General features: G+C 58.0%; 226 protein-coding genes, 2 tRNA genes and 4 pseudogenes (2 of these 232 running past the window's edge). 128 read left to right on the top strand and 104 right to left on the bottom strand.

Going from position 1 to position 224,045, the window contains the following annotated elements; all coding sequences use genetic code 11:
* Nucleotides 1–35, bottom strand: the beginning of a protein-coding gene (locus tag AB1E37_RS16025) for a hypothetical protein (protein ID WP_020323707.1). The gene continues 97 nt to the left of window position 1, outside the view; the window shows 35 of its 132 coding nt (coding positions 1–35); the start codon lies at nt 33–35; the stop codon falls past the left edge of the window.
* Nucleotides 36–122: 87 nt separating this feature from the next.
* Here AB1E37_RS16025 and AB1E37_RS16020 point away from each other — a divergent pair, with 87 nt between their 5' ends.
* Nucleotides 123–296, top strand: a complete 174-nt coding sequence (locus tag AB1E37_RS16020; protein ID WP_002898708.1) for a general stress protein — start codon at nt 123–125, stop codon at nt 294–296.
* A gap of 162 nt (nt 297–458) precedes the next feature.
* Nucleotides 459–1,397 (top strand): DMT family transporter, encoded by a 939-nt coding sequence (locus AB1E37_RS16015; protein WP_004199515.1) that lies wholly within the window; start codon nt 459–461, stop codon nt 1,395–1,397.
* 598 nt (nt 1,398–1,995) lie between these two features.
* Here AB1E37_RS16015 and rutG read toward each other — a convergent pair.
* From rutG to rutA, 7 genes are read right to left on the bottom strand one after another with little or no spacing between them, the layout of a single operon-like run.
* Nucleotides 1,996–3,318, bottom strand: coding sequence for a pyrimidine utilization transport protein G (gene rutG / locus AB1E37_RS16010; protein ID WP_004191019.1), 1,323 nt, complete (start codon nt 3,316–3,318; stop codon nt 1,996–1,998).
* A gap of 21 nt (nt 3,319–3,339) precedes the next feature.
* Nucleotides 3,340–3,834, bottom strand: coding sequence for an NADH-dependent FMN reductase RutF (gene rutF / locus AB1E37_RS16005; protein WP_004176611.1), 495 nt, complete (start codon nt 3,832–3,834; stop codon nt 3,340–3,342).
* Nucleotides 3,835–3,844: 10 nt separating this feature from the next.
* A complete protein-coding gene (locus AB1E37_RS16000; RefSeq protein WP_004179287.1) occupies nt 3,845–4,435 on the bottom strand; it encodes a malonic semialdehyde reductase in 591 nt (196 codons plus the stop codon).
* A complete protein-coding gene (gene rutD / locus AB1E37_RS15995; protein ID WP_009308385.1) occupies nt 4,432–5,235 on the bottom strand; it encodes a pyrimidine utilization protein D in 804 nt (267 codons plus the stop codon). Before rutD ends, AB1E37_RS16000 begins: the two co-directional genes overlap by 4 nt.
* Nucleotides 5,232–5,624 (bottom strand): pyrimidine utilization protein C, encoded by a 393-nt coding sequence (gene rutC, locus AB1E37_RS15990; RefSeq protein WP_002898877.1) that lies wholly within the window; start codon nt 5,622–5,624, stop codon nt 5,232–5,234. Before rutC ends, rutD begins: the two co-directional genes overlap by 4 nt.
* Complete coding sequence (gene rutB / locus AB1E37_RS15985) at nt 5,617–6,327, bottom strand: pyrimidine utilization protein B (RefSeq protein WP_023312929.1); 711 nt, start codon at nt 6,325–6,327, stop codon at nt 5,617–5,619. The genes rutC and rutB overlap by 8 nt, the downstream gene beginning before the upstream one ends.
* Nucleotides 6,327–7,418: a pyrimidine utilization protein A gene (gene rutA / locus AB1E37_RS15980; RefSeq protein WP_004179293.1), complete on the bottom strand. Its 1,092-nt coding sequence runs from the start codon at nt 7,416–7,418 to the stop codon at nt 6,327–6,329. Before rutA ends, rutB begins: the two co-directional genes overlap by 1 nt.
* A gap of 284 nt (nt 7,419–7,702) precedes the next feature.
* On the opposite strand from rutA, the gene rutR reads away from it, so the two are divergent.
* Nucleotides 7,703–8,341, top strand: coding sequence for an HTH-type transcriptional regulator RutR (gene rutR, locus AB1E37_RS15975; protein WP_002898883.1), 639 nt, complete (start codon nt 7,703–7,705; stop codon nt 8,339–8,341).
* On the opposite strand, the gene AB1E37_RS15970 is transcribed toward rutR, so the two are convergent.
* Together AB1E37_RS15970 and putA are read right to left on the bottom strand one after the other, a co-directional pair.
* Nucleotides 8,338–8,733, bottom strand: coding sequence for a lysozyme inhibitor LprI family protein (locus AB1E37_RS15970; protein WP_002898886.1), 396 nt, complete (start codon nt 8,731–8,733; stop codon nt 8,338–8,340). The two genes, rutR and AB1E37_RS15970, sit on opposite strands and share 4 nt — an antisense overlap.
* Nucleotides 8,734–8,918: 185 nt before the next feature.
* The gene (putA, locus tag AB1E37_RS15965) at nt 8,919–12,881 is read right to left on the bottom strand and encodes a trifunctional transcriptional regulator/proline dehydrogenase/L-glutamate gamma-semialdehyde dehydrogenase (protein ID WP_023282352.1); all 3,963 of its coding nucleotides are present in this window, start codon (nt 12,879–12,881) and stop codon (nt 8,919–8,921) included.
* Nucleotides 12,882–13,302: 421 nt separating this feature from the next.
* Between putA and putP the strand changes: the two genes are divergently transcribed.
* Both putP and AB1E37_RS15955 read left to right on the top strand, forming a co-directional pair.
* Nucleotides 13,303–14,811 carry a sodium/proline symporter PutP gene (gene putP / locus AB1E37_RS15960; RefSeq protein WP_004147889.1) on the top strand — a complete coding sequence of 503 codons (1,509 nt, stop codon included), beginning with the start codon at nt 13,303–13,305 and terminating at the stop codon, nt 14,809–14,811.
* A 134-nt stretch (nt 14,812–14,945) separates the two neighbouring features.
* Nucleotides 14,946–15,380 carry a DUF3574 domain-containing protein gene (locus AB1E37_RS15955; RefSeq protein WP_004150827.1) on the top strand — a complete coding sequence of 145 codons (435 nt, stop codon included), beginning with the start codon at nt 14,946–14,948 and terminating at the stop codon, nt 15,378–15,380.
* Nucleotides 15,381–15,411: 31 nt separating this feature from the next.
* Here the strand turns inward: AB1E37_RS15955 and AB1E37_RS15950 are convergent, their stop codons facing one another.
* On the bottom strand, nt 15,412–16,596 hold the full coding sequence (locus AB1E37_RS15950) for a NupC/NupG family nucleoside CNT transporter (RefSeq protein WP_002898911.1): 1,185 nt from the start codon (nt 16,594–16,596) through the stop codon (nt 15,412–15,414).
* A 270-nt stretch (nt 16,597–16,866) separates the two neighbouring features.
* Here AB1E37_RS15950 and efeU point away from each other — a divergent pair, with 270 nt between their 5' ends.
* The 5 genes from efeU (at nt 16,867) to AB1E37_RS15925 (ending at nt 22,339) form a co-directional block, all read left to right on the top strand.
* Complete coding sequence (efeU, locus tag AB1E37_RS15945; RefSeq protein ID WP_002898913.1) at nt 16,867–17,697, top strand: iron uptake transporter permease EfeU; 831 nt, start codon at nt 16,867–16,869, stop codon at nt 17,695–17,697.
* Between the two features lie 51 nt (nt 17,698–17,748).
* A complete protein-coding gene (efeO, locus tag AB1E37_RS15940; RefSeq protein ID WP_004157740.1) occupies nt 17,749–18,876 on the top strand; it encodes an iron uptake system protein EfeO in 1,128 nt (375 codons plus the stop codon).
* A 4-nt stretch (nt 18,877–18,880) separates the two neighbouring features.
* Nucleotides 18,881–20,164 carry an iron uptake transporter deferrochelatase/peroxidase subunit gene (gene efeB / locus AB1E37_RS15935; RefSeq protein WP_002898921.1) on the top strand — a complete coding sequence of 428 codons (1,284 nt, stop codon included), beginning with the start codon at nt 18,881–18,883 and terminating at the stop codon, nt 20,162–20,164.
* Between the two features lie 504 nt (nt 20,165–20,668).
* Nucleotides 20,669–21,457 (top strand): phosphate starvation-inducible protein PhoH, encoded by a 789-nt coding sequence (phoH, locus tag AB1E37_RS15930; protein WP_002898923.1) that lies wholly within the window; start codon nt 20,669–20,671, stop codon nt 21,455–21,457.
* 237 nt (nt 21,458–21,694) lie between these two features.
* Entirely contained in the window at nt 21,695–22,339 is a 645-nt protein-coding gene (locus AB1E37_RS15925; RefSeq protein WP_004183625.1) for a DsbA family protein, read from the top strand.
* A gap of 409 nt (nt 22,340–22,748) precedes the next feature.
* Here the strand turns inward: AB1E37_RS15925 and AB1E37_RS15920 are convergent.
* From AB1E37_RS15920 to AB1E37_RS15910, 3 genes are all read right to left on the bottom strand, one after another.
* Nucleotides 22,749–22,836: transfer RNA gene (locus tag AB1E37_RS15920), tRNA-Ser, on the bottom strand.
* A gap of 145 nt (nt 22,837–22,981) precedes the next feature.
* Complete coding sequence (locus AB1E37_RS15915) at nt 22,982–23,659, bottom strand: isochorismatase family protein (protein ID WP_002898927.1); 678 nt, start codon at nt 23,657–23,659, stop codon at nt 22,982–22,984.
* Between the two features lie 18 nt (nt 23,660–23,677).
* Nucleotides 23,678–24,538 (bottom strand): pirin family protein, encoded by an 861-nt coding sequence (locus AB1E37_RS15910; RefSeq protein ID WP_004199757.1) that lies wholly within the window; start codon nt 24,536–24,538, stop codon nt 23,678–23,680.
* Nucleotides 24,539–24,652: 114 nt separating this feature from the next.
* Between AB1E37_RS15910 and AB1E37_RS15905 the strand changes: the two genes are divergently transcribed.
* A complete protein-coding gene (locus tag AB1E37_RS15905; protein ID WP_020804646.1) occupies nt 24,653–25,558 on the top strand; it encodes a LysR family transcriptional regulator in 906 nt (301 codons plus the stop codon).
* A gap of 189 nt (nt 25,559–25,747) precedes the next feature.
* Here the strand turns inward: AB1E37_RS15905 and AB1E37_RS15900 are convergent, their stop codons facing one another.
* The 3 genes from AB1E37_RS15900 to AB1E37_RS15890 form a co-directional block, all read right to left on the bottom strand.
* Nucleotides 25,748–26,320: a TetR/AcrR family transcriptional regulator gene (locus AB1E37_RS15900; protein ID WP_004224069.1), complete on the bottom strand. Its 573-nt coding sequence runs from the start codon at nt 26,318–26,320 to the stop codon at nt 25,748–25,750.
* A 94-nt stretch (nt 26,321–26,414) separates the two neighbouring features.
* Nucleotides 26,415–27,278 (bottom strand): arginase family protein, encoded by an 864-nt coding sequence (locus AB1E37_RS15895; RefSeq protein ID WP_004176596.1) that lies wholly within the window; start codon nt 27,276–27,278, stop codon nt 26,415–26,417.
* A gap of 528 nt (nt 27,279–27,806) precedes the next feature.
* A tRNA-Ser gene (locus AB1E37_RS15890) sits at nt 27,807–27,894 on the bottom strand.
* A 268-nt stretch (nt 27,895–28,162) separates the two neighbouring features.
* Between AB1E37_RS15890 and ghrA the strand changes: the two genes are divergently transcribed.
* The 6 genes from ghrA to AB1E37_RS15860 all read left to right on the top strand — a co-directional run bounded on the left by ghrA (nt 28,163) and on the right by AB1E37_RS15860 (nt 32,427).
* On the top strand, nt 28,163–29,101 hold the full coding sequence (ghrA, locus tag AB1E37_RS15885; protein ID WP_023284934.1) for a glyoxylate/hydroxypyruvate reductase GhrA: 939 nt from the start codon (nt 28,163–28,165) through the stop codon (nt 29,099–29,101).
* Between the two features lie 88 nt (nt 29,102–29,189).
* On the top strand, nt 29,190–29,927 hold the full coding sequence (locus tag AB1E37_RS15880; protein WP_009308394.1) for a phosphatase: 738 nt from the start codon (nt 29,190–29,192) through the stop codon (nt 29,925–29,927).
* 22 nt (nt 29,928–29,949) lie between these two features.
* A complete protein-coding gene (locus AB1E37_RS15875) occupies nt 29,950–30,504 on the top strand; it encodes a molecular chaperone (protein ID WP_004140758.1) in 555 nt (184 codons plus the stop codon).
* A gap of 103 nt (nt 30,505–30,607) precedes the next feature.
* Nucleotides 30,608–31,090 (top strand): DUF1097 domain-containing protein, encoded by a 483-nt coding sequence (locus tag AB1E37_RS15870; RefSeq protein WP_002898950.1) that lies wholly within the window; start codon nt 30,608–30,610, stop codon nt 31,088–31,090.
* A gap of 149 nt (nt 31,091–31,239) precedes the next feature.
* Nucleotides 31,240–31,767, top strand: a complete 528-nt coding sequence (ymdB, locus tag AB1E37_RS15865; protein WP_020802678.1) for an O-acetyl-ADP-ribose deacetylase — start codon at nt 31,240–31,242, stop codon at nt 31,765–31,767.
* Nucleotides 31,768–31,833: 66 nt separating this feature from the next.
* Nucleotides 31,834–32,427, top strand: a complete 594-nt coding sequence (locus AB1E37_RS15860; protein ID WP_004179313.1) for a TetR/AcrR family transcriptional regulator — start codon at nt 31,834–31,836, stop codon at nt 32,425–32,427.
* Nucleotides 32,428–32,461: 34 nt separating this feature from the next.
* Here AB1E37_RS15860 and mdoC read toward each other — a convergent pair whose 3' ends face one another.
* Nucleotides 32,462–33,622 carry a glucans biosynthesis protein MdoC gene (gene mdoC / locus AB1E37_RS15855; RefSeq protein WP_002898962.1) on the bottom strand — a complete coding sequence of 387 codons (1,161 nt, stop codon included), beginning with the start codon at nt 33,620–33,622 and terminating at the stop codon, nt 32,462–32,464.
* Between the two features lie 251 nt (nt 33,623–33,873).
* Here mdoC and mdoG point away from each other — a divergent pair, with 251 nt between their 5' ends.
* The 3 genes from mdoG (at nt 33,874) to AB1E37_RS15840 (ending at nt 38,242) form a co-directional block, all read left to right on the top strand.
* Entirely contained in the window at nt 33,874–35,427 is a 1,554-nt protein-coding gene (gene mdoG / locus AB1E37_RS15850) for a glucans biosynthesis protein MdoG (RefSeq protein WP_004183630.1), read from the top strand.
* Nucleotides 35,420–37,948 (top strand): glucans biosynthesis glucosyltransferase MdoH, encoded by a 2,529-nt coding sequence (gene mdoH, locus AB1E37_RS15845; protein WP_002898967.1) that lies wholly within the window; start codon nt 35,420–35,422, stop codon nt 37,946–37,948. The genes mdoG and mdoH overlap by 8 nt, the downstream gene beginning before the upstream one ends.
* Before the next feature lie 66 nt (nt 37,949–38,014).
* A complete protein-coding gene (locus AB1E37_RS15840; protein ID WP_002898978.1) occupies nt 38,015–38,242 on the top strand; it encodes a YceK/YidQ family lipoprotein in 228 nt (75 codons plus the stop codon).
* Here AB1E37_RS15840 and AB1E37_RS15835 read toward each other — a convergent pair whose 3' ends face one another.
* From AB1E37_RS15835 to AB1E37_RS15825, 3 genes are all read right to left on the bottom strand, one after another.
* On the bottom strand, nt 38,243–38,629 hold the full coding sequence (locus AB1E37_RS15835) for a MysB family protein (protein WP_002898981.1): 387 nt from the start codon (nt 38,627–38,629) through the stop codon (nt 38,243–38,245).
* Nucleotides 38,630–38,720: 91 nt separating this feature from the next.
* Nucleotides 38,721–39,947, bottom strand: a complete 1,227-nt coding sequence (gene mdtG / locus AB1E37_RS15830; RefSeq protein WP_002898984.1) for a multidrug efflux MFS transporter MdtG — start codon at nt 39,945–39,947, stop codon at nt 38,721–38,723.
* Nucleotides 39,948–40,118: 171 nt separating this feature from the next.
* A complete protein-coding gene (locus AB1E37_RS15825; protein ID WP_032421206.1) occupies nt 40,119–41,039 on the bottom strand; it encodes a Kdo(2)-lipid IV(A) acyltransferase in 921 nt (306 codons plus the stop codon).
* Nucleotides 41,040–41,244: 205 nt separating this feature from the next.
* Here AB1E37_RS15825 and AB1E37_RS15820 point away from each other — a divergent pair, with 205 nt between their 5' ends.
* Nucleotides 41,245–42,309, top strand: coding sequence for a rhodanese-related sulfurtransferase (locus tag AB1E37_RS15820; RefSeq protein ID WP_002898987.1), 1,065 nt, complete (start codon nt 41,245–41,247; stop codon nt 42,307–42,309).
* Here AB1E37_RS15820 and AB1E37_RS15815 read toward each other — a convergent pair.
* The 7 genes from AB1E37_RS15815 to mdtH form a co-directional block, all read right to left on the bottom strand.
* Nucleotides 42,295–42,408, bottom strand: a complete 114-nt coding sequence (locus AB1E37_RS15815) for a DUF2770 family protein (protein ID WP_002898988.1) — start codon at nt 42,406–42,408, stop codon at nt 42,295–42,297. The genes AB1E37_RS15820 and AB1E37_RS15815 overlap by 15 nt on opposite strands.
* A gap of 71 nt (nt 42,409–42,479) precedes the next feature.
* Nucleotides 42,480–43,598 (bottom strand): N-methyl-L-tryptophan oxidase, encoded by a 1,119-nt coding sequence (solA, locus tag AB1E37_RS15810; protein ID WP_002898990.1) that lies wholly within the window; start codon nt 43,596–43,598, stop codon nt 42,480–42,482.
* A 125-nt stretch (nt 43,599–43,723) separates the two neighbouring features.
* Nucleotides 43,724–43,978 (bottom strand): biofilm formation regulator BssS, encoded by a 255-nt coding sequence (gene bssS / locus AB1E37_RS15805; protein WP_002898992.1) that lies wholly within the window; start codon nt 43,976–43,978, stop codon nt 43,724–43,726.
* A gap of 302 nt (nt 43,979–44,280) precedes the next feature.
* On the bottom strand, nt 44,281–44,532 hold the full coding sequence (gene dinI, locus AB1E37_RS15800; RefSeq protein ID WP_002898994.1) for a DNA damage-inducible protein I: 252 nt from the start codon (nt 44,530–44,532) through the stop codon (nt 44,281–44,283).
* A 72-nt stretch (nt 44,533–44,604) separates the two neighbouring features.
* Nucleotides 44,605–45,651, bottom strand: a complete 1,047-nt coding sequence (gene pyrC / locus AB1E37_RS15795; protein ID WP_025368282.1) for a dihydroorotase — start codon at nt 45,649–45,651, stop codon at nt 44,605–44,607.
* A 125-nt stretch (nt 45,652–45,776) separates the two neighbouring features.
* Nucleotides 45,777–46,337: a lipoprotein gene (locus AB1E37_RS15790; protein WP_004150824.1), complete on the bottom strand. Its 561-nt coding sequence runs from the start codon at nt 46,335–46,337 to the stop codon at nt 45,777–45,779.
* A 113-nt stretch (nt 46,338–46,450) separates the two neighbouring features.
* Nucleotides 46,451–47,659 (bottom strand): multidrug efflux MFS transporter MdtH, encoded by a 1,209-nt coding sequence (mdtH, locus tag AB1E37_RS15785; protein ID WP_002899096.1) that lies wholly within the window; start codon nt 47,657–47,659, stop codon nt 46,451–46,453.
* A 229-nt stretch (nt 47,660–47,888) separates the two neighbouring features.
* Between mdtH and rimJ the strand changes: the two genes are divergently transcribed.
* The 4 genes from rimJ (at nt 47,889) to murJ (ending at nt 51,710) form a co-directional block, all read left to right on the top strand.
* A complete protein-coding gene (rimJ, locus tag AB1E37_RS15780) occupies nt 47,889–48,473 on the top strand; it encodes a ribosomal protein S5-alanine N-acetyltransferase (protein ID WP_002899099.1) in 585 nt (194 codons plus the stop codon).
* A 9-nt stretch (nt 48,474–48,482) separates the two neighbouring features.
* Entirely contained in the window at nt 48,483–49,136 is a 654-nt protein-coding gene (locus AB1E37_RS15775; RefSeq protein ID WP_004179323.1) for a YceH family protein, read from the top strand.
* 15 nt (nt 49,137–49,151) lie between these two features.
* Nucleotides 49,152–50,063, top strand: a complete 912-nt coding sequence (locus AB1E37_RS15770) for a Gfo/Idh/MocA family protein (protein WP_164996062.1) — start codon at nt 49,152–49,154, stop codon at nt 50,061–50,063.
* Nucleotides 50,064–50,174: 111 nt separating this feature from the next.
* Complete coding sequence (gene murJ / locus AB1E37_RS15765; protein WP_002899104.1) at nt 50,175–51,710, top strand: murein biosynthesis integral membrane protein MurJ; 1,536 nt, start codon at nt 50,175–50,177, stop codon at nt 51,708–51,710.
* 59 nt (nt 51,711–51,769) lie between these two features.
* Here the strand turns inward: murJ and AB1E37_RS15760 are convergent, their stop codons facing one another.
* Nucleotides 51,770–52,984, bottom strand: a complete 1,215-nt coding sequence (locus AB1E37_RS15760; protein ID WP_004176581.1) for an MFS transporter — start codon at nt 52,982–52,984, stop codon at nt 51,770–51,772.
* 16 nt (nt 52,985–53,000) lie between these two features.
* Between AB1E37_RS15760 and AB1E37_RS15755 the strand changes: the two genes are divergently transcribed.
* Nucleotides 53,001–54,029 carry a LysR family transcriptional regulator gene (locus tag AB1E37_RS15755; protein WP_014907853.1) on the top strand — a complete coding sequence of 343 codons (1,029 nt, stop codon included), beginning with the start codon at nt 53,001–53,003 and terminating at the stop codon, nt 54,027–54,029.
* Nucleotides 54,030–54,067: 38 nt separating this feature from the next.
* Here AB1E37_RS15755 and rne read toward each other — a convergent pair whose 3' ends face one another.
* On the bottom strand, nt 54,068–57,301 hold the full coding sequence (rne, locus tag AB1E37_RS15750) for a ribonuclease E (protein WP_025368281.1): 3,234 nt from the start codon (nt 57,299–57,301) through the stop codon (nt 54,068–54,070).
* A gap of 699 nt (nt 57,302–58,000) precedes the next feature.
* Here rne and rluC point away from each other — a divergent pair.
* Entirely contained in the window at nt 58,001–58,954 is a 954-nt protein-coding gene (rluC, locus tag AB1E37_RS15745; protein ID WP_002899271.1) for a 23S rRNA pseudouridine(955/2504/2580) synthase RluC, read from the top strand.
* A 37-nt stretch (nt 58,955–58,991) separates the two neighbouring features.
* Here rluC and AB1E37_RS15740 read toward each other — a convergent pair whose 3' ends face one another.
* Nucleotides 58,992–59,576 (bottom strand): nucleoside triphosphate pyrophosphatase, encoded by a 585-nt coding sequence (locus AB1E37_RS15740; protein WP_002899273.1) that lies wholly within the window; start codon nt 59,574–59,576, stop codon nt 58,992–58,994.
* Nucleotides 59,577–59,717: 141 nt separating this feature from the next.
* Here AB1E37_RS15740 and yceD point away from each other — a divergent pair, with 141 nt between their 5' ends.
* The 22 genes from yceD to AB1E37_RS15630 all read left to right on the top strand — a co-directional run bounded on the left by yceD (nt 59,718) and on the right by AB1E37_RS15630 (nt 78,694).
* Nucleotides 59,718–60,239 (top strand): 23S rRNA accumulation protein YceD, encoded by a 522-nt coding sequence (yceD, locus tag AB1E37_RS15735; protein WP_032447470.1) that lies wholly within the window; start codon nt 59,718–59,720, stop codon nt 60,237–60,239.
* 16 nt (nt 60,240–60,255) lie between these two features.
* A complete protein-coding gene (gene rpmF, locus AB1E37_RS15730) occupies nt 60,256–60,429 on the top strand; it encodes a 50S ribosomal protein L32 (protein ID WP_000290724.1) in 174 nt (57 codons plus the stop codon).
* Between the two features lie 203 nt (nt 60,430–60,632).
* On the top strand, nt 60,633–61,730 hold the full coding sequence (plsX, locus tag AB1E37_RS15725; RefSeq protein WP_004224085.1) for a phosphate acyltransferase PlsX: 1,098 nt from the start codon (nt 60,633–60,635) through the stop codon (nt 61,728–61,730).
* 53 nt (nt 61,731–61,783) lie between these two features.
* On the top strand, nt 61,784–62,737 hold the full coding sequence (locus AB1E37_RS15720) for a beta-ketoacyl-ACP synthase III (RefSeq protein ID WP_002899288.1): 954 nt from the start codon (nt 61,784–61,786) through the stop codon (nt 62,735–62,737).
* Between the two features lie 15 nt (nt 62,738–62,752).
* Nucleotides 62,753–63,682, top strand: coding sequence for an ACP S-malonyltransferase (fabD, locus tag AB1E37_RS15715; protein ID WP_002899289.1), 930 nt, complete (start codon nt 62,753–62,755; stop codon nt 63,680–63,682).
* A 12-nt stretch (nt 63,683–63,694) separates the two neighbouring features.
* Nucleotides 63,695–64,429 carry a 3-oxoacyl-ACP reductase FabG gene (gene fabG / locus AB1E37_RS15710; protein ID WP_002899294.1) on the top strand — a complete coding sequence of 245 codons (735 nt, stop codon included), beginning with the start codon at nt 63,695–63,697 and terminating at the stop codon, nt 64,427–64,429.
* A 210-nt stretch (nt 64,430–64,639) separates the two neighbouring features.
* Nucleotides 64,640–64,876 (top strand): acyl carrier protein, encoded by a 237-nt coding sequence (gene acpP, locus AB1E37_RS15705; RefSeq protein WP_000103754.1) that lies wholly within the window; start codon nt 64,640–64,642, stop codon nt 64,874–64,876.
* Nucleotides 64,877–64,965: 89 nt separating this feature from the next.
* Entirely contained in the window at nt 64,966–66,207 is a 1,242-nt protein-coding gene (gene fabF / locus AB1E37_RS15700; RefSeq protein ID WP_004224089.1) for a beta-ketoacyl-ACP synthase II, read from the top strand.
* A gap of 125 nt (nt 66,208–66,332) precedes the next feature.
* On the top strand, nt 66,333–67,142 hold the full coding sequence (gene pabC, locus AB1E37_RS15695; RefSeq protein WP_004224090.1) for an aminodeoxychorismate lyase: 810 nt from the start codon (nt 66,333–66,335) through the stop codon (nt 67,140–67,142).
* Nucleotide 67,143: 1 nt separating this feature from the next.
* On the top strand, nt 67,144–68,166 hold the full coding sequence (yceG, locus tag AB1E37_RS15690) for a cell division protein YceG (protein ID WP_004176577.1): 1,023 nt from the start codon (nt 67,144–67,146) through the stop codon (nt 68,164–68,166).
* Nucleotides 68,156–68,797 (top strand): dTMP kinase, encoded by a 642-nt coding sequence (gene tmk, locus AB1E37_RS15685; protein WP_002900674.1) that lies wholly within the window; start codon nt 68,156–68,158, stop codon nt 68,795–68,797. The genes yceG and tmk overlap by 11 nt, the downstream gene beginning before the upstream one ends.
* Nucleotides 68,794–69,798: a DNA polymerase III subunit delta' gene (holB, locus tag AB1E37_RS15680; protein WP_032447471.1), complete on the top strand. Its 1,005-nt coding sequence runs from the start codon at nt 68,794–68,796 to the stop codon at nt 69,796–69,798. The genes tmk and holB overlap by 4 nt, the downstream gene beginning before the upstream one ends.
* A 10-nt stretch (nt 69,799–69,808) precedes the next feature.
* Nucleotides 69,809–70,603, top strand: a complete 795-nt coding sequence (locus AB1E37_RS15675) for a metal-dependent hydrolase (RefSeq protein ID WP_032447472.1) — start codon at nt 69,809–69,811, stop codon at nt 70,601–70,603.
* 296 nt (nt 70,604–70,899) lie between these two features.
* Complete coding sequence (ptsG, locus tag AB1E37_RS15670; RefSeq protein ID WP_002900680.1) at nt 70,900–72,333, top strand: PTS glucose transporter subunit IIBC; 1,434 nt, start codon at nt 70,900–70,902, stop codon at nt 72,331–72,333.
* A 261-nt stretch (nt 72,334–72,594) separates the two neighbouring features.
* The gene (gene hinT / locus AB1E37_RS15665) at nt 72,595–72,951 is read left to right on the top strand and encodes a purine nucleoside phosphoramidase (RefSeq protein ID WP_002900681.1); all 357 of its coding nucleotides are present in this window, start codon (nt 72,595–72,597) and stop codon (nt 72,949–72,951) included.
* Nucleotides 72,952–72,955: 4 nt separating this feature from the next.
* Complete coding sequence (locus AB1E37_RS15660) at nt 72,956–73,330, top strand: YcfL family protein (protein WP_002900683.1); 375 nt, start codon at nt 72,956–72,958, stop codon at nt 73,328–73,330.
* A 21-nt stretch (nt 73,331–73,351) separates the two neighbouring features.
* The gene (lpoB, locus tag AB1E37_RS15655) at nt 73,352–73,990 is read left to right on the top strand and encodes a penicillin-binding protein activator LpoB (protein ID WP_014342994.1); all 639 of its coding nucleotides are present in this window, start codon (nt 73,352–73,354) and stop codon (nt 73,988–73,990) included.
* Complete coding sequence (gene thiK / locus AB1E37_RS15650; protein ID WP_004224096.1) at nt 73,971–74,798, top strand: thiamine kinase; 828 nt, start codon at nt 73,971–73,973, stop codon at nt 74,796–74,798. Before lpoB ends, thiK begins: the two co-directional genes overlap by 20 nt.
* Nucleotides 74,799–74,821: 23 nt before the next feature.
* The gene (gene nagZ, locus AB1E37_RS15645) at nt 74,822–75,832 is read left to right on the top strand and encodes a beta-N-acetylhexosaminidase (RefSeq protein WP_004147935.1); all 1,011 of its coding nucleotides are present in this window, start codon (nt 74,822–74,824) and stop codon (nt 75,830–75,832) included.
* Nucleotides 75,833–75,867: 35 nt separating this feature from the next.
* Nucleotides 75,868–76,410, top strand: a complete 543-nt coding sequence (gene ycfP / locus AB1E37_RS15640) for an alpha/beta hydrolase YcfP (RefSeq protein ID WP_004224099.1) — start codon at nt 75,868–75,870, stop codon at nt 76,408–76,410.
* Nucleotides 76,411–76,655: 245 nt separating this feature from the next.
* Entirely contained in the window at nt 76,656–77,960 is a 1,305-nt protein-coding gene (locus AB1E37_RS15635; protein WP_002900778.1) for an NAD(P)/FAD-dependent oxidoreductase, read from the top strand.
* Between the two features lie 194 nt (nt 77,961–78,154).
* Entirely contained in the window at nt 78,155–78,694 is a 540-nt protein-coding gene (locus AB1E37_RS15630) for a glycine zipper 2TM domain-containing protein (protein WP_002900781.1), read from the top strand.
* Nucleotides 78,695–78,751: 57 nt separating this feature from the next.
* Here AB1E37_RS15630 and AB1E37_RS15625 read toward each other — a convergent pair whose 3' ends face one another.
* Nucleotides 78,752–80,941, bottom strand: coding sequence for a TonB-dependent siderophore receptor (locus tag AB1E37_RS15625; RefSeq protein WP_004150817.1), 2,190 nt, complete (start codon nt 80,939–80,941; stop codon nt 78,752–78,754).
* Nucleotides 80,942–81,009: 68 nt separating this feature from the next.
* Here AB1E37_RS15625 and AB1E37_RS15620 point away from each other — a divergent pair, with 68 nt between their 5' ends.
* On the top strand, nt 81,010–81,132 hold the full coding sequence (locus tag AB1E37_RS15620) for a hypothetical protein (protein ID WP_004140642.1): 123 nt from the start codon (nt 81,010–81,012) through the stop codon (nt 81,130–81,132).
* 52 nt (nt 81,133–81,184) lie between these two features.
* Here AB1E37_RS15620 and AB1E37_RS15615 read toward each other — a convergent pair whose 3' ends face one another.
* Both AB1E37_RS15615 and AB1E37_RS15610 read right to left on the bottom strand, forming a co-directional pair.
* Nucleotides 81,185–81,820: a TetR/AcrR family transcriptional regulator gene (locus tag AB1E37_RS15615; protein WP_004140640.1), complete on the bottom strand. Its 636-nt coding sequence runs from the start codon at nt 81,818–81,820 to the stop codon at nt 81,185–81,187.
* Nucleotides 81,817–81,972, bottom strand: a complete 156-nt coding sequence (locus AB1E37_RS15610) for a hypothetical protein (protein WP_004147941.1) — start codon at nt 81,970–81,972, stop codon at nt 81,817–81,819. The genes AB1E37_RS15615 and AB1E37_RS15610 overlap by 4 nt, the downstream gene beginning before the upstream one ends.
* 97 nt (nt 81,973–82,069) lie before the next feature.
* On the opposite strand from AB1E37_RS15610, the gene bhsA reads away from it, so the two are divergent.
* The gene (gene bhsA, locus AB1E37_RS15605) at nt 82,070–82,327 is read left to right on the top strand and encodes a multiple stress resistance protein BhsA (protein WP_002900788.1); all 258 of its coding nucleotides are present in this window, start codon (nt 82,070–82,072) and stop codon (nt 82,325–82,327) included.
* A gap of 128 nt (nt 82,328–82,455) precedes the next feature.
* Here bhsA and AB1E37_RS15600 read toward each other — a convergent pair whose 3' ends face one another.
* Both AB1E37_RS15600 and mfd read right to left on the bottom strand, forming a co-directional pair.
* On the bottom strand, nt 82,456–83,415 hold the full coding sequence (locus tag AB1E37_RS15600; protein WP_029884467.1) for a L,D-transpeptidase family protein: 960 nt from the start codon (nt 83,413–83,415) through the stop codon (nt 82,456–82,458).
* 163 nt (nt 83,416–83,578) lie between these two features.
* A complete protein-coding gene (mfd, locus tag AB1E37_RS15595; RefSeq protein WP_032447473.1) occupies nt 83,579–87,025 on the bottom strand; it encodes a transcription-repair coupling factor in 3,447 nt (1,148 codons plus the stop codon).
* A 39-nt stretch (nt 87,026–87,064) separates the two neighbouring features.
* On the opposite strand from mfd, the gene AB1E37_RS15590 reads away from it, so the two are divergent.
* From AB1E37_RS15590 to AB1E37_RS15560, 7 genes are all read left to right on the top strand, one after another.
* The gene (locus tag AB1E37_RS15590; RefSeq protein ID WP_004140630.1) at nt 87,065–87,196 is read left to right on the top strand and encodes a hypothetical protein; all 132 of its coding nucleotides are present in this window, start codon (nt 87,065–87,067) and stop codon (nt 87,194–87,196) included.
* Between the two features lie 133 nt (nt 87,197–87,329).
* Nucleotides 87,330–88,529 (top strand): lipoprotein-releasing ABC transporter permease subunit LolC, encoded by a 1,200-nt coding sequence (gene lolC / locus AB1E37_RS15585; RefSeq protein WP_002900795.1) that lies wholly within the window; start codon nt 87,330–87,332, stop codon nt 88,527–88,529.
* Nucleotides 88,522–89,223: a lipoprotein-releasing ABC transporter ATP-binding protein LolD gene (lolD, locus tag AB1E37_RS15580; protein ID WP_002900798.1), complete on the top strand. Its 702-nt coding sequence runs from the start codon at nt 88,522–88,524 to the stop codon at nt 89,221–89,223. Before lolC ends, lolD begins: the two co-directional genes overlap by 8 nt.
* Nucleotides 89,223–90,467 carry a lipoprotein-releasing ABC transporter permease subunit LolE gene (gene lolE / locus AB1E37_RS15575; protein ID WP_002900801.1) on the top strand — a complete coding sequence of 415 codons (1,245 nt, stop codon included), beginning with the start codon at nt 89,223–89,225 and terminating at the stop codon, nt 90,465–90,467. The genes lolD and lolE overlap by 1 nt, the downstream gene beginning before the upstream one ends.
* Before the next feature lie 48 nt (nt 90,468–90,515).
* Nucleotides 90,516–91,427: an N-acetylglucosamine kinase gene (gene nagK / locus AB1E37_RS15570; RefSeq protein ID WP_004140619.1), complete on the top strand. Its 912-nt coding sequence runs from the start codon at nt 90,516–90,518 to the stop codon at nt 91,425–91,427.
* A gap of 14 nt (nt 91,428–91,441) precedes the next feature.
* Complete coding sequence (gene cobB / locus AB1E37_RS15565; protein ID WP_032447474.1) at nt 91,442–92,272, top strand: Sir2 family NAD+-dependent deacetylase; 831 nt, start codon at nt 91,442–91,444, stop codon at nt 92,270–92,272.
* Between the two features lie 90 nt (nt 92,273–92,362).
* A complete protein-coding gene (locus tag AB1E37_RS15560) occupies nt 92,363–92,707 on the top strand; it encodes a hypothetical protein (RefSeq protein ID WP_020805063.1) in 345 nt (114 codons plus the stop codon).
* Nucleotides 92,708–92,731: 24 nt separating this feature from the next.
* Here AB1E37_RS15560 and AB1E37_RS15555 read toward each other — a convergent pair whose 3' ends face one another.
* Nucleotides 92,732–93,694: a sugar-binding transcriptional regulator gene (locus AB1E37_RS15555; RefSeq protein ID WP_004140612.1), complete on the bottom strand. Its 963-nt coding sequence runs from the start codon at nt 93,692–93,694 to the stop codon at nt 92,732–92,734.
* 35 nt (nt 93,695–93,729) lie between these two features.
* Nucleotides 93,730–94,524 carry a triose-phosphate isomerase gene (locus tag AB1E37_RS15550; protein WP_004211823.1) on the bottom strand — a complete coding sequence of 265 codons (795 nt, stop codon included), beginning with the start codon at nt 94,522–94,524 and terminating at the stop codon, nt 93,730–93,732.
* Between the two features lie 242 nt (nt 94,525–94,766).
* Between AB1E37_RS15550 and pdxA the strand changes: the two genes are divergently transcribed.
* From pdxA to AB1E37_RS15505, 9 genes are all read left to right on the top strand, one after another.
* A complete protein-coding gene (gene pdxA, locus AB1E37_RS15545; protein ID WP_004179336.1) occupies nt 94,767–95,774 on the top strand; it encodes a 4-hydroxythreonine-4-phosphate dehydrogenase PdxA in 1,008 nt (335 codons plus the stop codon).
* A gap of 35 nt (nt 95,775–95,809) precedes the next feature.
* Nucleotides 95,810–97,528: a four-carbon acid sugar kinase family protein gene (locus AB1E37_RS15540; RefSeq protein ID WP_023286236.1), complete on the top strand. Its 1,719-nt coding sequence runs from the start codon at nt 95,810–95,812 to the stop codon at nt 97,526–97,528.
* Nucleotides 97,529–97,620: 92 nt separating this feature from the next.
* On the top strand, nt 97,621–98,640 hold the full coding sequence (locus tag AB1E37_RS15535; protein WP_004190951.1) for a 2-keto-3-deoxygluconate permease: 1,020 nt from the start codon (nt 97,621–97,623) through the stop codon (nt 98,638–98,640).
* A 1-nt stretch (nt 98,641) separates the two neighbouring features.
* Entirely contained in the window at nt 98,642–99,016 is a 375-nt protein-coding gene (locus tag AB1E37_RS15530; protein ID WP_004140600.1) for a PTS glucitol/sorbitol transporter subunit IIA, read from the top strand.
* 28 nt (nt 99,017–99,044) lie between these two features.
* Entirely contained in the window at nt 99,045–99,503 is a 459-nt protein-coding gene (gene rpiB, locus AB1E37_RS15525) for a ribose 5-phosphate isomerase B (protein WP_004140598.1), read from the top strand.
* Between the two features lie 30 nt (nt 99,504–99,533).
* Nucleotides 99,534–100,484, top strand: coding sequence for a transaldolase (gene tal / locus AB1E37_RS15520; RefSeq protein ID WP_004147958.1), 951 nt, complete (start codon nt 99,534–99,536; stop codon nt 100,482–100,484).
* Between the two features lie 19 nt (nt 100,485–100,503).
* On the top strand, nt 100,504–102,507 hold the full coding sequence (gene tkt, locus AB1E37_RS15515; protein ID WP_032447475.1) for a transketolase: 2,004 nt from the start codon (nt 100,504–100,506) through the stop codon (nt 102,505–102,507).
* A 237-nt stretch (nt 102,508–102,744) separates the two neighbouring features.
* The gene (locus AB1E37_RS15510) at nt 102,745–104,373 is read left to right on the top strand and encodes a long-chain fatty acid--CoA ligase (protein ID WP_032447476.1); all 1,629 of its coding nucleotides are present in this window, start codon (nt 102,745–102,747) and stop codon (nt 104,371–104,373) included.
* On the top strand, nt 104,370–106,094 hold the full coding sequence (locus AB1E37_RS15505) for an aldehyde dehydrogenase family protein (protein WP_004176561.1): 1,725 nt from the start codon (nt 104,370–104,372) through the stop codon (nt 106,092–106,094). The genes AB1E37_RS15510 and AB1E37_RS15505 overlap by 4 nt, the downstream gene beginning before the upstream one ends.
* Nucleotides 106,095–106,140: 46 nt before the next feature.
* Here the strand turns inward: AB1E37_RS15505 and potD are convergent, their stop codons facing one another.
* Genes potD through potA form a run of 4 tightly spaced genes read right to left on the bottom strand, consistent with a single transcriptional unit; the run spans nt 106,141 to nt 109,943 of the window.
* Nucleotides 106,141–107,187 (bottom strand): spermidine/putrescine ABC transporter substrate-binding protein PotD, encoded by a 1,047-nt coding sequence (gene potD / locus AB1E37_RS15500; RefSeq protein WP_023287449.1) that lies wholly within the window; start codon nt 107,185–107,187, stop codon nt 106,141–106,143.
* Entirely contained in the window at nt 107,184–107,969 is a 786-nt protein-coding gene (gene potC, locus AB1E37_RS15495; protein WP_004150813.1) for a spermidine/putrescine ABC transporter permease PotC, read from the bottom strand. The genes potD and potC overlap by 4 nt, the downstream gene beginning before the upstream one ends.
* Nucleotides 107,966–108,823 (bottom strand): spermidine/putrescine ABC transporter permease PotB, encoded by an 858-nt coding sequence (gene potB, locus AB1E37_RS15490; protein ID WP_004150812.1) that lies wholly within the window; start codon nt 108,821–108,823, stop codon nt 107,966–107,968. Before potB ends, potC begins: the two co-directional genes overlap by 4 nt.
* Nucleotides 108,807–109,943, bottom strand: a complete 1,137-nt coding sequence (gene potA, locus AB1E37_RS15485; protein WP_004147966.1) for a spermidine/putrescine ABC transporter ATP-binding protein PotA — start codon at nt 109,941–109,943, stop codon at nt 108,807–108,809. Before potA ends, potB begins: the two co-directional genes overlap by 17 nt.
* A 258-nt stretch (nt 109,944–110,201) precedes the next feature.
* On the opposite strand from potA, the gene pepT reads away from it, so the two are divergent.
* Together pepT and AB1E37_RS15475 are read left to right on the top strand one after the other, a co-directional pair.
* A complete protein-coding gene (gene pepT / locus AB1E37_RS15480) occupies nt 110,202–111,434 on the top strand; it encodes a peptidase T (protein WP_004150810.1) in 1,233 nt (410 codons plus the stop codon).
* A gap of 400 nt (nt 111,435–111,834) precedes the next feature.
* Nucleotides 111,835–112,326 (top strand): transposase, encoded by a 492-nt coding sequence (locus AB1E37_RS15475; protein ID WP_032448691.1) that lies wholly within the window; start codon nt 111,835–111,837, stop codon nt 112,324–112,326.
* Nucleotides 112,327–113,290: 964 nt separating this feature from the next.
* Here AB1E37_RS15475 and AB1E37_RS15470 read toward each other — a convergent pair.
* The 3 genes from AB1E37_RS15470 to phoP form a co-directional block, all read right to left on the bottom strand.
* A complete protein-coding gene (locus AB1E37_RS15470) occupies nt 113,291–114,412 on the bottom strand; it encodes a cupin domain-containing protein (protein ID WP_004176560.1) in 1,122 nt (373 codons plus the stop codon).
* A gap of 85 nt (nt 114,413–114,497) precedes the next feature.
* Nucleotides 114,498–115,964: a two-component system sensor histidine kinase PhoQ gene (gene phoQ, locus AB1E37_RS15465; protein ID WP_004147969.1), complete on the bottom strand. Its 1,467-nt coding sequence runs from the start codon at nt 115,962–115,964 to the stop codon at nt 114,498–114,500.
* Complete coding sequence (gene phoP, locus AB1E37_RS15460) at nt 115,964–116,635, bottom strand: two-component system response regulator PhoP (RefSeq protein ID WP_004150807.1); 672 nt, start codon at nt 116,633–116,635, stop codon at nt 115,964–115,966. The genes phoQ and phoP overlap by 1 nt, the downstream gene beginning before the upstream one ends.
* 282 nt (nt 116,636–116,917) lie before the next feature.
* Between phoP and AB1E37_RS15455 the strand changes: the two genes are divergently transcribed.
* Together AB1E37_RS15455 and AB1E37_RS15450 are read left to right on the top strand one after the other, a co-directional pair.
* Nucleotides 116,918–117,724: an AraC family transcriptional regulator gene (locus tag AB1E37_RS15455; protein ID WP_032447478.1), complete on the top strand. Its 807-nt coding sequence runs from the start codon at nt 116,918–116,920 to the stop codon at nt 117,722–117,724.
* 83 nt (nt 117,725–117,807) lie between these two features.
* A complete protein-coding gene (locus tag AB1E37_RS15450; protein WP_015958193.1) occupies nt 117,808–118,170 on the top strand; it encodes a cupin domain-containing protein in 363 nt (120 codons plus the stop codon).
* 54 nt (nt 118,171–118,224) lie between these two features.
* On the opposite strand, the gene purB is transcribed toward AB1E37_RS15450, so the two are convergent.
* From purB to rluE, 5 genes are read right to left on the bottom strand one after another with little or no spacing between them, the layout of a single operon-like run.
* Entirely contained in the window at nt 118,225–119,595 is a 1,371-nt protein-coding gene (gene purB / locus AB1E37_RS15445) for an adenylosuccinate lyase (protein ID WP_004176557.1), read from the bottom strand.
* A gap of 3 nt (nt 119,596–119,598) precedes the next feature.
* A complete protein-coding gene (gene hflD, locus AB1E37_RS15440) occupies nt 119,599–120,240 on the bottom strand; it encodes a high frequency lysogenization protein HflD (RefSeq protein WP_004140557.1) in 642 nt (213 codons plus the stop codon).
* Between the two features lie 54 nt (nt 120,241–120,294).
* On the bottom strand, nt 120,295–121,401 hold the full coding sequence (gene mnmA / locus AB1E37_RS15435) for a tRNA 2-thiouridine(34) synthase MnmA (RefSeq protein ID WP_004150803.1): 1,107 nt from the start codon (nt 121,399–121,401) through the stop codon (nt 120,295–120,297).
* 56 nt (nt 121,402–121,457) lie between these two features.
* The gene (locus AB1E37_RS15430) at nt 121,458–121,916 is read right to left on the bottom strand and encodes an NUDIX hydrolase (protein WP_004150802.1); all 459 of its coding nucleotides are present in this window, start codon (nt 121,914–121,916) and stop codon (nt 121,458–121,460) included.
* A 16-nt stretch (nt 121,917–121,932) separates the two neighbouring features.
* On the bottom strand, nt 121,933–122,583 hold the full coding sequence (gene rluE, locus AB1E37_RS15425; protein WP_004150801.1) for a 23S rRNA pseudouridine(2457) synthase RluE: 651 nt from the start codon (nt 122,581–122,583) through the stop codon (nt 121,933–121,935).
* Between the two features lie 240 nt (nt 122,584–122,823).
* Here rluE and icd point away from each other — a divergent pair, with 240 nt between their 5' ends.
* Nucleotides 122,824–124,074, top strand: a complete 1,251-nt coding sequence (gene icd / locus AB1E37_RS15420) for an NADP-dependent isocitrate dehydrogenase (protein ID WP_004150800.1) — start codon at nt 122,824–122,826, stop codon at nt 124,072–124,074.
* Between the two features lie 117 nt (nt 124,075–124,191).
* Here icd and AB1E37_RS15415 read toward each other — a convergent pair.
* Nucleotides 124,192–124,647 (bottom strand): annotated as a pseudogene (locus tag AB1E37_RS15415) (tyrosine-type recombinase/integrase); the annotation flags it as partial.
* On the opposite strand from AB1E37_RS15415, the pseudogene AB1E37_RS15410 reads away from it, so the two are divergent.
* The 5 genes and pseudogenes from AB1E37_RS15410 to AB1E37_RS15390 all read left to right on the top strand — a co-directional run.
* Nucleotides 124,648–127,263 (top strand): annotated as a pseudogene (locus AB1E37_RS15410) (DUF1983 domain-containing protein); the annotation flags it as partial. It abuts the pseudogene before it with no gap.
* 61 nt (nt 127,264–127,324) lie between these two features.
* Nucleotides 127,325–128,752 carry a tail fiber domain-containing protein gene (locus AB1E37_RS15405; RefSeq protein ID WP_004224162.1) on the top strand — a complete coding sequence of 476 codons (1,428 nt, stop codon included), beginning with the start codon at nt 127,325–127,327 and terminating at the stop codon, nt 128,750–128,752.
* Between the two features lie 422 nt (nt 128,753–129,174).
* Nucleotides 129,175–130,233, top strand: coding sequence for a sensor domain-containing diguanylate cyclase (locus AB1E37_RS15400; RefSeq protein WP_004224164.1), 1,059 nt, complete (start codon nt 129,175–129,177; stop codon nt 130,231–130,233).
* 354 nt (nt 130,234–130,587) lie between these two features.
* Entirely contained in the window at nt 130,588–131,280 is a 693-nt protein-coding gene (locus tag AB1E37_RS15395; RefSeq protein ID WP_004224167.1) for an EAL domain-containing protein, read from the top strand.
* Nucleotides 131,281–131,914: 634 nt separating this feature from the next.
* Nucleotides 131,915–132,082: pseudogene (locus AB1E37_RS15390) on the top strand (isocitrate/isopropylmalate family dehydrogenase); the annotation flags it as partial.
* Nucleotides 132,083–132,354: 272 nt separating this feature from the next.
* On the opposite strand, the gene AB1E37_RS15385 reads toward AB1E37_RS15390, so the two are convergent.
* The 4 genes from AB1E37_RS15385 to AB1E37_RS15370 form a co-directional block, all read right to left on the bottom strand.
* The gene (locus AB1E37_RS15385; protein WP_004224172.1) at nt 132,355–133,068 is read right to left on the bottom strand and encodes a helix-turn-helix transcriptional regulator; all 714 of its coding nucleotides are present in this window, start codon (nt 133,066–133,068) and stop codon (nt 132,355–132,357) included.
* Entirely contained in the window at nt 133,065–133,457 is a 393-nt protein-coding gene (locus AB1E37_RS15380) for a hypothetical protein (RefSeq protein WP_004190914.1), read from the bottom strand. The genes AB1E37_RS15385 and AB1E37_RS15380 overlap by 4 nt, the downstream gene beginning before the upstream one ends.
* Nucleotides 133,450–133,773, bottom strand: coding sequence for an antibiotic biosynthesis monooxygenase (locus AB1E37_RS15375; RefSeq protein ID WP_004150797.1), 324 nt, complete (start codon nt 133,771–133,773; stop codon nt 133,450–133,452). The genes AB1E37_RS15380 and AB1E37_RS15375 overlap by 8 nt, the downstream gene beginning before the upstream one ends.
* 119 nt (nt 133,774–133,892) lie before the next feature.
* Nucleotides 133,893–134,069: a hypothetical protein gene (locus tag AB1E37_RS15370; RefSeq protein WP_032410215.1), complete on the bottom strand. Its 177-nt coding sequence runs from the start codon at nt 134,067–134,069 to the stop codon at nt 133,893–133,895.
* Here AB1E37_RS15370 and AB1E37_RS15365 point away from each other — a divergent pair.
* On the top strand, nt 134,017–134,196 hold the full coding sequence (locus AB1E37_RS15365; protein WP_004224175.1) for a hypothetical protein: 180 nt from the start codon (nt 134,017–134,019) through the stop codon (nt 134,194–134,196). The genes AB1E37_RS15370 and AB1E37_RS15365 overlap by 53 nt on opposite strands.
* Before the next feature lie 26 nt (nt 134,197–134,222).
* Here the strand turns inward: AB1E37_RS15365 and AB1E37_RS15360 are convergent, their stop codons facing one another.
* Both AB1E37_RS15360 and AB1E37_RS15355 read right to left on the bottom strand, forming a co-directional pair.
* Nucleotides 134,223–134,450, bottom strand: coding sequence for a DUF1272 domain-containing protein (locus AB1E37_RS15360; RefSeq protein WP_004140530.1), 228 nt, complete (start codon nt 134,448–134,450; stop codon nt 134,223–134,225).
* 112 nt (nt 134,451–134,562) lie between these two features.
* Nucleotides 134,563–135,756 carry a zinc-dependent alcohol dehydrogenase gene (locus tag AB1E37_RS15355; protein ID WP_004140529.1) on the bottom strand — a complete coding sequence of 398 codons (1,194 nt, stop codon included), beginning with the start codon at nt 135,754–135,756 and terminating at the stop codon, nt 134,563–134,565.
* 621 nt (nt 135,757–136,377) lie between these two features.
* Between AB1E37_RS15355 and AB1E37_RS15350 the strand changes: the two genes are divergently transcribed.
* From AB1E37_RS15350 to cydB, 6 genes are all read left to right on the top strand, one after another.
* Entirely contained in the window at nt 136,378–136,563 is a 186-nt protein-coding gene (locus AB1E37_RS15350; RefSeq protein WP_004150795.1) for a general stress protein, read from the top strand.
* Nucleotides 136,564–136,653: 90 nt separating this feature from the next.
* The gene (locus AB1E37_RS15345; protein WP_004148027.1) at nt 136,654–137,148 is read left to right on the top strand and encodes a ferritin-like domain-containing protein; all 495 of its coding nucleotides are present in this window, start codon (nt 136,654–136,656) and stop codon (nt 137,146–137,148) included.
* Between the two features lie 26 nt (nt 137,149–137,174).
* A complete protein-coding gene (locus tag AB1E37_RS15340; protein ID WP_004140514.1) occupies nt 137,175–137,681 on the top strand; it encodes a ferritin-like domain-containing protein in 507 nt (168 codons plus the stop codon).
* A 16-nt stretch (nt 137,682–137,697) separates the two neighbouring features.
* Nucleotides 137,698–138,585 (top strand): manganese catalase family protein, encoded by an 888-nt coding sequence (locus tag AB1E37_RS15335; RefSeq protein ID WP_004179357.1) that lies wholly within the window; start codon nt 137,698–137,700, stop codon nt 138,583–138,585.
* 55 nt (nt 138,586–138,640) lie between these two features.
* Complete coding sequence (locus AB1E37_RS15330) at nt 138,641–140,047, top strand: cytochrome ubiquinol oxidase subunit I (RefSeq protein WP_004140511.1); 1,407 nt, start codon at nt 138,641–138,643, stop codon at nt 140,045–140,047.
* Entirely contained in the window at nt 140,044–141,054 is a 1,011-nt protein-coding gene (gene cydB / locus AB1E37_RS15325) for a cytochrome d ubiquinol oxidase subunit II (protein ID WP_004140509.1), read from the top strand. Before AB1E37_RS15330 ends, cydB begins: the two co-directional genes overlap by 4 nt.
* 115 nt (nt 141,055–141,169) lie before the next feature.
* Here the strand turns inward: cydB and AB1E37_RS15320 are convergent, their stop codons facing one another.
* The gene (locus tag AB1E37_RS15320) at nt 141,170–141,367 is read right to left on the bottom strand and encodes a hypothetical protein (protein ID WP_004140506.1); all 198 of its coding nucleotides are present in this window, start codon (nt 141,365–141,367) and stop codon (nt 141,170–141,172) included.
* 566 nt (nt 141,368–141,933) lie between these two features.
* On the opposite strand from AB1E37_RS15320, the gene AB1E37_RS15315 reads away from it, so the two are divergent.
* The 3 genes from AB1E37_RS15315 to AB1E37_RS15305 all read left to right on the top strand — a co-directional run bounded on the left by AB1E37_RS15315 (nt 141,934) and on the right by AB1E37_RS15305 (nt 143,869).
* Nucleotides 141,934–142,566, top strand: a complete 633-nt coding sequence (locus AB1E37_RS15315) for a helix-turn-helix domain-containing protein (RefSeq protein ID WP_004150791.1) — start codon at nt 141,934–141,936, stop codon at nt 142,564–142,566.
* A 39-nt stretch (nt 142,567–142,605) separates the two neighbouring features.
* Nucleotides 142,606–142,785, top strand: a complete 180-nt coding sequence (locus AB1E37_RS15310; protein WP_004140501.1) for a hypothetical protein — start codon at nt 142,606–142,608, stop codon at nt 142,783–142,785.
* A gap of 397 nt (nt 142,786–143,182) precedes the next feature.
* Nucleotides 143,183–143,869, top strand: coding sequence for an EAL domain-containing protein (locus AB1E37_RS15305; RefSeq protein ID WP_004150790.1), 687 nt, complete (start codon nt 143,183–143,185; stop codon nt 143,867–143,869).
* Between the two features lie 112 nt (nt 143,870–143,981).
* On the opposite strand, the gene AB1E37_RS15300 is transcribed toward AB1E37_RS15305, so the two are convergent.
* The gene (locus AB1E37_RS15300; RefSeq protein WP_032410895.1) at nt 143,982–144,146 is read right to left on the bottom strand and encodes a hypothetical protein; all 165 of its coding nucleotides are present in this window, start codon (nt 144,144–144,146) and stop codon (nt 143,982–143,984) included.
* 33 nt (nt 144,147–144,179) lie between these two features.
* A complete protein-coding gene (locus AB1E37_RS15295) occupies nt 144,180–145,688 on the bottom strand; it encodes a UbiD family decarboxylase (RefSeq protein ID WP_004140497.1) in 1,509 nt (502 codons plus the stop codon).
* 120 nt (nt 145,689–145,808) lie between these two features.
* Between AB1E37_RS15295 and AB1E37_RS15290 the strand changes: the two genes are divergently transcribed.
* The gene (locus tag AB1E37_RS15290) at nt 145,809–146,699 is read left to right on the top strand and encodes a LysR substrate-binding domain-containing protein (RefSeq protein WP_004150788.1); all 891 of its coding nucleotides are present in this window, start codon (nt 145,809–145,811) and stop codon (nt 146,697–146,699) included.
* Nucleotides 146,700–146,705: 6 nt separating this feature from the next.
* On the opposite strand, the gene AB1E37_RS15285 is transcribed toward AB1E37_RS15290, so the two are convergent.
* Nucleotides 146,706–148,490 carry a sensor domain-containing diguanylate cyclase gene (locus tag AB1E37_RS15285; protein ID WP_019705575.1) on the bottom strand — a complete coding sequence of 595 codons (1,785 nt, stop codon included), beginning with the start codon at nt 148,488–148,490 and terminating at the stop codon, nt 146,706–146,708.
* A gap of 73 nt (nt 148,491–148,563) precedes the next feature.
* The gene (locus AB1E37_RS15280; protein WP_004224183.1) at nt 148,564–149,772 is read right to left on the bottom strand and encodes an HD-GYP domain-containing protein; all 1,209 of its coding nucleotides are present in this window, start codon (nt 149,770–149,772) and stop codon (nt 148,564–148,566) included.
* Nucleotides 149,773–150,074: 302 nt separating this feature from the next.
* Between AB1E37_RS15280 and fraE the strand changes: the two genes are divergently transcribed.
* From fraE to AB1E37_RS15260, 4 genes are all read left to right on the top strand, one after another.
* Nucleotides 150,075–151,118 (top strand): fructose-asparagine asparaginase, encoded by a 1,044-nt coding sequence (gene fraE / locus AB1E37_RS15275; protein WP_004150784.1) that lies wholly within the window; start codon nt 150,075–150,077, stop codon nt 151,116–151,118.
* A gap of 661 nt (nt 151,119–151,779) precedes the next feature.
* Nucleotides 151,780–152,694: a kdo(2)-lipid IV(A) palmitoleoyltransferase gene (gene lpxP, locus AB1E37_RS15270; protein ID WP_004148038.1), complete on the top strand. Its 915-nt coding sequence runs from the start codon at nt 151,780–151,782 to the stop codon at nt 152,692–152,694.
* An 89-nt stretch (nt 152,695–152,783) separates the two neighbouring features.
* On the top strand, nt 152,784–153,422 hold the full coding sequence (gene leuE, locus AB1E37_RS15265) for a leucine efflux protein LeuE (protein WP_004150783.1): 639 nt from the start codon (nt 152,784–152,786) through the stop codon (nt 153,420–153,422).
* A gap of 130 nt (nt 153,423–153,552) precedes the next feature.
* Nucleotides 153,553–153,816, top strand: coding sequence for a DUF2534 family protein (locus AB1E37_RS15260; RefSeq protein WP_004140489.1), 264 nt, complete (start codon nt 153,553–153,555; stop codon nt 153,814–153,816).
* Between the two features lie 59 nt (nt 153,817–153,875).
* Here AB1E37_RS15260 and AB1E37_RS15255 read toward each other — a convergent pair whose 3' ends face one another.
* The 4 genes from AB1E37_RS15255 to AB1E37_RS15240 all read right to left on the bottom strand — a co-directional run bounded on the left by AB1E37_RS15255 (nt 153,876) and on the right by AB1E37_RS15240 (nt 155,365).
* Nucleotides 153,876–154,001: a hypothetical protein gene (locus AB1E37_RS15255; protein ID WP_004140488.1), complete on the bottom strand. Its 126-nt coding sequence runs from the start codon at nt 153,999–154,001 to the stop codon at nt 153,876–153,878.
* Between the two features lie 117 nt (nt 154,002–154,118).
* Nucleotides 154,119–154,172 carry a hypothetical protein gene (locus tag AB1E37_RS15250; protein WP_139155684.1) on the bottom strand — a complete coding sequence of 18 codons (54 nt, stop codon included), beginning with the start codon at nt 154,170–154,172 and terminating at the stop codon, nt 154,119–154,121.
* 20 nt (nt 154,173–154,192) lie between these two features.
* On the bottom strand, nt 154,193–154,294 hold the full coding sequence (locus tag AB1E37_RS15245; RefSeq protein ID WP_004150782.1) for a YoaK family small membrane protein: 102 nt from the start codon (nt 154,292–154,294) through the stop codon (nt 154,193–154,195).
* A 57-nt stretch (nt 154,295–154,351) separates the two neighbouring features.
* A complete protein-coding gene (locus AB1E37_RS15240) occupies nt 154,352–155,365 on the bottom strand; it encodes a sensor domain-containing diguanylate cyclase (RefSeq protein WP_004176549.1) in 1,014 nt (337 codons plus the stop codon).
* Between the two features lie 300 nt (nt 155,366–155,665).
* Here AB1E37_RS15240 and AB1E37_RS15235 point away from each other — a divergent pair, with 300 nt between their 5' ends.
* Entirely contained in the window at nt 155,666–155,905 is a 240-nt protein-coding gene (locus AB1E37_RS15235) for a DUF333 domain-containing protein (RefSeq protein ID WP_004179368.1), read from the top strand.
* Here the strand turns inward: AB1E37_RS15235 and AB1E37_RS15230 are convergent.
* Entirely contained in the window at nt 155,895–156,233 is a 339-nt protein-coding gene (locus AB1E37_RS15230; RefSeq protein ID WP_014343000.1) for a DUF488 domain-containing protein, read from the bottom strand. The two genes, AB1E37_RS15235 and AB1E37_RS15230, sit on opposite strands and share 11 nt — an antisense overlap.
* 4 nt (nt 156,234–156,237) lie before the next feature.
* Nucleotides 156,238–156,747: a DUF523 domain-containing protein gene (locus tag AB1E37_RS15225; protein ID WP_032447483.1), complete on the bottom strand. Its 510-nt coding sequence runs from the start codon at nt 156,745–156,747 to the stop codon at nt 156,238–156,240.
* A 145-nt stretch (nt 156,748–156,892) separates the two neighbouring features.
* On the opposite strand from AB1E37_RS15225, the gene AB1E37_RS15220 reads away from it, so the two are divergent.
* Nucleotides 156,893–157,585, top strand: coding sequence for a CTP synthase (locus AB1E37_RS15220; protein ID WP_004224192.1), 693 nt, complete (start codon nt 156,893–156,895; stop codon nt 157,583–157,585).
* Nucleotides 157,586–157,616: 31 nt separating this feature from the next.
* Here AB1E37_RS15220 and AB1E37_RS15215 read toward each other — a convergent pair whose 3' ends face one another.
* Nucleotides 157,617–158,792, bottom strand: a complete 1,176-nt coding sequence (locus AB1E37_RS15215; RefSeq protein ID WP_074442794.1) for a CynX/NimT family MFS transporter — start codon at nt 158,790–158,792, stop codon at nt 157,617–157,619.
* Nucleotides 158,793–158,899: 107 nt separating this feature from the next.
* Here AB1E37_RS15215 and AB1E37_RS15210 point away from each other — a divergent pair, with 107 nt between their 5' ends.
* Nucleotides 158,900–159,694 carry a helix-turn-helix domain-containing protein gene (locus AB1E37_RS15210; protein WP_004224197.1) on the top strand — a complete coding sequence of 265 codons (795 nt, stop codon included), beginning with the start codon at nt 158,900–158,902 and terminating at the stop codon, nt 159,692–159,694.
* Here AB1E37_RS15210 and AB1E37_RS15205 read toward each other — a convergent pair.
* The 3 genes and pseudogenes from AB1E37_RS15205 to AB1E37_RS15195 all read right to left on the bottom strand — a co-directional run bounded on the left by AB1E37_RS15205 (nt 159,678) and on the right by AB1E37_RS15195 (nt 160,993).
* Nucleotides 159,678–160,124, bottom strand: coding sequence for a DUF441 domain-containing protein (locus AB1E37_RS15205; RefSeq protein ID WP_002901080.1), 447 nt, complete (start codon nt 160,122–160,124; stop codon nt 159,678–159,680). The two genes, AB1E37_RS15210 and AB1E37_RS15205, sit on opposite strands and share 17 nt — an antisense overlap.
* A gap of 116 nt (nt 160,125–160,240) precedes the next feature.
* Nucleotides 160,241–160,741 carry a YbaK/prolyl-tRNA synthetase associated domain-containing protein gene (locus AB1E37_RS15200; RefSeq protein WP_002901088.1) on the bottom strand — a complete coding sequence of 167 codons (501 nt, stop codon included), beginning with the start codon at nt 160,739–160,741 and terminating at the stop codon, nt 160,241–160,243.
* Between the two features lie 95 nt (nt 160,742–160,836).
* Nucleotides 160,837–160,993: pseudogene (locus AB1E37_RS15195) on the bottom strand (hypothetical protein).
* Here AB1E37_RS15195 and AB1E37_RS15190 point away from each other — a divergent pair.
* The gene (locus AB1E37_RS15190) at nt 160,988–162,124 is read left to right on the top strand and encodes a glycosyltransferase family 9 protein (RefSeq protein ID WP_004198512.1); all 1,137 of its coding nucleotides are present in this window, start codon (nt 160,988–160,990) and stop codon (nt 162,122–162,124) included. The pseudogene AB1E37_RS15195 and the gene AB1E37_RS15190 sit on opposite strands and share 6 nt — an antisense overlap.
* Nucleotides 162,125–162,294: 170 nt before the next feature.
* Here AB1E37_RS15190 and AB1E37_RS15185 read toward each other — a convergent pair whose 3' ends face one another.
* Nucleotides 162,295–162,537: a DinI family protein gene (locus tag AB1E37_RS15185; RefSeq protein ID WP_004224200.1), complete on the bottom strand. Its 243-nt coding sequence runs from the start codon at nt 162,535–162,537 to the stop codon at nt 162,295–162,297.
* 270 nt (nt 162,538–162,807) lie between these two features.
* Here AB1E37_RS15185 and AB1E37_RS15180 point away from each other — a divergent pair, with 270 nt between their 5' ends.
* Both AB1E37_RS15180 and AB1E37_RS15175 read left to right on the top strand, forming a co-directional pair.
* Nucleotides 162,808–163,227, top strand: coding sequence for a translesion error-prone DNA polymerase V autoproteolytic subunit (locus AB1E37_RS15180; RefSeq protein WP_002901192.1), 420 nt, complete (start codon nt 162,808–162,810; stop codon nt 163,225–163,227).
* A 2-nt stretch (nt 163,228–163,229) separates the two neighbouring features.
* Nucleotides 163,230–164,495: a Y-family DNA polymerase gene (locus AB1E37_RS15175; RefSeq protein WP_004183665.1), complete on the top strand. Its 1,266-nt coding sequence runs from the start codon at nt 163,230–163,232 to the stop codon at nt 164,493–164,495.
* Between the two features lie 6 nt (nt 164,496–164,501).
* Here AB1E37_RS15175 and AB1E37_RS15170 read toward each other — a convergent pair whose 3' ends face one another.
* The gene (locus tag AB1E37_RS15170; protein WP_004140447.1) at nt 164,502–165,407 is read right to left on the bottom strand and encodes a LysR family transcriptional regulator; all 906 of its coding nucleotides are present in this window, start codon (nt 165,405–165,407) and stop codon (nt 164,502–164,504) included.
* Between the two features lie 166 nt (nt 165,408–165,573).
* On the opposite strand from AB1E37_RS15170, the gene AB1E37_RS15165 reads away from it, so the two are divergent.
* Nucleotides 165,574–166,323, top strand: a complete 750-nt coding sequence (locus tag AB1E37_RS15165) for an SDR family NAD(P)-dependent oxidoreductase (protein WP_009485415.1) — start codon at nt 165,574–165,576, stop codon at nt 166,321–166,323.
* On the opposite strand, the gene AB1E37_RS15160 is transcribed toward AB1E37_RS15165, so the two are convergent.
* Entirely contained in the window at nt 166,320–167,537 is a 1,218-nt protein-coding gene (locus AB1E37_RS15160; RefSeq protein WP_032447484.1) for an MFS transporter, read from the bottom strand. The two genes, AB1E37_RS15165 and AB1E37_RS15160, sit on opposite strands and share 4 nt — an antisense overlap.
* Nucleotides 167,538–167,712: 175 nt before the next feature.
* On the opposite strand from AB1E37_RS15160, the gene AB1E37_RS15155 reads away from it, so the two are divergent.
* The gene (locus AB1E37_RS15155) at nt 167,713–168,594 is read left to right on the top strand and encodes a LysR family transcriptional regulator (protein WP_004179386.1); all 882 of its coding nucleotides are present in this window, start codon (nt 167,713–167,715) and stop codon (nt 168,592–168,594) included.
* 70 nt (nt 168,595–168,664) lie between these two features.
* Here the strand turns inward: AB1E37_RS15155 and AB1E37_RS15150 are convergent, their stop codons facing one another.
* Nucleotides 168,665–168,784: a hypothetical protein gene (locus AB1E37_RS15150; RefSeq protein WP_014907792.1), complete on the bottom strand. Its 120-nt coding sequence runs from the start codon at nt 168,782–168,784 to the stop codon at nt 168,665–168,667.
* A gap of 67 nt (nt 168,785–168,851) precedes the next feature.
* Here AB1E37_RS15150 and AB1E37_RS15145 point away from each other — a divergent pair, with 67 nt between their 5' ends.
* Nucleotides 168,852–169,163 carry a hypothetical protein gene (locus tag AB1E37_RS15145; protein ID WP_029884489.1) on the top strand — a complete coding sequence of 104 codons (312 nt, stop codon included), beginning with the start codon at nt 168,852–168,854 and terminating at the stop codon, nt 169,161–169,163.
* A gap of 121 nt (nt 169,164–169,284) precedes the next feature.
* Here the strand turns inward: AB1E37_RS15145 and AB1E37_RS15140 are convergent, their stop codons facing one another.
* Complete coding sequence (locus tag AB1E37_RS15140) at nt 169,285–169,767, bottom strand: glutathione peroxidase (RefSeq protein WP_002901230.1); 483 nt, start codon at nt 169,765–169,767, stop codon at nt 169,285–169,287.
* Nucleotides 169,768–169,925: 158 nt separating this feature from the next.
* Here AB1E37_RS15140 and AB1E37_RS15135 point away from each other — a divergent pair, with 158 nt between their 5' ends.
* On the top strand, nt 169,926–170,489 hold the full coding sequence (locus tag AB1E37_RS15135; protein ID WP_002901231.1) for a hypothetical protein: 564 nt from the start codon (nt 169,926–169,928) through the stop codon (nt 170,487–170,489).
* Nucleotides 170,490–170,534: 45 nt separating this feature from the next.
* On the opposite strand, the gene AB1E37_RS15130 is transcribed toward AB1E37_RS15135, so the two are convergent.
* Both AB1E37_RS15130 and yeaG read right to left on the bottom strand, forming a co-directional pair.
* Nucleotides 170,535–171,818: a YeaH/YhbH family protein gene (locus tag AB1E37_RS15130; protein WP_004152363.1), complete on the bottom strand. Its 1,284-nt coding sequence runs from the start codon at nt 171,816–171,818 to the stop codon at nt 170,535–170,537.
* A gap of 85 nt (nt 171,819–171,903) precedes the next feature.
* Entirely contained in the window at nt 171,904–173,838 is a 1,935-nt protein-coding gene (yeaG, locus tag AB1E37_RS15125; protein WP_002901234.1) for a protein kinase YeaG, read from the bottom strand.
* A 416-nt stretch (nt 173,839–174,254) separates the two neighbouring features.
* Here yeaG and AB1E37_RS15120 point away from each other — a divergent pair, with 416 nt between their 5' ends.
* The gene (locus AB1E37_RS15120) at nt 174,255–175,001 is read left to right on the top strand and encodes a MipA/OmpV family protein (RefSeq protein ID WP_002901236.1); all 747 of its coding nucleotides are present in this window, start codon (nt 174,255–174,257) and stop codon (nt 174,999–175,001) included.
* Between the two features lie 91 nt (nt 175,002–175,092).
* Nucleotides 175,093–175,947 carry an aldo/keto reductase gene (locus AB1E37_RS15115; protein WP_004176538.1) on the top strand — a complete coding sequence of 285 codons (855 nt, stop codon included), beginning with the start codon at nt 175,093–175,095 and terminating at the stop codon, nt 175,945–175,947.
* 56 nt (nt 175,948–176,003) lie between these two features.
* Here the strand turns inward: AB1E37_RS15115 and AB1E37_RS15110 are convergent, their stop codons facing one another.
* Entirely contained in the window at nt 176,004–176,888 is an 885-nt protein-coding gene (locus AB1E37_RS15110; protein WP_002901240.1) for a D-hexose-6-phosphate mutarotase, read from the bottom strand.
* Between the two features lie 74 nt (nt 176,889–176,962).
* Nucleotides 176,963–177,958 (bottom strand): glyceraldehyde-3-phosphate dehydrogenase, encoded by a 996-nt coding sequence (gene gapA, locus AB1E37_RS15105; RefSeq protein ID WP_002901243.1) that lies wholly within the window; start codon nt 177,956–177,958, stop codon nt 176,963–176,965.
* 338 nt (nt 177,959–178,296) lie between these two features.
* Between gapA and msrB the strand changes: the two genes are divergently transcribed.
* The gene (msrB, locus tag AB1E37_RS15100) at nt 178,297–178,710 is read left to right on the top strand and encodes a peptide-methionine (R)-S-oxide reductase MsrB (RefSeq protein WP_002901246.1); all 414 of its coding nucleotides are present in this window, start codon (nt 178,297–178,299) and stop codon (nt 178,708–178,710) included.
* A 43-nt stretch (nt 178,711–178,753) separates the two neighbouring features.
* Entirely contained in the window at nt 178,754–179,032 is a 279-nt protein-coding gene (locus tag AB1E37_RS15095) for a YeaC family protein (protein ID WP_002901249.1), read from the top strand.
* A gap of 94 nt (nt 179,033–179,126) precedes the next feature.
* Here the strand turns inward: AB1E37_RS15095 and yajD are convergent, their stop codons facing one another.
* The 5 genes from yajD to sppA all read right to left on the bottom strand — a co-directional run bounded on the left by yajD (nt 179,127) and on the right by sppA (nt 184,717).
* Nucleotides 179,127–179,471, bottom strand: a complete 345-nt coding sequence (gene yajD / locus AB1E37_RS15090) for an HNH nuclease YajD (RefSeq protein ID WP_002901254.1) — start codon at nt 179,469–179,471, stop codon at nt 179,127–179,129.
* Nucleotides 179,472–179,631: 160 nt separating this feature from the next.
* Nucleotides 179,632–180,885: a glycoside hydrolase family 18 protein gene (locus AB1E37_RS15085; RefSeq protein ID WP_002901255.1), complete on the bottom strand. Its 1,254-nt coding sequence runs from the start codon at nt 180,883–180,885 to the stop codon at nt 179,632–179,634.
* A gap of 169 nt (nt 180,886–181,054) precedes the next feature.
* Nucleotides 181,055–181,696, bottom strand: a complete 642-nt coding sequence (gene pncA, locus AB1E37_RS15080) for a bifunctional nicotinamidase/pyrazinamidase (protein ID WP_004224206.1) — start codon at nt 181,694–181,696, stop codon at nt 181,055–181,057.
* A gap of 9 nt (nt 181,697–181,705) precedes the next feature.
* Nucleotides 181,706–182,725 carry an asparaginase gene (gene ansA / locus AB1E37_RS15075; RefSeq protein ID WP_002901285.1) on the bottom strand — a complete coding sequence of 340 codons (1,020 nt, stop codon included), beginning with the start codon at nt 182,723–182,725 and terminating at the stop codon, nt 181,706–181,708.
* A 138-nt stretch (nt 182,726–182,863) separates the two neighbouring features.
* Nucleotides 182,864–184,717 carry a signal peptide peptidase SppA gene (gene sppA, locus AB1E37_RS15070; RefSeq protein ID WP_004140411.1) on the bottom strand — a complete coding sequence of 618 codons (1,854 nt, stop codon included), beginning with the start codon at nt 184,715–184,717 and terminating at the stop codon, nt 182,864–182,866.
* 165 nt (nt 184,718–184,882) lie between these two features.
* Here sppA and AB1E37_RS15065 point away from each other — a divergent pair, with 165 nt between their 5' ends.
* Nucleotides 184,883–185,434: an NAD(P)H nitroreductase gene (locus AB1E37_RS15065; RefSeq protein WP_004176531.1), complete on the top strand. Its 552-nt coding sequence runs from the start codon at nt 184,883–184,885 to the stop codon at nt 185,432–185,434.
* 30 nt (nt 185,435–185,464) lie between these two features.
* Nucleotides 185,465–185,593 (top strand): hypothetical protein, encoded by a 129-nt coding sequence (locus tag AB1E37_RS15060; protein WP_004224208.1) that lies wholly within the window; start codon nt 185,465–185,467, stop codon nt 185,591–185,593.
* A gap of 456 nt (nt 185,594–186,049) precedes the next feature.
* Here the strand turns inward: AB1E37_RS15060 and phoC are convergent, their stop codons facing one another.
* Nucleotides 186,050–186,796, bottom strand: coding sequence for an acid phosphatase PhoC (gene phoC, locus AB1E37_RS15055; protein WP_002901387.1), 747 nt, complete (start codon nt 186,794–186,796; stop codon nt 186,050–186,052).
* Nucleotides 186,797–187,021: 225 nt separating this feature from the next.
* Here phoC and selD point away from each other — a divergent pair, with 225 nt between their 5' ends.
* The 3 genes from selD (at nt 187,022) to AB1E37_RS15040 (ending at nt 191,176) form a co-directional block, all read left to right on the top strand.
* A complete protein-coding gene (gene selD, locus AB1E37_RS15050; protein WP_004176528.1) occupies nt 187,022–188,065 on the top strand; it encodes a selenide, water dikinase SelD in 1,044 nt (347 codons plus the stop codon).
* 4 nt (nt 188,066–188,069) lie between these two features.
* Complete coding sequence (locus tag AB1E37_RS15045; RefSeq protein WP_284302680.1) at nt 188,070–190,016, top strand: DNA topoisomerase III; 1,947 nt, start codon at nt 188,070–188,072, stop codon at nt 190,014–190,016.
* Nucleotides 190,017–190,195: 179 nt separating this feature from the next.
* A complete protein-coding gene (locus AB1E37_RS15040) occupies nt 190,196–191,176 on the top strand; it encodes an NAD(P)H-quinone oxidoreductase (RefSeq protein WP_004224211.1) in 981 nt (326 codons plus the stop codon).
* A gap of 43 nt (nt 191,177–191,219) precedes the next feature.
* On the opposite strand, the gene gdhA is transcribed toward AB1E37_RS15040, so the two are convergent.
* Both gdhA and AB1E37_RS15030 read right to left on the bottom strand, forming a co-directional pair.
* On the bottom strand, nt 191,220–192,563 hold the full coding sequence (gdhA, locus tag AB1E37_RS15035) for an NADP-specific glutamate dehydrogenase (protein ID WP_004176526.1): 1,344 nt from the start codon (nt 192,561–192,563) through the stop codon (nt 191,220–191,222).
* A 182-nt stretch (nt 192,564–192,745) separates the two neighbouring features.
* Nucleotides 192,746–193,156, bottom strand: a complete 411-nt coding sequence (locus AB1E37_RS15030) for a pyrimidine (deoxy)nucleoside triphosphate diphosphatase (protein ID WP_004183673.1) — start codon at nt 193,154–193,156, stop codon at nt 192,746–192,748.
* Nucleotides 193,157–193,242: 86 nt separating this feature from the next.
* Between AB1E37_RS15030 and AB1E37_RS15025 the strand changes: the two genes are divergently transcribed.
* A complete protein-coding gene (locus tag AB1E37_RS15025; RefSeq protein ID WP_004183674.1) occupies nt 193,243–193,866 on the top strand; it encodes a CDP-alcohol phosphatidyltransferase family protein in 624 nt (207 codons plus the stop codon).
* Nucleotides 193,867–193,917: 51 nt separating this feature from the next.
* Here AB1E37_RS15025 and AB1E37_RS15020 read toward each other — a convergent pair whose 3' ends face one another.
* From AB1E37_RS15020 to xthA, 8 genes are all read right to left on the bottom strand, one after another.
* Nucleotides 193,918–195,225: a sulfurtransferase gene (locus tag AB1E37_RS15020; RefSeq protein WP_004224218.1), complete on the bottom strand. Its 1,308-nt coding sequence runs from the start codon at nt 195,223–195,225 to the stop codon at nt 193,918–193,920.
* 93 nt (nt 195,226–195,318) lie between these two features.
* Complete coding sequence (locus AB1E37_RS15015) at nt 195,319–195,951, bottom strand: ATP-binding cassette domain-containing protein (RefSeq protein WP_015958211.1); 633 nt, start codon at nt 195,949–195,951, stop codon at nt 195,319–195,321.
* A complete protein-coding gene (locus AB1E37_RS15010) occupies nt 195,951–197,486 on the bottom strand; it encodes an ABC transporter permease subunit (RefSeq protein ID WP_021462889.1) in 1,536 nt (511 codons plus the stop codon). The genes AB1E37_RS15015 and AB1E37_RS15010 overlap by 1 nt, the downstream gene beginning before the upstream one ends.
* Complete coding sequence (locus AB1E37_RS15005; protein ID WP_032447486.1) at nt 197,459–198,637, bottom strand: ABC transporter substrate-binding protein; 1,179 nt, start codon at nt 198,635–198,637, stop codon at nt 197,459–197,461. The genes AB1E37_RS15010 and AB1E37_RS15005 overlap by 28 nt, the downstream gene beginning before the upstream one ends.
* Before the next feature lie 2 nt (nt 198,638–198,639).
* Nucleotides 198,640–199,200 (bottom strand): carboxymuconolactone decarboxylase family protein, encoded by a 561-nt coding sequence (locus tag AB1E37_RS15000; RefSeq protein ID WP_004176519.1) that lies wholly within the window; start codon nt 199,198–199,200, stop codon nt 198,640–198,642.
* Nucleotides 199,197–199,907 (bottom strand): TVP38/TMEM64 family protein, encoded by a 711-nt coding sequence (locus AB1E37_RS14995; protein ID WP_032447487.1) that lies wholly within the window; start codon nt 199,905–199,907, stop codon nt 199,197–199,199. Before AB1E37_RS14995 ends, AB1E37_RS15000 begins: the two co-directional genes overlap by 4 nt.
* Nucleotides 199,894–200,550 carry a TVP38/TMEM64 family protein gene (locus AB1E37_RS14990; RefSeq protein WP_004140389.1) on the bottom strand — a complete coding sequence of 219 codons (657 nt, stop codon included), beginning with the start codon at nt 200,548–200,550 and terminating at the stop codon, nt 199,894–199,896. The genes AB1E37_RS14995 and AB1E37_RS14990 overlap by 14 nt, the downstream gene beginning before the upstream one ends.
* Nucleotides 200,551–200,763: 213 nt before the next feature.
* Entirely contained in the window at nt 200,764–201,570 is an 807-nt protein-coding gene (gene xthA, locus AB1E37_RS14985; protein WP_002901486.1) for an exodeoxyribonuclease III, read from the bottom strand.
* Nucleotides 201,571–202,008: 438 nt separating this feature from the next.
* On the opposite strand from xthA, the gene AB1E37_RS14980 reads away from it, so the two are divergent.
* From AB1E37_RS14980 to spy, 6 genes are all read left to right on the top strand, one after another.
* Nucleotides 202,009–203,229: an aspartate aminotransferase family protein gene (locus tag AB1E37_RS14980; protein WP_009309117.1), complete on the top strand. Its 1,221-nt coding sequence runs from the start codon at nt 202,009–202,011 to the stop codon at nt 203,227–203,229.
* Nucleotides 203,226–204,260, top strand: a complete 1,035-nt coding sequence (gene astA / locus AB1E37_RS14975; protein WP_004183681.1) for an arginine N-succinyltransferase — start codon at nt 203,226–203,228, stop codon at nt 204,258–204,260. Before AB1E37_RS14980 ends, astA begins: the two co-directional genes overlap by 4 nt.
* Complete coding sequence (gene astD, locus AB1E37_RS14970) at nt 204,257–205,735, top strand: succinylglutamate-semialdehyde dehydrogenase (protein ID WP_032447488.1); 1,479 nt, start codon at nt 204,257–204,259, stop codon at nt 205,733–205,735. The genes astA and astD overlap by 4 nt, the downstream gene beginning before the upstream one ends.
* A complete protein-coding gene (astB, locus tag AB1E37_RS14965; RefSeq protein ID WP_087661588.1) occupies nt 205,732–207,057 on the top strand; it encodes an N-succinylarginine dihydrolase in 1,326 nt (441 codons plus the stop codon). The genes astD and astB overlap by 4 nt, the downstream gene beginning before the upstream one ends.
* 9 nt (nt 207,058–207,066) lie before the next feature.
* The gene (gene astE, locus AB1E37_RS14960; RefSeq protein WP_004224242.1) at nt 207,067–208,032 is read left to right on the top strand and encodes a succinylglutamate desuccinylase; all 966 of its coding nucleotides are present in this window, start codon (nt 207,067–207,069) and stop codon (nt 208,030–208,032) included.
* A gap of 343 nt (nt 208,033–208,375) precedes the next feature.
* A complete protein-coding gene (gene spy, locus AB1E37_RS14955; protein ID WP_004217130.1) occupies nt 208,376–208,861 on the top strand; it encodes an ATP-independent periplasmic protein-refolding chaperone Spy in 486 nt (161 codons plus the stop codon).
* Between the two features lie 87 nt (nt 208,862–208,948).
* Here the strand turns inward: spy and cho are convergent, their stop codons facing one another.
* Together cho and nadE are read right to left on the bottom strand one after the other, a co-directional pair.
* On the bottom strand, nt 208,949–209,812 hold the full coding sequence (gene cho / locus AB1E37_RS14950) for an excinuclease Cho (RefSeq protein ID WP_004176514.1): 864 nt from the start codon (nt 209,810–209,812) through the stop codon (nt 208,949–208,951).
* 100 nt (nt 209,813–209,912) lie between these two features.
* Complete coding sequence (gene nadE / locus AB1E37_RS14945; protein WP_004151921.1) at nt 209,913–210,740, bottom strand: ammonia-dependent NAD(+) synthetase; 828 nt, start codon at nt 210,738–210,740, stop codon at nt 209,913–209,915.
* Nucleotides 210,741–211,022: 282 nt separating this feature from the next.
* Between nadE and osmE the strand changes: the two genes are divergently transcribed.
* The 8 genes from osmE (at nt 211,023) to chbG (ending at nt 216,947) form a co-directional block, all read left to right on the top strand.
* The gene (gene osmE, locus AB1E37_RS14940) at nt 211,023–211,361 is read left to right on the top strand and encodes an osmotically-inducible lipoprotein OsmE (protein ID WP_002901544.1); all 339 of its coding nucleotides are present in this window, start codon (nt 211,023–211,025) and stop codon (nt 211,359–211,361) included.
* Nucleotides 211,362–211,639: 278 nt separating this feature from the next.
* Complete coding sequence (chbB, locus tag AB1E37_RS14935) at nt 211,640–211,960, top strand: PTS N,N'-diacetylchitobiose transporter subunit IIB (RefSeq protein WP_002901547.1); 321 nt, start codon at nt 211,640–211,642, stop codon at nt 211,958–211,960.
* Nucleotides 211,961–211,979: 19 nt separating this feature from the next.
* Nucleotides 211,980–212,096: a hypothetical protein gene (locus tag AB1E37_RS14930; protein ID WP_014907779.1), complete on the top strand. Its 117-nt coding sequence runs from the start codon at nt 211,980–211,982 to the stop codon at nt 212,094–212,096.
* 11 nt (nt 212,097–212,107) lie between these two features.
* Complete coding sequence (chbC, locus tag AB1E37_RS14925) at nt 212,108–213,466, top strand: PTS N,N'-diacetylchitobiose transporter subunit IIC (RefSeq protein ID WP_004148091.1); 1,359 nt, start codon at nt 212,108–212,110, stop codon at nt 213,464–213,466.
* Nucleotides 213,467–213,519: 53 nt separating this feature from the next.
* Complete coding sequence (chbA, locus tag AB1E37_RS14920; RefSeq protein WP_004140356.1) at nt 213,520–213,867, top strand: PTS N,N'-diacetylchitobiose transporter subunit IIA; 348 nt, start codon at nt 213,520–213,522, stop codon at nt 213,865–213,867.
* A 27-nt stretch (nt 213,868–213,894) separates the two neighbouring features.
* Nucleotides 213,895–214,719, top strand: coding sequence for a transcriptional regulator ChbR (chbR, locus tag AB1E37_RS14915; protein WP_085855943.1), 825 nt, complete (start codon nt 213,895–213,897; stop codon nt 214,717–214,719).
* A 110-nt stretch (nt 214,720–214,829) separates the two neighbouring features.
* Complete coding sequence (locus AB1E37_RS14910; protein WP_032447492.1) at nt 214,830–216,176, top strand: 6-phospho-beta-glucosidase; 1,347 nt, start codon at nt 214,830–214,832, stop codon at nt 216,174–216,176.
* A gap of 12 nt (nt 216,177–216,188) precedes the next feature.
* Nucleotides 216,189–216,947, top strand: coding sequence for a chitin disaccharide deacetylase (gene chbG, locus AB1E37_RS14905; RefSeq protein ID WP_032447494.1), 759 nt, complete (start codon nt 216,189–216,191; stop codon nt 216,945–216,947).
* 57 nt (nt 216,948–217,004) lie between these two features.
* On the opposite strand, the gene katE is transcribed toward chbG, so the two are convergent.
* Entirely contained in the window at nt 217,005–219,263 is a 2,259-nt protein-coding gene (gene katE, locus AB1E37_RS14900; protein WP_032447495.1) for a catalase HPII, read from the bottom strand.
* A gap of 205 nt (nt 219,264–219,468) precedes the next feature.
* On the opposite strand from katE, the gene cedA reads away from it, so the two are divergent.
* Nucleotides 219,469–219,708, top strand: coding sequence for a cell division activator CedA (gene cedA, locus AB1E37_RS14895; protein ID WP_004151919.1), 240 nt, complete (start codon nt 219,469–219,471; stop codon nt 219,706–219,708).
* A gap of 58 nt (nt 219,709–219,766) precedes the next feature.
* On the opposite strand, the gene AB1E37_RS14890 is transcribed toward cedA, so the two are convergent.
* The 4 genes from AB1E37_RS14890 to hxpB form a co-directional block, all read right to left on the bottom strand.
* On the bottom strand, nt 219,767–221,158 hold the full coding sequence (locus tag AB1E37_RS14890; protein WP_004151918.1) for an L-cystine transporter: 1,392 nt from the start codon (nt 221,156–221,158) through the stop codon (nt 219,767–219,769).
* Nucleotides 221,159–221,293: 135 nt separating this feature from the next.
* Nucleotides 221,294–221,884 carry a metal-dependent hydrolase gene (locus AB1E37_RS14885; protein ID WP_002901611.1) on the bottom strand — a complete coding sequence of 197 codons (591 nt, stop codon included), beginning with the start codon at nt 221,882–221,884 and terminating at the stop codon, nt 221,294–221,296.
* 91 nt (nt 221,885–221,975) lie between these two features.
* Nucleotides 221,976–222,737 (bottom strand): 2-dehydro-3-deoxy-D-gluconate 5-dehydrogenase KduD, encoded by a 762-nt coding sequence (gene kduD, locus AB1E37_RS14880; RefSeq protein ID WP_004176511.1) that lies wholly within the window; start codon nt 222,735–222,737, stop codon nt 221,976–221,978.
* A gap of 149 nt (nt 222,738–222,886) precedes the next feature.
* Complete coding sequence (hxpB, locus tag AB1E37_RS14875) at nt 222,887–223,555, bottom strand: hexitol phosphatase HxpB (protein ID WP_004140335.1); 669 nt, start codon at nt 223,553–223,555, stop codon at nt 222,887–222,889.
* 188 nt (nt 223,556–223,743) lie between these two features.
* On the opposite strand from hxpB, the gene AB1E37_RS14870 reads away from it, so the two are divergent.
* On the top strand, nt 223,744–224,045 hold the 5' portion of the coding sequence (locus tag AB1E37_RS14870) for a YniB family protein (RefSeq protein WP_002901627.1). 235 nt of this gene lie beyond the right edge of the window; 302 of the gene's 537 nt are visible here — the first part of the coding sequence; the start codon lies at nt 223,744–223,746; its stop codon lies off the right edge, out of view.

Genomic DNA, 224,045 nt, shown 5'->3' with positions numbered 1-224,045 from the left:
TGGATATTACATTCGCCGCCGTCAGCCGTAGTCATTCACTAACCTTATAGATACGCGGCAGGACAGCGGCGTCGCCGCTCCCGCGTAATGCACTATGATGTCTAACCTAATGGAGGTCAGTAATGGCAAACCATCGTGGCGGTTCCGGCAACTTTGCTGAAGACCGTGAAAGAGCATCAGAAGCAGGACGTAAAGGTGGCCAGCATAGCGGGGGGAATTTTAAAAATGACCCTCAGCGCGCCTCAGAGGCTGGCAAAAAAGGGGGTAAAAACAGTCATGGTAGTCGTGAAAGTTAACGCGCGACTCGCACTGTTCTCTTTGATGCGGTGTTAATCTCCCCGACCCAACCGCATCGCCCTCGCCGCCGGCATCTGCCGGCGGTTTTTTTATCTGTCGGTGGTTGCGCTCCCGCCGGGCGGATTGCACACTGGTCGCCCGTTAATCGTCATGGCTGTCTTATGTCTTCATTAAAATTCTCCGTTAGCCGCCAGGAAGCGCTCCTTATCATGATCACCATGTTCTGGGGAGGGACGTTCCTTGCCGTACAGTACGCGGTGAGCCTTAGCGGGCCGCTGTTTTTTGTCGGTTTGCGTTTTGCGACTGCCGCGCTGGCGGTGGGCCTGCTTTCGCTGCGCACTCTGCGCGGTCTGACGTGGCTGGAGGTGAAGGCCGGGGTAGCGATTGGCGTGGCGATTGCGCTGGGGTATGGCCTGCAGACCTGGGGACTACAGACCATCTCCAGCAGTAAATCTGCCTTTATCACCGCGATGTATGTACCGCTGGTGCCGCTGCTGCAGTGGCTGTGCCTGGGACGTATGCCGGGGGTGATGTCCTGCGTGGGGATTGTGCTGGCCTTTATTGGTTTAATTCTGCTGGCCGGGCCGGAAAATAATCTGCTGGCGCTTGGCGTGGGGGAGATGATCACTCTGGCAAGCGCGGTGGCGATCGCGGCGGAGATTATCCTTATCAGCGCCTGGGCCGGAAAAGTCGATGTCCGCCGGGTGACGGTGGTGCAGCTGGCGACCGCGTCGCTGGTGGCTTTCGCCGCCATGAAGCCGGCAGGTGAATCGGTGCCGTCGTTGACGCCGGCCCTGCTCGGCGTCGCGCTGGGGCTGGGGATTTTCAGCGCGATCATTCAGGTGACCATGAACTGGGCGCAGCGCAGCGTCTCGCCGACGCGGGCCACTCTTATTTATACCGGTGAACCGGTATGGGCCGGTATTTTTGGCCGGCTGGCCGGTGAGCGTCTGCCGCTGCTGGCCCTGCTCGGCTGCGTTTTGATCCTCGCGGGGGTGCTGGTGAGCGAGCTGAAGTGGAAGCGCAAGTCGCCGCCACAGGTTTCCACAAACGACGATGCGCAGCCGCTCGCTGACCTGGCCGATCGCCGCGAGCCATAATATTTTCCTTCTGACCCGACAGCGACGCTTATCCTGGCTGGTATTCGTCCGGCTCTGATTGTCTCCAGGCCCGTGCCAGCGCAGCGCCGCCGGGCGATGACTGCGGGAACGGAGCCGCTTTTATGCCGGGTGCGGCTGCGCCTTACCCGGCCTGCGTTCGTACGACCTGCCGTTAATTTATTCACCATTGTTGCTGAAACTGCCGGTGCTGACGGCCTCAAAATCGCTGAGACGTTCCCGGAAGGCCGTGGCAGTCTCCAGGCCCGTGCCAGCGCAGCGCCGCCGGGCGATGACTGCGGGAACGGAGCCGCTTTTATGCCGGGTGGCGGCTGCGCTTTACCCGGCCTACGTTCGTACGACCTGCCGTTAATTTATTCACCATTGTTGCTGAAACTGCCGGTGCTGACGGCCTCAAAATCGCAGAGACGTTCCCGGAAGGCCGTGGCAGTCTCCAGGCCCGGCAAGCGCAGCGCCGCCGGGCGGTCAGGTTCCGTGCCCGTGGTGGTGCCGGATGGCGGCATAAATGCCTTATCCGGCCTACAGGATCACACCACCCAGGCCCACACCGCTCCCTGCGCCAACGCCGCGCTAATGTGGCTTACACCGGCGTTACCCTGGCCTCCTTCGCCTCGCGCGTCCCGCGATGAAGCAGCGCGTGCAGCAGGATCGCCCCGAAGGTGGCCGTGCCAATCCCGCCCAGCGTAAAGCCGCCCAGCGACAGCGCGAAATCGCCGGCGCCCAGCACCAGGGTCACCGACACCATGATCAAATTGCTGTTTTGACTCAGATCCACCCGGTTTTGCACCCAGATCCGCGCCCCGGCGACGGCAATTAAGCCAAAGACCACGATCGAGGCGCCGCCGATCACCGGCCCGGGAATGGTGTGGATTAATGCGCCGAACTTCGGCGAGAAACCCAACAGCATGGCAATCAGCGCCGCGGCGACAAACACCAGCGTTGAGTAGACCTTGGTCACCGCCATGACGCCGATGTTCTCCGCATAGGTGGTGACCCCGCTGCCGCCCACCGAACCGGAGAGCATGGTCGCCAGCCCGTCGCCGACGAAGGCGCGCCCCATGTACGGGTCCATATTGCGCCCGGTCATCCCGGCGACGGCCTTCAGGTGCCCGAGGTTCTCGGCCACCAGGATCACCGCGACCGGCGCAATCAACATCATCGCCTGGCCGTTAAAGGATGGGGGGGTAAAGTGCGGCAGCCCGAACCACGCCGCCTGGGCGAGGGGGGAGAAGTCCAGCGGTTTGCCAAGGCCCAGGCCGTTAGCCAGCAGGGCGTACAGCGCGCAGGCGACGATCAGGCCGACCAGGATCAGCAGTCGCTGCAGCATCCCGCGGGTAAATACCGCCACTATGCCGATGCAGAGCACAGTTAACACCGCCATCCAGCTGTCGAAGGCGCTGGCGGAGACGCTGCGCACGGCAATCGGCGCCAGGTTCAGGCCGATAGCCATCACCACCGCGCCGGTCACCACCGGCGGCATCAGGCGCTCGATCCAGCGGGTGCCGATCTTCATCACCACCAGACCAATCAGGGTGTAGACCAGCCCGCAGGCGATGATCCCGCCAAGGGCGACGCTCAGATGAGGGTTCAGCCCCTGGCCGTTAAAGCCGGTAATGGCGATCACCACCCCGACAAAAGCGGCGCTGGAGCCGAGATAGCTCGGCACCCGTCCGCCGGTGACGACAAAGAACAGCAGGGTGCCGACGCCCGACATCAGAATAGACAGGTTCGGGTCGAGCCCCATCAACAACGGCATCAGCACCGTCGCGCCGAACATCGCAACGGCGTGCTGCACGCCCATCACCAGCGTTTGCCCGGCCGACAAGCGTTCATCGGGGGCGACAACGCCGGATTCGGCGGCAGGAGAGGTCAGCTTCCAGCGAGGAAAATCGAAGAGTGCCATGATGATATCCCGGGTTAAAGGTTAACAAGCGGGTCGCATAAGCGTGTGATAGCCGCGGTCAAACCACATCAGTCCCCGGGGCTCCGGGTGACGGGTAATGGCCACGACGTGACAAAACAGAATGTCGTGCGTCCCGACGCTGACGCGCTGGTCGATGCGGCAGTCAAAGCTGACCAGAGCCGCCTCCAGCCGCGGACAGCCGGTGGCGCCGGTCTGCCAGTCGGCGGCGGCAAAACGCTCGTCCATTGCCGTTTTACCGCCAAACAGCGTCGACAGGGCCTCCTGTCCGGCCGCCAGGGTATTGACGCACAGCGTGTGGTGTTCGCTGAACACCGGCCACACCGAAGCCGAGCGGTTCAGGCAGACCAGCAGGGTCGGCGGCGTGTCGGTAACGCTGCAGACCGCGCTGGCGGTGAACCCCGCCCGGCCCGCCGGGCCATCGGTGGTAATAATGTTAACCGCGGCGCCGACGTGGGCCATGGCGTCACGGAAACTCGCTTTGTCCGTTAACTCCATCGTAAACTCCTTATGCCAGCAGGCAGGCTTCATCAAAGGACAGACGCGGCAGGCGGCCGTACAGCTTGCCGGGGTCGCCATAGCCGATGTTCACCAGCAGGTTGCTTTTCCAGCCGTTGTCGGCAAAAAATGCCGCGTCGACTTTTTCCCGGTCAAAACCGGACATTGGCCCGGTGTCGAGGTCCAGCGCCCGGCAGGCAAAAATCAGATACGCCGCCTGCAGGGAGCTGTTGCGAAACGCGGTCTCTTCCGCCAGCTGCGGGCTGGAGGTAAACCAGCTGCGGGCGTCACCGTGGGGAAACAGGGTCGGCAGCCGGTCGTAGAAGGCGCTATCCCACGCCACGATGGCGGTCACCGGCGCCTGCATGGTTTTCTGCAGATTGCCGCTGGAGAGCGTCGGGCGAAGTTTCTCTTTGCCTTCCGCGCTGCGCACGAACACGATGCGCGCTGGCGAACAGTTGGCGGAAGTCGGCCCCATTTTCATCAGATCCCAGACGGCCTGCAGCTGCGCATCGCTCACTGGCTTATCCAGCCAGCCGTTGTGGGTCCGGGCCTGGGTAAACAGCGTCTCGCAGGCCGTGTGGTTTATCGCGTCGTTCATCGGGTCTCCCTGGCGACCGGCAGCATAGCGGCCAGCCCGTCGCGTAAAATGGTATTAAAGGTATCGGCGTCGGTGACGTTACAGGCATGTCCGCCCCACGGCATTTCCACGAGCTGGCTGCCGGGGATCGCCGTCTGCAGCACGCGGGAGCAGGAGGCGGGGACCAGCAGGTCGTCAGCGGCGCTGATAATCAGCGTCGGGCAGGCGATGGCCGACGCACGGCGTGAAAAATCAGCCTGCTTCAGGGCCTGTAGCCGCTTCAGCAGATTCTCTTTGCCCTGAAAATGGCTGATGGCAAGCGCATCTTCCGCTTCGAGGCGCGGCAGGCGCGCGGCCATCCATTCCGCCGGGTAGAGAAATAGCGGCTGCGCTTCGACCCACGCCTGTGCGCCGCCGGCATGCAGCAGACGCTCGCGTACCTGGAAGCAGCGGCGGGTATGCGGCGACAGCGACAGCCAGCCGTTGACCAGCGCCAGGGCGCTCACCGCCTCGGGGCGATCGAGCGCCAGCTGCAGGCCAATCAGCGCCCCCAGGGCGTGGCCCACCAGCGCGAAGCGGGCGATCCCCGCCGCTTGCAGAGCGCTGAACAGCTCCCCGGCCATCGTCGCCAGGCTGTAGTCGGCGGGCAGCGGACCGGCGTTCTCCCCGGTCCCGTTATGGTCATAACTCACCAGCTGATACTGTTCCTCCAGCGCCGCGCGCTGCGCCAGCCAGTAGCCGCCGCCCCCGCCCAGACCGGCGCTGAGGACCACCACCGGCGCGCCGGGCCACGGAGCAGGAGCAATATTGAGCCTCATCATGTCGGGGTACCGATATGGGCGACGCTGGCGATTTCCACCAGCGCATCGGGCTTCACCAGTCCGCACTGAATGCAGAAGCGCGCCGGTTTATCGCCGGGGAAGAACTCGGCATAGACCTCGTTAATCGCGGCGTAATTTGTCCAGTCGGTGATAAAGATGCTGTTGAAAGTCACATCCGCCATACTCCCGCCCGCCGTTTCGATAACGCTCCTGATGGTCTCCAGCACGTGGCGGGTTTGCGCCTTTGGGTCGCCGATGTGCACCACATTGTTTTGCTTATCAAACGGCAGGGTGCCCGAGACGTAGACCACGCCATCGGCGAGCGTCCCCGGAACAAAGGGGGCAATCGGCGCGGTGGTGCCTGGCGGAATAATCACCTGTTTAGGCATAACGTTTCTCCTTGGCTAAAGCCAGCGGGGTGGCGTGGGACAGCGCGTGGCAGAAGCTCTCGACGTCGCTGACCCAGCCGAAAAAGGTTTCAATATTGAACAGCGCCGCCTGCTGGGCGAAGGCCGGGCCGGCCTGATGGGTGGCATCCTCCAGCACGATGCCGAAGTATTCGAGAAAGAAGCCATCGCGCAGCGTCGATTCGACGCAGACGTTGGTGGCGATCCCGGTGAACACCAGGTGGCGTATGCCGCGGCTGCGCAAAATGCTGTCGAGCGGGGTGTTAAAGAAGCCGCTGTAGCGCGGTTTCGGCAACACGATATCGCCTTCCTGCGGCGTCAGCTCGTCCACCAGCTGATAATCCCAGCCGCCTTTCGCCAGCAGCTTGCCCTGCAGCTCCGGACGCTGACGCATCGTTTTCAGCGCGTTGGATTTGTGATAGTTCGGCGAGCCCGGGCCGCCGGCTTCAACATACTGATCATCCCAGCCATTCTGGAACCAGATAATCAACATACCCGCGGCGCGAGCGGCGGCGACGGCGGTATTAATATTGTCGATAACCGGCCGGGTAGCGGAGACGTCAAAGCCGGCGAGATCCAGATAACCGCCCTGGCTGGCGTAGGCGTTCTGCATATCGACCACAATCAGCGCGCTCTGCTGCGGCGCGAAGGTCAGGGATTCCGGGCGAGCGGGAAGGGTAATCATCAGGCCACCTCACGGGTAACAGAAGCAATGTGGTTCCGGCAGCGCATCAGCGGCTGAATGCGTTCGCCAAAGGCGTCAATGCCGGCAAGAAAATCATCAAAAGTCAGCAGCACGCCGTCGGTGCCGGGCACGCTCGCTACTTCATCAAGCATACGGGCGACGCTGGCATACGATCCGACCAGGGTGCCCATGTTAATGTTGACCGCCGAGGTGGGGTCGGCCATCTGGCGCACGTTGGTATCACTGCCGGAGCGGGTATCTTTCTGACTCTGCTCGGTGAGCCACGCCAGCGCTTCTTCATCGGCGCCCGCTTTGTAATGTTCCCATTTGGCGCGCGCCGCCTCGTCGGTTTCGTCGGCGATCACCATGAACAGCACATAGGACCCCACGTCGCGGCCGGTTTTTTCCGCCGCCTGCATCATGCGTGCGGCGGTCGGGGCAAAGGCCGTTGGCGTGTTGACCCCTTTGCCAAAGCAAAAGTTGTAGTCCGCATGCTGGGCGGAGAAGGCCATCCCGGCATCGCTCTGCCCGGCGCAGATCACCTTCATCGGCTGCGACGGGCGCGGGCTGACCCGGCAGTCGTTCATGGTGAAGTAGTCACCTTTGAAATCGCTGCGCCCGGTGCCCCACAGGTCACGGAGCACCTGGACGTATTCGGTGAGATAGTCATAGCGGCTGGCGAAATAGTCATCTCCCGGCCACATGCCCATCTGGTCATATTCCGGTTTTTGCCAGCCGGTCACCAGATTGACGCCAAACCGGCCGCCGGAGATGGAGTCGATAGTGGAGGCCATCCGGGCGACAATCGCCGGCGGCAGCGTCAGGGTGGCGGCGGTGGCGTAGATCTGGATCTTCGAGGTCACCGCGGCCAGGCCGGCCATCAGGGTGAAGGACTCCAGGTTGTGATCCCAGAATTCAGTTTTCCCGCCGAAGCCGCGCAGTTTGATCATGGAGAGCGCGAAGTCGAAATGGTAGTGTTCGGCCTTCTGCACGATGGCCTTATTCAGTTCAAAGGTCGGCATATACTGCGGGGCATGGGTGGAGATCAGCCAGCCGTTGTTGCCAATGGGAACGAAAACACCAATTTTCATACCTACCTCTCTGCAGTCATGGAAGATGGGTTGCGATGGTGCGGCATCCTGCCTCTCCCTGGACCACCTCGCAGAGAAGGTAAAGCAAAGGCGATGCCAGTTTTATAAATGCTAATGTTATTAATGTGTTACTTTTGAGTTGCTAAAAAGGACGATAAAAAAGTGGACTGGATGGTCAAAATCAGTGCACGAAAAAACGGCAGTCATGCGCAATCAGGGTGCATGGGGTCGTGTCGGCGCAGGGCTTTTGCTATGCTGGTGGCGTCAACTGAAGGAGAGGATGTATGGCACAGGGCGCGGTGAAGAAAAGCGGCAAACGTTCACAAGCGGTCAGCGCCAAAAAGGAGGCCATCCTGGCCGCCGCGCTGGAGGCATTTTCGCAATTTGGTATTCACGGTACGCGGCTGGAGCAGGTGGCTGAGCGCGCCGGGGTATCGAAAACCAATCTGCTCTATTACTACCCTTCGAAAGAGGCGCTGTATGTGGCTGTCCTGCAGCAGATCCTCGCCATCTGGCTGGCGCCGCTGAAGGCCTTTCGTGAGGATATCAGCCCGCTGGTGGCGATCCGCGAATATATTCGCCTGAAGCTGGAGGTGTCCCGCGATCACCCCCAGGCCTCGAAGCTCTTCTGCCTCGAGATGCTGCAGGGGGCGCCGCTGCTGATGGGCGAACTGACCGGGGATCTGAAAGCGCTGGTCGACGAAAAATCGGCGATAGTCTCCGGCTGGATCGACCGCGGCAAGCTGGCGCCGGTCGATCCACAGCATTTAATCTTTATGATCTGGGCTACCACCCAGCATTACGCCGACTTCGCCACCCAGGTGGAGGCGGTCACCGGCGCCACGCTGCAGGATGCGGCCTTTTTTGAACAAACGGTCGATAATGTCCAGCGGATGATTATCGAAGGCATTCGCGTCCGTTAATTGGCGGGCGGCAGCGGGCAGCTTTGATCGCCATCCTCGCACTGTAGCAGCGAGGCGAGGAAAGACTCCCGCTCCACGCTCTTATCGGTCATGCACTGGCTGACCAGCATTGGCTGCATGCTGCCGCCTTCGGCGCCGGACGCGAGAAAGGCGCAGTCGGCGTCGCGTAAGGCGATCCATGCCTGCTGCGCCTGCTTCAGTAATGTTTGTTGTTTACCCACCGCCCGCTGCAGGGCCTGCTGCCAGGTGTCGTTCAGTTTTTTATCGGCCGCCTGATACTGCGCAGCCGCGCACTGATTCATTTCGGTTTGGGTGTTGGCGCTGCTGCACTCGTCCGCCAGCGCCGCGCCGCTGGCCAGCAGGGCCATCACGGCAAATAACGTGCGTTTCATTGTTCTGCTCCCATAAAAAAGGCTCCCGTCCGGGAGCCTTAATTAAACACAGCTGACGTCGGCTGTCATTAGCTGATCGCAGCGCAGACTGATTGCCCGGATGGCGGCGCACAGCGCCTTATCCGGGCTACCCTTTGGCGGTGGTAGGTAGCCCCGGTAAGCGCAGCGCCACCGGGGAGCCCGTTTTAGCCGATGGTCATCAGGCTGGCGTTACCGCCTGCCGCCGCGGTGTTAACGCTCAGCGAACGCTCGATATACAGCCGCTCCAGCAGCAGATTGGTTTCGCCGCGGGCGAAGCCCTGCACGGAGACAATCGCCCCGTCGCGCGCCGCCACCTGCTCGCACAGCTCGCGCAGCTGGTCGGAATCGCCGTGGTAGATAACCGCGTCGAAGGCCTGGCCAGGCAACTGCTCCGCTTTGGCAAAGCGAATTCGCTCGCTGACCTCCCGCGGCAGTTTCTTCGCCAGATCGCGCTGCAGGGCGCTGTCCGGCCACAGTACTTCACAACCCACCGCCAGCACAGCCGCCAGCTGGATCAGCGCATCCTGTTCGTTATCCGCTACGCACAGCACGCGCTCGCGCGGCATCAGCGTCAGGGTGTTGCGCTCGCCGGTTGGCCCCGGCAGCAGGCGTTGAGTGCCGCTTTGCGCCTGCTCGCTGTACTGCTGGCACAGCGCCTGCAGCTCAGGACGGCCCGCGGCCCACTGCTGCAGCGCCTGCAGCGGTTTTTCCAGCAGCGTTTTCAGCTGGGCGTCCAGCGGACGCTCCGCATCCTGGCGGGCGAAGGTCACGCCAACCGCGTCCTGCGGACGGCTGGAGAGCAGACGGTACAGATACAGCGGACCGCCGGCTTTCGGACCGGTACCTGACAACCCTTCGCCGCCGAACGGCTGCACGCCGACCACCGCGCCAACCATATTGCGGTTGACGTACAGGTTGCCCACCTTGGCGCTGCCGGTGACCTGGGCGATGGTTTCGTCGATACGGGTATGCACGCCAAGGGTCAGGCCGTAGCCAGAGGCGTTAATCTGCTCGACCAGTTTGTCCAGCTCGTTACGGTTATAGCGCACCACGTGCAGTACCGGGCCGAAGACCTCTTTTTTCAGCTCGTCGAAGCTGTCGAGCTCGATAAGCGTCGGCGGCACGAAGGTCCCGTGACGCCATTCGCGGGCGTCTTCGCTATTCTCGCGCACCGCCTGGTAGACGGTGCGGCCTTTGGCGCGCATCGCCTGAATATGGCGTTCGATATTCTCTTTCGCTTCCGCATCGATAACCGGACCGATATCGGTGGTCAGGCGCCCCGGATTGCCCATCCGGCACTCGCTCATGGCGCCGCGCAGCATGGTTAAGGTGTGATCGGCGACCTCTTCCTGCAGGCAAAGCACGCGCAGGGCGGAGCAGCGCTGACCAGCGCTGTCGAACGCGGAAGCCAGCACGTCGATCACTACCTGCTCGGTGAGCGCCGACGAATCGACGATCATCGCGTTCATCCCGCCGGTTTCGGCGATCAGCGGCGTCGGGCGGCCCTGGGGATCGAGGCGGCTGGCGATATTGCGCTGCAGCAGGGTGGCCACTTCGGTGGAGCCGGTGAACATCACGCCGCGTACGCGCTCATCGGTGGTTAGCGCGGCGCCCACGGTCTCCCCGCGACCCGGCAGCAGTTGAATAACGCCCGGCGGCACGCCGGCTTCCAGCAGAATCGCCACGCCCTGGGCGGCGATAAGCGGCGTCTGCTCGGCAGGTTTCGCCAGCACGCTGTTGCCGGCCGCCAGCGCGGCGGCAATCTGGCCGGTGAAGATCGCCAGCGGGAAGTTCCACGGGCTGATACAGACCACCGGACCCAGCGGGCGGTGAGTTTCATTATCGAAATCGTCGCGCACCTGGCCGGCGTAATAGTGCAGGAAGTCAACGGCTTCGCGCACTTCAGCGATGGCGTTGCTGAAGGTTTTACCCGCCTCGCGCACCAGGATCCCCATCAGGGTCGGCATTTGGCTTTCCATCAGCACCGCGGCGCGCTCAAGAATGGCGGCGCGCTCCTGCGGCGGAGTGGCGAACCAGATCGGCGCATTGTTGATAGCGCTGGTCAGCGCCTGCTGCACTTCAGCGTCGCTGGCTTCGCGGACGTAGCCGACGATATCTTTCGGCTCTGCCGGGTTAACCACCGGCTGCATTTCGCCTTCGGCCACCGGCTGCTCCAGCATCGGCAATGCCTGCCATTTATGCAGCGCGCTGTTGAGCAGGGAAGAGGAGAGGGAGGCCAGACGGTGCTCGTTCGCCAGATCGAGACCGGCGGAGTTGCTCCGGCCGCTGCCGTAGAGATCGCGCGGCAGCGGGATTTTCGGATGCGGCAGGCCGGCCTGGCCTTCCTGCTGCGCCAGTTTTTCTACCGCGCTGACCGGGTCGGCCACCAGCTCGTCCAGCGGCAGGGTATTGTCCGCGATACGGTTGACGAAAGAGGTATTGGCGCCGTTTTCCAGCAGACGGCGCACCAGATACGCCAGCAGCGTCTCGTGGGTGCCCACCGGGGCGTAGATGCGGCACGGCCGATTCAGTTTGCCGTCGGCGACCTTGCCCACCACCTGCTCGTACAGCGGTTCGCCCATGCCGTGCAGGCACTGGAACTCATACTGGCCCGGGTAGTAGTTCTGGCCCGCCAGCTGGTAGATAGCCGCCAGAGTATGGGCGTTATGGGTGGCGAACTGCGGGTAAATCAGGTTCGGCACCGCCAGCAGCTTCTTCGCGCAGGCGAGGTAGGAGACGTCGGTGTAAACCTTGCGGGTGTATACCGGATAGCCTTCGAGACCTTCCATCTGCGCGCGTTTAATTTCGCTATCCCAGTAGGCGCCTTTCACCAGACGGATCATCAGGCGACGGCGGCTGCGGGTGGCGAGGTCAATCAGGTAATCAATGACAAACGGACAGCGCTTCTGGTAGGCCTGAATCACGAAGCCAATCCCGTTCCAGCCGGCCAGTTCCGGCTCGAAGCACAGTTTTTCCAGCAGGTCGAGGGAGATCTCCAGACGGTCTGCCTCTTCGGCGTCAATATTGATGCCGATGTCATACTGGCGCGCCAGCAGGGTCAGCGATTTCAGCCGCGGGTAAAGCTCTTCCATCACCCGGTCATACTGCGCGCGGCTGTAGCGCGGGTGCAGCGCGGAGAGCTTAATGGAGATACCCGGACCTTCATAAATGCCGCGGCCGTTGGAGGCTTTGCCGATGGCATGAATCGCCTGCTGATAAGAGACCATATAGGCCTGGGCGTCAGCGGCGGTCAGGGCGGCTTCGCCGAGCATATCGTAGGAGTAGCGGAACCCTTTTTCTTCCAGCTTGCGGGCGTTGGCCAGCGCTTCGGCGATGGTTTCCCCGGTGACGAACTGCTCGCCCATCAGGCGCATCGCCATATCCACGCCTTTGCGGATCAGCGGTTCGCCGCTCTTGCCGATGATGCGGTTCAGGGAGCGGGAGAGGCTGGTCTCGTTATGGGTCGACACCAGTTTTCCGGTGAACAGCAGCCCCCAGGTGGCGGCGTTGACGAACAGCGACGGGCTGCGGCCGATGTGCGACTGCCAGTTGCCGTTGCTGATTTTGTCGCGGATCAGCGCATCGCGGGTGGCTTTATCCGGAATACGCAGCAGGGCTTCCGCCAGGCACATCAGCGCCACCCCTTCCTGTGAAGAGAGGGAGAACTCCTGCAGCAGGCTCTGCACCATACCGGCGCGGCCGCTGGCGGTTTTCTGGTTGCGCAGTTTTTCCGCCAGCTGATACGCCAGCTTGTGCGCCTGTTCGCCCAGCGGCTGCGGCAGACGGGCCTGCTCCAGCAGCATCGGTACCGCGTCGGTTTCCGGACGTCGCCAGGCGGCGGTGATCGCCGCGCGGCTCACCGACTGCGGCAGGATCTGCTCGGCGAATTCGAGGAACGGCTGATAGGGCTCTTCCGTTGGTTCGCTGGCGTCATCGCTTTCGTTGGCGGCCCCGGAGAGCAGGGCCGGCAGCTCAGGCAGCGTCTCGTCGTTCTCCAGTTTTTCCAGATAATTAAAGATGGCCTGCTTAATCAGCCAGTGCGGCGTGCGGTCAATACGGCTCGCGGCGGATTTAATGCGCTCGCGGGTTGCGTCGTCAAGCTTAACACCCATGGTGGTGGTGCCCATGCTCAAAACTCCTGTCATTTATCGTTAGGCTTATGCGGTTGCATGGAAATATCCACTATGTTGCAACTTTGTGCAACCTTGTTAATTGTGGCTTGTGACGGAAGCCGTGAAATGGCTAATTTGTTAAAAATAACCCCTAAAATAGCAGAAATTTAACCCCGGGCTCATAGGGTATTTGTATGCGTGAGTTAACACTTTTGTTTGGTGCAACCTTTAAAAACGTGAGAGAGTGCAACCTCTAACAAATTGACGTTTTGCGCCGTCGGTTTTTCGTGTAAATGCTGTGTTAAATCGTTTGTGAAAAACCGAAGCTTCCGTCAGGATACGGTCGCCCAATTAAACAATGCGCCATTACCCCGTTCCGGTAGTGGAAAAAAACGACGAAGTTGGACGCTGTCGATAAAAATTCTGGAGACTTTGCATGGCTATTAGCACACCGATGCTGGTGACATTTATTGTTTATATTTTTGGTATGGTATTGATAGGGTTTATTGCCTGGCGTTCGACCAAAAACTTCGATGATTATATTCTCGGGGGAAGGAGTCTGGGGCCATTTGTGACCGCGCTTTCCGCAGGGGCGTCGGATATGAGCGGCTGGCTGCTGATGGGCCTGCCAGGGGCGATTTTTCTCTCCGGGATTTCCGAAAGCTGGATCGCCATTGGCTTAACGCTGGGGGCGTGGATTAACTGGAAGCTGGTGGCCGGTCGCCTGCGCGTGCATACCGAGGTGAATAATAACGCCCTGACGCTGCCCGATTATTTTACCGGCCGTTTTGAAGATAAAAGCCGGGTGCTGAGAATTATTTCGGCGCTGGTTATTCTGCTGTTCTTTACCATCTATTGCGCTTCAGGAATTGTCGCGGGGGCGCGTCTGTTTGAAAGCACCTTCGGCATGAGTTATGAAACCGCACTGTGGGCCGGGGCGGCGGCGACGATTATCTATACCTTCGTCGGCGGCTTCCTCGCGGTTAGCTGGACCGATACCGTGCAGGCCAGCCTGATGATTTTCGCGCTGATCCTCACCCCGGTGATCGTGATTATTTCCGTCGGCGGCTTTGGCGATTCGCTGGAAGTGATTAAGCAGAAGAGCATCGAAAATATCGACATGCTGAAAGGGCTGAACTTCGTGGCGATTATCTCGCTGATGGGCTGGGGGCTGGGTTATTTCGGTCAGCCGCATATTCTGGCGCGCTTTATGGCGGCGGATTCGCACCACAGCATCGTTCACGCACGTCGCATTAGTATGACCTGGATGATCCTCTGCCTCGGCGGGGCGGTGGCCGTCGGCTTCTTTGGCATCGCCTACTTCAATAACAACCCGAGCCTGGCGGGCGCGGTTAACCAGAACGCCGAGCGCGTGTTTATCGAACTGGCGCAAATCCTGTTTAACCCGTGGATTGCCGGGATCCTGCTGTCGGCGATTCTGGCGGCGGTGATGTCCACCCTGAGCTGTCAGCTGCTGGTCTGCTCGAGCGCAATTACCGAAGACCTGTATAAAGCCTTCCTGCGGAAAAACGCCGGTCAGAAAGAGCTGGTGTGGGTGGGCCGTATGATGGTGCTGGTGGTTGCCCTGGTGGCCATTGCCCTGGCGGCCAATCCGGAAAACCGCGTGCTGGGTCTGGTGAGCTACGCCTGGGCTGGCTTCGGCGCCGCCTTTGGCCCGGTGGTCCTGTTCTCGGTAATGTGGTCGCGCATGACCCGTAACGGCGCGCTGGCCGGGATGGTGATTGGCGCCCTGACCGTGATCGTCTGGAAGCAGTTTGGCTGGCTGGGCCTGTATGAAATCATTCCGGGCTTTGTCTTCGGCAGCATCGGGATTGTGGTCTTTAGCCTGCTGGATAAAGCGCCGTCGGCCAGCATGCAGCAGCGCTTTGCCGAAGCGGATGCCCACTACCATACGCCGCCGCCGGTACGCGCCACGGCTGAGTAAGATCATCTAATGCTCACGAGCCCGCCGCTGGCGGGCTTTTTATTGCCTGGTGCCGTGCCGGAATATTATAACCCTTGCTAATTATCTGAAAATCCGCTGATATTTCCTGACTAATAACAATGAGGATAGCAAAGATGACGTTCAGACAGGGTGCAATGGCGCTGGTGCTGGCAGGGTTACTCAGCGGCTGCGTGGCGGGTGGAAGTTCATCGACCAGCGCGCCGAAGCCCGGCGTCTGCCCGGCGGATAAGTCCATGGTGCAAACCACGCTTTACTTCGGTCTGAGCCGCCCGGCGGGGAAAGACATCACCGCTGAAGAGTGGCAACAGTTTGTCGACCGTGACGTCACGCCGCGCTTTCGCGACGGGCTGACGGTGTTTGATGCCCACGGCCAGTGGCTTGGCCAGAATGGTCAGGTGGTGCGGGAGCAGAGCAAGGCGCTGATGGTGATCCATGGGCATGACGCGCAGAGCGAGGCGGGTATTGAGGCTCTGCGCCAGGGCTATAAATCACGCTTCGCGCAGGAGTCGGTGATGCGTGTCGACCAGCCGGTCTGCGTGCAGTTCTGAGTAAACGGCGGGGGCAGCCCCGCCGTTTGTTTTACAGCACCAGCCCGGCGAAGCTGGCGGAAAGCAGGCTCACCAGCGTGGCGCTATACACCAGCCGCAGGCCGAAGCGGGAGACGATATTGCCCTGCGGTTCATTCAGGCCTTTGATCGCCCCGGCGATAATGCCGATCGAGGCAAAGTTGGCAAACGACACCAGGAATACCGAGAGAATGCCGAGCCCGCGAGGGGTCATGCTGGCGGCAATCTTTTGCAGCTCAATCATCGCCACAAATTCGTTAGCGACCAGTTTGGTGGCCATGATGCTGCCGGCGTTTAGCGCATCGCTCAGCGGGATGCCGATAAGCCACGCCAGCGGATAAAAGACGTAGCCGAGGATCTGCTGGAAGCTGAGACCAAACAGGGTGGCGAATAGCGCGTTAATGGCGCTGATCAGGGCGATAAAACCGATCAGCATCGCCAGAATAATCATCGCCACTTTAAAGCCGGCCAGAATATATTCCCCGAGCATTTCAAAGAAACTCTGCGATTCATGCAGCTTCTCGAGTTTTATTTCCTGCTCGCTGCCCGGCCGCGTCGGGTTAATTACCGACAGCACGATAAAGGTGCTGAACATATTGAGGATCAGCGCTGCGACGACATATTTGGCGTCCAGCATGGTCATATAGGCGCCGACAATCGACAGCGATACGGTCGACATGGCCGTCGCCGCCATAGTGAACAGTCGCCGTGAGGAGAGGTCGCCCAGTACGCCCTTGTAGGCAATGAAGTTCTCCGACTGGCCGAGGATCAGCGAGCTGACCGCGTTGAAAGATTCCAGCTTACCCATGCCGTTTACTTTCGACAGCAGGGTGCCAATCACGCGAATAAAAATCGGCAGGATCCGCCAGTGCTGGAGAATACCAATCAGCGCGGAAATAAACACAATCGGACACAGGACGCCCAGGAAAATAAAGGCTAAGCCTTTTTCGCTCATGCCGCCAAAGACGAAATTGGTCCCTTCGGCGGCAAAGCCTAACAGCGAAGCAAAAAAGCCGGAAATATTTTTTACCAGCCACAGGCCGCTTTCGGCGTGCAGGAAAAAGAAAGCGAGCGCTATTTCGATAATAATCAACTGGAGAATATAACGAATACGAATTTTTTGTCTGTCGTAGCTGACAAGCCAGGCCAGGGCGAGGATCACCGCCAGCGCCAGCAGGAAATGAAAAAATGCAGTCATGTTGTTCTTTTCGCAAGTCAATAAGGCCGCCATTTAGCCATAGCCGCTAGGGCGGGTAAATATCTGGCGTAAAAAATCCTTTGCTTATTCTTTCCCTTCATAACAGGCGAATATTTTCATAAGTCATTATTTGTCAGCGATTTATTTACAACTGATCATCATTCTCTGCACATTTCGCTTGTGTTTCTGAGCATTGTAATGATAATCACTATCATAAATATTACCTGTTTTTGCATTCGTTGACGGTGCTTTACATTTAAGGGTATTGGCATGTTTGTCCCATTTCTCATTATGTTACGCGAAGGCCTGGAGGCGGCGCTGATTGTCAGCCTGATCGCCAGCTATCTGAAACGCACCCAGCGCGGCAACTGGATTGGCGTGATGTGGATTGGCGTGATCCTCGCGGCGGCGCTGTGTCTTGGCTTAGGCATTTTTATCAACGAAACCACCGGTGAATTTCCTCAGCGTGAACAGGAGCTGTTCGAAGGGATCGTCGCGGTCATTGCGGTGGTGATCCTGACGTGGATGGTCTTCTGGATGCGCAATGTCTCACGCAACGTCAAGCAGCAGCTGGAGCAGGCCGTGGACAAGGCGCTGCAGCGCGGTAATCACCACGGCTGGGCGCTGGTGATGATGGTCTTTTTCGCGGTCGCCCGTGAGGGGCTGGAGTCGGTCTTCTTTCTGCTGGCGGCCTTCCAGCAGGATGTCGGCATCTGGCCGCCGCTGGGGGCGCTGCTGGGTCTGGCCACCGCTATCGTGCTGGGCTTCCTGATCTACTGGGGCGGTATCCGCCTTAACCTTGGCGTGTTCTTCAAATGGACCAGCCTGTTTATTCTGCTGGTGGCCGCTGGCCTGGCCGCGGGGGCGATCCGCGCCTTCCACGAGGCGGGCCTGTGGAACCTGTTCCAGGATACCGCCTTCGATCTGAGCAACGTGCTGTCGACGCATACGCTGTTCGGCACGCTGCTGGAAGGGATCTTCGGCTATCAGGAGACGCCGAGCGTCAGCGAAGTGGCTGTCTATCTGCTTTATCTGATCCCGGCGCTGGTGCTGTTTGCCCTGCCGCCGCGGAATAATACCACTGCCTCGCGGGCTGCCTGACCGGGCGCTGCGAGCTTATAAGCGACACTCTACTTACCGAAAGGGATGATCATGATGATTCATTTTCGCCGTAATGCGCTGCGGGTGACCGTGGCCGCGCTGCTCAGCTCTGCATTCGGTGCTCAGGCTGCGGATATCCCGCAGGTCAAAGTCACCGTCAACGACAAGCAGTGCGAGCCGATGCAGGTGACCGTTAACGCGGGTAAAACCCAGTTTATTATTCAGAACCACAGCCAGAAAGCGCTGGAGTGGGAGATTCTGAAAGGGGTGATGGTGGTGGAAGAGCGCGAAAACATCGCTCCGGGCTTTACTCAGAAGCTCACCGCGAACCTGCAGCCGGGCGAATATGACATGACCTGTGGCCTGCTCACCAACCCGAAAGGCAAACTGATCGTCACCGGCGCCGCCACCAAAGACGCGGCGAAAGCGGATGCGGTGCTGAGCCTCGGCGACGCGATCACCGCCTATAAAGCCTATGTGACGGCGGAAACCGCGCAGCTGGTTAGCGGCACCAAAGCCTTTACCGACGCGGTGAAAGCCGGCGATATCGAAAAAGCGAAAGCGCTGTACGCCCCGACGCGTCAGCATTACGAGCGCATCGAGCCCATTGCCGAGCTGTTCTCTGACCTTGACGGCAGCATCGACGCCCGCGAAGACGACTTCGAGAAAAAAGCGGAAGATCCGAAATTTACCGGTTTCCACCGTCTGGAAAAAGCGCTGTTTGGCGATAACAGCGTCAAGGGGATGGAAAAATATGCCGATCAGCTGAACAGCGATGTGCTGGAGCTGCAAAAGCGTATCAGCGAGCTGGCGTTCCCGCCGTCAAAAGTCGTGGGCGGCGCGGCAGGATTAATTGAGGAAGTCGCGGCCAGCAAGATCAGCGGTGAAGAAGATCGCTACAGCCATACCGATCTGTGGGACTTCCAGGCCAACATTGACGGCGCGCAGAAAATTGTCGACCTGCTGCGCCCGCAGCTGCAAAAAGAGAACAGCGCGCTGCTGGCGAAAGTGGACGCCAACTTTAAGAAAGTGGACAGCATCCTCAGCAAATATCGCACCAAAGACGGTTTCGAGACCTACGATAAGCTGACCACCGCCGACCGTAATGCGCTGAAAGGGCCGATCACCACCCTGGCGGAAGATCTGGCTCAGCTGCGCGGGATCCTGGGGCTGGACTAAGTCGATGGCACAGCAGAAACCCCACGACGTGAACGAGCCGTCACGTCGTCGCTTACTGAAAGGGATCGGCGCGCTTGGCGGCGCGCTGGCCATCACCGGCGGCTGCCCGGTAGCGCATGCGGCAAAAGCGGAAAGTTCCCCGGGGACGCTCACACCCGACGCGCGCCAGGAAAAGCAGCCATTCTATGGCCGGCATCAGGCGGGCATTCTGACGCCGCAGCAGGCTTCGATGATGCTGGTGGCCTTCGATGTGCTGGCGGCTGATAAAGCCGACCTCGAGCGGCTGTTTCGACTGCTGACCCAGCGTATCGCCTTTTTAACCCAGGGCGGCCCGGCGCCGGACACGCCGAATCCGCGGCTGCCGCCGATGGATTCCGGCATCCTGGGGCCGTGGATTGCGCCAGATAACCTGACCATCACCGTCTCGGTCGGCCATTCGCTATTTGATGAGCGCTTTGGCCTGGCGGATAAAGCACCGAAAAAGCTGCAGCCGATGACCCGCTTCCCCAACGATTCGCTGGATGCCGCGCTGTGCCATGGCGACCTGCTGCTGCAGATCTGCGCCAATACTCAGGATACGGTGATCCACGCCCTGCGTGATGTCATCAAACATACGCCGGATCTGCTCAGCGTGCGCTGGAAACGGGAAGGGTTTATCTCCGACAGCGCGGCGCGCAGCAAAGGCAAAGAGACCCCTATCAACCTGTTGGGGTTTAAGGACGGCACCGCTAACCCGGCGAGCCACGACAGCGCGTTGATGGATAAGGTAGTGTGGGTGACAGCCGATCAGGACGAGCCGGCCTGGACCGTGGGCGGCAGCTATCAGGCGGCGCGAATTATCCAGTTTCACGTGGAGTTCTGGGATCGGACGCCGCTCAAGGAGCAGCAGACGATCTTTGGTCGCGACAAGCACACCGGTGCGCCGCTGGGGATGAAAAACGAACACGATACCCCGGATTACAGTAAAGATCCTAACGGCGAAGTCATTGCGCTGGATAGCCATATTCGTCTGGCCAATCCCCGCACGCCGGAAACCCAGTCCAGCCTGATGATGCGCCGCGGCTACAGCTATTCGCTGGGGGTTACTAACGCCGGACAACTGGATATGGGGCTGTTATTCGTTTGCTATCAGCACGATCTGGAAAAGGGTTTTCTGACGGTGCAGAAACGACTTAACGGCGAGGCGCTGGAGGAGTATGTCAAACCGATCGGCGGGGGCTACTTCTTTGTTTTACCCGGCGTAGTGGATGATAAACACTATCTGGGAGAGTCGCTGCTGCAGGCCTGATACCGACCCTGCCCGTAAGGGTAGGGCGTTTTCTGCTGTTTTTCTCATTTTTCTTATATTTCCTGCCATGTGTTATATTTCTGTAATACAAATGACCGATAGTCTCCTACACTTGCTTAAGAACTATTTGTTGCGTCATTGTGAAAAATAAGTTGCATTAAGAATCTTTTTTGATGTACTTATTACATACGCGGTAGTTCCCGGCAGTGTGACGTTTCACTATGGAGATCGCGAATGGTAAGGTCCCGTACCGGACAACGTAAAACCTCAGACCGTACTCTTCAGCACGGAAGCCCCGCTTCCGGCAGCGATTTTCTTACTCTTTCTCTCTCCGCTTCGCATTATTACAACCTTGGCAGGGTACGCGGTGCGCGTAGCCGCGACTCGTTGTCAGTTCTACCGGCAAGCAATGGCTTACAAGGAAGCCAAACCTCAATCGTTCGTGCGCATAGTCGTGTCGATGTTGACGCGTGTGATGTAAACCAACAACGCAAGGTGCTATCCATGGGAAGACAAAAAGCAGTGATCAAAGCTCGTCGTGAAGCAAAACGTGTGCTGAGACGGGATTCACGCAGCCATAAGCAGCGTGAAGAAGAATCGGTCACATCGCTTGTGCAAATGAGTGGCGTAGAAGCAATTGGCATGGCGCGGGACAGCCGTGATACTTCCCCAATTGAGGCGCGCAATGAGGCTCAGGCGCATTATTTGAATGCCATCGACAATAAGCAGCTGATTTTCGCTACCGGCGAAGCTGGATGCGGCAAGACCTGGATCAGTGCGGCGAAGGCAGCTGAAGCCCTGATCCATAAGGATGTGGACAGAATTATTGTTACCCGTCCCGTTCTGCAGGCCGACGAAGATCTCGGCTTCTTACCGGGAGATATCGCCGAGAAGTTCGCTCCCTATTTCCGACCGGTTTACGATGTGCTGGTGAAAAGGCTGGGGGCTTCCTTTATGCAGTACTGCCTGCGTCCGGAAATCGGCAAGGTGGAAATCGCGCCGTTCGCCTATATGCGCGGACGTACCTTTGAAAATGCGGTGGTGATTCTGGACGAGGCCCAGAACGTGACCGCAGCGCAAATGAAGATGTTTTTAACCCGCCTCGGGGAGAACGTGACGGTCATCGTCAATGGCGATATCACCCAGTGCGACTTGCCCTCTGGCGTGAGATCTGGCCTGAGCGATGCGCTGGCGCGTTTTGAGGAAGACGAGATGATCGGCATTGTGCGTTTCACCACCGATGACTGCGTGCGCTCGGCTCTCTGCCAGCGGACGCTGAAAGCCTATTATTAATCGTCATACTGTGAGTAAGGCCCGGGCTAGCCCGGGCTTTGTTGTTTTGATCCTTGCGACAGTCTGAAGTGCGGATAAAATTTCTGTTTTGAGGGATCCATCGCTGTATGTGATAGAATTTCTTCTCTGTAATACAAGAATATCTGCTTTGCTATACATAAGCGCCTTTCTAATAATTTCTTTCGTCTTACGCCGTTTTACTCATTTAATTGTATGGATACTTGTAAGGGAAGCACAATGGTCGTACATGGGAAAGTTATCAAGTTATTAATTACTATTTTGATGGTGGGGTTGTCATCCGCTGCTTATAGTAAAGATTATCAGGCAGGGAAAAACTTCACTGTTATTCATTCTACTGTTAAGCAACCGCCGCCACTGGTTGAGTTTTTTTCCTTCTACTGTGGACCTTGTTATGCGTTTGCAGAGCGCATCAATGTTGATACAGCTATCAGAAAGCGCCTGCCCGACGATATGAAACTGGAAAAATACCATGTCAGCCAGATGGGGCCTTTAGGACCAGCATTAACAGAAGCATGGGCCGTAGCACAATATGCTGGGGTAGATGGCAAGGTGGAAAAGTTATTGTTTGAGGGTTTACAGGTTAAGCGTGATATTAAAACGGCAGCTGATATTGTTAAGGTGTTTAATCAACTTGGCATTACGTCAGAGAAATATGCGGAAATGCAAAGTAACTTTATGGTAAAAGCTTTAATTGCCAGACAGGATAATCTGGTCGAAAAAATGAAAGTGCATGGTACGCCTTCTTTTTATGTTTCAGGAAAATATCATATTAACAATGCATCACTCGCGCAAGATGACTATGATACCTATGCAGAGGATATGGCTAATCTGGTTTTATTTTTGCTTAACAAGCCCCTGTAACACGAAGTGAGAAAGTATCATTAGGTTTGTCTTTTTCGTTCTGTCCGGATGGCGTTGCCACTCGTCGAACCCCGGTCGGGGGTTCTCATTCCCCCCCGGCGGGTGCCACATGCGAAAAAAAGCCCGTACTTGCGTACGAGCTCTTCTTAAAATATGGCGGTGAGAGGGGATTGACTCGCTTCGCTCGCCGTTACTCGGCCCATCCCTGGGCCTCGCCCCTGCGGGGCCAACGCAGGCGTTGTTCAAAAACGCTCCCGGCGTTTTTGTCGGGGCAGCCCGCTTACTGCGTGCGCGGTCTGTCCAACTGGCTGCGCCAGTTGTCGAACCCCGGTCGGGGGTTCTCATCCCCCCCTGCGGAGAATATAAAAGAAAAGAGCCCGTACTTGCGTACAGGCTCTCATCTCGAATATGGCGGTGAGGGGGGGATTCGAACCCCCGATACGTTGCCGTATACACACTTTCCAGGCGTGCTCCTTCAGCCACTCGGACACCTCACCATATTGTCTTGCTGCTCACCTTGGGTGGGCAACGGGGCGCTACTATAGGGAGTTGCGTTAAAACGGTCAAGCATATTTTCTTCTTTCTTTGCCGTTCGCTCACGCAATGAACAATGCCCCGCTGCGGCTCAGCGGGGCGGGCGTTTTAGCGCTGGGAATCCAGCTGTTCGTTATTCTTCACGACGTCCTGCGCTTTGCTGTAGCTTTCGATCAGCAGCTGGTAGGCCGGGAAGACTTTGGTGTACACCTCCGCCCATTCTGCGGCGTCCGGGCGATTCCAGGTGCGCTGCAGCTCAGAGGCGACGGCGGCGGTATCCATTGGCACTACGCCGGCCTGTACCACGCGAGCCAGGGTGATCTCCTGCGCCATTTTGCTGTAGGTGCCGGAAGCGTCAATCACGGCAAACACTTTATAACCGTCGGCGACAGCGGCGATAGCCGGGAAGGCCATGCAGACGCTGGTGATGGTCCCGGCGATAATCAGCGTTTTACGACCGGTCGCTTTCACCGCGGCGACGAATTCCGGGTTATCCCAGGCGTTAATCTCACCTTTACGGGCGATGTATTTCGCATGCGGCGCGTTTTCATGAATCTCCGGGATCAGCGGGCCGTTCGGCCCCTGCGGCACGGAGGCGGTCGTGATCACCGGGATCCCGGCAAGCGACGCCATCTTGGCCAGCGCGGCGGCGCGAGCGCGCAGCTCTGGCATCGGCATATCGCCGACGGTCTGGAACAGACCGCTCTGATGGTCAATCAACAGCATTGCGGTATCGTTAACATCAATCACCGGACGAGCACCGTTAAAGTTAGCGGGAGTAGACATAGTATTCACCTCAATCAGTTAGATTTGGCCAAAGCGGCCGCTGTTAAAATCGCGTACAGCTTCTGCGATCTGCGTTTTGTTATTCATGACAAACGGGCCATAGCCCACAATCGGCTCCTGTAGCGGTTCTCCGGCCATCAGCAGAACTTTTGCCGGGGCGGTCGCCTCCAGATGCACTGCGTCACCTGCCTGGCTCAGGACGGCCAGCTGGCCTTCGCGAGCAGATTCGGAACCGTTAATGATCACTTCCCCTTCCAGCACCACCAGCGCGGTACTCCAGCCCTCCGGTTGGCGCAGCGTGAGGTCGTGCCCCTGATTCAGCTGCAGATCCCACACGTTAAGCGGTGAGAAGGTATGGGCCGGGCCGCTGACGTCGTCATACTGGCCGGCAATAACCCGAACCTGTCCGGCGCCGTTCGCCAGCGCCACGGTGGGGATCGTCCCAGCGGTAATGCTCTGGTAGCCGGGGGTCGCCATTTTGTCTTTCGCGGGCAGGTTGACCCACAGCTGGATCATCTTCAGCTCGCCGCCGCTGCGGGTGAAGGCCTCCGAGTGGAACTCTTCGTGCAGGATCCCGGCGCCCGCCGTCATCCACTGCACGTCGCCTGGACCAATCACCCCGCCGCGTCCGGTGGAGTCACGATGCTCTACTTCACCGGCGTAGACGATGGTGACGGTTTCAAATCCGCGATGCGGATGCTCACCGACGCCGCGTTTTTCGCTGCCCGCCGGGAAGGTGTACGGCCCGGCATAGTCGAGCAGTAAGAAGGGGCTCAGCTGCTGGCCGTGCGTCTGATAGGAAAACATCGAGCGAACCGGGAAGCCGTCGCCTACCCAATGCTGCGCAGGCGCGGTGTAGACTCCTGTGATCTGTTTCATGGCTTTCTCCTGTGTATCGGTATCTGATGTAAATAAGCTTATATCCGGGACGACGTATGCGGTAGTGAGCAAAAATGACCTATACTGTTCCAAAAATGGAACAATGGAGGAAGGATGCAGGATCTCAATGACTTCGCCTGGTTTGTCCAGGTGGTAGACCATGGCGGTTTCGCCGCGGCGGGGCGAGCGCTTGACCAGCCGAAATCCAAACTCAGCCGCCGCATTGCGCAACTCGAGGAGCGGTTGGGCGTGCGTTTGATTCAGCGAACCACCCGTCAGTTCGCGGTCACCGAGGTCGGGCAGACCTTTTATCAGCATTGCAAAGCGATGCTGATTGAGGCCGAGGCGGCGCAGCAGGCGGTCGAGACGCTGCGCGCCGAGCCGCGCGGTAGCGTCAGGATCACCTGTCCGGTCACCTTGCTGCATGTCCATATCGGACCGATGCTGGCGCGATTTATGGCGCGCTATCCTGGGGTAACGCTGCATCTTGAGGCGACCAACCGCCGGGTGGATGTGGTCGGGGAGGGCATTGATGTGGCGATCCGCGTCCGTCCCCGGCCCATCGAGGATAGCGACCTGGTGATGCGTGTGCTGGCGGACCGCGGGCACCGACTGGTGGCCAGCCCGGATCTCATTTCCCGGCTCGGACGTCCGCAGGCACCGTCCGAGCTGAGCGCCTGGCCGGGGCTCAGCCTGGGTGCGAACAAGCATCAGCATAAATGGCAGCTCACCGGGCCCGGGGGAGCGAGAGCGGAAGTGTATTTCACGCCGCGAATGGTGACCACCGATATGCTGGCGCTGCGCGAGGCGGCGATGGCCGGCGTAGGCGTGGTGCAGCTTCCTTTATTAATGGTGCGCGATCAGCTGGCGTCAGGGAAATTAGAGGTGGTTCTGGACGAGTGGCAGCCGCGGCGGGAAGTGATCCATGCGGTATTTGCCTCACGGCGCGGGCTGCTGCCCTCCGTCAGGGCGCTGGTGGACTACCTCAGCGAAGAGTATCAGCGGATGGAGGAAGATTGATGGGTAGGCAGAGGTTTTTTGCCGGAACTCATATGTGAAAAGCGTCCGTACTTTTTCACGCACTCTTCGCAATCGCGTAGGCTCGTGAAAGATTGCTCACTGTGTGAGTCGTTTGCCGCTTGAGAGCGTTGGCTGTTATAAGCAACCTCTGGTTTTTTCGATACATCGTTTTACTATGACCGTCTGGTATTATTTAAGCAATTTTGCCATAACGTCAAAAAACATTGGCAGATCATCCTTGAATGAGAAGGTCGTGTTTATTGCCTGACGAGCGATTAAACCGTCAATAAGGGCAAAAATAATGATCGTGATTTCTTCAAGGTTAATATCACGGCGAAACTCTCCGGCAGCGATACCCTCCTGGATGAGCCGCGCGAAGCTTTTCCGCATGATGTCATCACTGGAGATATACGTTTTTCGCAGTTCTGGATTACGCGCAGACTCAGCCATGATTTCAACCCAAAGTTGATGCGTGATAGGGTAACCGATCTCGCTAATACAGGACGTGACTTGTGCACAAAGGCGATCAAAATAAGAGCCTGCATAGGTCGCATTATGGGCAGTCAGCGCGGAGTTCTGTTCTTCCAGTACAATAGCCTTAACAAGCTCATCCTTACTTTTGAAATACGTATACATTGCTCCTTGACTAATTCCTGCCCGGGTAGAGATTTCACGTACGCTTGTCGCACTAAAGCCTTTTTCCGCAAAGCAGGCAGCAGCAGCCGTAATCAACTTATGGTAGGTTTCGGTTTTTTTTAACATATCGGCATCTTGGTAAATTCGGTGTCCAGACTTTAACGCGCTTTTATGCAAGGAGCCAGAGCTAAACTCTGTCGTCTGGCTCCTGGATTTCGTCTTACTTTAGAAGGGGTAATTCACTGAGCATGTTCTTGAGATTCAGCATGTCCCAGGGCAAATGTTCAGCGATTGTCAGGCCAACGGGGACTGCTTTTGTCGTCGCTGCCGCTATCAGATTGAGTACATCCTCAATCGTCAGTTTGCCTTCAGCAACGTCGCCAAAATCGTGTTTTCCGCGCCCCGGTTTTGCAAAAAGAATGGAGCGGAACAGAGATGGGTCGAGTACGTCCAGATCGATATGGATCGCCAGATACGCAATCTTTTCTTTCGCTATCCACTCCAGGACTTCATCTGCACCGCTTTTAACCTGTTCAGGTGCTAGCGTCGTAATGTTATGGCGAGTGAGGTATTCAGCTTCATAAGGAAGTGGCGCGTGGATACCCGCAATCATTATTTTTGACGGATTAAGTTTGGTTTTTACATGGGCAACTAAATCGTTATCACCCGTACCCATTAGCGCACCAAGCACATGGGCATGCGCGTTTGGATATTGTTCAGCCGTCTGCACGTCAGGATGCGAGTCAATCCAGAGCACACCGAGTTTGTCTCCGAACTTATCGAGCAGGTGGGCGAAAGGCGCCAGCGAAACCAGGCAGTCTCCGCCTAAAATGACAATGCTATTGGGATCATGTTTTTCAATCAGTGCGGCAGCATTATTGAGTTGCCTGATGAGGGATGGCTTAGCCGTGATGTCATTAATCCTTGGCAATGGCTCTGTTGTTGGTAACTCAACAGGAACGATCTCAACGGGCCCTTTTGCTTCAGGAGAGAGAAACGAGAGGAGCTGCGAGCCAAGATAGTAGGGAGGATTGTTACCGCCTTGCCATTGAGGAAATATAAGTCGCAGTGTTTTGCTAGTCATTGGTACCTTCTGTGTTGTCATGTGCTAAAATGAATGAACGTTCATTCGCTTTTACATTGAATTACGGTCGATACGCAAGTAACAAAGCACTTTTCGTTAATGCATAACGTACACCATCCGGAGCGATATGATTTTCGTTATGCCGGGTGGCTCAAAGCGGAAGAGGGATAGTGTTGGCGAACATCTTCGCTGCGCTGTTAATCGTGTGAAGAAGAGTCTGGCTTTGACAATACTGCGTAATGTCTGTGGTCAGTTGTCGAACCCTGGTCGGGGGTTCTCATCCCCCCGGCGGGTGCCACATGCGAAAAAAAAGCCCGTACTAGCGTACGAGCTCTTCTTAAAATATGGCGGTGAGGGGGGGGATTGACTCGCTTCGCTCGCCCCTGCGGGGCAGCCCGCTTACTGCGTGCGCGGTCTGTCCAACTGGCTGCGCCAGTTGTCGAACCCCGGTCGGGGGTTCTCATCCCCCCCTGTGGAGAATATAAAAGAAAAGAGCCCGTACTTTCGTACAGGCTCTCATCTCGAATATGGCGGTGAGGGGGGGATTCGAACCCCCGATACGTTGCCGTATACACACTTTCCAGGCGTGCTCCTTCAGCCACTCGGACACCTCACCATATTGTCTTTCCCGTTGTTGTCGGGAACGGGCGCTAATGTAGGGAAATACGTATCGCCCGTCAATCAACTTTTTGCAAAAAAAGCGCGTTTAGACAAACTTCGAGCAACTTGCTCCTTAAACGTGCGAAATCCGTTTTTTTTGTCGCCAGTAGCTTTTCCCTTTTCGCTCGGGGGAAATTTGTTATGCTGGCAAACCAATAGAAAACAATGAGTAAAATAAGACGCCAGCGTCAATCGGCCAAAGGCGTCTGCTATCAGGAGCCCCTATGGAGATTATTTTTTACCATCCGACCTTTGATACCCAATACTGGATCTGTGAGCTGGAAAAGCAGTTACCCGGCGCGCGGGTGCGCGAGTGGAAAGCGGGCGATAACCGGCCGGCGGACTATGCCCTGGTCTGGCATCCGCCGGTAGAGATGCTGCAGGGCCGGGCGCTGAAGGCCGTGTTCGCCCTCGGGGCAGGGGTGGACTCTATTCTCAGCAAGCTGCGCGACCATCCGGATATGCTGCCGCTGTCGATTCCGCTGTTTCGTCTCGAAGATACCGGTATGGGACGGCAGATGCAGGAGTATGCCGTTAGCCAGGTGCTCCACTGGTTCCGCCGCTTTGATGACTATCAGGCGCTGAAGCTGGCTTCCCGCTGGCAGCCGCTGCCCGAGTACCGCGCCGACGAATTCACCGTCGGGATTATGGGCGCCGGCGTGCTGGGGGCGAAGGTTGCGGAAAGTCTGCAACCCTGGGGGTTCCCGCTTCGCGTCTGGAGCCGTAGCCGCAAATCCTGGCCGCAGGTGCAGAGCTTCGCCGGCCAGGCCGAGCTGGGCGAATTCCTGCAGGGCACTCGCGTGCTGATCAACCTGCTGCCGAATACCGCCGAAACCGCCGGCATTATTAACCAGACGCTGCTGGCGCAGTTGCCTGATGAGAGCTATGTCCTCAACCTTGCTCGTGGCGTGCATGTCGTTGAAGAGGATCTGCTGGCGGCGCTGAACAGCGGTAAGCTCAAAGGGGCGATGCTCGATGTCTTCAGTCGCGAACCGCTGCCGCAGGAGAGCCCGCTATGGGTGCATCCGCGGGTGGCCATGACCCCCCATGTGGCGGCAGTGACCCGTCCAATGGAAGCTATCACCTACATTGCGGAGACCATTAGCCGGCTTGAGCGAGGGGAGCCGGTAAGCGGTCAGGTCGACCGCCAGCGCGGTTATTAAGACGAGAGAACCCCGCCACGGCGGGGTTTTTGCTAATCAATAGCCCGGTTTCCTGCTATTCTTGCGGCAAACAGAAGAGGAGAATGTGATGTATCCCGTTGACCTGCACATGCATACCGTCGCCAGCACCCATGCCTACAGCACCCTGCACGATTATATTGCGGAAGCAAAGCGTAAAGGGATCAAACTCTTCGCCATCACCGACCACGGCCCGGACATGGCGGATGCTCCGCACTACTGGCACTTCGTTAATATGCGCATCTGGCCCCGCCTGGTAGACGGGGTGGGGATCCTGCGCGGTATTGAGTCGAATATTAAAAATATTGAAGGCGAGATCGACTGTTCCGGACCGATGTTGACTTCTCTCGATCTGATCATCGCCGGATTTCATGAGCCGGTGTTTCCGCCGCAGGATCGTGACACCCATACACAGGCGATGATAGCCGCGATGGCCAGCGGTAAAGTGCATATGATTAGCCATCCGGGTAATCCGAAATACCCAGTGGATATCCCGGCGATTGCCGAAGCGGCGGCTCGCTACCAGGTGGCGCTGGAGATTAATAACTCCTCGTTCGTATCATCGCGCGTGGGCAGTGAAGACAACTGCCGGGCCATCGCCGCCGCAGTGCGTGATGCCGGGGGATGGGTGGCGCTGGGCTCGGACTCTCACACCGCCTTTACCCTCGGGGAGTTTACCGAATGCCGCAAGATCCTTGATGCGGTCGATTTCCCGGAGGAGAGGATCCTCAACGTTTCTCCGCGTCGCCTGCTTAACTTCCTCGAGTCGCGGGGTATGCCGGCGATCCCGGAATTTGCTGACCTTTAATTTGTATAACTGGAATAACTGAATGAACGAGTTTTCAATCCTCTGCCGCGTGCTGGGTTCGCTGTATTACCGTCAACCGCAGGACCCGCTGCTGGTGCCGCTGTTTACCCTGATCCGCGAGGGCAAACTGGCCGCCAGCTGGCCGCTTGAGCAGGACGAGCTGCTGGCGCGTCTGCAGAAAAGCTGTGAAATGCAGTCCCTGGCGACGGACTATAATGCGCTGTTCGTCGGTGAAGCCTGCAGCGTCCCGCCGTACCGTAGCGCGTGGGTGGAGGGTTCCTCGGAAGCGGAAGTTCGGGCTTTTCTGAGCGAACACGGCATCCCGACAGGGGAAGGTCCGGCGGATCATCTCGGCTCGCTGCTGCTGGCCGCCTCCTGGCTGGAGGATCATGCCGCAGAAGACCAGAGCGAGACGCTGGAGCTCCTGTTCGCCGACTATATCCTGCCGTGGTGCGGGACGATGCTGGGGAAAGTCGAAGCCCATGCGCACACGCCGTTCTGGCGCACCATGGCGCCGTTGACCCGCGACGCCATCGCCGCGATGTGGGACGAGCTTCAGGAAGAAGATGAGCAATAATATGTGATGTAAATCACTGTTTGAATGAAACTGAAATAAAGTTCATTCATATACTGTGTTTTAGATCGCATTCTTCCGGCGCGTATCTGCTAGGATACGCGCCATGAACATACTCTTCGCAATCGCATTAACGACAGGCATCCTCTCCGGGATTTGGGGGTGGGTGGCGGTCGCTCTCGGCCTGCTGAGCTGGGCCGGATTCCTCGGCTGTACGGCCTATTTCGCCTGCCCGCAGGGCGGCTTGAAAGGGCTGGCCATCTCGTCCTGCACGGTGATGAGCGGCGTGGCCTGGGCGTTAGTGATTATCCACGGTAGCGCGCTGGCGCCACAGGTGCAGATCCTCAGCTATATGATGACCGGTGTGGTCGCCTTCCTGATGTGCATTCAGGCGCGACGGACGCTACTGTCGTTTGTCCCGGGCACCTTTATCGGCGCCTGCGCGACCTTCGCGGCAGACGGCGACTGGCGTCTGGTGATCCCTTCCCTGGCGCTGGGTCTGGTCTTTGGCTATGCCATGAAAAATAGTGGCCTGTGGCTGGCGGCCCGTGCGGATAAGCATAAATCGTTCGCCAACGACAACGCCTGATCGGCGGGACGACTAAAAAACAGGACCTTACGGGTCCTGTTTTTTTATCTTCTCGTCACCGGACAAAGCGATAATCTTGCTCCCGCAGGCGAGAATGCCCTAGTATCGGCAGAAAGCCGTATCCACACGCTATGCCGACAGGAGGAGAAATGGCTGTTAAACCTGAGGTAATTCTCGGCGATATTACGACACTTGATGTCGATGTGATTGTTAATGCGGCAAATCCCTCGCTGCTGGGTGGTGGCGGAGTAGACGGGGCCATCCACCGGGCGGCCGGTCCCGCGCTGCTGGCGGCTTGCAAGCAGGTGCTGCAGCAGCAGGGCGAATGCCCTCCCGGGCATGCGGTAATTACTATTGCCGGCAATCTGCCGGCCAGCGCGGTGATCCACACCGTGGGCCCGGTCTGGCACGGCGGCGACCGCATGGAGGCGCAAACCCTGGCCGATGCTTACAAAAACAGTCTGCAGTTGGCCTCGGCAAACAACTATCGCTCCATTGCGTTTCCGGCGATAAGCACCGGCGTGTATGGCTATCCGAGAGAGGAAGCGGCGGCGATCGCCGTGCGCACCGTCACCGCGTTTCTCACTCGCTATAATCCTCTTGAGCGCGTCCTGTTCGTCTGTTTTGACGAGGAAACGGCGTCTATTTATCGCCGCCTGCTGGCGTCATACCCCTGATTCAACAGAATAGGCTATGATAACCGCCAGTCTTGACGGGAATGATGGGTAGCAGGAGGGAGCAGGGTGTCAGAAGGAAAAGTCCAGCAGAAACAGCAGGCGCGCCGCGCGGAGATCGTTGTCGCTGCGCAAAAATGTTTCGCTGAAAAGGGGCTGCACGGCGCTTCCGTCGCCGATATCGCCCGGGAAGCGGGCCTGAGCGTCGGTCAGCTATATCGCATTTTTGCCAGCAAGGAAGCGATCATCGAAGCGATTGTTAGCGAAATCGTCAACGCCAGAGTCGGGGAGATGATCGATGAGAACCACAATCTGGCGCGTAAAGCGGCGGTTTTGGCCGGCAGGATCCCGACGTCGGCAGCCACCAAAAGCGATAATTATCTGCTGATGGAGATCAATGCCGAGGCCTCGCGTAACCCACGCTTGCGTGAGATCCTGATGCAGGCCGATCGGCGGTTGAAAGAGGAGGGCGGTCGCCTGTCGCAGCGCTACCATCCCGGGCTCAGCGATGCGCGACGCAATGCCGCATCAGAGCTCATCGCCGTTCTGACAGAGGGGGCAGCCTACCGCTGTGAGCTGAGCGCCTCCACCCCGGTCGATAAGGCAGATTTAGAAGCCCTGTACAATATGATTTTCGACCGGCTTTTTGACGAGCAGGCATAATACGGCACGCCTGGCGTGCCGCACAGGCTAATGGTTAGCTGGCCGAGGCTGGGGTTTTGGCCGGTTTGTTCATCGGTTTACCGGAGAACAGGAAACGCAGCAGCGGAATGCGCAGATGAATTTCATACAGAATCAGGGCAATACCCACCACAAAAACCAACCCGCCAATAAAGCCTAAGGTATTGGACTTAATGACCGGGGTGATCCACGCCCCGTACAGCAGCGTCAGCGGATGGTGCACCAGGTAAATAAACAGCGAAGCATTGACGAAATAGGTTACGCGCGCCGACTGGAAGTTCAGCAGGCGATGGCCGAGCGAAAAGACCACATTGACCATCCACAGCCCAAGCACCATGGTGATCACCGATTCCGTTTCATACATCCAGCCGTCGCCGGAGCCGTACTGCTGGTTCAGCCGGTAGGCGATAAATCCCAGCAGCGCTGCTGCGCAGCACCATGGTGACGGGGTGGTAAACATCGCCTTCAGACGCGGATTAATAAAGGTCTGCGCCCCCAGCACAAAGAAGGGAAGATAGAACAGCGTCTGCATCACCACAAAGTTAAACAGACCATTGCTAAGCAGCGGCGGGTAAATCAGGAACAGCGATCGGCGGATCAGCGCGTAAAGCACCCCCAGCGCAAGGAAAATCATCGTTAGCTGGCCCATAGTGACAGTGTCACCAAAGGCTGAGGCACCCCCTGCCGGGCGGCGCGTCAGCCATTTAAACAGCACTACGCCCAGCGAGGTCAGCACCACCAGCACCAGTAAAAACCACAGGTGGGAAATAAGCTCCCACGCCAGGGTGTTAAATTTATCGTACCCGGAAAGGGTGTGCCAGTTTTCCGCCTTGCCGTTGACGTACTGCAGCATAATAAACTGCGGCAGCGTCAGCAGTGGGATAGCGGTCAGCATCGGAATACCGACCCGTTCGACGCGCACTTTCCACCACTTTTTCAACGGGTAGCGCAGGAACAGCATGTAGGAGAAATAGCCGGAGATGACGAAAAAGACCTGCATCCGGAAGGCATGGATGAAGTCATTAAACAGCGTCAACCACCACGAGGGCTCAGCGCTGTTGACATGCCAGCTGTGGCTGGAATAGATCAGCGAAATGTGGAAAGGGATCCCCAGCAGCATCAGCCAGGCGCGGATGCTGTCGAAGAAATATTCACGCTGTACCGGAGTATTATTCATACGATTCACGACAATCTCAGATAATTCGTCTTATCACTCAAGATGATAACGCTTACATTATCAGCAACCCTACATGAACTCGGGGTACCTGTCTCCAGGATAAGCACGCAAAGTGCAAACGGGATAGCGAACTGTTTATTCCCTGCGCCGCTACGCTGAACAAAGCAGGGATTATGTTGTCGGATTGCCTGAGTTTCCATTAAAATAGATCGGATCGATTTAAGCACACAAAGGGGGAAGTGCTTACTTATATGAAACATAAACCACAGATGATGAAAATGCGTTGGTTAAGCGCAGCCGTAATGTTGTCCCTGTGTACTTCATCTGCATGGGCATTTAGCATTGATGACGTTGCAAAAGAGGCCAAAACGTTAGCCGGGAAAGGCTATGAAGCGCCGAAGAGTAACCTGCCCTCCGCTTTCCGCGACATGAAATACGCGGATTACCAGCAAATTCAGTTTAATCACGATAAAGCTTACTGGAATAACCAGAAAACCCCATTCAAGCTTGAATTTTACCATCAGGGTATGTACTTCGACACGCCGGTCACCATCAATGAAGTGACGGCCACCAGCGTGCGCAAAATTAAATATAGCCCGGACTATTTTAACTTTGGTAACGTTCAGCACGATAAAGACACGGTGAAAGACCTCGGTTTCGCCGGCTTCAAAGTACTGTATCCGATCAATAGCAAAGATAAGAACGATGAGATCGTCAGCATGCTCGGTGCCAGCTACTTCCGCGTGCTGGGTCAGGGTCAGGTTTACGGCCTGTCCGCGCGCGGCCTGGCTATCGATACCGCGCTGCCGTCCGGCGAAGAGTTCCCGCGTTTTCGCGAGTTCTGGATCGAGCGTCCTAAAGCCTCCGACAAACGTCTGACTATCTATGCGCTGCTGGACTCCCCGCGGGCAACCGGCGCTTATCGCTTTGTCATCATGCCGGGACGCGACACCGTGGTAGATGTCCAGTCCAAAGTTTACCTGCGTGACAAAGTGGGCAAACTGGGCGTGGCGCCGCTGACCAGCATGTTCCTGTTCGGTTCCAACCAGCCTTCTCCGGCGCTTAACTATCGTCCGGCGCTACACGACTCCAATGGTCTGTCGATCCTGGCCGGTAACGGCGAATGGATCTGGCGTCCGCTGAACAATCCGAAACACCTTGCCGTTAGCAGCTATGCGATGGAAAACCCGCAAGGGTTCGGCCTGCTGCAGCGCGGCCGTCAGTTCTCGCGCTTCGAGGATCTCGACGATCGTTATGACCTGCGTCCGAGCGCCTGGATCACCCCGAAAGGGGAGTGGGGCAAAGGGAAAATCGAACTGGTTGAAATCCCGACCAACGATGAAACCAACGATAACATCGTGACTTACTGGACGCCGGATCAGCTGCCGGAGCCGGGCAAGGAGATGAACTTCAAGTACACCATCACCTTCAGCCGCGATGAAGACAAGCTGCATGCGCCGGATAACGCTTACGTTATGCAGACCCGCCGCTCTACCGGCGACGTGAAGCAGTCGAACCTGATCCGCCAGCCGGACGGCACCATTGCTTTCATTGTCGACTTCACCGGCGCCGATATGAAAAAACTGCCGGCGGATACCCCGGTCGCCGCCCAGGCGAGTACCGGCGATAACGCTGAAATCGTTGAAAATACCGTGCGTTACAATCCGGTGACCAAAGGCTGGCGAATGATCCTGCGTTTGAAGGTGAAAGATCCGAAGAAAACGACGGAAATGCGCGCCGCGCTGGTTAACGGTGATGACACGTTGAGCGAAACCTGGAGCTATCAGCTGCCTGCCAATGAATAAGATAACAAAGTACATTGACGCATTGCCGCTGTCGGACGCCGAGAAATCGGCGCTGCCGGACACCAGCCTGCAGGCCGTTCATCAGGCCCTGGATGACGACCATCAGACCTTCGCCCGCGAAGACGACTCCCCGCTGGGGTCGGTCAAGGCACGGCTGGCGCATAGCTGGCCGGATTCGCTGTCTGGCGATCAGCTGGTGAAGGACGATGAAGGCCGTACTCAGCTGCATGCGATGCCTAAAGCCAAGCGCTCCTCAATGATCCCGGACCCGTGGCGTACCAACCCGGTCGGCCGCTTCTGGGACCGTCTGCGCGGACGCGATGTCACGCCGCGCTATCTCTCCCGTCTGACGCAAGAAGAGCGCGAGAGTGAGCAAAAATGGCGTACCGTCGGCACCATTCGTCGCTATATCCTGCTGCTGCTGACGCTGTCGCAGACCGTGGTAGCCACCTGGTATATGAAAACCATTCTGCCTTATCAGGGCTGGGCGCTGATCAACCCGGCCGACATGGTGGGGCAGAACCTGTGGATCTCGTTCATGCAGCTGCTGCCGTACGTGTTGCAGAGCGGCATTCTGATCCTCTTCGCGGTGCTGTTCTGCTGGGTTTCCGCCGGCTTCTGGACCGCGTTAATGGGCTTCCTGCAGCTATTGATCGGCCGCGATAAGTACAGTATTTCCGCCTCGACGGTCGGTGACGAACCGTTGAACCCGGCGCACCGTACGGCGCTGATAATGCCGATCTGTAACGAAGACGTTGACCGCGTTTTCGCCGGCCTGCGGGCGACCTGGGAGTCGGTGAAAGCGACCGGTAACGCCGCTCATTTCGACGTCTATATCCTCAGCGATAGCTATAACCCCGATATCTGTGTGGCTGAGCAAAAGGCGTGGATGGAGCTGATTGCCGAAGTGCAGGGCGAAGGGCAGATCTTCTACCGCCGCCGTCGTCGTCGAGTGAAGCGTAAGAGCGGCAACATCGATGACTTCTGCCGCCGCTGGGGCAGCCAGTATAGCTATATGGTGGTGCTGGACGCTGACTCGGTGATGACCGGTGAGTGTCTGAGCAGCCTGGTGCGCCTGATGGAAGCAAACCCGAATGCCGGGATCATTCAGTCTTCCCCGCGCGCCTCGGGCATGGACACGCTGTATGCGCGTTGCCAGCAGTTTGCCACCCGGGTGTACGGTCCGCTGTTTACGGCGGGTCTGCACTTCTGGCAGTTGGGGGAGTCCCACTACTGGGGCCACAACGCCATTATCCGCGTGAAGCCGTTCATTGAGCACTGCGCGCTGGCGCCGCTGCCGGGCGAGGGCAACTTTGCCGGGTCGATCCTGTCGCACGACTTCGTCGAAGCCGCGCTGATGCGCCGTGCCGGCTGGGGGGTGTGGATTGCCTACGATCTGCCGGGCTCCTATGAGGAGCTGCCGCCGAACCTGCTGGACGAGCTGAAACGCGACCGTCGCTGGTGTCAGGGCAACCTGATGAACTTCCGCCTGTTCCTTGTCAGAGGGATGCACCCGGTTCACCGGGCGGTGTTCCTTACCGGCGTGATGTCCTACCTGTCGGCGCCGCTGTGGTTTATGTTCCTTGCCCTGTCGACGGCGTTGCAGGTGGTGCATGCCCTGACCGAACCGCAGTACTTCCTGCAGCCGCGTCAGCTGTTCCCGGTGTGGCCGCAGTGGCGGCCTGAGCTGGCCATCGCGCTGTTCGCCTCGACCATGGTGCTGCTGTTCCTGCCGAAGCTGCTGAGTATTATTCTGGTGTGGTGTAAAGGGCCGAAAGAGTACGGAGGATTTATCCGCGTCACGCTTTCACTGCTGCTGGAGGTCCTGTTCTCGGTCCTGCTGGCGCCGGTCCGTATGCTGTTCCACACCGTCTTCGTGGTCAGCGCCTTCCTCGGCTGGGAGGTGGTATGGAATTCGCCGCAGCGTGATGATGACTCCACGCCGTGGGGGGAAGCCTTTATGCGCCACGGCTCGCAGCTGCTGCTGGGGCTGGTGTGGGCGGTCGGGATGGCATGGCTGGATCTGCGCTTCCTGTTCTGGCTAGCGCCGATTGTTGTCTCGCTGATCCTCTCGCCGTTCGTATCGGCGATTTCCAGCCGGGCGACAGTGGGCCTGCGCACCAAGCGCTGGAAGCTGTTCCTGATCCCGGAAGAGTATTCGCCGCCGCAGGTGCTCAAGGATACCGATGCGTACCTGACGATGAACCGTCAGCGTTCGCTGGACGATGGCTTTATGCACGCGGTGTTTAATCCGTCGTTTAACGCCCTCGCCACCGCAATGGCCACTGCGCGCCACCGTCAGGGTCATATCCTGGAGATCGCCCGCGAGCGCCATGTCGAGCAGGCGCTGAATGAAACGCCGGATAAGCTGAACCGCGATCGCCGACTGGTGCTGTTGAGCGACCCGGTAACCATGTCGCGTCTGCACTATCGCGTATGGGCCGCGCCGGAGAAATACTCTTCATGGGTGAACGCCTATCAGCAGTTGGCGCTTAACCCGCTGGCGCTGAAAACGAAATAAGCCGTACGTTAAGGAAAATACCGGCAGCGATGCCGGTATTTTTTTATCTGAAATACGAGGATGTGGATGCGAATACTACCGATCATTGCCATGGCGCTGCTGCTCAGCGGCTGCGGCAGCATTATCAGCCGTACGGTGCCCGGGCAGGGGCATGGCAATCAATATTACCCGGGCGTACAGTGGGATGTTCGCGATTCGGCATGGCGCTATCTCACCATTCTCGACCTGCCGTTCTCGCTGGTATTTGATACGCTTCTGCTGCCTCTGGACGCCAGCCACGGACCCTATAACTGATTAACGCTCGTCCCACTCGTCGGCTGCCGTCTGCCCCTCTTCGGTGTCCAGCGAGGGCTCGAGCTGAAATTCGCCTTCATCCCATTCGTGGAGCGTATTTTCCTCCAGCCACTCCTGACGCAGCTCTATCTCATCATAATCCCCGTCGAAGACGCTCTGCGCGGCTTCGCCGCTGAGCATCGGGAGGCATTCGCCTTGTTCCTCTTCGTCAGCAAAAAATTCGGCCTGCCAGGCGATATCGCCATCCTGCAGCACATACTTTTGAATGTTGAGCTGCTCAACGTTGGCGCTCTCTTCATCGCTGTCAGGGTTGTTGGCGAGAAATTCTTCACGTGCTGCATCAATAGCTTCTTCAAGCGTGGCGTAGAACATCGAATCCTTTGGCATAGCGAATCTCCTGAGAAGAATATGAATTGAACACGATTCAATCTATAGAAGGCGGTACGCACGGCGTCAAGGGACAGAGCCCCTCTCGACGTTAATTTACTGAATGCGAAGTATCCGCGGCTGGCCGACGCAGGCTGAGGGTGGAGTAGATCGCATTAAACAATACCACCCCTGCGGTGACCAGAAATACGGCGCGGAAGCCATAGTTAGCGGAAACCGACGCGCCAATCAGGGGGCCGGTAACGTTGCCAATATCGCGGAACGACTGGTTATAGCTGAAGATTCGCCCGGAGATCTGGCTGGTCGAGTTGTACACCAGCAGGGTTTGCACCGCCGGCAGCAGCGCGCCGTCCGCGGCGCCGAGCAGGAATCGCAGGATACCTAACTGCAGCGGGGTCTGAACGAACGACATCGGGATCAGGAGTAGCACCGAGATAATCAGCGCCACGATGAGGATTTTTTCCGGCCCGATGCGATCCCCCAGTTTGCCCAACCGCGGGGCGCTCATCAGCGCGGCAATGCCCGGCACCGAGGCGATCATTCCGCTGATAAAGGCGATGTTACTGACGTTGCCCGCGAGATCGCGTACATAAAGCGTCAGGATCGGCGCAATGGAACCGGTGGCCACCTGGATTATCAGCGAGGTCACAAACAGGCTGAGCACCAGTTTGGGATTCTGCAGCGAGGAGAACACCTCTCTGGCACTGAGCATCTCTTTCCTGGCGATCGGCACAAAATTTTCGCGGATTAAAAACAGGGTAAACAAGAAACAGATAAATAGTACCGCCGCGGTCATAAAGAAGACGGTGCGCAATCCCCAGTGGTCGGCCAGGAAGCCACCTGCCAGCGGGCCGAGCAGGGCGCCGCTTACCGCGCCGGTAGACAGTGTCCCCAGCGCCCAGCCGCTTTTATGGCGCGGGATCTGGGTGGCGATCAGGGCGTTGGCGTTAGGAATAAAACCGCCCAGCAGGCCGAGCAATGCGCGCAGCAGCAGAAACTGCCAGATATTCTGCGCCATTCCCATCAGCATCATCACGATGGCCATCCCGAGGGCGGAACGCAGCAGCATGATTTTTCTCCCCTTGCGATCAGCAAGCCCCCCCCAGAACGGCGAGGCGATGGCGGAGAAAAGAAAGGTAATACTAAAGACCAGCCCGGACCACATGTTCAGGGCGCTATGCCCGGTGACGCCGAGCTGTTCGACGTAGAGTGGCAGAAAGGGCATGACCAGGCTGAAGGCGGCGCCGGTTAAAAAGCAGCCAAGCCAGGTCACGGTCAGGTTTCGTTTCCAGTTAATGGGGGTTTCAGCAGACGACATAGGGTTCCACTGGCCTGCGCGGCAGGTCAAATTAAGAGAAAATATGAGCCTGCTAATTATGCGCCTGAGAAATAGATGCCGCAATGGAGGAGAGCTTTTAAAGCTAAAGGAGAGCCTAAAGCCTGAGCGGCGAAGCTTCCCGGCCGGGATGAGCGCGGCCGGGAAAAGGGATCAGTAGCGGGAGGGTATGCCTTCGGGGCGGGTTTTGAAGCGACGATGGAGCCACATATACTGTTCCGGGGCCATCATGATGCACTGCTCAACGATCTTGTTCATCCACGCGGCGGTGGTTTCCGCGTCGTCCAGCGGCGGGGAACACTCTGGCGGCAGGATAATCAGTTCATAACCTTTACCGTCCGGTTTGCGACGCGGGACGAAGGGCACGATGCAGGCTTTGGACATTTTCGCCAGCATCCAGGTGCCGGAGGTGGTCGCCGCCTGGTCGACCGCAAACAGTGGGGCAAAGACGCTGGCGGTCGGGCCGTAATCGTGATCCGGTGCGTACCACACCACTTCGCCTTTTTTCAGTGCCCGGATCATGCCTTTCAGATCCTTACGGTCAATCATATCCTTGTTGGAGCGCAAGCGGCCCCAGGTCTGCAGCCAGTCGATCACCGGGTTGTCGTTGGGGCGATAGACGCCAATCCCCGGCTCGTTCATACCGAACATTCGCGCTCCCATCTCGAGAGTGAGGAAATGAATACCGATCAGCAGAATGCCGCGCTGCTGCGCCTGCACATCGCGAATATGCTCAAAGCCGATGGTGTCGGTCCAGCGGGCGATACGGCGAACCGGCCAGAACCAGGCCATACCGGTCTCCATCAGCCCCATGCCCACCGATTCAAAGTTCATCACCACCATTCGGTGGCGTTCCTGCTCGCTTTTCTCGGGGAAGCAGAGCTCAAGGTTGCGATAGGCGATTTTCGCCCGGCGCTTCATAAAGCGCATGGCCAGACGGCCGATGGCGTTCCCGAGGCGGTAGATCAGCGGGTAGGGCAGTTGGACAACCAGCCACAGCAGGCCGATACCCAGCCACAGCAGCCAATAGCGCGGATGCAACAGCGCCGGAGAAAATTTAGGCAAATGAGTCATTTCATACCCGTATCAGTGAGCAACGTCTTATATTATCGCATTTTTTTACCGGCCAGCCAAAGGCGGCGACAGTCAGCTCGTGTTGTTAAGCGGGGCGCGACCGGGTGAGAGAAATGTAGCGTAAAATGTAGGGATGTAAATTAATTAGCTTTGCTATATCATGCCCGCCGTTTATTTCCTCATTTCTATGTCGAGCAGGTACACCATGCCAGTGTTACACAACCGCATTTCAAATGAGACGTTAAAGGCGCAAATGCTGGCTGAGACCGAGCCGCGCACGACGATCTCATTCTATAAATATTTCACCATTGTCGACCCGCAGGCGACCCGTGATGCGCTGTGGGTTGCCTTAACCCAGCTGAAGGTCTTTGGCCGCATCTATCTGGCCCGGGAAGGGATCAACGCGCAAATCAGCGTGCCGCAAAGCAACGTTGAGGCTCTGCGTGAGTTTCTCTATGGCTTCGATCCGGCGCTGGCGGGGCTGCGTTTCAATATCGCCGTGGAGGACGATGGTAAGTCTTTCTGGGTGCTGCGCCTGAAAGTTCGCGATCGTATCGTCGCCGACGGCATCGACGATCCCTCGTTTGACGCCTCCAATGTGGGGGAGTATCTCAAGGCGGCGGAAGTCAACGCGATGCTTGACGATCCGGATGCCGTGTTTATCGATATGCGTAACCACTATGAATATGAGGTGGGCCATTTCGAAAACGCGCTGGAGATCCCGGCGGATACCTTCCGCGACCAGCTGCCGAAAGCCGTGGAAATGATGCAGGACCATAAAGACAAGAAAATTGTCATGTATTGCACCGGCGGCATTCGCTGTGAAAAAGCCAGCGCCTGGATGAAGCATAACGGCTTCAATAAGGTCTGGCACATCGAGGGTGGCATCATCGAGTACGCCCGTCGCGCCCGCGAGCAGGGGCTACCGGTGCGCTTCATTGGTAAAAACTTTGTCTTTGATGAACGGATGGGCGAGCGGATCTCCAATGACGTTATCGCGCACTGTCATCAGTGCGGCGCGCCGTGCGACACCCATACTAACTGCCTGAACGATGGCTGCCATCTGCTGTTTATCCAGTGCCCGAGCTGCGCCGAGAAGTTTGCCGGCTGCTGTAGCGAAGCCTGCATGGAAGAGCATAAGCTACCGGAAGAGGAGCAGCGTAAGCTGCGCGCCGGGCGTGAAAACGGCAACAAAATCTTTAATAAATCCCGTGGCCGGCTGAATACCAAACTCGGGATCCTCGATCCGGAGCCGTCAGAAAAACCATAACCAGACGAGATCGATGATCGCCAGCAGCAGCCAGAGCGCCAGATAGATCATAAAATGCTCGCGCACGTTGTTGACCAGCATATTAAACAGGCGACGCATAACCGCTCTCAATCACTAACGGCCTCAGCAGAGGCCGTTTCTTTACCCAACGGCAAAAGTGCCGCATTCCATTACGCGTTAAAGCGCGCCAGAGAAAAGGGGGCCAGATTGAAGCTCGATGCTTCGCCCTGAGCAAACTGACTGGCAATTTCGCCCAGCACCGGCGCAAACTTAAAGCCGTGGCCGCTCAGCCCGGTGATCAGCAGCGTGTCTGGCCTGCCTGGCAACGTATCGATAATAAAGTCCTCATCGACGGTATTGTCGTAGGTACAGGAGGCGCCGTGCAGGCAGCCGCCGATGCCAGGCAGGACGTTACGCAAAAACGGGAAGGATTCGGAACCATCGCTGGCGACAGCGCCAAACGCTACCCGTTCCTGCGGGGTGGAGATCGGCTGGCCGCCGTTATGCTTGCCAATTTTCAGTTCATTATCTTCCGCCGGGAAACCGTAATATTGATCGCCATTGGGCAACTCGCCGGTGAAGGCCGGGAAGTGATTCTTGCTGCTGTAACGGCCATCGGCCTGGTACCAGGCGAACACCTTGCGTACCGGCTGGATAGGGAGGTCCGGAAGCAGGCGGGTGACCCAGGTGCCGGCGCTGACCAGCAGCTTTTTACCATGATATTCACCGTCGAGGGTATCGATGGTGATCCCGTCAGCATGGTGATGAATAGCCGAGACCGGACAGTTGAATAGCTGCGCGCAGCCTGCTTCCCGCGCCAGACGGATCCAGGTTTCGACGGCCAGTTCGCTGCGCAGTACGCCGGAAGCGGGTTCGAAAATCGCCCGATAGTCATCGGGGAGGCGTATCTCCGGCCAGCGCTGCATCACGGCCTGGGCATCCAGCTCTTCCACCTCAAGCTGGAACGCACGGGCGCTGGCGGCGACGTTGGCGAGAAAAGCGGAGCTGGCGGGGCCGAGGTTAATGACGCCGGTGCGTTCAAACACGGCTTCGCCACTGATCTCTGCCAGTTCATCCCATAGCTGCTGGGCACGCAGCACCAGCGGAACATATTTCTCACCTTCGCCATAGGCGTGACGGATAAGACGGCTGCTGCCGTGATGGCTGCCTTCCTGGTGGGGAGGTTGATGGGCATCGGTCATCAGAACATTGAGTCCGGCACGGCGCGCATAATAGCCAGCGGCGGCGCCGACGGAGCCGCTGCCAATAATGATAAGATCGTATTGCATGGTGAGTTCCGGGTAATTGCCTTGTTAGCAGGGTAATTAACTCCCTGTGCTTATACAAGCCCGAAAATAATTCAGGCACCCGCAGGTGCCTGTTAAGTTTAATGTTAAGTCATTCGCAAGCCGCGTTAATGTCGGCGGTACTCGTTTTCCTGGTATTCGCCAGATTCAATCTTCGCAATGCCTGCTTCCAGGATTGAAATAAACTGACGTGCGACGTCCGTCGTTAGCCATAGCGTCTGGCCGATCTCAGCATCATTACTGTTTTCTTGAGTGGGGTTCTGGTAGTGCAGGCGCAACATCAGCGCATCGTAGCTATCAACGGTGCTGATGTCCCATCCAACGAGGGGATGGGTCTGAATGACTTCATTATTTTTTTCCATCATAACCCCTTATTCATATGTTAAAAGACAACAATTCTCGAGGTTTAATGCATATTTTTTGAAGCAAGTTAATTATATCAGGGATCAAGAATAAACTCGAGAAATTAAATGAAAGGCAGCATGATTTTCTTCTTTTGCCGCTTTTTTACTCAAGATAAGCGCGTAAAATGGCCACTTTAGTCGATATTGAGCAGAATAATCAGGACTATTCTGAACAGAAGAGGGGATAAAAAAAGCCGGGGCGACCCGGCAAAAAAAGCACAATGAGGGAACAAACCAGAGTAACTGGATCCCGCCATGCTTCAGGAGAGATCGTGGACAAACCAGTCGTCCGCGCTTTCCCATGTTTCCTGCAGGATTTCGCTTATCCGGTCTTTGTCTTCTTTCAGGGCGCCAAACACCGAGAGCTGATTACCGGTGGCGTAGCGGACGCTCACCTGGCTATCGATGGCCGGGAATTGCTCGGCGATACGGCGAGAGAGTTCGTTATTCAGCGCTTCCAGCGCGCCGTTAGGTAAGGCGGTCGTTTTGGCGATAGACACTTCAATGCGCATAATTGCCCCCTGCGTTCGATACTGGTTATTTATACAGTATCTGGTTAGCGTTGACAACAGGGGGCTGCGTTTTTATTTCTTCACGGTCCAGCGAACGGTTTCACCCGCCAGGAAGGGCACCAGGGTGTCATTAGGCAGGGCAATGCTGTCCACAACGGTCGTCTCTTCACGCACCAGTTCAACGTAGGTCTCATTGACCGGCAGACCGTAGAAGCGCGGGCCGTTCAGCGAGCAGAAAGCCTCAAAGTGCTGCAGAGCGTTCATTTCTTCAAACACCGTGGCGTAGCTGCCGAGGGCGGTCGGGGCGTTAAAGCAGCCGGCGCAGCCACAGCTGGCTTCCTTACGGTGGCGGGCGTGCGGTGCGGAGTCGGTGCCGAGGAAGGCGCGGCTGAAGCCGCTGGCGACCAGCTCCCGCAGAGCCTGCTGATGAATATTGCGTTTAAGTACCGGCAGACAGTACAGGTGAGGGCGAATGCCGCCCACCAGCATATGGTTGCGGTTGAACATCAGATGCTGCGGGGTGATGGTAGCAGCCAGCAGTTCATTACCGTCACGCACGTACTCGGCGGCGTCTTTGGTGGTGATATGTTCAAAAACCACTTTCAGGCCGGGCAGGCGCTGGCGCAGGGGCTCCATCACCGTCTCAATAAAGCGCGCTTCACGATCGAAAATATCAATCTCGGCGTGAGTGACTTCGCCGTGAACGAGCAACGGCATCCCCAGTTTTTCCATCCGCTCCAGCACTGGCATAATGGCGTCGGTGCTGGTGACGCCGTGGCTGGAGTTAGTAGTGGCATTGGCCGGGTAGAGCTTGGCGGCGGTGAACACCCCTTCGTTAAAGCCGCGTTCCAGCTCCGCTGGGTCGAGAGAGTCTGTCAGATAGCAGGTCATCAGCGGGGTAAAATCATGCCCGGCCGGCACGGCGTCCATAATGCGCTGGCGGTAAGCGATAGCCGCCGCGACGGTGGTGACAGGCGGCACCAGATTCGGCATCACGATCGCCCGGCCATAAAACTCACTGGTATAAGGCACGACGGTTTTCAGCATATCGTCATCGCGCAGATGGATATGCCAGTCGTCTGGGCGGCGGATTTTCAATACCTGGGATTGTGCTGTCATGGAAGGCTCCGGCTAATAGGTTCAGTCATCAGGGCTGTTTTTTGCCGGGCACTAAGGATAAGCGTAAACGTTTTCCTTTGCACTCATTTCCGTAAAAAATTCAGGGCGCCGTAGCGCCCTGGAGATTAATTGGTAAAGGGGATGACAATCTCGCCTGGCTTCACCTCTATACCTTTGGCGTATTTCTTCGCCAGCGCTTCGCCGGTGCTGGCGTCCTCACGCAGGACATAAGCCGGCTGCTGGCTGAAGTAGCTGCGCAGAGACTGATTCAGGTAGGGGAGCAGGGCCTGAATAACCGACTGCAGCTTCTCCGGCGCCACTTTGGCATCGACCACTTCCATTTCCTGCAGGAAGATGGCGCCTTTCTCTCGGTCAAAGGTTGGCAGCGCTTTGAGCTTCAGATCGATCGTCGCTTTCTGCGTGCCGAACAGGGAGTTAAGATCGACGTTGGCGATCCCGCTCAGGGTGACTTTGCCCGGCTCCTCGCGCCCGATAGCGCTGGTCAGGTTCTGCAGTTCGATATGGGCGTCGGCAACGCCTTTCAGACCAATATCTTTGGCGAAATGGTTTCGCTTCTGCAGGGCCTGGTTAATCTCCTGCTCGCTTACCGTGTATTGGGTCAGCTGATTACAGCCACTCAGCAGGCCGCTGACAATTAGCGCGGCGGCGATCAATATCTTTTTCATGGGGTTCCTCAAGCTCATACCTTCCTTCATCCTGACACAAAGCATCATGACCTGTCAGCACCCATCGCGCCAGCAGAATAGGCTGAAAGCAGGAGAAACCGCCGCCGCGCGCATCAGGTGCGCGGCTCCAGCATACCGGAGGCAGAGCGTTTCGGACTGAATTGCCACCATAGCGCCAGGAAGGTGATAACCCCGATGGCGCCGAGCATCAGCCACGGCAGTTCGGGCTGGCCGACGGCTTTCCCGGCATCAAACAGCCAGCCGCCGCCCGCGTAACCCAGCGCGCCGCCGAAGGCGAGCCCCAGACGGCTGAAACCCATATAGCTGCCACGCGCCCGGGCGTCCGCCAGCGAAGCGCCCAGCGTCTCGCGGGCGGGTTCGGCAATGATAGAGCCGATGTAAAACAGGCAAATCAGGGTAAACAGCTGCTGTAAACTGCTGGTCATCCCGATGGGGAGCATGGCCAGGGTCATCACCAGCAGACCGGCCATCAGCCGGTGCTCAAGGCGGAAGCGTTTTTCGCTCCAACGGGCAATAGGATAGAGCAGGGTGAGCGAAATGGTGGCTTCGATGGCGTACATCCATTTCACGGCGGCCGGCGAGCCGGCGATGTCATTCACCATGATCGGCAGCATCAGCATCACCTGCACCGCCAGCATATAATAGCCGGTCAGCGTCAGGACATAGGTGACGAAGCGTTTGTCCCGCAGCACCCGGCCCAGACCCTCGCGAATCGGCGTTTTCACCGTCGAGAGCTTCCATGCCGGCAGATACCAGGCGTTAAACGCGGCGCAGGCGATAAACAGCGCGGCGCCGGCGCTGCACACCAGGCGAAAATCATACTGCAGCAGCCAGCTGCCCAGCAGCGCGCCAATCACCGCGCCGGCGCTATCCTGCATCATCAGGATGGAGAAAAAGCGGCCGCGCTGATGCGGACGCACCAGCTTAACCACCAGCGCCGCCCGCGGCGGATCGAACAGTGTACCGCCGAGTCCGGAGAGTATGCACGAGAACCACAGCACCCACGGCTCATGGGCGACGGCCATCGCCGCGAAACCGCCGGCACGCATCAGCATACCGGTGACGATCATCGGTTTCGCGCCGAAGCGGTCGGCGATGGCGCCGCCAAAGATGCCTAATCCCTGCTGTACCAGCTGGCGCAGGCCGAGCGCAATGCCGACCATCAGCGCTGCCCAGCCCATCTGATCGACAAAGCGGATGGAAATCAGCGGAAAAACGACAAAAAAGCCCAGCACGACCAGCATGTTATCGACTAACAGGAAATATTTACCCAGGCTCCTTGCCTGCGAGACGCGGGACATTTCCCCTCCAGGGAAAAATAGAGATAAGCGAGGATATTCTGCGGGCAATCTGCTGCTTTTCCCAGCACCCTTGCGACAATATTTTTTTATCAAAAAGCAAGATCGATTGAGCCTATTCATCGAAAAGAGGAGATGGCGCAGAAAATGGTATGTTGCTGTTTTCACACTATCGTGCAGGAAAGGTATAGTGATGAAAGCAAGAGTGAAGTCAGGGGGACTGAAAAAGGAAATGTTTGGCTATCGCAGTAACGTGCCGAAGGTGCGTTTGACGACGGACCGGCTGGTGGTGCGCCTGGTTCACGATCGTGACGCCTGGCGTCTGGCCGATTATTACGCCGAAAATAAAGCGTTCTTAAAACCCTGGGAGCCGGTTCGTGACGACAGCCACTGCTATCCCTCCGGATGGCAGGCGCGTCTGTCGATGATCGCTGAGTTTCATAAGCAGGGGTCAGCTTTTTATTTCGCGCTGCTCGACCCTGAGGAAAAAGAGATCATCGGTGTGGCGAATTTCTCCAACGTGGTGCGCGGATCTTTCCATGCCTGTTATCTTGGCTATTCCATTGGCGAGAAGTGGCAGGGGCAGGGGCTGATGTTTGAAGCGCTGACGTCGGCGATTCGCTATATGCAGCGCACGCAGCATATTCATCGCATTATGGCCAACTACATGCCGCATAATCAGCGCAGCGGCGCGCTGCTGGCGCGGTTGGGGTTTGAAAAAGAGGGTTACGCCAAAGATTATCTGCTGATTGACGGGCAGTGGCGTGACCATGTACTGACGGCGCTAACGACGCCGGACTGGTCTGCGGGACGTTAAGGAGAGAGGATGAAATATCAGTTAACTGCGCATGAAGCGCGCGTCATTGGCTGCCTGCTGGAAAAGCAGGTCACCACCCCCGAGCAGTATCCGCTGTCGGTAAATGCCGTGGTGACCGCCTGCAATCAGAAAACCAACCGCGAGCCAGTGATGTCGCTGAGCGAAAGCGAGGTCCAGGCCCTGCTGGATACGCTGGTGAAACGGCACTATCTGCGCACGGTCAGCGGATTCGGTAATCGCGTCACCAAGTATGAACAGCGCTTTTGCAACTCCGAATTTGGCGATCTGAAGCTTAGCGCCGGCGAGGTTGCGGTGGTCACGACGCTGCTGCTGCGCGGTGCTCAGACGCCGGGCGAACTACGCAGCCGGGCGCAGCGGATGTATGAGTTCAGCGATATGGCGGAAGTGGAAAGCGTGCTGGAAGGGCTGACGACGCGCGAAGATGGCCCCTTCGTCGCCCGGCTGCCCCGGGAGCCGGGAAAACGGGAAAGCCGCTATATGCATCTGTTTTGCGACGATATGGACACGCTGATCACCACAGTGGAAGCTCTCGCGCCGCTGGACGATGACGGCGATCTGCGCGCCAGGGTTGAAGCGCTGGAGGGCGAGGTGGCGGAGCTGAAAGCGCGCCTCGATTCGCTGTTACACCATCTGGGAGACTAAAACGTGGGGACAAGATTGCGCATTGGGGTGGTCGGCTTAGGCAGCATTGCGCAGAAAGCGTGGCTGCCGGTGCTGGGGGCGGCGGAAAGCTGGACGCTGCAGGCGGCCTGGTCGCCGGGTAAAGAGAAGGCGCTGCGGATCTGCGAAACCTGGCGGATGCCATACGCTGATTCCCTCGATGCCCTGGCGGCACAGTGCGATGCGGTCTTTGTCCATACCTCGACGGCTTCACATTATGAAGTAGTGAATCACTTACTGAATGCCGGGGTTCATGTTTGTGTGGATAAACCATTGGCGGACAAGCTGAGTGAGGCGGAGACGCTGGTCGAGCTGGCGGCGCGACGTCGACTGACGTTGATGGTCGGTTTCAATCGCCGCTTCGCGCCGCTCTATCGGGAGCTGAAGGGGCGGCTGGGCGAGGCGGCCTCGCTGCGGATGGATAAACATCGTAGCGATAGCGTCGGCAACGATCTGCGCTTTACGCTGCTTGATGACTATCTGCACGTGGTGGATACCGCGCTATGGCTGGCCGACGGTCAGGCACGTCTGCGCGGCGGCGCGCTGAAGATCACCCCGCAGGGCGAAATGCTCTATGCCGAACATCAGTTCAGTTCGCCCCGGCTGCAGGTCACCACCAGCATGCATCGTCGCGCAGGCAGCCAGCGCGAGTGGGTGCAGGCGGTCACGGATGGCGGGTTATATGCCGTCAGCGAGATGCGCGAATGGCAGGAGGAGTGCGGTCATGGCGTGGTCCAGCGCCCGGTTGCCGGCTGGCAAACCACCCTTGAGCAGCGCGGCTTTGTCGGCTGCGCGCGCCATTTTATCGAATGCGTGCAAAATCAGACAGTTCCTGAAACTGCAGGCGAACAGGCGCTGCTGGCTCAGCGGATCGTTGAGAAACTGTGGCGCGGCGCCATTAGCGAATAATCCATTGTAACAACTGACAGTAGTAATTCATGTTGAACCCGGTAGACTATCGCCACTTTCCAGCGCCCGCATTTGCGGGCGTTTTACTCCAGGGTTTGGAATAACAGCGTAATGAACCTTTTAAAATCACTGGCGGCAGTCAGTTCGATGACCATGTTTTCGCGCGTGCTGGGCTTTGCCCGCGATGCGATTGTGGCGCGTATTTTTGGCGCCGGGATGGCGACCGATGCCTTTTTTGTCGCCTTCAAACTGCCTAACCTGCTGCGGCGTATTTTTGCCGAAGGCGCCTTCTCACAGGCGTTTGTGCCGATCCTTGCCGAATATAAAAGCAAGCAGGGCGAAGATGCCACCCGCGTGTTTGTCTCATACGTCTCCGGGCTGCTGACCCTGGCCCTGGCTATCGTTACCGTTATCGGGATGCTGGCGGCGCCGTGGGTAATCACCATTACTGCGCCCGGCTTTGCCGATACCGCCGATAAGTTTGCGCTAACCACCCAGCTGCTGCGTATTACCTTTCCCTATATTTTGCTGATCTCCCTGGCTTCGCTGGTGGGGGCGATCCTCAATACCTGGAACCGCTTCTCGGTGCCGGCCTTTGCGCCGACGTTCCTCAACGTCAGTATGATTGGCTTTGCGCTGTTTGCCGCGCCATATTTCCATCCGCCGGTGCTGGCGCTGGCCTGGGCGGTGACGGTCGGCGGCGTGCTGCAGCTGGCTTACCAGCTGCCGCATCTGAAGAAGATTGGCATGCTGGTCCTGCCGCGAATTAATCTGAAAGATGCCGGCGCGATGCGGGTGGTGAAGCAGATGGGGCCGGCGATCCTTGGCGTGTCGGTAAGCCAGATCTCCCTTATCATCAATACCATTTTCGCCTCATTCCTCGTGTCGGGCTCGGTGTCGTGGATGTATTATGCCGACCGCCTGATGGAGTTTCCCTCCGGCGTGCTGGGCGTGGCGCTCGGCACTATCCTGCTGCCATCGCTGTCAAAAAGCTTCGCCAGCGGTAACCATGACGAGTATTGCCGGCTGATGGACTGGGGACTGCGTCTCTGTTTTCTGCTGGCGCTGCCGAGCGCGGTGGCGCTGGGGATCCTCGCCAAACCGCTAACCGTGGCTCTGTTCCAGTACGGCAAATTCAGCGCCTTTGACGCGGCGATGACCCAGCGCGCGCTGGTGGCTTATTCCGTAGGGCTGATGGGCCTTATCGTGGTGAAAGTTCTGGCGCCGGGCTTCTATTCCCGTCAGGACATCAAGACCCCGGTCAAGATTGCTATTATCACCCTGATTATGACCCAGGTAATGAACCTGGCGTTTATCGGCCCGCTGAAGCATGCGGGTCTGTCGCTGTCCATCGGCCTGGCGGCCTGCCTGAACGCCGCGCTGCTCTACTGGCAGCTGCGTAAACAGAAAATTTTCACCCCGCAGCCAGGCTGGTTGGCCTTCCTGCTGCGTCTGATTATTGCAGTGCTGGTTATGGCCGCGGCGCTGCTGGGCGTCATGCATCTCATGCCTGAGTGGTCGCTGGGGACGATGCCGTTCCGTCTGATGCGTTTGCTGGCGGTGGTTATCGCCGGGGTGGTAGCCTATTTCGCCACGCTGCTGGTGCTGGGCTTCCGCGTGAAAGAGTTTGTCCGTCGCACGGCGTAGGCGTAAGCAGTTGTGTGGGTAGAAAAACCCCGCTTCGCCGCAGGCGAAGCGGGGTTTTTTTATGATGCGCTGCGTTCGGCAGCGAGGATGCGGGCATTCTCCAGCAGACGGATCGCCAGGGCTAGCGCGCCAGTGATCACTGCCAGCGTGACCACTCCGTTCCAGCCGGCCAGCACGTACAGCTTACTGCCCAGCACCGACCCCAGCGACATCCCGATAAACACCACGGTGAACAGCAGGGCGTTGAGGCGGCCGCGGGCCTGTGGCTCAAGGCCATATACCAGGTTCTGATGCGCCACCAGGCTTGACTGCAGGCCAAGGTCAAAGCCAATCGCCGACAGGGCAATCAGCGCCAACTGAGCGTGCACTGGCAGCAGCGGCAGCATAAACATCAGGGCAAAGGAGAGGGTGACCAGCGCCGCACCCATCTGTGTCACCTTACCGGCGCCAAATTTATCGGCCAGACCGCCGGCAAGCGGCGCGGCCAGCGCCCCGGCGGCCCCGGCGATACCGAAACCGCCCGCTACTGCGCTGCCCATGTGATAGTGTTCGGAGAGCATCACCGCCAGCGTCGACCAGAAGGCGCTAAAAGCGATGGAGAGCGCGCCCTGAGCTAGCGCGGCGCGGCGTAATGCCGGGTAACGCTGCCACAGATGCGCCATCGAGGCCATCAGCTGCGGATAGCTCAGCGTCGAGTGCACAGCGAAGCGCGGCAGGACGCGCCACATTACCAGGCCAATCAGCGCGACGCTGACCGCCGCCGCCTGATACATCACCCGCCAGCCGAATACGGCGCCCACCACGCCGCTGACCGTCCGGGAGAGCAGGATCCCCAGCAGCAGCCCGGTCATCACCGTGCCCACCATTTTTCCCTGCTTGCCCGCCGGGGCGAGGATCGCCGCCGCCGGGACGATATCCTGCGCCATGGTCGCCGCCATACCGATCAGCAGACTGACCACCAGCAGTGAGCTGAGCTGGCCGGTGAGGCTGCACAGGAGCAGCAGGAGCGCCAGCAGCGCGCTTTTCACCAGGATCAGCCGGCGGCGATCGTGGCGGTCGCCGAGCGGGAGCAGGAACAGAATGCCGAGCGCATAACCCGCCTGCGTCAGGGTAGGGACCAGACCCATACCTTCTACAGTCAGGTGGAGATTGGCGCCCATCAACGGCAGCAGCGGCTGCGCGTAGTAAATAGAGGCGACGCTAAAGCCGGCGCCGAGTGCGAGAATGAAGATAATCCAGCCTGCGTCGCGGGTGGAAAGGGAAGTCGGTGTCATGTTCAATGCCTCATAGATGCGATGGGGCTATTTTTCCCTGAATGCGGCTGGCGCGGTAGCTGGGCTGGTGGTAAAACGGTTATACGTAGCACGTATAGGCAAAAGAAAAATGAAAAGACAAGAGCGTATAGACCGCATTGAGCTGATGCGCACCTATATCCGCATCGTAGAGGCCGGATCGCTCTCCGCCGCCGCAGGGCAGATGGACACTACCCAGGCGACCGTCAGCCGCCGCCTGCAGTCCCTTGAAGGGCTGCTGGGGGTTAAGCTGATCCTGCGCACCACCCATGCGATGAAGCTCACTGACGATGGCGAACGCTGTTATCGTCACGCCCGTCAGGTGGTGGACGCCTGGCTGGCGCTGGAGGATGACCTGCGTATTGCCGACGATCGGCCGGTGGGCGTTCTGCGAGTGCGGGCGCCCCACGCGTTTGGCCAGCAGCAACTGCTGGCGCCGCTGGTGGCATTTCTACAGCGCCATCCGCAGCTGTCGGTGGAGTGGATGCTAAACGATAATACCGTCGACTTCCTCAGCGATAATATCGACTGCGCTATTCGCGTGGGGGCGGAGGTGGATCCAGCAACGGTATCCGTACTGCTGGCGGAAGTGCCGCGCTGCGTAGTGGCTTCTCCTGAGCTGCTGGCGAAGTATCCGCCGTTAACCTCGCTGGAGGCGTTATCGGGCCTGCCATGGATCGCCATTAATACCTTTTATCAGCATGAGGTACGGCTCAGGCATCAGGCAAGCGGGCAGATTGTCTCTACAGCGATTACTCCCTGTCTGAGCACTGACAGTCTTTACGTCGCGCGCAACACCGCGCTGGCGGGGCTGGGGGTGGCGATGGTGTCCAGCTGGACGGTCGTGGAGGATATTGCCGCCGGACGGCTGATTGAGCTGTTCCCGCAGTGGCGACCCGCCTCGCTGCCGGTTCATCTGGTTTATCCCTGGGCGCGCTATTACCCGACACGCCTGCGTAAGTTCCTCGACCTGATGCGGGAGATCATGCCGGATCTCGCCGGGATGCAGCGTCCGCAAAGCGCATAAAAAAACCGGCCGAAGGCCGGTTTTTTTATTAAGCACGCTTACTCGACGGGCTGTGGGCGAGTCGGTTCAGCGGTGGCTTTATGGGTCGCGCTATGACCACCGGCGGCGCCTTTACCTTCAAAGGCGAACGGCGGGCGCACCCAGGTGCTGTGACGCGGTGCTTCCGGGACATAGTCCGGAGCTGGCGCACGGGTCATTGGCGCGGTGGCATGGCGATGACCCGCCACTACGACCGGCTTGCTCACCGGGGGCTCGGCTTTGACCGGTTCGGCAGGGGCCGCTTCGGTCACTGGCGCTTGCTCCACGGTTTCTGCGACCGGGGCGATAGTTTCCACTGGCGCTGCAACGACAGGCGTCGTTTCCACCGCTTCAGGTTCTACCACCACCGGCTCGGCGTCGAGCGTCACTGGCGCGATAGCCTGAGGCGCTTCGACAGCCGGTGCTTCGGTGACCGGCTCCTGAGGCGCTGGCTCGACGGCTGCTGGCGCGACAACTTCCGCAGCATCAACGACCAGCGGCTCGGCGGCCGCTACCGGCTCAACGACTACCGGCTCAGCGGTTACTGGTTCCATGGTAGCCGGCTCGACGGTGACCGGCGCAGCGGTAACGGTTTCAACGACGGCAACCGGGGCCGCTACGGCCTCGACAGTTTTCGCGACGCTGGCGTCCTGAACCTGAACCTCTTCCGGCTGCTGATCCTGCGGACGAACCACCGGGTAGCGGATCCAGACTTTACCGGAAGCCATCTCCGGCGATGCGCAGGCTACGGTCAGCGGCATAGGCGACTGGGTCGGATAGCGTTCGTCACGATAGCGACGACGACGCTGACCGCTGACGCGCAGGTGACGCGGGGAGCGACGTGAGCGACGCGGCATACCGTTCGCTTCACGGGATTCGCCATTTTCGTCCTGGTCCGCAACGCTCTCCACCCCTGCCGGCAGCTCGGCTTTCACCGGCTCGCTTTGCGGAGCGATAACTTCAGCCACTACGGCTTCTGGCACGATCTCGGCAACTGGCTCGACGACAGCGGACTCAACGCGCACTTTCTGTGCCAGCTGGCGCGGTTTACGACGCGGCAGAGTTTGTACACGCTCTTCCTGCTCCGTCTCCTGCACAACCGGCTCTTCGCGAGTCTGCGCTTTGGCTTCCTGCTGCGCCTGACGTTTGTCGTCATTGCGGCGGCGGGTGCGTTCGCGGCGCGGCTGCTGCTCGTCACGGGATTTCGCTTTCTCCGCGTCGTCGCCTGAGGTTTGGCGAACATCACGGGCTTCCACGTTCTGCGACGGCTTCTCGCGACGGTTGCGACGGTTCTCTTCACGCGATTCGCGCGGTTCACGGCCCTCGGCATTGTCCGCACGGGTGTCGCGATTGTCACGGTTATCGCGGTTGTCACGATTGTCGCGGTTATCACGGCGGTCGTTGCGGTCGCGGCGGTTGTTGGCGCGCGGTTTACGACGCTCCTGCTGACGCTCCGGTTTTTCTTCCGCTTTCTTCTCGACCTGAACTTCAGCCGGTTTGGCCTCTTCGGCGCCAGAGAAGATATTCTTCAGCGCGCTGAAGAAGCGTGAGAGCAGGCCAGGCTGCGCCGGTGCGGCGGCCGCGACCGGTGCCGCTGCGGCGACAGGCGCGGCGGCAGGCTCTTCGAGCATCGGGGCTGGCGGCGCATCTGGCATGACAAAAGCGGCCAGGGCCGGCTGTTCCGGACGTTTCCGCTCCGCCGGCTCATCGTCGCCTGGCAGCGCCATCTCTTCTTCATGCAGCTTCGGCAGCAGATAGCTCAGCGTTGAGGTTTCTTCACCTTTGCGCACGCGCAGGACGGAGTAGTGCGGCGTTTGCATTTCGTCGTTTGGCACGATAATAACGCGCACATCGCCCTGACGGGATTCGATAGCGCTCACTGCGGCACGTTTTTCGTTCAGCAGATAGGAGGCGATCGGTACCGGAACAATGGCGTGGACTTCTTTGGTATTCTCTTTCAGCGCTTCTTCTTCGATCAGACGCAGAATAGAGAGCGACAGCGATTCGTTATCACGCACGGTGCCGGTGCCGGAGCAGCGCGGGCAGACGTGGTGGCTGGACTCGCCCAGCGACGGGCTCAGGCGCTGACGGGACATCTCCAGCAGGCCGAAGCGCGAAATATGGCTGATCTGAATGCGCGCCCGGTCCTGACGGACGGCTTCGCGCAGACGATTCTCCACGGCGCGCTGGTGGCGAACCGGGGTCATATCGATGAAGTCGATAACGATCAGGCCGCCGAGGTCGCGCAGACGCAGCTGGCGGGCAATTTCGTCAGCCGCTTCGAGGTTGGTATTGAAGGCTGTCTCTTCGATATCGCCGCCGCGGGTGGCGCGGGCGGAGTTGATATCGATCGCGGTCAGCGCTTCGGTGCTATCGATAACGATAGACCCGCCGGAAGGCAGGCGCACTTCGCGCTGGAAGGCGGACTCAATTTGCGATTCGATCTGATAATGGCTGAACAGCGGGATTTCACCGGTGTACAGTTTGATTTTGCTGCTGAAATCCGGACGACCCAGCGCGGCGATATGCTGGCGCGCCAGCTCAAGCACTTTCGGGTTATCGATCAGGATTTCGCCGATGTCCTGGCGCAGGTAGTCACGGAAGGCGCGGACAATGACGTTGCTTTCCTGGTGGATCAGGAACGGCGCCGGACGGCTTTCCGCGGCTTTCTGAATCGCTTCCCAGTGCTTCAGGCGGAAGCTCAGGTCCCACTGCAGGGCTTCGGCGGATTTGCCGACGCCAGCGGTGCGAACGATCAGGCCCATGCCGTCCGGAAGCTCCAGGCTCGCCAGCGCTTCTTTCAGTTCGGTACGGTCGTCGCCCTCGATACGGCGGGAAATTCCCCCGGCGCGCGGGTTGTTCGGCATCAGTACCAGATAGCTGCCCGCCAGGCTGATAAAGGTGGTGAGCGCAGCGCCTTTGTTGCCGCGTTCTTCTTTATCAATCTGCACGATAACTTCCTGACCTTCCCGCAGTACGTCTTTGATATTAGGACGACCATGCGCATTGTAGTTGGCGGGGAAGTATTCGCGGGCGATTTCTTTGAGGGGGAGGAAACCATGACGCTCGGCGCCGTAATCAACAAACGCGGCTTCAAGGCTGGGTTCAATGCGGGTGATTTTGCCTTTGTAGATGTTCGCTTTTTTCTGTTCGTGCCCGGGGCTTTCGATATCCAGGTCGTACAGGCGCTGCCCATCAACAAGGGCGACGCGCAACTCTTCCTGCTGAGTTGCGTTGATTAACATTCTTTTCATCGTAACTTACTCATTATTCTTACATTGACGACTAAGCTGCGGGCAGAGTAATGCCTTTCCGGGGGAAAACCGATGGCCTCGTGTCTGGTTCACGTCGCCAACCTCACGGTTGTCGCGCGCTTAAGAGGCGCAGAGTGTCGGTCGCCTGTGTTTCAAACGGAAACACAGCGCAATTATTCAGGGGAACAGCCTGGGATGTATCACCAGAGAATATTCCATTTATACTCGTCGTCTTTCGCGTTGCAGGCATGGTGGCTTAACCTGCTCACCTCGATCTGGCGATCCAGATGAGCTCCCGGGAGTCCCGGAGTTGACGCCTTCCTGCGACTTGAAATCCATAGAGCCTGTACCGGTAAGGACTGCAACCCGCAGCCCGCTAACTGTCTGAAAGATCACAACGTCTTACGCCATTGCTGCGTGGGCGATCGGTCAGACAAAATTGGTCATTCCGCTAATGTCTTGTTCTAACAAGATGCAATACGGAAAACGGTCTCATTATTCCATTGCTAACCTTGTTATAGCAAGTTGACTTTCACCTTTTATCACCCGGTTACTCACAGTTTTATCACCTGCCCATACAGATTGTTCTAATAACAAACAAAATGGCGGTCAGGTAAACCGTGAAAACAGGATAATGATAAATATAAGCATATAAAAATGAGTGGCGCTAATGCGTCCGGCTATTTAGAATCGCGCACCATGAAAACTGAGACCCCAACCGTAAAAATGGTTGCCATTGCTGCTGATGAAGCGGGGCAACGTATCGACAACTTTTTGCGTACGCAATTGAAAGGCGTACCGAAGAGCATGATTTATCGCATCCTGCGTAAAGGCGAGGTGCGGGTAAACAAAAAGCGCGTGAAGCCGGAGTATAAGCTGGAAGCGGGCGATGAAGTCCGTATCCCGCCGGTACGCGTGGCGGAGCGTGAAGAAGAGGCGGTATCGCCGCACCTGCAGAAAGTGGCCGCGCTCTCTGAGGTGATCCTCTATGAAGACGATCATATTCTGGTGCTCAATAAGCCTTCTGGTACCGCGGTACACGGCGGCAGCGGCCTGAGCTTCGGCGTGATTGAAGGGCTGCGCGCCCTGCGCCCGGAGGCGCGCTTCCTTGAGCTGGTGCATCGTCTCGACCGGGATACCTCCGGCGTGCTGCTGGTGGCGAAAAAGCGCTCAGCGCTGCGTTCGCTGCACGAGCAACTGCGCGATAAAGGCATGCAGAAAGATTATCTGGCGCTGGTGCGCGGCCAGTGGCAGTCGCATACCAAAGTGGTCCAGGCCCCGCTGTTGAAGAATATTCTGCAGAGCGGGGAGCGCATCGTTCGCGTGAGTCAGGAAGGCAAGCCGTCGGAGACGCGCTTTAAAGTGGAAGAGCGTTACGAATTCGCCACGCTGGTGCGCTGCAGCCCGGTCACCGGCCGCACGCATCAGATCCGCGTTCATACCCAGTATGCCGGCCATCCTATCGCTTTTGACGACCGCTATGGCGACCGCGAGTTCGACAAGCAGCTGTCCGCTACCGGCTTAAACCGCCTGTTCCTGCACGCGGCGGCGCTGAAGTTTACCCACCCGGGGAGCGGGGAGGTGATGCGCGTTGAGGCGCCGCTGGACAACCAGCTGAAGCACTGTTTACAGGTGCTACGGAAGAGCAAATAAGCGCAACGGCGGAATCAGTTCCGCCGTTTTTTTTGCCTCAGCCTAACAGCGGGTTGTAGTTTTCACGGCGCAACATCTGACAGAGCGCGATTAAGGGTAAACCGACCAGGGTGTTCGGGTCGCGGCCTTCCAGCCGTTCGAACAGCGTAATGCCCAACCCTTCGCTCTTGAAACTCCCGGCGCACTGCAGCGGGTTCTCTTTGCGCACATAGCCTTCTATCTCTTTATCACTGAGATGGCGAAAGTGAACGTCAAAGGGTTCGCATTCGGTTTGCAGATGGCCGCTGGCAGAGTTGTACAGCGCCAGTCCGGTATAAAAGGTAATGATTGACCCGCTGGCCTTTCTTAACTGCCTGCGGGCATTTTCCTCGGTGTGCGGTTTGCCGGTGATTTCACCGTCCAGTACGCAAACCTGATCGGAGCCTATAATAAGGTGATTAGGGAAGCGTGTGGCCAGACTTTGCGCTTTGGCCTGCGCCAGTCGGGTGACAAGCTGACGTGCGGATTCATCAGGCCGGGGCGTTTCGTCGACGTCAGGCGCGGCACATTCAAACGGTAAACCCAGTTTTTCCAGCAGCATGCGCCGCCAGGGAGAGGTTGACGCGAGGATAAGATCAGACATATTTTTTCATCCACATATAGCGCTTCGCAGAGCATCATCTTAAACTATGCGCCGCAATGTGTGCGAATAAATGGCAAAAGGCAACCTGAGGCTGCCTTTTTCTTTGACTCTATGACATTACAAAGTTAATATGCGCGCCCTATGCAAAAGGTAAAATTACCCCTGACTCTTGATCCGGTACGCACGGCTCAAAAACGCCTTGATTACGAAGGCATCTATGCCCGCGATCAGGTTGAACGTGTAACCGATTCTGTAGTCAGCGTGGACAGCGATGTGGAATGCAGCATGTCGTTCGCTATCGATAACCAGCGTCTCGCCGTTATTACTGGCGATGTAAAGGTAACGGTAACTCTCGAATGCCAGCGTTGCGGGAAACCGTTCTCCCATCACGTCCACACCACGTATTGTTTTAGCCCCGTCAGAAATGACGAACAGGCCGAAGCACTACCGGAAGCGTATGAGCCGATTGAGGTTAACGAATTCGGTGAAATCGACCTGCAGGCAATGGTCGAGGATGAAATTATCCTCTCCCTGCCCGTAGTTCCGGTGCATGATTCTGAACACTGTGAAGTGTCCGACGCGGACATGGTCTTTGGCGAACTGCCTGAAGAGGCACAAAAACCAAACCCATTTGCCGTATTAGCCAGCTTAAAGCGTAAGTAATTGAGGAGTAAGGTCCATGGCCGTACAACAGAATAAACCAACCCGTTCCAAACGTGGCATGCGTCGTTCCCATGACGCGCTGACCGCAGTCACCAGCCTGTCTGTAGACAAAACTTCTGGTGAGAAACACCTGCGTCACCACATCACTGCCGACGGTTTCTACCGCGGTCGCAAGGTTATCGCTAAGTAATCACGCGATACTCGCAGGATTTCCCGTTGCAGGCCATGGCGGGCGTGTGCGTCCCTGGAAACTCGGTTAACCCGGTCGCTGGGGGCATTTATGCCCGGATTGTTGCGTCTGCAGCGTGAATATTCGCGGGTGCCAGCGTGATGAAGCTTAGTGAGGACTCCCCGGGCAACTGGGGAATCACCGAACCGGGCAGCGACGATACCTTGACACGTCTAACCCTGGCGTTAGATGTCATGGGGGGCGATTTCGGCCCATCCGTGACGGTGCCTGCAGCACTGCAGGCACTGAACTCTAATTCGCAACTCACACTTCTTTTAGTCGGCGATCCCGACGCCATCACGCCATTACTCGCCAAAGCTGACTTCGAACAACGTTCGCGTCTGCAGATTATTCCTGCGCAGTCAGTTATTGCCAGTGATGCGCGACCCGCGCAGGCTATCCGCAGCAGTCGCGGAAGCTCAATGCGCGTGGCGCTGGAGCTTGTGAAAGAAGGGCGGGCGCAAGCCTGCGTCAGCGCTGGCAACACCGGCGCGCTGATGGGTCTGGCGAAACTGCTGCTCAAACCGATCGAAGGTATTGAGCGGCCGGCGCTGGTGACGGTTTTACCGCACCAGCAGAAGGGCAAAACCGTGGTGCTGGATCTCGGCGCCAACGTCGATTGCGACAGCACGATGCTGGTGCAGTTCGCGGTAATGGGCGCGGTGCTGGCGGAAGAAGTGGTCGGCATTGCCAACCCCCGCGTCGCTTTGTTGAACATCGGCGAAGAAGAGATGAAAGGCCTCGGCAGCATCCGCGATGCTGCCGCAGTGCTCAAAACGCTGCCTTCCCTCAACTACATCGGCTATCTTGAAGCCAATGAACTGTTGACCGGAAAAACCGATGTGCTGGTTTGTGATGGATTCACGGGCAACGTCACATTAAAAACCATGGAAGGTGTTGTCAGAATGTTCCTTTCACTGCTGAAATCTCAGGGAGAGGGCAAAAAACGGTCGTGGTGGCTGCTGTTACTAAAACGTTGGTTACAAAAAAGCCTGGCGAGGCGATTCAGTCACCTCAACCCCGACCAGTATAATGGCGCCTGTCTGTTAGGATTGCGCGGTTCCGTGATCAAGAGTCATGGTGCTGCCAATCAACGCGCCTTTAGCGTCGCGATAGAGCAGGCAGTGCAGGCGGTGCAGCGGCAGATCCCTCAGCGGATCGCCGCGCGCCTGGAATCTTTATACCCAGCTGGTTTCGAGCTGCCGGAAAGCGACAGTGACGTGAACGCCCGACAGCAAAGCGGGACGAATGGCCACGATTGACGCCGCGGCGGTTGAACGAGGCGGGTATATCACCCAAGAGTGACTGAGCGTACATGTATACGAAGATTATTGGTACCGGCAGCTATCTGCCCGAGCAAGTGCGTACAAACGCCGACCTGGAAAAAATGGTAGAAACCTCTGACGAGTGGATTGTCACCCGCACAGGTATCCGTGAGCGTCGTATTGCCGCAGCGCATGAAACAGTTGCTACGATGGGCTTTGAAGCCGCAAAGCAGGCGCTGGCGATGGCGGGCGTGTCCGCGGAGCAAATTGGTCTGATTATCGTTGCGACCACCTCCGGCACGCACGCGTTTCCGAGTTCTGCATGCCAGATCCAGTCAATGCTGGGCGTTAAGGGTTGCCCGGCGTTTGATGTCGCCGCCGCCTGCGCCGGTTTCACCTATGCGCTAAGCGTCGCCGATCAGTATGTGAAGAACGGCGCGGTAGATTATGCGCTGGTTGTTGGCGCCGATGTGCTGGCGCGCACCTGCGATCCGGCGGATCGCGGAACGATTATTATTTTCGGCGACGGCGCCGGCGCGGTTGTGCTGGGCGCCTCCGAAGAGCCGGGCATTATCTCGACGCATCTGCATGCCGACGGCAGCTATGGCGAACTGCTGACCCTGCCGAACGCCGATCGCGTCGATCCGGAAAACCCGATCTATCTGACGATGGCCGGCAACGAAGTCTTCAAAGTGGCGGTCACCGAGCTGGCGCACATCGTTGATGAGACGCTGGCAGCGAATAATCTTGAACGTTCAGCGCTGGACTGGCTGGTGCCGCATCAGGCTAACCTGCGTATTATCAGCGCGACGGCGAAGAAACTGGGTATGTCGATGGATAACGTCGTTGTGACCCTCGACCGCCATGGCAACACCTCCGCGGCGTCAGTCCCTTGCGCGCTGGATGAGGCCGTCCGCGATGGCCGTATTCAGCGCGGTCAGCTGATTTTGCTGGAAGCCTTTGGTGGCGGTTTCACCTGGGGTTCCGCGCTGGTTCGTTTTTAGTATAAGGATTTAAACATGACGCAATTCGCATTTGTGTTCCCGGGGCAGGGCTCTCAGGCCGTAGGCATGCTGGCCGAAATGGCTGCCGCTTGGCCGGTCATTGAAGAGACCTTCGGTGAAGCTTCCGCAGCGTTGGGTTACGATCTGTGGGCGCTGACGCAACAGGGCCCGGCAGAAGAACTGAATAAGACCTGGCAGACTCAACCGGCGCTGCTCGCCGCCTCCGTGGCGCTGTACCGCGTCTGGCAACAGCAGGGCGGCAAAGCGCCAGCGCTGCTGGCGGGTCACAGCCTCGGCGAATACTCCGCGCTGGTATGCGCGGGCGTTATCGGTTTCGCTGATGCCGTTCGCCTGGTTGAGCTGCGTGGTAAATTCATGCAGGAAGCCGTACCGGAAGGTACCGGCGCCATGTCCGCGATTATCGGTCTGGACGACGCCGCTATCGCCAAAGCCTGTGAAGAGTCTGCCGAAGGGCAGGTGGTCTCTCCGGTGAACTACAATTCTCCGGGCCAGGTGGTTATCGCCGGGCACAAAGAGGCCGTTGAACGTGCGGGCGCCGCCTGTAAAGCCGCCGGCGCCAAACGCGCGCTGCCGCTGCCGGTGAGCGTGCCGTCCCACTGCGCGCTGATGAAGCCAGCCGCAGAAAAACTGGCGGTAGAGCTGCAGAAGATCACCTTCAACGCGCCGACGATTCCGGTGGTGAATAACGTCGACGTGAAGTGCGAAACCGCGCCGGACGCCATTCGCGACGCGCTGGTGCGCCAGCTGTACAGCCCGGTGCAGTGGACCAAAACCGTTGAGTTTATGGCTGCCGAGGGCGTATCGCATCTGTATGAGGTTGGCCCGGGTAAAGTCCTCACCGGCCTGACCAAACGTATTGTTGACACCCTGACCGCTTCCGCGCTTAACGAGCCGGCGGCGATGTCTGCGGCGCTTGAGCAATAAAAGAGGAAAACCATGAGTTTTGAAGGAAAAATCGCGCTGGTTACCGGTGCAAGCCGCGGTATTGGCCGTGCCATCGCTGAAACGCTCGTCGCCCGTGGCGCGAAAGTTATAGGTACTGCGACCAGCGAAAGCGGCGCGCAGGCGATCAGCGACTATTTAGGCGCCAATGGTAAAGGTCTGATGTTGAATGTGACCGACCCGGCATCTATTGAATCTGTTCTGGAAAATGTGCGCGCAGAGTTTGGCGAAGTGGATATCCTGGTGAATAATGCCGGGATCACTCGCGACAATCTGTTAATGCGCATGAAAGATGACGAGTGGAACGATATTATCGAAACCAACCTGTCATCGGTTTTCCGTCTGTCAAAAGCGGTAATGCGCGCTATGATGAAAAAGCGTCATGGACGTATTATCACTATCGGTTCTGTGGTTGGTACCATGGGAAATGCGGGTCAGGCCAACTACGCCGCGGCGAAAGCGGGTCTGATCGGCTTCAGTAAATCACTGGCGCGTGAAGTTGCGTCCCGCGGTATTACTGTAAACGTTGTTGCTCCGGGCTTTATTGAAACGGACATGACGCGTGCGCTGACCGATGAGCAGCGTGCGGGTACGCTGGCGGCAGTTCCTGCGGGGCGCCTTGGCACCCCAAATGAAATCGCCAGCGCGGTTGCATTTTTAGCCTCTGACGAAGCAAGTTACATCACTGGTGAAACGCTGCACGTCAACGGCGGAATGTACATGGTCTGACCGAGATTTGTGCAAAACGTTCAGGAACCGCGCACTTCGCACGGTTCTCTGTGCGGTTTTGTGCGAAAAGATTTGCGTTCTTAGGGCAAACGGCCTCAAAATAGCGCAAAATCGTGGTAAGACCTGCCGGGATTTAGTTGCAAATTTTTCAACATTTTATACACTACGAAAACCATCGCGAAAGCGAGTTTTGATAGGAAATTTAAGAGTATGAGCACTATCGAAGAACGCGTTAAGAAAATTATCGGCGAGCAGCTGGGCGTTAAGCAGGAAGAAGTTACCAACAATGCTTCCTTCGTTGAAGACCTGGGCGCTGATTCTCTTGACACCGTTGAGCTGGTAATGGCTCTGGAAGAAGAGTTTGATACTGAGATTCCGGACGAAGAAGCTGAGAAAATCACCACCGTTCAGGCTGCCATTGATTACATCAACGGCCACCAGGCGTAAGTGAACATCTCCAGGCGGTCATTCGACCGCCTGAGTTTTATCTTTTTTTTGTCCCACAAGAATCTATTTTCCCTCCCTGGAGGACAAACGTGTCTAAGCGTCGTGTAGTTGTGACCGGACTGGGCATGTTGTCTCCTGTCGGCAATACCGTAGAGTCTACCTGGAAAGCTCTCCTTGCCGGTCAGAGTGGCATCAGCCTGATCGACCATTTCGATACTAGCGCCTATGCAACGAAATTTGCTGGCTTAGTAAAGGATTTTAACTGTGATGACATTATCTCGCGCAAAGAACAGCGCAAGATGGATGCCTTCATTCAATATGGAATTGTCGCTGGCGTTCAGGCCATGCAGGATTCTGGCCTTGAAGTGACGGAAGAGAATGCAACCCGTATTGGCGCCGCTATCGGCTCCGGTATTGGCGGTCTCGGCTTGATCGAAGAAAACCACAGTTCGCTGGTTAACGGCGGACCGCGCAAGATCAGCCCATTCTTCGTTCCTTCCACAATTGTTAACATGGTGGCCGGACATCTGACCATCATGTTTGGTCTGCGTGGGCCAAGTATCTCTATCGCGACCGCGTGTACTTCAGGCGTGCACAACATCGGCCAGGCCGCGCGCATCATCGCCTATGGCGATGCCGATGCGATGGTGGCAGGCGGCGCGGAAAAAGCCAGCACCCCGCTTGGCGTGGGCGGCTTCGGCGCGGCGCGTGCGCTCTCCACGCGCAATGACAACCCGCAGGCGGCGAGCCGTCCGTGGGATAAAGATCGTGACGGCTTCGTGCTGGGCGACGGCGCGGGTATGGTGGTGCTGGAAGAGTACGAGCATGCCAAAAAACGCGGCGCCAAAATCTACGCCGAGATCGTTGGCTTCGGCATGAGCAGCGATGCTTACCACATGACGTCACCGCCGGAAGATGGCGCGGGCGCCGCGCTGGCAATGGTGAATGCTATTCGCGATGCGGGCATCGAACCAAGCCAGATCGGCTACGTCAACGCCCACGGCACCTCGACGCCGGCCGGCGATAAAGCGGAAGCGCAGGCGGTTAAGTCTGTCTTCGGTGATGCGGCGAGCCGCGTACTGGTGAGCTCTACCAAATCCATGACCGGCCATCTGCTGGGTGCGGCAGGGGCGGTAGAGTCGATTTACTCTATCCTGGCGCTGCGCGATCAGGCGGTTCCGCCGACGATCAACCTCGACAACCCGGATGAAGGCTGCGACCTCGACTTCGTTCCACACGAAGCGCGTCAGGTTTCCGGTATGGAGTACACCCTGTGCAACTCCTTCGGCTTTGGCGGCACTAACGGTTCGCTGATCTTCAAAAAAGTGTGACAGGGCTTGCCCCGGCACTGCTTTAACAAAAGGCCCGTTCGTCGGGCCTTTTTTATTCAGCTTTCTCCCCTTGTTCTCTGCTCTGGGTCCTGACACACTGACCGACCAGTGAAAAGGAGTCCTTTATGTTCTTGATAAACGGCGTTGTACAGGACACGTTGGCAGCGAACGATCGCGCCATCCAGTTTGGCGACGGCTGTTTTACCACCGCCCGCATCCAGCAAGGGCAGGTTGCGCTACTGGACGCCCATCTGCAGCGTTTACAGACAACCTGTGAAAAATTACATATCCCATTTAACGACTGGCTGACGCTGAGCGAAGAGATGCAGCGTCTGGCTCGGCCGCACGCGCAGGGCGTGCTCAAGGTGACTCTCACCCGCGGCGTTGGGGGAAGGGGATACAGTGCGGCGGGCTGCGTGTCGCCCACTCGCATTCTCAGCTTCTCTCCATACCCGGCGCATTATGCGCGCTGGCGGGAGGAGGGCATTACTCTGACCCAGAGTCCGGTGCCCCTGGGGCGCAACTCCTGGCTTGCCGGCCTGAAGCACCTTAATCGCCTTGAGCAGGTACTGATCCGCTCTCATCTTGAGCAGACGGACGCCGATGAGGCGCTGGTCCTTGACAGTGACGGGTGGCTTACGGAATGCTGTGCCGCGAATTTATTCTGGCGTCAGGGACGTGATGTATTTACTCCGCGACTCGATTATGCCGGGGTCAACGGCATTATGCGGCAGCGCTGTATCACGCAGCTGGCACCATCGACGTTTCGCGTTGTCGAAGTGACAGCGCGTCCCGAGACGTTGCGGGAGGCCGATGAAGTGCTGATCTGCAATGCGCTGATGCCGCTGGTGCCGGTTCGCCGCTGGGAGGAGACCACCTGGTCCTCGCGTGAGCTTTACCATTTTTTAGCCCCTTTGTGTGAGCTGTCTGGTTAGTATGAAGAAAATGTTACGTTTTATCCTGTTGCTGGTCGTGCTGTTGGGCATCGCCGCGGCGGCAGGCATGTGGAAGGTACGCCAGCTGGCGGACAGCAAGCTGCTGATTAAGGAAGAGACCATCTTTACCCTCGAAGCCGGCACCGGCCGGCTGGCGCTGGGCCAGGATCTCTATCGCGAGAAGGTGATCAATCGCCCGCGCGTTTTCCAGTGGCTGCTACGGGTGGAACCTGAGCTGTCTCACTTCAAGGCCGGGACCTATCGCTTCACGCCGCAAATGACGGTGCGCGAGATGTTGCAGCTGCTGGCCAGCGGCAAAGAGGCGCAGTTTCCGCTGCGCTTTGTCGAAGGCATGCGCGTCAGCGACTACCTGCGCCAGCTGCGCGATGCCCCGTACGTGAAGCACACGCTTGAAGACGATAGCTACGCGACGGTGGCTAAGGCATTAGGTCTTGAGCATGCCGACTGGGTAGAGGGCTGGTTCTGGCCGGATACCTGGATGTACACCGCCAACACCAGCGATATCGCCATCCTCAAGCGCGCGCATCAGAAAATGGTCGCCGAAGTGGCGAAGGTCTGGGAAGGACGGATGGAGAATCTGCCCTATGCCGATCAGAACCAGCTGTTGACCATGGCCTCGATTATTGAAAAAGAGACCGCGGTAGCGGAAGAGCGCGACCGCGTCGCGTCGGTATTTATCAACCGCCTGCGCATCGGTATGCGCTTGCAGACCGATCCGACCGTAATCTACGGGATGGGCGAAGGATATACTGGTAAGTTAACGCGTAAGGATCTCGAGACGCCGACCGCATACAATACTTATACCATCAGCGGTTTGCCGCCGGGCCCTATCGCGGTGCCGGGCGAGGCCTCGCTGAAGGCGGCCGCCCATCCGGCGAAAACGCCATATCTTTATTTCGTCGCCGACGGGAAAGGGGGCCATACGTTTACCACAAACCTGGTCAGTCATAACCGTGCGGTGCAGGATTATCTGAAAGTACTTAAGGAAAAAAATGCGCAGTAACTATATCGTCATCGAGGGGCTGGAGGGCGCCGGGAAGACCACCGCACGTCAACTGGTGGTGGAGACGCTGCAGTCGGCGGGTATTCACGATATGGTGTTTACCCGCGAGCCGGGGGGCACAATCCTTGCCGAAAAACTGCGTAGCCTGGTGCTGGATATCCAGTCCACAGGCGATGAAGTGATTAACGATAAAGCGGAAGTGCTGATGTTTTACGCGGCGCGCGTCCAGTTGGTGGAGACCGTGATTAAGCCCGCGCTGGCCCGCGGCCAGTGGGTGATCGGCGATCGTCACGATCTGTCGACGCAGGCCTATCAGGGCGGCGGCCGGGGAATTGACCGCACGATGCTGGCGACGCTGCGCGACGCGGTACTCGGTGATTTTCGCCCCAATCTGACGCTGTATCTCGACGTCACGCCGGAAGTGGGGCTGCAGCGCGCCCGGGCCCGCGGCGAGCTGGATCGCATTGAGCAGGAGTCCATGAACTTTTTCAACCGTACCCGCGCGCGCTATCTTGAGCTGGCCGCCGCCGATCCTTCTATCCGCACGGTTGACGCAACTCAGCCGCTGGATGCCGTGGCGCGCGACATTCGCGCCACGATCGCCCAGTGGATGGCGGAGCAAGCGGCATGAAATGGCATCCGTGGCTGCGCCCCTCGTTCGAGCAACTGGTCGGTAGCTATCAGGCCGGACGAGGCCACCACGCCTTACTGTTACAGTCCCTGAACGGGATGGGCGGCGAGGCGTTGATTTACGCGCTGTGCCGCTTCCTGATGTGCCGCCAGCCCGAAGGACATAAAAGCTGCGGCCACTGCCATAGCTGTCAGCTGATGCAGGCCGGCACGCACCCCGATTACTATGCGCTCAGCCCCGAGAAGGGCAAGAGTGCGCTGGGTATTGACGCGGTGCGCGATGTCAATGAAAAGCTCTATGAACATGCGCGCCTTGGTGGGGCAAAAGTGGTCTGGATTAGCGATGCTGCCTTGCTGACCGATGCCGCCGCCAACGCGTTGCTGAAAACGCTGGAGGAGCCCCCGGAGAATACCTGGTTCTTCCTCGCCTGCGAGGAGCCGGCGCGTCTGCTGACCACTCTGCGCAGCCGCTGTCGCCTGCATCATCTGGCGCCGCCGTCTGAGCCTTATGCTCTGGCCTGGCTGGAGCGTGAGGTGAGCCTGCCGCAGGAGTCATTGTTGACCGCGTTACGCCTGTGCGCCAGCGCGCCGGCTGCGGCGCTCGAACTGTTACAGGAACCGCTGTGGACGGCGCGGCAGCAGTTGTGTCAGGCGCTGGCGGCTACCCTGGCGAGCGGTGACTGGCTGGCGCTGCTGCCGATACTCAATCATGAACAGGCGGCGGTTCGCCTGCACTGGCTGGCGTCGCTGCTGGTCGATGCGCAAAAACGACAGCAGGGGATTACCCTGGTGAGTAACCCTGACGTCTGGCCGCTGCTGGAGCAGCTGGCGCACAGCCTGCCCGCCGCCCGGCTGCAGGCGATTGCCCATGACGTCTGTACCTGCCGCGAGCAATTGCTCAACGTTGTCGGTGTCAACCGCGAACTGCTGCTTACCGAGCGCCTGCTGCGCTGGGAACATTACCTGCAACCCGGGACGGTTTTACCCGTCTCCCACCTCTGAGTGAGACATTATGTTTTTAGTCGACTCCCACTGCCATCTTGATGGTCTGGATTATCAAACTCTACACAAAAACGTCGACGACGTGCTGGCAAAAGCGGCCGCACGCGATGTGAAATTTTGCCTCGCCGTCGCCACGACGCTGCCTGGCTACCGCAGTATGCGCGAACTGGTGGGGACGCGTGACAACGTCGTCTTCTCCTGTGGCGTACACCCATTAAACCAGGACGAGCCCTGGGAGGTAGAGACTCTGCGCGCGCTGGCAGCGGAAGAGGGCGTCGTGGCGATGGGGGAGACCGGTCTGGATTATTTTTATACCCCGGAAACTAAAGCCCAACAGCAAAGCTCGTTCCGCGACCACATTCGTATCGGCCGTGAGCTCAATAAGCCGGTGATCGTCCATACCCGTGACGCGCGTGCCGATACTCTGGCTATTTTGCGCGAAGAAAAGGTGACGGATTGCGGTGGCGTACTACACTGTTTCACTGAGGACAGGGAGACAGCGGGCAAGCTGCTCGATATGGGGTTCTATATCTCGTTTTCAGGTATCGTCACTTTTCGTAACGCCGAGCAGCTGCGTGATGCGGCGCGCTACGTGCCGCTGGATCGTCTGCTGGTTGAAACCGACTCGCCGTACCTGGCGCCGGTCCCCCACCGCGGCAAAGAGAACCAGCCGGCGCTGGTCCGTGACGTTGCCGATTATATGGCGGTACTGAAGGGGGTGTCGCTTGAGCAGCTGGCTCAGCAGACCACCGACAATTTTGCCACCCTGTTCCACATCGACCCCGCCCGTTTGCAACCTGCTTGATCTGCTTATTATTTTAAGGCTCGTAATTAATAGCCAAAGCGAGTAAAGTTCACCGCCACAAAAGTGGCGGTGAAGGTTTTTTAGCAACATCTGGATACAATTTATGTAAGTTGATGTAAATTTTTACCGGAAGGCTGATTGAAACGTGATAGCCGTCAAACAATCATCCCGTTAATTATTTTACTCTGTGTAATAAATAAAGGGCGCTTAGATGTCCTGTCCACGGCACGGTTCTCCCCCCGGGCCAATGCGTGAAAGCGTAAAAAAGTACCAAATACTCAGGAGCACTCTCAATTATGTTTAAGAATGCATTTGCTAACCTGCAGAAGGTCGGTAAATCGCTGATGCTGCCGGTATCCGTACTGCCTATCGCAGGTATCCTGCTGGGCGTCGGTTCCGCTAACTTCAGCTGGCTGCCAGCCGTGGTCTCCCACGTTATGGCAGAAGCAGGCGGTTCAGTTTTCGCCAATATGCCGCTGATCTTCGCTATCGGTGTGGCCCTCGGCTTCACCAATAACGACGGTGTATCCGCACTGGCTGCAGTCGTGGCTTACGGCATCATGGTGAAAACCATGGCGGTTGTTGCGCCGCTGGTGCTGCATTTACCTGCTGACGAGATTGCGGCAAAACACCTTGCTGATACCGGCGTGCTTGGCGGTATTATCTCCGGTGCTATCGCCGCCTACATGTTCAACCGCTTCTATCGCATCAAGCTGCCAGAATATCTCGGCTTCTTTGCGGGCAAGCGTTTTGTGCCGATTATCTCTGGTCTGGCCGCTATCTTCACCGGCGTGATCCTCTCCTTCATTTGGCCGCCGATCGGCTCCGCGATCCAAACCTTCTCCCAGTGGGCTGCTTATCAGAACCCAGTGGTGGCGTTTGGTATCTACGGTTTCATCGAACGTTGCCTGGTGCCGTTTGGTCTGCATCACATCTGGAACGTTCCTTTCCAGATGCAGATCGGCGAATACACCAACGCGGCTGGTCAGGTGTTCCACGGCGATATCCCGCGCTACATGGCAGGCGACCCGACGGCGGGCAAACTGTCTGGCGGCTTCCTGTTCAAAATGTATGGTCTGCCGGCAGCGGCTATCGCTATTTGGCACTCTGCTAAACCGGAAAACCGCGCCAAAGTGGGCGGTATCATGATCTCCGCCGCGCTGACCTCGTTCCTGACCGGTATCACCGAGCCGATCGAGTTCTCGTTCATGTTCGTGGCGCCGATCCTGTACGTTATCCATGCCATTCTGGCGGGCCTGGCGTTCCCGATCTGTATCCTGCTGGGTATGCGTGACGGTACCTCGTTCTCTCACGGTCTGATCGACTTTATCGTGCTGTCCGGTAACAGCAGCAAGCTGTGGCTGTTCCCGATTGTTGGTATCTGCTATGCGATCGTGTACTACGTCATTTTCCGTGTGCTGATTAAAGCCCTGGATCTGAAAACTCCGGGTCGTGAAGACACCACCGAAGAGAGCAAAGCTGGCGCCACCAGCGAGATGGCTCCGGCTCTGGTCGCCGCTTTCGGCGGTAAAGAGAACATCACCAACCTCGACGCATGTATTACTCGTCTGCGTGTTAGCGTGGCGGATGTAGCGAAAGTTGACCAGGCTGGCCTGAAAAAACTGGGCGCCGCTGGCGTGGTAGTGGCAGGTTCTGGCGTACAGGCCATCTTCGGTACCAAGTCCGATAACCTGAAAACTGAAATGGATGAGTACATCCGTAACAGTTAAGGCGTAGTATCGGGGAGACTAAGGCAGCCAACTGGCTGCCTTTTTTATGCGCTAAAGTCGGTGCCCCACAAGCGATAACCCTGAAAACAGTCCGCCATATGCTTATTCCCTCAGCAGCTAAGTCTATAGTTGAATAAGAAAAAGAGCTTTCAGGTTGAAAGAGAGGGAGAATGTCGCTCATACTCTTAGCGGAACCTGTGCGTCCGCGTTTATCTGCAGAAGCAGGCCAGCGCACGGGATAAAACTTATAAGGAATCAGTCATGGCAGAAGAAACGATTTTCAGCAAAATCATTCGCCGGGAGATCCCGTCGGATATTGTCTATCAGGATGAGCTTGTGACCGCTTTTCGCGACATCTCCCCGCAGGCGCCCACCCATATTCTGATTGTCCCGAATGTTCTGATTCCTACCGTAAATGACGTCACCGCTGAACATGAGCTGGCGCTGGGCCGGATGATGACCGTCGCGGCGAAGATCGCCCGCGATGAAGGTCTTGCCGACGATGGCTATCGGTTGATCGTCAACTGCAACCGCCACGGCGGCCAGGAAGTGTACCATATCCATATGCATCTGCTGGGCGGTCGTCCGCTTGGCCCGATGCTGGCGCACAAAGGCTAACGTCATGCTCAGGACCCTTTTGGGCGCGTGTCTGGCGGCGGGGCTACTCGCCGGGTGTAGTTCACACCCGGAGATCCCGGTTTCTGACCAGCAGGCGCTGGTGATGGAGTCGAGCGTGCTGGCGGCGGGGATCAGCGCCAGCGAGCCTGCCGTCGTGGCGACAGAGATTCAGGCTACCGCCTCCTCAACGCTATATAACGAGCGCCAGCAGCCGGTTACCGTGCACTATCGTTTTTTCTGGTATGACGCCCGAGGGCTGGAGATGCATCCGCTGGACGCGCCGCGCACCATCGTGGTACCGGCCCGCTCCTCGGTCACGTTATATGGCAGCGCCAATATCCTGGGGGCGCATAAGGCCCGCCTTTATCTTTATCTGTAAGGGGTAATTATAATGATGAAAATGTGTCGCTATGCGTTAATCACAGCACTGGCGATATTCCTCGCAGGCTGTGCGGGGTTGCGGGAGCAGCCCGCGCCGGTAGAAGAGGCCAAACCGCAGCCGCAGCAGCCTGCGCAGCCGCAGCCCACGGTGCCGACCGTACCGGCGGTGCCCTCTGTCCCGGCGCAGCCTGGGCCGATTGAGCATCAGGATCAGCAGTCGGGTCAGCCGGCGCCGCGCGTGCGTCATTATGACTGGAACGGCGCGGTTCAGCCGCTGGTGGGGCAGATGCTGCAGGCGAGTGGGGTCAATGCCGGCAGTATTCTGCTGGTTGACAGCGTGAACAACCGCACCAACGGTTCGCTGAATGCTGGAGAAGCCACCACTGCGCTACGTAGTGCGCTGGCCGGTAACGGCAAATTTACCCTGGTATCGGCGCAGCAGCTGGCGGTCGCCAAGCAGCAGCTGGGCCTGTCGCCGCAGGACAGCCTCGGCAGCCGCAGCAAAGCCATGGGCATCGCCCGCAACGTGGGCGCGCAGTATGTGCTTTACTCCAATGCCACCGGCAACGTCAACGCGCCTGAGCTGAAAATGCAGCTCATGCTGGTGCAAACCGGTGAGATAATCTGGTCAGGTAAAGGTGCTGTTCAGCAACAATAAGCTAACGCGCGACGAGCTCTTGTCGCGCTTCTTTCCCCATTATCATCCTGTCGCCTCGCTGAGCCAGAGTGGCCTCAGCGGCGGCAGTGTGATTATCAGCGACGGCAACCGGCGGCACGTGCTGCGTCAGCCGCACGATCCGTCTGCCGCCACTTACCATTTTCGCCGTCAGTATCACGCACTCCGCCGACTGCCTGCCAGGCTGGCGCCAACCCCGCTGTTTTACTCACCCTGCTGGATGGTGGTGGAGTATTGCGCAGGGGAGGTGAAAAGCGAGTTACCGGCCTCCCCGCAGCTGTCAGGCTTATTGTATGATTTGCATCAGCAACCGCGGTTTGGCTGGCGGGTTAGCCTCACACCACTGCTGGCCCAGTACTGGCAGAGGTGCGATCCGGCGCGGCGCAAGCCGCGTTGGCTGCGCTGGCATCAGCGGCTGCGCCGCCAGGGCGAGCCCCGTCCCCTGCGGCTGGCGCCGCTGCACATGGACGTCCATGCCGGCAATATTATTCATAATGAGTCCGGCCTGAGGCTGATCGACTGGGAATATGCCGGCGATGGCGATATCGCGCTGGAGCTGGCCGCGGTGTGGATCACGCCTGGCGAGCGCCGTCGGCTGGTAGAAGCGTATGCCCGGCGGGCGGCCATCGACGCGCAGCTGCTTTGGCGGCAGGTTGTACTCTGGCGCCCGTGGGTACTGCTGTTGATGGCGGGCTGGTATGAAATGCGCTGGCGGCAGAGCGGGGACCGGCAATTTATCACGCTGGCAGATGAAACATGGTGTCAGTTAGACAACGAACGTAAAGGATAAGAGAGGTCAGTGTGGGCCCAGTGATGTTGGATGTCGAAGGGTATGAGCTGGATGCGGAAGAGCGAGAAATTCTGGCGCATCCGCTGGTGGGAGGGTTGATCCTCTTTACCCGAAATTATCACGATCCGGCGCAGTTGCGCGAGCTGGTGCGCCAGATCCGCGACGCCTCCCGGAACCACCTGGTGGTAGCGGTCGATCAGGAAGGGGGGCGGGTTCAGCGTTTCCGCGAAGGGTTTACCCGTTTACCGGCGGCCCAGTCTTTCGCCGCGCTGCTGGGGATGGAAGAGGGGGGCAAACTGGCCGCCGAAGCCGGCTGGCTGATGGCCAGCGAAATGATCGCCATGGATATCGATATTAGTTTTGCGCCAGTGCTGGACGTCGGCCATATCAGCGCCGCAATCGGCGAACGTTCTTATCATGAAGATCCGCAGAAAGCGCTGACGATGGCGCGTCACTTCATTGACGGGATGCACGCCGCGGGCATGAAAACCACCGGCAAACACTTCCCGGGTCACGGGGCGGTGACTGCCGATTCGCACAAAGAGACGCCGTTCGATCCGCGGGCGGCATCGGTTATCCGCGACCATGATATGGCGGTGTTCAAAAGCCTTATCGCCGAGCAGCGTCTGGATGCCATTATGCCGGCGCATGTGATTTACCCGGAGCTCGATCCGCGTCCGGCCAGCGGCTCGGCGTACTGGCTGAAAACGGTGCTGCGCGGCGAACTGGGCTTTGACGGGGTGATTTTCTCCGACGATCTGTCGATGGAAGGGGCGGCGATCATGGGCAGCTATGCCGAACGCGGTCAGGCATCGCTCGACGCCGGTTGCGATATGATCCTCGTCTGCAATAATCGTAAAGGCGCGGTCAGTGTGCTGGATAACCTGTCGCCGATCAAAGCAGAGCGTGTTACGAAATTGTATCATAAAGGTTCCTTTTCCCGTCAGGAGTTAAGGGATTCAGCCCGTTGGAAAACGGTGAGTGCCCAGCTGGAGCAGCTTCATGCGCGCTGGCAAGAGGCGAAGTCCGCGTAACGCTCTACGGGGCGTTGTTGTCTGGTGAGGATGCGATGATTATCTATTTACACGGTTTTGACTCGAACAGCCCCGGTAACCATGAGAAGGTGATGCAGCTGCAGTTTATCGACCCGGACGTGCGGTTGATTAGCTACAGCACGCGGCATCCCAAGCACGATATGCAGCATTTGCTGAAAGAGGTCGATAAAATGCTGCAGCTCACTGCCGATGACCGGCCGCTGATCTGCGGCGTCGGCCTTGGCGGCTACTGGGCGGAGCGGATTGGTTTTCTGTGCGATATCCGCCAGGCGGTGTTCAATCCAAACCTGTTTCCGTATGAGAACATGGAAGGCAAAATCGACCGACCGGAAGAGTATGCTGACATCGCCACCAAGTGCGTGACCAACTTCCGCGAGAAGAACCGCGATCGCTGCCTGGTGGTGCTTTCCCGCCAGGACGAGGCGTTGGACAGCCAGCGTTCCGCCGATCTCCTGCACCACTATTATGAAATTATCTGGGATGAAGAGCAGACCCATAAGTTTAAAAATATCTCGCCGCATCTGCAGCGGCTGAAAGCGTTTAAAACCCTCGGCTAACTGCTTTTCCCTTGTTCCCAAACCCGCGTCGGGTTCACCACGCGGGTTTTTTCATGTCTACACTTATTGGTTTCGCTGAAAAAATACGCGACAAAACTTGATGCACATCAATTTTGGTATGACCAATGCACCGTTCATGGTATTCTCGACAGTGCTGAATGGTTTCATTAACGTAACTTGTTGTTAAATAAAGGCTATTTCAATAACTTTTATTTAACAATTGGTTAATAATTTTAGGGGTACACATGACTACGCCATTGAAAAAAATCGTAATTGTGGGTGGCGGCGCTGGCGGACTGGAACTGGCAACTCAGCTGGGGAGAAAGTTAGGGCGCCATAAGAAAGCGAAAATCACCCTGGTGGACCGTAACCACAGCCATCTGTGGAAGCCGCTGCTGCACGAAGTGGCCACCGGTTCTCTGGATGAAGGCGTTGATGCGCTGAGCTATCTGGCCCATGCCCGCAACCACGGTTTCCAGTTCCAGCTGGGCTCGGTGGTTGATATCAACCGCGAAGGGAAAACCATCACCCTCGGCGAGCTGCGCAATGAAAAAGGCGAGCTGCTGGTGGCTGAGCGTAAACTGCCGTACGACACGCTGGTCATGGCGTTGGGCAGTACCTCGAATGACTTTAATACCCCTGGCGTAAAAGAGAACTGCATTTTCCTCGACAACCCGCACCAGGCGCGTCGCTTCCATCAGGAAATGCTCAACCTGTTCCTTAAATACTCTGCTAACCTCGGCGCTAACGGTAAAGTAAATATCGCCATCGTCGGCGGTGGCGCCACCGGCGTGGAGCTCTCCGCTGAGTTGCACAATGCGGTGAAACAGCTGCACAGCTACGGCTACAAAGGGCTGACCAACGAAGCGCTGAACGTCACGCTGGTCGAGGCGGGTGAGCGCATTCTGCCTGCGCTGCCGCCGCGCATTTCCGGGGCAGCGCATAATGAGCTGACTAAGCTGGGCGTACGGGTTCTGACGCAGACCATGGTCACCAGCGCGGATGCGGGCGGCCTGCACACTAAAGATGGCGAATATATTGAGGCGGATCTAATGGTCTGGGCGGCGGGGATCAAAGCGCCAGATTTCATGAAAGAGATCGGCGGCCTCGAAACCAACCGTATCAATCAGCTGGTGGTCGAGCCGACGCTGCAGACTACCCGCGATGCGGATATTTTCGCCATCGGCGACTGCGCCTCCTGCGCCCGTCCGGAAGGCGGCTTTGTGCCTCCGCGGGCCCAGGCGGCGCACCAGATGGCTACCTGCGCGCTGAACAACATCCTGGCGCAGATGAAAGGCAAACCGCTGAAGGCATACACCTATAAAGACCATGGCTCGCTGGTGTCGCTGTCAAATTACTCCACCGTCGGCAGCCTGATGGGTAACCTGATGCGCGGTTCGATGATGGTGGAAGGGCGCATTGCGCGCTTCGTGTACATCTCCCTGTACCGTATGCACCAGATTGCTCTGCATGGTTACTTCAAGACCGGCCTGATGATGCTGGTCGGGCGCATCAACCGCATCATTCGCCCGCGCCTGAAGCTGCACTAATCGCTGTCGCGACCCGGAGGCGCGCTCTGAGGGCGCCTCCGGGCTCTTCTGCTGAAACCGCAGAGATCCCGCTCGGAATCCTCTGAATCCCTTCGATTTGCAGCGAATTCTCGCACTTTTCATCCGCTATCTGATTTGCGCCCTCCCGGCTCCGGTTGCAAAATTGTATCAACAGCAACAAAGGAGGAACTCCCGTGAATAAATCTATGTTGGCGGGTATAGGGATAGGCGTGGCTGCCGCGCTGGGCGTTGCAGCTGTCGCTGGTCTCAACGTGTTGGATCGCGGCCCGCAGTATGCGCAAGTGGTCTCCAGTACACCGATTAAAGAAACCGTGAAAACGCCGCGTCAGGAATGCCGCAATGTCACGGTGACTCATCGTCGTCCGGTACAGGATGAAAACCGCATCGCCGGTTCGGTGCTGGGCGCGGTGGCGGGCGGGGTGATTGGCCACCAGTTTGGCGGCGGTCACGGACGCAGCGTGGCGACGGTTGTAGGTGCGCTGGGCGGCGGCTATGCAGGCAACCAGATCCAGGGCGCGATGCAGGACAACGATACCTACACCACCACCCAGCAGCGCTGCAAAACGGTGTATGACAAATCCGATAAAATGCTCGGCTACGATGTGACCTATAAGATAGGCGATCAGCAGGGGAAAATCCGCATGGATCACGATCCCGGCAGCCAGATCCCGCTGGACAACAACGGCCAGCTGGTCCTGAACAACAAAATCTAAAAACAGATTTGTGTAGTGATTAGCCCCTCAATCGCTCAGGCTGAGGGGCTTTTTTTATCAGAAGGTTAAGGCATAGTTCAGACCAAAGGTGCGGCCACGACCTTTGTACTCATACAGCGATGAACTGCCGTAGGTTGGGCTGTAGAGCAGCGGCGCGCGCTGGCCCCAGATAGTGACATAGTCTTCGTTAAGCAGGTTTTCGATACTGAAGGTCAGTTTCCCCACCGGCAGCGCGTAACTACCGATAAAATCGACGGTGTTATAGCCTTCCAGCTTGTTACCGGCGGCATCGCTGAGGTCAAATACCTGCTGACTCTGCACGCGCAGGCTCCACGGATCCGGCGCCCAGCCCACCCAGGCGGTGGCTTTAGACGGCGAGGCGAGGGTGACGTCCCATTTTTGCCAGCGGCCGTCGGTCTGCACCTGGGATTTCAGCACGTTGAAGTTACCGCCGACGCTCCAGTCGCTATCCGGAATAAAGTAGTCGACCGCCCCCTCAACGCCGTAAATACGCCGTTTGTCGGACTGAACGTCGATGGTCATGTCGGTGCGGTTGACGACAATGGTCTTATCCGAGGTCGAGTAGTACGCCGCCAGCTGGGTGCGCAGGTTATCGCCAGTGTAGCGCCAGCCCAGCTCGTACGAGTTAACTTTGATCCCCTGCAGCGGCGAGTCATCGACGTTGACGCTGGAGATCAGCGGCAGATGACCATTCACCGCAGCGCCATATTTACCGATGCCATAGTATTTACCAGGGTCCGGTAGCTCGACACCCTGCGAGAAGTTAAACCAGGTTTGTTGACGCTCGGTCAGGTGGGCCACGATCCCGGCGTTAAACAGGAAATTGTCATAATCGGTTTTGCCGCCTTTGATGGCGTCGGCGGAGCGCGCTTTGCCGTTGGCGATATCCTGCTGCTGGGCGTAGCCGACAAAGTCGTCGACCCGGTTTTCGGTCCACTGGTAGCGTACCCCGCCGCTGACGGTAAAGATATCGTTCAGATCGTAGCTGGATTGCAGGAATGGCGCGACATTGGAAATACTGTATCCCGGGTAGCGGCCGGTTGTGTAGATCGATTCGTTGTGCAACCCGCCGGAGGCCATCGATTGTGGCAGATCGAAGAACATTTGGTTGGCATTAAAGGTCTCATGATCGGCGTCGAGACCCCAGGTGAGATCCCACCCCGCCAGCGGTTGGCTGTTGAGGGTCAGCTTGGCCCCATACTGATCGGTATCCTGCTGCGACGAGGAGAAGCTACTGACCTGACCTTTCGTGAGCGTCGGGAACGGATAGAAGGTGAGGGACTCATCGCGATAGTACACCTGGCTCACCAGATTCTGGCCGAAAAAGTCGGCATCGGAGTACTGGAGGCTGATCAGATGGCGTTCGGTGCCGGGGATACGGTCGGAATTGAGCCCGTCGGTGGTATACGCTTTGCCGCCGCTGGTGACCGCGGACATGTTCTTCCCGAGCCACAGACCGTAGTCATCATCGCCCTGGCTTTTATAATACTGGGTGACCAGCTGCAGCTGGCGGTTATCATCGATCTCAATTGTCCCCGTCCCCATCACGTCGAGGCGGTCAGAGTGCTGGAGCCCCGTTTGGGTATTATCGAGGATCAGCGCATCGTTATTGCCGTCGTACCAGCCGCCGAAACGCTGATAGGCTACCGACAAGCGGCCGGATGCGTGGTCTGTTCCGCCGCTGACGGCCGCCGCGACGCGCTCATCATGATCGTTGCTGTTCGCAAAACCGCTCTTGCTGCCCACCTCAAGATCGACCTGACGATCCTGCTGCCCCTTTTTGGTAACGATGTTGATAAGCCCGCCGGTACTGCCCCCGCCGTACAGCGAGGTCGCTCCGGAGATCACTTCGATATGTTCGATGTTGAATGGATCGATGGCGTCGAGCTGGCGGCTGTCGGTGCGTGAGGAGTTGAGCCGGACGCCGTCAATCAGCACGACGATTGCGCGCCCGCGCATGTTCATCCCATAGTTGGTCCGCCCCTGGCTGCTGACGTCGATGCCGGGGATCAGCTGCGCCAGCACGTCTTTGAACTCTTTCCCGCCCTGGACCTGCTGCTCAATCTCCTGGCCCTCAATGACCCAGGTGGTTTGGGCCATTTCGGCCACGGTGCGATGGGTGCGGTTTGCGCTAACGATGATGCTGTCTTCATCAGACTGAGCCGCCAGCGCAGGCAGCGTGCTGGCCAGCAGCAGAGGGTGGAGCACCCAGAGGCGCTTTTTCATATCCATTCCTTTTATGAGCAAGTTGCTTTGTCGTTGTTATGGGCCGGCGTCGGCCGGTATTCGTTACAATGCGAAACATCTGGAAAAACTCAAAAAAGGATTTTGCACATAATGAATATCGCAATCAATATCATTTGCGTTTATCTTGCGCGAGAAAAGGTAATAAAAATCAATCTATTTTGTGGGGATAAAGCCAACAGGAGAGCGGATCCGGCGGCAGAATACCGCCGGAAGCAGGGCGCATCAGGACTCGAGGACCTGCGGCCAGAGACGGAGAGTGGTGTCGGTGATTTGCATCAGCTTGTCGAAATCCGCGCCTTCCCGGGCGCTAATCGACATCCCCTGCAGAACGCAGTTAAGAAATTGCGCCAGCTGCGCGACATCGCGGCCCGCGGGCAGTTCGCCCTGCGCCTGCCGCTGCTGCAGAAACTGGGTTAGCGCCTGCTCCTGCATCGCATGGCGGGATTTGATGGTATTGGCGATGTCCGTCGAGGAGGCGGCCAGCGCGGCGGAGGTATTGATGATAAAGCAGCCGGCCGGCGTCTCTTTGCTGGTAAAGCAGGTGGCGACCGCCGTGAAGTAGTCACGCAACGCGCGATCGACGGATTTTCCCTCGGCAAACAGCACGGCTTCGTGCTTCGCGGCAAAGCGCGAAATGTAACGATCCAACACTGCGCGGAATAGGCCTTCTTTATTCACAAATTCCGCATACAGGGTGGGGGCTTTTGCTCCTGTCGCCTCGACCAGATCGGCGAGCGAGGTCGCCTCATAGCCGTGCTGCCAGAAGAGTGTCATGGCTTTGTCCAGCGCCGCATCCCTGTCGAACACCTTCGGTCGGCCACGGCTTTTTTTGGCGCAACTTTGAACGTCAGTTGTCATGGTGCCGTTGTACCTATGTTGGTTTGGTGAAAGGCCATTATAAAAATAAACGATCGCCGGGGCCAGCGCTGTCGGTTTAAAAATAAATAATTCATATATGTATGAAATTTAAGCATTTTATAAATAGTTAAACGATCGTTATAAAAATGCATTGACGTGTGATATAGATCACATTATTATTTACCTATCGATCGTTAAGTTAATGCTTGCGACCCTACTATAAAATTCATCTGCACAGGTATAATAATCATGAAAACCGTTAATACTCTGGCTATTGCCGCCGTTTTAAGTTCCCTTTCTTTCGCCAGCTTTGCCGCTGTAGAGGTGCAGTCCACCCCTGCAGGACAGCATAAAGTAGGCACTATCTCTGCTTCTGCCGGGACTAACCTGGGCTCGCTGGAAGACCAGCTGGCGCAGAAAGCGGATGAGATGGGCGCCACTTCATACCGTATTACTTCGGTAACCGGTCCGAATACCCTTCACGGTACCGCCGTTATCTACAAGTAAGCCCGATGCGTCGCTGCCCGGCCCCCTTCACCGGACAGCGATGAGTAAGACCCTGTTGTACCCCTGTTTGACCCTTGCCAACAAAAAACCCGCCATCAGGCGGGTTTTTTGTTTTGTGCAGCGTAAGACTACAACGACTGCGGTCCTGGGTCAGCATGACGGGTGACGTCAATCGGCATGCCCGAGCGGTAATTCATCGCGCGCTCCATCACCGTCCCGTCGGTCTGCGGCGCCTGTTTGAACGCAGTCATGGCCGCATTAAGCGTAATGGGCAGGGTCTGCGGGTCGTCATCGATATGCTCAGACAGCGGCTGATGGACCTCAACCAGACGGCGGCCATCCGGCTCAACCGACGCCTTGATCGGCGTGTTGATAATGTTCACCTTCGTGCCCGGCGAGATAGTGTTGTACAGCGCCTTGATATCGTTATCGCGCAGACGAATGCAGCCGGAACTGACGCGCATACCGATGCCGAAATCGGCATTGGTGCCGTGCAGGAGATAGACTCCGCCATAGGCGGCGAGGCGGATGGCGTGATGGCCCATCGGATTGTCAGGACCAGCAGGCACTACCGCCGGCAGCTCAATCCCCATAGCCTTGTAGCGCGCGCGAATGTTGGCGGTAGGTGTCCAGGTCGGATTGACCCGTTTGTCGGACACGGTTGTGACCATCGTCGGTGTGATGGTGGTTCCACCCAGCTGGCCGATGCCGATTGGGTAGACGGTCACTTCATTCTTGCCCGGCGGGTAATAGTAGAGGCGCAGTTCGGCGAGGTTAATCACCAGCCCTTCGCGCGGCGCATCGGGCAGCAGCGTCTGCAGGGGGATGGTCAGCACGCTGCCGGCGCGCGGAACATAGGGGTCAACCCCGGGATTGGCCTGCAGCAGGGCCAGGAAGCCGACATTGTACTTCTTGGCAATCGCTTCCAGCGAACCGCCGTCATCCTGTACCACATGAAACTGATTCTGACCCACCAGCCGGCTGCCCGGCGGGGGAAGGGGCCAGGTGTTAGCGCGCGCGGGCAGGGCCAGCGCGGCGACTAACGCGACTAGCGTCAGCCAAAGCGTCACGGGGAAACGGTTTCTCATTACCATAACTCCAAAATATGTAAGTGGTTATTTTTATACGAAAAGCAGATGAGATTATGGCGTGAGTCTGTGTGGGGAAATCCAGGCGGATTGCAAAATGTTTGTAAAGATTGCCAGATATGTGGGAAGGGAGATACGGCAGCGGGGCCGTATCTCCTGCCAGTCAGGCGACGGCGTTCTCTTCCAGTTGGCGCATAAACTGGCGAACCCAGTCCATCCGCGTTTTACGCTCTTCCAGGTCCTGCATGAATTTCAGGCGCGTGGGACCGTCCAGGCGGAAGTGCTGGGGCTGCTTCTGCAGCAGGCCGATCAACCACACCGGATTGACGTTGTTTTTCTCGTTAAATTCGATCACGCCGCCTTTTTCGTTGCTTTCCAGTTTGCGGATCCCCAGTTTCTGCGCCTGCTGACGCAGACGGGCGATATCCAGCAGGTTGCGGGCGGCATCGGGCAGGCGGCCAAAACGATCGATCAGCTCGACTTTGATCTCCTCCAGATCCTGTTCGTTTTTGGCGCTGGCAATACGCTTATAGAATGACAGGCGCGTATTGACGTCAGGGATGAAATCATCAGGCAGCAGGGAAGGCATGCGCAGTTCAACCTCCGTCTGCTGACTGGTGAGATCTTCCAGCGAGGGTTCACGCCCGGCTTTCAACGCATCGACTGCGTTCTCCAGCAACTCCATATACAGGGAGAAACCGATGGTTTCCATCTGACCGCTCTGATCTTCCCCAAGCAGTTCCCCGGCCCCGCGAATCTCCAGATCGTGGGTTGCCAGCGCAAAGCCGGCGCCGAGATCTTCCAGCGACGCAATGGCCTCGAGGCGCTTTTGCGCATCGGTGGTCATCGCTTTCGGATGCGGCGTCAGCAGCCAGGCATAGGCCTGGTGATGCGAACGGCCAACGCGGCCGCGCAGCTGGTGCAGCTGGGCGAGGCCAAAATGGTCGGCGCGCTCGATGATGATGGTGTTGGCGGTGGGAATGTCGATCCCGGTTTCGATGATGGTGGTGCACACCAGCACATTGAAGCGTTGATGATGGAAGTCATTCATCACCCGCTCCAGTTCGCGCTCCCTCATCTGACCGTGACCGATGGCGATCCGCGCCTCCGGCACCAGCTCCGCCAGCTTGTCGGCGGCTTTCTGGATGTTCTCAACGTCATTAAACAGATAGTAGACCTGGCCGCCGCGCAGCGTTTCGCGCAGGATCGCCTCGCGCACCACCAGGGCGTCATATTCGCGAACGAAGGTCTTCACCGCCAGGCGTCGCGCCGGCGGCGTGGCGATGATCGACAGATCGCGCATCCCGCTCATCGCCATGTTCAGCGTCCGCGGGATCGGCGTGGCGGTGAGGGTCAGGATATCGACATCAGCGCGCATCGCTTTGATACGCTCTTTATGCCGCACGCCAAACCGGTGCTCTTCGTCGACGATCAGCAGCCCGAGATCGCGCAGCTTCACCTCGCTCTGCAGCAGCTTGTGGGTGCCGATCAAGATATCGATTTTGCCTTCCGCGGCCTGCTCGAGGATCTGCGCCTGCTCTTTAGCGCTGCGGAAGCGGGAGAGCATTTCGATGCGTACCGGCCAGTTGGCGAAACGATCGCGGAAATTGTCATAGTGCTGCTGAGCCAGCAGGGTGGTCGGCACCAGCACCGCCACCTGCTTGTGGTTCTCCACGGCGAGGAAGGCGGCGCGCATGGCCACTTCGGTCTTGCCGAAGCCCACATCGCCGCACACCAGGCGGTCCATGGCCAGCGGCTGGCACATATCGCTGAGGACGGCGTTGATCGCGTGCGCCTGATCCGGCGTGGTTTCAAATGGGAAACCGTCGCAGAACAGCTGATACTGTTCGCGGTCGTGTTTAAAGGCAAAACCCGCCTTCGCCGCGCGCTGGGCGTAGATATCCAGCAGCTCGGCCGCCACGTCGCGTACTTTCTCAGCCGCTTTTTGTCGCGCCCGGGTCCAGGCATCGCCGCCCAGCTTGTGCAGGGGGGCGTTTTCTTCCGCCCCGCCGGCGTAGCGGCTGATAAGATGCAGGGACGATACCGGAACGTATAGCTTGGCATCGTTGGCGTAGGTCAGCATCAGATATTCGCCGGTGATGCCGCCGGCTTCCAGGGTAGTCATGCCCGCGTAGCGGCCCACGCCGTGTTCCAGGTGAACGACCGGCTGGCCGATATGCAGTTCGGCGAGGTTGCGAATCAGAGTGTCAGGGTTAATGGTGCGTCGCGAATCCTGACGACGGCGCGCCACCCGCTCGCCGAGCAGGTCGCTCTCGCAAATCAGCGCCAGGCCGCGCTGGCTGTCGATAAACCCGTGCTCAGCAGCGCCAATCATCAGATAGCGGCCGTTGCCGGTGGCTTCCTCCAGACGCAGCACATGTTTTGGCGCAACTTTAATCCGCGCCAGCATTTCGCTCAGCGCTTCACGGCGGCCTTCGCTTTCCACCGAGAAGATCACCGGACCGGTAAAGGACTCGAGGAAGCGGCGCAGATTATCCAGCGGCGCTTTGTTCTGCGCCTGGACGGCGAGGTCCGGCAGCGTCTGGTAGCCGAGATTAGTATTCGCCGCTTTGTCCGCCAGACGCTCGGTTTTCAGCTGCACGCGCGGCCATTTTTTCAGTTCGCTGAATAGCTCATCGCTGCGCAGCCACAGCAGCTCAGGCGGCAGGAGCGGGCGCATCGGGTCGACGCCGCGGTTTTCAAAGCGGGCGCGGGCTTCATTCTGGAATCGCTCCGCGCTGGCCTCGAGATCGCCGGTGTTGACGATCAGCGTGCTGGCCGGGAAATAGCTGAATAACGGCGGCAGCGGCTCGCTGAAGAACAGCGGTTGCCAGTATTCGATACCGGCAGGTAGCGTCCCTTTACTGACCTGCTGATAGATGTGTTCGGCATCGCGCTTCACCTCAAAGCGGTCGCGCCACTGGCTGCGGAACAGCTCAATAGCGGTCTGATCGGTGGGGAATTCGTGCGCCGGCAGCAGGTTAATGGCCGCCACTTCCTCCAGCGTGCGCTGGCTGTCAACGTCGAACAGGCGCAGGCTGTCGATTTCATCGTCAAAGAAATCGAGGCGGTAGGGCTGGTCGCTACCCATCGGGAACAGGTCGAGCAGCGCGCCGCGGGTAGCATATTCGCCGTGCTCCATCACCTGATCGACATGGCGGTAGCCGGCCCCCTCCAGCTGATCGCGCAGCGCATCGCGCGACAGGCGCTGACCCTTTTTCATCACCAGCGCGTGGCCGTGAAGGAAGCTGTGCGGACAGACGCGCTGCATCAGGGTGCTGACCGGGACGATCAGCACGCCGCGCTGCATGGTGGGTAACTGGTAAAGGGTGGCAAGACGGGAGGAGATGATGTCCTGATGCGGCGAGAAGCTGTCGTAAGGGAGCGTTTCCCAGTCCGCCAACCCCATCACCATGCTGTCGGTGAACTGCCTGATCTCGTCGTTCAGACGCAGCGCGTTTTGCATGTCAGGCGCCACCAGCACCACCGGGCCGCTGTGGCGTTCGGCCATCTCCGCCACCAAAGTGGCGCAGGCTGCGCCGGTCAACTCGCCAAGCTGGCGCTGATCGCCGGCTTTGACCGGCAATGAGTATCGATATTGTTCAGGCATAGACGGTTTCATGATCTCTTAGGGATTCGCTCTGCCGATATGGAGGGCAACTCGCTGATATTCAATAGTGAGATTATCCGCGATTGGTCTGGATTCGCCAACCCGAATTGCCATCGCGTATTGGGTGAAGAAAGGTCAGCGCTGTCGATAAGCGTAAAGATAAATAAGTAAGTACTTATCTATCCGTTTGTATTTACTTGGTTTTTAGGTTTATTGCTAATAAAGTCGTCATGTATCAGTCGTTTACGCTGCCCCTAATCGCTTATATACTCGGGCATCGGCTATCAGCAACCAGATGGATGACATGTACCAACCTGCCGCACTCTTTATCGGCCTACGCTATATGCGCGGGCGCGCAGCCGACCGCTTCGGTCGTTTCGTCTCCTGGCTCTCAACTATCGGTATTACGCTTGGCGTAATGGCGCTGGTGACAGTCCTGTCGGTGATGAACGGCTTTGAACGCGAGCTGCAAAACAACATCCTGGGGCTGATGCCACAGGCCATTCTTAGCGCCAAACAGGGGTCGGTGAACCCTCAGCAACTGCCGGAGCGCGAAGCGAAACTTAATGGGGTAACCCGCGTAGCGCCGATCACCACCGGCGACGTGGTGCTGCAGAGCGCGCGCAGCGTGGCGGTCGGGGTTATGCTGGGCATTGATCCGGCGCAGAACGATCCTCTGACTCCATACCTGGTGAACGTCAAACAGAGCGATCTGCAGGCGGGCAAATATAACGTTATTCTCGGCGAGCAGCTGGCGGGCCAGCTGGGGGTTAATCGCGGCGATAAAATTCGCGTGATGGTTCCTTCCGCGAGTCAGTTTACGCCGATGGGCCGCGTGCCGAGCCAGCGTCTGTTCACGGTCATCGGCACCTTCGCCGCCAACAGCGAAGTCGATGGTTATCAGATGCTGACCAACATCGACGACGCCTCCCGTCTGATGCGCTATCCGCTGGGGAATATCACCGGCTGGCGCCTGTGGCTGGATCAACCGCTGCAGGTCGACACCCTGAGTCAGCAGACGCTGCCGCCGGGAACTCAGTGGCAGGACTGGCGCGAGCGCAAGGGCGAACTGTTCCAGGCGGTGCGCATGGAGAAAAATATGATGGGCCTGCTGCTGAGCCTGATCGTCGCCGTCGCGGCCTTCAACATTATTACCTCGCTGGGGATGATGGTGATGGAGAAGCAGGGCGAAGTGGCGATCCTCCAGACCCAGGGGCTGACGCCGCGGCAGATTATGGCCGTCTTTATGGTGCAGGGGGCCAGCGCCGGGATCGTCGGCGCGCTGCTGGGAGCGGTGCTTGGCGCCCTGTTGGCCAGCCAGCTGAATAATTTAATGCCGATCATCGGCGCCTTCCTTGACGGCGCGGCGCTGCCGGTGGCGATTGAGCCGCTGCAGGTCATTGTTATCGCCCTGGTGGCGATGGTGCTGGCCCTGTTGTCTACGTTGTACCCTTCCTGGCGCGCTGCCGCCACCCAACCCGCTGAGGCTTTACGTTATGAATAAGATCCTGCTGCAATGCGACAACCTGTGCAAACGCTATCAGGAAGGCAATGTGCAAACCGATGTCCTGCACAATGTCAGCTTCAGCATTGGTGAAGGCGAGATGATGGCTATCGTCGGCACCTCCGGCTCTGGCAAAAGTACGCTGCTGCATCTGCTCGGCGGCCTGGATACGCCCACCTCTGGCGACGTGATTTTCTCCGGTCAGCCGATGAGCAAGCTATCCACCGCCGCGCGCGCCGACCTGCGTAACCGCGAGCTGGGCTTTATCTATCAGTTCCACCATCTGCTGCCGGACTTTAGCGCACTGGAAAACGTGGCGATGCCGCTGCTGATTGGCAAAAAGAAGCCGGCGGATATTGAACGCCAGGCGAAAGCGATGCTGCAGGCGGTCGGGCTTGAACACCGCAGCCATCACCGTCCGTCGGAGCTCTCCGGCGGCGAGCGCCAGCGGGTGGCGATTGCCCGCGCGCTGGTGAATAAACCGCGGCTGGTGCTGGCGGACGAGCCAACCGGTAACCTCGACGCTCGCAACGCCGACAGCATCTTCCAGCTGCTGGGCGAACTGAACGTCGCGCAGCGCACCGCGTTTCTGGTGGTGACCCACGACCTGCAGCTGGCGAAGCGCATGAGCCGCCAGCTGGAGATGCGCGATGGCCGTCTGACCGCCGACCTGACCCTGATGGGGGCCGAGTAATGGCGTCTCCGTTATCGTTACTGATTGCATTGCGTTTCAGCCGCGGCCGGCGGCGCGGCGGCATGGTGTCGCTGATCTCGGTGATCTCCACCATCGGCATTGCGCTGGGGGTGGCGGTGCTGATCGTCGGCCTCAGCGCGATGAACGGCTTTGAGCGCGAGCTGAATAACCGCGTGCTGGCGGTGGTACCGCACGGCGAAATCGAACCCGTGAATCAGCCGTGGAATAACTGGCAGGAAGCGCTGGCGAAGGTGCAGAAGGTGAAGGGGATTGTCGCGGCAGCGCCCTATATTAACTTCACCGGCCTGGTGGAGAGCGGCAGCAATATGCGCGCCATCCAGGTGAAAGGCGTCGACCCGCAGCAGGAGAGCCAGCTCAGCGCGCTGCCTACCTTTGTGCAGAATAACGCGTGGGCCGGATTCAAGGCTGGCGAACAGCAGGTGATCCTGGGCAAAGGGGTCGCCGATGCCCTGCACGTGAAGCAGGGGGACTGGGTGTCGATCATGATCCCTAATGCCGACGCCGACCATCAGCTGCTGCAGCCAAAACGCGTCAGGCTGCATGTGACCGGAATTTTACAGCTGAGCGGCCAGCTCGATCATAGTTTTGCCATGATCCCGATGCAGGATGCGCAGCAGTATCTGGAGATGGGCAGCAGCGTGACCGGCATCGCCATCAAGGTCACCGACGTTTTCCATGCTAACAAGTTGGTACGCGACGCCGGCGAGGTGACCAACAGCTACGTCTACATCAAGAGCTGGATCGGCACCTATGGCTATATGTATCGCGACATCCAGATGATCCGCGCCATTATGTACCTGGCGATGGTGCTGGTGATCGGCGTGGCCTGCTTTAACATCGTCTCGACGCTGGTGATGGCGGTCAAAGACAAAAGCGGCGATATTGCGGTGCTGCGCACGCTTGGCGCAAAAGACGGCTTAATTCGCGCGATTTTCGTGTGGTATGGTTTATTAGCCGGATCGGTAGGCAGCCTGTTTGGGGTGGTGATCGGCGTGATCTGCGCGTTGAACCTGACGTCGATCATCAACGGCATCGAATACCTGATTGGGCATAAATTCCTCTCCGGCGACATCTATTTTATTGACTTCCTGCCGTCAGAATTGCACTGGCTGGACGTCTTTTATGTGCTGGTGACAGCACTGTTGCTGAGTTTGCTGGCCAGCTGGTATCCCGCCCGCCGCGCCAGCCGCATCGACCCGGCGAGGGTGCTGAGTGGCCAGTAATTTATCGTCATCGTCGGCCTGGCTGACGACACAAGAGGAATTGCTGAAATGTATTATGGATTTGACATTGGCGGCAGCAAGATAGCGCTGGGCGTATTTAATCAGGAGCGGCGACTGCAGTGGGAAAAACGCGTCGCCACGCCGAAAAGTAGTTATGAGGATTTTCTCCAGGCGGTAGAGGCGCTGGTCCGCGAGGCCGATGAGCGCTTCGACCAGCAGGGTTCGGTGGGGATCGGTATTCCGGGAATGCCGGAAACGGCGGACGGCACGCTGTATGCCGCTAACGTGCCAGCCGCCAGCGGCCGGCCGCTGCGCGCTGACCTCAGCGCGCGGTTGGGGCGCGATGTGCGTCTCGATAATGACGCCAACTGTTTCGCGCTGTCGGAAGCGTGGGACGATGAGTTTACGCAATACCCGCTGGTGATGGGATTGATCCTCGGCACCGGCGTGGGCGGCGGCCTGGTGTTGAACGGTAAATCGATTACCGGACATAGCTATATCACCGGCGAGTTCGGTCATATTCGCCTGCCGGTGGATGCCCTGGAGGTGGTTGGGCGCGATTTTCCGCTGCTGCGCTGCGGCTGCGGCCAGCTGGGCTGTATTGAAAATTATCTCTCCGGTCGCGGTTTCGCCTGGCTGTACGAACATTTTTATCAGCAACCGCTCTCCTCGCCGGAGATTGTGGCGCAGTGGCAGCAGCACGATCCGCGCGCGCAGGCGCACGTTGAGCGCTATCTCGATCTGCTGGCGGTGTGTCTGGGGAATATACTGACCATTGTCGACCCGGATTTGCTGGTGCTCGGCGGTGGATTATCTAACTTTACGGCCATTAGCGAAGGGCTGGCGCAACGATTGCCGCGCCATCTTCTGCCGGTCGCCAGGGTTCCGCGCATTGAGCGCGCGCGCCACGGCGATGCCGGGGGAATGCGCGGTGCGGCCTTCCTTCACCTGACCCATTAATCACAGAGGTAGCTATGCAGTCGCGCCGTTTACATCGATTGAGCCGTTTTCGTCGCAATAAACGTCGGTTGCGTGACCGTCTGCGTCAGCGGATTTTCTTTAGGGAGGACAGGATGAAGTCTGAAGCGATGGCAAAACCGAGAGTGGTGGTGTTAACCGGCGCGGGCATCTCGGCAGAGTCGGGGATCAAAACCTTCCGCGCGGCCGATGGCCTGTGGGAAGAGCATCGGGTGGAAGATGTGGCGACGCCGGAAGGCTTCGCCCGCGATCCGGCGCTGGTGCAGGCGTTCTACAACGCCCGTCGTCGTCAGCTGCAGAGTCCGGAAATCGCGCCGAACGCGGCGCATCTGGCGCTGGCGCGTCTGGAGGATCTGCTGGGCGACCATTTTCTGCTGGTCACCCAGAATATTGATAATCTGCACGAGCGCGCCGGCAACCGCCGGGTGATCCATATGCACGGCGAGCTGCTAAAGGTGCGCTGTTCGTGGAGCGGCCAGGTGCTGGAGTGGACCGGCGACGTCACCGCCGAGGACAAGTGCCACTGCTGCCAGTTCCCGGCGGCGCTGCGTCCGCACGTGGTCTGGTTTGGCGAAATGCCGCTGGGGATGGATGAGATCTACAGCGCGCTGGCCGACGCAGATATTTTTATCGCCATCGGCACCTCCGGCCATGTCTATCCGGCGGCTGGCTTTGTGCACGAGGCGCGACTGCACGGCGCCCATACCGTTGAACTGAACCTGGAGCCCAGCCAGGTGGGCAGCGAGTTTGCCGAGAAGCACTACGGGCTGGCAAGCGAAGTGGTACCCGCCTTTATCGATAAGCTGCTGCAGGAAAACGCGCTGTAAACTGAAGCAGCCTGCCGGTAGCCAGGGCGCAGCCCACGGCCGCCGGCAGCGCTGCTGACAAGGATGTCACGTCATGACAGGAGTCAGACCATGCATAATCCGCTGGTTATCGAAGCGATCATGTTGATCGCGGCCATTATCGTTGGCGTCTGGAGCCAGCGCGCTTTACCGCTACATGTCGATAGCCGACCTATCCTCTTCCTGCTATGTCTGTTCCTCGGCACTGGCAGCGCGTTGTGCCTGCTGCTGGATATCTTAGCCCTGCTGTTGACCGGTCAGGTCGCGACGGGCGGTGTGCGAATATACGGCCCGTTGCTGCTGCTGGTGGTGCTGTGGAAACCTCTCAACTGGGTTGTCGGCATCATTGAAGATTTTGTGCAGCGGCGAGCCGAAAAAGGGAAGGGCAAAGGCCAGCGCGACGGCGGTCAACGCTGATCCGCCGCCTGCGCCGTGGCTTATTTATAGCGCCTTTTGCATATTAATGACCGAACGGGCGTTCGAGGCGCTGGTAGCCAGCACATCGATAACCCCGGTGCGTAATGCCCCCAGGATCGCCGTCGCTTTCGTACTTTCGGAGGCGATAGCGATGACGCAGGGAATGGCCCGCAGCTGTTCGAGACTTAAGCCAATGACCCGGTCATTCATCACCGTATCGACGGGTTTGCCCTGAATATTGAAAAAGCTGTACCCCGCCAGATCGCCCACCACCCCCTGTTCCTGACGCGCGGTGGCAATTTCCTGCGGCGTAAACCAGCCGAGCTGCACCATAAAGCTGTTTTCATTCATATCGCCGAGGCCGATGATCGCCACGTCAGCTTTGCTGGCCTGTTCGAGCGTGGCCTTAATCAGGCGGTTTTGCATAAAGGCCGCGCGCAGCTCCGGGGTTTCCACATAGGCCGGGGCGTAAAGCGTTTCGCTGAAGCCGTTAAATTTGCGCGCCAGATTCCGGCTGATGTGGTCGGCGTCAATCAGCTGATTGTCACGCTTGGTTCCGCCGATGCCGCAGATAAAGCGGCAGTGGCGCTCAGGAAACACGCCAACGTGATTCGCCACCGCGGCCACATTGCGCCCCTGACCAACGGTGACGGTCATATCGTTTTTTAACACCCCGGCAAGGTAGTTACTGACCAGGGCCGCCACCTGCTGGCGCTGTTCATCTTCATCATGGTGATCCAGGGCAATTAGCGCGCGCTTAATGCCAAAGTGCGAAATAAACTGCTGCTCAATCTGGGAGCTGAAGACCGGATGGTATTTGACGCTGATCTCAACAATCCCTTCCTGGCGCGCTTTTTTCAGCAGGCGCCCGACTTTGATACGCGAAATGCCGAATCGTTTGGCGATCTCTTCCTGCGTTTGTTCCTGATCGTAATAAGCCACCGCAATTTCAGTGAGCAGGGCGTAATCTGAGTCTTGTTCAATCATGGCCTGGAATTTCCATCTCTGGTGTCCCTTTTATATTACTGCGCCTGCAAAATAAATTCCTGTGTAACGCGTTGAACAATGTCGCAATAGCCTTGCGCGTCCCAGGCCGCGCGGCCGATAAACAACCCATTGATCTCCTGCTGGCGCAGCAATTCCACCGCGTTTTGCAGCGTTACGCTGCCGCCATAGAGCAGCGGGATACGGGTTCCCGTCTCGTGACCAAACCGCTCGCAAAGCGCCTGACGTAGCGCCTGATGAATGACACCCGCCTCCTGCGGTGAGGCGGGCGTACCATGTTCGCCAATGGCCCACACCGGTTCATACGCAATCAGGGTCCGCAGCGCCTGCTGGTGGCTCAGGCCATACAGGGCGATCTTCATCTGCCGCACCACGCTTTCACGCGACACCTGCCAGCGTTTCTCCTCGGCGCTATCGCCAATACAGATCAGCGGGCGCAGGCCATGACCTAAGGCGCTATGCACTTTTCGATTAATCGCGGCATCGCTTTCATTAAAGGCGGCGCGTCGTTCTGAATGTCCCAGCTCAACAAGCGTGGCGCCGGTTTCTGCCAACATGGCCGCCGAGATTTCCCCGGTCCAGGCGCCCTGATCCGCTTCATGCATATTCTGCGCGCCGGTCAGAAGCGGTAACTGATGCGTTTGCAGAAAATGGCTGACGGGTTGGATCGCGGTGAAGGGGGGAATGACGAAGGGCTGAATAGCAGGGTGACAGCCCTCCGGCATCCGCGCTGCCAGCGTTTCGCACCAGGCCATGGCCTGGGACAGCGGCTTGTTCATTTTCCAGCTGGTTCCTAACCATATCGGGGTCATCATTGCTTCTCCTCTTAATAAAATCAAATGCTTGCCAGAAACGGGGCCATACCCTGTATTGAGGTTGAACTTTTTATCACTGTATGAACATATGTTAGATCACATTTTTCGATGAAAAAAATCTATGAATTTTTTTATGTGATCTTCATCACTCATGGCGGCTCATTCATCAGGTAATGTTTTGAGCATATGATTTGGTATTGAACATATGAACAATCAACTGAAAAAATGAGAGGCGCATGATGTCAGCAGAGAAAAAACCCGTTGTGGCGATTACCATTGGCGATCCGGCAGGGATCGGCCCGGAGATCACCGTGGCCACCATGATGGACAAAAGCGTGTATGACGAGTGCAAACCGTTCCTGATCGGCTCGGTACCGATTATCAGCCGGGCGATGAAAATCATGGGCTGCGATTTTGCTATCCATAAAATTGCCCATCCGCAGGAGGCCCGTTTTAGCTGGGGGACGTTGGATGTTCTGGAAACTGGCGACTACGATTGCGACAGTATCGAATGGGGCAAGGTGCAGAAACTGGCGGGGCAAATGTCGCTGGACTATGTGATGAAGTCGATCGAGCTGGGCAAAGCGGGGCTGATCGACGTGGTCTCTACTGCACCAATTCATAAGGAAGCCATCAAGCTGGCAGGATGTAAGCTCCCGGGCCATACCGAAATCTATCAGGTGGAAACCCAATCTGATTACGGTCTGACCATGTTCCACGTCCACAACCTGCGCGTCTTCTTCGTGAGCCGTCATATGGCGCTAAAAGCAGCCTGTGACTATGCCAACAAAGCGCGAGTGCTGGCCTGCGTTCAGCAGATCCACCATGAATTTACCGCCCTGAACATCAAAAATCCGCGCATTGCCGTGGCCGCCCTGAACCCGCATGGTTCCGACAATGGTCTGTTTGGTCACGAAGAGGCTGACAATCTGATCCCGGCGGTGAAAGCGGCCCAGGAGATGGGGATCAACGCTATCGGGCCGGTTCCGGCCGATTCCGTGTTCCATCTCGGCAAACAGGGGCGCTACGACGCCATTCTCTCGCTGTATCACGATCAGGGGCATATTGCCTGCAAAACCCTCGACTTTGAACGTTCGATCACCATTACCTTCGGCCTGCCGTTTATGCGCAGCTCCGTCGACCATGGGACGGCGTTTGATATCGCCGGTACCGGTAAGGCGGGTACCGTCAGTATGCTGGAGTCGACGCTGGTGGCGGCCCGTTACTGGAAAATGAAGCATCAATAATCGCTGAGGTTCATGCGAATCACGAGGACAGAGAAATGGAAAAACATCTGTTGATTAGCAAGGGCTGTAAGGGCTGGGGCGGGCCGCTGACTATCACGCCAGGTCAGGGGAAAAAGATTGCGTACATCACCGGGGGGATCCGTCCCCCGGTCGTCGACCGCCTGAGCGAACTGACCGGCTGGCCTTCCATTGATGTATTCAAGAATGGCGAACCGCCGGCGGAAGAGATTGGTTTAATGGTCATCGACTGCGGCGGCACGTTGCGCTGCGGACTCTATCCGAAGCGGGGAATTCCCACCATTAACCTGCATCCCACCGGTAAAAGCGGCCCGCTGGCGGAATTTATACACGAAGGGATCTACGTCTCCGGCGTGACGCCAGCCTGCATTGAGATGGTCTGGCCGCAAGGGGAAGGCGGAAAGCTTGGGATCGTGGCTGACGATCTGACCGGGGCAACTACCGTCGGGGTGCTGCTGGCGCGCAGTGGTTTAAAAACCGCCGCGTTTTTCGATACCGAATCCTTCGCCCGCAATGAGGTAGAGTATCCGGCGATGGTGGTCAGCAGCGACAGCCGCCCATTGCCGAAAGCGGAGGCCCAGCACAAAGTGAGCGCTGCGGTGAAACAGCTGCAGGCTCGCGGCGCGCATTACTTCACCAAGCGGATTGATACCACGCTGCGCGGCGGCATCGGATTTGAAATCGACGCCATGCTGGAACAACTGCCGCAGGAGACGGTGGCGGTTGTGGTGCCGGCGATGCCGCAGTCACGGCGTATTCTCGTCGGCGGTTACTCGGTGATTGATTCGGTAGCCCTGTCGCGGACCGATGTGGCTCGCGATGTACGTACCCCGGTCACCGAGTCGTGGGTGCCGGGACTGTTGGCGGCGCAGACCCATCATCAGGTCGGGCATATCGCGCTGACATCGGTGATGAAAGGCGAAGGGCAAATCCAGCAGGATTTACAGGAACAACAACAGCGCGGCGTGCGGGTGATAGTGGTCGATGCGATAACCGTCGACGATGTCGATGCCATCGCCGGGGCGGTAGTGGCCCTGAACTGGAACGTGCTGGCCGTCGATCCGGGGCCCTTTACCGAACGGCTGGCGGTTCGTCGCGGCCTGATGCGCGAAGCGCGGAGCAGCGCGCCCGCGAGCCTGACAGCGGACGGCCAGCGCGGCTCGATTTTGATCGTTGCCGGCAGCGCAACGCCAGTAACCAAAAAACAGCTCCAGTATTTGATCGCTAATGATGCCCGGGTCTGCCATATCCCGGTGGATGCCGAGCTGTTGGTTGACCGAAAAAACGCCGCTGAGATTGAAGTCAATCGCGTGGTGCAGCATGCCCGACAGTGCGTTCCGGCGCAGCACAACGCGCTCTTTGTTTTTGAGTCCGCCTTGACCGGACGGTTGCTAAACCTTCAGGAAGAGGAGCAGCGATTTGGTCTGGCCTACGGTGAGGCTGCGCAAAATATTAACCACGGATTGGGCAGTATTGTGCGCGAGGTGCTTAACTGTGCGTCGGGTGAAATTAAAGGATTGTATATGACCGGTGGTGACACCATGGTCAATGTACTAAAAGAGCTGGGCGCCACCGGAATAGAAATGATTGACTATGTCATCCCGCAAACCGATATGGTGCGGATCATTGGCGGCGATTATGCCGGCTTAATTTGCGTCGGGAAAGGAGGGCTAACCGGACCGGAAGATATTATTAGCATCATTGTTGACCGAATTTATCAGGAAGCACAGCAATAACCCAGTAATCTAATAACTAATAAACGACGTAATGGTCGTCAGGGTAGTATTGCGTCGTTATCTCTGTTAAATCTTAATTTAAGAGTTACCCTATGAATATTAATATACTTGAAAAAATGAATAAGGTGCCCGGTGGGTTAATTATTATTCCACTGCTGGTGGCTATATTAATTAATACTTTCGCGCCCCAGGTGCTCAGCATTGGCGGCCCGACCACCGCCTTATTTAAAGTCGGTTCCAGCGCCATGATGGGCATATTTTTGCTCATTTGCGGAACCTCGATCAATATCCGTCAGGCCGGGTTGCCGCTCTATAAAGGCGCCGTGCTGCTGTTTCTCAAATGTCTGGCCGGGGCACTGGCGGTATGGGTTGCGGGAACGTTGTTTGGCCCGAGCGGTTTTCTCGGAATATCGACCCTGGCGCTGATTGCCTGCCTGACCAGCTCGAACAGCTCCCTCTATATCGCATTGTGCAGCAACTATGGCGATGCCAGTGATGCCGGGGCGATCTCCGTATTCTGCATCAAGGATGGTCCGTTTGTTACCATGATGGTGCTGGGCGTCAGCGGCCTGGCCAATATTCCCTTCGCCGCGCTGCTGTCGATGCTGATCCCACTGCTGATTGGCATGCTGTGGGGCAATCTGGACGAACGCTTTAAACAGTTATGCGCTGCGGCGCAGCCGCTGGTGATCATTATTATGTCGTTCGCCATCGGCGCCAACTCCAGTATCAATACGGTGTTCACCGCCGGGCTGTCCGGGATCCTGTTGGGGATTATCTCCGCGCTAACCGGGATTGTGTTCTACTTTATCTACAACCTGTTTTTGAAGAAGAAAAGCGCGCTGGGCGCCGCGCTGGGAACCACCGCCGCCAGCTCGGCGCTGACGCCGGCGATGGTTGCCCAGGCGGATCATTCGCTGGCGATGTACGTGGATGCCGCTACCGCGCAGCTGGCGACGGCGAGCATTATCACCATGATCACCGCGCCGATACTGGTCGCCTGGTTTGATAAACGGCTGAAAAAGCGTGCGCCAGCCGCTGAACCGCTGAAAGAGGTGAAAAGTGAAGAGAGCGTGACATTATCTTCCCCTGCCGCCAAAGGACACAAATAGTATGAGCGTGCCGTTGTATTCATTACGGATTACCGCCGTCGGGGAATATGTTGAGTACTCTCTGCGGGAGCTGCGGCTTATTTTATTCTCCGATGCCGTTCCCGACGATATTGCGAGTTATTGCGCTGTACACCAGGCCAGCGAACTGACCGCCGAGTTATCGCCTGGTCAGCAAATGAAATTAAATGATAAAAATTATCGGGTGACCGCGGTAGGCCGTGTGGCAACGGCAAATTTACGACAGCTTGGCCATATCACGCTAAATTTTGATGGCGCAGATATCGCTGAATTACCCGGGACGGTACACCTTTACGGCGAACCACCACAAATTATTCAGCCTGGCGACCAAATTTCGTTTTACCCGAATTGTCATTAAGACGTACTGTTAAATTAAGGAAATAACCATGAAAACAATCGCTATTGGTGCGGATGATGCCGCCTATGCTTTTCGCGATGCCATCGTCGCTTATTTGAATGGGTTGGGAATTAACGTCGCGGATTACAGCAGCGATAAACGCCAGGGGAGTACCGTTTATCCGGATGTTGCCCATGCGGTGGCGATGTCGATTAAACAGGGCGAACACGAGCGTGGGATCCTGATCTGCGGTACCGGCATTGGGATGAGTATTGTGGCCAATAAAGTCCCCGGGGTCCGCGCCGCACAGTGTCACGATACCTTCTCCGCCGAGCGAGCGCGTAAAAGTAACAACGCGCAGATTATTACCCTTGGCGCGCGGGTGATTGGCGCTGAGCTGGGCAAAAAAATTATTCAGGCGTGGCTTGAGTCCGAATATGAGGGCGGCGGATCCGCGCCCAAAGTGGAACGTATTGATTATTACGAACACCAGCATGCCAGAGATTAATCTCCGCAGTCGTAAGATAAGGAACAGATGATGAGCCAGTTAGACGAACTGAAAAAATACACCACGGTTGTTGCTGATACCGGCGATATTGAATCGATTAAAAAGTTTGCACCCCAGGATGCGACCACCAACCCCTCGCTGGTGCTGAAGGCCGCGCAGCTGCCGCAGTATCAGCCGCTGATTGCCGATGCGATTGGCAAGGCACGCCGCCAGGGAGGCAGCGCAGAAACGCAATTGATTAACGCCTGCGATCAGGTGGCAGTGGATATCGGCAGCGAGGTGCTGCGCCATGTGCCCGGGCGTATCTCCACCGAAGTGGATGCTCGCTTTGCCTGGGATCGCGGGATGTGCGTCGCGAAGGCGCGCAAGCTCATCCAGTTATATGAAAAAAATGGCATTGGTCCCGAGCGGATTCTAATTAAACTCGCCGCCACCTGGGAGGGCATTCGCGCTGCCGAAGAGTTGGAGCAGAGCGGTATAAACTGCAACCTGACGCTGCTGTTCTCTTTCGCTCAGGCCCGGGCGTGCGCCGAAGCGGGCGTCTTTCTCATCTCGCCCTTTGTGGGCCGCATCTACGACTGGTATCAGAAGCACCAGCCGCAGTCAGCCTATCAGGTGGACAGCGATCCGGGCGTGGTCTCTGTGCGCCAGATTTATCAGTATTACAAATCCCATGGCTATGACACGGTGGTAATGGGCGCTAGCTTCCGTCGTATTGAGCAGATCCAGGCGCTGGCGGGCTGCGATCGCCTGACTATCTCTCCGGCACTGCTGGACGAGCTGGCGGCCAGTGAAGGAGTGTTGACCCGCCAGTTGACCCCCGGCTGCGTGACGGAAACCCGTCCCAGCCCGATGACGCAGGCGGAGTTCCTCTGGCAGCATCATCAGGATCCCATGGCAGTGGAAAAACTAGCGGAAGGGATCCGACTGTTTGCTGTCGATCAGGTGAAACTGGAACAACAGATTCAGCAGATGCTGTAAGCCGCAGGGATAAAGACTGATGAAGACGACAAAAACCATTCGCTGCCAATGCGCCAACGCGCTGCGCGCCCTGAGCATGGACGCGGTACAGAAAGCCAAATCCGGCCACCCGGGGGCCCCGATGGGTATGGCTGACATTGCCGAAGTGCTGTGGCGTGATTTCCTGAACCATAACCCGAACAATCCGGCCTGGGCTGACCGTGACCGTTTTGTGTTGTCAAATGGCCATGGTTCGATGCTGATTTACAGCCTGCTGCACCTCACTGGCTACGATCTGCCGATATCCGAGCTGAAAAACTTCCGCCAGCTGCACTCCAAAACCCCGGGTCACCCGGAAGTCGGCTACACCGCAGGCGTGGAAACCACCACCGGTCCGCTGGGCCAGGGTATCGCTAACGCGGTCGGGATGGCTATCGCCGAGAAAACCCTGGCGGCGCAGTTCAACCGTCCGGGACACGATATCGTCGACCACTACACCTACGCCTTCATGGGCGACGGCTGCATGATGGAAGGCATTTCTCACGAAGTGTGCTCCCTGGCCGGTACCCTGAAACTGGGTAAACTGGTGGCGTTCTATGATGACAACGGCATCTCCATCGACGGCCACGTTGAAGGCTGGTTCACCGACGATACCGCCAAACGCTTTGAAGCCTACGGCTGGCACGTGGTGCGCGGCGTGGACGGTCACGACGCTGACGCCATCAAACGCGCGGTAGAAGAAGCGCGGGCGGTCACCGACAAACCGTCCCTGCTGATGTGCAAAACCATCATCGGTTTCGGTTCGCCGAACAAAGCCGGTACCCACGACTCCCACGGCGCGCCGCTGGGCGACGCCGAAATCGCCCTGACCCGCGAAGCGCTGGGCTGGAAACACGCGCCGTTTGACATCCCGTCTGACATCTATGCCCAGTGGGATGCCAAAGAAGCCGGCCAGGCGAAAGAAGCGGCGTGGAACGAGAAGTTTGCGGCTTACGCCAAAGCCTTCCCGCAGGAAGCAGCCGAATTCACCCGCCGTATGAAAGGCGAGATGCCGTCTGACTTCGACGCGAAAGCTAACGAGTTCATCGCGAAGCTGCAGGCCAACCCGGCGAAAATCGCCAGCCGTAAAGCCTCGCAGAACGCCATCGAAGCCTTCGGCCCGCTGCTGCCGGAATTCCTCGGCGGCTCCGCAGATCTCGCGCCGTCCAACCTGACCCTGTGGTCCGGCTCTAAGCCGATCAACGAAGACGCTGCCGGGAACTACATCCACTACGGCGTGCGCGAGTTCGGTATGACCGCTATCGCCAACGGTATCGCGCTGCACGGCGGCTTCCTGCCGTACACCTCCACCTTCCTGATGTTCGTGGAATACGCGCGTAATGCGGTACGTATGGCCGCGCTGATGAAACAGCGTCAGGTAATGGTCTACACCCACGACTCGATCGGTCTGGGCGAAGACGGCCCGACTCACCAGCCGGTAGAGCAGGTGGCTTCCCTGCGCGTGACCCCGAACATATCCACCTGGCGTCCGTGTGACCAGGTTGAATCCGCGATTGCGTGGAAATATGGCGTGGAGCGTCAGGACGGCCCGACCGCGCTGATCCTCTCCCGTCAGAACCTGGCGCAGCAGGAGCGTACCGCAGAGCAGCTGGCGACCGTGGCCCGCGGCGGTTATGTGCTGAAAGAGTGCGCCGGCCAGCCGGAGCTGATCTTCATCGCCACCGGTTCCGAAGTGGAGCTGGCGGTTGCCGCATGGGACAAACTGACTGCCGAAGGCGTGAAGGCGCGCGTGGTTTCCATGCCGTCCACCGACGCGTTCGACAAGCAGGATGCGGCTTATCGCGAATCCGTACTGCCGAAAGCCGTGACCGCGCGCGTTGCCGTGGAAGCGGGTATCGCTGACTACTGGTTCAAATACGTTGGCCTGAACGGCGCTATCGTTGGCATGACCACCTTCGGTGAGTCTGCGCCGGCTGAGCAGCTGTTCGAGGAGTACGGCTTCACCGTCGATAACGTGGTTGCTAAAGCGAAAGCGCTGCTGTAAATCCCCACCGCTATCGCCCGGCCCGGAGTCGGGCGATACGCTCTCTGAGTAATGATCTTCCGGTCATGAGTTTGTCTTTTCCTTTCTGAACCATTTCCCACTCTATTTTGTGCGTGACCGCTGATTTCTGTACGTTTTTTTGTGCAGACCGGCAAATGTAGACCAGATTCAATAGGCGCCCGCACGATCGCGCCGCGCCCCTCGATTCCGCCGGACGTCTGTAAAGGAGACCCCGCCATGCCGTCACCGATGATTTATCAGGATCTCACCACTGCCGCGCTGCTCGGCCATGCGGCGCAGTATCACAGCGAGACCGAGATTGTCTCGGTGAGTACTGGCGGTGAGAAGGAGCGCAGCTGCTGGGGGGAGGTGGCCAGCCGTGCTCAGCGGCTGGCATCGGCGCTGGCGTCGCTGGGGCTGCCGCCGGGCGCCCGCTGCGCCACGCTGGCATGGAACAACCGCCGCCATCTGGAGATCTATTTTGCCGTCGCCTCCGGCGGCTGGGTGACGCACACCGTCAATCCGCGGCTGTCGGTTGACCATCTGCGGTATATCCTCAACGATGCTGCCGATGAAGTGCTGTTTTTTGACCAGACCTTTTTGCCGCTGGTAGCGCAGCTGCTGCCGCAGCTGCCGACGGTGAAACACGTCGTGCTGATGGAGTCCCGCAGCGAAGCGGCGCTCAGCCAGCTGCCCTCATTGCTGTTTTATGACGATCTGTTGCAGCAGGGGATGGCAGACTATCGCTGGCCGCAGCTCAATGAACTGACTCCGGCTTCGCTCTGCTACACCTCGGGAACCACCGGCCGGCCGAAAGGGGTGTTGAATACCCATCGTTCGCTGGTCCTGCACGCCCTGAGCGGCAACCAGCCGGACGCCGCCGGCATATCGGCGAAGGACAGCCTGTTGCCGGTGGTGCCGATGTTCCATGTCAACGCGTGGGGGACGCCGTTTATCGCCGCCATGGTCGGCGCGCGGCTGGTGCTGCCGGGGCCGCACCTCGATGGCGACAGCCTGCTGCAGCTGCTGGCCGCCGAGAAGGTGACGGTGGGGTTTGGCGTGCCGGTGATCTGGGCCGGCTTGCTGGCGGCGATGCGCCGGACAGAGGTCCGGCTGCCTGAATTTAAACGTGCGCTGGTCGGCGGCTCCGCGCTGCCGCCGTCGATGGCCGAGGCCTTTCAGCGTGATTACGGCATTGCGCTGACCCACGCCTGGGGAATGACCGAAACATCGCCCATCGGCACCATCAACACACCGTTGAGCAAACATGACGCGCTCCCGGCACAGGAACAGCAAAAGCAGCGCGCCGGTCAGGGGCGGCCCATTTTCGGCATCGAACTGCAGGTGGTGGACGTGGATGGCGAACCGTTGCCCCGGGATGGTCAAAGCCAGGGTTATCTGCAGGTCAGAGGGCACTGGGTGGTAGAGCAATACTATGGTCAGGACGCGAGCGCCCTGACCGCGGCAGGCTGGTTTGATACCGGTGATATCGGTACGCTCGACGCCAATGGTTATCTGGTGATCAGCGATCGGGCAAAGGATATTATCAAGTCCGGTGGCGAGTGGATCTCCACCGTTGAGCTGGAGAATATCGCCATCGCGCATCCGGGGGTGCGCAGCGCGGCGGCCATCGCCGCCCGCCATCCGCGCTGGGACGAGCGGCCGGTGCTGCTGTGCGTCCGTGCGGAAGGGGGCGAAGTGGAGGAGACCGATCTGCTGAGCTGGTTTGAGAAGCGGGTGCCTAAATGGCAGATCCCGGACCGGGTGATATTTGTCGATGCGCTGCCGATCAGCGCCACGGGTAAGGTGCTCAAAAATCAGCTGCGCCAGGCCTACGGAGAGATTTTAATGAGTGAGGGAAAATGAGCCATGCGCGACCCGGTCTGACGACCTGTTCTCAGTATGATGCGGCCCTGCACGCCTTGTCGGCGGCGCGCCAGCGCTGGGCGGAAACCTCAGTGAACCGTCGTCTGGCGCTCCTGCGCCAGATCAAGGATGCCCTGGCCGGCATTGCCCCGGCGTGGGTGGCCGCGGCAGCGGCGGCCAAAGGGCTGCCGGCGGGCGATCCGCTGGCGGGGGAAGAGTGGCTGGCGGGCCCCTGCGCGCTAATGGTCGGCTGCAACGGGCTTATCGCCACCCTGGAGCAACTGGAGGAGAAGACCTTTCTGCGGCGGATCCCGCTGCGGACGCTGGCGGACGGCCGCCTGGCGCTGCGGGTGGTGCCCGGCACGCTCTGGGATCGGCTGCTTCTGTCTGGTGTTCGCGCTGAGATATGGATGCAGCCAGGCGTCACCCGGGCCCATCTCGACCGCTATGCGGCGCGGGCATACGACATCCCGCCTGCCGCGCGGCAGGGCAAGCTGGCGCTGGTGCTTGGCGCCGGCAATGTGGCCTCGATTGCGCCACTGGATGTGCTACACAAGCTGTTTATTGAGAATCAGGTCTGCCTGCTGAAGCTCAATCCGGTGAATGATTATCTGCACGATCTGCTGGCCCAGGCCCTGGCGCCGCTGATTGCCATGGATGCGCTCCGCATCGTCACCGGCGACGCCCGGGCGGGAGCGTGGCTGACCACCCATCCCGCTGTCGATGAGATCCATATCACCGGCTCCCGCGAGACCCATGACGTCATCGTCTGGGGCGAGGGTGAGGCGGCTCGCCAGCGTCGGGCCGCCGGGACGCCGCTGAACCCGCGTCGGGTGACCTCGGAGCTGGGCGGCGTCAGCCCCACCATTATCGTACCCGGGCCGTGGAGCGAGGCGGACATCGCTTTTCAGGCGCAGCAGCTGGCGACGCAGAAGATGAACAACGGCGGGTTTAACTGCGTGGCCAGCCAGGTGCTGATCCTGCAGCAAGGCTGGGAGCCTGCGACGGCCTTGCTGAATCAGCTGTACCGACTGATCGCCGCGAATACCCGCCCGGACTACTACCCCGGCGCTGAAAACCGGCTGACCGACTTTCGCCTGCGCGCCCGTCAGCCGCTGGAGATAGCCCGCGGTGACGCGCTGCCGTTGATTGTGGCGAATACCGACGATGATCCCGGGTTCTGCCAGCAGGAGGTCTTTGGCCCGGGGCTGTCGGTCACCCGTCTTGAGGCCGATAGTGCGGAAAGCTTTCTGCGCCAGGCGATCGGCTATGCGAATCAGCGGCTGCAGGGCACGCTGGGGGCCAATATTGTGATCCACCCGCGCACCCGCAAAGCGATTGGACGTAAGCGTTTTAATGCGCTGATCGCCGAGCTGCGCTACGGCACGGTGGCGATCAACTGCTGGAGCGGGGTGGCCTTCCTGTTAGCCCCTTGCCCGTGGGGGGCGTTTCCCGGCCACACGCTCGACGATATTCAGAGCGGGCGGGGCAAGGTGCATAACAGCTTTATGCTGGAGAAAACCGAGCGCACGGTGATTGAGGCGCCGTTTCGGCCGTTTCCGCGTAGTCTTTGGCATGGCGAACTGACGCTGATGCCCCTGCCGCCCTGGTTCATCACCCACCGGGGGCAGGAAGCGGTGGCGCAGCGGCTGGTGGATTTTTACCATCGGCCGCGCTGGCGCAAATTGCCGGCGCTCCTCTGGCGCGCGCTGCGGGGCTAAGGTGAGAGCAAAAAAAAGGGCGGAACCGCGGTTCCGCCCTGCGGGATTAACGGCCCGCTTTCAGCTTCTGGTAATACTCTTCATAAATGGCGCTGGCGCTGCCGACGTCATTCTGCCATTCGCCTTTCTCAATGGTTGCGGCGTCCGGATAGAGCGATTTATCGTTGGCCACTGCCGGGCTGAGCATCTTGCGCGCCGCAAGGTTCGGCGTCGGATAACCGATGGTTTCAGCGACCTGTTTGGCGACATCCGGGCGCAGCAGGAAGTTAATCAGCTTCAGCGCGCCGTCGACGTTTTTGGCGTTCGCCGGGATCGACAGGCTGTCCATCCAGAAGATGCCGCCCTCTTTCGGCCAGATCACTTCCAGCGGAGTACCTGCCTGGCGGGCGACGTAAGCCGAGCCGTTCCATACCATCCCGAGGTTCACTTCGCCTTCCATATACGGGTTCGCCGGGTTATCAGAGTTAAACGCTGCGACGTTGGGCATCAGCTTTTTCAGCTCGTTATAGGCGGCTTCAATCTCTTTCGGGTCGGTGGTGTTGCCGGAATAGCCCAGCTTACGCAGCGCCATCTGGAACACTTCGCGCGCGTCGTCGGTCAGCAGCAGGCTGCTTTTGTATTCCGGCTTCCACAGGTCGGCCCAGCTGGTGATAGTTTTCGGGTCAATCGCCTCGTTGTTGACGCCGATGGCCGTCGCCCCCCAGATATAGGGGATGGAGTAGTCGTTATTCGGATCGAACGGTTTATTCAGCATCTGCGGATCGAGGTTGCTGAAGTTAGTCAGCTTGCTCTTATCGATCTTCTGCAGCATACCTTCTTTGCGCATCTTGTCGACAAAGTAGGTCGACGGGACGACCAGGTCGTACGCGCCGTCTTTATAGGTTTTGAGCTTGGCGTACATGGTTTCGTTCGACTCGTAGGTCGAATAGATAACCTTGATGCCGGTCTCTTTGGTGAACTGCTCCAGCAGGCCCGGCGGCACATACTCGGTCCAGTTATAGAAATAGAGCGTTTTGCTATCGTCCGCGTGCGCAGCGCCCATGCCGATTGCCAGAGCGCTCGCCGCGAGCAGGTGGCGTGACCATTTTTTCATTTTAACGTCCCCTGAGTTTTATCACGTGCAATTAACTGACTGGCGATGACCATCACCAGCGACAGAACCAACAAAATCGTGGCCAGGGCGTTCACCTCTGGCGAAACGCCAACCTTGACCATCGAATAGATCTTCAGTGGCAGGATTTCATACCCCGGACCGGTCACGAACGAGGAGACTACCACGTCATCCATCGACAGGGTGAAGCTCAGCAACCACCCAGCGGCTACCGCCGGCAGGGCCAGCGGCAGGATAATTTTGCGCAGGATGGTCATCTCGCTGGCGCCCAGATCTTTCGCCGCCTCCAGCATCCGCACGTCAAAGCCTTTCAGGCGGGAGTAAACGGTGACCACCACAAACGGCAGGCAGAAGGTGATATGCGAAAACAGCAGCGACCAGAAACCAAGCTGGACGCCGATCAGCATAAACAGCACCAGCAGAGAGATGGCCATCACAATATCTGGCGACATCATCACCACAAACAGCATGCCGCTGACAAACGGTTTGCCGCGAAAGCGGTAACGGTACAGCGCCACGGCGGTCAGCGAGCCGATAAGGGTGGCGAAGGTCGCCGACAGCACCGCCATGGTCAGCGAGTGCTGGGCGGCCTGCAGCAGGCTATCGTTGTTCATCAGCAGGCTATACCAGTCGGTGGTGAACCCCTGCCAGTTGATGCCGAAGCGCGACCGGTTAAACGAGTTAACGATCAGAATAATAATAGGGATGTAGAGATACGCGTAGATGGCGGTCATAAAGCCGCCGCGCAGCAGTCGACCGATCATTCCAGCTCCACCTTTTTATTCAGCAGGCGCGCCGCGCGCCAGTAAATCAACAGCATCAGGCCCATCACCAGGGTTAAGGTAATGCTGGTTGCCGCGCCGAACGGCCAGTCACGGATATTGAGGAACTGGCTTTTGATCACGTTGCCGATCAGCAGGTTCTTGGCGCCGCCCATCAGGTCGGAAACGTAGAACAACCCCATCGCCGGCAGCATCACCAGCAGACAGCCGGCGATGATCCCCGGCATGGTCAGCGGGATGATAATGCGGATAAAGGTCTGCAGCTTGCTGGCGCCGAGATCTTTCGCCGCTTCCAGCAGCGGGCGATCCAGTTTCTCAATGCTGGAGTAGAGCGGCATCACCATAAACGGCAGCAGGATGTACACCAGGCCGATGATCACCGCCGAGGGGGTGAACATAATGCGTATCGGGGTGTCGATCACCCCCAGCCACAGCAGAAACTCGTTCAGGTAACCTTTAGTGCTGAGGAAAATCTTCAGCCCGTAGATGCGGATCAACGAGTTGGTCCAAAAAGGGACGATCAGCAGGAACAGCAGCAGGGGCCGTACCTTCTGCGGCAGCCGGGCGAGGAACCACGCAAACGGATAGCCCAGCGCCAGGCAGGCGAGGGTCGCCAGCAGCGCCATGTTTAGCGAATGCAGCAGAACGTCATAATAGAGCGGATCCAGTAGCCGCGAATAGTTATCCAGCGTGAAGACCAGTTTGACGAAGTTGGCATCGTCGCGGGTCAAAAAGCTGGTGGCGATGATCATCAGGTTGGGCAGGAAGACAAACAGCACCAGCCAACCGACGATAGTGGCGATCACCACATTCTGGAATTTACTGGTGTTCTTCATCGGCCAGCACCACCTCCCAGCTTTCCACCCAATTGATAGACATTTTCTGGTCAAGAGAGTGGTCGAAATCCGGGTCGTCTTCGTTAAAGAACTCGCTGACCATCACCATTTTGCCGTTCTCCAGTTCCACCACCGACTCCAGAGTCATGCCTTTATAGTTGCGCTCGCGGACATAGCCGATCAGGCCGTCGGCGTCGCTGTTATGGTGGATCTCGTCGACGCGCAGATCTTCCGGGCGCAGCAGGACATGCAGACGCTGGCCGGCCTCCACGGCAAAATTGACGGTGATGTTGCATTCCCGTCCTTCAACGCGGGCGCGCACGCGCTGTTCGTCGAGACGTTCAATTACCGTGGCGTCAAAGATATTGATCTCGCCGATAAAGCTGGCGACAAACAGGTTCTTCGGCTCTTCGTAGATCTCTCGCGGGGTGCCGTCCTGTTCGATTTTGCCATCACGCATCACCACGATGCGATCGGACATGGTCAGAGCCTCTTCCTGATCGTGGGTGACGAAGACGAAGGTGATCCCGAGCTTACGCTGCAGCGCTTTCAGTTCGTTCTGCATCTGCTTGCGCAGCTTGTAATCCAGTGCCGAAAGAGACTCATCGAGCAGCAGCAGACGCGGTTTGTTGACCACCGCGCGGGCGATGGCCACGCGCTGCTGCTGGCCGCCGGAGAGCTGGTGCGGTTTGCGCTGGGCAAACGCCTCCAACTGCACCATCTTTAAGGCATCCATCACCCGTGGGGTGATTTCCGCCGCCGGTGTTTTCTGCATCCGCAGGCCAAAGGCGACGTTCTCGAACACCGTCATATGCGGAAACAGGGCGTAGCTTTGGAATACGGTATTGACGTGGCGGTTTTCCGCCGGAACATGAGTGATATCGTGATCTTCGAGATGGATCCGTCCGCTGTCGACGTTTTCCAGGCCGGCAATAAGGCGCAGAACGGTGGTTTTACCGCAGCCAGAGGGGCCAAGCAGAGTGAGAAACTCACCATTGTTGATGGTCAGGTTAAGGTTGTCGATGACCGTTTTACCATCAAAGCTCTTGCGAATTCCCGCCAGATGCACCAGCGGCGAACGCGAACGCGGTTGTATATTCAATTTTTGACTCTGTCCCATGTAGACGCAACGGCAAATTTCCGGCCGCTGCGGGGTTTGTGATTAACCACCTTTGGGGTTGCACGTTTTTAATAAGGGCCAGCATTCTACGGCAAACGAGGGTAATCGCCAATCCTTGATACGCCCGCATAGTCTACCTTTACACCATAACGTCGGTTCCGTTATTAAATTTCGCTTTACGGGCTAAAAATGACCTGACGCAATATTTGTCTTTTCTGGCTTATGAATAATGTTGTCACAAAAGAAGAGGGTGGCTACATGGATAAATTGCTTGAGCGTTTTTTGCAGTACGTTTCTTTGGACACGCAGTCAAAGCCTGGCGTTCGTCAGGTCCCCAGCACGGAAGGGCAGTGGAAGCTGTTACGCCTGTTGCAGGCGCAGCTGGAAGAAATGGGACTGGTCAAGGTAACGCTGAGTGAAAAAGGGACGGTAATGGGAACTTTGCCCGCTAACGTTGAGGGCGATATCCCGGCCATCGGTTTTATCTCCCACGTCGACACCTCCCCGGATTTCAGTGGTAAAAACGTTAATCCGCAGATTGTTGAAAACTATCGCGGCGGCGATATCGCGCTGGGTATCGGCGATGAGGTGCTCTCCCCGGTGATGTTCCCGGTTCTGCATCAGCTTTTGGGACAGACGCTGATCACCACCGACGGGAAAACGCTGCTCGGGGCGGACGACAAAGCCGGCATTGCCGAAATTATGACCGCGCTGGCGACCCTGCAGGCGAAAAATATTCCTCATGGCGATATCCGCGTGGCCTTCACCCCTGATGAAGAGGTGGGTAAAGGGGCGAAGCATTTCGACGTCGAGGCCTTTGACGCCCGCTGGGCCTATACCGTCGACGGCGGCGGGGTCGGCGAACTGGAGTTTGAAAACTTCAACGCCGCCTCGGTGACGATTAAAATTGTCGGTAATAACGTGCACCCCGGCACCGCGAAAGGGGTGATGGTCAACGCGCTGTCGCTGGCCGCGCGCATTCATGCCGAAGTGCCGGCCGATGAAGCGCCGGAGACCACTGAAGGCTATGAAGGTTTTTATCACCTCACCAGCATGAAAGGCAGCGTCGATCGGGCCGAGATGCATTACATCATCCGCGATTTTGACCGTAAGCACTTCGAGGCGCGCAAGCGCAAGATGATGGAGATCGCCAAAAAGGTCGGCAAGGGACTGCACCCGGACTGTTATATTGAGCTGGTGATCGAGGACAGTTATTACAACATGCATGAGCAGGTGATCGCCCATCCGCACGTGGTCGATATTGCCCGCCAGGCGATGGTGGACTGCGATATTGAACCGCAGATGAAGCCGATCCGCGGCGGCACCGACGGCGCGCAGCTCTCATTTATGGGACTGCCGTGCCCAAACCTGTTTACCGGTGGCTACAACTATCACGGCAAACATGAGTTTGTCACCCTGGAAGGAATGGAGAAAGCGGTGCAGGTGATCGTGCGTATCGCCGAGCTGACGGCGGCACGCAAAGGGCATTAATCTTCTCAGGTGGCCCGGTAGGCCGCGTGTCGGACAAGATGCCGGATGGCGGCTTCGCCTTATCCGGCCTACGGTCCAGCCGGTGAGCGCGGAACCCGTAGGCCCGGCAAGCGCAGCGCCGCCGGGCGTTCAACATCAGAGCGGGCTCCTGTCTTTATGCCGGATGGCGGCTTCGCCTTATCCGGCCTACGGTCCAGACGGTGACCGCAGAACCCGTAGGGCCGGCAAGCGCAGCGCTGCCGGGCGTTCAACATCAGAGCGGGCTCCTGTCTTTATGCCGGATGGCGGCTTCGCCTTATCCGGCCTACGGTCCAGACGGTGACCGCAGAACCCGTAGGCCCGGCAAGCGCAGCGCCGCCGGGCAAAAGCGATAAGGCTAATACTGAGGAGGGAACCTCACATGTCTGATTATCGTCGCAGTTATATCCCTGGCGGCTGCTGGTTCTTCACCGTTAACCTGCAAAATCGGCGCAGCGATCTCCTGACGCGGCATATTGTTCATCTGCGTGCCGCTACAGCGTCTGTTAAAAGCAAAAAACCTTTTCTGATTAACGCCTGGGTGGTTTTACCAGAGCATATGCACTGCATCTGGACCCTACCTGAGGGGGATACCGATTATTCCGGTCGCTGGCGGGACATTAAAAAAATGTTTACCCGAGCGCTGGCGCAGCGCCATATCTGGCAGCCGCGATTCTGGGAACATGCCATCCGTAATGAAGAAGATTACTGGCGGCATATGGATTACGTTTATATCAATCCCGTTAAGCACGGTCATGTCCGTCGGGTGCAGGATTGGCCGTATTCGACCTTTCATCGCGATGTGCGCCGGGGATGGTATCCGCCGGATTGGGCAGGTGAGGTAAGCGAATTTGATGCAGGCGAGAGGCGATAATGCTCGGGTAAGACATTGCCGCCATCGAAACCACAAAGTGCCGGATGGCGGCTTCGCCTTATCCGGCCTACGGTCCAGCCGGTGAGCGCGGAACCCGTAGGCCCGGCAAGCGCAGCGCCGCCGGGCGTTCAACATCAGAGCGGGCTCCTGTCTTCATGCCGGATGGCGGCTTCGCCTTATCCGGCCTACGATCCAGCCGGTGACCGCGGGACCCGTAGGCCCGGCAAGCGCAGCGCCGCCGGGCGGTGAACAGCAGAGCGGGTGCCTGTCTTTATGCCGGATGGCGGCTAACGCCTTATCCGGCCTACGGTCCAGCCGGTGACCGCGGGACCCGTAGGCCCGGCAAGCGCAGCGCCGCCGGGCGGTGAACAGCAGAGCGGGCTCCTGTCTTTATGCCGGATGGCGGCTTCGCCTTATCCGGCCTACGGTCCAGCCGGTGAGCGCGGAACCCGTAGGCCCGGCAAGCGCAGCGCCGCCGGGCGTTCAACATCAGAGCGGGCTCCTGTCTTCATGCCGGATGGCGGCTTCGCCTTATCCGGCCTACGATCCAGCCGGTGACCGCGGGACCCGTAGGCCCGGCAAGCGCAGCGCCGCCGGGCGGTGAACAGCAGAGCGGGTGCCTGTCTTTATGCCGGATGGCGGCTTCGCCTTATCCGGCCTACGGTTCAGCCGGTGAGCGCGGGACCCGTAGGCCCGGCAAGCGCAGCGCCGCCGGGCGTTCAACATCAGAGCGGGTGCCTGTCTTTATGCCGGATGGCGGCTTCGCCTTATCCGGCCTACGGTCCAGCCGGTGACCGCGGGACCCGTAGGCCCGGCAAGCGCAGCGCCGCCGGGCGGTGAACAGCAGAGCGGGTGCCTGTCTTTATGCCGGATGGCGGCTTCGCCTTATCCGGCCTACGGTCCAGCCGCTGACCACAGAACCCGTAGGCCCGGCAAGCGCAGCGCCGCCGGGCAGGATGATGGCTCAGTCGCCAAAGAACCAATAGCCGCTGTTGACCAGCGCTGCCAGCATGGCGAGGAAAGAAGGATCTTCCAGCGCATCGCCAAAATGGTCGGCGCGCAGCGTCAGATGGGTGGCTAAGGCGTCCAGCGCCGGACGGTGCGGGGAGTTGATCTTCTCGCCGTTAACGAATACCTCGCCGTCAATGCGCAGCACCCGCAGGCCGCCCAGGCGTTCCAGGGTATCGCCCTGCTGCAGGGCATCGTAAATCTCATCTGGCTGATACGGCGGCTCCGGCGGCGCGACGTCGAGCTCATGACGCGACTGGGTGATAAACTCGCCGAACCACTGCTTAAAGTGCTCCGGTTGGTTAATCAGACCCAGCATCATCTCGCGCAGGCGGTCGAGTTCGGTCGGTAAAATATCCGCCGGATGGTCGCGGGACGGCACGTCCGGATCGGCGTAGCGCTGGCTGCCCAGTTCGCGCTGGAGGACATAGTCGGCAAAGCCGCTAAACAGCTCGCGGGCATTCGGCGCGCGATAGCCGACCGAATAGTTAAGCGAGTTTTCCAGCGAATAACCCTCATGCGGGAATCCCGGCGGAATATAGAGAATATCGCCAGGCTCCATCTCTTCATCGATGATCGCCTCGAAGGGGTCAACCTGCAGCAGGTCCGGATGCGGGCAGTGCTGTTTCATCGGCACCTTTTCCCCAACGCGCCAGCGCCGACGACCGGTGCCCTGAATGATAAACACATCATACTGATCCAGATGCGGGCCGACGCCGCCTCCCGGCACCGAAAAGGAGATCATCAGGTCGTCGATACGCCAGTCCGGCAGAGCACGGAACGGATGCATCAGCGCTGCGGACGGTTCATGCCAGTGGTTAACCGCCTGCACCAGCAGGGACCAGTTGTTTTCGCTCAGGTGATCGTAGCTTTCGAAAGGACCGTGACTGACCTGCCATTTTCCATCCTGATGGCTGACAAGGCGGCTATCGACCTCGCTCTCCATGGCCAGTCCTGCCAGTTCGTCCGGGCTTAGGGGGTCGATAAAATTGGCGAAGCCGCGCTTCAATACCACCGGCCGTTTTTGCCAGTAGCGTTCGATAAAGTCGGGCCAGTTAAGCGTTAATTGATAATCCATATTGATATTCCACTGCAGGTGTCTGACAGGGATTATAACGGATGCGGCGCCCTGGCGATGCAGACGCCGTGAAAAATCTCAACGATTAACTCTGTTTATCTTCCATCTGCTGGCGGCCAAACACCACCTCCATGCAGGCGCCGCCGAGCAGGCTTTCCCCGGCGATGATCTCTCCATCATATTGTTCGACAATTTCACGCGCAACGGAGAGCCCTACCCCCTGGCCGGGACGCAGGGTATCAGCCCGCTGGCCGCGGTCGAAAACGGCCCGGCGCTGGCTCTGCGGGATCCCCGGCCCATCGTCTTCCACCAGGATGTGCAGATGGCTGTCGGTGGTCTGGCGCACGGAAACTTCCACGAACTCCAGACAATACTTACAGGCGTTATCAAGAACGTTACCCATCACTTCCATAAAATCGTTCTGCTCGCCGACAAAAGTGATCTCCGGCGAGATGTCGAGCGAGATATTGACCCCTTTGCGCTGATAGACCTTGTTGAGAGCGGAAGTCAGGCTGTCAAGCAGGGGGGCGATCGGGTGTAATTCCCGGCTCAAGAGGGTGCCGCCGCTGCGCATGCTGGCGCGATGCAGGTAATAACCAATCTGCTGCGAGATGCGGCTTATCTGCTCCAGCATCACCGGCTCCGCCTCGTCGACGCTGATCTTCTCGCCGCGCAGCGAGCGCAGTGTACTCTGCATCACCGCCAGCGGCGTTTTCAGACTGTGAGTGAGATCGGTGAGGGTAGTGCGGTATTTGTCATAGCGTTCGCGCTCGCTGCGAACCAGGCGGTTGAGGTTGCTGACCAGCCGGGTCAGCTCGCGAGTGGTGTTGGGATTGAGCTTTTCGCGGTGATGTTCCTCCAGTTCGCGCACCTCTTTGGCCAGCGACTCAATGGGCCGCAGGCTCCACCAGGCGGCGACCCACAGCAGGGGGATCACCAGCAGCAGGTTGGCGGCCAGCACATAGACAAACCAGCTCCACACCATATAGCTGCGCTTGAGCTCCACCGGAATGGTGTCGACCACCACAATGCTGAGCTGAGGCATTTTGCTGGTGGCCGGGTAGAGGTTGATCGCCACCGAGTGGGTCATCTCAGAGTCGTCGCCCTGTTCGCGGATAGCGTCCAGCTGTTCCTGAATCTCATGGTTATTGCGCAACAGCATACTGCTGCTGTCGACATCGGCTTCAATCTCATGGAAGCCATTGCGTTTCAGCCATTCCGGTTGAATGCGTTTCGCCAGCCATGGAACATCACGCTGCGCCCACAGCAGTTTGCCCTGCTCATCGTAGATAAGGGTCACCGTCGGGCTTTCCATATTCAGGTTTTCCGGGATATCGACGTCAATAGCGCCGTTTTCCCATCTCGCCAGCATATAAAAGAGATTGCTCTCGCCGCGCAGCAGGCGAAAGGTGGTTTTATCGAAGCTAACGCTATAGCCCACCAGGGCCACCATGCCGTAGGCCAGGGAGAGCACCAGCACCACCCCGGCGGTCGCCAGCAGGAAGCGAACCCGTAATGACAGCGGGAAGATATGCCGCAACAGTCCCTTCATCAGCGCAGTTCGAACAGATAGCCCTGGCCGCGCACCGTGGTGATGACGTCCTGTGGGTATTCAGCCTGAATTTTCTTGCGCAGCCGACCCATCAGCACGTCGATGGTGTGGCTTTCTCGCAGTTCGGCATCCGGGTAAAGCTGGAGCATCAGCGAATCTTTGCTGACCACTTTGCCGCGGTTACGGATCAGGGTTTCCATAATGGTGTATTCAAAGGCGGTCAGCTTGATCGGCTGGTCATTCACCGACAGCTCGCGCCGGGAGAGGTCGACCTGGAACGGCGGCAGGGAGATCACCTGCGAGGCCAGGCCGCTGTTACGGCGCAGCAGCGCCTGCATGCGGGCGGCAACCTCTTCAATATGGAAAGGCTTGGTGACGTAATCATCCGCCCCGGCGCTCAGCACTTCCACTTTATCCTGCCATCCTTCGCGGGCGGTCAGCACCAGCACCGGCAGCGACACGTCGTGGCTGCGCCAGCGGCGGATCAGTGATAAACCGTCTTCATCCGGCAGGCCGAGATCGACGATGGCGATATCCGGGAGATGTTCGCCCAGATAGTAGTCCGCTTCCCTGGCATCTTCCGCCGCATCGACCTGATGGCCCAGCTCCTGCAGCTGAACTTTGAGGTGGTGACGCAGCAGGGCATTATCCTCAACCACGAGTACGCGCATGGCTGTTCTCCCTAGCATTTTCGATAGTAGTCTGACGCTCATTATATACGCAAAATATAAACGGCTGTTAAATAAAGCTTTTTATAAAAAGGGCCCCTGGTGCCCCGGGCTGGCCAGCATTCGGCGGCGCCCTTTGCGCATACTGCATGGAACTCCTTCATTCTATGCGTAATTTCAGTAAACGCCCAGCGGCAGGATGCGAACGGCGAGCGGGTTGGTGATGTTAATTTTTTGTGTAATAGTGCTGGAATCACCCCTCAAGAACGTCGCAGGTTATCCATTATGTCTCAGCAGCAGAGCGCGGACTGGGTCAGGCTGGCGCAATCGCCCAGCCGGACGGAACGCATCGAAGCCTTCTTCGGCGGCCACGGCTATGAGCCGCACCGGCATGATACCTACGCCATCGGCCAGACGATCGCCGGCGTGCAGAGCTTTCACTATCGCGGCGGACTCCAGCACAGCCTGCCCGGCGGAACGATGGTGCTTCATCCGGACGAAATACACGATGGCGAGGCGGGCACCGAGGCGGGGTTTCACTACCGTATGGTTTATATCGAACCGGCGCTGATCCAGAAGATACTCGGCGGCAGGCCACTACCGTTTATCCCCGGCGGCCTGTCGGCGGATCCACGGCTACGTCGCGCCGCGCTGCCGTTATTAAAAGCGGTCACGGACACCTTTGAACCGCTGGAGGAAGAGGACGCCCTGTACGACCTGGCGCAGACCCTGGCCGTTGTCGGCGGCCAACGTTCCCGTCGCCAGGCGTTTGATTATCAGGCGGCGGAGAGGGCCCGGGAGTATATCCATGCCTGTTTTATGCAGGATATGACCCTCGACACCCTGTCGCAGGTCAGCGGCCGGGACCGCTGGAGCCTGAGCCGGGATTTCAGAACGCTGTACGGCACCAGCCCGTGGCGCTACGTCATGATGCGCCGGCTCGATTTTTGCCGCCAGCGGATGCGCGCCGGGGAGCGTCTGGTGGATATTGCCGCCGACGCGGGCTTTGCCGACCAGAGCCACATGACGCGCCAGTTTATCAGCCGCTTTGGCCTCTCTCCGGGGCGCTGGCTGCGGGCGATCCGCGGATAAGGCGGCGCAGGTTGCACAATCGTTCAAGCGTCAACGCGGCGAGGCGAACTATGCTGACTGCCTTTATCACAAGGAGACAGCCCATGTATCAACTCGTTAATCTTGCTCATAAATTTTCCCTGTTCAGCGAACAATGGCAGCCCAAAGTGGTGGCTGAAATGAATGACTATCAGTTCAAGGTCGTGCGCATCGCCGGCGACTTTATCTGGCACAGCCACCCGGAAACCGATGAGACATTGATGGTGGTGGAGGGGGTATTGCGCGTGGACTTCCGCGACGGGCATGTGCTGGTGAAGGCCGGGGAGATGATCGTCGTGCCGCGCGGGGTGGAACATAAGACCTCGGCGGAGACGGAAGCGAAGCTGATGCTGATTGAGCCGCGCGGGGTGTTGAATACCGGCCACGAGGGCGGCGAGCGGACGGCGGTGAACGACGTTTGGATCTGATCGCTTTCCGGCGATAAAACGCCCCTCTTTCCGGCGGAAAGAGGGGCAGGGCGATTACTTCAGCTCGTCAACCATGGTGGTTGCCCGACCGATATAGTTGGCCGGGGTCATCGCTTTGAGACGCACTTTTTCCTCTTCCGGCAGGGCGAGGCTGTCAATAAACTGCTTCATCCCTTCCGCGTCCACGCGTTTGCCGCGGGTCAGCTCTTTCAGCTTCTCGTACGGTTTTTCGATACCGTAACGACGCATCACGGTCTGGATCGGCTCAGCCAGTACTTCCCAGTTGTGATCCAGTTCGTCCAGCAGGCGATCCTGGTTCAGCTCCAGCTTGCTGATCCCTTTGAGGGTGGACTGATAGGCGATCAGCGCATAGCCGATGCCCACGCCGAGGTTACGCAGAACGGTGGAGTCGGTCAGGTCGCGCTGCCAGCGGGAAACCGGCAGTTTGCTGGCCAGGTGCTGCATGACCGCATTGGCCAGGCCGAGATTGCCTTCGGAGTTTTCGAAGTCAATTGGGTTCACCTTGTGCGGCATGGTGGATGAGCCGATTTCCCCGGCGATGGTCTTCTGTTTGAAGTGGTTGAGCGCGATGTAGCCCCACACGTCGCGATCGAAGTCGATCAGAATGGTGTTGAAGCGCGCGATGCAGTCAAACAGCTCAGCGATATAGTCATGCGGCTCGATCTGCGTGGTGTACGGGTTCCACTGAATACCCAGCGAGGTAACGAACTCTTCGCTGAACTGATGCCAGTCGACTTCCGGGTAGGCGGCGATGTGGGCGTTGTAGTTACCCACCGCGCCGTTGATTTTACCGAGGATTTCCACCTGGTTCAGCTGACGATACTGCCGCTCCATACGGTAGGCGACGTTCGCCATCTCTTTACCCATGGTGGACGGCGTTGCCGGCTGGCCGTGGGTACGGGAGAGCAGCGGCACATCGCGGTACTGGGTCGCCAGATCTTTTACCGCGTCAATCAGTTTGCGCCAGTAAGGCAGAACCACTTCGTCGCGGGCGGTTTTCAGCATCAGCGCGTGGGAGAGGTTATTGATGTCTTCAGACGTACAGGCGAAGTGAATAAACTCTGATACCGCGTGCAGCTCGGCGACGTCAGCGACTTTCTCTTTCAGGAAATACTCTACCGCTTTCACGTCGTGGTTAGTGGTGCGCTCGATGGTTTTGATGCGCTCCGCGTCTTCAACGCTGAAATCGGCGACGATTTTATCAAGGAAACCGTTTGCGTCGGCAGCAAAAGCAGGAACTTCCTTGATCGCTGCGTGGGCGGCCAGTTTTTGCAGCCAACGTACTTCCACCTGAACGCGGAATTTCAGCAAACCGAATTCGCTGAAGATACCGCGCAGCGCGCTGACTTTATCGCCGTAGCGGCCGTCTACAGGGGAAACGGCGGTCAGTGAGGATAATTCCATAGATCACAACTCCGGGGTTAAATGAGCAAGAATTTGCTTTGCCTGGTTAACCAGACGATTACGGGAAAACATAAGCTGCAGACGTCCGCCGCCCACCTGATGCCAGAGCACCGCGGCGCGAATACCCGCCAGCAGCGCTGAGCGAACTTTCGCCTGCACCTGCGGGCTTTGCAGCACGGCAGGGGAGCCGGTCACCTGAATACGCGGCCCCAGCGGGCTTATCACATCGACATAGATGCCCGCCATGGCGCTGAGCAGCGTTTCGGACTGCAGGTCAAAGTGTTCCAGCTGACGGTGCAGGCCGGCGATGCGGTTGCCGAGCGTGTCCATCGCCCCTTTACTGGCGGCGAGCTTGCGCTCCAGCACCATCAGGCTCAGGGTATAGCGGGTGAGTTCCGCATTGAGGCCCTGACGGCTGCTGGTATTGAGCACCCCGAGCAGCGTTTCAAGACCGAGGCGAAGATTGGCTTCACTGCCACCGAACACCGCCAGCGTCGACTCAGGATCGAGGTCGATGATGCTGTTCAGCGACACATGCAGGGCATCGCTGTCGCAATGTCCCTGATGCGCCAGTTGCTGAACCAGTCGCGCCGCCTGGCAAACGCCAGCCAGCGCCAGGGTGATGTCATAGTAATTCTTCGCCACACATACTCCTTGTCAGCCGCCAGGGCGGTTCGTCCCGGCGGAAATAACGCGCGTTCAGGACTGCAGAGGCAGTCGTTGTTCAATAATTCCGCCGCCGAGGCACACTTCCCCTAAATAGAACACTGCGGACTGGCCCGGGGTCACCGCCGCGACCGGCTCATCGAAGCGGACTTCGATACGGTCTTCATCCAGCGCGGTAACGGTGCAGGGGATATCGGTCTGGCGATAGCGGGTTTTCACCGTGCAGCGCAGGGTGCCTTGTAGCGGTTCACGGTTTACCCAGTGCAGCTGTTGGGCAATCAGACCGACGGACATCAGGCGCGGGTGGTCATGGCCCTGGGCGACGATAAGAATATTATTCTCAACGTCTTTATCGACCACGTACCATGGATCTTCGCTACCCTCTTTGGTGCCGCCGATACCCAGCCCTTTACGCTGGCCCAGGGTGTGGTACATCAGCCCCTGATGAGTACCGATCTCCTCGCCGTCGACGGTGAGGATTTTGCCCGGCTGCGCCGGCAGATAGCGGCCAAGGAAATCGCGGAATTTACGCTCGCCGATAAAGCAGATGCCGGTGGAATCTTTTTTCTTCGCGGTGATCAGATCCAGCTCTTCGGCGATCTTACGCACCTGCGGTTTTTCCAGCTCACCCACCGGGAACAGGCTCTGGGCAATCTGCTCGTGGCTAAGGGTGTAGAGGAAGTAGCTCTGATCTTTGTTGCCGTCGAGGCCGCGCAGCAGCTGGCTTTTACCGTCGACATCGGCGCGGCGCACATAGTGCCCGGTGGCGATGTAGTCGGCGCCGAGGTCTTCGGCAGCAAACTCGAGGAAGGCTTTAAATTTGATCTCTTTATTGCACAGAATATCCGGGTTCGGCGTGCGGCCGGCTTTGTACTCTTCCAGGAAGAGCTCAAAGACGTTATCCCAATATTCGGCGGCAAAGTTAACGGTGTGCAGTTCAATGCCCAGCTTATCGCAGACCGCTTGCGCATCGGCAAGGTCGGCGGCGGCGGTGCAGTATTCCTCGCCGTCGTCTTCCTCCCAGTTCTTCATGAACAGGCCTTCCACCTTATACCCTTGCTGCAGCAGCAGGTACGCGGAGACCGAGGAGTCGACGCCGCCGGACATGCCGACGATCACTTTTTTCTGGCTTTCTGACATGGAAATACTCGCTACATTGAACTTCGAGGCGGCGTATTCTAGCACGCGCTCACCGTTCATTCACCCCCTGTGAACGGCCAGTTAAATGCGCCAATCAGCGACAGCGGCTGCCGCGGGTCCTGCAGGTAGCAGCGAATGCTTTCGGCAACCAGCGGCGAGCGCAGGTTCGGCGCGTTAAGAATTTCCTCAGCACTGAGCCACAGGCAGCGATCGATATCGCTGTCGTGCGGTTCAGTGGCGCACAGATCGCTAAGTTCGATGGCGAACAGGAAGCGCAGAAACGGGGTGTTATCGGGAGCCAGCCACTGATGCATGCGGATGAAGTGCTGCGGCGTGGCGCGAATGCCGGTCTCTTCCCACAGTTCACGTTCGGCGGCCTGCAGCAGCGTTTCATTGGCCTCGAGATGGCCCGCCGGCTGGTTCCACAGCGCTTTGCCGTTAATGGTTTCTTCGACGATGAGAAATTTATCCTGGGCGTGAACCACGCAGGCAACGGTGACATGAGGTTTAAACATCGCTTTTCCTTTTCAGTTATTCGGCTTTGCGCCAGTCGCCGTTGGCCAGTCCGTCGAGGGTATAGCCGCCCATGGCGTAGCGGATCAGCCGCAGGGTGGGGAAGCCGACGTGGGCGGTCATCCGGCGCACCTGGCGGTTGCGTCCCTCGTAGAGCGTGATTTTCAACCAGCGGGTGGGAATCGATTTGCGCTCACGAATCGGCGGGTTGCGCGGCCACAGCCAGACGGGTTCCTCGACAAGTTCTACGCCGGCAGGCAGGGTGGGGCCGTCGTTAAGGGTGACGCCGTCGCGCAAGGCGGTCAGCGCCTCGGGCGTGGGTTCGCCTTCCACCTGAACATAGTAGATCTTGCCGGTGCGCTTACCCGGCTGGGTCAGCTTCGCCTGCAGCGCGCCGTCGTTGGTCAGCACCAGCAGGCCTTCGCTGTCGCGATCGAGCCGACCTGCGGCGTAGACGCCCGCCACCGGAATAAAATCTTTTAGCGTGCTGCGCCCGGCTTCATCGGTAAATTGCGGCAACACATCATAGGGTTTATTGAACAAGATCACAGTTTTTGGCTGGCGTTCTTTACGTTGTCTGGTGACTTGTTGTGTGCTGAATCGCTCAACGCGATGTTTTCTAAATGAAGTTTTCTGCATGGTATTTTCAGGCTTTATCAATTGCCGCATTATAGCCTAATTACGAATGCCTTTCATGGACGCAAACATTCAGGTAGTATTGACATGCTCATTACAAATTATTAACAAAAAATTGCTCAAACCGATTCGCACTACAGGCAGGAAGGCGACACGGACGCGATAGCTCCGGTGAGCGGGAAGACCCGGTACGCCGAAGCTGGCCGACTCAGCCAACACCAGGCTCGCGTGAAGAGGGAAGAGCAGAACCAGAAGCGCTCGAAGGAGAGGTTAATGGAAAGCAAAGTAGTAGTTCCGGCGGAAGGTCAAAAAATCACCCTGCAAAACGGCAAACTGAACGTCCCTCACAATCCGATTATCCCGTTCATTGAAGGTGACGGTATCGGCGTTGACGTTACCCCAGCGATGCTGAAAGTGGTTGATGCCGCCGTTGAGAAAGCCTATAAGGGCGAGCGTAAAATTTCCTGGATGGAAGTTTACACCGGTGAGAAATCAACCCACGTCTATGGCCAGGACGTCTGGCTGCCAGCTGAAACCCTCGATCTGATTCGTGACTACCGCGTTGCTATCAAAGGTCCTCTGACCACCCCAGTCGGCGGCGGCATCCGTTCTCTGAACGTGGCGCTGCGCCAGGAGCTGGACCTCTACGTCTGCCTGCGTCCGGTACGTTACTACCAGGGCACCCCGAGCCCGGTTAAACACCCGGAACTGACCGATATGGTTATCTTCCGTGAAAACTCAGAAGATATCTATGCCGGTATCGAGTGGAAAGCCGACTCTGCGGAAGCAGACAAAGTGATCAAATTCCTGCGCGATGAGATGGGCGTGAAGAAAATTCGCTTCCCGGAACATTGCGGTATCGGCATCAAGCCGTGCTCTGAAGAAGGCACCAAACGCCTGGTGCGCGCCGCGATTGAATACGCGATCACTAATGATCGTGATTCCGTCACTCTGGTGCACAAAGGCAACATCATGAAGTTCACCGAAGGCGCCTTCAAAGACTGGGGCTACCAGCTGGCTCGCGAAGAGTTCGGCGGCGAGCTGATCGACGGCGGCCCGTGGGTGAAAATCAAGAACCCGAACACCGGCAAAGAGATCGTGGTGAAAGACGTGATCGCCGATGCGTTCCTGCAGCAGATCCTGCTGCGTCCGGCGGAATACGACGTTATCGCCTGTATGAACCTGAACGGCGACTATATCTCTGACGCCCTGGCGGCGCAGGTTGGCGGTATCGGTATCGCCCCGGGCGCCAACATCGGTGACGAGTGCGCGCTGTTCGAAGCGACTCACGGTACTGCGCCGAAGTATGCCGGCCAGGATAAAGTGAACCCGGGCTCCATCATCCTGTCCGCAGAGATGATGCTGCGCCACATGCAGTGGTTCGAAGCCGCAGACCTGATCGTCAAAGGCATGGAAGGCGCTATCGCCGCCAAGACCGTGACCTATGACTTCGAACGTCTGATGGAAGGCGCTAAACTGCTGAAATGTAGCGAGTTTGGCGACGCGATCATCGCGAACATGTAATCTGGCCCCCAGATTATGTCAGAACGGGAACCTGGTGGTTCCCGTTTTTATTATTAGTTTTCGAACGGTTATCAAAATTTTATCAAAACAAGTTATCAAAACCCCTCCCGAAAAACCTCATAAGGCCACCGTTGTCCACCCCTTCCCTCGATCATCATGGTACCTATCCGTTTGTTGTTGAGTTTTATGTCCAAGTAAATCTTTCGTGTTTATACCCTGGGCTTTATATAACCGCTCGGAAAGCGATCTTTGTTCATGGAAAGTTGCCGGTGTACCTTGTCCCCAGTCAATATCTGCACTGTCTCTTGCCTTGCTGAAATTCATGGTCAGTGTTCTGGGTTTCACCTGTGCTCCTCGCTCAGCCTGTGAGGTGGTTCTAAAGAAATGAACCAAATAAGGGCTTACTGCATAATCCCGGCAACGACTGATTACATCTCGGAGGCTCCAGTTGATTGCGTTGCAACGCAGAGCTAATGGTATAGCGATTTTGCTTCCGGTTTTCTCTTGCTCAACGTGTAGATGATCGTCCCAGATGTCCGAGAATTTCATACGGGATATATCACCTAGTCGCTGGCGGATATTGACGCCAGCGGGAAAATGCCGGGCAACCTCATTGTCAACGGCAGTTTTGAGCGCGGCGCGGCGGGCTTTACCGGCTGGAGCAGTACCGCGACGGTGGCCGATTTACAGGTTCCGCATTCGGGTAACAAGGCGCTGAAAATGTCCGCCGGCCAGTCGAACCTGGTCGGGCAGGAAATCAGTATCACGCAGGGTCGTACCTACCGCATGGGGGTATGGGCGAAGCAGGACCCGGGAACCACGATTAAAGATGCGGGTAACACGAAGTTTCGTGTGGCCGACAGCACTGGCCTGCTGGTCGGCTCAAACTACGGACCGTTTAGTTCTGGCTGGCAACTGGTAACGTTTGACTGGAAAGCCACGTAGACCACGACGGCCAGTTTCCAGCTGACGACCTTCCTCAGCGCGGGGGCAATGTATTTCGATGATTTCCATGTCCTCGATGTTACGGATGAAAAGGATATCGCAGCTAATGCCGGGGCCATTTCTCAGATGAATACCCGCGTCACCGCTGCTGAAGGGGCTATCACCACCCAGGCGCAGCAGCTGACGAAACTCAGCGGCGATCTGGCCGTCACGAATGCGGCGGTCAGTAAGAAGGCCGAGCAAAGCGCTGTCACCGGGTTGACCACCCGGATGACGTCTGCCGAGGGTAAACTGGATTCGCAGTCGCAGCAGCTCACCAGTCTGCAGAACAGCCTGACCACGATGAATACTGAGCTGGGTAAAAAGGCTGACACGTCCGCGGTGAGTTCACTGACCGGTCGCGTAAGCCAGGTGGAAAACACCATCACCAGCCAGTCGCAGAGCATCACGTCGCTGACCAGCACCATCAATACCATCCGCACTCAGGGAGCTAATCCGTGGGTTGACGGTACGTTTGAAAGCTACAGCGATGGCCTGGTGCTGGGCGGGAACGGCACAGCCGTTGTGGTGGCGTCTCAGAAATTCACCGGCAATAAGAGCCTGCAGGTGAGTCGAGGAGCGAACAATAACGGCAACAGCGATAAACAGCTTGGGAGCTGGCAGTCAGTCCGTGAGGATGCGAAATTCCGGTTTGAGTTCTGGGCTATGATGCCGGCGGATCAGGCGCCCTCCTCCGGGTGGACAACGCTGGTCGGCATTAACTCACTGAATGCTGCCGGTCAAAACTCCTGGCAGTCGGCGGTCACTGTCAGCGAAGCCGCTCTTGGTGCGCGTGATAAGTGGGTGAAATTTACGGGTATTGCCAGTAACAACGGGGGTGGGAGAACACGCGCAGTGGTCTGGATCTCTACCCGTGGCGCCTCCGGCAGCGGCACCCCCGGTTATTCGCTGTATATCGACGATCTGGTTATCACGGATGTTACCGATGCGAAAGCTGCACAGGATGCCTCTGACGCGACGGCGAGTGCCGTGAGCGGTCTGACGGCTCGCGTAACGGATGCTGAAGGGAAAATCACCGCCCAGGCGCAGCAGCAGACGGCACTGGCCACGAAAGTGGATAATGCCAACTCCCGCGTCGATAACATGGCGAAGACGCTAAGCGACAGCCAGAGCACACAGGCCAGCCTGAATACCTCGCTTCAGTCGCAGATTGACGCGCAGGCGGCCGCCAACATCAAAAACCAGACGACGCTGGACAACACGATTAAATCGGTGGCCAGTATCACCAGTACCCAGCAGACGCATGCAACGGCACTGGAGGCGCTGGCAACGCAGCAGACGACCCTGACATCCAGTGTCGGGGATCTCAGCGCTTCCGTTCAGAACACCGCCAAAACCGTGGCGGATGTGAATGGTACGGTGAGTTCGCTGTGGTCGATGAAGGTTGAGACGGTTAACGGGAAGAATGTTGGCGCGGGGATTACGCTGGGCAGCAATGGTGAAACGAGCGACATGATCCTCTACGCTGACCGCTTCTCGCTGTTTAACCGTAATAATGCGACGGCTGTTCCGGTGATGGTTGCCGAAGGCAATGAGCTGTATATCGATACGGCACGTATCAAAAACAGTTCCCTGACCTCTGCCAAAATCGCGGACGGTTCCATTACGAACGCGAAGATCGGCAACGAGATCCGCTCGAATAACTTTGTTGACGGGTCGCAAGGCTGGCGTATCGCCAAGGATGGCTCTTCGCAGTTCAATAACGTGATCGTTCGTGGCAGGGTCGAAGCGAATAGCGGCGTGTTCCGTGGCACTGTCCAGGCGGATGCGTTCATCGGTGACATTGCGGTGGCAAAAGGTAACGACAGCCTGACCTTCCGCCGCAACCAGACGGTACAGCGGAACGGTGCGTATCAGAACAGGGGGTATAGCATGACAGTGGTTCTGGCCTGCACCCTGGTGTGCCAGACCTATGGGACGGGCAGTGGCCTGGGGTATACCTCTGATATTACGTTCAACATTGGTGGGCAGGAGGTAATCCGCCGTATCTTCGTCGATGCCGGTAATATCACAGCTGGCACCACGGCCTTTGAATTGCGGTTTGCCGCGCGCCTGGATGCTGACTACAACAATGTCGGCTTCTTTATCAAGGCTACAGGTCGAAATGCCGCGATTGATTACACCTGCACAGTCGAGAACATCACCGCAACCGCCTTCCGAACGGACAGCAGTTCATTTAGCTAACAAAGGCCCCGCTAGGGGCCTTTTCTTTTTCCAGGGAAAACCATCCAGGAGGAACTTTATTATGGCTATGTATGAAGTCGGCACCGTCACGGGTGCAGCGTCGCAGGCACGGGTGACAGGTGCGACAACAAAATGGTCACAGGAGGCGCTGGGGATACTGCCCGGGTCGATTCTGGTGGTCTACCGCAGCGGTAGTGCTGACCTGTATGCGATCAAATCTGTGGACAGCGACACGCAACTGACGCTGACCCGGAATATCACCACCGCATTTTCCGGTGCCTGTTACGGCATTATTACCGCTGAAACCGCCAGCACCTCGTCGTTTGCTAACCAGCTGGCCAGCGCATTTGCATTCTGGCGTAGTGTGGTGGAGGGCTGGTCGATGGCCCTGACCGGCAGCGGCAATATCACCCTGACTGACCCGATCACAGGAAAGCAGGTGACCGTGCCGGCGATAGCCGGGATGGCGAAAGCATCGGATCTTAACGCGCTGGCAAAACTCACCGGAGGAAACAAACTCGACGGCTCGCAGGTTATAACCAGCGATAATGCCGGTTTTATTCTCGGTAAGAACTCAGATCTGGCTCTGCTCAAAAAACAGGGGCAAGGCGGGACGATTGCCGTTGGCTCGGGAACACCGTTCAGGGTTCAGCGTTCAAGAGCGACCACTGTATCACCGGCAGACACCTTTGATGACATCCTCGTTATTGGCACCAATAACCAGACGACGTTGCCCGGAGATTTGGTTGTCGGTGGTGGTTTCGATAATACGGCAAAGGGCAAGCTGTATTCCCAGGCGTTAGAGCTATCGATGAGCACGCCATACATCGACTTTCATTTCAACGGCAGCATCGCCGACTTTACCGCCCGCATTATCCAGGACCGGCAAAACAGACTAAATATTCAGGGCAATGCCAGCTTGTTAGTTACCGATGGCAATTTAACCGCTGGCTCAACAATGCCCGGCAATATCGCAGTCGGCCAGCAGGTCACCGCCGCACCTGTGCGGTCTCAGATGTTGGGAAGAGGCGCTTACGGCGACCCGGAAGGCGCATACGTGCAAATGTACATGGAGGAGAAGGTCGGCACTGAGCACCGGATCGTGCTGTACTCTGACGGTTTCGGAAGAACCGATGCCTGGCTATTTCGGCCTGGCGGCACAATCACCACCGGCAAAGGTGACGTCATGACTACCGGTTCTGACGTTCGTCTGAAAGACGGGTTTACAGAACCTCAGGAAGGGGCCTCCAGGCGCATTAATGCGCTGGGGGTATGCGAGTTCAATATGAAAGGCGAAACGCGCCGGAGGCGTGGTTTTATCGCTCAGCAGGCTGAAAAAGCTGATGATCTGTATACTTTCCTCGGCATCGAGCAGGAGATCGATGGCGAAAAATTCAGGGTGATGAATGTGGATTACACGGCCATCATCGCCGATTTGGTGACCGTGGTGCAGGATTTGATTAGGCGAGTTGACGCACTAGAAAGTTGAGGAGCATAAAAAATCCCCCGGAGGCACTTGCCGGGGGCAACTGTAACGACATTAATTGCTGTGTACATCACAGAATAATTTGGAGTAAACGATAAGTAAGTTCAAGTAAATTTTTACTGGTCAGATGTTGTGTCGTTGTTTAATAATCTACCAAAATTAATAATGCAATAGTGATAAATCCTGTTGGGTTTTCATGTTTAAGGATATAACCCTAAAGTATTGCCTTTCATTAGATTTAAAACGTACAGATAGATTCAAGAAAATGGATGCAAAATGTTATTATTGATACGTTTATCAATAATTGAAGTGCAATCTTGTAATTTTCACATCCATGTTATAACTTTGTAATGCAGGGCGGTTTTATCTTGTAATTTAGTGGTTTAAAGTGATAGCGGCTCTTAGTGATTTATAATAGGCTTTCTATGTTAACAAAATTCCCAGATGAAAAATACATATCTGACAGAAATTCATCGTTTATTAAAAGAGTATATTTCTTACGTCAGATAGGTGTCGTTCTTTGCTTTCTTCCTATATATTCAGTCCTCCAGGAACAGTCACATCAAAAAATAACGATAGCCCTGTTAATTTTGAATGCACTCATCTGGCCATCGGTTGCTTATCTGGCAAGCATGATGTCGAAGGATATGCTGAGTACTGAAAAAAAGAATATGGTACTCGATTCATTCTGGGCTGGTATCTGGATAGCCGTAATGCAAGCTAGCCCAATTCCATCATTATTCATAATCTCCGTTCAAATAGCTGATCGCTATGCTGCTGGTGGATGGAAAATTTTAAAACCAGCATTAACGTGGATGATGATTAGTTTCGTGATAGTTTGGTTAGCAAATGATTTCAGATATACTATAGAATTCAGCACCCGAACGGTATTGCTTTCTTTACCGTTGGCAACCTGTTATCCCATAGTGTTGAGTGTTGTTTCAAGGCACTTATCTATAAAGTTGAGGAAAAGAAGGGAGTTACTGGAAAAACAGGCGCTGATGGATCCTGGCTTAGATCTGCCAAATCGCCGATTTTTTGAGCAAAAAATGGAAAGTGCTTTTCGTGCGACGCGTAAAAAGAGAATTCATTCTTATCTTATGCTCATTGATGTTGATAATTTTAAAAAAATTAATGATACATATGGTCATGAAGTAGGTGATGCGGTGTTATCTCGTATATCAACAATATTACGAGAGTGCGCTGGCGAGAAGGATGTGCCAGCAAGATTTGGTGGCGATGAGTTGGCTATTATTGTTAACAACAGTAATAGCAAGCTTGTTATAGCCATGGTTGATATAATTCAGGAAAAAATTAAAGATCTTTCATTGCCTTCTCATAAAGATATGTACTGTACTGTCAGTATCGGTATTTCTTGTGCAGAAAATAAAGAATCAATTATCGAGTGGATCAAAGAGGCTGATCAAATGCTATATGAAGTTAAACGTAATGGGAAGAATGGATATTGCATGCCGAATAATTGAAGATGAAATGATTTATTTTCTTATGATGTTATACCTATAAATGTTTAAGATGGTTTATTATCGGCATTATCATCGCAGATAAATTTCTTCGGAACCTCAGACACCTTCTCAACTAACGTTTGATATCTGGCACTAAATTATTAGTATTTAATAACACATTGATTTTATTGTGATTTATAATGAAATCATGTTTCTATTTTTACCTTTTACTTCATTTGATTTGAATTACCGATCAATTTGTGTTGTGTGATAGGTTTCGCCTATTGTTCGATCATGATCGATCATTTTAAACTATTTCTCTTTCATTTATAATTATGACACGATTAGGATTATTCTTAGTTCCGGTGTTTTTTTATGTTAAAGAACAGTGTGGAAATAGAATCCTGCAGGTTTGTTTTAGAACCATCTTACAAAAAAGATGGTTCTATTCACTCTTGGGAAATTCTCACGAAAAGTGTTAAAAAAAAGAACGCTAATGATTATCATGCTAATGAAGGTCTTTTTTGCTTCAGTTCGCTAAGCGATAAAGAAAAAATCGATGTGTTTAAGAGACAGATATTGACAATTGAAAAGCTTGATGCATCAAAATTGAAGTTCAAGCCAGTTTCGTTGAATGTTGACAGTCTTATTAGCGATTGTATTTTGAACGATAAATATATTGGTGATTACTTAAAAAACCAAAAAAACATTGCTTTTGAGATTAACGAGTATTTTCATGAATTCAATACTAAATGCTGTATGGTTGACTTAAAGTGTCTTTCAAAATTGTGTCCAGTATGGCTGGATGATTTTGGAAGGGGCTTAACAAGTTTAACAATTATTGATATGTTTAATTTTGAATGTATAAAAATTGATAAAGATTATTTCTGGGAAATACAGTATGAGAGTAAATTATTTAAGATATTAAATGAAGTAAAATCATACTGCAATTTCGTAATTGTTGAGGGAGTTGAGACAATAGAACAAAAAAATAAAGTACATTCTGTTGTTGATTGCGCTTGCCAGGGAAGGTTGTGGATGAGCGATTACTATTATGTCGAGATTTAAAATAAATGATAACAAAAGATAAAAAATGTCCATTTTGTGGTGCATATTTAATTGCTGAGGACCACTGCCAAAGTTGCCATGCATTTCAGATTAAAGGATATGTATCAAGAGACGCTTGCACAAGAATTAATTTGGTATCTATCGGCACGTCTTTACTGGTTGCGCTCTTTGGAATCTTAGTTGTGTTTCTGGTATCTTTCGGTATCGGGACATATATTGCTATCATTGCGTTTTCTCTTATTTTATATTTTATTATGAAAAGGATTCTGCATATAAAAGAAGAACAAAAAGGGAAGATGGTTTGGAAAAGAGCAATCATTACATGGTAGGTAGTAATTAAATAATATAATGGCGCTGCTTGTTCCAATGCAAGCCTCGGATTCCGAGGCTTTTTTATTTTCTTTTCAAATCATGAGTTATAACACCGGAGATATTTAACCCGACTCACAGGGAGTAAGTATTATTGCCTAATAATTCACTATCCAGATGAGCTGAAAAACTCAAAGCCAGTTATCAAAACTGAAAATATACTAATGAATTTCAATAGGTTAGGGCTTAGGTTAAACACATTAATAACGTATCAAAAATACCTGTTTTTCTATTTAAATCAACAAGTAATGATGTTATTGGTTAACTACTGCTGCGCCACATGCAGTGGTTCGAAGCCGCAGACCTGATCGTCAAAGGTATGGAAGGCGCTATCGCCGCCAAGACCGTGACCTATGACTTCGAACGTCTGATGGAAGGCGCTAAGCTGCTGAAATGTTCAGAGTTTGGCGACGCGATTATCGCGAACATGTAATCCCGTTGGTGGATTAAGTAAAAGCGGGAGCCGATGGGCTCCCGCTTTTTTTCGCCTTCAGGCAATTAATCTGCCGGACGCTTGAAGCATTAGGCGATGGCGAATGTCCCGCAGCGCAACGTTCAACAAAGCTATATACCTCATGACAGGGAGAGATCCATTTGCCGTAAGAGCTCGCATGAAAACGGATTGCACGCCAGGCGTCATACTGATGGCCCGACCGGCTTAAACCGGGGCCGTTCGGCGAAAATGTGCTGTAGCCTAAACTCAGGCTATCCGCGCACTTTCAGATTAAACAGCCGGGACAGCGCCGCTTTGCCGCTATCCGTCACTTGTACTTCCCGATATCCCGGTGCGCGCGTTATCCATCCTTTTTGCAGGAACAGCGTCATTAGCGCCGAGCCGGCGTCGCCTCCCAGATGAAAACGTCTTTCGCTCCAGTCGAGACAGGGGCAGCAGGGCTTACGCCGTGGGCGGGCGTTCAGTACTGCGCCAAGGCGTTCAAGCTGGGTTTTACCGGCTGACGTCAGGGCCAGGCCATCTGCCGCCAGCCATTTTTCCCGCAGCATATACTCATAAATATTCACCGCCAGCTCGCCCGCCAGATGGTCGTAGCAGGTGCGTGCGTAACGAAGATTAACCGGCGTGCTGGGGAGAAGCGTCTTATGCGCCTGCATAGAGACGCCCATCAGGTTTTCCAGCAGCCCGGCAATATGCGAGCCCGCCAGGCGGTAATAGCGGTGGCGCCCCTGCGCGAGACACACCACCAGTCCGTTGCTGAGCAGCCGGGCAAGATGGCCGCTGGTGGTGGAGGCGGACACCTCGGCGACCGTACTGAGTTCGGTTGCCGTCCATGCGCGCCCGTCCATCAGCGCGCAGAGAATACTGACCCTTGACGAGTCAGAGAGGGCGGAGGCCACCATCGCCATAGCGGTTTCCAGCGCCTCCTCTGGCTCACTGTCTTGCTGCGGTTTCAGGAGATTCATTCAGAAAGTATGGCCCATTTTTTGGTCACTTCCGCTGCCCGGGCGTCATCATCGGTAAGGAGAATGAGCCGGTTACGGTGGTCGCTGTACTGTACCAGAATATTAATACCATTATGGGCCAGGGTGTCCGCGATGTCTCCCAGTTCCCCAGGACGTTCCTGAGGTAACTTTCGTATCAGAGGACGGCATACATTGCTGACCGTAAAGCCGGCCTCGGTCAGCACCCTGCGGGCTTTCTCACCGTCTTCCACCAGAAAATGCGCATGTCCGGCATCAGGCGTGGTGAATACGCCACCGCCTTCGAGCCCCACGCCGTTGTTACCCAGCGCCATACCCATTGCGCCAAGCGAGCCCGGCGAGTTGCTGAGAATCACGTGAATGTCATACATCCGACTGTGCTCCCCGATCCGATGCGTAATCCCGGAACACGCGGGCGACGCGTATTCTGTAGTATGAAAAAATCGATGCTTTGCCTTCGCGCTGGGCAGCCAGATGCCGCTCATTTTGCTGCCAGTTGGCCACCGAGGCTTCATCTTCCCACCAGGATAACGAGAGTATTTTGCCGGGCGTACTCAGGCTCTGAAAGCGCTCGATGGCAATAAACCCCGGCGTGTCTGATAGCAAAGGCGTCAACCCGGCCGCCAGCTGAAGATATCTTTCCTGTGCTTGTGGTAAGGCGTCGGCCTCAAAAAGTACCGCAATCATAACTCTGCTCCATGGTGAATTTCCCTGCAGTCTACTGACGGCCAGAGCAGGAAGCTTCGGTATGCAGCGAAATATGCCAGGCAGGAGATCAACGATTGCAACGGAAATGCTCCCAGGCGTTATTGCGATGGTGAATAAAAAAGACCGCCAGCCATGCGATACGGCAGCCTGAGCGCACAGGGCTGGCTGAGTTTTAGTGAAATCGCGATGTGGGGGGATAAACCCTGAGGGCTGCGGCTATCGATGAAAGCGATCGCCGACGGGCAGTACGGGCGGGAAAGTCGTTTTACTGACATGCAGAATATGAACCCGGAAACGCTCGCCCGGACTAGCGAAGCGCCGCCGGGCGATAATCGAAAGAGCACGTTGTCTGCCACCGGTCACGCCTTCAGGCTCCGCGCTCTCCTCGGGCGTGAATTTTAACCTTAGCCGGGAGACCTGCGTCTCGCCTACTGTGCATGGCGGCGCAGGGTGGAGGCGGGGTGGCGCCGCAGCGCCTCTTCGGGACGCACAGGGCGCCGCACCAGTTCGCCGCCGCAGTTCGGGCAATGTCCGTTCAGTCGCGTCGTCATGCAGTCCCGGCAAAAGGTGCACTCGAACGAGCAGATAAACGCCTCGGGTGAGTCTGGCGGCAGATCTTTATCACAGCATTCGCAATTCGGACGTAACTCGAGCATCAACTTCTCCTCTGGTGAACGGCTATATCAGCGACGGCGGGCCAAAGCACGCTATGTTTATATCATGCCGCGATCGGTCCGCCGAGAATTTCCTTGCGCGGTAATCGCCTTCTCAGAGGGTCGCCTTCCCGGGCTGCATTCCCGGTACGAGGATCACTTTGCGGCACGCCTCTTCACGTTTCTCAAAAATCTGATAGCCGCGCGCGGCCTCCTCCAGCGGCATATGGTGAGTGACAATCTCCTCCGGGGTAAGCAGCCCTTGCTCAATAAGCGCCAGCAGATCCGGCAACCAGGCGTGGACGTGGGTTTGTCCCATCCTGAAGGTCAGTCCTTTATCAAAGGCATCGCCAAACATAAAGCCGTGGATGAAACCGGCGTAAACCCCGGGTACGCTGACGATGCCGCCGCGGCGCACGGCGGCGATGCACTGGCGCAGGGCTTTTCCGCTGCTCCCCTCGATTTTCAGGGTGCTGAGGACGGTTTCCGTAAGGCTACCTTTCGCCTCGAAGCCCACGGCGTCGATCACCGCGTCGACGCCGCGATGGCCCGGCGTGTTATCGATAATCCACTGCGCAGGATCGTCATGGTGGTCAAAGTTTATCGGGATCGCGCCATAGCGTTGTTGCGCGAAATCGAGTCGGTAATCGTTATGATCGATGATAAATATCTGTTCTGCGCCATTGAGCCTGGCGCAGGAGGCGCAGAGCAGGCCTACCGGGCCGGCGCCAAAAATAGCCACGCTACTGCCGGGTTTGACCTCGGCGTTTTTAACCGCCTGCCAGGCGGTGGGCAGAATATCTGACAGAAACAGCACCTTTTCATCGGGTAAGGTGTCTGGCACTTTAAACGGTCCGGTATTGGCTTTGGGGACCCGTACATATTCCGCCTGGCCGCCCGGGATCCCGCCGTACAAATCGCTATAGCCAAACAGCGCCGCCGGTGGCGAAATGCCTTTTCGATTGAGCGTCGCTCCCTGGCCGCTATTGGTGCTTTCGCAGGCGGCATACTGCTGCAAGCGACAAAAGAAGCAGTCTCCGCAGGCGATGACAAACGGGATAACCACCCGGTCGCCTTTGCGGACCGCGGTGACCTCGGAACCGGCTTCCACCACTTCCCCCATAAATTCATGGCCGAAAATATCACCATGGTGCGTGCCGGGGATCTTTCCGCGGTACAGATGCAGATCGGAACCGCAAATCGCTGTCGCGGTGACGCGCAGAATAATATCGTCCGCTGCCTCAAGAGCCGGGTCAGGCATGGTGTCGACGCTGACATGATGCGGGCCGTGATAAGTAAGTGCTTTCATAGAATATTCTCCTCGAGAGAAAGGTTGACAGTATGCGGTTCTTCGGCCTGGTGAACGGCTGCTATCGTCACCGATAAATCATCGTAAAAAATAAAGCGTAGAGTACTAATAATGGAACTGCGTGATATTCCAGGGGCTGAATATATTCCACGCTTCGCTTATTTAGCAGCTGGTTTGTTGAGATTATTTGCCTATTGCCCTTATGTGTGCCAGTATTAATCGGGCATGATATTCGCTCCATTTTGTTTGCTAGCCGCTTCCCCAGCGGCTTTTTTTATCCGTAAAATCAGGGAAAATTCTTAATTTCCGTCTGGCAAAGGACAATGCTGCCGCTTCGTTATATAACCCAACGGTAGTAATCCTCCGGTATAGATAATTCTTTGCCACAGAGGTGATCTGCATACATTATTTCCCTGAACACAGTGAGTTAGCGTCAAGGTGCCGTCTGGTTATTTTTGAGGTGTCTTGTAGAATTATTCCGAATTACTGCTAAAAGGTGTCGAAAAAACGGAATAATAATTTGACTAACCAGCATTACCCGCTAGATTTAAATATCGAACGACGAGTGATACGGAATATTTTCGTATCGTACTGACATAACCGATATACATGAGGTGAAATATGGCAGAGCATCGTGGTGGTTCCGGTAATTTTGCTGAAGACCGTGAAAAAGCTTCTGAAGCAGGTCGTAAAGGTGGTCAGCACAGCGGCGGGAACTTTAAAAATGATCCGCAGCGTGCGTCCGAAGCGGGTAAAAAAGGCGGACAGAATAGCCACGGCGGTGGCCGCAAGTCCGATAATTCCTGATTATCCTTTTCCTTGCACCCTGAAGTGAAAGTATCTCCTGCGAGTCTGTCACAGACTCGCAGTTATTTTCTGACTCCAGAAGGTATTTCTATGAATATGAAAAGCATTGAAGATGTATTTATTCACCTGCTCTCAGATACCTACAGCGCAGAGAAACAATTAACCCGCGGGCTGGCTAAACTAGCCAGAGCGGCGTCCAGTGAAAAACTCAGCGCGGCGTTCAATGCTCATCTTGAAGAAACCCAGGGCCAGATCGAACGTATCGACCAGATTATTGAACAGGAATCCAACCTGAAAATCAAACGCATGAAATGCGTGGCCATGGAAGGATTAATCGAAGAAGCTAATGAAGTCGTTGAGAGCACGGAAAAAAATGAGGTACGTGATGCTGCATTAATTGCCGCTGCGCAAAAGGTCGAGCATTACGAAATTGCCAGTTACGGTACTCTGGTCACCCTGGCAGAGCAGTTGGGCTATAAAAAAGCAGCCAAACTGCTTGCCGAAACCCTGGAAGAAGAAAAACAAACCGATGTGAAATTAACCGATCTGGCGGTAGGTAATATTAATAAGAAAGCGGAAAAATAAATTCTCCCTGACACGAGGAAATCACGATGAATCACGTTGAACATTACCATGACTGGCTACGAGATGCGCATGCCATGGAAAAACAGGCAGAGTCCATGCTGGAATCAATGGCTGGCCGTATCGATAATTATCCGGATCTCCGTGCCAGAATCGAACAGCATGTTAACGAGACCAAACGGCAAATTACCGTGCTGGAAGAGATCCTCGACCGCAATGAGATTTCGCGCTCGGTGATTAAAGATTCGATGAGTAAAATGGCGGCTCTCGGCCAGTCCATCGGCGGGATGTTTCCTTCCGATGAAATCGTCAAAGGCTCGATCAGCGGGTACGTTTTCGAGCAGTTTGAAATCGCCTGCTATACCTCTCTGCTGGCGGCCGCTGAAAAAGCGGGCGATACCGCCTCCATCCCAGCCATTGAAGCCATCCTGGCGGAAGAGCGGGAAATGGCCGACTGGCTGATTAAACATATTCCTCAGACCACAGAGCAGTTTCTCCTGCGTTCAGATGCTGACGGCGTAGAAGCGAAAAAATAACCCAGGAGGCAGGCCTATGTTTCGTCATGTGAAACAACTGCAGTATACCGTACGCGTTGCTGAACCGAATCCGGGGCTCGCGAATTTACTGCTCGAACAGTTTGGCGGCCCTCAGGGCGAGCTGGCCGCCGCGTGTCGTTATTTCACCCAGGGATTAAGCGATGACGATCCCGGCCGCAAAGATATGCTGATGGATATCGCGACAGAGGAGTTGAGCCATCTGGAGATCATTGGCACTTTGGTCGGCATGCTGAATAAAGGCGCCAAAGGAGCCCTGGCGGAGGGCACCGAGAGCGAGGCGGAACTCTATCGTTCGCTCACCGCCAACGGCAATGACAGCCATATTACATCCCTGCTGTACGGCGGCGGTACCCCGCTGACCAACTCGGCGGGCGTGCCGTGGACGGCGGCCTACATTGATACTATCGGCGAACCCACCGCCGACCTGCGGTCGAATGTCGCGGCGGAGGCGAGGGCGAAGATCGTCTATGAACGCCTGATCAACGTGACCGACGATCCTGGCGTGAAAGACGCGCTGGCCTTCCTGATGACCCGCGAAGCGGCGCATCAGCTCTCTTTTGAGAAGGCCCTGCAGTCGATTCGCAACAACTATCCACCGGGCAAACTGCCGCCCATTAGCGAGTACGCTAACACCTACTACAATATGTCTGAAGGTGGAGAAGTACGCGGCAGCTGGAACAGTGACAAACACTTCGATTATGTCAAGGATCCACAGCCGGGCGTAGACGGCGGAGATGGCAGTGCTTCTGTCGGCCTGACGCCAGAGCAGGAAGCGCTGTGCAAAGCGATGCTGAAGCGAACGCAGTCTGACCCGCAGGGCGATCCTTTGACCGGCGCCGAACTCGGCGCCGGGAAGCAAAACACTTCATCATCGGCTAAGTGATGTTCGCATGAGCCCCGGCTGCGGCCGGGGCGATTCACAATGATGGGTGTGGAATATGTTTGAATTCGACGCGTTTCATCTGGCCCGATTGCAATTCGCCTTTACCGTATCCTTCCATATCCTCTTTCCGGCCATCACCATCGGCCTTGCCAGCTACCTTGTGGTGCTTGAGGGGATGTGGCTGCGAACCCGGGATAATGTCTGGCGTTCACTCTACAATTTCTGGCTGAAAATCTTTGCCGTCAATTTTGGCATGGGCGTAGTCTCCGGATTAGTCATGTCCTATCAGTTCGGCACCAACTGGAGCGGATTTTCCCAGTTCGCTGGCAGTATTACCGGCCCGCTGCTGCTGTACGAAGTGCTGACCGCCTTCTTCCTTGAAGCGGGATTCCTCGGGGTGATGCTGTTTGGCTGGAATAAAGTGCCGCCAGCGCTGCATTTTTTTACCACCTGCATGGTGGCGCTTGGCACGTTGGTTTCTACCTTCTGGATCCTTGCCTCCAATAGCTGGATGCAGACGCCGCAGGGTTTTATCATCGAAAATGGCCATCTCATCCCGCAGGACTGGCTGGCGATTATCTTTAACCCCTCTTTTCCGTATCGCTTGTTCCATATGGCGATAGCCGCGTTTCTCAGTAGCGCCATGTTCGTCGGGGCGTCTGCCGCGTGGCATCTTCTGCGCGGCAACGACTCGCCGGCCATCCGCAAAATGCTGTCGATGGCGATGTGGATGGCGCTGCTGGTGGCGCCGATCCAGGCGGTGGTGGGGGATATGCATGGTCTTAACACCCTTGAGCATCAGCCGGCGAAGATCGCGGCCATCGAAGGGCACTGGGAAAATCGCCCCGGCGAGGCCACGCCGCTGCTGCTGTTTGGCCTGCCGGACATGGAGCAGGAGCGGACCCGCTATGGTCTTGAGATCCCCGCTCTCGGTAGCCTGATCCTTACCCACAGCCTGCATAAGCAGGTGCCGGCCCTGAAAGACTTCCCGAAAGAGGACCGACCCTATTCGCCCGCCGTCTTCTGGTCGTTTCGCATCATGGTCGGGATGGGCGTGTTGATGATCGCCTTAGGGATCTGCAGCGCCTGGCTGCGCTATCGGCGGCGGCTGTACCACTCGCGTCCCTTCCAGTGGTTTGCGCTCTGTATGGGGCCCGCCGGTCTTATTGCCCTGGTCGCCGGGTGGGTGACCACCGAGATGGGCCGCCAGCCGTGGGTGATATACGGGTTGCTGCGCACGCGGGATGCGGTGTCGTTGCACAGCACCCTGCAGATGGCCATCAGCCTGCTGGTATTTATCGTGGTTTACTGCGCCGTGTTTGGCGTGGGGTATTACTACATTTTCCGGCTTATCAAAAAAGGGCCGCAGCCGGTGACGGAGCTGACCTCGCAAACCGCAGGCACCCCGGCGCGTCCGCTCTCAGCGGCTGAGCCGGTGCGTGATGAGGAGAACGCATCATGAGCATCGATATCTCGGTGATTTGGTTTGTCATCATTGTCTTCGCCACGCTGATGTATATCGTGATGGATGGTTTCGATTTAGGTATTGGGATGCTGTTCAGCGTGGTGCATGATGGCGAAGAGCGCGATGTGATGGTCAACAGCGTCGCCCCCGTCTGGGATGGTAACGAAACCTGGCTGGTGCTCGGCGGGGCAGGGCTGTTCGGCGCCTTTCCGCTGGCCTATGCGGTGATCACCGATGCGCTGGTTATCCCGCTGACGGCGATGCTCATCGGCCTGATTTTTCGCGGCGTGGCCTTTGAATTTCGTTTTAAAGCGGTTCCCTCGCATCGCATCTTCTGGGACTATGCCTTTGCCGGCGGCTCGCTGTTGGCGACCTTCAGCCAGGGGATTGTCGTCGGCGCGTTTATCAACGGCTTTGCGGTGGCTGACCGCCGCTTCGCCGGTTCGACGCTGGACTGGCTTACCCCTTTCAATCTGTTCTGCGGTCTGGGGCTGGTGGTGGCCTATCTGCTGCTGGGCACCACGTGGTTGATTATGAAAAGCGAAGGCGCGCTGCAGCAGCGGATGCGCGAGCTGACCCGCAAGGTACTGCTGGCGCTGATGGCGGTGATCGCGGTGGTCAGCGTCTGGACGCCGTTGGGCTGGCGCTACGTGGCGGAACGCTGGTTTACGCTGCCCAATTTCTTCTGGTTCGTGCCGGTGCCGATTCTGGTGTTGGCTCTGAGCCTGTGGATCTGGCGCCTGAGCGCGCGCCCCGCCAGCCACGCCCGTCCCTTTATCCTGACGCTGGGCCTGATTTTCCTCGGCTTCAGCGGGTTGGGGATCAGCGTCTGGCCGAACATTATCCCACCGCATATCTCTCTGTGGGATGCCGCTGCGCCGCCCTCCAGCCAGGTATTTATGCTGCCGGGGGCGCTGCTCATTATCCCGGTGATCCTGATGTATACCGCCTGGAGCTACTACGTCTTTCGCGGCAAAGTCTCCGGCAGCGAGGGCTATCACTGAGCCTGATTCGCGCCGGCAGGTGAGGATTTGCCGGCGCGTCGCGCCGTCCGGTCAGGGATGACCGAGAGGGATGCGCACAAACCGGTGATCTGCTGCAACGACTCGGGCCGGGTGTTTATGCCTTCGGCGGCTTGATCTTAATAATAAATCGTTCGTTAACCCGGGTGATCCTCGCGCCAATATCGCCAAACTCGGTGGCGATTTTAAAAAAATCGTCCGCGGCGACATCAAAATCGAGTTCAATCTTCGGGTGTTGTCCTGTCGCCAGTAATTCATAGAAATGGTCAAGGCTGCGGGCTTTTTCGCTAGGCATCTTATTTCTCCATGGTAAACCAATCTGCAGGGGTTTTATTGCTTACGGCGCTTTTACGGATTATTCAGCAGGATGACAAACGTGCCTGATATAAAATTATGCAATGACAGTAAGAATGAGGCAGGGCGAGGTTATTCCGTGTTGTTAAACCGCGTGGCGACGCGTTGTCCGCCATACCATGACGGCAGAGACGACCCTGCGGCGCCGGTTGATGATAGACATTTTTTGATGACAAATTAATGACAATAAAATGAATCTGTCCGGGCTCGGGATGGCATCGTGCTAAATAATTTTATTCTGTGGCTGTTAAGGTGGTTGTTAACTACTTTATGGTGATGGAGCGTCTTTTTTAGGGCCAACGGCGAGGGAACAACGATGCAATTACTTGATTTATTCGCAGGCTTATTATGGTTAAGCAGCGTTATCTTCCTGCTGTTTGTTCTTGATGTGATCATCACCCGTTATCTTTATCGTAAATAATCGACAACGACAGCGGCGTTGGGCATAGGGGACGGCGTCGGAGGATGATAATATAACCCGCGGACTGATTCAGAAAGGAATGCGCGGTGGCCGGGAGAATTGATTACGATATTGAAAAATACCAGTTTACCGAAGCCGGTGAGACGCCACGGCTCCGGGAGCAGTGGCGTGAAGTATACCTGGAGTGTCGTCAGCTGCGGGCCGGGGCAGAGGAGCGCCTGCGCATTGCGTTACTGAACGTCGACTATGTCACCAGCTTCGAGCTGCCTTTTCGCCTGCTGCTGGTGCGCGCGCCGCAGCTAATCGCCGATGTTCGCGAGACGTTGCAGCTTAGCCGTAAAGCCGCCGTTTTCAACGGCAAACGTTACGGCTGCGTCTATAGTTTGAAACAGGATTTACAGGCTGTCCCGGAAGCCTTTCATTACCGCCTGGCAAACCGCATTCGTCGCGTCGATGCAACCGGGCTGACGGCGGCCCCGTACCAGCAGATTGCCCGGGAGATAAAGCCGGCCCGGGAGCGGCTCCGCCAGGCGCTGAACGCCGGCCTGCCGGTCACCGCTCTCGACGCCCTGTTCTGGTTCGGCAGTCAGCGAGTGGCGGCGGACATCGCGCAGTTGCGCCGGTCCGGCATGGCGATTGTCACGACGGAGGTGGAGGTCAGCGACAATTTGTTCAATACCACCCGACGAGTGCCCGTTTACCGCCTGGCCAGCGAGTGAATCGGCAACCTTTCGCCCAGCCGTTGCCTCTGCAGACAGTTGACCATTGCCCCGTCGAACCAGACGCACAGCCCTCTGGCGACAGGCCGCGGGGCCGGTTCCAGCCATGCGCTGGCGATGAGCATGAGGAGCATTAGCGCCAGTGGAACCATGTATTTTCTTTTCACTGCCCTTTATCCGCTGCGCCTGTTCTGCCAGCAAGGTAGCGGTAAAGTATGACGTTTCGTTGACCGGGGCAGCGTTTTTAATATTGGCAAGCGGTTGCGTTGGGCCAGAGATTATTCATCTTTTGGCATACGAGAGGACGAAAACTGGCGGCTTGTATTTTTGATTTTTATTACACCACGCTTTTTTTTGCCGCCGGGGAAAAGCGTAATGTGGCTACGACTGGATGCGGCTCGTCATGTAACTGGCTGGTTTGAAACAATATTTTAATCGTTGTCTAAACGCATGCGACAGCGGTGGCTAATTTATATTAATTCACTTTACCGATCAATAAATTATATGTTGATAGTTTTTAACTATCGAATGTTTCTTATCGATCATTTTAAACTATTTTTGTTGGCGGGAAATATATGACATGCTTTAACCCTTTCTTATTTTTGGTATTTTTTAAATGGTTGAAGAAAACGCGAAAAATACCTCCTATCGCTTCGTACTGGAGCCCGCTATTAGCGATGATGGCAGCTGCCACTCGTGGGAATTGCTCACTAAAGATATTATAGCACCCGCACGAAATAATGCCTCAGCGCCCGCGTTTTCTTTCTCCACGCTTACCGAAAGCGATAAGCTTGCACTATTTACCCGACAAATCGAGTTGCTTTCCGTATTTGATTTTTCCCTGGTCGATAATAAGCCGATCTCGCTCAATATCGATGATTTATTAAGCCATTTTATTCTGACGGACCGCTATCTCTGCGATTTTCTGCGCTCGTGTAAGCATATTGCTTTGGAGATAAATGAGAATTTTCATGAGTTTATCGCCGGCCGCGAGCTGACGGCGCTAAGCACGCTGGCGGCGCTTTGTCCGGTCTGGCTGGATGATTTTGGTCGCGGGCGAACCTCCTTCCCGCTGCTGGAGAGATTCCGCTTCGATTGCGTCAAAGTGGATAAGGATTACTTCTGGGATAAAGAAAACGACCCCGCTTTGCCCGGTCTGTTGCAGTCTATTCATACCCTGACCGGCCATGTGATCGTTGAGGGTATCGAAACCGAAAAGCAAAAACGGTTAATCACTTCTGCCGGGGACATCATAGGTCAGGGCCGCTACTGGAAGGAAGAATATATTTTTCTTTGCGGTTGAGGGTCGACCGGGGGCTGGTTTCGGTTACCTGCTATTCTTTTATTTTCCAGTTTTAAATTCCCCCTTTGCTACTGATAGTCTTTATTAGCGCAGTGATAAGCGCCTCTCTTTTTTATGAAGGATCGTTCCCTGTAAATACCCCCATGCGTAACGCCCCGATCGCCATTTCGACGTAAGCCAGGTGCTGACTTCTGAGCTGCGCGAGCTGGTGAAAAAAGATCTCGCCGCTGCGATCAATTAATCCTGCCTGCGCCATCCGCTCAGGATCGCGCGGCATGGAAAAATGCCGCCGTTTACCGGCGGCTATTGCTTATTTTGCGCTACCCTGGTTTTTTTCCAGCCGGGCGAAATACTCCGGTGCAAACGGGCGCGGATCGACGTCGGCAAACGGCGCGCGCTCAAAGTGCGATTTCAGCGCCCAGGGGACCGTGCAGTCAAAAATGGTCTTGCAGCTGATGCCATTTCCACGGATCGACGGGCTGTATTCCGGCGTCTGGGACGGATCCAGCTGGTGACCGCGAATGCCGGGGATTGTCGTAATGCTGACGTCCCCCTGCATGCGGGTGGTCATCGCCCACAGGATATCGTCGCTGTCAAAGATGTCGACATCTTCATCAACCAGAATAATATTTTTTAGCTCGGAATAGGTCGCCAGCGCCAGCAGCGCGGCCTGCCCCTGCCGGCCTTCATCGGCGGGTTGACGTTTTTTCACCTGCAGGATCCCGAGGAACTTACCGCCACCCGCGGTGTGGGCGTAGACATTTTGTAAAAAGCCCGGAATGGCGGCCTCGACGGCATTCCAGATACTGGCTTCCGTTGGCAGGCCGGCGAGGGTGGTATGCTCTTCCCCCGGTCCCACCAGGGTCTGCAGAATCGCATTGTTTCGCATGGTCACTGCTTTGACTTTGATTACCGGCAGCGACGGATTAGCGCCGCCGCAGTAGCCAGGAAATTCCGGCATCGCGTGGCCGCTATTGGTGTGCTGATCCTCTCTGACGCGCACGCCAGGCAACAGCTCACCTTCGATAACGATCTCGGCGCGGGCGATGGCTTTCTCCGGGACGCTGACGCCCTGAACCAGCTCCACCGGACGTTGACGCAGCGCGCCGGCGACGCCCAGCTCGTTATAGCCGAACGGCGTGGTAGGGGCTTCGAAGCAGGCGCCAATATAGATGGCCGGATCGAGACCCATATTGATGGTTATCGGCAGCGGTTTGCCGGCGGCCTCGGCCTTCTGGCGAAACACTTCGATATGGCGGCCGGCGGCAAGAAACATCGACAGCTCATCCCGGCCCTGAACGCACAAGCGGTGGATGGTGACGTCGGTCAGCGAGGCGTCGTCGGGATCGCTGGCCAGCGCCAGGCCCAGGCAGAAGAAGGGGCCGGCGTCGATAGGGGTGTTGGTGGGCGCCGGAAGCAGGGTGCGCAAATCAAAATCCGGATCGTCGGCCAGAAAGATCTGTTCCTGGCAGGGGGCGCTGCTGGCCGGGACGACCACCGGCGCGACCGGTTTTTTCACCGCCTTACCCACTTCAAGGGCCAGCTGCGAGGCTTCGCAGCCCAGCAGCAGCGCGGCCCGCTGGCGGCTGGCGTGCATACCCACCAGAATGCGCGAGTGTGGATAACCCTTAATATTGTTAAACATCATCGCCGGCCCGATGCGAGTGGGGCGCTTCACGGTGCCGCCCGCGCCGATATGGCGATAAACACCGGCCAGCTCGGCGTTAGGGTCAACCGGATGATCGGTTTCGAGATACTGATTGTCATGCTGTTGCAGCAGCGCGATGGCGTCGCGCAGATCCTGAATCGGTGCGGTCATGATGTTCTCCTTAGCGTATCGATGCGCACAGTATGCTTCGCAGGCTAATGGTTATCAATTGCATCATTTATGCTTTATTGATAAGCTTTTTCTTATCAATTTGTAGGGAGGAGTCCGACCATGTCCTTGCGAGCGTTACGCCATTTTGTGGTCGTTGCCGAAGAGTTGCATATGCACCGGGCGGCGGAGCGGTTACATATCGCCCAGCCCGCCCTCAGTCAGCAGATTAAGCAGCTTGAGCAGCGCCTGGGCGTGGTGCTCTTTTCCCGCGCTAACCGCCGTCTGACTCTGACCGCCGCGGGCGAGGCCTTTTTACACAAGACGCGGCTGGCGCTGGAAATGGCCGATCAGGCGGTGCTGGACGCCCAGCGCACCGCGCGGGGCGAGCAGGGGAGGCTGCATTTGGGGTATGTCTCCAGCGCGATGTACGACAGTAAACTGCCGGGGCTCCTGCGCCGGCTGCGCGCCGACTGGCCGGGGATTGAGCTGTCGCTGGTCCAGGGGGATGTGCAAATGCTCTACGAAGCGCTGTTGGATCTGCGTCTGGATATCGCCATCATCCGCGCGCCGCTGGCCTCGCCGCCGGACGCGCTGGTGGTCAGGCCGTTTGTACGTGAAAAGCTCTGCCTGGCGCTCTATCAACAGCATCCGCTGGCCGGCGTGGGCGCGCTTAATCTGGCCTCATTGCGCACTGACAACTGGATCTCGCTTGACGATCCGCAGGGCACCGGACTGGAGCAGGTTTTTATGGATGCCTGTCGCGTCGCGGGCTTTACGCCGCAGGTGGCGCAGCGGATTAACGACGTTACCTCGATGATTAGCCTGGTCTCCGCCGGGGTGGGAGTGGCGTTGGTTCCGCTCTCGGCGCGGGCCTTACGCCTTGATAACGTGGTGTATATCGATCTCCAGGATCGGCTGGCGGAGAGTGAGCTGAGCATGGTTTACCACCGCCATATTCGTTCGGCAGTGGTAAGGAAAGTTATCTCGCTGCTTAATACCGCTGAGCGATAGTCCCGGTTAGCTGGTCTTCAGGCGGCCAAAGCTGACAATCCTTGAACGGCCCAGCTCTTTCGCCCGGTACAGCGCGGCATCCGCCGCGCGAAGCAGACTATCGCTTTGGGTGTGCTGCGGGTAGCTGGCGATGCCAATCGACACATCCACCTGGCCTATCTCGGTCAGACCATCACGCAGCGTCATATTGCGCACCTGGGTGTAGATCTCGCTGGCGCACTGGTGCGCCCCGGCTTCGTCAATCCCGGGGAGCAGCACTAAAAACTCCTCGCCCCCGTAGCGGAAAGCCATGCCGATATCGCGCACCGCGCGCTGCACAATGGTCGCAACGCTCTTAATCACCAGATCCCCAGCCTCATGGCCATAGCGATCATTGATGGTTTTAAAATGATCGATGTCGATCATCAGACAGCTCAGCGGAGTATGGGTATGGACCGCCAGCGCCATCTGCGAATGCAGCGCTTCGTCAAGATGATGGCGGTTACGCAGGCCGGTCAGGGAATCGAACAGCGCTTTTTCCAGCAGGGCGCTGCGCAAACGCTGATTGGCCAGCGCCAGGCCCAACGCTTCCGCCATCAGCTCGAGATAGGCCCGGGAAGGAGCGTCACCGGCGGTGACGTTCTGGAAGGTCAGCAGGCCAATGGCTTCGCCCTGGGCGATGAGCGGTACGCAGAGCGACTGGCCGGCGTGCGTCTCCGGCAGATGATAGCAGGTGATATCGGGCTCGCCCTGCACCGGCGGATGGCTGAGTCCCCGCCGTATCGCCCAGCAGTCGTCGGGAGAAAAGGGCGTCGTCTCACCGGCGGGCGACAGCCACTGCGCTACGCAGCGCATCTGCCAGGGGTCGGTATCCAGAACATACAGTTTACCGGGGATCGTCGGGGCGATATTCGGCGCAAACCGCTCCGCCACCTTAATCACATCCTCAATGGTTTCACAGCCCTGCAGCCGCTGAGTCATACGCGCCAGCAGCTCGCGGATCGCCCAGTCGGCGTCGCGCTGCTGCTCCAGCCGCTGGCGGGCCAGGCCGTTCTCGCGAAAAATGCGGATCGCCTGAGCCATGTCACCAATCTCATCCACCTGGGTAAAGTGCGGCGTCTCTACCGCATAATCCTGGGAGGCGAGACGCTGGACTACGTCGCTCAGGCGAACCACCGGGTAGAGCACCCGGCGTTTGAGAATGAAGCCGAGGACGAACAAAAACATCAGGGCGGTCAGGCCGACCATGATTTCCGACAGCGTACGCCAGATCCGCGAGCGCTCGGTGGCCTGGTCGATAGCGACGGCGGCGCGATGCTCAAGCATCTGGCGGAAGCGATCGATCTGCGTCTGCATGCGCTCCAGTTCAGTCTCGTACGCGGTGCCGTACAGCACCGCGATGGCCGCTGGCGCATCGCCGCGAGCGACATGCGCCAGGGCCGCCTGCTGTTCATCCTGTAGCTCATTGGCGATCCGCAGGCCATCCTGGAGCAGCGCCAGCTCCTCGCGGCTGGCGCCGTTATCTTTCAGGCCGCCCAGCCGCTGCTCTATGCTCTTGTCGGTCTGCTGCAGCTGCTGATATTGCGTAAGCGTCTCCGGCGAAGGCTTTATCACGTACAGCCGGGCGAGGTCAGACAGCGCCCAGGCGTCGTTTTCCACCTCGTCGGAGAGGGTATCAAAGACCTGGCGCTGCTGTACCGCCTGGCGTTCGACGCGGTCGGCGCTGGAGGCCATGAGCATAGCGCTCCCGGAAGCCAGCGTCAGGCCAACGGTGATCCCGTAAGCCCAGTTAGTGATGGTGGCGATTCTCACCGTGAATTTCCTTGCATGCAGATGAAGCTGTTTTGATTATAGAACTCCGCCCCCGCCACGACGGCGGCCCGCTTCAGAGGCGGCGCTCGCTATGCAGAGGGGCAAGGGTCTGAAGAATGATGGCGTGTAGCGTTTCCGCATGGTGGCGCAAAACGAGGAAGACATCGCTATCCAGAGCGCCATTTATAACATCCGCTTCCATAATCTGTAAGGCTTCCTGCCAGGCCATCCCTTTACGATAAGGGCGATCTTCGGTCAGCGCGGTGAAAATATCGGCGATGGAGATAATCCGGTCGGCGAGGGTCAGGTGCTCCTTTTCGAGATGCAGAGGGTAGCCGCTGCCGTCCATTTTTTCATGATGATTCGAGGCCCAGTTAATGATGTCGCCGAGCTCGCTATAGTCGCTGAGAAGTTCGCCGGTCATGTAGCTGTGTTCCCGCACCTGACTCAGCTCCTCATCATCCAGCTCGCCCTCTTTTTCGAGAATGGAGAGTGGGATATAGACCTTGCCAATATCGTGTAGATAGCCGGCTATCTGTATTTGCTGGCAGGTGGGCTCCGGCAGCAGCATCCAGCGGGCAAGCTGGCGGGCGATTTCCCCCACCATGATGCTATGGGTGGCGGTAAAGCTGCTGTAGGTGTCGACGATTTTGGCAATCAGCAGGCAGACATCCTTCAGACCGTGAATATCCAGATAGCGCGTGTTGATGGGGCCAATAATCTCCAGCAGCCGCTGAATATGGCCGGGGTGAAGGTGCTGCCAGAAGTTCGCATTTTCAGCGACCTCGCACAGGATATCGCAGAGCGGCGGATCGATCTCCCGATGCAAAGCGACGAACTGTTCCACCACCGCCCGCGTGGGCCAGGCGGCAACGTGGCTATCGGCCGGCAGCAGCCGTTCAAAGGCATCAGCGAAATAGACAATGTGCTGTTCGCGGGAGCCCCGGTGGTTCGGGCTAAAATGGTGATCGCGAATAAAGGGAACGATGGGCTGGAAGGTCGCTAATCCCTCCAGCATCGCCACACCCTGGCGCTGATGCGGGTCGTGGATATTATCGATAGCATCCAGCGAATGAATGGTGCGTTTATCCCCCAGCACGCCGATATCGTGCAGCAGCGCGGCGCAAAAAATGGTCTGCTGCCGTTCGTCAGGCAGTTCCAGCCTTTGCGCCAGCGTCAGGGCGATTAAGGCCGTTCGTTGCATATGCCGGTGCAGTTCAGGGTTAATGATCTGGATGACTCTGGTGGTCAGCATCAGGGCCGACTTCAGGGCAATACGCATCTCTGTTCTCCGTTCGCGTGACCTGGCGGGCAAAAATGCTCTCGCCGGTGACGGAAGTGTCGATAATCTGATCGCAATGCGTGTTGTGTGTTGCTGAACAGGTAAATCCTCAGAATGTTTTGGTTCATAGCTCTGCCCGTTTCAGATCCAGTGGTGCACCAGAGTTGGGCGATATCGTCCTAAGAACCTTATTATTGTCTGATAGTTAACCATTTCCCCCCCAGAAAAGAAATGAATTCTGGCAAGCCCTTTGCATTAAGCAAGCGTAAGTTTGATTAATGTCTATGAAGGGAGTGACCTGTATGAATTTTAGAGCATTACTTGCCATTGCGTTATTGACGATGAGCAGCCTGGCGTTTAGCGAGACGCGTCTTCCGCATATTGTTATTTTAGCCACCGGCGGAACGATTGCTGGTTCGGCGGCCAGCAATACCCAAACAACCGGCTATAAAGCCGGGGCGATTGGGGTGCAGACGCTGATTAACGCCGTGCCGGAAATGAGTAAAATCGCTCACGTCGAGGGCGAGCAGGTGGCCAATATTGGCAGTGAGAATATGACCAGCGATATTATTCTCCAGCTCTCGAAGCGGGTGAATGCGCTATTGGCTCGGGACGATGTCGATGGCGTGGTGATCACCCATGGCACGGACACGCTGGATGAAACCCCGTATTTCCTCAATCTGACGGTGAAAAGCAACAAGCCGGTGGTCTTTACCGCGGCGATGCGCCCGGCGACGGCGATCAGCGCCGACGGGCCGATGAACCTGCTGGAAGCGGTCACGGTCGCCGCCGATCCTGATGCCCGGGGACGCGGGGTAATGGTGGTGCTTAACGACCGCATCGGCGCGGCGCGCTTTGTCACCAAAACTAATGCCACTTCGCTGGATACCTTCCGGGCGCCCGAGGAGGGCTATCTTGGTGTCGTGGTGGGCGGAAAACCCCAGTTCGAGACGCGGGTGGATAAAATTCACACGCTGCGCTCGGTGTTCGATGTGCGTCAGCTGAAGGTTCTGCCGAAGGTGGTGATTATTTATGGTTACCAGGACGATCCGGAGTATATGTACGATGCGGCGATCGCCCATCATGCCGACGGTATTATCTACGCCGGAACCGGGGCGGGGTCGGTGTCGGTACGTAGCGCCGCCGGTATCAAAAAAGCGCAGCAGGCGGGCATCGTGGTGGTGCGAGCCTCCCGTACCGGCAGCGGCGTCGTACCGCCGGATGACAGCCAGCCCGGGCTGGTGGCCGACTCCCTCAACCCGGCAAAAGCGCGTATACTGCTGATGACCGCGCTGACGCAGACTAAAGATCCGCAGCTGATTCAGCAATATTTCCATACCTACTGATCCTCTGCGGCGAGGGCGTTTTTCACACCCTCGCCGTGCTTTCTTCTCAATGACCTGGCTTCCATGCAAATCGATGGCGGATGATTGCCCATCATTCACTCCACCTGTGTTTCCCACGAGGCGTAAAGAAATATTTTTTATTGTCCGGCGGGCACAGTATTTCAATGCAACGCGCTTATTTTAAAAGCAGGTTTAAATAAGTCTATTCTTAATTGTTGTCTTAAAGTCGTTTTAATCTTTTTTATGCTGACGGATTAAAAAAGATGCATTTCGCAGTGGGACGCGTTTAATACTCGCTTTGCCAGACTACGATGCATCCCAACGCGGTCAGGCCGCCGATCGCGCGGCTCAGCGGACGCCTGCCACCGGCGGCCAGGGCCACACTGCGGCAGCTTTCGGTTGTTTTCGTTAGTAACGCTGATGATTAGCGTGAAAATGATATGCATGATGAATATATTGAGCGTGGTTCAAGATTTAAGTTTACATTTAGTAACATATGTGCCGCAATTATGTTTTTTTGTCAGCTTGCTGTTTTTTACTTGCCGGAGGGAATTTCAGCGGATTAGTATTGTCGAACTTGCTGTACGTACCGCCTAATGATGATAAATGGATTCTGTTTTCCTTAAGCGTTACCACATAATTAATGTTTACAGGAAAAATCATGGCCTGCGTATTTAATAAACAACTTTTACACCCGCGTAACTGGCTGACCTGGTTCGGGCTCGGCATCCTCTGGTTAATCGTGCAACTGCCTTATCCGCTGCTGCATTTTATCGGCACCAGCGCTGGTCGCCTTTCCCGTCGCTTTCTTAAACGCCGCGAACATATCGCCCGGCGTAATATCGAACTCTGCTTCCCGGACATGTCGCCAGCGGCGCGCGAGACGCTGATCGATCAAAACTTTATGTCGCTGGGAATGGGGCTTATCGAAACCGGCATGGCCTGGTTCTGGAGCGACGAGCGGGTCAAAAAATGGTTTGATGTCGAGGGGTTCGCCAACCTTAATCACGCGCTTAGCGGTGGGAAAGGGGTAATGGTCGTCGGCGTGCACTTTATGTCGCTGGAGCTGGGCGGCCGCGCGATGGGGCTGTGTCGGCCAATGATGGCCACCTACCGGCCGCACAACAGCCCGCTGATGGAGTGGGTGCAAACCCGCGGTCGCCTGCGTTCGAACAAAGCGATGATCGATCGTAACAACCTGACCGGTCTGGTGCATGCCTTGAAATCCGGTGAAGCGGTGTGGTTCGCGCCCGATCAGGATTACGGTCCCAAGGGCAGCGTCTTTGCACCTTTTTTCTCCGTCCCGCAGGCGGCGACCACCAACGGCACCTATGTCCTGTCCCGCTTATCGGGCGCGAAAATGTTGAGCATCAGCATGGTACGTAAGCTGGATCGCCGGGGCTATAGCCTGCATATCAGCGAGGTGATGAATGACTATCCGGGTGAGGATAAGCAGATCGCCGCCGGCTATATCAACAAGGTTATTGAGCGCGAGATCCTGCGCGCTCCCGAGCAGTATCTGTGGGTACACCGTCGTTTTAAAACCCGCCCGCTGGGCGAACCTTCCGTCTATTAACCTTCCCGCACAGGCTGCGCTTTCAAAATCCCGACAGTTGGGGTAACGTGAGCCGGATCATGTTTTAGTCGTGCGCGAAGGAGTGCAGAGTGTTCGCTGAGTTTGGTGTTCTGAATTATTTAACCTATCTGGTCGGGGCGGTGTTTATCATCCTCGTTCCTGGCCCTAATACGTTTTTCGTGCTGAAAACGGGCATTGCCCACGGGGTGAAGAAAGGCTATCTGGCGGCGGCGGGCGTCTTTATTGGCGACGCAGTGCTGATGTTTCTGGCCTTCGCCGGGGTGGCGACGCTGATTAAAACCACGCCGGTGTTGTTTAACGTCGTGCGCTACCTCGGGGCAATTTACCTGCTGTGGCTCGGGGGCAAAATGCTCTATGCGGTGCTGACCCAGCGCGACGGCCAGTCCGATGCCAGCGCGGAGCCGGCGAGCGCGATCCTCAAGCGCTCCCTGACCCTGAGCCTGACCAATCCGAAAGCGATTCTGTTCTATGTGTCGTTTTTCGTGCAGTTTATCGATGTCAACGCCAAAACTCCCGGCGTGGCGTTCTTTATCCTGGCGCTGACCCTCGAGGTGATTAGCTTCTGCTATATGAGCTTTTTGATCCTCTCCGGCTCGTTTGTCACCCGCTACGTCAAAACCCGCAAGAAGCTGGCAAAACTTGGCAACAGCCTGATTGGTCTGGTTTTCGTCGGGTTCGCCGCGCGCCTGGCTACCCTGCAGTCCTGATCCCCACGGGCCGGTTACCCGCTGACCGGCCCGCCGTCTCTTATTCTGCCCTGTAACAAAAACCCTTCATTTTTTATTGCATTGGTGTTACATATACAGCCGTTTATCGCTCAGCAAAAAGGAAGCCCCGATGATTCTGCAAAAACTCCTCAGCAATAAAAACTGCAAAAAATACTGTCTGTCGCTCGCGGTGGTGTTTGCTATCGCGCTGGCGGTAGTGGGGCGGGCGACCTTCGGGGGCGTGGTGAGCGAGTACAATATGCCGTACTCAGAGTGGACGACGTCCATGTTCTTCCTGCAGGGGGCGATGGTGACGGTTTACAGCATTGTCTTTACCGCGCTCTTCGCTATCCCCCTCGGCTTTATTTTCCTCGGCGCCGATCGTCAGGATTAAGCGTCAACGGGCGAACCGCGGTTCGCCCGGTCTTATCGGCTTATCAACAGCGTGAAGCATTAGTCGTCGTCATGATAGTGATGATGGTGGTGGTGGCGATGGGGATGATATCCATCGTCAATAATGCATCCCGATAACAGCGTGCACAGCGCAATAATCAACGGTAACACGATCGGTTTTTTCATCCTTACTTCTCCCGCTATTCTTATTCCCCGGGGCCGAGAATGCCGCGGCGGATAACGTGAGTGTAAAGGGTTAACTTATTGATGGGATAGGATAAATCCGCAATATCGCCGCGGCGATCACCACCAGCCAAACTGGGTGCCGGCCACCGCCACGATGGCGACGACCAGCATGATAATGGTGCTTTTTTTCATTATGCCCCACCCGGCGCCGCATAGCCGCCGACAAAAAACCAGCCGAGAAAGACGACGGCGATGATAAAGATCGCCACCGGGAAAAGAATACCCAATTTCATGATTGTGTCCCTGTGCCCACGAATGATGCCCTGCATGATACTGGATATCGCGGTACTTTAGTCAATATGAATGAAATTCTCCTGGCGGCGGGACTTCTTATCCTGGTACATCGCCTCATCGGCAGCGCGTAAGGCCGCTTCAACATCGATACTCTGCGGATCGCAGGTGACCACCCCGAAGCTGGCGCCCTCATAGTCGATACGCTGTTCGCCGAGGAAGTAGACGCCGCACAGAGCCTGACGCAGGGACGTGACATACGCCTGCTGTGCGGCAGGCTGCTGGGCGCTACCGACGATCAAAAACTCATCGCCGCCAAGGCGGCCAACGATATCTTCCCGGCGTGCGACAGCGGTGAGTCGTTTGCCGACCTGCACCAGAAAGCTGTCGCCGCACGGATGGCCGAACCGATCGTTAATGGCTTTGAAACCATCGAGATCGATAAAAATAAGCGAGACCTGCTGCTGCTGGGCACGGGCGGAGGCAAAGCGTAACGCCAGCTGCTTAAACAGCGCGCGGCGATTGGGAAGCTGGGTGAGCTCATCGGTAGACGAGTGCAGCTCCAGCGCGACGTTTGCCGCCTGCAGCTGTTGCACCAGGGTGTCTTTTTCCACGTAGTGGGAAATGAGCTTCGCAAACAGGCCCATGACCTGTTCGCCTTCGAGGTTATAAGGCTGTTGTTGCCGGCTGGTGGCGCAGAGGGTGCCGAACAGAGAGCCGTCGGCCAGGCGGACGGGAATGCTTAAAAAAGTAGCGATTCCCAGCTCCTGGGCGGCGATGCAGGAGTGCCAGCGGTTGGCAACGTCATTGCTAAACGTACACTGATCCTCAAGGGCGCGTTTGCACAGGGATTCATCCCAGGGGACGGAAAATCCTTCCGGGATCTGCATTTCGCTGCTGTTGTGGGCGAACATGATCTGCTGCCGCTGGGCGTTGGTATCAATGCGGGTGAGGTAGGTGGACTCCATTCGCGTCACCGCCTCCAGCATCTCCAGCAGCTGGCGCACCAGGGTTTCCAGGGACTGTTCCGCAGCGAGGGTTTGCGACACCCGGGCAAGAATAAAATCTGACATGAATAATACAGCTCCAGCACGCCAAACGTCACCCCAGCATATTGGGCTGCAAACGGACATCAGCGTCAAATAAACAGTGATATTTTTAAATTTATCACATCTGTCTGGGGAATACTTGTCCACGCGGTGGGAAAAAAAGCCCCGTCGGGGGCGACGGGGAAAAACTCATTGATTATGGAATGATCTGTTCTCTGGTCAGTTCGAGAACAGGGCTACTCTACGGGGGAAAAGTGCAGGCAAGATGGAGAAAACGTGGAGATTCAGGCTAAAATCCCCGGGCATTCAGGAAAGGGAGGAACAATGAAAAAGCTACTGGCTATTCTGCCACTGTTATTAGCCGGCTGTGCCCAGCCGCAGCCCACTGCGCCGACGAAAACCATCGGCATGCCCAACCCCGCGGCGGTATACTGTCAGCAATCCGGCGGCACCCGGGTGCCGGTGCAAACGCCGCAGGGCGTCAGCACCCAGTGCAAACTGCCCAGCGGCGAAACCCTCGACGAGTGGGCGCTGTGGCGCCGGGATCATCCGGCTAAATCGTAACCGGCAGGGCCGCCAGCCAGGCGGCCAGCACCCGGGCATGATTCTGCTCGGTGTTCTTCGCGGCGTACAGCAGCGTCAGCGGCTGGCGTTGCGCCAGCGCCGCCAGCCGCAGGCCCGTTTCGCGATGGGCGTCGAGCTCCTGACGATAGCGCTGGCTGAAGTGGGCGAAATCGATCGCCTCGCCGTGAAAGGCTTTGCGCAGCTCAGCGGAAGGCGTTAACTCCTTACACCACTCATCACAGGCCAGCGCCTCTTTTTTAATCCCCCGCGGCCAGAGACGGTCGACCAGCACCCGATAGCCGTCGCTGCTTTCCTGCGGGTCATACACCCGTTTACACTGAATCATCATCCTGCTCCTTCTGTGCCATCCAGGCGAGCAACTGCGGGATTTGCCCGTCGGAAAATACCGTGATGCCGTGGGCGCGGAGTAGGTCGGCGGCCACGCCGGCGCCCGCTTTGCGCCGTCCGCGAAAGGAACCGTCATAGACATACTGGCTGCCGCAGGTAGGGCTGCCGTCGGTGAGTAACGCTGCCTGACAGCCCGCTTCCCGGGCGGCGCTGAGCGCCAGCCAGGCGGCCAGCTGATAATGTCCGGTGACGTCGCGGCCGTCGCTTTCCACGATCCGCGCCCGTCCGGCAAGCACATCGCCGCCGGTGCCGCCGAGGATCTCCGCCGACAGTCGGGGCGTAGGCAGACCGGCCGCCAGCTCCGGGCAGTGGATCACCAGCCGCCCCGCCTGCTGCCAGCGGGACAGCGTCGCCGCCAGCTGTGCCTTCTCGCTACCGTTATACCGCACCTGGAATCCCATCAGGCAGGCGCTGACCAAAAGCTTATTTTTCATTCTCTCTCCCTTACGCGCTTTTTCCAGTATACCTCACCCGTCGGCCACGGCGGTGGGGTGAAAATAAGGATTGTGTTCCACAGGTGGGATCGCTATTCTGACGTGCCTTGTGCTGTCCGTCTCGTCCAGACATAAGGAACCTGCTATGAAAATCCCTTTACGCCTCGCCCTTGTCGGCGATTATCACCCCGATATTGTTGCCCATCAGGCCATTCCCCTGGCGATAGACGATGCCGCCGCCGTGCTGGAGCAGCCGGTGAAATATGACTGGCTCGCCACCCCGTCGATCGCCTCCGGCGAGGCGCTGGCGGAGTACGATGCCATCTGGGTCGTTCCCGGCAGCCCGTATCGTCACCCGGAAGGCGCGTTTACCGCGATCCGCTATGCCCGGGAAAACAGCATTCCTTTCCTCGGCACCTGCGGCGGCTTTCAGCACGCGGTGATTGAATACGCCCGCAACGTGCTCGGCTGGCAGGACGCCGGACATGCGGAAACCGACAGCGAAGGGCGGATGGTGATCGCTCCCCTCAGCTGCTCGCTGGTGGAGACCTCTGCCGTCGTCGAGCTGCGGGCGAATACGCTGATTGCCCGCGCCTATGGCCGGGAGAGCATTGAAGAGGGCTACCACTGCCGGTACGGCGTGAGCAGCGCGTTTGCGGCGGAGCTGGAGCAGGGCGATCTGCGCGTCACCGGCTGGGATGAAGAGGGTGAGATCCGCGCCGTCGAGCTGGTGACGCACCCGTTTTTTGTCGCCACCTTGTTCCAGCATGAGCGTCACGCGCTGGACGGGCGTCCCGCGCCGCTGGTGCAGGCGTTTCTCCGCGCCGCGGCACAATAATTCCACCGGCAGCGGGCGCTGCCGGTCATCTTCAGGGGTGAATTTCCCGGTCACGTCCGGCGAGCGCGCCGCAGACCGCCATCACCAGCGAAATCAGCGCCACCGCCAGCAGCGGAATATGCCAGTCGCCATTGGCATCATGGATCCTGCCCATCAGCGGCGGCCCGCAGGCGGCCAGCAGATAGCCGACGCTCTGCGCCATCCCTGACAGCGCCGCGGCCTGATGCGCCGAGCTGGCGCGCAGGCCGATAAACGTCAGGCCGAGGATCATGGTGGCTCCGGAGCCAAAGCCGAACAGCAGCGTCCAGCCGATCGCCAGCTCAGGCAACAGCCACAGCCCGGCGGCGCTGATGGCGCACATCAGGGCGACCAGCACCGCGATCCCGCGCTGGTCGCGCAGCCGATGCAGGATCAGCGGTATCGCCAGGCCGGGCGCGGCGGTCGCCAGCTGCAGCAGGCCATGCAGCGAGCCGGCCTGCGCTTCGCTATAGCCCATACTCTGCAGAATCGACGGCAGCCAGCCGATAATCACGTAATAGACCAGCGAGTTGATGCCGAGGAACAGCGTCACCTGCCAGGCCAGCGCCGACCGCCAGATCCCCCGGTTATGCATAGCGCCTGAGCCGGTCAATGGCGTCTCCACCCGGCGCCGGGACTGCGGCAGCCAGCTGAGGAGCGCCAGTAGCGGGAAGACCATCAGCAGCAGCAGCGCCCCGCGCCAGCCGAATCCGGCCATCGCCACGGGGACCACCAGCGCCGAACCAAGCGCCGCCGCGCCGCCCATCGTCAGGGAATAGGCGCCGGTCATCCGCGCGACATGTTGCGAGAAATCCCGTTTAATCAGCCCGGGCAGCAGCACGTTACCCAGCGCAATGCCGCAGCCGATTACCGCCGTGCCGATAAACAGCAGCGCAGCGGAGGGCAGGGAGCGCAGGGCAATGCCGGCGCAGATCAGCAGCATCGCCAGCAGCAGGCTGCGTTCCATGCCGAACCGGCGGGCAACCCCTGCCGCCAGCGGCGAGACAAGGCCAAAGGCCAGCAGCGGCAGGGTAGTGAGCAGCCCGGTCTGCGCGGTGGTCAGGCCATAGTCGCTACGAATCGCGTCCAGCAGCGGCGCCGCGCCGGTGAAGACCACGCGCAGGGTGGTGGCGATGAGCAGGATACCGGCAATCAGCAGCGCGGGGCGGCGGCCGGTAGAGGAGATCACAGAAGACATATCATTCTCAAGGTAACTAACGAGGGGGGTTACGATAGCGGCTTTGTCCCTCGTTTAAATCAAGCTAAAATGACAGATTATCGCTAATATCGGACAAGATGATGATTGGACTGGGGCTGGATGGCTATGAACCGGACAGTGGCCACGAATCGGCCATTGCCTTTCGTATCCGGGTAGTGGAGGCGGAGCAGTTTATTCCGGCGCATTCCCACCGTAAGGGGCAGCTGATCCTTGCCCTGCACGGCGCCTTGACCTGCGAGGTGGAGAACGCAATGTGGATGGTGCCGCCGCAGTATGCGGTGTGGGTTCCGGGGCAGCTGTCCCACAGTAACCGCGCTACCCCCGGCGCCCAGGTATGCTTCCTGTTCATCGAGCCGGGCGCCGCGCCGATGCCGGATCGCTGCTGTACGTTAAAGATTTCCCCGCTGGTGCGAGAGCTGATCCTTACTCTGGCGGAGCGCGGCGGAGAGTCGCTGGCCGCCCCCGCCACGGCCCGGCTGGTGCAGGTTCTGTTTGATGAGCTGCCCCGCCAGCCGCAGGAGCACCTGCAGCTGCCGGTATCAAACCACCCGAAAATTCGTCAAATGGTGACGATGATGGCTGAGGATCCGGCGCGCTGGCAGACCCTGAGCCAGTGGGCGGCGGTGTTTGCGATGAGCGAGCGGAATCTGGCCCGCCTGGTAGTGCGCGAAACGGGGCTGAGCTTTCGCCGCTGGCGCCATCAGCTGCAGCTGATCCTCGCGCTGCAGCTGCTGATCCGCGGGCAGACGGTGCAGCAGACGGCTCAGGCGCTGGGCTACGATTCCACCACCGCCTTCATCACCATGTTTAAAAAAGGGCTCGGGCAGACACCGGGCCGCTATCACGGTAGCCTGGCTACGACTTCCCAATAAACAATGAGATGATCCCGGCGGCAATCAGCGGCCCGACCGGGACGCCGCGAAACAGGGCGACGCCGAGTACTGTACCGACCAGCAGCCCGGCCACCAGATGCGGCTGGGAGCCCATCAGGGAGACGCCGCGCCCGCCGAGCCACGAAACAAACACCCCGACCGCAATCGCCAGCAGCGATTTCCAGTTCATAAAGGAGTGGATCAGCGTCGAGGGCGGCAGCGTGCCGCTGGCGATAGGCGCCATCACGCCGATGGTCAGAATAATGATCCCGACGGTCAGTCCCTGTTTCTCAACCCAGGGAAAGAAGGCGTTCAGCGGCGTGACGCGCACGATAATCAGCACGAGGATGGAGATCGCCACGGTGGTGTTATGACTGATAAAGCCGAGCGCCGCCAGACCCAGCAGGATCAACAGGGTGGTATCAAACATGTACAGAGGTCCTTGCCAAAATAAGAATGCCAAAAATATCCCGCTTACTCTACGCATCGTGGCGTGAATAAACAGGATTTTTACGCCATGCGGCGGAAATCTGGGCGGATGCCCGGTTAGCTAAGACGGCGAAAGGTCGCGATCTCTGGTCGGGCGATATGTAAATAGTCTTCGGTGTCGAGAATGATCGACCGGTCCAGGCGCCCGGCGTTAAAGGCGATTTGTGGAAAGCGTTCAAACAGCAGCGGGTCCGCCACCAGCCGCAGCGCCGGATGGAAACTGAAGGGGGGAATGGCGCCGAACACGCAGGCGGTGAGGGCCTCCACCTCCGCCGGGCTGGCCAGCGAGGCTTTGCTGCCGCCGATATGCCGGGCCAGGCTGGCGAGGTCGGCCTGCCGATCGGCGGCGAGGATCGCCAGCACATGCTGGTTGACGCCGTTTCCTTTCACTTTACAGACTAACGCTTTCGCGCCCTGGCCAAGCGCGGTGCCGCGGATTGCCGAGACGGCTTCGCACTGACCGACCGCCTCGTGCGCCATCACCCGGTAGCGGGCCCGGTGCTCGTCGAGCAGCGCGCACAGCCGCTGGTGGATATTACCTTCTACTGCTTCAAGCATAGCGTCCTCCTGACATCATAAAGCAGCCAGCTTAGCGCTGTTGCGCCGGCCTGCCAACGGTGGGCCGGGAAATTCACCATTCGCTCATTATTACTTCACAGTGCTGTGGTGCAATCCCGCAGGCGCAGATGAGTTTTGTAAATAAAAAAAAGAATGATTTTCATTTTCAATCGAACTTTTTTTATTTCGCTCAGTCTCTATCGGACGACACAGAATATTAATAATTGCCGTAATGAGGTTAGGATGATGCACGATGCAACCATGCAGGGTTCCCCACGCAAGAAATTTAATAAAATAAGGGAGCTCAACAGACGGCGGAATTACTTTACTAAGAAAGTACGTAATGCCCTGCGGGTGGGGGTGGCGAAAGCGCTCTGGGATCGCCGACGCCGTCAGCCGGTAGATTTGTCGTCTGCGAAAACCGTCCTGTTGATGCGTAATGAGGGGGCGGTCGGCGATGTAGTGGTGGATTCCGCGCTGGTGAAATGCCTGCATCAGTCAGGCTATATCGTTGATTTTTTGCTGACGACCTCTAACAGCCAGGTGATGCGTTATAACCCGCGGATCCGCCATATTTATGAAGCTGACCCGGTCACGTCCGCCGATTTTTTGCGTAAATTTAATCATAACGTTCCTCGCGACGTTATTAATGAACTGGCTAATAATAAGTACGATATTATTATTGACCCTTCGCTGTTCGATATTCCCGTGCATCGCCTGCGGCTTTTCCGACAAATAAAAGCCAAATCAGTGCTCGGGTTTAATAAATGGCCATCGATTAAGCACTACTCCCACTCTTTTGATTTTGACTGCCAGCGCTGGCACGTGACGAAAACGTTCGAGCTGATCGCCGATTATCTCCAACTGGACACCCGCGGGCTGGACGCTTACGACCTGGCGGTGCCCGGGCCGATTATGCAGGAGGTGGCGCAGTATCTGGCGTCGCTAAGCGGAAAAGCGGTGGTGATTAATATTTTTGCCGGCCATGCCGACCGCAGTCTCTCGCAGACGCAGCTGGCGGAACTGCTCGACAAACTGCTGGCACGCCATCCGGGGAGCGCGGCTATTCTGCTCGATCACCGGCGCGAGATCCGCATCCCGCTGCCGCCGGAGGTGGTGATTAACCCATTTAACACGTTACACCATGCGATGGCGCTGATCGCCCAGGCGGAGCTGATTATCTCCCCGGACACCTCGGTGGTGCACATGGCGGCGGCGTGGAACAAACCGCTGATCGCGGTCTATAAGGACGTTCTGCTTAATAACCGGCTGTGGGCCCCGGGCTATGACAACGCCAGGCAGATCATTGTTAAATGCGGGAAGGTCCATCAGCATCGCGGGCTAGTGGATAGAATTATAGCGGCGCTACCGGAGACGCTGTGAGGCGATGAGGGGAGACAGGTAGGGCTCACCTGCTGGCCGTATGCAAGAGCCAGCAGGTGAGCGAAGGTTGCATTGCCAGTCTGCAACCGCCGCTATTGTACTGTTGCCCGCGGCTCTGCCACATCCGGGAAAGCTCTTAAAGAGGTGGTCGCCGCGACTGACGGGCGGGATCACTCTTCAGTGAGCCACATATCCGCCTCTTCAAACATCTCCTGCACCGTGCGGCTGATCAGCTCTTTTTCATGCTTGCTGGCGTCGGTGTTGATCGCCGGCAGCGTCATCATCGGCTTCACCCGCACTTCCGCCTCCGGGAAAATGCGCTGCATGCGTTTGGCCAGCTCGTTAAGAATGGCCTCTCTGGCGCCCGGCAGCCCGGCAAAATTGCGCTTGTCATAAATCAGTTCCACAAACATCTTCTGTCCTCTGTATGCTGATCGCGGGCGATAGTTTTACTGTATTAATGTACAGTGTCAAGCGAATGCCGCGGCGCTGCGCATCTACCACCTCGCGCGGCGGGCGGGCTGCGCGCAAAAGCAGCAAACGGTTCGCTGGTGCTGAAGAAGACCCCTATTGACATCAAGGAGTTATTTCAGTGCTGGCGATTGATAGCTGGAGCCGATATTGACCGGTAAAATTGGCAAAACTACTGTATATATATTCAGTATTGTGTGGTGGGTTGAAAAATGAACGTTTACACGCCGGTTGAGCTACGTCAGATTGTCTCCTTTCCCTTTTTTGCCGACCTGGTGCAGTGCGGCTTTCCCAGCCCGGCTCAGGACTATGTTGAGAAGCGAATCGACCTCAACGAGCTGCTGGTGCAGCATCCCAGCGCGACCTATTTTGTCAAAGCCGCTGGCGACAGCATGATCGATGCCGGCATTGACGAAGGCGATTTGCTGGTGGTGGACAGCGCGCGTAAAGCGGAGCATGGCGATATCGTGATTGCCGCCGTCGGCGGCGAGTTTACGGTAAAGAAGCTGCAGCTTCTGCCGCGGGTGCAGCTTAACCCGATGAACCCGGCCTATTCGCCCATCGTGGTCGGCCGCGAGGAGACGCTCGATATTTTCGGCGTCGTAACCTACATCATCAAGGCGGCGGGCTGATCATGTTCGCGCATTGTGATGTGAACGCCTTCTATGCCAGCTGTCAGACCGCCTTCCGGCCAGACCTGAAGGGGCGGCCGGTGGTGGTGCTGTCGAATAACGACGGCTGCGTGATCGCCCGCTCGGCGGAGGCGAAGCCGTTTGTGAAAATGGGCGAACCCTACTTTAAGCAGAAGGCTGCGTTTCTTCGCCACGGCGTCGTGGCGTTTAGCAGTAATTATGAGCTGTATGCCGACATGTCCAGCCGGGTGATGGCCACCCTGGAAGAGCTCACCCCGCGCTGCGAAATTTACAGTATCGATGAGGCCTTTTGCGATGTCAGCGGTGTGCGTCATTGCAGAGATCTGACCGATTTTGGCCGCGAAATCCGCGCCACGGTGCTGCAGCGTACCCATCTGACGCTGGGCGTTGGCATCGCCCCGACCAAAACCCTGGCGAAGCTGGCCAACCACGCGGCGAAGCAGTGGCCGCGGCAGACGGGCGGGGTAGTGGACTTGTCCTGCCCGCAGCGGCAGCGAAAGCTGATGGCGCTGCTGCCGGTGAGCGAGGTCTGGGGCATCGGGCGGCGGATCGGCAAAAAGCTTGAAGCGATGGGGATCGGCACGGTACTCCAGCTGGCGGAGAGCGATATCCGCTTTATCCGCAAGCACTTCACGGTGGTGCTCGAACGAACGGTACGGGAGTTGCGCGGCGAGCCTTGCCTGGCGCTGGAGGAGTTTGCCCCCGCTAAGCAGGAAATTATCTGCAGCCGCTCGTTCGGGGATCGGATTACGGCCTATGAGGATATGCGCCAGGCGATCTGCAGCTATGCCGCGCGGGCAGCAGAAAAGCTGCGCGGTGAGCATCAGTACTGCCGGTTCGTCTCCGCCTTTGTCAAAACCAGCCCCTTCGCGCTGAATGAACCCTATTACGGCAACAGCGCCTCGCTAAAGCTGCTGACGCCGACCCAGGACTCCCGGGATATTATCGCCGCGGCGACGAGCTGTCTGGATGCCATCTGGAAAGCGGGGCATCGCTATCAGAAGGCCGGCGTGATGCTCGGCGATTTCTACAGCCAGGGCGTCGCCCAGCTGAATCTGTTCGACGAGCTTGCTCCGCGGCACAACAGCGCCAGACTGATGCAGGTTCTCGACCAGCTGAATGCGAAAAACGGCAGGGGGGCGCTCTATTTTGCCGGCCAGGGGATCCAGCAGCAGTGGCAGATGAAGCGAGAGATGCTCTCGCCGCGCTACACCACGCGATACGGGGACCTGCTCCGCGTCAGATAACGCGCGCTATCCCTGCACCGCGGCCGGAAAAACCGCCGCCAGCCAGTCAATAAAGACGCGGAGCCGGGGCGGGACGTGCCGGTGCCGGGCATAGACAACGTGAAAAGGATAGGGGGCCGGGCGCCAGGCGCTGAGGATCTCCACCAGTTCGCCGCTCGCCAGCGCCGGTTTCAGCGAATAGGTAAAGGTCTGCACAATGCCTAAGCCCGCCTCGCCGGCGGCAATATGCGCGTTGCTCTCATTGATGCCGAGATGGGGCTCTGTCTTCAGCTCGGTGCTGACGCCGTGACGCGTAAAGCGAAACGGAAACGCTCTGCCGCTGGCCGGCGACAGATAGCTGATGAGCCGGTGGCCATGATGTAGTTCATCCGGCGAGGCGGGGGTGCCGTAGCGCTGAAGATAGCCCGGGGTGGCGCAGGTGACCAGCGTCGCCTCGCCGATTTTACGGGCGATCAGCGTCGAGTCTTCCATCGGACCGCCGCGGATGGCGCAGTCAATATTGCCGCTGATGAGGTCCGCGGGCTTATCGGCCACCTGCAAATCGATACGGATATCCGGCCAGGAGGTCATAAAGTCCGCCAGCAGCGGGATCAGCACATCGCACGCGGTCGACCCGCCGATGGCGATCCGTAGATGGCCCTTCGGCTTATTGCGGGCGGTATTGAAAGACGCGTCGATCTCTTCCAGGTCTTCCAGCAGACAGCGGGCTTTTTCATAGTACTCCCGTCCTTCCGGCGTCACGGTAATACGCCGCGTAGTGCGCTGCAGGAGGGAAACCCCAAGATGCGCCTCCAGTTGCTGAATGGTTTTGCTGAGGGTGGCGTTGGGCATATTCAGCGAGTCCGCGGCGCGGGTAAAGCTGCCGGCTTCGACAACGCGGGTGAAGGCTTTGAGAGCTGAAAACCGGTCCATTATTCGCTTTATCCTGGTTACTGGAGGTCATTATCCACCGAGGGGAAGAGTGTTTTTCAGATTAGGCCATTTTTCCGCCTCGCCGGGACGATTACAGTGCTTTCCATACCCGGCGGGGCGCGTTCGCGAGCCTGGCCTGTTTATACTCTAACCAAGGAAATGCACCATGAGCAAAAAACTTGCGGATAAAGTGGCGTTAGTCACCGGCGGCAGCGCCGGGATTGGCCTGGCGTCGGCGAAAGCACTGGCGGAGCAGGGCGCGAAGGTGTACATCACCGGCCGCCGTCAGGAGGAGCTGGATGCGGCGGTAAGATTCATCGGACCCGCCGCCCGCGCGATCCGCGCCGACGCCGCCGTGTTAAGCGACCTTGACGCGGTATTTGCGACCATTGCCGAAGAGTCCGGCCGGCTGGATGTGCTGTTCGCCAATGCCGGCGGCGGGGATATGCTGCCGCTGAGCGCCATCACCGAAGCGCACGTCGACCGAATTTTTGCCACCAACGTGCGCGGGGTGGTGTTCACCGTGCAAAAAGCGCTGCCGCTGCTCACCGATGGCGCCTCGGTGATTTTGACCGGCTCTACGGCGGCGGTAAAAGGGACGGCTAACTTCAGCATCTATAGCGCCAGTAAGGCCGCGGTACGCAGCCTGGCGCGCTCCTGGGCGCTGGAGGTTAGCGACCGCGGGATCCGCATCAATGTGGTCAGCCCGGGTCCGGTACGTACCCCGGGTCTGGGAGGGCTGGTGGCGGAGGCGGACCGCCAGGGCTTGTTCGATGCTCTGGCGGCCGGCGTACCGCTCGGGCGGCTGGGCGAGCCGGAGGAGATTGGCCGGACGGTGGTATTTTTAGCGTCGGATGAGTCGAGCTTTATTAACGCCGCGGAGATCTATGTCGACGGCGGGCTGGCGCAAATCTAAGCGCCTGCCGTCGCCGCACTGACCTGACCGGGCAGAGGCGCTTTCAGCAGGGCGATCAGCAGCGTACTGCCCACCATGATCCCCGCCGCCAGCCACACCATTCCCGACAGGCCAGCTGAGGCGATCAGCTGGCCGCCGACAAACGCCCCGGTGCCGATGGCGGCATTAAAAATGGCCACATAAATGGCTGACGCCGGCTGGGCGACCGCGCCCGCGCTGCGCAGCTGCCAGGTCTGTAAGCCGACGAACACAATCGCGATGCCGGCGCCCCACAGGGCTAACAGTAGCCCGCTAAAACAGAACGGCAGTGGCGCAAGACGGGCGGCGCCAAGGAGCGCCAGCGCGCCCCCGCTCAGCAGCAGCGCAGCGAAAATCAGTCCCTTCAGATGACGATCGATAAGCTTACCCGCGATAACGTTACCCAGCAGCCCGGAAACCCCTGACAGCAGCAGCAGGCCGGAGAGGGCGGTCGCCGGGACTCCCTGCAGATTTATCAGCAGCGGTTCAATGTAGGTGAAGGCGGCAAAGTGAGCGGTAATGATGCAGGCCGTGGCGCCATACAGGCCACCGAGCAGCGGATTGCGGAAGATATCGCGATAAACACGCAGCCTGACGGGGGCAGGGGCGGCCAGCGGGGGCAGCGTCGAGCACAGCACCGCAGCGGCGGCTAGTGACAGCAAGGCCATCGACATAAACGCGGGTCGCCAGCCCGCCAGGGTGGCGATAAAGCTCGCCAGCGGCACCCCCACTACGCTTGCCGCTGACACGCCGCCAAAAATGATCGCCGTGGCCAGCCCCAGCCGGTGCGGCGGCACCAGCTGCGCGGCGACAAGGCCAATTAAGGCCCAGAAGGCGCCATGCGCCAGGGCGCCAATCATGCGGGCGCTCATCAGGGCGAACATCGAATAAGACCGGGTTGCGGCGAGGCAGGAAAACGCGAGGATCAGCATCAGCCCGACCAGCAGCGCCTTGCGGGAAATACGCGCCGGCATTGCGCCGGAAAGCAGAGCCGCCAGGGCGCCTACCCAGCCATAGGCGGTGACGGCGAGGCCCACGCCGGATTCCGTCTGGTGAAAATCCGCCGCCAGGGCGCTGAGCATGCCCACCGGCGCCAGTTCGCTGGTGACGATCGAAAAGGCGCAGATCCCGAGCGCAACGACGGCAATCCAGACGCGCGCCGGCGCCGGGTGGAGGGGTAAAGCAATCTCTTTCATATCAGGCGTATCCTTAGGAAAGGAGCGTTCCGCGCGGTGCACGGACGTTCAGGTGAGGAGAGAGCAGGCGATCGGATGGCCTGGTTGTCTCCGCGAGTGGCGTGCAGTATCATCCCTGCAAAATTGATAAAAAAGAGCAGAAAACGGAGAGCCGTTTTCCATAAACGGAAAAGAGATGACAGCAGAATTTCATTGGGATGATGCGCGCATCTTCCTCGCCATCGCCCGGGCGGGAACGCTGAGCGGCGCTGCCGACAAGATGAACATGGGAATTGCCACCGTGTCCCGCCGGCTGGATCGGCTGGAGCAGGCGTTGAACGTTCCGCTCTTCAGCCGCCATCAGAGCGGCTACCGCCTGACCGACGATGGCGAAGCCCTGCTCGCGCGGGCGGAGGCGCTGGAATACGCTGGCCTGGCGTTCGGCGAAGCGGCGCAACTGCAGGGGCATGTCGCCGGGGTTGTCCGTCTGGCCACCTCGGATAACCTGGCCACGCATTTTATTCTGCCCTCCCTGAAAGGGCTCCTGGACCATTATCCCGAGCTGCGGGTGGAGGTGCTGAGCGGTGTGCAGCCGGTGAACCTGCACCGTCGGGATGCCGATCTGGCGATCCGCATGGTCAAGCCTGAGGCCGGGCATCTGACGTTAAAGCGGCTGGGGACGGTGGGGTTTGGCGTCTATGGCGCCGCCGACTGTCTGGTCGGCGCGGACGGCCTGTCGCTGAGCGAGGCGGACTTTGTGGGTTGGCCGGAAACTCACCAGCACCTGCCGGCCGCCCAATGGATCACGCGCACCCTGCGCGGCCGGCCGTGTAAAGTCGAAGCCAATACGCTCGTGGCCCAGGTTTCCGCAGTATCCGCGGGACTCGGATTGGGCGTCCTGCCGCACTTTATGGCGCGGGCCAGCGGCCTGCAGTGCCTGCAGCCGGAGATCGGCGCGGATCAGACCCTCTGGCTGGTGATGCATTCTGACCTGGCCGGATCCAGACGCGTGCGGGTTCTCGCCGACCATCTCATCGCTCTCTTTGCGGACCATCAAGATCGGCTGGCGATGCCCTGAAGGGGCGCGGCTTGGGCGTGTATCGATAAGACTGCCCGAGGCTGACGAGCCACGATTTTTTCCGCGCCAGCTAACAGTGATACTCGCCGCGCAATATTCGGCCCAATGCTGCCCCGCAGTCGAAAATACTGCAGAGTGAGAGGATATCCCCGTCCGGCAAAATAATTTTGTGTTGTTGCCAGCGCGGCATTGTTGCGCTCCCCCAGAAATGCCTGTCGATGTTAGGGTGAGACGTTTATCACCACAGGAGAACGCAAATGATTGTCAGGACCTGGCACGGCTGTGTGCCATTGCAACATGCTGAGGGGTTTGCCCGCCACCTTGAGCTGACCGGCGTGGAACACGCCCGGGGTATCCCCGGCAACAGAGGCGCGCTGGTGCGCCAGGAAAACCAGGGCGAATGGGCGCATTTCTTTCTTGCCACCTACTGGCAGGATCTCGCGGCGGTCAAAGCCTTCGCTGGCGAAGACTATCACGTCGCGGTCACCTATCCGGACGACGACGCATTCGAACTCCTCTCCGACCCCTACGTGTTTCAGCATGAAGTTGAGGCCGTGTCGCCACTGTAGGCTGATGACCGGGCAGGTGGAAGATCGGCCAGCAACAGACGGTTGCTGGCCGCGTGAGAGCGACGTCTACCTTGTATGGGCAGCCAGCCGCCGCTGGGTGAACGTGGCATGATGGGAACACTCAGCGCGTGAGGGCCGCGACAATGGAGGCTTCCATTTTCTCCGGCGTCGTGAACGGCGCAAAACGCGTGAGGGGTGTGCCGTCGCGACCGATGAGGAACTTGGTGAAATTCCACTTGATCCGTCCGCCGAGCACGCCGGGCAACGCTTGTTTCAGATAACGAAACAGCGGGTGTGCGGCGGGGCCGTTGACGTCCACTTTCTCAAACATCGGGAAGCTCACGCCGTAGTTAACGTGACAAGTCTGCTCGATTTCATCCGCACCGCCGGGTTCCTGCTTACCAAACTGGTTGCACGGGAAACCAAGCACTACCAGCCCCTGAGCCGCGTACTTTTTGTAGAGCGCTTCCAGGCCAGCGTATTGCGGTGTGAAGCCACAATGGCTGGCCGTATTCACCACCAGAACCACCTTGCCAGCATAGTCAGCCATGGAGAGGGGCTGGCCGCGCAGGCGGGTAGCCGTCAATTGATAAAAAGGGGTCATAGCAGGCTCCTGAGAGTAGAAACAGTTCAACGCTGACGATCGCGCGAATGTTTGAAGCAGATTAGGCAGTTATGATACACAGGGTTAGGGATTTGTACCTGGAGTGTTAAAAAAACGCCAGATGTCATAGAGAAAATCGCGAACAGGAACGGCTGAAAATGATGAAATATGTCTTATCGCTGGTGGTGGTGGCGATACTCGCAGGATGTACCAGCACGCCAAACTTGCCGCCTCGGGATACCATTGTGGCGATGAAACCCACAGAGTCCGGTATTGTCGCCAGCTCAGCGAAATACAGTTACCGCTTTGTCCGTGACGGTGTGCCTCAGGAATATCAGCGTTATAAGACCTTTTATGAACGCTTTCACCAACAGGCTTCCGGCGTGCGGGTTAACTTTGTCGTGGAACAACATGAGGTGACGGCGGAATATCTGGTGGTGATGGATCAGCGCAAACTGGATGCCGGGCAGCATAGCGAGCTGGTGAATCAGTATCATGCGGTGCAAATTGATAACGATCGCCTCGGGGTGTTGTTTAAAGCGACAGGATTTTGGACTGCATCGGACGCGTCAGATCTGGCCGCCGCCTACCAGTTAGCGCACCCCGTTGTGGTATCAATCAATGATAAGACCAAAACGATTAGCTCGCTTGGCGCCGTTGCCCTGGCCCCGTTGTTTCCGTTTTACATGATGTATGGATGTGCCACCGGGCCTTGTGTCTGAGGAAAACAGCCAGCAAGTCACTCGACTCACTGGCTGAGTATTTAATTAAGCTTCACTTTTAGATGACTGCTTGTGAAACAGTTCGCGGAATACCGGGTAGATATCCTCCTGGTCGCGAATATGCTGCATGGCGAAATTATCAAAGGTCGCCTGCAGGTGTTCATACTCGCGCCACAGGGTCTGATGCGCCCGGCGGGTAATTTCGATATAGCTGTAATAACGCACCACCGGCAGAATTTTCTTCGCCAGCAGTTCGTGGCACAGCGGGGAGTCATCGGCCCAGTTGTCGCCATCCGACGCCTGGGCGGCGTAGATGTTCCACTGCGCCGGATCATAGCGGGCCTGCACTACTTCATCCATCAGCTTCAGGGCGCTGGAGACAATGGTGCCGCCGGTTTCCTGAGAATAGAAGAATTCGTGCTCATCCACCTCTTTTGCCTGGGTATGGTGGCGGATATAGACCACGTCGACGTTTTTATAAGTCCGGCTGAGGAACAGATACAGCAGGATATAAAAGCGCTTGGCCATGTCTTTGGTGGCCTGGTCCATCGAGCCTGAGACGTCCATCAGACAGAACATCACCGCCTGGCTGGAAGGCTCCGGCCGTTTTTCGTAATTTTTGTAGCGTAAATCAAAGGTGTCGATAAACGGCACTCGCTCTATTTTAGCCCGCAGTTCGGCAATCTCTTTGCGCAGGCGCTCCTCCTCCAGCAGCTGCACCGGTTCGCTGCGGCTGATGGCTTCCAGATCCTCCTCCAGGGCGCGCAGTTCACGACGCTTGCCGGCGGTCATCGCCGTACGGCGGGCCAGCGAGTTCTGCAGTGAACGTACCACGCTGATGTTGGCTGGCACCCCATTGGAGGTAAAACCCGCGCGATGGGTTTTAAACTCGTTCAGCTGCCGGTGCTGGTTTTTCTTCAGGTTCGGCAGGGCCAGATCTTCAAATAACAGATCCAGGTATTCATCTTTCGAGATCTGGAAGACAAACTCATCCTTTCCTTCACCATCGGCGCTGGCTTGCCCCTGACCGCTACCGCCGCCGCCGCCACCGCCTTGCGGGCGCTCAATGCGGTCGTTTTGCACAAAATGGTCGTTGCCCGGGTGGACGCGGTTGCGCAGGCCGCCGCGACCCTGATGAAACATCGGCTCGTTGATATCGTCCGTCGGGATCGAGACGGATTCTCCGCTCTCAATATCGGTCACCGAGCGCTTGTTGATGGCCTCGGAGATCGACTGTTTAATCTGCGCCTTATAACGGCGCAAAAAGCGCTGGCGGTTGACGGCGCTTTTGTTTTTCCCGTTCAGGCGTCGGTCTATGAACCAGGTCATATGCCCTCCTGTACTGCATTAGCCAACTTTACTTATCATCATTCAGCTGCAGTTGACCCGGCGGCGTGCCGCCGGGTTGGACGCATCAGGACGATTTACGAACCCGCAGGTACCACTCGCACAGCAGGCGAACCTGTTTGCGGGTGTAGCCTTTCTCCATCATGCGGTCGACAAAGTCGTCGTGTTTTTTCTGCTCATCGGTTGAGGTTTTGGCATTAAACGAAATGACCGGCAACAGCTCTTCGGTATTGGAGAACATTTTCTTCTCAATAACCGTGCGCAGTTTCTCATAGCTGGTCCAGTTCGGATTACGTCCGCTGTTGTTGGCTCTGGCGCGCAGCACAAAGTTGACGATTTCGTTACGGAAGTCTTTCGGGTTGCTAATCCCGGCTGGCTTCTCAATTTTCTCCAGCTCGGCATTCAACGATTCACGGTCAAACAGCTGCCCGGTGTCCGGATCGCGGTATTCCTGATCCTGGATCCAGAAGTCAGCGTAGGTGACATAGCGATCGAAAATGTTCTGCCCATACTCGGAGTAGGATTCCAGATAAGCGGTCTGGATCTCTTTGCCGATAAACTCGGCGTATTTCGGGATCAGATAGCCTTTGAGGAATTCCAGATAGCGCTCGGCCTGCTCCTGTGGGAACTGTTCGCGCTCAATCTGCTGCTCCAGCACATAGAACAGATGCACCGGGTTAGCGGCCACCTCGACGTGGTCGAAGTTAAATACCCGAGACAGGATCTTAAAGGCAAAGCGGGTGGAGAGCCCGTTCATCCCTTCATCAACCCCGGCGTAATCGCGATACTCCTGATAGGACTTCGCTTTCGGGTCGGTATCTTTCAGACTTTCGCCGTCATAGACCCGCATCTTCGAGTAGATGCTCGAGTTTTCCGGCTCTTTAAGGCGCGACAGAATCGAAAAGCGCGCCAGCGTTTCCAGGGTGCCCGGGGCGCAGGGCGCATGGGTCAGCTCACTGTTGTTGAGCAGTTTTTCATAAATGCGGATCTCTTCGGAGATACGCAGGCAATAAGGCACCTTGACGATATAGACGCGGTCGAGGAAGGCCTCATTGTTCTTGTTATTACGGAAGGTCACCCATTCCGATTCGTTGGAGTGAGCAAGGATGATCCCGTTAAACGGCAGGGCGGAGATCCCTTCGGTGCCGTTATAGTTACCTTCCTGGGTGGCGGTCAGCAGCGGATGCAGCACCTTAATCGGCGCTTTAAACATCTCGACGAACTCCATAATCCCCTGGTTGGCGCGGCACAGCGCACCGGAGTAGCCGTAGGCGTCCGGGTCGTTCTGCGCATAGTGTTCCAGCTTACGGATATCCACCTTACCGACCAGCGCTGAAATATCCTGGTTGTTTTCATCACCCGGTTCGGTTTTGGCGATGGCAACCTGCTCGAGAATCGATGGCCAGACTTTAACCACGCGGAATTTAGTGATATCGCCGCCAAACTCGTGCAGGCGCTTGGCCGCCCACGGCGACATAATGGTGCCGAGATAGCGGGTCGGGATGCCATACTCTTTCTGGAGGATCTGCGCATCTTCCTGCGGATTGAACAGGCACAGCGGGTGATCGTTGACCGGACTGCGTTCGCCGTTGGCGCTCAGCACATAGATGGGCACGCGCTGCATCAGCGCTTTCAGCCGTTCAGCCAGCGACGATTTACCACCGCCCACCGGCCCCAGCAGATAGAGGATCTGTTTCTTCTCTTCCAGCCCCTGGGCGGCATGCTTGAGGTAGGAAACGATCTGCTCAATGGCGTCTTCCATACCGTAAAACTCTTCAAATGCCGGATAGCGTGCGATAACCCGGTTTGAAAAGAGACGGGATAGCCGCGGCTCGAGAGCCGTATCAACCATGACGGGTTCACCAATGGCCATCAACAGACGTTCTGCCGCATTGGCATAGGCACTGCGATCTTGCCGGCAGATGGTAAGAAACTCCTGCAGTGTGAACTCTTCGTCCTTGGCAGCTTCGTAGCGCTGGCGATAGTGATCGAATATATTCATGGCATGCCGTCCTTTCGTTTTTTAGCACAGGTTGAGAGCCGTTCATATGAATAGTGGGGGCCCCCGGAAGACATAAGCTGAACATCGCTCTCCTGGTATCCAGCAACCCTTATGCCAGGTTGCGGGTGGGGTAGCGTGAATGTGCCCGGCAATTACACCTTCTAAATTTAAGCGTAGATGCATTTAGAAATCTTGCATGGCGCAGAAAATCAATTTCAATGACATATCAATAACTCATCCTGAACATGACGCTTTTTGATTCGTTGGGACGCAAAGTTGTCATCGGGCTGTCACCGGATGGTAAGAGAAGGGTGGCAAAGTGAACGATTTGTGTCATATCGGGTAAAGAATTTGAGGCATGAGACCTACGACGGTACACTGCACGGGCTGATTATTTGACAACGGGAATATGGATTGTGACTAAAATCAAACTTCTGGCACTCGGCGTGCTGATAGCGACGTCCGCCAGCGCGGCGCATGCCGACGGGAAGTTCACTCTTGGGGCTGGCGTAGGGGTCGTTGAGCATCCGTATAAGCAATATGATGCGGATGTCTATCCGGTGCCGGTCATTAGTTATGAGAGCGAAAACTTCTGGTTCCACGGTCTGGGCGGGGGTTACTACCTGTGGAATGACACCAACGATAAACTGTCGATTACGGCCTACTGGTCGCCAATGTACTTCAAGCCGGGCGACAGCGACAGCGAGCAGATGCGTCGACTGGATAAACGTAAATCGACCGTGATGGCCGGTCTTTCTTATGTCCACAACACGCCCTATGGCTTCCTGCGCACGACGATTGCCGGCGATACGCTGGATAACAGCAACGGTATTAACTGGGATCTCGCCTGGCTGTACCGTTACACCAACGGTAACCTGACGCTGACGCCGGGTATTGGCGTGGAGTGGAACAGCGACAATCAGAACGAATACTACTATGGTGTCTCCCGGCACGAGTCGCGCCGCAGCGGCATGCGCAGCTATGACCCGGACAGTAGCTGGAACCCGTATCTGGAACTGTCGGCTAACTATCGCTTCCTCGGTGACTGGAGCGTTTACGGCGTGGCGCGCTACACGCGTCTGTCGGATGAAATTACCGACAGTCCGATGGTGGATAAATCCTGGAGCGGTCTGATCTCCACCGGGATCACCTACACCTTCTGATTGTGCATTCTTACAGTGCGCTTCATGCATCAAAACAGGGCCTTGCGCCCTGTTTTGCTTTATGGTGGTGCATACGGTTAAGGAGGAGAAGATGGTGAAAAAAACAGTACGCTTCGGCGAGCAGGCGGCAGTGCCGGCCATCGGGCTGGGCACCTGGTATATGGGCGAACATGCGGCGCAGCGTCAGCAGGAAGTGGCTGCACTGCGGGCGGGCATCGACCATGGACTGACGGTGATCGATACGGCGGAAATGTACGCCGACGGCGGGGCGGAGGAAGTGGTGGGCCAGGCGATCCGCGGTCTGCGCGACCGGGTAGTGCTGGTCTCCAAAGTCTATCCCTGGCATGCCGGCAAAGCGGCGATGCACCGCGCCTGTGAAAACAGCCTGCGCCGGCTGCAGACCGACTATCTGGACATGTATCTCCTGCACTGGCGCGGGGATATCCCGCTGCAGGAGACGGTTGAGGCGATGGAGAAGCTGGTGGCCGAGGGCAAGATCCGCCGCTGGGGCGTCTCTAATCTGGACACCGAGGATATGCAGGCGCTGTGGCGGACGGCGGATGGCGAGCACTGTGCAACCAACCAGGTGCTCTACCATCTCGCATCGCGGGGCATTGAATACGATCTCCTGCCCTGGTGCCAGCAGCACAGTCTGCCGGTGATGGCCTACTGCCCGCTGGCGCAGGCGGGGCGCTTACGCGATGGACTTTTTCAGCATAGCGATATCATTAATATGGCTAACGCGCGGGGGATTACGGTAGCGCAACTGCTGCTCGCTTGGGTGATTCGTCATCCGGGAGTGCTGGCGATCCCGAAAGCGGCCAGTATTGAGCATGTGGTGCAGAATGCCGCAGCGCTCGACATCGTCCTTAGTGGGGAAGAGCTCGCGCAGCTGGACCGCCTCTATCCGCCGCCGCAGCGAAAAACCCGGCTGGATATGGTTTAACCCATCGTTCACGGCAAAGAAAAACAAAAGCCCCGTTACCAACGGGGCTTTTGCTATTAGCGTTTTTTCACGCTGATGGTTTGCGCCAGGCGAGAGGGCGTCTCTTCGCTGGCTTTCTGCGGCTGGGTTACGCAGCAGGTTTCGACGCAAACGAAGGTTTTGTAGCCATCGTCCGGCATATCGCCCATGCTGACGGACAGCGCCGGGCCCGGGTTCCAGGCCACCACATTGTGCTGATGATGATGCACCACGTCGATAGTGCGGTTTAGCGCGTCGTCATGGATCACGCTGCAGCTGTCGGCGTTGAGATAGACGCGATCGGTGCGGTCCGGGAAGGTCTGCACGCCGTTGCTCAGAACGCCTTCTTCGGCATTGTTCACTTTATCGATATAGCGCTCGCCAAGACCGCTCACCTTCACCGCCGCGATATCGCCGACGTTGAAATAGCTGTGCAGGGCAGAGGTGGTCTCGAATTCACCGTGGGCTTCCAGCTCGATTTCACAGGTCTTACCCAGCTTAAAGCGGGCATAGAGGGTGAACTCGTGCGGCCAGAGCTTCATGGTTTCAGCGCTGTGCTGGAGCGCAAAGGTCAACATGACGCCGCTGTCGTCTTCGTCATGACCTTCCAGGGTCCATGGCAGATTGCGGGCAAAGCCGTGCGACGGCAGACCTTGCTGCGCAGAAGGACCAAACCAGGGCCAGCAAATCGGCACGCCGCCGCGCAGGGCGACGCCCTGTTTAAACGGGGTGTTGTTGCTCAGCCACAGAACTTCTTCTTCACCGGCGGGTTTCCAGGAGAGCAGGTGCGCTCCCTGCAGCGCCACAGAGGCTTTCACCTGCGGATGGTCGATGACAATCAGCTCCAGGTCGTCCAGCTGGCGACGGGAGATCACGGGAGAAATGGTTTCATTCACCGGGAGAGCAAAAATTTTATTTATCATTGTGCAATCCTATCTCTGCAGACAAAAAAAAGAGCGACCGAAGTCGCTCTTACAGATTACTTTTTCATCTCAACTTATTTGGAGATGTGGGCAATCAGATCCAGAACTTTGTTGGAGTAGCCGGTTTCGTTGTCGTACCAGGAAACCAGTTTCACGAAGTTGTCGTTCAGTGCGATACCCGCTTTAGCATCGAACACGGAAGTGCAAACTTCGCCGTTGAAGTCGGTAGAAACAACGTCGTCTTCGGTGTAACCCAGAACGCCTTTCATAGCGCCTTCAGAAGCGGCTTTGATGGCTTTCTTGATTTCTTCGTAGGACGCTGCTTTTTCCAGACGAACGGTCAGGTCAACAACAGATACGTTCGGAGTCGGAACGCGGAACGCCATACCGGTCAGTTTGCCGTTCAGTTCTGGCAGTACTTTACCTACTGCTTTAGCAGCGCCGGTAGAGGACGGGATGATGTTCTGAGCTGCGCCGCGGCCGCCGCGCCAGTCTTTGTGAGACGGGCCATCAACGGTTTTCTGAGTAGCGGTGGTAGCGTGGACGGTGGTCATCAGGCCTTCAACGATACCGAAGTTGTCGTTGATAACTTTAGCCAGCGGCGCCAGGCAGTTGGTGGTGCAGGAAGCGTTGGAAACGATGTCCTGGCCAGCGTAAGCGTCGAAGTTAGCGCCGCGAACGAACATCGGAGTGTTGTCTTTGGACGGGCCAGTCAGAACGACTTTTTTCGCGCCAGCGGTGATGTGTTTACGAGCGGTTTCGTCGGTCAGGAAGATACCGGTTGCTTCAGCAACAACGTCAACACCAACTTCGTCCCACTTCAGGTTAGCCGGGTCACGTTCAGCGGTAACACGGATTTTTTTACCGTTAACGACCAGATGACCGTCTTTCACTTCAACGGTACCGTCGAAACGACCGTGAGTGGAGTCATACTTCAGCATGTAAGCCATGTACTCTGCGTCTAACAGGTCGTTGATTGCAACGATCTCGATGTCAGAACGTTTCTGAGCAGCACGGAAAACAATGCGACCGATACGGCCAAAACCGTTGATACCTACTTTGATAGTCATATATTCCACCAGCTATTTGTTAGTGAATAAAAGGTTGCCTGTAAAATTACAAAAACCTTACGCAGCGTCAAGCGGAATCGTGTCAATCATTGCGACAAATCAATCCTGAGCAGACCTTTGCGCGATTGATTTGCCTCACTTTCCCTTTGAGCCCAATTCCATATGGGGGCTGCGCGCGGAATTTTAAAGGGCATTTAAGATAAAAACGTGATTTAAGTCACAATTATCTGGCTGCCTGTGGGCACCGGATAAGTTTAGAACAAAAGTGTACGCTTCATTGTTAATGTTTTGTTAGAATTGGAGCGAAAGTAGTCCATTGCAAAGCGAGATGTAAGCCCATGGCGAATAAACCCACCCCGGAAGAGCTGAAAAATGGCTTGAGCGAAATGCAGTTTTACGTGACGCAGCATCATGGCACCGAACCGCCTTTCACCGGACGGCTGTTGCACAACAAGAAAAATGGCGTGTACCACTGCCTGGTGTGCGATGCGCCGCTGTTTAACTCCCAGACTAAATACGACTCCGGCTGCGGCTGGCCGAGCTTCTACGAGCCGGTAAGCGCGGAGGCCATTCGCTATCTGACCGACAATTCGCACGGCATGCAGCGCATTGAGATCCGTTGCGGAAACTGTGATGCCCATCTCGGCCACGTGTTTCCGGATGGTCCGCAGCCGACCGGCGAGCGCTATTGTGTCAACTCGGCATCGCTGAGCTTCACCGATGAGCAAAATGGCGAGCAAATCAAGGGTTGAAGAAACGATTCAGCAAATTATTCCAGGCGGAGGTGAGCGGAAGATGGATATTGAGCAAATTATCGACAGTATGACGCCGGAAGTGTATCAGCGTCTGGCGACGGCGGTAGAGCTGGGAAAATGGCCGGATGGCGTCGCGCTGACGCCGGAGCAGAAGGAAAATAGCCTGCAGCTGGTGATGCTCTGGCAGGCCCGGTATAACACCGACGCCCAGCACATGACCATCGACACCAGCGGGCAGATGGTAATGAAGAGCAAACAGCAGCTGAAAGAGGATTTTGGCATCGTGCCGAAGCCGATCGCCACCGTTAAACTGCAATAAACCGCCGGCCGGCGGTGAGACGTTCCGGCGTCGGGTAACCGCGCGCCGGATGGCGTCATGTCGAATGACCGCGTCCGGCGGTCAGCCGCTTCGCTTACTTTTTGTTCATCATCGCTTTCAGATCGGCAAACGGGTTGTAGGTGGCCTCGCCGACGCTCTTTTGCGCATCTTCTCCTGCCACCACCGTGGAGCCATACTGATCGGCTTCGGTGTACTTGGAATGTTCGTGATCGTGACAGTACAGGCACAACATCTCCCAGTTGCTGCCATCTTCCGGGTTATTGGAGTGGTCGTGATCGATGTGGTGCACCGTCAGCTCGCGCAGATTGGAGTAGACAAACTCCCGTGAGCAGCGTCCGCACACCCAGGGAAAAAGCTTGAGCGCCTTTTCGCGGTAACCCACTTCCAGACGTGCGTAATTTTTGGGGATATAGGCCATGGCCCCCTGCCTCCTGTCAAACGGTTAAGCTGCGCCAGCCCCTGGCGCAGCGGATAACAGGCATCATAACCTATCCCGGGCGGCGCGATATACCTGCATTGCAGGCGATGCTGCCTGCGTCACGCCTCCCGGTGCCGACGATGCGGCGGAACAGCCATGATTAGTGTTTGATCCCCAGCGATTCCGCCAGCTGACGGGCCAGCTGATTCTGGTCATCGGCGCCATATTCCCAGAACATGGCCCCGGCGAGGCCCTTCGCCTTGATATAGTCCGCCTTAATGGCTACCGAGCGCGGGTTCTCATAGGAGAGGGCGAACAGCGGCTTGCCCTCTGCGGACTGCACCGACAGCCACGGAACCTTCGCCTCATCGTCCCAGTGCTCGGTAAAACGCTTTTGCGGATCGTTGAGCAGTTTGCCCACGATATCATTGTATTTCACGTAGGTGTCTTTGCTCAGGTCATAGCCCAGCGAGGCAAACAGCGCGATCTGTTGTGGCCCAAAATAGGGCTGGGTGACCGGATTGTTTTGCGCATCCGCTTTCGTCCAGTCAATCCCCGGCTCGACCGCCCGTTTCGGTACCCGGCCATAAAAACCAATCCCGAGGTTCATCTGGCTGGGTTTAAGCCCGGCGGCCAGGTAATTGTTGACCACAAAATCGGCGCTGTATTTATCCGCTGCGGCGACCGTCGGCCAGTGGCTGGAGTCATACAGATTCGAGTTGAAGTACTGCGTGCCGTAGGCCATGTCGTAGGTCATCAGGTTGATGTAGTTCAGCACCGGGGCCACCGCTTTGACGTCCACCCAGCTTTTCGGGCTCTCGGCATTGGCGCCTACGGCGATAGTCACCAGCTTTTGCTCACCGACTGCCTCACGCAGCGATTTCAGCAGGGCAGTGAAGTTGTCGCGGTCAGCCGGCTGGCTGGCCACCAGTCCCCAGGCGCCGTTGACCGGAAACTCCCAGTCGAGGTCAATGCCGTCCAGACCATATTGCTGGATGATTTTCTGCGCGGAACGAATAAAGACGGCGCGACTTTCTGCGGTCGCCGCCGCGCCGGAGAAACCACGCGCGCCCCAGCCGCCGACCGACAGCAGGACTTTGAGGTCCGGATTCTGTTTACGCAGGGCGGGGAGCTTTTGCAGATCCGCCTGCACCTTCGGCGACAGCCAGATCTCGTGCAGATGAGCAGGATCCTTCAGGGCCGCATTGGTCTCGTCTTTTTCATCGTTATAGATAAGGCCAAACGAGTAGTTGAGATGGGTGATCTGCCGGACGTCCAGCTTATCGATATCACCGCCCGGCCCGGCGGTGACGTCGCCGCCGCCGTTAAAATAGCCGACTGACATCAGCGGTTGGGCAGAGAGCGCGGAAGCGCAAAGCAAGGGCAAAGCTGCCAGCAAGGGCAAACGTTTCATAGTGGTTCCTCTTTGACATAAAAATAACCACGCCACGGAAATGGCGTGGCGAAAAAACAGCCTTGCCAGACTAGCAGCAATAACCTGTTGAAACTGCGAGAGAGTTCAATTTATGGACAATAGCGAGGCGGCAGAAGAAGACCCGGCGCGAGGGCGCCGGGGGGAGGGATCAGGCCTGAGTTTCCCGCCAGTCGTCGAGGGTATAGAGCGTGGCGCCCGCGGCGGCCATCTCCATAAACGCCTGGCTGCTGTCCTGCGGCTGCAGATTTACGCCGCGACAGCCGTCGGTGATGACGTTGACCGCGTAGCCCAGCGCCAGGGCATCCAGCACGGTGAACTTAACGCAGTAATCGGTGGCGAGGCCGAGAACGGTCAGCTCCACGATCCCCTGACCACGCAGCCAGCCGTCCAGTTCGGTTTTCTGCCGGTGACCGTTGTCAAAGAAAGCGCTATAGCTGTCGATGCTCCGGTTTTGCCCTTTGTGGAACACAGCGGCGATCGCCTGCTGCTTGAGCAGAGGATGCAGCGCCGCGCCTTCGCTGTGCTGCACGCAGTGATCCGGCCAGAAAGTTTGCGCCAGGCCGTCCAGCTCGCCCTCGGTGTAGGGTTCCACCTGGTGCTGGCTGGCGAAACTGCCGTGATCCGCCGGATGCCAGTCCTGGCTGGCGACGATGGGCTCGCCGCGCGCCAGGCTCCAGTCGATAAGCGCATTGGCTACGTCGACGGTACTGTCGCCTTCAGGAACCGCCAGCGCGCCGCCGGCGCAAAAGTCGTTCTGCAAATCAACCAGTAACAGCGCTCGATGTGCCATACGTCCTCCTTAAGCCTCGTCGGGGGTGAGTTCGCCACGCAGATTTTGCTGCATCGCCGCGCGAATGGCGTCAACGTCCAGCTGCTGGCTAAGCAGATAGTGTAGCTTGGTCAGCGTCGCTTCCACCGTCATATCGAAACCACTGATGACCCCCGCCTGGGCGAGGGCGTTGCCGGTGGCATAGCCGCCCATGTTCACCTTTCCGGACATGCACTGCGTCAGATTGACCACCACAATACCGCGCTGGCTGGCTTCCGCCAGCACCTGAATAAACTCGCCATTCTGTGGGGCATTGCCGACGCCATAGGAGCGGAGGATCAGCGCTTTCACCGGTTGGCGCAGAAAATTACGCACCACGTCGGCGGAGATGCCGGGGTAAATCGTCACCACGCCAATCGGCTGCGGAGTGATGGGGTGCACGATAAGATCTCCGCTGCCCTGCGGCGCCGGCGGAGTACCGAGACGGCGAATATGGATCCCGGCCTCCAGCAGCGGGGCAAGGTTTGGCGAGGCGAAAGCGTCGAAGCCGTCGGCATGGGCTTTGGTGGTGCGGTTGCCGCGGAACAGTCGATTGTTGAAGAACAGCGCCACTTCGTTAATCGGATAGTTGGCGGCGACGTACAGGGCGTTGAGCAGGTTAATCTGACCATCGGAACGCAGCTCGGCCAGCGGAATTTGTGACCCTGTCACAATGACCGGCTTACCAAGGTTTTCCAGCATGAACGACAGCGCCGAGGCGGTAAACGCCATGGTGTCGGTTCCGTGGAGGATCACAAAGCCATCATACTCCTCATAATGGCTGCGGATATCGTCGGCGATGTGCTGCCAGTCCTCGGGGGTCATATCGGATGAATCCATCAGCGGATGGTATTCATGGATCGTGAAGTCCGGCATCTCCGGACGATGGAACTCCGGCATCAGCGCCAGCTGACGCTGCAGATGGCCGGAAACGGGTACATAGCCGTGTTCAGAGCGCTGCATACCGATGGTCCCACCGGTGTAGGCAACGTAAATCGATTTTTTTTGCATAGCATCGCTTAGGTTGGTCGTAGACAGGCGCAGTATAAAGAGACGCAGGAAAAAATACAGCGTCGGTCGCGGGCTTTGTGGCAGTGTTGGCAGGAGAGGGAAAAAGGCTGCCCCGGGAGACGGGGCAGCCGCTGCGTATTAACGGATGTTAGCGCAGGTCAGGCAGAAGGCATAGCGATTCTGCGGGTCGTTAAACGCCGCCAGCTTGTCGCTCTCCGCTTTCACCGTCTCGGCCGCCGCGGCGACCGGCGCAGGCAGCCAGGCCTGAATGGCCGCCGGCAGCGAGGCGCGTACCGAGCCGGTCAGGCTGTCCAGCACCATCGAGAAGAAGGTCGGCTCTTCCTGATAGTAGTTGAGGTGCCAGGTTTTCAGCTTCGCCAGCTCGGCGGCTTTGGCCACCGCGTCGTCGAAGTCGCCGAGGCTGTCGACCAGGCCGTTGGCTTTGGCATCTTCCCCGGTCCAGACGTGGCCCTGGGCAATCTGATCGATTTTCTCCGGCGTGCTCTTGCGGGCGTTAGCCACCAGGGTGATAAAGCGCTGATAGCCATTCTCAATGCTCAACTGCATCAGCTGCTGCACTTCCGGCGGCAGCGCTTTGGTGCTGGAGACATCCGCCAGCGGCGACGTGGCGACGCCGTCGGTGTGGACGCCAATCGACCCGAGGGTATTTTCCACGGTGTTGATCACCCCAAAGATGCCAATGGAGCCGGTGAGGGTGCTTGGGTTCGCCACGATGTAATCCGCTGGGGTGGAGATCCAGTAGCCGCCGGACGCCGCCATGCCGCCCATCGAGACCACTACCGGTTTACCGGCGGCTTTGGCTGCCGCCAGCTCTTCACGAATGATTTCCGAAGCGGTTACGCTGCCGCCCGGGCTGTTTACGCGCAGAACGATGGCCTTAATTTTCGGATCGAGGCGCGCATCGCGAATTTGCGCTGCGGTGGTGTCGCCGCCGACGTTGCCCGGGGTCTCTTCACCGTCCATGATGGCGCCGTTGGCGAAGATTACCGCGATGGCGGAACCCTGGTCAGACGGCGTCTTCACGTTGTAGTCGTAATAGCTGATTGCCCGGTAATTGTTATCCGCTTTGCTCCAGCCAAACTGTTTGGTCAGCGCCTTTTCCACTTCCGTGGAGGTCGCCAGCTCATCCACCAGCTTATTGTCCAGCGCATATTTCGCCGTATCGCCGCCCACCTTACGCAGGCCATCGATAATGCCCTGGGCGCCCGGGAAGAGCTGCTGGGCGGTGATCTGGCGGTTGGCGGCAATGGTGTTGAGGTAGTTCTGCCACAGTTCGCCAATCCAGCGGCTATCCGCTTCGCGGGCGGCAGGGGACATATCATCGCGGATGAATGGCTCGACGGCGGATTTATAGGTGCCGACGCGGAAGACATGGGTGGAGACCTTCAGCTTATCCAGCAGCGATTTGTAATATAGCCCGTTGGTAGCGAAGCCGTGCAGGTCTACCTCGCCCTGCGGCGAGAGCCAGATTTTGTTGGCGAAGCTCGCCAGGTAGTACTGGCCCTGGCTGTAGCTGCTGCCGACGGCATACACCGGTTTGCCGCTATCGCGGAATTCGCGCAGCGCTTTGCCGATGTACTGCATGGATGGCTGGTCGCCGCCGACGAAGTTTTTCAGATCCAGCACAATACCGGTGATATTGCGGTCATCCTTCGCCTGGCGAATGGTCTGCACGATATCGAACAGGGAATTCTCCTGCAGACGGTCCGAGCTGGCGCCAAACAGCTGGCGGCCAATCACGCCGAGCTTGCTGCTGGCGGATGGTTTATCCACCACCACGCCGGTAATATCCAGCAACAGCGCGCCGCGCGCGGCATGTTCGCTGGTGGTGCTGCTGAACTGGCTCCAGATGCCGATACACACCAGCACCAGCACCAGGAAGATCGCATTGAGGGCCAGTTTGCGAATAAAGTTGAGTATCCGCCACGTCCATTTAAAAAAGCTGGCAATCAGTCGCCAAAGGGTTCGCATGTCTTCTCCCTAACGTTATCTAAAAAGGGCAGGCCGCAGGGGCCGCCGCGTCTGGCTATCCTAAAGAGTGAGCCGTCGGTTGTCAGCAGGAATCACCGACCGCGCTGTAACAAAATCCTTGTGCATGTTAATTTTATGAAAAATGACATCACAGGAGTTATACAGATGGATGCTCTCGATCTACTGCTTAATCGCCGCAGCGCTTCCCGCCTGGCGGAACCTGCCCCGGCGGGCGAACAGCTGGAAAACATTCTGCGCGCCGGGCTGCGCGCCCCGGATCATGGCACCCTGCAGCCGTGGCGCTTCTTTATTATCGCCGATGACGGCCGCGAGCGCTTCAGCCAGTTGCTGGAAAAAGGGGCCAGAGAGGCCGGCCAGGATGAGAAGGGAATTGAGAAAGCCCGCAATGCGCCGTTCCGCGCGCCGCTGATTATTACCGTGGTCGCGCGCTGTGAAGACCACCCTAAGGTGCCGCGCTGGGAGCAGGAGATGTCCGCTGGCTGCGCGGTGATGGCGATGCAGATGGCGGCCCTGGCTCAGGGATTCAACGGTATCTGGCGCAGCGGAGCATTGACCGAGAGTCCGGTGGTGCGGGCCGGCTTCGAGTGCCGCGAACAGGATAAAATTGTCGGCTTCCTCTATCTGGGGACGCCGCAGCTAAAAGCCTCAACCACCATTGCCCTGCCGGATACCGCGCCGTTTGTGACGCGATTCTGAGTCCGCGTGTGTTATGCCGGGTGGCGGCTTATGCCTTACCCGGCCTACAGCCCCAAATCACCGCTGGCGCTGGGGTCGCTGAAACTGCCGGTGCTGGCGGCCTCAACATCGCTGAGACGTTCCCGGAAGGCCGGGGCAGCCCGCATGGATGCGGGCTGAGGGCCGTGTTTTGCAGGGACGCTGCCTCGGCCCGACCCGAAGCCTGCAGGGATAAGTCGAAGGGACCGCGCAGCGGCGATTTTGCTGGCCGGAGCCCGGGGGTACAGGGGGCGGCGGCGACTGGCCGCCCCCTGTGCGCTCCCGGCGCCATGAGTGACATAACGCAGACGATTAACCGGGAGCGCAAACTACGCTGAAGCCACAGATAACATAAACAACCACACTGCAGTGCTTCCCCTCACCCTGGTCCTCTCCCGGAGGGAGAGGGAACCGTCCGGCTGGCCGCGCAAGCGCAGCGCCGCCGGGCGATGGCAGCAGGCTCGGAGCCGCATCTATGCCGGGTGGCGGCTCGCGCCTTACCCGGCATACAACCCCTACCATTCGAATCAATCGCGGTTTTTGTAGCCCGGACAAGACGCGCCAGGCGCCGCATCCGGGAATGCAACGGCGATGACGTTACTTCTGCCTTTTCGCGAATTCATCTTTGGCTTTCTGCAACTGCTGCTGGAAGGCCGGGTTGGTGTGCAGCGTAGCGACCACCGCGGAGCCGACGATGCGCGCCGCATCGACATCGCTCTGCCAGTGATAGCCGCAGATCACCCGGCTCTCGCCGAGCTCATAGCCGCGCTTCAAAATTTCGTTTTGCCGCTGCGGGTTGATCTCCGCCAGCACCAGGGCGGTGGCCCAGCCGATAGAGGTATGCCCGGACGGGTAAGAGCCGTTTTTCGCCAGCTTGTCCTGTTCGGTGGTGTTGCAGGTGGAGACGCCATAGAACGCAAACGGGCGAATGCGCATGTATTTCTCTTTCGCGCTGCGGGTCGCCAGGTCGCCGGCGTCTTCAATCATATTGGTCAGCAGTTTGTGAAGCTGCGGCGCGTCTTTCTCGGTGATCGGCGAACCAAAGGCGCTGGAGAAGGCGTTGGCCACGCCGCCCGCGCTGAGGTTGGCATCCTCTGCCGCCAGCTTCCCGCGCTCGGTATTGCGCAGCAGACGTCCTTGCTCATACATCGCCTGATCGTTTAAAAATGCGATACTGCCCACCGCCGGCGGTGGTGGCAACAGCGCCAGGCTGTCGATGGCCTGGGCATTGGTCAGATAGTAGAGATCGGGCTTGGTGGTGACATCGTTCCCGGGGGGAACCAGAGCAAAGGCGTTAACGGAGAAGAAACTGGCCAGGCAAAGGGCAAGAACACGCTTTTTCATTAGAATTTCCTTACGTCATAATCATTCCAGAGAAGACAGTCCTGTGCTGTCACATTTCTGTCATCTTTAAGTAAAAGTGAAAATGGTCGGGAAAAAATTGTCGCGTCTCGCAAAAACGGCTTTTTGTCTGCTTAATGAGCAACCATACGCGATTTCAGACTGTCGTACTTACCACCCTGGCGTTTGGGCGCTAACATAGCGGGATTGCAATGACAGGAGATGTCCATGAGCGAGCAAGCCATTCGTTTAACGCAATACAGCCACGGAGCCGGTTGTGGTTGTAAAATTTCCCCGAAAGTGCTGGAAACTATCCTGCATAGCGAGCAGGCGAAGTTTGTCGATCCAAACCTGCTTGTCGGCAACGAAACCAGCGATGATGCCGCCGTTTACGATCTCGGTAATGGCACCTCGATCGTCAGCACCACCGATTTCTTTATGCCGATTGTCGATAACCCGTTCGACTTTGGCCGCATCGCCGCCACCAACGCCATCAGCGATATTTTCGCTATGGGCGGGAAACCGATTATGGCGATTGCCATCCTCGGCTGGCCAATCAACACCCTGGCGCCGGAAATCGCCCGCGAAGTGGTGGAGGGCGGGCGCTTTGCCTGCCAGCAGGCGGGGATCGCGCTGGCGGGCGGCCACTCCATTGACGCCCCGGAGCCGATCTTCGGTCTGGCGGTCACCGGCGTGGTGCCCACCGAGCGCATCAAGAAAAACAGCACCGCCCAGGCGGGTTGCAAACTGTATCTTACTAAACCGCTGGGGATCGGCGTACTGACCACCGCGGAGAAAAAATCGCTGCTCAAGCCAGAGCATCAAGGGTTAGCGACGGAGACCATGTGCCAGATGAACCTCGCCGGCGCCGCGTTTGCCGCCATCGACGGGGTGAAGGCGATGACCGACGTCACCGGCTTTGGCCTGCTCGGCCACCTCAGCGAGGTGTGCCGCGGGGCCGGCGTGCAGGCGCAGCTGCGCTATGCCGATATCCCAAAACTGCCGGGGGTGGAGGACTATATCGCCGCCGGCGCGGTGCCGGGCGGCACCGGGCGCAACTTTGCCAGCTACGGCCATCTCATGGGCGAGATGCCGACGGAGTGGCGGGATCTGCTGTGCGATCCGCAGACCTCCGGCGGTCTGCTGCTGGCGGTGACCCCGGAGGCGGAGGCGGAAGTTCAGGCCGCCGCGGCGGAGTTCGGCATTAAGCTGGCCGCCATCGGCGAGCTGGTGACCGCCCGCGGCGGGCGACCCATGATCGAGATCCGTTGATTCGATGCGGTTGTTTATTGCAGAAAAACCGAGTCTCGGTCGGGCTATCGCCGATGTGTTGCCTAAACCGCACCGCAAAGGCGATGGCTATATTGAGTGCGGCAACGGGCAGGTGGTCACCTGGTGTATCGGCCACCTGCTGGAGCAGGCGCAGCCGGACATCTACGACAGCCGCTATGCCCGGTGGAATCTCAACGATCTGCCGATTGTGCCGGAGAAATGGCAGCTGCAGCCAAAGCCCTCGGTCACCAAACAGCTCAATGTGATCAAGCGTCTGCTTGGCGAGGCGCAGGAAGTGATCCATGCCGGCGACCCCGACCGTGAGGGGCAGCTGCTGGTGGACGAAGTACTCGATTACCTGCAGCTGGCGCCGGAGAAGCGTCAGCAGGTGCAGCGCTGTCTGATTAACGATCTCAACCCGCAGGCGGTGGAGCGGGCGATCAACCGTCTGCGCGCCAACAGCGAGTTCGTGCCGCTCTGCGTGTCGGCGCTGGCGCGGGCCCGCGCCGACTGGCTGTACGGCATCAATATGACCCGCGCCTACACCCTGCTGGGGCGCAACGCCGGCTATCAGGGGGTGCTCTCGGTGGGGCGGGTGCAGACCCCGGTACTTGGCCTGGTGGTCCGTCGCGATGAAGAGATTGAAAATTTCGTCGCCAAAGATTTCTTCGACGTGAAGGCGCATATCGTCACGCCGCAGGAGGAGCGTTTTGTCGCCACCTGGGTGCCGAGCGAAGCCTGCGAACCTTACCAGGATGAAGAAGGGCGCCTGCTGCATCGTCCGCTGGCCGAGCATGTGGTTAAGCGCATCGAAGGCCAGCCGGCAATCGTGACCGGCTATAACGATAAGCGCGATTCCGAACCCGCGCCGCTGCCGTTCTCGCTGTCGGCGCTGCAGGTTGAGGCGGCCAAACGTTTCGGCTTCAGCGCGCAGAACGTGCTGGATATCTGCCAGAAGCTGTACGAAACCCACAAACTCATCACCTATCCGCGTTCGGACAGCCGCTATCTGCCGGAAGAGCACTTCGCTGGCCGCCATGCGGTGTTGAATGCGATTGCCGTCCATGCGGCGGACCTGCTGCCGCAGCCGGTAGTGGATCCGGAGATCCGCAACCGCTGCTGGGATGATAAAAAGGTCGACGCGCACCATGCGATTATCCCAACCGCCCGCAGCAGCCAGGTGAAGCTCACCGATAACGAAGCGAAGGTGTACACCCTGATCGCCCGCCAGTATCTGATGCAGTTCTGCCCTGACGCAGTGTTCCGCAAATGCCAGATTGATCTTGAGATCGCCAACGGCAAGTTTGTCGCCAAGGCGCGTTTTCTGGCCGAGGCGGGCTGGCGGACGCTGCTTGGCAGCAAAGAGCGCGATGAAGAGAACGACGGCACGCCGCTGCCGGTGGTGGCCAAAGGCGATGAACTGCTGTGCGAGAGGGGCGAGGTGGTGGAGCGTCAGACCCAGCCGCCGCGCCACTTTACCGACGCCACGCTGCTGTCGGCGATGACCGGGATTGCCCGCTTCGTGCAGGATAAAGATCTGAAGAAGATCCTCCGCGCCACCGACGGCCTCGGCACGGAAGCGACCCGCGCAGGGATTATCGAGCTGCTGTTCAAGCGTGGTTTCCTGAGCAAAAAGGGGCGCTATATCCACTCTTCGGAGGCCGGCAGGGCGCTCATTCATTCCCTGCCGGAGATGGCCGGGCGACCGGACATGACCGCCCACTGGGAGTCGGTGTTGACGCAGATCAGCGAGAAACAGTGCCGCTATCAGGACTTTATGCAGCCGCTGGTGGGGACGCTGTATCAACTGATCGATCAGGCGCGCAGCACGCCGGTGCGTCAGTTCCGCGGCCTGGTGGCGCCGGGCGGGGCGAAGAAGTCGTTCAGCAAAGGTAAAGGGAAGCCGAAAGGCAAAAAAGCGGCAGACGATACCGCGCCGCCGCCGCAGTAACCCGCCGGTGGTCGCGAGGATGCGTTATCCCGCGGCCACCGCTTCTCCGCCAGTCAGGCCAATGGTCTACACTAAACAGCCGGGAAGAGCCTGGACGCGGGGCCCCTGAGCAGGGGATGCCCGCTGCGCTTTTCCTGATGCCGATGCCCCATTTCTCTCACAGGCGATAAGGAGGACCCGTGAAATATATTGCTATCAGCCAACCGGGCGGCCCGGAGGTATTGCAGATCCGCGAAGGGGAGATCCCCACCATCGGGGAGCATGAGGTGCTCATTGAGGTGAAGGCGGCGGGCGTCAACCGGCCGGATATTCTGCAGCGCCAGGGTCTGTATCCCATGCCTGAGGGCGTCACCCCCGTGCCCGGCCTCGAGGTGGCGGGCGTGGTTGTTAAGGTCGGCGCGCAGGTCACAGCGTTTACGCCCGGCGATCGCGTTTGCGCGCTGACCAACGGCGGCGGCTATGCCGAATACTGCGCCGTGCCGGCAGGCCAGACGTTGCCGATCCCGGCGGGCCTCAGCTTTAGCGAAGCGGCCGCCATTCCGGAAACCTTCTTCACCGTCTGGGCGAACGTCTTCCAGCTGGGTAAGCTGCAGCCTGGCGAAAGCATTCTGGTCCACGGCGGCGCCAGCGGGATTGGCACCACCGCGGTCCAGTTGTGCCACGCGCTGGGGATGACCGTCTATGCCACCGTCGGCCAGGACGAAAAAATTGTTGCGCTACGTCCCTATGCTACGGCGATTAACTACAAAAAAGATGATTTTGCCGAGAAAATCGGCCAGCTGACCAACGATGAAGGGGTGGACGTCATTCTGGATATTGTTGGCGGCCCTTACTTTAACCGCAACCTTGGGCTACTGAAAAAGGATGGACGACTGGTCATCATCGGCTTTATGGGCGGGCGAATCGCTCATGAGGTTGATATTCAGACTCTGATGCTCAAGCGAGCCACCGTCACCGGCTCGACCATGCGCGGCCGGACGGCGGCGGAGAAACAACAGATTGCCGAGGCGCTGCGCCGCCACGTCTGGCCGCTGCTTGAGGCAGGGAAATGCAAGCCGCTGATCTACGCCAGCTACCCGATGGCGGAGATTGCCGACGCCCATGCCTGTCTGGACAGTGGTCAGCATCTGGGGAAAGTTGTGATCACGATGACGTCGTGAGACGCATCCCGGCGGGCTGCCGCCGGGATGGAGTTAGGGGAGGTTAAATCACGCCCTGGGCCAGCATAGCATCCGCAACCTTCACGAAACCGGCGATATTCGCGCCGCGCACGTAGTTGGTCTGCTTCGCTTCGCCGCCGTACTGCACGCAAGCGTGGTGGATATCCAGCATGATGTGATGCAGGCGGGCATCCACTTTTTCCGCTTTCCAGCCCATGCGCGCGGCGTTCTGCGCCATCTCCAGACCGGAAGTCGCCACGCCGCCGGCGTTGGCCGCTTTGCCCGGGGCAAACAGCACGCCAGCTTCCAGGAACAGGTCGGTTGCGGCGATGGTGGTCGGCATGTTGGCGCCTTCCGCCACGGCCTTGACGCCATTGGCAATCAGCTGGCGGGCGGCATCGACGTCCAGTTCGTTCTGGGTCGCGCAAGGCAGGGCAATATCCACCGGCACTGACCACGGCTGCTGGCCTTCAAGATAGGTGAGGCCAAATTCGCGGGCGTAATCGGCCACGCGGCCGTGGGCACGCTCTTTAATGTCGATCAGGCGGGCCAGTTTTTCTTTGGTGAAGCCCGCTTCGTCAACGACGGTGCCGTTGGAGTCGGAGGCCGTCACCACCCGCGCGCCAAGCTCCATCGCTTTCTCAATGGCGTATTGCGCGACGTTGCCGGAGCCGGAGACCGCCACGCGAGCGCCTTCGAAGCCGAGGCCGTGACGTTTGAGCATCGCTTCGGTGAAGTAGATCAGGCCGTAACCAGTGGCTTCCGGACGGATCAAGCTGCCGCCAAAGGAGAGTCCTTTACCGGTGAAGACGCAGGCGCTGTTGTTGGAGAGCTTGCGCATCATTCCGGCCATAAAGCCGACTTCGCGACCGCCGACGCCGATATCGCCCGCCGGTACGTCGGTATCCGGGCCAAGGTGGCGATAGAGTTCGGTCATCAGCGCCTGGCAGAAACGCATCACTTCGCCATCGCTCTTGCCTTTAGGATCGAAATCGCTGCCGCCTTTCCCGCCGCCCATCGGCAGAGTGGTCAGGGCGTTTTTGAAGGTCTGCTCGAAGCCAAGGAATTTGAGAATCGACAGGTTAACCGACGGGTGAAAACGCATCCCGCCTTTATACGGGCCGATGGCCGAGTTGAACTGCACGCGCCACGCGCGGTTGACCTGGACCTGATTGCGGTCGTCCACCCACACCACGCGGAACTGGATCACGCGCTCCGGTTCCACCAGACGTTCCAGCAAAGCAAGCTGACGATAGCGCGGATTTTCCTCAAGGAAAGGCCACAGGGTGGTCATCACCTCCCGGACGGCTTGAGCAAATTCGGTTTGATGAGGATCGCGCTGTTGAACGCGGGTGAGAAAGCCTTCCAGAGTGCACGTCTGATCCATAGATATCAGTTCCCCTTATGGTTGTGGTTGCATGTATTTATTATGATTCGGTCCTTGAAAAAACCGATTTTCCGACTATAACACCGCTAATCCTTAGGCAAGCAAGGAAAAATTGAGCCGACAACAAAATTTATAATTGCCCGCTCGTCATAACTAAAAGCGATGACGAGGCGGCGGGCGGATCAGCGGACGGAAAGGGTGGGGCGCTGGGCGATAAAGGCGTGCAGCAGAGGAATATCGGCCGGGGCGAGATCGAGGGCCAGCGCTTCTGTGGGAAGGCACCAGCGCAGCTGAGTGTGATAGTGGGCCAGCGGCGTGCCCTGAAAGTGCGGCACCCACCAGGCGTGCAGATGGATCCGGCGGCCGGAGACCTCCCGCTGATGGCTAGCGATATAGCAAGCCGGGCGGGCGATGATGCCCATCTCCTCCTGCAGTTCGCGGGCCAGCGCCTGCGGCTGGTTTTCACCCGGCTCCACTTTGCCGCCGGCGAACTCCCACATCCCCGGCTGGTCGGCGTGGGGCGGACGCTGCGCCAGCAGAATCTGGCCATCCTGTTCAATAATGGCGGCGACAACATCAATCATTTTTAGCATAAGCATCAAGGTTAATAAGACGAATATGGCCTATTATCACCGCCATAGACCGTAACTGACAACCGCCAACCCTGCTGGAGACCTTCGTGCTTGATAGCCACCTGCATCCGCGCCTTAAACCCCTGCTTAACGCTGTCGCCGGCGTCCTTGACCGCCCCGGCATCTCACCGGACGGGCTGACGCTGGTCGGTTTTGCCATCGGCGTGCTGGCTCTGCCCTTTCTGGCGCTGGGGTGGTATGGCGCGGCGCTGGCGGCCATTCTCCTTAACCGCCTGCTGGATGGCCTGGACGGCGCTCTGGCGCGGCGGCGCGGGCTCACGGACGCGGGCGGCTTTCTCGATATTGCGCTGGATTTTCTCTTTTACGCCCTGGTGCCGTTCGGCTTTATTCTGGCGGATCCGCTGAACAATGCCCTGGCAGGCGGCTGGCTGCTGTTTGCCTTTATCGGCACCGGCAGCAGCTTTCTCGCTTTTGCCGCCCTGGCGGCCAGGCACCAGATCGCCAATCCCGGCTACGCCCATAAATCGCTGTACTATCTCGGGGGACTGACGGAGGGGACGGAGACCATCCTGTTGTTTGTCCTCGGCTGCCTGTTTCCGGCGCATTTCGCCTGGCTGGCGTGGCTGTTTGGCGCGCTGTGCTGGCTGACGACGGCGACGCGCATCTGCAGTGGCTACCAGACCTTAAAGCGGGTAACGACCACAGCGTAAACGGGGTATCGCGCGTCGCCGACAAAGGGCGACGCGCTGAGGCGGGGCGAGTTACTGACTGCTTTCCGGGCCGCGCTCTCCGCGGGCCACCGGATTGTGCGGGTTGCTGCTCCATTCGTACCAGCCGCCGTCGTACACCGCGACGTGCGGCCAGCCCATGGCGCGGGCATACATAAAGGTTTCCGAGGCCCGCCAGCCGGTCCCGCAATAGAATGCCACTTGCTGGCTCGGCAGAATGTTCCACTGGCGCCACAGGGCAGCGATATCGTCGGCGCTGCGCATGGTGCCGTCCGGGTTATGGAAATTCTCCATGTGCGTGGAGTCGCTCCCGGCGTGGCCCCAGCGGGCCCCAGCGATGTCGCCCTTCGGCTTGATATAGCTGTAGCCGCTGGTGGTGCCGATAAACTCCGGCCACGAGCGGACGCTGACCAGCGAGGCGTCCTGACGATGCAGCAGCCCGCGGGCTTGTTCGGTATCCAGTATCAGCTGCGGCTGGCCGGGGATCGGCGCGCCGAAATCAGGCGCCGGCTGCTGCGCCGGCGGCATACCGCGCTCTACCGGCAGCCCGGCGTCGGACCAGGTCTGCCAGCCGCCGTCAAGCAGGCGCACGTCTTTGACCCCGGCGTACAGCATGATCTGCGCCACCCGCGCTGCGGCGTAGACGTCGCGACCATAGAGGATCACCGTGGTGTCATGCCGGATGCCGTGCTTCGCCAGCATCGCCTTCAGCTGCGCGTCGGACACTTTATTCCACAGCGGTTCGCTCTCCACCTCATTGGTATCGATATAGCCCGCGCCAGGGATATGGCTCAGCAGATAGAGCTTCGGCGCTCCCCAGGCGGCTTCAAACACTTTCCAATCGCCTGCCGGGGCGGCGGCGACCGCTTTCCCTTGCTGTAGGTCGTGCAGCCACTGGGGGTAGACCAGCTGTTCAAAGTGCGGCAGCTTTTGCAGACGGTCGGTCTGGCTCAGCGCATCGCTCAGGGTGCTGAGCCGGGTGAAACCCGTTTGTTTCAGCCGCGCCGCGACGCTGGCGTTATCCTCCGGGCTGCCGTACAGCGCGATGGGGGTATCGGACTGGAGCTGGTGCTGCTTAGCCCAGGCGCGCAGCTGATCGTCGCTCATGGCGCCGAGCCAGCGGGCGGAAAGATTGAGGGCCTGCGGCTCATGGCCTTCCGGGCCGTTGGCGCGCTGCGGCCAGCCGTTGTAATAAGCGCTCAGCCGGGTGTCGATGGCCACGCCGTGCTGCTGTTGCAGGTGGGAGAGAGTGAGCGCTGGCATGGTTTCAGCGGCGCAGGTAGTGGAAGCAGCAAGCCCCATGAGCAGGGCGAGTGCGGTCAATTGAGAAACACGTTTCATCGAAATGCCCGACGGTAAAAAGTGGAGGGCGTATTCTCCGCTCGCCAGGCGCCGATTTCTTTGCGGTAACGCAGGTTTGCACGCTATTGTCCTTCATTGCCAGCGCTCCATCGCCAGGCAGCGCCCCGTCGGCGGGCAGTCCTCGCGATCGTGGGTCACCAGGATCGCCGGAATGGCCTGGCGGTCCAGTTCTTCAAAGACCCAGCGGCGGAACCCGGCGCGCAGGCTGGCATCCAGGCGGCTGAAGGGCTCATCAAGCAGTAATGCCTCGGGGCGCGCCAGCAGGGCGCGCAGCAGGCTCACCCGCGCCCGCTGCCCGCCGGAGAGCGTGGCCGGATCGCGCGGGGCGAAGCCCGCCAGCCCGGCGCGGCTAAGCGCTTCCTCCACCGCGGTTTTTCGCGCCTCGCCGCGCACGTTCTCCGGCAGCGCCAGCTGTAAATTTTGCCCGACGCTGAAATGGTCGAACAGTAACGGGTCCTGAAACAGAATGCCGATGCGCCGATGCTCTGTCGGCAGCGTATCGCAACGCCGTTCGTTGAGCCACAGTTCGCCTCGGGCGCGAAAATCGCCGGACAGGGCGCCAATCATCCAGGCAAACAGTGTTGATTTCCCGCTACCGGAGGGGCCCATCAGCGTCAGCACCTCCCCCGGGGCTACCGAAAAGGCGACCTCCCGCAGCAGCGGCTGGCGTCTCACGCTCAGAGTCAGATGGTTTACGGTTAGCACTAGCGAAGTCCTCGTCGATAGCGGCCTGCCAGCCAGGCCAGCAGAGCGGTCAGGGTAAAGCATACCGCCGGCAGCAATAATTGCCACAGCGCCTGAGCGGCGAGCGTCTGCGCCTCGCCGCCGCTGCTGAGCGCCACCGCCTGGCTGGTGAGCGTCGGAATTCGGCCAGCCCCCAGCCATAGCGTTGGCAGATACTGCGCGATGCTCACTGAGAAGCCCACCGCCAGGGCGGTCAGCAGTGGGCGAGTTAGCGAAGGCAGGGTCAGCAACCAGAAAATACGCGTCGATCCCCAGCCGAGCGTGCGGGCGACAACCGTCAGCCGCGGATCGCGCTGGCGCCAGGCCGGGCGCAAAATAAACAGCATCCAGGGCACCACCCACAGCAGATGGCCCCACAGGACGGTCCACCAGTCACCGTCAAGCCAGGCATACAGCGCCAACCGGTACTGGCCGTCGGCCAGCGGCAGGGCCGGCAGGACCAGCGGTAGCCAGACCCAGCCATCGCCTCGCGCCGGGCCGCAGGCCAGCCACAGCAGGCAGACAGCCGCGCCGAGGGCGCAGGCCGCCAGCGCCAGCCCAAGGCTGTTGCCCAGAGCATCCATCTGCGGCGGCGCCGAGCGCGCCAGCCCCGCCAGCAATAGCGCGCCCAGCAGACCGCTCAGCGGCAGCAGCGCCGCCAGCAGGCGGCCGGGCAGGGCATGAGGATGCGGGTGACGAACACCGTGCAGATCGGGCTGGTACTGGCGCTGTAGCCGCCATCCGCCCCAGGCGACCAGCGCCAGCCCGCCGAGGATCGCCATCAGCAGCAGGCTGGCCAGCGCCCCTTTGGCCTGCTGCAGCTCATCGCCCTGGCTTAACCATTGCCACGCCAGCACGGCGAGGGTGGGCGGATTGCCGGGCCCCAGCACCAGGGCGACGTCTACCGCCGACAGGCTCCAGGCGGTGGTGGCCAGCAGCACCATGCCGAGGGCGGGCAGCAGGGCGGGCAGCACCAGCCAACGCAGGCACTGCCAGCGGCCGTAGCCGAGGCTCTTCAGGGCGGTCGCTTGGTCGGCGAGGCGTTTCTCTCCCAGCAGGCCATAGATCACCCACAGCACAAAGGCGCTCTCTTTCAGGGCCATCGTCAGGCCAAGCCCGATGCCGTACCGGTCGACCGGCGGCGTCAGAAACGGCAACTGCTGCCAGAGCCAGCCCCCTTCGGCGAACAGCAGCAGCGCCGCCGTCGCCAGGGCGAGATGGGGCACCGCCAGCAGCAGCGGCAGACGGGAAGCCAGCCGCCGCCAGCGGGCCGAAGGCCAGAGGGCGGCGACGATGGTCAGGGCGATCAGCAGCGCGCCGCCGACGGACAACAGCGTGGAGACGAGCGTGGCGGCCAGCGCCTGGCCCAGCTGCGGGTCGGCGAACAGCGCCCGCCAGTGGGCCGGGGAGCGCGCAGCGCCCACCAGTTCCCCGGCGGCGGGGAGCAGCGGCAGATAGATCGCCGCCATCGCCCCCCAGGCCAGCAGGATCAGTGGGTACCGTAGCGGCGCAGCCATTCCTGCTCCAGCGCGTCAACCCATGCCGCGTGAGGCTCGGCAAGCACCGGCGGCAGATCCTGCGGCAGGGCTGCCGCCAGCGCCTGGCGCTGGCCGTCAGGCAGACGCTGCGGATCCAGTACGCTCGGATCGCCCCAGACGGCGGCATCGGCCTTGCGCAATTGCGCCTCAGGGGAGAGCAGGAAATTGGCCACTACTTTGGCGCCAGCGACAGCGCGGGTGTTAGCCGGGATGGTAACGAAATGGACGTTGCCGAGGGTCCCCGCGGTAAAGCCGAAGCTGTAGCTGTCCGTCGGTAATTCGCCGCTGGCGGCTTTCTGCCGGGCGTGCAGCGGGTTAAACGTCAGCGACAGGCGGAGGGTGCCCTGGTTGAGCATGGCGTCCATCCGCGCCGGCGACGCCGGGAAATCCTTGCCCGCCCGCCACAGGGCCGGGTGCAGCGCATCGAGATAGCGCCACAGCGGGGCGGTGACCGCCGCGAAGGTTGCCGGCTGCGGCGGCTGGCGCAGGGCGGCTGGCTGGTCGGTGAGCGCGATCAGCAGTTGCTCCAGCAGGGCGGTACCGGTGAAGTCCGGCGGCCGCGGGTAGGTTACGCTGCCCGGATGGGCTCTGGCGAAGGCCAGCAGCGCCTGCGGGCTGGTGGGCGGCTGCGGCGTTTGTCCGCGGCGGGCGATAAACGTCAGCTGGGCGCTGCCCCACGGCGACTCCGCGCCCTCGGTGGCGACTGAAAAATCTTCCCGTACCGGCTTTTGCAGATCGACATAGCGCCAGTTGGGCAGCGATTCGGCCCAGCCGGTGAGCAGCAGGTTGGCCTGTTTAAGCGTGCGAAAGTTTTCGCCGTTGATCCACAGCAGATCCACTGACCCGCCCTGGCGACGACCGGCCTGCGCCTCGGTCTGGATGCGTTTCACTGCGTCGGCGGCGTCGGCGACAGGCACAATACGCAGGTCGATTGCGTAATAGCGTTTGACCTCTTCGCTGACCCACGCCAGATAGCGATTGACGGCCGGATCGCCGCCCCAGGCGTTAAACCAGACGGTCTGTCTGCGGGCTTCCGTCTGAATCTGCCGCCAGCTGTCGTCGGCATTAACCGCCAGCGGCCAGAGCAGCAGCAGGCACAGACAGAGGCTGTAATCACGCAAACGGCGCATCGTTACTCCTTATTCTGCGAGGAAGAGGTGGGTATCTGGCACAACCCCTGAGCCGGGATCGCCATCGCGGCATTGAACCGCGCTGATAAATTTTGCAGGCCGATCAGGGCGGTCAGCTCGGTGAGCGCCCGGGCGTCAAAATGCGCGGCCATCGCGCTACGCAGGGCATCATCCACCGCCGGCGGCGTCTGGGTGGCGGCTTCGGCATAGGCCAGCGCCAGGCGCTCTTTTTCGCTGAACAGCGTACTGCTGCGCCAGTCGGCGACCGCCAGCAGCTTGTCCTGGCTCCCGCTCCGCGCCGCGAGGGTCATGCTGGTGATATCGATACAGAATTCGCAGTGGCACAGCTGGGCGATGCGGGCGCTGACCAGCGAGCGCAGCACCGGATCCAGCGGCGAGCGGCGGCGTTCAATATAGCCCACGAACAGCGAAACCAGGTAAAACAGCCACGGGATCCGACCCCACCAGCGAATGGGGCTCAGCACCTGGCCGTAATGCCGGCGGTGCAGCCAGGCCTGCGGACGAAGGATCAGGGGGACAGAATCCAGCGGGGGTAAGCTCATGGCGACGATCTCTTATGACGTTCACGGTAAATATTTTTGGCGATAGAGATGACCACCGCCAGGGCAAAAAGCAGCGAAAGCCCGGTGGCCAGCCAGAAGGTGCCCCCGGTGAGCAGACTCCCGGCCCAGGAATAAACGATAGTCGCCGGGAGCTGGCCCACGCCGGTGGCCAGCATAAAGGACCAGAAGCGCAGCGAGGTTAATCCGGCGGCATAGCTGACCGGGTCAAACGGGACAAACGGCAGCAGGCGGCAGACCAGGATCGTCTGCGGGCCAAAGCGGGTGAAATAGCCGTCGGCACTGCGCAGCACCGCGCGGCCGGTGAGTTTCTCCACCACTTCGCGCCCCAGCGCTCTGGCGATGCAGAAGCAGAGCCCGGCCCCGACCATGGCGCTGAACCACGACAGCGCCCCGCCCCAGAAGGCGCCGAACAGGGCGGCGTTCGCCAGGGTAATCAGGAAAGCCGGCAGCGGAGCGACGATCGCCTGGAGGATCATCAGCGCAAATGAGACCAGCGCGGCCTGCGGCCCCCAGGCGGCGATAAACCCTCTGACCTGCTGCGGATCCAGGGAGGCTAACGCCGTCAGACTCTGCTGCAGAAAGGTACGCCCGCCAGGAAACCACAGCCAGGCGGCCAGAGCGGCGGCGACCACGACGGCAAGGGCCAGCCGGGCGCGGCGCAGGTGACGGCGATCAGGTTGGGTCATGGCGCACCTCCTCACTGCACGCCGCCACGCGACGGGCGCGGGCAAACCGTTTGCCTATCTGCACCAGGGCAAACAGCAGCCCGCCGGCGAGGCTCAGTTTGAGCGCGAAGGCGAGGGTCACCCCCTCGCGGGCCAGTTCGCTGGCCATCACCGAATAGATGACCAGGCCCGGCAGGGTGGTCACGGCCGAGATCAGGGTAAAGGGCCAGAAGCGGATCGCCGTCAGGCCGTAGGCGTAATTCTGAATGTTGTAGGGAAAGAGCGGCACCAGGCGGGTGAGGATCAGGAAATCGCAGCCGCTGCGGGCGATACCGCGCTCAATCGCCTGAAAGACGGTGGTATGGCCCACATAGCGCTGCAGCAGATCGCGTCCAAGCCAGCGGGCGATTAAAAACGACAGCGAAGAGGCGAGGGTGGCGGCGGCAAAGGAGAGCAGGGAGCCTGTTAGCGGGCCGAAGAGCATCCCGCCGGCGATCACCAGCAGGCTGCCGGGGATCAGACACAGGGTGGCAATGATAAACAGCGCAGCATAGACCAGATATCCCCAGGCGCCCTGATGGCGGAGGGTGTCCTGAAGCAGATGCAGGTGAGTCAGCAGATCGTGGAGACCGACGCGGTGGCTGATAACGGCCAGCGTGGCCACCAGCGCGAGAAGTCCCAGCCCTTTACCAATGGCCGGATGACGGCTTCTTTTGCATGAGAGGTGCTCCTGTACAGTCTGGACGCAGTGGACATCAAAAAGTGCGCGCGACAGTATCCTGTTCCGACGACCGTCACAATGGTTTACCGTCGCTTTGTTGATTTTGCTCAGGAAATTCTGCCCCCCGCACAGCGGGAGGCGAGAGAAGGGCGTGAATTATGGCCGGAAGGTGGCCCACACCGGCGCGTGGTCGGACGGTTTTTCCATCCCGCGGATCTCGTAATCGATCCCGGTTTCCACGCAGCGCTGCGCCAGAGGCTGGCTGGCCAGCAGCAGATCGATGCGCAGCCCACGGTTATCGTCGAAGCCTTTGGAGCGGTAATCAAACCACGAGAAATGCTCATGATTGTCGGGGTTAGCCTGACGCCAGGTATCCACCAGGCCCCAGCCCAGCAGGCGGTCCATCCATTCCCGTTCTTCCGGCAGGAAGGAACATTTGCCGGTGCGCAGCCAGCGTTTGCGGTTCTCTTCACCGATACCGATGTCCAGATCGGTAGGACTGATGTTCATATCGCCCATGATCAGCACCGGATTCTCTTTGTTGAGTTCGGTCTCCAGATAGTTCTGCAGATTCTGATAGAACGCCGCTTTGGCCGGGAATTTGGTTTCATGATCGCGGCTTTCACCCTGCGGGAAATAGCCGTTAATCACTGTGACGTTGCCGAAGGGCGACGGGATCTCCGCCATAATGATGCGGCGCTGAGCCTCTTCGCCATCGTCCGGGAAACCGCGGCGGACGGCAATCGGCGTCTCTTTGGTCAGCAGCGCGACGCCATAATGGCCTTTCTGCCCGTGATAAAAGACGTTATAGCCGAGCCTGGCGACCTCTTCGAGAGGGAACATGTCGTCGTGAACTTTGGTTTCCTGCAGGCCAATCACGTCCGGCTGGTGTTTTTCGACGATGGCGGCCAGTTGGTGTGGGCGGGCACGCAGGCCGTTGATATTAAAAGAGACGAATTTCATAGTCGCTGCCACTGTGCAAGGTGAATAGTGCAGGGATGGTAGCAGAAATTCGCCAGGCTGGCTGCCACCGGATGCGTCATTCTGCCAATCGCTGCGCATGAGCGTGCCGTGGGTGCCCCTTTTGCGGGCATGCCGCGCCAAAAAAGGGCAAATAGCTACGATAAATTTCGCAGAGGATCACAATTACAGAATTATATCTTACCATTGCATAATTTATCTTCTTTAATCACTGTTTATCCCCCTTTGTCGGATACTTATTCACTAAATATGCATTTTATGTGAATAGCGTTCGGCTGTAACTCATTGATTCTGCGTTATCTCATCCGATTTATGCATTTTTATCGCTGGCTGGCACGAACCGTGCAATCTACATTTACAGCGTAATAACTCATATTTATTAACATTATTGCTACTTTTAATTTACCGGAAGAGGTCGATATGTCTCAGTCAATTACGCGTAACCACTTTGATGAATGGATGATGCCGGTCTACGCGCCAGCGGCGTTTATTCCGGTGCGGGGCGCCGGGTCACGGCTGTGGGATCAGCAGGGCAAAGAGTATATCGATTTTGCCGGCGGTATCGCCGTGAACGCGCTGGGGCATGCCCATCCGCGTCTGGTGCAAGCCCTGACCGACCAGGCCGGCAAGTTCTGGCATACCGGCAACGGCTACACCAATGAGCCGATCCTGCGTCTGGCCAAAATGCTTATCGATGCTACCTTCGCCGACCGGGTCTTCTTCTGTAATTCCGGCGCCGAGGCCAATGAGGCAGCGCTCAAGCTGGCGCGTAAATATGCCCACGATCGCTTTGGCAGCGAGAAAAGTGGCATCGTCGCCTTTCAGAACGCTTTCCACGGGCGGACGCTGTTCACCGTCTCGGCGGGCGGTCAGCCGGCCTATTCCCGGGATTTCGCCCCGCTGCCGCCGCAGATCCAGCATGCCGTATTTAACGATCTCGAGTCGGCAAAGGCCTTAATCAATGAGCAGACCTGCGCGGTGATCGTCGAGCCGGTGCAGGGCGAAGGGGGCGTGGTGCCGGCCAGCGTCGAGTTTTTACGCGGCCTGCGTCAGCTTTGCGACCAGCACAACGCCCTGCTGATTTTCGATGAAGTGCAGACCGGGGTCGGGCGCACCGGCGAGCTGTATGCCTATATGCACTACGGCGTGACGCCCGATGTGCTGACCACCGCCAAAGCGCTGGGCGGTGGTTTCCCTATTGGCGCGCTGCTGGCGACAGAGGCCTGCGCCAGCGTGATGACCGTCGGCACCCACGGCACCACCTACGGCGGTAACCCGCTGGCCGGGGCGGTGGCCGGCGAACTGCTGTCGATCGTCAACACCCCGGAAGTGCTCTCCGGCGTCAGACAGCGCCATCAGTGGTTTTGTGAACGCCTGCAGGCAATTAACGCCCGCTATGGCCTGTTCAAGGAGATCCGCGGCCTGGGACTGCTGCTCGGCTGCGTGCTAAACGACGCCTGGGCCGGGAAGGCGAAAACCCTCAGTAACCTGGCGGCGGAAGAGGGGGTGATGATTCTGATCGCCGGCGCCAACGTGGTGCGTTTCGCGCCGGCGCTGAACGTCAGTGAAGAAGAGGTGAACAGCGGGCTGGATCGCGTCGAGCGGGCCTGCGCGCGTTTCGTGGCAGGAGTCTCATCATGATGGTTATTCGACCGGTGGAGCCGGGCGATTTGCCCGGGCTGCTGAAGCTGGCAGCGGAGACCGGCGGCGGGCTGACCTCGCTGCCGGTGGATGAAGCGACCCTCGCGGCGCGGATCGCCCGCTCGCAGCAGACCTGGCGCGGCGAGCTACCGAAAAGCGAGCAGGGCTATGTCTTTGTGCTGGAGGAGAGCGAAAGCGGCGCGGTGGTGGGCATCTGCGCGATCGAGGTGGCGGTGGGGCTCAACGATCCCTGGTATAACTACCGGGTCGGCACCCAGGTCCATGCCTCGAAGGAGCTCAACGTCTATCAGGCGCTGCCGACGCTGTTTCTCAGCAACGATCATACCGGCAGCAGCGAGCTGTGTACCCTGTTCCTCGACCCGCAGTGGCGCAAAGAGGGCAATGGCTATCTGCTGTCGAAATCACGCTTCTTATTTATGGCCGCCTTTCGCGAGCGCTTCAATGAGAAGGTGGTCGCCGAGATGCGCGGGGTGATTGACGAGCAGGGCTACTCGCCGTTCTGGGAGAGCCTGGGCAAACGCTTTTTCGCCATGGAGTTTTCCCGTGCCGACTACCTGTGCGGCACCGGACAGAAGGCTTTCATTGCCGCCCTGATGCCCAAGCATCCGCTGTATATCGATTTCCTTTCCCCTGAGGCACAGGCGGTGATCGGCAAGGTTCATCCGCAGACCGCCCCGGCCCGGACGGTGCTGGAGAAAGAGGGGTTCCGCTACCTGAACTACATCGATATTTTCGACGGCGGCCCGACTCTGGAGTGCGACATCGACCGGGTGCGGGCGATCCGCAAAAGCCGTCTGGTGACCACCGAGGCAGGTGAAACCTCGCCCGGTGACTGGCCGCTGTGCCTGGTGGCGAATGAACAGTATCACCAGTTCCGCGCTCTGCTGGTACATGCCGATCCGGATGGCGACACCCTGACCCTCAGCGCCCGCGAACTGGATATGCTGAAGTGTCATGCTGGCGACCAGGTGCGCATGGTGCGCCTGATCCCTGAGGAGAAAACTGCATGAGTCTGTGGATTAACGGCGAGTGGCGGCCCGGCCGTGGGCCAGGTTTCAGTAAACAGGATCCGGTTAACCTGAAGGTCGTCTGGCAGGGCGAGGCGGCGGATGCCGGGCAGGTTGCCGAGGCGGTGGCGGCTGCCCGCCAGGCGTTCCCGTCCTGGGCGCGGCTGCCGTTTGCCGCCCGTCAGGCGATCGTTGAAAAGTTTGCCGCTCTGCTGGAAGCCAGTAAGGCGGAGCTGACGGCGGTTATCGGCGCCGAGACCGGAAAGCCGCGCTGGGAGGCGGCCGGGGAAGTGACGGCGATGATCAACAAGGTGGCGATCTCGGTGAAGGCCTACCACGTCCGCACCGGCGAACAGCACAGCGACCTGCCCGACGGCGCCGCCACGCTGCGTCACCGGCCGCACGGCGTACTGGCGGTGTTTGGCCCCTATAACTTTCCCGGCCATCTGCCAAACGGGCACATCGTGCCGGCGCTGCTGGCGGGCAATACCGTGGTCTTTAAACCCAGCGAACTCACCCCGCGCAGCGGCGAAGCGGTGGTGAAACTATGGCAGCAGGCCGGCCTGCCCGCCGGGGTGCTCAACCTGGTGCAGGGCGGTCGGGAAACCGGCGAGGCGCTCAGCGGCCAGGCGGATATCGACGGACTGCTGTTTACCGGCAGCTCAACCACCGGTTTTCATCTGCATCGCCAGCTGGCCGGGCAACCGCAGAAGATCCTCGCGCTGGAGATGGGCGGCAATAACCCGCTGATCGTCGACGATCCGCGGGACGTGGATGCCGCGGTGCATCTGACCATCCAGTCCGCCTTTATTACCGCTGGCCAGCGCTGCACCTGCGCCCGGCGTCTGCTGGTCCGACGCGGAGAGGCGGGCGATGTCTTCCTCTCCCGGCTGGTGACGGTGAGCCAACGGCTGATCCCGGCAGCGTGGGACGCCGAGCCGCAGCCGTTTCTCGGCGGGCTTATCTCTGAACAAGCCGCGCAGAAAGTGCATCAGGCCTGGCTGCAGCGGGTCGCCGCTGGCGCGGTCACCCTGCTGGAGCCGCGGTTATTGCAGGCCGGGACGTCGCTGCTAACGCCGGGGATTGTCGACATGAGCGACGTGGCCAATGTCGAGGATGAAGAGGTGTTTGGCCCGCTGCTTGGGGTCTGGCGCTACGACACGTTCGAGGAGGGGATTGCCTTAGCCAACGCTACCCGCTTCGGCCTCTCCTGTGGGTTAATCTCCCCGGAACGGGAGAAGTTCGATCGACTGCTGCTTGAGGCGCGGGCAGGGATAGTTAACTGGAACAAACCGCTGACCGGGGCGGCGAGTACCGCGCCGTTCGGCGGCACCGGGGCGTCCGGTAACCATCGTCCGGGGGCCTGGTATGCCGCCGATTATTGCGCCTGGCCGATGGCCAGCCTTGAATCGCCGACCCTGACGCTGCCCGCCAGCCTGAGCCCGGGGCTCGACTTTCTGGCCGGGGAGGCGTCATGACCGCCCGCGAAGTCAACTTTGACGGTCTGCCCGGGCTGACCCATCACTACGCCGGGCTCTCCTTTGGCAATGAGGCTTCCACCCGGCATCGCTATCGGATGTCTAACCCGCAGCTGGCGGCCAAGCAGGGGCTGAAAAAAATGAAAGCCCTCGCCGACGCTGGCTACCCGCAGGCGGTGATCCCGCCGCAGGAGCGTCCCAACGTGCCGCTTCTGCGCCAGCTGGGCTTTAGCGGCAGCGATGAGCAGGTGGTGGCCCGGGTGGCGCAGCAGGAGCCGGATCTGCTGTCGGCGGTGAGTTCGGCCTCGGCGATGTGGGTGGCGAACGCGGCGACGGTGTGTCCCTCCGCCGATTCGCTGGATGGCCTGGTGCATCTGACGGTGGCGAATCTGCAGGATAAATTCCACCGCGCCAGCGAAGCACCGACTACAGAGGCGCTGCTGCAGGCGATTTTCCCCGACCGCACGCGATTTGCTATCCACCCGGCGCTGCCCGCCTCGGCCTGGTTTGGCGACGAAGGGGCGGCGAACCATAATCGTCTCGGCGGCGAGTATGGCGCTCCCGGCGTCCAGCTCTTTGTCTATGGCCGCCGCCGGGGGAGCGAGGAGGCGCCGCGTCGCTATCCGGCGCGGCAAACCCTTGAGGCCAGCCAGGCGGTAGCGCGCCTCAATCAGGTCAATCCCCGCCAGCTGATCTTCGCCCGCCAGCATCCGGCGGCGATCGACACGGGGGTTTTTCATAACGACGTCATCGCGGTGAGCAACCGTCAGGTCCTGTTCTGCCATGAGCAGGCCTTTGCCGACCAGACCACGCTTCTCCAGCAGCTGGCGCAGCGGGTGCCGGGTTTTACGCCGCTGGTGGTTCCCGCCAGCCGGGTCTCGGTGGCAGAGGCGGTTGCCACCTATCTGTTCAACAGCCAGCTGGTGAGCCGGGCGGATGGCAGCATGGCGCTTATCCTGCCTCAGGAAGCGCAGGAGCATGCCGGCGTCTGGGAATACCTCAATGAGCTGCTGGCCGGGGATAACCCCATCGCCGACCTGCGGGTGTTCGATCTGCGCGAGAGCATGGCCAACGGCGGCGGTCCGGCGTGCCTGCGCCTGCGGGTGGTGTTGACGGCCGAGGAGTATCAGGCGGTCAATCCGCACGTCCTGATGAACGATACGCTGTTTGCCACCCTCAATGACTGGGTGGATCGCTACTATCGCGATCGTCTCACCCAGGCCGACCTCGCCGACCCGCAGCTGCTGCGGGAAGGGTGCGACGCGCTGGATCGGTTGACCCAGATCCTGCAGCTCGGTTCGGTTTATCCATTTCAGCAATAAGGGGGCGCGGTGGAACATTTTCTGGCATTAACCCTGGCGGGGCGATTGCCCCATCACTTTCACGGCGAGACGGCCCATTTCCGCTGGCACTGGCTCGGGGAAGGGATCCTTGAGCTGACGCCGCATGCGCGCTGCGAGCGCGGGCTGGTACTTTCCTGCGCCATTCATGGCAACGAAACGGCGCCGGTGGAGATAGTCGACCAGCTGGTGCAGCGACTGGTCCGGGAGGCGCTCCCGCTGCGCTGGCGGCTGCTGGTGATCGTCGGCAACCCACCAGCGCTGCGGGCGAATAAGCGCTATCTGCACAGCGATATGAACCGCATGTTTGGCGAGCGCTGGCGGCAGTTTCCGCTCAGTGAGGAGACGCAGCGGGCGCAGCGGCTGGAGCAGGCGGTGGCCCGCTTTTATCGCGACCACGATGGCCCGCGCTGGCACCTCGATCTGCATACCGCGATCCGCGGGTCGCTACATCCGCGCTTCGGCGTGCTCCCGGCCCGCGATACGCCGTGGGAGGAGGATTTTCTTCACTGGCTGGGCGGCGCCGGGCTGGAGGCGCTGGTGTTTCATCGCCAGCCCGGCGGGACCTTCACCCACTTCAGCTGCGAACGGTTCGCGGCGCTGGCCTGCACCCTTGAGCTGGGCAAAGCGCTGCCGTTGGGGGAAAACGATCTGACGCAGTTTGCCGCCGTCCAGCGGGCGCTCTCCCGGCTGCTGGTGGGGGATCTGGCCATTGCCGACGCCCCAGCGCCGCTGCGCTACCGGGTGGTACAGCAGCTAACCCGCCATAGCGATGATTTCCGCTTGCATATGGCGGATCAGACGCTGAACTTCACCCCCTTCGAACCCGGCACGCTGCTGGCGGAGGAGGGCGAGACGCGGTATGTGGTGGGGCCTGAGACGGAGTATGTTCTGTTTCCTAACCCGACGGTGGCGAAAGGACTGCGCGCCGGCCTGATGCTGGAGAAATTATCCTGAGGGCAAGCCGTCCGCCGGGCGGCCTGCTTTATTTCGCGCGTCTTTTTTCGCCATCTTATTTTTTCGTGCCCCAGTGTAAATTTGCAGATTATTCCTGGTAAAATGCTTTGTTTTTAATCTTCCCTACTTTATACTCTCCATAATTTCTCTGCAAAACAATAAGTTATTTATTTTTTATTGCAATTCTTCGGCTAAATTCCTTATTTTCTCCATAATTGGCGAGAAACTGTTTTTTACACTTTCATTGTTTTACTCTTGCTCTGACTAATTGACGATTAACGTCGTAAAGTTAATCTCGTCAACACGGCAACGCGCCGTAAGAATAACGTAAAGTAAGGATTGAATGATGAAGAAACTCACTGCACTGTTTGTTGCCTCTACTCTGGCTCTGGGCGCGGCTAACCTGGCACACGCCGCCGATACCACCACCGCGCCGAGCGACAGCAAGCCGATGATGATGCATCATAAAGGCGGCCCGGGTCAGCATGACATGATGTTTAAAGGCCTGAACCTGACCGATGCGCAGAAGCAGCAGATCCGCGACATCATGAAGAGCCAGCGCGAAAATATGAAACGTCCGTCCCTTGAAGAACGCCGTGCGATGCACGATCTGATCGCCAGCGACACCTTCGATAAGGCGAAGGCGGAAGCGCAGATCGATAAGATGGAAGCGCAGCATAAAGCGATGGCGCTGTCCCGCCTGGAAACGCAGAACAAGATCTACAACATTCTGACCCCAGAGCAGAAAAAACAGTTCAATGCTAATTTTGAGAAGCATCTGACAGAACGCAACGCGCCGGCAGGTAAAATGCCTGCACCTGCTGAATAATTTAGCGCACCGAATCAAGACCGCCGGTCTTGCCCAATAATGCCATCAGGCGTTGGGCAGGGCCGGCGGTTTTTTATTGGTGGCTTCTCAGCCAAGCGGATGCAGCGGATAGTCTCCGCTGAGCAAAGGCTTACAGAGGATCTTGTAACCATCCTGGTCAAATCCGGCGGGCAGACGGGTCAACTCCGCCGCCTGGTCGAGCGATTCAACGGCGCCCAGCCACAGCCAGTTATGAATGACGTGATACTGCGTCATGTCCGGGCCGCGCTCCTCCAGCGCCACGGGCCCCGCCCACGGCCAGCACACCAGCTGCAGTCTGCTCATCTGCGCCAGCAGGCGCTCTCTGTGCGCCTCCACGCTCTCCTTTCCACAGCAGGCCCCGGCGCAGCGGCCCAGCGCGGAGCGAAAGCAGGCGCGGCCGCGGCTGAGTGGTTCCAGACCAAGCAGGCCATAACAGAGGCGCTGTTCGTCAGCGAGGCTCTGCAGCATCTGCAGCGCCGCTCGCCGGTTGGCGAACAGGCCATAGAGATGCTGCTGGTGCGAGAAATCAACCTCACGGGCATAGACAATCTGCGGCCGGTCGTCCGCAAGTAGCCAGGCGCAGAGCTGCTTGTTACGCCGTAGCCGCTTGTTAAACAGCGGCTGCTGCTCTTTAATCAACCGCGCCTCCAGCAGCAGCGCTCCCAGCTCGCCAGCGGTGCGCTGCCAGGTGATACGCCGCGACTGACGCAGCATCGCGGCCTCTTCAGGGGTGCGCAGGTGGGATAACACCCGGCTGCGGAGGTTGACGCTCTTACCGATATAGAGCGGCATCGTGTCGCTGTCGCCGTGAAACTGATAGACGCCCGGCAGCTTCGGCAGCGCCTCCAGCCACGGGCGAAGATGTTCGGGATATTCATAGATCGCCGCCGCCTCAAACTCGAGACGCGGGGCTGATTGCTTTCTGGCCACAATAACTCCTGGTACTGTCTATCCATCCAGTATAGCAGGCCATTTTTGCGGCGAAAAGGACAAAAAATAACCCCGGCGCAGGCCGGGGCGGGGGGAGAGACTATTTTTTCCAGAAATCGTCAAAGACGGTGATCGGCGGCCGACGCTTGTGTTCGGTTTTCAGATACCAGCCCTCGATCGTTTTGGCGATGCTCGGGTCCAGCGTTTTGCCTTCCAGATAATCGTCGATGTTCTCGTAGGTGACACCCAGGGCCACTTCATCCGGCAGGGAGGGGCGATCGTCTTCCAGGTCGGCGGTGGGCAGCTTCTTATACAGATGTTCCGGGCAGCCGAGATGGGCCAGCAGCTGTTTGCCCTGACGTTTGTTCAGGCGGAAAATTGGGTTGATGTCGGTGCCGCCGTCGCCATATTTGGTGAAAAAGCCGGTAATCGCTTCCGCCGCATGGTCGGTACCGACCACAACTCCTTTGGTCATTCCGGCGATGCTGTACTGGGCCTTCATTCGCTCACGGGCTTTTTCATTTCCGCGAACGAAGTCGCTCAGTTCGATGCCAGCTTCGCGCAGCGCCTGTTCGCTGGCCAGCACCGCAGCTTTAATATTGACTGTCAACACCCGGTCAGGCTGGATAAATGCGATGGCGTCCTGGCAGTCCTGCTCATCAGCCTGCACGCCATAGGGTAAACGGACGGCGATAAACTGCAGGCTACTGTCGCCGGTTTCGGCACGCAGTTCGTTAATCGCTATCTGGCACAGTTTTCCCGTCAGGGTGGAGTCCTGACCGCCGCTGATACCCAGCACCAGCGATTTAATAAACGGGTAGGTCTGCAGGTATGACTTCAGGAAATCGACGCTGCGGCGGATCTCGCCTGCGACATCAATCTGCGGCTTTGCGCCCAGCGCCTGAATAATCTCTTGTTGTAGCGTCATCGCGCCCTCCGAAAGTGAATCTGTTTGGCAAGCTGTTGGCTTAAAGCTACCTCTTTGCCGCTGAAACGACAAGGACCGGGGTTTTGACTGCCGGAAAAGAAGGCAATCAATGACATAGGTTTTCATTATAGATGCTGTACCGCGCATTGCGCCGCCGTCCGACGTCGGCAGAACAATCCTGTTTACGCAATAACATAACCTGACATGATTTCGCTGTTCGGCTTGAAAAATAACACTATTTATTCCAGGCTTATCGTTACACAGTAGAAAAGAGGAACCAAAATGAACAAAAGCTTAGCAGGAATACTGGGCGTCACCGTCGCGTTAACCTTACTGGCGGGCTGTACCGCTTACGATCGTACCAAAGACCAGTTTACCCAGCCGGTGGTGAAAGATGTGAAGAAAGGGATGTCGCGTCAGCAGGTGATGCAGATCGCCGGCAAACCTTCAACGGAAGTCACCATGGTCCATGCCCGCGGCACCTGCCAGACCTATATCCTCGGTCAACGAGATGGTAAAGTTGAAACCTACTTTGTGGCCCTCGACGAAACGGGTCACGTCATGAACTCCGGCTACCAGACCTGCGCCGAGTATGATACCGACCCGCGCAACGCCAGGTAAGCTTCCTACTGTTTACTGACTTCTACGTAAGCCCGACCACTGGTCGGGCTTTTTTGTGAGTCATGATGCTTATTTAATTGCGCGAATTATTTGGATGAAAATGTGAGGGTAGTCAAAACCGGAGGTCAATGAGAGACAATTCTGTTCAACAGCGAATTATCCTGGCGGCTCAGCTTGCCGTATACTCAACTCATAAACAGAATTAACCGGATGTTACCAGTCTTACCGGCTCTCAGCGGTTACTGAAGGCCCTGGTCTCACACATTGAGGAAGCGTTCATGGAAAAGAAACACATTTATCTCTTCTGCTCGGCAGGCATGTCCACGTCACTGCTGGTCTCCAAAATGCGCGCGCAGGCGGAAAAATATGAAGTCCCGGTCATTATTGAAGCCTATCCCGAAACCCTCGCGGGCGAAAAAGGGCCGGAAGCCGACGTAGTATTATTAGGGCCACAAATTGCGTATATGTTACCGGAAATTCAGCGCCTGCTGCCGAATAAACCGGTTGAAGTTATCGACTCCCTTCTCTATGGCAAAGTTGATGGTTTAGGGGTATTGAAAGCCGCCGTCGCGGCTATTAAGAAAGCTGCAGCACAATAATTTTAACTTTTAAAACTCGATGTATTTTGACGCCTGGCGGCTGCCTGTTGCCGGACGTCAAAAAATAATGAGTTTATTTTCCCGTCAAAGAGTAATTTCATACATCATCGCCGTAATAGTTTATTGCGGCTTTTAAGGGTATTGACTATGAGTAAAGTGATCGATTCGCTTGAAAAGGTACTCCTTCCTTTTGCAGTGAAAATAGGAAAGCAGCCGCATATTAATGCAATAAAAAATGGATTTATTAAATTAATGCCGTTGACCCTCGCCGGGGCCATGTTTGTGTTAATTAACAACGTTTTTCTGAGCTTCGGCGAAGGCTCTTTCTTTTATTCCATGGGCATTCGCCTGGATGCCTCCACCATTGAAACCTTAAACGGCTTTAAGGCTATCGGCGGAAACGTCTATAACGGCACCCTCGGGATTATGTCGCTAATGGCGCCGTTCTTTATCGGCTCCGCGCTGGCGGAAGAGCGCAAAGTTGACCCGATGGCAGCTGGCCTGCTGGCGGTGGCGGCCTTCATGACCGTGACCCCGTATAGCGTGGGCGAAGCCTATGCGGTGGGCGCCAACTGGTTGGGCGGGCAGAACATCATCTCCGGGATGATTATCGGTCTGGTCGTTGCGGAACTGTTCACCTTCGTGATCCGTCGCAACTGGGTGATTAGACTGCCGGACAGCGTGCCGGGGTCGGTATCACGCTCTTTCTCAGCGCTGATCCCGGGCTTCTTGATCCTCTCCATCTTCGGCATTATCTCGTGGGCCCTGGCGAGCTATGGCAGCAACTTCCACCAGATCATCATGGACTCTATCTCGACGCCGCTGGCGGCGATGGGCAGCGTGGTTGGCTGGGCATACGTTATCTTTAACTCTCTGCTGTGGTTCTTCGGTGTGCACGGTTCTCTGGCGCTTACCGCCCTGGATAACGGCATCATGACGCCGTGGGCGCTGGAAAACATCGCGCTGTACAACCAGTACGGCTCTGTTGATGCGGCCATCGAAGCGGGCAAACAGTTCCACTTCTGGGCTAAGCCGATGCTCGACTCCTACATCCTGCTGGGTGGCTCCGGGGCGACGCTGGGTCTGATTATCGCCATCTTTATCGCTTCTCGCCGCGCTGACCATCGTCAGGTTGCCAAGCTGGCGCTGCCGTCAGGCATCTTCCAGATTAACGAACCGATTCTGTTTGGTCTACCGATCATCATGAACCCGGTGATGTTCATCCCGTTCGTGCTGGTTCAGCCGATTCTGGCGGCCATTACGCTGGCGGCCTACAGCCTGGGGATTATCCCACCGGTGACCAACCTGGCGCCGTGGACTATGCCGACCGGTTTGGGAGCGTTCTTTAACAGTAACGGCAGCGTTGCCGCCCTGCTGGTGGCCCTGTTCAACCTTGGCGTCGCTACCCTGGTCTACCTGCCGTTTGTGGTGCTGTCGAATAAAGCGCAGACCGTTATCGAGCAGGAAGAGAGCGAAGAAGACATCGCTAACGCACTGAAATTCTGATACCGCGCGGTACGGGCAGCGTCCCGTACCGCCTGATAAATGAGGGAAATATTATGTTTGATCTGGACAACATCGACGCGGTAGAGACCCCGGAAAATGACCTCGAAGAGGTAGTGATGGGGCTGATTATCAACTCCGGACAAGCCCGTAGCCTGGCCTATGGCGCGCTGAAGCAGGCGAAGCAGGGCGACTTTGCCGCAGCGAAAGCGATGATGGAGCAGTCGCGCCAGGCGCTGAGCGAGGCGCATCGCGTGCAGACCCAGCTTATCGAAAGCGATGAGGGCGAAGGGAAAATGAAGGTCAGCCTGGTGCTGGTGCATGCCCAGGACCATCTGATGACCTCCATGCTGGCTCGTGAGCTGGTGGCCGAATTGATTGAGCTGCACGAGAAGGTACAATAGGCCATCGCGACGATGAGGCAGCCCAGAATGATGACCACCGAGATCAGTACCGCCAGAGAACAACAGCTGTTCAACGGGAAGAACTTTCATGTGGTCATCTATAACAAAACGGAAAGCGTGAGCGGGCTTCACCAGCATGATTACTACGAATTTGCCGTGGTGTTAACCGGGCGCTATTACCAGGAGATCAATGGCAAACGGGTGCTGCTGGAGCGCGGGGATTTCGTCTTTATCCCGATGGGCTCGCACCACCAGAGCTTTTACGAGTTCGGGGCGACGCGCATCCTTAACGTCGGCATCAGCAGACGCTTCTTTGAGAAACACTACCTGCCGCTGCTGCCGTTTGGTCTGGTGGCTTCGCAAGTCTACGCCGTGCAGAGCGCTTTTCTCGGCTACGTTGAGTCGGTCATCGCCTCACTCAATTTTCGCGAAACGGAATTTGACGAATTTATCGAGCTGGTCTCCTTTTATGTCATTAACCGTTTACGCCACTATCGTGAAGAGCCGGTTGCCGACGTGACGCCGCAATGGTTAAAAAATACCGTGGAAGCCATGCATGATAAGCTGAAATTCGGTGAAGGCGCTCTCGAAAATATGGTTCGCTTATCCGGAAAAACGCAGGAATATTTAACCCGGGCGACCCAGCGCTATTATGGTAAAACGCCGATGCAGATAATTAATGATATCCGTATCAACTTTGCCAAAAAACAGCTGGAAATTACCAATTATTCGGTGACGGATATTGCGTATGAATCAGGTTACAGCAGCCCGAGCTTGTTTATTAAAACCTTTAAAAAACTGACGTCGTTTACGCCGAGCAGTTATCGCAAACATTTGACCAGTATTAATTAAACCCGCGCGGCGTTCGCCGCCAGGTTTATACCGAAAATCATTCAAGTTAACTGTCCGCATTGTTGCGGAGAGCGGCCTGCGTCCAGGCGCAGCGCCTAAGGGAGAAAAAGATGAGCCAGAAATTAAAAGTAGTCACTATTGGCGGCGGCAGCAGCTATACCCCGGAATTACTGGAAGGATTTCTGAAACGTTATCATGAACTGCCGGTAAGCGAACTGTGGTTGGTAGACGTCGAAGAGGGCCAGGAGAAGCTCGATATTATCCACGCGCTGTGCGAGCGGATGGTGGAAAAAGCCGGCGTGCCGATGAAAGTCTATAAAACGCTGGATCGCCGCGCAGCGCTGCAGGGCGCAGATTTCGTCACCACCCAGCTGCGCGTGGGCCAGCTGAAGGCGCGTGAAAAAGATGAGCGCATCCCGCTGAGTCACGGCTACCTGGGCCAGGAGACCAACGGGGCGGGCGGGTTGTTTAAAGGACTGCGCACCATCCCGGTGATTTTCGACATCGTGAAAGATGTGCAGGAAATTTGCCCCGACGCATGGATCATCAACTTCACCAACCCGGCGGGCATGGTCACCGAGGCGGTCTATCGCCACACCAATTTCAAACGCTTTATTGGCGTGTGCAACATTCCTATCGGCATGAAGATGTTCATCACCGACGTGCTGCAGCTGAGCCCGAGCGATGAGCTGAATATCGACCTGTTTGGTCTGAACCACCTGGTGTTCGTCCGCGACGTGCTGGTTAACGGCGTCTCGCGCTTCGGTGAACTGCTGGACGGCGTGGCCTCCGGCCGTCTGACCGCGAACTCGGTGAAAAACATCTTCGACCTGCCGTTTAGCGAAGGGCTGATCCGCTCCCTGCGGCTGATCCCATGCTCTTACCTGCTCTACTACTTTAAGCCAAAAGAGATGCTGGCGATTGAGATGGGCGAGTACTACAAAGGCGGTGCGCGCGCCCAGGTGGTGCAGAAGGTGGAGAAACAGCTGTTCGAGCTGTATAAAAACCCGGATCTTAACGTTAAGCCGAAGGAGCTGGAGCAGCGCGGCGGGGCCTATTACTCTGATGCCGCTTGCGAAGTAATCAATGCCATCTATAACGACAAGCAGACTGAGCACTATGTGAATATCCCGCATCATGGCCATGTCGATAATATCCCGGCGGACTGGGCGGTAGAGATGAGCTGCACCTTAGGCCGCGACGGCGCGAAGCCGACGCCGCGCATTACTCATTTCGATGAGAAGGTGTTAGGGCTTATCTACACCATCAAGGGGTTCGAAGTGGCGGCCAGCCAGGCGGCGATCAGCGGTGAGCTGAACGATGTCCTGTTGGCGCTGAACTTAAGCCCGCTGATCCATTCCGATCGTGACGCCGAACAGCTGGCGCGGGAGATGATTCTGGCGCATGAAAAATGGCTGCCGAACTTTGCGGCGACGATCGAAAAACTAAAATCGTAACGGGAGTAGCAAATGGAACGCGTATTGATCGTCAATGCCGACGACTTCGGCCTCAGTAAAGGGCAGAACTACGGCATTATCGAGGCCTGTCGCAACGGCGTGGTGACATCGACCACCGCGCTGGTCAACGGCGCGGCCATTGACCACGCCGCCCAGCTGAGCCGCAGTACTCCGGAGCTGGCGGTCGGTATGCACTTTGTACTGACGCTGGGCGAGCCGCTGTCGGCCATGCCGGGATTAACCCGCGATGGCCGTCTGGGCAAATGGATCTGGCAGCAGGCGGAAGAAGATAGCCTGCCGCTGGAAGAGATCGCCCACGAGCTGGCGTGTCAGTACCGTCGTTTTGTCGAACTCTTCGGCCATGAGCCGACGCATATCGACAGCCATCACCATGTGCATATGTTCGCCCAGATTTATCCCATCGTCGCGGCCTTTGCCCGCGAGAAGGGCATTGCGTTACGCATTGACCGCCAGGTGGCGGCGCAGAGTGGGCTCGACCAGCAGGCGGCGCGCAGCAGCGCCGGCTTCAGCAGTGAGTTTTACGGCGAAGCGGTCTCTGAGGAACTGTTTCTGCAGACGCTGGATGCCTCCATCGCCCGCGGGGAGCGCTCCCTGGAGGTGATGTGTCATCCGGCTTATGTCGATCGGATCATTATGGGCAGCGCCTACTGCTATCCGCGACTGGATGAGCTTGATGTGCTGATATCTGCCTCGCTGAAAGCGGCGGTGGCCGACCGGGGTTATCGTCTGGGAACCTACCGCGACGTGTAAGCCCGACGGGGGAAAGGGAAAGTGAATCAAGCCCGGCACAGCGTGCCGGGCTTTTTACTACGCCGGAATAGCGGCGATTTTCGGGCTTCTCGACCACACGCGGTGGGCCGTCATCAGGGCGAGCAGTTTGTCCGCCGCTGGCGTGTCGAGCGCATCGGTGACGATGACCCCCTCTTCACCCTGGGTCGGAACATGCAGAACGGACGTCAGCTGCCGCGCATCCCCTGCCAGCAGGATCGGCTTCAGATGTTTATAGGCTTCCAGCAGGTAATAGCGCGCGTCACCGCTCTGACTCAGGGCGCTGAGGTCGCCGCCGGGCACCACCACCGCATCCACCGTCAGCGACGGGGAACCGGCGAAGGTGCCGGCGATCGGCAGCGGAGAACCATCGTCGGCAATGACTTCGCCCATTCGCGAGTAGAGCAGCTTGCTGTGCACGCCCTGGGCCTGCAGCGCCTGCAGGAGCTGAACCAGATCCTGCGCTGAGGTGCGTTCGTTGAGCAGGACTGCCACCACGCGACCTTTCACATCTCCTTCGGCATCGGCGTAGAGGCTGAGGCTAGGGTCTTTCTCCACACCATTGACCGGGGCGGGCAGGGTAATGTTGCGCTGATCGTCGCTCAGTTCGATGCCTAAGTTCGCCCCAACCGCTTCCGCAAGCTTAGTATCAATGTGGGCCAGATGATCGACCACCCGCTCGCGGATCCAGGTGCGGACCACTTTGCTGAGTTCGAAGCTGAAACCATCGATAATATGCTGCTGTTCAATCGGCGTCTGGCTCAGCCAGAACAGACGCGGCTGGGCGTAATATTCGCCGAACGAAGGGCTGCGCTGGCGGATTTTTTCGCCGTCGACGCGCTCGGCGAGGGACTCAAAGCCACCGCGTTTGGCGGCAGGCGGCGTCTCGCGCGGCCAGTTGTCGTTAATCGAGTTGGGCTCGTAGTTGGCCGGATTGGTGTCAATGTCCATCCGGTGCATCCCGTCACGCTGGAAATTATGATACGGGCAGGTCGGACGGTTGATGGGGATTTCATGGAAGTTCGGCCCACCCAGGCGGCTAATTTGCGTATCGGTGTAAGAGAAGAGACGCCCCTGCAGCAGCGGATCGTTGCTGAAATCAATGCCCGGGACGATATGTCCGGGATGGAAGGCCGCCTGTTCATTTTCGGCAAAGAAGTTATCCGGGTTGCGGTTGAGGACCATTCTGCCAACCCGCTGCACCGGCACCAGCGCCTCGGGGATCAGCTTGGTGGGATCGAGCAGGTCGAAGTCAAAATCAAATTCATTCTCTTCGGGGATCAATTGCAGGCCAAGCTCAAATTCCGGGTAGTCCCCGGCTTCGATGGCCTCCCATAGATCGCGGCGATGAAAATCGGGGTCGCGGCCGGTCAGCTTCTGCGCTTCATCCCACACCAGCGACGCCTTGCCGGCGACCGGTTTCCAGTGAAAGCGGACGAAGGTGGCTTTGCCCTCGGCATTAATCAGACGGAAGGTGTGGATCCCGAAGCCTTCCATGGTGCGATAGCTGCGCGGGATGCCGCGATCCGACATCGCCCACATCACGTTGTGCAGCGTTTCCGGCTGCAGGGAAACATAGTCCCAGAAAGTATCGTGGGCGCTCTGCCCTTGTGGGATGGCCCAGTGGGGTTCAGGCTTCACGGCGTGGACAAAGTCGGGGAACTTCATCGCGTCCTGGATGAAGAAGACCGGTGTGTTGTTGCCCACCAGGTCAAAAATCCCTTCGTCAGTGTAAAACTTGGTAGCGAAGCCGCGAATATCGCGGACGGTGTCCGCCGACCCCGCGCCGCCCTGCACGGTGGAAAAGCGTACAAACACCGGGGTGATTTTATCGGCTGACGAAAGAAAATCGGCTTTAGTCAACGCAGCCAGGCTTTTGTAGGGCTGGAAGTAGCCGTGGGCGGCAGAGCCGCGGGCATGAACGATACGCTCCGGAATACGCTCGTGGTCAAAGTGGGTGATCTTCTCCCGCAGGATAAAATCTTCCAGCAGCGTTGGGCCGCGGCTACCGGCGCGCAGCGAATTCTGATCGTCAGCAATGCGCACGCCCTGGTTGGTGGTCAGCGGAAAATCTTCCCCCCCTTTGCGTTGCGCCTCCAGGGAATCCAGTTTGCTGTTATGAGTATCGGGCGCTTTCAGGCTGCCTGGGGCGGTGGGTTCGACGCCCGGAGCGGTAGGTTTCGGCGTGGGGCGCCACTCCCGATCGTCCGGCGCCAGCGAATCGAGACCCGGCTGCGCTTCCTCGCTGTCGTGGACCGGTGCCTGCTGTTGGTGAGGGTTCGGGTGCTTATCAGACATTACTCGTCTCCTGCTTTCATTGCTAAAAGTGGTCGTTGATAGACCAAAACCCTTCTAACTATAGAACATTACGCTGTCTGCGCCCGGCGAGGGGGCAGGGAGTTATCCTAAAATGCGCATCGGCGGCGAAGGGGCGACGAACGGGGCCACAATCGGCTATGATAGAGGTTTCTGTTTCCCGCTATGTTTAGTGAATCCATTTGTTATGAAACCATTGCGCCAACAAAATCGCCCTGTCATTAGCTACGTGCCGCGCGTGGAGCCTGCGCCTCCGGAACATGCCGTGAAAATGGACCATTTTCGCGATGTCTGGATTTTGCGCGGGAAGTATGTCGCTTTTCTGCTGATGGGGGAGCATTTCCGTCGCTCACCGGCATTCAGCGTGCCGGAGTCGGCGCAGCGCTGGGCTAACCAGGTGCGTCAGGAAGGTGAGATTGAAGCCTGAGTCGGCTGCAGAAATAAAAAAACCGCTGAATGATCAGCGGTTTTTTTGTGCTTGCCGTTTAGCGATGCGCCAGTTCGGCTTCTTCCTCGCTATCGAAGATCGACTTGTCGGTCTGGCGCAGCCACTGGCTGGTCAGCGTCCCGGCGGTCATTGAGCCGTTAACATTCAGCGCGGTACGCCCCATATCGATCAGCGGTTCGACGGAGATGAGCAGGGCTACCAGGGTCACCGGCAGGCCCATCGCCGGCAGGACGATCAGCGCGGCGAAGGTCGCGCCGCCGCCCACCCCGGCGACGCCCGCCGAGCTGACGGTGACGATGCCCACGAGGGTGGCAATCCACATCGGATCCAGCGGGTTGATGCCCACGGTCGGCGCGACCATCACCGCCAACATTGCCGGATAGATACCAGCGCAGCCGTTCTGGCCGATGGTGGCGCCAAAGGAGGCGGAGAAGCTGGCAATCGACTCCGGTACGCCGAGACGACGGGTTTGCGCCTCAACGTTCAGCGGAATGGAGGCGGCGCTGGAGCGGCTGGTAAAGGCGAAGGTGATCACCGGCCAGACTTTACGGAAGTACTTCAGCGGGCTGACGCCGTTAATCGCCAGCAGCAGGCCGTGGACGACAAACATAATACCCAGCGCAATATACGAGGCTACCACGAAGCCGCCAAGCTTGATGATGTCCTGCAAATTCGACCCGGCAACCACTTTGGTCATCAGGGCCAGCACACCGTAAGGGGTCAGCTGCATGACCAGACGAACCAGCTTCATTACCCAGCCCTGCAGGGTATCGATCGCGGTCAGCACGCGCTGGCCTTTTTCCACATCCTCTTTCAGCAACTTAAGCGCTGCGACGCCGAGGAACGCCGAGAAAATGACGATGCTGATGATGGAGGTTGGGTTAGCCCCGGTCAGGTCAGCAAACGGGTTCTTCGGCACGAAGGAAAGGATCAGCTGCGGGACGCTGAGATCCGCTACTTTCCCCACATAGTTGCTCTGGATGGCGTTCAGACGGGCGGTCTCCGCGCTGCCCTGGACCAGACCCTCGGCGGTGAGGCCGAACATATTGGTCACCAGCACGCCAACCAGGGCGGCGATCAGGGTGGTGAACAACAGAGTACCGATGCTCAGGAAGCTAATTTTCCCCAGCTGCGAGGCATTGTGCAGGCGGGCCACCGCGCTAAGGATGGAGGCGAAGACCAGCGGCATAACAATCATTTGCAGCAGCTGGACGTAACCGTTGCCGACGATATTGAACCACTGGATGGAATCCTTCAGCACCTGGCTGTCAGACCCGTAGATCAGCTGCAGCGCCAGACCAAATACCACGCCAGTCGCCAGACCGACCAGCACTTTTCTGGCCAGGCTCCACTGTTTATGGCGTGTTTGCCCCAGCGCAAACAGTAATACGGCGAACACGACTACGTTCGCTATTAATGGAAAGTTCATCCCCGTTCTCCTGATATTTTTATAACCTGGGCTGGTGGATAACCAGCTCTTATGACGGCAAGGTTAGCAGAAGGCGTTATCAAGGACTTATATTCAAATGGAATGGGTTATAACCAAATGGCGTTTTCCGCCGCTTTATCGCCCACTCTGGTGACTTATAAAGCGATTGAAGGTGATCTGCAGGGAATTGATCACCCCGGATGACCAGCGTATCGCGCTGTTGTCCGCCAGCGTCTGCGGCATCCAGACGGCATAGACGAACAGCGCCATACACAAGGCGCGTTCGAGCTGATTGCCCTTGCGCGGCGCAAGGATCGGCAGCCGGAAGCGCCAGCGACAGGGCCACAGCAGCGGCACACCGGCGGGGGTGAGCATATCGGCGAGAATGTGGCTGAGATAGCCCAGCACCAGGCCCTGGAGAGCGTCTGCCGGGACAATCCAGCTGTCAGGCACTTTCAGATAGAACAGCGTCAGCGCGCCAAAGACGGCCAGCAGGCTGTGGGTGAAGCCGCGGTGGCCAAAGGCCCGTGCCACGGGCTTTGAGATCCAGCTCAGTCGTTGGCCAAGAAACGACTTTGGGTGATCGATGTCCGGCAGCAGGCAGGTCAATACCGCCGAGGGCACAATATGCCACCAGTCGCCCTGCGCCAGCACCGGCGTTAACTCTGCGTTTTTGGCAAATACTGCGCAGGCGATTGAAAAGAAGAGATGGCCTTCCGCCGTCATGATAACACACCCTAAACTGTCGATTCATACAGTATAGGGTTTTTATACAGTGTACGGAAGAGGTGACGGTGTAACTCTTTGTCACAAACTCTCAGCGCGCCAGCCATCCGCCATCGACGGCCAGCGTATAGCCGTTAATATAGTCGGCCGCTGATGAGGCGAGAAACACCACCGGCCCCTGCAGGTCTTTCGGCGCTCCCCAGCGACCAGCGGGAATGCGCTCGAGGATCGCCTGGTTACGCTCTTCATCTTCGCGCAGCGCCTGGGTGTTGTTGGTGGCCATATACCCGGGCGCTATGGCGTTGACGTTGATACCCTGGCCCGCCCATTCGTTGGCCAGCAGACGGGTCAAACCCAGCACGCCGCTTTTCGAGGCGGTGTAGGAGGGGACGCGGATCCCGCCCTGAAACGAGAGCATCGAGGCGATGTTAATGATTTTCCCGCCTTCCCCCTGGCGAATGAACTGCCTGGCGACCGCCTGGCTGAGAAAGAAAACCGCTTTGAGATTCAGGTCGATCACCGCGTCCCAGTCGCTTTCCGTGAAGGTCAGGGCATCATGGCGGCGGATAATTCCGGCGTTGTTGACCAGAATATCGACCCGGCCCATCGCCGCCACCGCCTGGTCGACCAGACCGCTCATATCATTCTCTTGGCTGAGATCCGCCTGAATGGCGTGAAAGCGGCGGCCCAGCGCCAGCACCTGGGCGGCCGTATCATGGGGAATTTTACGGTTGATGCCGACGATATCGCACCCGGCCTGCGCCAGGCCCAGCGTCATTCCCTGTCCCAGGCCGGTATCGCAACCGGTCACGATGGCGACCTTACCCGTCAGGTCGAAGGCGTTCAGTACCATATTCACCTCTGTCAGCTGATCTACTGGCGTACGATGACGCCACCTGTGACCAGCATAGAGGGAGGAAAACAAAATTACAATTAAAATGAAACAATGTTTTGATTTTGTTGCTGGCGGCGTGACAGCGATTGTTGCACCCGCCAGCGGTCTTAGCCGAGCAAGTTCTCAGCAGTGAGTGCCAGCAGTGACGGAAGCTTGACGTCCGCCAGCGCAAAGCGCGGGTCGCGGCTGTTCTCCGCTTCCGGCACCACGATAGACCGCATGCGCGCGGCTTTGCTGGCGATCATGCCGTTGACCGAATCCTCCAGCGCGACGCAGCGCTGCGGGTCGACTCCCAGGGCAGCGGCGCAGTTGAGGTAGACCTGCGGGTGCGGTTTGCTCCAGGGTAAATGCTCCGCGGAGGCGAGAGCATCAAACTGGTCGCGCAGTTCAAACATATCGAGCACTTTCTCCAGCATCATCAGCGGCGAGGCCGAGGCCAGGCCTACCTTTAAGCCCTGAGCTTTACACAGGGCCACTGCCTCGCGTACGCCCGGCAGCAGCGGGCGTGAGGCTTCCACCAGCTCAATGGCGCGACGAATAATGCGCGCGGTAGCTTCCGCCCGGTCTACGCCGTGCCACGGCTGCTGCGCGTACCACAGATCCACCACCAGGTCGATTCGCAGACCGAGCAGGTCGGGCAGTTCATCGCGGCGACGGGTATCCACTCCCAGGCTCTCCATGACCTCGACCTCCGCCTGATCCCAGAGCGGCTCCGAGTCAATCAGCAACCCGTCCATATCAAATATCGCGGCCTCAATGCGGCGCTTCGCTGACATATGTCCTTCTCCTGTTGCGTAATCAGATAAACGAATCGGCAATCATGGTATATCATACCGCGCATTATTGGGCGAAATTCGCCGTGGCAGATAGACTTATACCCGACATACTCGGGGGAGCGAGGGAAGCCAGCGCCACGCAACAGGCAGCAGGCGAACCACCAACGCGTCTTTAACAAGGGGAACTCATGACGTACCAACAAGCTGGACGCATAGCGGTTATCAAACGCATTTTAGGATGGGTTATCTTTATTCCCGCCGTGCTGTCGACGCTGATTTCTGTGCTCAAATTTATGTATGAGCACAGTGAAAAGAAACCCGGCATTGATGCGGTAATGATGGATTTTGCGCACGTGATGATTGAGATGATGCGCTTTAACACGCCGTTCCTGAACTTTTTCTGGTACAACTCGCCGCTGCCGGATTTTCACCATAGCCTGAACATCGGCTTCTGGATCATCTTCATTCTGGTGTTCGTCGGCATGGCCCT

The sequence above is a fragment of the Klebsiella sp. Shm-1 genome, assembly GCF_040804525.1.
Classification (GTDB): Bacteria; Pseudomonadota; Gammaproteobacteria; order Enterobacterales; family Enterobacteriaceae; genus Klebsiella; species Klebsiella pneumoniae.
Note: the sequence above shows the minus strand (reverse complement) of the source record. Positions and strands in the feature narration are given on the sequence as shown.

Coding starts and splice junctions, on each gene's coding strand:
- AB1E37_RS16020 (WP_002898708.1), top strand. CDS start 123: ATGGCAAACCATCGTGGCGGTTCCGGCAACTTTGCTGAAGACCGTGAA.
- AB1E37_RS16015 (WP_004199515.1), top strand. CDS start 459: ATGTCTTCATTAAAATTCTCCGTTAGCCGCCAGGAAGCGCTCCTTATC.
- rutG (WP_004191019.1), bottom strand. CDS start 3,318: ATGGCACTCTTCGATTTTCCTCGCTGGAAGCTGACCTCTCCTGCCGCC.
- rutF (WP_004176611.1), bottom strand. CDS start 3,834: ATGGAGTTAACGGACAAAGCGAGTTTCCGTGACGCCATGGCCCACGTC.
- AB1E37_RS16000 (WP_004179287.1), bottom strand. CDS start 4,435: ATGAACGACGCGATAAACCACACGGCCTGCGAGACGCTGTTTACCCAG.
- rutD (WP_009308385.1), bottom strand. CDS start 5,235: ATGATGAGGCTCAATATTGCTCCTGCTCCGTGGCCCGGCGCGCCGGTG.
- rutC (WP_002898877.1), bottom strand. CDS start 5,624: ATGCCTAAACAGGTGATTATTCCGCCAGGCACCACCGCGCCGATTGCC.
- rutB (WP_023312929.1), bottom strand. CDS start 6,327: ATGATTACCCTTCCCGCTCGCCCGGAATCCCTGACCTTCGCGCCGCAG.
- rutA (WP_004179293.1), bottom strand. CDS start 7,418: ATGAAAATTGGTGTTTTCGTTCCCATTGGCAACAACGGCTGGCTGATC.
- rutR (WP_002898883.1), top strand. CDS start 7,703: ATGGCACAGGGCGCGGTGAAGAAAAGCGGCAAACGTTCACAAGCGGTC.
- AB1E37_RS15970 (WP_002898886.1), bottom strand. CDS start 8,733: ATGAAACGCACGTTATTTGCCGTGATGGCCCTGCTGGCCAGCGGCGCG.
- putA (WP_023282352.1), bottom strand. CDS start 12,881: ATGGGCACCACCACCATGGGTGTTAAGCTTGACGACGCAACCCGCGAG.
- putP (WP_004147889.1), top strand. CDS start 13,303: ATGGCTATTAGCACACCGATGCTGGTGACATTTATTGTTTATATTTTT.
- AB1E37_RS15955 (WP_004150827.1), top strand. CDS start 14,946: ATGACGTTCAGACAGGGTGCAATGGCGCTGGTGCTGGCAGGGTTACTC.
- AB1E37_RS15950 (WP_002898911.1), bottom strand. CDS start 16,596: ATGACTGCATTTTTTCATTTCCTGCTGGCGCTGGCGGTGATCCTCGCC.
- efeU (WP_002898913.1), top strand. CDS start 16,867: ATGTTTGTCCCATTTCTCATTATGTTACGCGAAGGCCTGGAGGCGGCG.
- efeO (WP_004157740.1), top strand. CDS start 17,749: ATGATGATTCATTTTCGCCGTAATGCGCTGCGGGTGACCGTGGCCGCG.
- efeB (WP_002898921.1), top strand. CDS start 18,881: ATGGCACAGCAGAAACCCCACGACGTGAACGAGCCGTCACGTCGTCGC.
- phoH (WP_002898923.1), top strand. CDS start 20,669: ATGGGAAGACAAAAAGCAGTGATCAAAGCTCGTCGTGAAGCAAAACGT.
- AB1E37_RS15925 (WP_004183625.1), top strand. CDS start 21,695: ATGGTCGTACATGGGAAAGTTATCAAGTTATTAATTACTATTTTGATG.
- AB1E37_RS15915 (WP_002898927.1), bottom strand. CDS start 23,659: ATGTCTACTCCCGCTAACTTTAACGGTGCTCGTCCGGTGATTGATGTT.
- AB1E37_RS15910 (WP_004199757.1), bottom strand. CDS start 24,538: ATGAAACAGATCACAGGAGTCTACACCGCGCCTGCGCAGCATTGGGTA.
- AB1E37_RS15905 (WP_020804646.1), top strand. CDS start 24,653: ATGCAGGATCTCAATGACTTCGCCTGGTTTGTCCAGGTGGTAGACCAT.
- AB1E37_RS15900 (WP_004224069.1), bottom strand. CDS start 26,320: ATGTTAAAAAAAACCGAAACCTACCATAAGTTGATTACGGCTGCTGCT.
- AB1E37_RS15895 (WP_004176596.1), bottom strand. CDS start 27,278: ATGACTAGCAAAACACTGCGACTTATATTTCCTCAATGGCAAGGCGGT.
- ghrA (WP_023284934.1), top strand. CDS start 28,163: ATGGAGATTATTTTTTACCATCCGACCTTTGATACCCAATACTGGATC.
- AB1E37_RS15880 (WP_009308394.1), top strand. CDS start 29,190: ATGTATCCCGTTGACCTGCACATGCATACCGTCGCCAGCACCCATGCC.
- AB1E37_RS15875 (WP_004140758.1), top strand. CDS start 29,950: ATGAACGAGTTTTCAATCCTCTGCCGCGTGCTGGGTTCGCTGTATTAC.
- AB1E37_RS15870 (WP_002898950.1), top strand. CDS start 30,608: ATGAACATACTCTTCGCAATCGCATTAACGACAGGCATCCTCTCCGGG.
- ymdB (WP_020802678.1), top strand. CDS start 31,240: ATGGCTGTTAAACCTGAGGTAATTCTCGGCGATATTACGACACTTGAT.
- mdoC (WP_002898962.1), bottom strand. CDS start 33,622: ATGAATAATACTCCGGTACAGCGTGAATATTTCTTCGACAGCATCCGC.
- mdoG (WP_004183630.1), top strand. CDS start 33,874: ATGAAACATAAACCACAGATGATGAAAATGCGTTGGTTAAGCGCAGCC.
- mdoH (WP_002898967.1), top strand. CDS start 35,420: ATGAATAAGATAACAAAGTACATTGACGCATTGCCGCTGTCGGACGCC.
- AB1E37_RS15840 (WP_002898978.1), top strand. CDS start 38,015: ATGCGAATACTACCGATCATTGCCATGGCGCTGCTGCTCAGCGGCTGC.
- AB1E37_RS15835 (WP_002898981.1), bottom strand. CDS start 38,629: ATGCCAAAGGATTCGATGTTCTACGCCACGCTTGAAGAAGCTATTGAT.
- mdtG (WP_002898984.1), bottom strand. CDS start 39,947: ATGTCGTCTGCTGAAACCCCCATTAACTGGAAACGAAACCTGACCGTG.
- AB1E37_RS15825 (WP_032421206.1), bottom strand. CDS start 41,039: ATGACTCATTTGCCTAAATTTTCTCCGGCGCTGTTGCATCCGCGCTAT.
- AB1E37_RS15820 (WP_002898987.1), top strand. CDS start 41,245: ATGCCAGTGTTACACAACCGCATTTCAAATGAGACGTTAAAGGCGCAA.
- AB1E37_RS15815 (WP_002898988.1), bottom strand. CDS start 42,408: ATGCGTCGCCTGTTTAATATGCTGGTCAACAACGTGCGCGAGCATTTT.
- solA (WP_002898990.1), bottom strand. CDS start 43,598: ATGCAATACGATCTTATCATTATTGGCAGCGGCTCCGTCGGCGCCGCC.
- bssS (WP_002898992.1), bottom strand. CDS start 43,978: ATGGAAAAAAATAATGAAGTCATTCAGACCCATCCCCTCGTTGGATGG.
- dinI (WP_002898994.1), bottom strand. CDS start 44,532: ATGCGCATTGAAGTGTCTATCGCCAAAACGACCGCCTTACCTAACGGC.
- pyrC (WP_025368282.1), bottom strand. CDS start 45,651: ATGACAGCACAATCCCAGGTATTGAAAATCCGCCGCCCAGACGACTGG.
- AB1E37_RS15790 (WP_004150824.1), bottom strand. CDS start 46,337: ATGAAAAAGATATTGATCGCCGCCGCGCTAATTGTCAGCGGCCTGCTG.
- mdtH (WP_002899096.1), bottom strand. CDS start 47,659: ATGTCCCGCGTCTCGCAGGCAAGGAGCCTGGGTAAATATTTCCTGTTA.
- rimJ (WP_002899099.1), top strand. CDS start 47,889: ATGTTTGGCTATCGCAGTAACGTGCCGAAGGTGCGTTTGACGACGGAC.
- AB1E37_RS15775 (WP_004179323.1), top strand. CDS start 48,483: ATGAAATATCAGTTAACTGCGCATGAAGCGCGCGTCATTGGCTGCCTG.
- murJ (WP_002899104.1), top strand. CDS start 50,175: ATGAACCTTTTAAAATCACTGGCGGCAGTCAGTTCGATGACCATGTTT.
- AB1E37_RS15760 (WP_004176581.1), bottom strand. CDS start 52,984: ATGACACCGACTTCCCTTTCCACCCGCGACGCAGGCTGGATTATCTTC.
- AB1E37_RS15755 (WP_014907853.1), top strand. CDS start 53,001: ATGCGATGGGGCTATTTTTCCCTGAATGCGGCTGGCGCGGTAGCTGGG.
- rne (WP_025368281.1), bottom strand. CDS start 57,301: ATGAAAAGAATGTTAATCAACGCAACTCAGCAGGAAGAGTTGCGCGTC.
- rluC (WP_002899271.1), top strand. CDS start 58,001: ATGAAAACTGAGACCCCAACCGTAAAAATGGTTGCCATTGCTGCTGAT.
- AB1E37_RS15740 (WP_002899273.1), bottom strand. CDS start 59,576: ATGTCTGATCTTATCCTCGCGTCAACCTCTCCCTGGCGGCGCATGCTG.
- yceD (WP_032447470.1), top strand. CDS start 59,718: ATGCAAAAGGTAAAATTACCCCTGACTCTTGATCCGGTACGCACGGCT.
- rpmF (WP_000290724.1), top strand. CDS start 60,256: ATGGCCGTACAACAGAATAAACCAACCCGTTCCAAACGTGGCATGCGT.
- AB1E37_RS15720 (WP_002899288.1), top strand. CDS start 61,784: ATGTATACGAAGATTATTGGTACCGGCAGCTATCTGCCCGAGCAAGTG.
- fabD (WP_002899289.1), top strand. CDS start 62,753: ATGACGCAATTCGCATTTGTGTTCCCGGGGCAGGGCTCTCAGGCCGTA.
- fabG (WP_002899294.1), top strand. CDS start 63,695: ATGAGTTTTGAAGGAAAAATCGCGCTGGTTACCGGTGCAAGCCGCGGT.
- acpP (WP_000103754.1), top strand. CDS start 64,640: ATGAGCACTATCGAAGAACGCGTTAAGAAAATTATCGGCGAGCAGCTG.
- pabC (WP_004224090.1), top strand. CDS start 66,333: ATGTTCTTGATAAACGGCGTTGTACAGGACACGTTGGCAGCGAACGAT.
- yceG (WP_004176577.1), top strand. CDS start 67,144: ATGAAGAAAATGTTACGTTTTATCCTGTTGCTGGTCGTGCTGTTGGGC.
- tmk (WP_002900674.1), top strand. CDS start 68,156: ATGCGCAGTAACTATATCGTCATCGAGGGGCTGGAGGGCGCCGGGAAG.
- holB (WP_032447471.1), top strand. CDS start 68,794: ATGAAATGGCATCCGTGGCTGCGCCCCTCGTTCGAGCAACTGGTCGGT.
- AB1E37_RS15675 (WP_032447472.1), top strand. CDS start 69,809: ATGTTTTTAGTCGACTCCCACTGCCATCTTGATGGTCTGGATTATCAA.
- ptsG (WP_002900680.1), top strand. CDS start 70,900: ATGTTTAAGAATGCATTTGCTAACCTGCAGAAGGTCGGTAAATCGCTG.
- hinT (WP_002900681.1), top strand. CDS start 72,595: ATGGCAGAAGAAACGATTTTCAGCAAAATCATTCGCCGGGAGATCCCG.
- AB1E37_RS15660 (WP_002900683.1), top strand. CDS start 72,956: ATGCTCAGGACCCTTTTGGGCGCGTGTCTGGCGGCGGGGCTACTCGCC.
- lpoB (WP_014342994.1), top strand. CDS start 73,352: ATGTGTCGCTATGCGTTAATCACAGCACTGGCGATATTCCTCGCAGGC.
- nagZ (WP_004147935.1), top strand. CDS start 74,822: ATGTTGGATGTCGAAGGGTATGAGCTGGATGCGGAAGAGCGAGAAATT.
- ycfP (WP_004224099.1), top strand. CDS start 75,868: ATGATTATCTATTTACACGGTTTTGACTCGAACAGCCCCGGTAACCAT.
- AB1E37_RS15635 (WP_002900778.1), top strand. CDS start 76,656: ATGACTACGCCATTGAAAAAAATCGTAATTGTGGGTGGCGGCGCTGGC.
- AB1E37_RS15625 (WP_004150817.1), bottom strand. CDS start 80,941: ATGAAAAAGCGCCTCTGGGTGCTCCACCCTCTGCTGCTGGCCAGCACG.
- AB1E37_RS15620 (WP_004140642.1), top strand. CDS start 81,010: ATGCGAAACATCTGGAAAAACTCAAAAAAGGATTTTGCACATAATGAA.
- AB1E37_RS15615 (WP_004140640.1), bottom strand. CDS start 81,820: ATGACAACTGACGTTCAAAGTTGCGCCAAAAAAAGCCGTGGCCGACCG.
- AB1E37_RS15610 (WP_004147941.1), bottom strand. CDS start 81,972: ATGCATTTTTATAACGATCGTTTAACTATTTATAAAATGCTTAAATTT.
- bhsA (WP_002900788.1), top strand. CDS start 82,070: ATGAAAACCGTTAATACTCTGGCTATTGCCGCCGTTTTAAGTTCCCTT.
- AB1E37_RS15600 (WP_029884467.1), bottom strand. CDS start 83,415: ATGAGAAACCGTTTCCCCGTGACGCTTTGGCTGACGCTAGTCGCGTTA.
- mfd (WP_032447473.1), bottom strand. CDS start 87,025: ATGCCTGAACAATATCGATACTCATTGCCGGTCAAAGCCGGCGATCAG.
- AB1E37_RS15590 (WP_004140630.1), top strand. CDS start 87,065: ATGGAGGGCAACTCGCTGATATTCAATAGTGAGATTATCCGCGATTGG.
- lolC (WP_002900795.1), top strand. CDS start 87,330: ATGTACCAACCTGCCGCACTCTTTATCGGCCTACGCTATATGCGCGGG.
- lolD (WP_002900798.1), top strand. CDS start 88,522: ATGAATAAGATCCTGCTGCAATGCGACAACCTGTGCAAACGCTATCAG.
- lolE (WP_002900801.1), top strand. CDS start 89,223: ATGGCGTCTCCGTTATCGTTACTGATTGCATTGCGTTTCAGCCGCGGC.
- nagK (WP_004140619.1), top strand. CDS start 90,516: ATGTATTATGGATTTGACATTGGCGGCAGCAAGATAGCGCTGGGCGTA.
- cobB (WP_032447474.1), top strand. CDS start 91,442: ATGCAGTCGCGCCGTTTACATCGATTGAGCCGTTTTCGTCGCAATAAA.
- AB1E37_RS15560 (WP_020805063.1), top strand. CDS start 92,363: ATGCATAATCCGCTGGTTATCGAAGCGATCATGTTGATCGCGGCCATT.
- AB1E37_RS15555 (WP_004140612.1), bottom strand. CDS start 93,694: ATGATTGAACAAGACTCAGATTACGCCCTGCTCACTGAAATTGCGGTG.
- AB1E37_RS15550 (WP_004211823.1), bottom strand. CDS start 94,524: ATGACCCCGATATGGTTAGGAACCAGCTGGAAAATGAACAAGCCGCTG.
- pdxA (WP_004179336.1), top strand. CDS start 94,767: ATGTCAGCAGAGAAAAAACCCGTTGTGGCGATTACCATTGGCGATCCG.
- AB1E37_RS15540 (WP_023286236.1), top strand. CDS start 95,810: ATGGAAAAACATCTGTTGATTAGCAAGGGCTGTAAGGGCTGGGGCGGG.
- AB1E37_RS15535 (WP_004190951.1), top strand. CDS start 97,621: ATGAATATTAATATACTTGAAAAAATGAATAAGGTGCCCGGTGGGTTA.
- AB1E37_RS15530 (WP_004140600.1), top strand. CDS start 98,642: ATGAGCGTGCCGTTGTATTCATTACGGATTACCGCCGTCGGGGAATAT.
- rpiB (WP_004140598.1), top strand. CDS start 99,045: ATGAAAACAATCGCTATTGGTGCGGATGATGCCGCCTATGCTTTTCGC.
- tal (WP_004147958.1), top strand. CDS start 99,534: ATGAGCCAGTTAGACGAACTGAAAAAATACACCACGGTTGTTGCTGAT.
- tkt (WP_032447475.1), top strand. CDS start 100,504: ATGAAGACGACAAAAACCATTCGCTGCCAATGCGCCAACGCGCTGCGC.
- AB1E37_RS15510 (WP_032447476.1), top strand. CDS start 102,745: ATGCCGTCACCGATGATTTATCAGGATCTCACCACTGCCGCGCTGCTC.
- AB1E37_RS15505 (WP_004176561.1), top strand. CDS start 104,370: ATGAGCCATGCGCGACCCGGTCTGACGACCTGTTCTCAGTATGATGCG.
- potD (WP_023287449.1), bottom strand. CDS start 107,187: ATGAAAAAATGGTCACGCCACCTGCTCGCGGCGAGCGCTCTGGCAATC.
- potC (WP_004150813.1), bottom strand. CDS start 107,969: ATGATCGGTCGACTGCTGCGCGGCGGCTTTATGACCGCCATCTACGCG.
- potB (WP_004150812.1), bottom strand. CDS start 108,823: ATGAAGAACACCAGTAAATTCCAGAATGTGGTGATCGCCACTATCGTC.
- potA (WP_004147966.1), bottom strand. CDS start 109,943: ATGGGACAGAGTCAAAAATTGAATATACAACCGCGTTCGCGTTCGCCG.
- pepT (WP_004150810.1), top strand. CDS start 110,202: ATGGATAAATTGCTTGAGCGTTTTTTGCAGTACGTTTCTTTGGACACG.
- AB1E37_RS15475 (WP_032448691.1), top strand. CDS start 111,835: ATGTCTGATTATCGTCGCAGTTATATCCCTGGCGGCTGCTGGTTCTTC.
- AB1E37_RS15470 (WP_004176560.1), bottom strand. CDS start 114,412: ATGGATTATCAATTAACGCTTAACTGGCCCGACTTTATCGAACGCTAC.
- phoQ (WP_004147969.1), bottom strand. CDS start 115,964: ATGAAGGGACTGTTGCGGCATATCTTCCCGCTGTCATTACGGGTTCGC.
- phoP (WP_004150807.1), bottom strand. CDS start 116,635: ATGCGCGTACTCGTGGTTGAGGATAATGCCCTGCTGCGTCACCACCTC.
- AB1E37_RS15455 (WP_032447478.1), top strand. CDS start 116,918: ATGTCTCAGCAGCAGAGCGCGGACTGGGTCAGGCTGGCGCAATCGCCC.
- AB1E37_RS15450 (WP_015958193.1), top strand. CDS start 117,808: ATGTATCAACTCGTTAATCTTGCTCATAAATTTTCCCTGTTCAGCGAA.
- purB (WP_004176557.1), bottom strand. CDS start 119,595: ATGGAATTATCCTCACTGACCGCCGTTTCCCCTGTAGACGGCCGCTAC.
- mnmA (WP_004150803.1), bottom strand. CDS start 121,401: ATGTCAGAAAGCCAGAAAAAAGTGATCGTCGGCATGTCCGGCGGCGTC.
- AB1E37_RS15430 (WP_004150802.1), bottom strand. CDS start 121,916: ATGTTTAAACCTCATGTCACCGTTGCCTGCGTGGTTCACGCCCAGGAT.
- rluE (WP_004150801.1), bottom strand. CDS start 122,583: ATGCGGCAATTGATAAAGCCTGAAAATACCATGCAGAAAACTTCATTT.
- icd (WP_004150800.1), top strand. CDS start 122,824: ATGGAAAGCAAAGTAGTAGTTCCGGCGGAAGGTCAAAAAATCACCCTG.
- AB1E37_RS15405 (WP_004224162.1), top strand. CDS start 127,325: ATGGCTATGTATGAAGTCGGCACCGTCACGGGTGCAGCGTCGCAGGCA.
- AB1E37_RS15400 (WP_004224164.1), top strand. CDS start 129,175: ATGTTAACAAAATTCCCAGATGAAAAATACATATCTGACAGAAATTCA.
- AB1E37_RS15395 (WP_004224167.1), top strand. CDS start 130,588: ATGTTAAAGAACAGTGTGGAAATAGAATCCTGCAGGTTTGTTTTAGAA.
- AB1E37_RS15385 (WP_004224172.1), bottom strand. CDS start 133,068: ATGAATCTCCTGAAACCGCAGCAAGACAGTGAGCCAGAGGAGGCGCTG.
- AB1E37_RS15380 (WP_004190914.1), bottom strand. CDS start 133,457: ATGTATGACATTCACGTGATTCTCAGCAACTCGCCGGGCTCGCTTGGC.
- AB1E37_RS15375 (WP_004150797.1), bottom strand. CDS start 133,773: ATGATTGCGGTACTTTTTGAGGCCGACGCCTTACCACAAGCACAGGAA.
- AB1E37_RS15365 (WP_004224175.1), top strand. CDS start 134,017: ATGAAAGCGATCGCCGACGGGCAGTACGGGCGGGAAAGTCGTTTTACT.
- AB1E37_RS15370 (WP_032410215.1), bottom strand. CDS start 134,069: ATGTCAGTAAAACGACTTTCCCGCCCGTACTGCCCGTCGGCGATCGCT.
- AB1E37_RS15360 (WP_004140530.1), bottom strand. CDS start 134,450: ATGCTCGAGTTACGTCCGAATTGCGAATGCTGTGATAAAGATCTGCCG.
- AB1E37_RS15355 (WP_004140529.1), bottom strand. CDS start 135,756: ATGAAAGCACTTACTTATCACGGCCCGCATCATGTCAGCGTCGACACC.
- AB1E37_RS15350 (WP_004150795.1), top strand. CDS start 136,378: ATGGCAGAGCATCGTGGTGGTTCCGGTAATTTTGCTGAAGACCGTGAA.
- AB1E37_RS15345 (WP_004148027.1), top strand. CDS start 136,654: ATGAATATGAAAAGCATTGAAGATGTATTTATTCACCTGCTCTCAGAT.
- AB1E37_RS15340 (WP_004140514.1), top strand. CDS start 137,175: ATGAATCACGTTGAACATTACCATGACTGGCTACGAGATGCGCATGCC.
- AB1E37_RS15335 (WP_004179357.1), top strand. CDS start 137,698: ATGTTTCGTCATGTGAAACAACTGCAGTATACCGTACGCGTTGCTGAA.
- AB1E37_RS15330 (WP_004140511.1), top strand. CDS start 138,641: ATGTTTGAATTCGACGCGTTTCATCTGGCCCGATTGCAATTCGCCTTT.
- cydB (WP_004140509.1), top strand. CDS start 140,044: ATGAGCATCGATATCTCGGTGATTTGGTTTGTCATCATTGTCTTCGCC.
- AB1E37_RS15320 (WP_004140506.1), bottom strand. CDS start 141,367: ATGCCTAGCGAAAAAGCCCGCAGCCTTGACCATTTCTATGAATTACTG.
- AB1E37_RS15305 (WP_004150790.1), top strand. CDS start 143,183: ATGGTTGAAGAAAACGCGAAAAATACCTCCTATCGCTTCGTACTGGAG.
- AB1E37_RS15300 (WP_032410895.1), bottom strand. CDS start 144,146: ATGCCGCGCGATCCTGAGCGGATGGCGCAGGCAGGATTAATTGATCGC.
- AB1E37_RS15295 (WP_004140497.1), bottom strand. CDS start 145,688: ATGACCGCACCGATTCAGGATCTGCGCGACGCCATCGCGCTGCTGCAA.
- AB1E37_RS15290 (WP_004150788.1), top strand. CDS start 145,809: ATGTCCTTGCGAGCGTTACGCCATTTTGTGGTCGTTGCCGAAGAGTTG.
- AB1E37_RS15280 (WP_004224183.1), bottom strand. CDS start 149,772: ATGCGTATTGCCCTGAAGTCGGCCCTGATGCTGACCACCAGAGTCATC.
- fraE (WP_004150784.1), top strand. CDS start 150,075: ATGAATTTTAGAGCATTACTTGCCATTGCGTTATTGACGATGAGCAGC.
- lpxP (WP_004148038.1), top strand. CDS start 151,780: ATGGCCTGCGTATTTAATAAACAACTTTTACACCCGCGTAACTGGCTG.
- AB1E37_RS15260 (WP_004140489.1), top strand. CDS start 153,553: ATGATTCTGCAAAAACTCCTCAGCAATAAAAACTGCAAAAAATACTGT.
- AB1E37_RS15255 (WP_004140488.1), bottom strand. CDS start 154,001: ATGAAAAAACCGATCGTGTTACCGTTGATTATTGCGCTGTGCACGCTG.
- AB1E37_RS15245 (WP_004150782.1), bottom strand. CDS start 154,294: ATGAAATTGGGTATTCTTTTCCCGGTGGCGATCTTTATCATCGCCGTC.
- AB1E37_RS15240 (WP_004176549.1), bottom strand. CDS start 155,365: ATGTCAGATTTTATTCTTGCCCGGGTGTCGCAAACCCTCGCTGCGGAA.
- AB1E37_RS15235 (WP_004179368.1), top strand. CDS start 155,666: ATGAAAAAGCTACTGGCTATTCTGCCACTGTTATTAGCCGGCTGTGCC.
- AB1E37_RS15225 (WP_032447483.1), bottom strand. CDS start 156,747: ATGAAAAATAAGCTTTTGGTCAGCGCCTGCCTGATGGGATTCCAGGTG.
- AB1E37_RS15220 (WP_004224192.1), top strand. CDS start 156,893: ATGAAAATCCCTTTACGCCTCGCCCTTGTCGGCGATTATCACCCCGAT.
- AB1E37_RS15210 (WP_004224197.1), top strand. CDS start 158,900: ATGATGATTGGACTGGGGCTGGATGGCTATGAACCGGACAGTGGCCAC.
- AB1E37_RS15205 (WP_002901080.1), bottom strand. CDS start 160,124: ATGTTTGATACCACCCTGTTGATCCTGCTGGGTCTGGCGGCGCTCGGC.
- AB1E37_RS15200 (WP_002901088.1), bottom strand. CDS start 160,741: ATGCTTGAAGCAGTAGAAGGTAATATCCACCAGCGGCTGTGCGCGCTG.
- AB1E37_RS15190 (WP_004198512.1), top strand. CDS start 160,988: ATGCACGATGCAACCATGCAGGGTTCCCCACGCAAGAAATTTAATAAA.
- AB1E37_RS15185 (WP_004224200.1), bottom strand. CDS start 162,537: ATGTTTGTGGAACTGATTTATGACAAGCGCAATTTTGCCGGGCTGCCG.
- AB1E37_RS15180 (WP_002901192.1), top strand. CDS start 162,808: ATGAACGTTTACACGCCGGTTGAGCTACGTCAGATTGTCTCCTTTCCC.
- AB1E37_RS15175 (WP_004183665.1), top strand. CDS start 163,230: ATGTTCGCGCATTGTGATGTGAACGCCTTCTATGCCAGCTGTCAGACC.
- AB1E37_RS15170 (WP_004140447.1), bottom strand. CDS start 165,407: ATGGACCGGTTTTCAGCTCTCAAAGCCTTCACCCGCGTTGTCGAAGCC.
- AB1E37_RS15165 (WP_009485415.1), top strand. CDS start 165,574: ATGAGCAAAAAACTTGCGGATAAAGTGGCGTTAGTCACCGGCGGCAGC.
- AB1E37_RS15160 (WP_032447484.1), bottom strand. CDS start 167,537: ATGAAAGAGATTGCTTTACCCCTCCACCCGGCGCCGGCGCGCGTCTGG.
- AB1E37_RS15155 (WP_004179386.1), top strand. CDS start 167,713: ATGACAGCAGAATTTCATTGGGATGATGCGCGCATCTTCCTCGCCATC.
- AB1E37_RS15150 (WP_014907792.1), bottom strand. CDS start 168,784: ATGCCGCGCTGGCAACAACACAAAATTATTTTGCCGGACGGGGATATC.
- AB1E37_RS15145 (WP_029884489.1), top strand. CDS start 168,852: ATGATTGTCAGGACCTGGCACGGCTGTGTGCCATTGCAACATGCTGAG.
- AB1E37_RS15140 (WP_002901230.1), bottom strand. CDS start 169,767: ATGACCCCTTTTTATCAATTGACGGCTACCCGCCTGCGCGGCCAGCCC.
- AB1E37_RS15135 (WP_002901231.1), top strand. CDS start 169,926: ATGATGAAATATGTCTTATCGCTGGTGGTGGTGGCGATACTCGCAGGA.
- AB1E37_RS15130 (WP_004152363.1), bottom strand. CDS start 171,818: ATGACCTGGTTCATAGACCGACGCCTGAACGGGAAAAACAAAAGCGCC.
- yeaG (WP_002901234.1), bottom strand. CDS start 173,838: ATGAATATATTCGATCACTATCGCCAGCGCTACGAAGCTGCCAAGGAC.
- AB1E37_RS15115 (WP_004176538.1), top strand. CDS start 175,093: ATGGTGAAAAAAACAGTACGCTTCGGCGAGCAGGCGGCAGTGCCGGCC.
- AB1E37_RS15110 (WP_002901240.1), bottom strand. CDS start 176,888: ATGATAAATAAAATTTTTGCTCTCCCGGTGAATGAAACCATTTCTCCC.
- gapA (WP_002901243.1), bottom strand. CDS start 177,958: ATGACTATCAAAGTAGGTATCAACGGTTTTGGCCGTATCGGTCGCATT.
- msrB (WP_002901246.1), top strand. CDS start 178,297: ATGGCGAATAAACCCACCCCGGAAGAGCTGAAAAATGGCTTGAGCGAA.
- AB1E37_RS15095 (WP_002901249.1), top strand. CDS start 178,754: ATGGATATTGAGCAAATTATCGACAGTATGACGCCGGAAGTGTATCAG.
- yajD (WP_002901254.1), bottom strand. CDS start 179,471: ATGGCCTATATCCCCAAAAATTACGCACGTCTGGAAGTGGGTTACCGC.
- AB1E37_RS15085 (WP_002901255.1), bottom strand. CDS start 180,885: ATGAAACGTTTGCCCTTGCTGGCAGCTTTGCCCTTGCTTTGCGCTTCC.
- pncA (WP_004224206.1), bottom strand. CDS start 181,696: ATGGCACATCGAGCGCTGTTACTGGTTGATTTGCAGAACGACTTTTGC.
- ansA (WP_002901285.1), bottom strand. CDS start 182,725: ATGCAAAAAAAATCGATTTACGTTGCCTACACCGGTGGGACCATCGGT.
- sppA (WP_004140411.1), bottom strand. CDS start 184,717: ATGCGAACCCTTTGGCGACTGATTGCCAGCTTTTTTAAATGGACGTGG.
- AB1E37_RS15065 (WP_004176531.1), top strand. CDS start 184,883: ATGGATGCTCTCGATCTACTGCTTAATCGCCGCAGCGCTTCCCGCCTG.
- AB1E37_RS15060 (WP_004224208.1), top strand. CDS start 185,465: ATGCCTTACCCGGCCTACAGCCCCAAATCACCGCTGGCGCTGGGGTCG.
- phoC (WP_002901387.1), bottom strand. CDS start 186,796: ATGAAAAAGCGTGTTCTTGCCCTTTGCCTGGCCAGTTTCTTCTCCGTT.
- selD (WP_004176528.1), top strand. CDS start 187,022: ATGAGCGAGCAAGCCATTCGTTTAACGCAATACAGCCACGGAGCCGGT.
- AB1E37_RS15045 (WP_284302680.1), top strand. CDS start 188,070: ATGCGGTTGTTTATTGCAGAAAAACCGAGTCTCGGTCGGGCTATCGCC.
- gdhA (WP_004176526.1), bottom strand. CDS start 192,563: ATGGATCAGACGTGCACTCTGGAAGGCTTTCTCACCCGCGTTCAACAG.
- AB1E37_RS15030 (WP_004183673.1), bottom strand. CDS start 193,156: ATGCTAAAAATGATTGATGTTGTCGCCGCCATTATTGAACAGGATGGC.
- AB1E37_RS15020 (WP_004224218.1), bottom strand. CDS start 195,225: ATGAAACGTGTTTCTCAATTGACCGCACTCGCCCTGCTCATGGGGCTT.
- AB1E37_RS15010 (WP_021462889.1), bottom strand. CDS start 197,486: ATGGCTGCGCCGCTACGGTACCCACTGATCCTGCTGGCCTGGGGGGCG.
- AB1E37_RS15005 (WP_032447486.1), bottom strand. CDS start 198,637: ATGCGCCGTTTGCGTGATTACAGCCTCTGTCTGTGCCTGCTGCTGCTC.
- AB1E37_RS15000 (WP_004176519.1), bottom strand. CDS start 199,200: ATGAGCTTACCCCCGCTGGATTCTGTCCCCCTGATCCTTCGTCCGCAG.
- AB1E37_RS14995 (WP_032447487.1), bottom strand. CDS start 199,907: ATGACCCAACCTGATCGCCGTCACCTGCGCCGCGCCCGGCTGGCCCTT.
- xthA (WP_002901486.1), bottom strand. CDS start 201,570: ATGAAATTCGTCTCTTTTAATATCAACGGCCTGCGTGCCCGCCCACAC.
- AB1E37_RS14980 (WP_009309117.1), top strand. CDS start 202,009: ATGTCTCAGTCAATTACGCGTAACCACTTTGATGAATGGATGATGCCG.
- astA (WP_004183681.1), top strand. CDS start 203,226: ATGATGGTTATTCGACCGGTGGAGCCGGGCGATTTGCCCGGGCTGCTG.
- astD (WP_032447488.1), top strand. CDS start 204,257: ATGAGTCTGTGGATTAACGGCGAGTGGCGGCCCGGCCGTGGGCCAGGT.
- astB (WP_087661588.1), top strand. CDS start 205,732: ATGACCGCCCGCGAAGTCAACTTTGACGGTCTGCCCGGGCTGACCCAT.
- spy (WP_004217130.1), top strand. CDS start 208,376: ATGATGAAGAAACTCACTGCACTGTTTGTTGCCTCTACTCTGGCTCTG.
- nadE (WP_004151921.1), bottom strand. CDS start 210,740: ATGACGCTACAACAAGAGATTATTCAGGCGCTGGGCGCAAAGCCGCAG.
- osmE (WP_002901544.1), top strand. CDS start 211,023: ATGAACAAAAGCTTAGCAGGAATACTGGGCGTCACCGTCGCGTTAACC.
- chbB (WP_002901547.1), top strand. CDS start 211,640: ATGGAAAAGAAACACATTTATCTCTTCTGCTCGGCAGGCATGTCCACG.
- AB1E37_RS14930 (WP_014907779.1), top strand. CDS start 211,980: ATGTATTTTGACGCCTGGCGGCTGCCTGTTGCCGGACGTCAAAAAATA.
- chbC (WP_004148091.1), top strand. CDS start 212,108: ATGAGTAAAGTGATCGATTCGCTTGAAAAGGTACTCCTTCCTTTTGCA.
- chbA (WP_004140356.1), top strand. CDS start 213,520: ATGTTTGATCTGGACAACATCGACGCGGTAGAGACCCCGGAAAATGAC.
- chbR (WP_085855943.1), top strand. CDS start 213,895: ATGATGACCACCGAGATCAGTACCGCCAGAGAACAACAGCTGTTCAAC.
- AB1E37_RS14910 (WP_032447492.1), top strand. CDS start 214,830: ATGAGCCAGAAATTAAAAGTAGTCACTATTGGCGGCGGCAGCAGCTAT.
- chbG (WP_032447494.1), top strand. CDS start 216,189: ATGGAACGCGTATTGATCGTCAATGCCGACGACTTCGGCCTCAGTAAA.
- katE (WP_032447495.1), bottom strand. CDS start 219,263: ATGTCTGATAAGCACCCGAACCCTCACCAACAGCAGGCACCGGTCCAC.
- cedA (WP_004151919.1), top strand. CDS start 219,469: ATGAAACCATTGCGCCAACAAAATCGCCCTGTCATTAGCTACGTGCCG.
- AB1E37_RS14890 (WP_004151918.1), bottom strand. CDS start 221,158: ATGAACTTTCCATTAATAGCGAACGTAGTCGTGTTCGCCGTATTACTG.
- AB1E37_RS14885 (WP_002901611.1), bottom strand. CDS start 221,884: ATGACGGCGGAAGGCCATCTCTTCTTTTCAATCGCCTGCGCAGTATTT.
- kduD (WP_004176511.1), bottom strand. CDS start 222,737: ATGGTACTGAACGCCTTCGACCTGACGGGTAAGGTCGCCATCGTGACC.
- hxpB (WP_004140335.1), bottom strand. CDS start 223,555: ATGTCAGCGAAGCGCCGCATTGAGGCCGCGATATTTGATATGGACGGG.